The sequence below is a fragment of the Citrobacter sp. Cpo040 genome, from assembly GCF_030332915.1.
Taxonomy (GTDB): domain Bacteria; phylum Pseudomonadota; class Gammaproteobacteria; order Enterobacterales; family Enterobacteriaceae; genus Citrobacter; species Citrobacter portucalensis.
In genome coordinates, this window is record NZ_JAOWGX010000034.1 from 1,032,899 (window position 1) to 1,263,584 (window position 230,686).

At 50.6% G+C, this 230,686-nt stretch carries 224 protein-coding genes, 5 tRNA genes, 4 pseudogenes, 2 riboswitches and 1 other annotated feature (2 of these 236 cut by a window edge); of the genes and pseudogenes, 107 read left to right on the top strand and 126 right to left on the bottom strand.

Annotated features, from left to right (window positions below; all coding sequences use genetic code 11):
- Positions 1-733: the 5' portion of an arabinose ABC transporter substrate-binding protein gene (locus tag OGX86_RS09715; RefSeq protein WP_286639905.1), read on the bottom strand. It extends 257 nt beyond the left edge of the window; only the first 733 of its 990 coding nucleotides appear in the window; its start codon is at positions 731-733; its stop codon lies beyond the left edge, outside the window.
- A 318-nt stretch (positions 734-1,051) separates the two neighbouring features.
- Entirely contained in the window at positions 1,052-1,609 is a 558-nt protein-coding gene (locus OGX86_RS09720) for a DJ-1/PfpI family protein (RefSeq protein WP_286639907.1), read from the bottom strand.
- A 555-nt stretch (positions 1,610-2,164) separates the two neighbouring features.
- On the opposite strand from OGX86_RS09720, the gene OGX86_RS09725 reads away from it, so the two are divergent.
- Positions 2,165-2,668 (top strand): non-heme ferritin-like protein, encoded by a 504-nt coding sequence (locus OGX86_RS09725; RefSeq protein WP_048224230.1) that lies wholly within the window; start codon positions 2,165-2,167, stop codon positions 2,666-2,668.
- Between the two features lie 139 nt (positions 2,669-2,807).
- Here the strand turns inward: OGX86_RS09725 and OGX86_RS09730 are convergent, their stop codons facing one another.
- The gene (locus OGX86_RS09730; protein WP_003034595.1) at positions 2,808-3,059 is read right to left on the bottom strand and encodes a DUF2766 family protein; all 252 of its coding nucleotides are present in this window, start codon (positions 3,057-3,059) and stop codon (positions 2,808-2,810) included.
- A 129-nt stretch (positions 3,060-3,188) separates the two neighbouring features.
- On the opposite strand from OGX86_RS09730, the gene OGX86_RS09735 reads away from it, so the two are divergent.
- Entirely contained in the window at positions 3,189-4,610 is a 1,422-nt protein-coding gene (locus tag OGX86_RS09735; protein ID WP_128317488.1) for an MFS transporter, read from the top strand.
- A 33-nt stretch (positions 4,611-4,643) separates the two neighbouring features.
- Here the strand turns inward: OGX86_RS09735 and OGX86_RS09740 are convergent, their stop codons facing one another.
- Entirely contained in the window at positions 4,644-5,282 is a 639-nt protein-coding gene (locus OGX86_RS09740; RefSeq protein WP_003034591.1) for an RpiB/LacA/LacB family sugar-phosphate isomerase, read from the bottom strand.
- Between the two features lie 267 nt (positions 5,283-5,549).
- Between OGX86_RS09740 and yecR the strand changes: the two genes are divergently transcribed.
- Complete coding sequence (yecR, locus tag OGX86_RS09745) at positions 5,550-5,885, top strand: YecR family lipoprotein (RefSeq protein WP_048224236.1); 336 nt, start codon at positions 5,550-5,552, stop codon at positions 5,883-5,885.
- A 194-nt stretch (positions 5,886-6,079) separates the two neighbouring features.
- Positions 6,080-6,577, top strand: a complete 498-nt coding sequence (gene ftnA / locus OGX86_RS09750; RefSeq protein WP_003034588.1) for a non-heme ferritin — start codon at positions 6,080-6,082, stop codon at positions 6,575-6,577.
- Between the two features lie 45 nt (positions 6,578-6,622).
- On the opposite strand, the gene OGX86_RS09755 is transcribed toward ftnA, so the two are convergent.
- Positions 6,623-6,862, bottom strand: coding sequence for a YecH family metal-binding protein (locus tag OGX86_RS09755; RefSeq protein WP_048224238.1), 240 nt, complete (start codon positions 6,860-6,862; stop codon positions 6,623-6,625).
- 225 nt (positions 6,863-7,087) lie between these two features.
- Here OGX86_RS09755 and tyrP point away from each other — a divergent pair, with 225 nt between their 5' ends.
- A complete protein-coding gene (gene tyrP / locus OGX86_RS09760; RefSeq protein WP_286639910.1) occupies positions 7,088-8,299 on the top strand; it encodes a tyrosine transporter TyrP in 1,212 nt (403 codons plus the stop codon).
- 26 nt (positions 8,300-8,325) lie between these two features.
- On the opposite strand, the gene OGX86_RS09765 is transcribed toward tyrP, so the two are convergent.
- From OGX86_RS09765 to OGX86_RS09790, 6 genes are all read right to left on the bottom strand, one after another.
- Positions 8,326-8,991 (bottom strand): YecA/YgfB family protein, encoded by a 666-nt coding sequence (locus OGX86_RS09765; protein ID WP_003034581.1) that lies wholly within the window; start codon positions 8,989-8,991, stop codon positions 8,326-8,328.
- Positions 8,992-9,200: 209 nt separating this feature from the next.
- Complete coding sequence (locus OGX86_RS09770) at positions 9,201-9,482, bottom strand: heavy-metal-associated domain-containing protein (RefSeq protein WP_003833910.1); 282 nt, start codon at positions 9,480-9,482, stop codon at positions 9,201-9,203.
- Positions 9,479-9,835, bottom strand: coding sequence for a mercuric transporter MerT family protein (locus tag OGX86_RS09775; RefSeq protein ID WP_003833912.1), 357 nt, complete (start codon positions 9,833-9,835; stop codon positions 9,479-9,481). Before OGX86_RS09775 ends, OGX86_RS09770 begins: the two co-directional genes overlap by 4 nt.
- Positions 9,813-10,955, bottom strand: a complete 1,143-nt coding sequence (locus tag OGX86_RS09780; RefSeq protein ID WP_167820048.1) for a transglutaminase-like domain-containing protein — start codon at positions 10,953-10,955, stop codon at positions 9,813-9,815. Before OGX86_RS09780 ends, OGX86_RS09775 begins: the two co-directional genes overlap by 23 nt.
- Positions 10,956-11,163: 208 nt before the next feature.
- The gene (locus OGX86_RS09785) at positions 11,164-11,634 is read right to left on the bottom strand and encodes an SRPBCC family protein (RefSeq protein ID WP_213785943.1); all 471 of its coding nucleotides are present in this window, start codon (positions 11,632-11,634) and stop codon (positions 11,164-11,166) included.
- A gap of 13 nt (positions 11,635-11,647) precedes the next feature.
- Entirely contained in the window at positions 11,648-12,337 is a 690-nt protein-coding gene (locus OGX86_RS09790; protein WP_128317484.1) for a LolA family protein, read from the bottom strand.
- A gap of 204 nt (positions 12,338-12,541) precedes the next feature.
- Here OGX86_RS09790 and OGX86_RS22745 point away from each other — a divergent pair, with 204 nt between their 5' ends.
- On the top strand, positions 12,542-12,886 hold the full coding sequence (locus OGX86_RS22745; RefSeq protein WP_128317483.1) for a hypothetical protein: 345 nt from the start codon (positions 12,542-12,544) through the stop codon (positions 12,884-12,886).
- Positions 12,887-13,042: 156 nt separating this feature from the next.
- Here the strand turns inward: OGX86_RS22745 and OGX86_RS09800 are convergent.
- From OGX86_RS09800 to uvrY, 6 genes are all read right to left on the bottom strand, one after another.
- Positions 13,043-13,129: transfer RNA gene (locus tag OGX86_RS09800), tRNA-Leu, on the bottom strand.
- A gap of 12 nt (positions 13,130-13,141) precedes the next feature.
- A tRNA-Cys gene (locus OGX86_RS09805) sits at positions 13,142-13,215 on the bottom strand.
- A gap of 51 nt (positions 13,216-13,266) precedes the next feature.
- Positions 13,267-13,342 (bottom strand) — tRNA-Gly (locus OGX86_RS09810).
- A 151-nt stretch (positions 13,343-13,493) separates the two neighbouring features.
- Entirely contained in the window at positions 13,494-14,042 is a 549-nt protein-coding gene (gene pgsA / locus OGX86_RS09815; RefSeq protein WP_003030490.1) for a CDP-diacylglycerol--glycerol-3-phosphate 3-phosphatidyltransferase, read from the bottom strand.
- A gap of 55 nt (positions 14,043-14,097) precedes the next feature.
- Positions 14,098-15,930 (bottom strand): excinuclease ABC subunit UvrC, encoded by a 1,833-nt coding sequence (gene uvrC / locus OGX86_RS09820; RefSeq protein ID WP_003834021.1) that lies wholly within the window; start codon positions 15,928-15,930, stop codon positions 14,098-14,100.
- Complete coding sequence (gene uvrY / locus OGX86_RS09825) at positions 15,927-16,583, bottom strand: UvrY/SirA/GacA family response regulator transcription factor (RefSeq protein ID WP_006684079.1); 657 nt, start codon at positions 16,581-16,583, stop codon at positions 15,927-15,929. Before uvrY ends, uvrC begins: the two co-directional genes overlap by 4 nt.
- A gap of 296 nt (positions 16,584-16,879) precedes the next feature.
- Between uvrY and OGX86_RS22835 the strand changes: the two genes are divergently transcribed.
- Both OGX86_RS22835 and OGX86_RS09830 read left to right on the top strand, forming a co-directional pair.
- Positions 16,880-17,023, top strand: coding sequence for a hypothetical protein (locus tag OGX86_RS22835; protein WP_418219448.1), 144 nt, complete (start codon positions 16,880-16,882; stop codon positions 17,021-17,023).
- Between the two features lie 19 nt (positions 17,024-17,042).
- Positions 17,043-17,267 carry a DUF2594 family protein gene (locus OGX86_RS09830; protein ID WP_003030482.1) on the top strand — a complete coding sequence of 75 codons (225 nt, stop codon included), beginning with the start codon at positions 17,043-17,045 and terminating at the stop codon, positions 17,265-17,267.
- A gap of 66 nt (positions 17,268-17,333) precedes the next feature.
- Here the strand turns inward: OGX86_RS09830 and sdiA are convergent, their stop codons facing one another.
- From sdiA to OGX86_RS09870, 8 genes are all read right to left on the bottom strand, one after another.
- The gene (gene sdiA, locus OGX86_RS09835; protein WP_103014249.1) at positions 17,334-18,056 is read right to left on the bottom strand and encodes a quorum-sensing transcriptional regulator SdiA; all 723 of its coding nucleotides are present in this window, start codon (positions 18,054-18,056) and stop codon (positions 17,334-17,336) included.
- A gap of 230 nt (positions 18,057-18,286) precedes the next feature.
- Positions 18,287-19,039, bottom strand: a complete 753-nt coding sequence (tcyN, locus tag OGX86_RS09840) for an L-cystine ABC transporter ATP-binding protein TcyN (protein WP_003030477.1) — start codon at positions 19,037-19,039, stop codon at positions 18,287-18,289.
- Positions 19,036-19,704 carry a cystine ABC transporter permease gene (gene tcyL / locus OGX86_RS09845; RefSeq protein WP_003030474.1) on the bottom strand — a complete coding sequence of 223 codons (669 nt, stop codon included), beginning with the start codon at positions 19,702-19,704 and terminating at the stop codon, positions 19,036-19,038. Before tcyL ends, tcyN begins: the two co-directional genes overlap by 4 nt.
- 21 nt (positions 19,705-19,725) lie before the next feature.
- On the bottom strand, positions 19,726-20,712 hold the full coding sequence (gene dcyD, locus OGX86_RS09850; protein ID WP_286639913.1) for a D-cysteine desulfhydrase: 987 nt from the start codon (positions 20,710-20,712) through the stop codon (positions 19,726-19,728).
- A gap of 107 nt (positions 20,713-20,819) precedes the next feature.
- Positions 20,820-21,620: a cystine ABC transporter substrate-binding protein gene (gene tcyJ, locus OGX86_RS09855; RefSeq protein WP_204558122.1), complete on the bottom strand. Its 801-nt coding sequence runs from the start codon at positions 21,618-21,620 to the stop codon at positions 20,820-20,822.
- A gap of 225 nt (positions 21,621-21,845) precedes the next feature.
- Entirely contained in the window at positions 21,846-22,397 is a 552-nt protein-coding gene (gene fliZ / locus OGX86_RS09860; protein WP_286639915.1) for a flagella biosynthesis regulatory protein FliZ, read from the bottom strand.
- 56 nt (positions 22,398-22,453) lie between these two features.
- Positions 22,454-23,173: an RNA polymerase sigma factor FliA gene (locus tag OGX86_RS09865; RefSeq protein ID WP_003030465.1), complete on the bottom strand. Its 720-nt coding sequence runs from the start codon at positions 23,171-23,173 to the stop codon at positions 22,454-22,456.
- A 162-nt stretch (positions 23,174-23,335) separates the two neighbouring features.
- Positions 23,336-25,000, bottom strand: coding sequence for a FliC/FljB family flagellin (locus OGX86_RS09870; protein ID WP_286639917.1), 1,665 nt, complete (start codon positions 24,998-25,000; stop codon positions 23,336-23,338).
- A 255-nt stretch (positions 25,001-25,255) separates the two neighbouring features.
- Between OGX86_RS09870 and fliD the strand changes: the two genes are divergently transcribed.
- From fliD to amyA, 4 genes are all read left to right on the top strand, one after another.
- Positions 25,256-26,668 carry a flagellar filament capping protein FliD gene (gene fliD, locus OGX86_RS09875; protein ID WP_048224277.1) on the top strand — a complete coding sequence of 471 codons (1,413 nt, stop codon included), beginning with the start codon at positions 25,256-25,258 and terminating at the stop codon, positions 26,666-26,668.
- Between the two features lie 15 nt (positions 26,669-26,683).
- Positions 26,684-27,091, top strand: coding sequence for a flagellar export chaperone FliS (gene fliS / locus OGX86_RS09880; protein ID WP_048216065.1), 408 nt, complete (start codon positions 26,684-26,686; stop codon positions 27,089-27,091).
- Entirely contained in the window at positions 27,091-27,462 is a 372-nt protein-coding gene (fliT, locus tag OGX86_RS09885; protein WP_008785101.1) for a flagella biosynthesis regulatory protein FliT, read from the top strand. Before fliS ends, fliT begins: the two co-directional genes overlap by 1 nt.
- A 68-nt stretch (positions 27,463-27,530) precedes the next feature.
- Entirely contained in the window at positions 27,531-29,018 is a 1,488-nt protein-coding gene (amyA, locus tag OGX86_RS09890) for an alpha-amylase (protein WP_128317478.1), read from the top strand.
- Between the two features lie 40 nt (positions 29,019-29,058).
- Here the strand turns inward: amyA and yedD are convergent, their stop codons facing one another.
- Positions 29,059-29,472: a lipoprotein YedD gene (gene yedD / locus OGX86_RS09895; RefSeq protein ID WP_110248643.1), complete on the bottom strand. Its 414-nt coding sequence runs from the start codon at positions 29,470-29,472 to the stop codon at positions 29,059-29,061.
- A 185-nt stretch (positions 29,473-29,657) separates the two neighbouring features.
- Here yedD and yedE point away from each other — a divergent pair, with 185 nt between their 5' ends.
- Positions 29,658-30,863, top strand: a complete 1,206-nt coding sequence (gene yedE, locus OGX86_RS09900) for a selenium metabolism membrane protein YedE/FdhT (RefSeq protein ID WP_139157955.1) — start codon at positions 29,658-29,660, stop codon at positions 30,861-30,863.
- A complete protein-coding gene (gene yedF, locus OGX86_RS09905; RefSeq protein ID WP_000790504.1) occupies positions 30,860-31,093 on the top strand; it encodes a sulfurtransferase-like selenium metabolism protein YedF in 234 nt (77 codons plus the stop codon). The genes yedE and yedF overlap by 4 nt, the downstream gene beginning before the upstream one ends.
- Positions 31,094-31,147: 54 nt before the next feature.
- Here the strand turns inward: yedF and fliE are convergent, their stop codons facing one another.
- Positions 31,148-31,462 (bottom strand): flagellar hook-basal body complex protein FliE, encoded by a 315-nt coding sequence (gene fliE / locus OGX86_RS09910; RefSeq protein ID WP_003030448.1) that lies wholly within the window; start codon positions 31,460-31,462, stop codon positions 31,148-31,150.
- 216 nt (positions 31,463-31,678) lie between these two features.
- Between fliE and fliF the strand changes: the two genes are divergently transcribed.
- The 14 genes and pseudogenes from fliF to rcsA all read left to right on the top strand — a co-directional run bounded on the left by fliF (position 31,679) and on the right by rcsA (position 43,179).
- Entirely contained in the window at positions 31,679-33,352 is a 1,674-nt protein-coding gene (fliF, locus tag OGX86_RS09915; protein WP_008785112.1) for a flagellar basal-body MS-ring/collar protein FliF, read from the top strand.
- Positions 33,345-34,343, top strand: coding sequence for a flagellar motor switch protein FliG (gene fliG, locus OGX86_RS09920; RefSeq protein WP_003030443.1), 999 nt, complete (start codon positions 33,345-33,347; stop codon positions 34,341-34,343). The genes fliF and fliG overlap by 8 nt, the downstream gene beginning before the upstream one ends.
- On the top strand, positions 34,336-35,043 hold the full coding sequence (gene fliH / locus OGX86_RS09925) for a flagellar assembly protein FliH (RefSeq protein WP_003834049.1): 708 nt from the start codon (positions 34,336-34,338) through the stop codon (positions 35,041-35,043). Before fliG ends, fliH begins: the two co-directional genes overlap by 8 nt.
- The gene (gene fliI / locus OGX86_RS09930) at positions 35,043-36,413 is read left to right on the top strand and encodes a flagellar protein export ATPase FliI (RefSeq protein ID WP_047410431.1); all 1,371 of its coding nucleotides are present in this window, start codon (positions 35,043-35,045) and stop codon (positions 36,411-36,413) included. The genes fliH and fliI overlap by 1 nt, the downstream gene beginning before the upstream one ends.
- Before the next feature lie 21 nt (positions 36,414-36,434).
- On the top strand, positions 36,435-36,878 hold the full coding sequence (gene fliJ / locus OGX86_RS09935) for a flagellar export protein FliJ (protein ID WP_003834052.1): 444 nt from the start codon (positions 36,435-36,437) through the stop codon (positions 36,876-36,878).
- Complete coding sequence (gene fliK / locus OGX86_RS09940) at positions 36,875-38,089, top strand: flagellar hook length control protein FliK (protein WP_219376888.1); 1,215 nt, start codon at positions 36,875-36,877, stop codon at positions 38,087-38,089. The genes fliJ and fliK overlap by 4 nt, the downstream gene beginning before the upstream one ends.
- A 104-nt stretch (positions 38,090-38,193) precedes the next feature.
- The gene (gene fliL, locus OGX86_RS09945; protein ID WP_003834054.1) at positions 38,194-38,661 is read left to right on the top strand and encodes a flagellar basal body-associated protein FliL; all 468 of its coding nucleotides are present in this window, start codon (positions 38,194-38,196) and stop codon (positions 38,659-38,661) included.
- Positions 38,662-38,665: 4 nt separating this feature from the next.
- Entirely contained in the window at positions 38,666-39,670 is a 1,005-nt protein-coding gene (gene fliM, locus OGX86_RS09950) for a flagellar motor switch protein FliM (RefSeq protein WP_003030434.1), read from the top strand.
- Complete coding sequence (fliN, locus tag OGX86_RS09955; protein ID WP_003030433.1) at positions 39,667-40,080, top strand: flagellar motor switch protein FliN; 414 nt, start codon at positions 39,667-39,669, stop codon at positions 40,078-40,080. Before fliM ends, fliN begins: the two co-directional genes overlap by 4 nt.
- A complete protein-coding gene (gene fliO / locus OGX86_RS09960) occupies positions 40,080-40,457 on the top strand; it encodes a flagellar biosynthetic protein FliO (RefSeq protein ID WP_213785965.1) in 378 nt (125 codons plus the stop codon). The genes fliN and fliO overlap by 1 nt, the downstream gene beginning before the upstream one ends.
- Positions 40,457-41,194 carry a flagellar type III secretion system pore protein FliP gene (gene fliP, locus OGX86_RS09965; protein WP_003834056.1) on the top strand — a complete coding sequence of 246 codons (738 nt, stop codon included), beginning with the start codon at positions 40,457-40,459 and terminating at the stop codon, positions 41,192-41,194. The genes fliO and fliP overlap by 1 nt, the downstream gene beginning before the upstream one ends.
- Before the next feature lie 9 nt (positions 41,195-41,203).
- Positions 41,204-41,473 carry a flagellar biosynthesis protein FliQ gene (fliQ, locus tag OGX86_RS09970; RefSeq protein ID WP_003030425.1) on the top strand — a complete coding sequence of 90 codons (270 nt, stop codon included), beginning with the start codon at positions 41,204-41,206 and terminating at the stop codon, positions 41,471-41,473.
- Between the two features lie 8 nt (positions 41,474-41,481).
- Positions 41,482-42,277: pseudogene (fliR, locus tag OGX86_RS09975) on the top strand (flagellar biosynthetic protein FliR).
- A gap of 278 nt (positions 42,278-42,555) precedes the next feature.
- Positions 42,556-43,179, top strand: a complete 624-nt coding sequence (gene rcsA, locus OGX86_RS09980) for a transcriptional regulator RcsA (RefSeq protein ID WP_003030421.1) — start codon at positions 42,556-42,558, stop codon at positions 43,177-43,179.
- A gap of 54 nt (positions 43,180-43,233) precedes the next feature.
- Here rcsA and dsrB read toward each other — a convergent pair whose 3' ends face one another.
- The gene (gene dsrB / locus OGX86_RS09985; protein ID WP_003030419.1) at positions 43,234-43,422 is read right to left on the bottom strand and encodes a protein DsrB; all 189 of its coding nucleotides are present in this window, start codon (positions 43,420-43,422) and stop codon (positions 43,234-43,236) included.
- A 163-nt stretch (positions 43,423-43,585) separates the two neighbouring features.
- Here dsrB and yodD point away from each other — a divergent pair, with 163 nt between their 5' ends.
- The gene (yodD, locus tag OGX86_RS09990) at positions 43,586-43,813 is read left to right on the top strand and encodes a YodD family peroxide/acid resistance protein (protein ID WP_003030417.1); all 228 of its coding nucleotides are present in this window, start codon (positions 43,586-43,588) and stop codon (positions 43,811-43,813) included.
- A 206-nt stretch (positions 43,814-44,019) separates the two neighbouring features.
- Here yodD and OGX86_RS09995 read toward each other — a convergent pair whose 3' ends face one another.
- On the bottom strand, positions 44,020-44,205 hold the full coding sequence (locus tag OGX86_RS09995) for a YodC family protein (RefSeq protein WP_003030415.1): 186 nt from the start codon (positions 44,203-44,205) through the stop codon (positions 44,020-44,022).
- 77 nt (positions 44,206-44,282) lie between these two features.
- A complete protein-coding gene (locus OGX86_RS10000; protein ID WP_048235177.1) occupies positions 44,283-45,194 on the bottom strand; it encodes a DUF808 domain-containing protein in 912 nt (303 codons plus the stop codon).
- A gap of 178 nt (positions 45,195-45,372) precedes the next feature.
- Here OGX86_RS10000 and yedA point away from each other — a divergent pair, with 178 nt between their 5' ends.
- Positions 45,373-46,293: a drug/metabolite exporter YedA gene (gene yedA, locus OGX86_RS10005; RefSeq protein ID WP_239605346.1), complete on the top strand. Its 921-nt coding sequence runs from the start codon at positions 45,373-45,375 to the stop codon at positions 46,291-46,293.
- On the opposite strand, the gene OGX86_RS10010 is transcribed toward yedA, so the two are convergent.
- From OGX86_RS10010 to OGX86_RS10020, 3 genes are all read right to left on the bottom strand, one after another.
- Positions 46,285-46,752 carry a very short patch repair endonuclease gene (locus tag OGX86_RS10010; RefSeq protein WP_003839067.1) on the bottom strand — a complete coding sequence of 156 codons (468 nt, stop codon included), beginning with the start codon at positions 46,750-46,752 and terminating at the stop codon, positions 46,285-46,287. The two genes, yedA and OGX86_RS10010, sit on opposite strands and share 9 nt — an antisense overlap.
- Positions 46,733-48,163, bottom strand: coding sequence for a DNA cytosine methyltransferase (locus tag OGX86_RS10015; RefSeq protein WP_008785123.1), 1,431 nt, complete (start codon positions 48,161-48,163; stop codon positions 46,733-46,735). Before OGX86_RS10015 ends, OGX86_RS10010 begins: the two co-directional genes overlap by 20 nt.
- A 76-nt stretch (positions 48,164-48,239) precedes the next feature.
- Positions 48,240-48,932: a phosphohydrolase gene (locus OGX86_RS10020; RefSeq protein WP_286639922.1), complete on the bottom strand. Its 693-nt coding sequence runs from the start codon at positions 48,930-48,932 to the stop codon at positions 48,240-48,242.
- Positions 48,933-49,373: 441 nt separating this feature from the next.
- Here OGX86_RS10020 and ompC point away from each other — a divergent pair, with 441 nt between their 5' ends.
- Positions 49,374-50,564: a porin OmpC gene (gene ompC, locus OGX86_RS10025; RefSeq protein WP_286639924.1), complete on the top strand. Its 1,191-nt coding sequence runs from the start codon at positions 49,374-49,376 to the stop codon at positions 50,562-50,564.
- Positions 50,565-50,733: 169 nt separating this feature from the next.
- Here the strand turns inward: ompC and OGX86_RS10030 are convergent.
- Positions 50,734-50,823 (bottom strand) — tRNA-Ser (locus OGX86_RS10030).
- Positions 50,824-50,916: 93 nt separating this feature from the next.
- On the opposite strand from OGX86_RS10030, the gene mtfA reads away from it, so the two are divergent.
- The 5 genes from mtfA to OGX86_RS10055 all read left to right on the top strand — a co-directional run bounded on the left by mtfA (position 50,917) and on the right by OGX86_RS10055 (position 55,554).
- Positions 50,917-51,681: a DgsA anti-repressor MtfA gene (gene mtfA, locus OGX86_RS10035; protein WP_032943883.1), complete on the top strand. Its 765-nt coding sequence runs from the start codon at positions 50,917-50,919 to the stop codon at positions 51,679-51,681.
- Between the two features lie 132 nt (positions 51,682-51,813).
- Positions 51,814-51,889, top strand: a tRNA-Asn gene (locus OGX86_RS10040).
- Positions 51,890-52,150: 261 nt separating this feature from the next.
- Positions 52,151-53,188 (top strand): extracellular solute-binding protein, encoded by a 1,038-nt coding sequence (locus tag OGX86_RS10045; RefSeq protein ID WP_148361817.1) that lies wholly within the window; start codon positions 52,151-52,153, stop codon positions 53,186-53,188.
- Positions 53,172-54,860, top strand: coding sequence for an ABC transporter permease (locus OGX86_RS10050; protein ID WP_286639926.1), 1,689 nt, complete (start codon positions 53,172-53,174; stop codon positions 54,858-54,860). Before OGX86_RS10045 ends, OGX86_RS10050 begins: the two co-directional genes overlap by 17 nt.
- 10 nt (positions 54,861-54,870) lie before the next feature.
- Positions 54,871-55,554: an ABC transporter ATP-binding protein gene (locus OGX86_RS10055; protein WP_168978177.1), complete on the top strand. Its 684-nt coding sequence runs from the start codon at positions 54,871-54,873 to the stop codon at positions 55,552-55,554.
- Positions 55,555-55,578: 24 nt separating this feature from the next.
- Here OGX86_RS10055 and ldtA read toward each other — a convergent pair whose 3' ends face one another.
- From ldtA to pduF, 23 genes are all read right to left on the bottom strand, one after another.
- A complete protein-coding gene (ldtA, locus tag OGX86_RS10060; protein WP_168978176.1) occupies positions 55,579-56,508 on the bottom strand; it encodes a L,D-transpeptidase in 930 nt (309 codons plus the stop codon).
- Between the two features lie 127 nt (positions 56,509-56,635).
- A complete protein-coding gene (cobT, locus tag OGX86_RS10065; protein ID WP_168978175.1) occupies positions 56,636-57,700 on the bottom strand; it encodes a nicotinate-nucleotide--dimethylbenzimidazole phosphoribosyltransferase in 1,065 nt (354 codons plus the stop codon).
- A gap of 24 nt (positions 57,701-57,724) precedes the next feature.
- Entirely contained in the window at positions 57,725-58,468 is a 744-nt protein-coding gene (cobS, locus tag OGX86_RS10070; RefSeq protein WP_048216013.1) for an adenosylcobinamide-GDP ribazoletransferase, read from the bottom strand.
- Positions 58,465-59,010 carry a bifunctional adenosylcobinamide kinase/adenosylcobinamide-phosphate guanylyltransferase gene (cobU, locus tag OGX86_RS10075; protein WP_048216012.1) on the bottom strand — a complete coding sequence of 182 codons (546 nt, stop codon included), beginning with the start codon at positions 59,008-59,010 and terminating at the stop codon, positions 58,465-58,467. The genes cobS and cobU overlap by 4 nt, the downstream gene beginning before the upstream one ends.
- Positions 59,007-60,527: a cobyric acid synthase gene (locus OGX86_RS10080; RefSeq protein ID WP_136392081.1), complete on the bottom strand. Its 1,521-nt coding sequence runs from the start codon at positions 60,525-60,527 to the stop codon at positions 59,007-59,009. The genes cobU and OGX86_RS10080 overlap by 4 nt, the downstream gene beginning before the upstream one ends.
- Positions 60,524-61,339: an energy-coupling factor ABC transporter ATP-binding protein gene (locus tag OGX86_RS10085; RefSeq protein WP_168978173.1), complete on the bottom strand. Its 816-nt coding sequence runs from the start codon at positions 61,337-61,339 to the stop codon at positions 60,524-60,526. Before OGX86_RS10085 ends, OGX86_RS10080 begins: the two co-directional genes overlap by 4 nt.
- 8 nt (positions 61,340-61,347) lie before the next feature.
- Complete coding sequence (locus OGX86_RS10090) at positions 61,348-62,025, bottom strand: energy-coupling factor ABC transporter transmembrane protein (protein ID WP_003834087.1); 678 nt, start codon at positions 62,023-62,025, stop codon at positions 61,348-61,350.
- Positions 62,012-62,293, bottom strand: coding sequence for an energy-coupling factor ABC transporter substrate-binding protein (locus OGX86_RS10095; RefSeq protein WP_003030289.1), 282 nt, complete (start codon positions 62,291-62,293; stop codon positions 62,012-62,014). The genes OGX86_RS10090 and OGX86_RS10095 overlap by 14 nt, the downstream gene beginning before the upstream one ends.
- Before the next feature lie 2 nt (positions 62,294-62,295).
- Positions 62,296-63,033 carry a cobalt ECF transporter S component CbiM gene (gene cbiM, locus OGX86_RS10100; RefSeq protein WP_003834098.1) on the bottom strand — a complete coding sequence of 246 codons (738 nt, stop codon included), beginning with the start codon at positions 63,031-63,033 and terminating at the stop codon, positions 62,296-62,298.
- The gene (locus tag OGX86_RS10105) at positions 63,030-63,743 is read right to left on the bottom strand and encodes a cobalt-factor II C(20)-methyltransferase (RefSeq protein WP_168978172.1); all 714 of its coding nucleotides are present in this window, start codon (positions 63,741-63,743) and stop codon (positions 63,030-63,032) included. The genes cbiM and OGX86_RS10105 overlap by 4 nt, the downstream gene beginning before the upstream one ends.
- Complete coding sequence (gene cbiK, locus OGX86_RS10110; protein WP_008785135.1) at positions 63,740-64,534, bottom strand: sirohydrochlorin cobaltochelatase; 795 nt, start codon at positions 64,532-64,534, stop codon at positions 63,740-63,742. The genes OGX86_RS10105 and cbiK overlap by 4 nt, the downstream gene beginning before the upstream one ends.
- Before the next feature lie 10 nt (positions 64,535-64,544).
- Positions 64,545-65,330, bottom strand: coding sequence for a cobalt-precorrin-6A reductase (locus tag OGX86_RS10115; protein WP_286563635.1), 786 nt, complete (start codon positions 65,328-65,330; stop codon positions 64,545-64,547).
- On the bottom strand, positions 65,327-66,052 hold the full coding sequence (locus OGX86_RS10120; RefSeq protein ID WP_003030278.1) for a precorrin-3B C(17)-methyltransferase: 726 nt from the start codon (positions 66,050-66,052) through the stop codon (positions 65,327-65,329). Before OGX86_RS10120 ends, OGX86_RS10115 begins: the two co-directional genes overlap by 4 nt.
- Positions 66,052-67,107, bottom strand: coding sequence for a cobalt-precorrin 5A hydrolase (cbiG, locus tag OGX86_RS10125; RefSeq protein WP_003834107.1), 1,056 nt, complete (start codon positions 67,105-67,107; stop codon positions 66,052-66,054). Before cbiG ends, OGX86_RS10120 begins: the two co-directional genes overlap by 1 nt.
- The gene (locus tag OGX86_RS10130) at positions 67,088-67,861 is read right to left on the bottom strand and encodes a cobalt-precorrin-4 methyltransferase (RefSeq protein WP_003030275.1); all 774 of its coding nucleotides are present in this window, start codon (positions 67,859-67,861) and stop codon (positions 67,088-67,090) included. Before OGX86_RS10130 ends, cbiG begins: the two co-directional genes overlap by 20 nt.
- Complete coding sequence (locus OGX86_RS10135; protein WP_008785138.1) at positions 67,854-68,423, bottom strand: decarboxylating cobalt-precorrin-6B (C(15))-methyltransferase; 570 nt, start codon at positions 68,421-68,423, stop codon at positions 67,854-67,856. Before OGX86_RS10135 ends, OGX86_RS10130 begins: the two co-directional genes overlap by 8 nt.
- Positions 68,413-69,018 carry a cobalt-precorrin-7 (C(5))-methyltransferase gene (locus OGX86_RS10140; protein WP_048224339.1) on the bottom strand — a complete coding sequence of 202 codons (606 nt, stop codon included), beginning with the start codon at positions 69,016-69,018 and terminating at the stop codon, positions 68,413-68,415. Before OGX86_RS10140 ends, OGX86_RS10135 begins: the two co-directional genes overlap by 11 nt.
- Positions 69,012-70,148, bottom strand: a complete 1,137-nt coding sequence (cbiD, locus tag OGX86_RS10145; RefSeq protein ID WP_048216005.1) for a cobalt-precorrin-5B (C(1))-methyltransferase CbiD — start codon at positions 70,146-70,148, stop codon at positions 69,012-69,014. The genes OGX86_RS10140 and cbiD overlap by 7 nt, the downstream gene beginning before the upstream one ends.
- The gene (locus OGX86_RS10150) at positions 70,145-70,777 is read right to left on the bottom strand and encodes a cobalt-precorrin-8 methylmutase (protein WP_008785140.1); all 633 of its coding nucleotides are present in this window, start codon (positions 70,775-70,777) and stop codon (positions 70,145-70,147) included. The genes cbiD and OGX86_RS10150 overlap by 4 nt, the downstream gene beginning before the upstream one ends.
- Before the next feature lie 10 nt (positions 70,778-70,787).
- Complete coding sequence (cbiB, locus tag OGX86_RS10155; RefSeq protein ID WP_048216004.1) at positions 70,788-71,747, bottom strand: adenosylcobinamide-phosphate synthase CbiB; 960 nt, start codon at positions 71,745-71,747, stop codon at positions 70,788-70,790.
- Positions 71,744-73,123, bottom strand: a complete 1,380-nt coding sequence (locus tag OGX86_RS10160; protein ID WP_286639930.1) for a cobyrinic acid a,c-diamide synthase CobB — start codon at positions 73,121-73,123, stop codon at positions 71,744-71,746. Before OGX86_RS10160 ends, cbiB begins: the two co-directional genes overlap by 4 nt.
- 88 nt (positions 73,124-73,211) lie before the next feature.
- A riboswitch (cobalamin riboswitch) is annotated at positions 73,212-73,386 on the bottom strand.
- 332 nt (positions 73,387-73,718) lie between these two features.
- Entirely contained in the window at positions 73,719-74,630 is a 912-nt protein-coding gene (gene pocR / locus OGX86_RS10165) for a transcriptional regulator PocR (protein WP_286639931.1), read from the bottom strand.
- Positions 74,631-74,833: 203 nt separating this feature from the next.
- Positions 74,834-75,643 carry a propanediol diffusion facilitator PduF gene (gene pduF, locus OGX86_RS10170; protein WP_003030258.1) on the bottom strand — a complete coding sequence of 270 codons (810 nt, stop codon included), beginning with the start codon at positions 75,641-75,643 and terminating at the stop codon, positions 74,834-74,836.
- Between the two features lie 525 nt (positions 75,644-76,168).
- Here pduF and pduA point away from each other — a divergent pair.
- The 21 genes from pduA to OGX86_RS10275 all read left to right on the top strand — a co-directional run bounded on the left by pduA (position 76,169) and on the right by OGX86_RS10275 (position 92,929).
- Complete coding sequence (gene pduA, locus OGX86_RS10175) at positions 76,169-76,450, top strand: propanediol utilization microcompartment protein PduA (protein WP_003030255.1); 282 nt, start codon at positions 76,169-76,171, stop codon at positions 76,448-76,450.
- A complete protein-coding gene (pduB, locus tag OGX86_RS10180; RefSeq protein ID WP_003834129.1) occupies positions 76,450-77,262 on the top strand; it encodes a propanediol utilization microcompartment protein PduB in 813 nt (270 codons plus the stop codon). The genes pduA and pduB overlap by 1 nt, the downstream gene beginning before the upstream one ends.
- Before the next feature lie 18 nt (positions 77,263-77,280).
- Positions 77,281-78,945: a propanediol dehydratase large subunit PduC gene (gene pduC / locus OGX86_RS10185; RefSeq protein WP_003030249.1), complete on the top strand. Its 1,665-nt coding sequence runs from the start codon at positions 77,281-77,283 to the stop codon at positions 78,943-78,945.
- 10 nt (positions 78,946-78,955) lie between these two features.
- The gene (gene pduD, locus OGX86_RS10190; protein WP_003834131.1) at positions 78,956-79,630 is read left to right on the top strand and encodes a propanediol dehydratase medium subunit PduD; all 675 of its coding nucleotides are present in this window, start codon (positions 78,956-78,958) and stop codon (positions 79,628-79,630) included.
- Positions 79,631-79,644: 14 nt separating this feature from the next.
- Positions 79,645-80,163 (top strand): propanediol dehydratase small subunit PduE, encoded by a 519-nt coding sequence (gene pduE, locus OGX86_RS10195; RefSeq protein WP_003030243.1) that lies wholly within the window; start codon positions 79,645-79,647, stop codon positions 80,161-80,163.
- A 15-nt stretch (positions 80,164-80,178) separates the two neighbouring features.
- Positions 80,179-82,011 (top strand): diol dehydratase reactivase subunit alpha, encoded by a 1,833-nt coding sequence (locus tag OGX86_RS10200; RefSeq protein WP_048235098.1) that lies wholly within the window; start codon positions 80,179-80,181, stop codon positions 82,009-82,011.
- A complete protein-coding gene (locus tag OGX86_RS10205) occupies positions 82,001-82,351 on the top strand; it encodes a glycerol dehydratase reactivase beta/small subunit family protein (RefSeq protein WP_003834139.1) in 351 nt (116 codons plus the stop codon). Before OGX86_RS10200 ends, OGX86_RS10205 begins: the two co-directional genes overlap by 11 nt.
- Positions 82,352-82,370: 19 nt before the next feature.
- Positions 82,371-82,646, top strand: a complete 276-nt coding sequence (pduJ, locus tag OGX86_RS10210; protein WP_001057752.1) for a propanediol utilization microcompartment protein PduJ — start codon at positions 82,371-82,373, stop codon at positions 82,644-82,646.
- Positions 82,647-82,670: 24 nt separating this feature from the next.
- On the top strand, positions 82,671-83,135 hold the full coding sequence (locus OGX86_RS10215) for a BMC domain-containing protein (protein ID WP_032943897.1): 465 nt from the start codon (positions 82,671-82,673) through the stop codon (positions 83,133-83,135).
- On the top strand, positions 83,135-83,767 hold the full coding sequence (locus OGX86_RS10220; protein ID WP_128317434.1) for a phosphate propanoyltransferase: 633 nt from the start codon (positions 83,135-83,137) through the stop codon (positions 83,765-83,767). Before OGX86_RS10215 ends, OGX86_RS10220 begins: the two co-directional genes overlap by 1 nt.
- A complete protein-coding gene (pduM, locus tag OGX86_RS10225) occupies positions 83,764-84,255 on the top strand; it encodes a microcompartment protein PduM (RefSeq protein ID WP_008785146.1) in 492 nt (163 codons plus the stop codon). The genes OGX86_RS10220 and pduM overlap by 4 nt, the downstream gene beginning before the upstream one ends.
- A gap of 3 nt (positions 84,256-84,258) precedes the next feature.
- The gene (locus OGX86_RS10230) at positions 84,259-84,534 is read left to right on the top strand and encodes a EutN/CcmL family microcompartment protein (RefSeq protein WP_168978169.1); all 276 of its coding nucleotides are present in this window, start codon (positions 84,259-84,261) and stop codon (positions 84,532-84,534) included.
- Between the two features lie 8 nt (positions 84,535-84,542).
- The gene (gene pduO, locus OGX86_RS10235; protein WP_048215997.1) at positions 84,543-85,550 is read left to right on the top strand and encodes a two-domain cob(I)yrinic acid a,c-diamide adenosyltransferase PduO; all 1,008 of its coding nucleotides are present in this window, start codon (positions 84,543-84,545) and stop codon (positions 85,548-85,550) included.
- A complete protein-coding gene (pduP, locus tag OGX86_RS10240) occupies positions 85,547-86,932 on the top strand; it encodes a CoA-acylating propionaldehyde dehydrogenase PduP (protein WP_136392087.1) in 1,386 nt (461 codons plus the stop codon). The genes pduO and pduP overlap by 4 nt, the downstream gene beginning before the upstream one ends.
- A 10-nt stretch (positions 86,933-86,942) precedes the next feature.
- Positions 86,943-88,055: a 1-propanol dehydrogenase PduQ gene (locus OGX86_RS10245; protein ID WP_128317438.1), complete on the top strand. Its 1,113-nt coding sequence runs from the start codon at positions 86,943-86,945 to the stop codon at positions 88,053-88,055.
- Positions 88,052-89,407, top strand: coding sequence for a cobalamin reductase PduS (pduS, locus tag OGX86_RS10250; RefSeq protein ID WP_286639936.1), 1,356 nt, complete (start codon positions 88,052-88,054; stop codon positions 89,405-89,407). Before OGX86_RS10245 ends, pduS begins: the two co-directional genes overlap by 4 nt.
- Positions 89,408-89,409: 2 nt before the next feature.
- The gene (pduT, locus tag OGX86_RS10255; RefSeq protein WP_003030201.1) at positions 89,410-89,964 is read left to right on the top strand and encodes a propanediol utilization microcompartment protein PduT; all 555 of its coding nucleotides are present in this window, start codon (positions 89,410-89,412) and stop codon (positions 89,962-89,964) included.
- On the top strand, positions 89,964-90,314 hold the full coding sequence (pduU, locus tag OGX86_RS10260) for a propanediol utilization microcompartment protein PduU (RefSeq protein WP_032939586.1): 351 nt from the start codon (positions 89,964-89,966) through the stop codon (positions 90,312-90,314). Before pduT ends, pduU begins: the two co-directional genes overlap by 1 nt.
- 4 nt (positions 90,315-90,318) lie before the next feature.
- Entirely contained in the window at positions 90,319-90,771 is a 453-nt protein-coding gene (pduV, locus tag OGX86_RS10265) for a propanediol utilization protein PduV (protein ID WP_286639938.1), read from the top strand.
- Positions 90,756-91,970, top strand: a complete 1,215-nt coding sequence (locus OGX86_RS10270; RefSeq protein ID WP_048215992.1) for an acetate/propionate family kinase — start codon at positions 90,756-90,758, stop codon at positions 91,968-91,970. Before pduV ends, OGX86_RS10270 begins: the two co-directional genes overlap by 16 nt.
- A 92-nt stretch (positions 91,971-92,062) precedes the next feature.
- On the top strand, positions 92,063-92,929 hold the full coding sequence (locus OGX86_RS10275; RefSeq protein ID WP_286639941.1) for an L-threonine kinase: 867 nt from the start codon (positions 92,063-92,065) through the stop codon (positions 92,927-92,929).
- Positions 92,930-92,969: 40 nt separating this feature from the next.
- Here the strand turns inward: OGX86_RS10275 and OGX86_RS10280 are convergent, their stop codons facing one another.
- The 7 genes from OGX86_RS10280 to phsA form a co-directional block, all read right to left on the bottom strand.
- Positions 92,970-93,305 (bottom strand): DUF496 family protein, encoded by a 336-nt coding sequence (locus tag OGX86_RS10280; RefSeq protein ID WP_003834176.1) that lies wholly within the window; start codon positions 93,303-93,305, stop codon positions 92,970-92,972.
- A 238-nt stretch (positions 93,306-93,543) separates the two neighbouring features.
- Positions 93,544-94,602 (bottom strand): FUSC family protein, encoded by a 1,059-nt coding sequence (locus tag OGX86_RS10285; RefSeq protein WP_008785155.1) that lies wholly within the window; start codon positions 94,600-94,602, stop codon positions 93,544-93,546.
- A gap of 107 nt (positions 94,603-94,709) precedes the next feature.
- A complete protein-coding gene (gene sbmC, locus OGX86_RS10290; protein WP_008785156.1) occupies positions 94,710-95,177 on the bottom strand; it encodes a DNA gyrase inhibitor SbmC in 468 nt (155 codons plus the stop codon).
- A 123-nt stretch (positions 95,178-95,300) separates the two neighbouring features.
- The gene (dacD, locus tag OGX86_RS10295; RefSeq protein WP_032941959.1) at positions 95,301-96,473 is read right to left on the bottom strand and encodes a serine-type D-Ala-D-Ala carboxypeptidase DacD; all 1,173 of its coding nucleotides are present in this window, start codon (positions 96,471-96,473) and stop codon (positions 95,301-95,303) included.
- Between the two features lie 139 nt (positions 96,474-96,612).
- Positions 96,613-97,380 (bottom strand): thiosulfate reductase cytochrome B subunit, encoded by a 768-nt coding sequence (gene phsC, locus OGX86_RS10300; RefSeq protein WP_252431051.1) that lies wholly within the window; start codon positions 97,378-97,380, stop codon positions 96,613-96,615.
- Positions 97,377-97,955: a thiosulfate reductase electron transport protein PhsB gene (phsB, locus tag OGX86_RS10305; protein WP_048215988.1), complete on the bottom strand. Its 579-nt coding sequence runs from the start codon at positions 97,953-97,955 to the stop codon at positions 97,377-97,379. Before phsB ends, phsC begins: the two co-directional genes overlap by 4 nt.
- A gap of 14 nt (positions 97,956-97,969) precedes the next feature.
- A complete protein-coding gene (gene phsA / locus OGX86_RS10310; protein WP_008785159.1) occupies positions 97,970-100,243 on the bottom strand; it encodes a thiosulfate reductase PhsA in 2,274 nt (757 codons plus the stop codon).
- Positions 100,244-100,642: 399 nt separating this feature from the next.
- Here phsA and sbcB point away from each other — a divergent pair, with 399 nt between their 5' ends.
- The gene (gene sbcB / locus OGX86_RS10315; RefSeq protein ID WP_048215987.1) at positions 100,643-102,067 is read left to right on the top strand and encodes an exodeoxyribonuclease I; all 1,425 of its coding nucleotides are present in this window, start codon (positions 100,643-100,645) and stop codon (positions 102,065-102,067) included.
- Positions 102,068-102,125: 58 nt separating this feature from the next.
- Here sbcB and plaP read toward each other — a convergent pair whose 3' ends face one another.
- The 4 genes and pseudogenes from plaP to OGX86_RS10330 form a co-directional block, all read right to left on the bottom strand.
- On the bottom strand, positions 102,126-103,487 hold the full coding sequence (plaP, locus tag OGX86_RS10320) for a putrescine/proton symporter PlaP (protein WP_003834188.1): 1,362 nt from the start codon (positions 103,485-103,487) through the stop codon (positions 102,126-102,128).
- Positions 103,477-103,539: a membrane protein YoeI gene (gene yoeI / locus OGX86_RS22750; RefSeq protein ID WP_110498811.1), complete on the bottom strand. Its 63-nt coding sequence runs from the start codon at positions 103,537-103,539 to the stop codon at positions 103,477-103,479. Before yoeI ends, plaP begins: the two co-directional genes overlap by 11 nt.
- 162 nt (positions 103,540-103,701) lie before the next feature.
- Positions 103,702-104,686: pseudogene (locus OGX86_RS10325) on the bottom strand (LysR substrate-binding domain-containing protein).
- Positions 104,687-104,727: 41 nt separating this feature from the next.
- Complete coding sequence (locus tag OGX86_RS10330; protein ID WP_286639945.1) at positions 104,728-105,552, bottom strand: SDR family oxidoreductase; 825 nt, start codon at positions 105,550-105,552, stop codon at positions 104,728-104,730.
- A 174-nt stretch (positions 105,553-105,726) separates the two neighbouring features.
- Here OGX86_RS10330 and hisL point away from each other — a divergent pair, with 174 nt between their 5' ends.
- From hisL to hisIE, 9 genes are all read left to right on the top strand, one after another.
- On the top strand, positions 105,727-105,774 hold the full coding sequence (hisL, locus tag OGX86_RS10335; protein WP_100250077.1) for a his operon leader peptide: 48 nt from the start codon (positions 105,727-105,729) through the stop codon (positions 105,772-105,774).
- Positions 105,750-105,872 (top strand) — a sequence feature (His leader region). It overlaps the preceding gene by 25 nt.
- A gap of 45 nt (positions 105,873-105,917) precedes the next feature.
- Entirely contained in the window at positions 105,918-106,817 is a 900-nt protein-coding gene (gene hisG / locus OGX86_RS10340) for an ATP phosphoribosyltransferase (RefSeq protein ID WP_003834191.1), read from the top strand.
- A 127-nt stretch (positions 106,818-106,944) separates the two neighbouring features.
- Positions 106,945-108,249 carry a histidinol dehydrogenase gene (gene hisD / locus OGX86_RS10345; RefSeq protein WP_286639947.1) on the top strand — a complete coding sequence of 435 codons (1,305 nt, stop codon included), beginning with the start codon at positions 106,945-106,947 and terminating at the stop codon, positions 108,247-108,249.
- Positions 108,246-109,325, top strand: coding sequence for a histidinol-phosphate transaminase (gene hisC / locus OGX86_RS10350; protein ID WP_168978161.1), 1,080 nt, complete (start codon positions 108,246-108,248; stop codon positions 109,323-109,325). Before hisD ends, hisC begins: the two co-directional genes overlap by 4 nt.
- Positions 109,322-110,389, top strand: coding sequence for a bifunctional histidinol-phosphatase/imidazoleglycerol-phosphate dehydratase HisB (gene hisB, locus OGX86_RS10355; protein WP_000080054.1), 1,068 nt, complete (start codon positions 109,322-109,324; stop codon positions 110,387-110,389). Before hisC ends, hisB begins: the two co-directional genes overlap by 4 nt.
- The gene (hisH, locus tag OGX86_RS10360) at positions 110,389-110,979 is read left to right on the top strand and encodes an imidazole glycerol phosphate synthase subunit HisH (protein WP_001103544.1); all 591 of its coding nucleotides are present in this window, start codon (positions 110,389-110,391) and stop codon (positions 110,977-110,979) included. The genes hisB and hisH overlap by 1 nt, the downstream gene beginning before the upstream one ends.
- Complete coding sequence (gene hisA / locus OGX86_RS10365) at positions 110,979-111,716, top strand: 1-(5-phosphoribosyl)-5-[(5-phosphoribosylamino)methylideneamino]imidazole-4-carboxamide isomerase (RefSeq protein WP_168978160.1); 738 nt, start codon at positions 110,979-110,981, stop codon at positions 111,714-111,716. The genes hisH and hisA overlap by 1 nt, the downstream gene beginning before the upstream one ends.
- Complete coding sequence (gene hisF, locus OGX86_RS10370; protein WP_000880132.1) at positions 111,698-112,474, top strand: imidazole glycerol phosphate synthase subunit HisF; 777 nt, start codon at positions 111,698-111,700, stop codon at positions 112,472-112,474. The genes hisA and hisF overlap by 19 nt, the downstream gene beginning before the upstream one ends.
- Positions 112,468-113,079 (top strand): bifunctional phosphoribosyl-AMP cyclohydrolase/phosphoribosyl-ATP diphosphatase HisIE, encoded by a 612-nt coding sequence (gene hisIE, locus OGX86_RS10375; RefSeq protein WP_048224395.1) that lies wholly within the window; start codon positions 112,468-112,470, stop codon positions 113,077-113,079. Before hisF ends, hisIE begins: the two co-directional genes overlap by 7 nt.
- 55 nt (positions 113,080-113,134) lie before the next feature.
- Here hisIE and wzzB read toward each other — a convergent pair whose 3' ends face one another.
- Entirely contained in the window at positions 113,135-114,118 is a 984-nt protein-coding gene (gene wzzB / locus OGX86_RS10380; protein WP_286639951.1) for an LPS O-antigen chain length determinant protein WzzB, read from the bottom strand.
- A gap of 399 nt (positions 114,119-114,517) precedes the next feature.
- On the opposite strand from wzzB, the gene OGX86_RS10385 reads away from it, so the two are divergent.
- Positions 114,518-115,522: an NAD-dependent epimerase gene (locus tag OGX86_RS10385; protein ID WP_286639953.1), complete on the top strand. Its 1,005-nt coding sequence runs from the start codon at positions 114,518-114,520 to the stop codon at positions 115,520-115,522.
- 59 nt (positions 115,523-115,581) lie between these two features.
- On the opposite strand, the gene ugd is transcribed toward OGX86_RS10385, so the two are convergent.
- From ugd to OGX86_RS10560, 35 genes are all read right to left on the bottom strand, one after another.
- A complete protein-coding gene (ugd, locus tag OGX86_RS10390) occupies positions 115,582-116,748 on the bottom strand; it encodes a UDP-glucose 6-dehydrogenase (RefSeq protein WP_286639955.1) in 1,167 nt (388 codons plus the stop codon).
- A 198-nt stretch (positions 116,749-116,946) separates the two neighbouring features.
- Complete coding sequence (gene gnd, locus OGX86_RS10395; protein WP_048224404.1) at positions 116,947-118,353, bottom strand: NADP-dependent phosphogluconate dehydrogenase; 1,407 nt, start codon at positions 118,351-118,353, stop codon at positions 116,947-116,949.
- 101 nt (positions 118,354-118,454) lie between these two features.
- Positions 118,455-119,270 (bottom strand): glycosyltransferase, encoded by an 816-nt coding sequence (locus OGX86_RS10400; protein ID WP_286639957.1) that lies wholly within the window; start codon positions 119,268-119,270, stop codon positions 118,455-118,457.
- 767 nt (positions 119,271-120,037) lie between these two features.
- A complete protein-coding gene (locus OGX86_RS10405; RefSeq protein ID WP_286639959.1) occupies positions 120,038-120,748 on the bottom strand; it encodes an HAD family hydrolase in 711 nt (236 codons plus the stop codon).
- A 13-nt stretch (positions 120,749-120,761) separates the two neighbouring features.
- Positions 120,762-122,075 carry an O-antigen polymerase gene (locus tag OGX86_RS10410; protein WP_286639961.1) on the bottom strand — a complete coding sequence of 438 codons (1,314 nt, stop codon included), beginning with the start codon at positions 122,073-122,075 and terminating at the stop codon, positions 120,762-120,764.
- Between the two features lie 3 nt (positions 122,076-122,078).
- Positions 122,079-122,948 (bottom strand): glycosyltransferase family 2 protein, encoded by an 870-nt coding sequence (locus OGX86_RS10415; protein WP_286639963.1) that lies wholly within the window; start codon positions 122,946-122,948, stop codon positions 122,079-122,081.
- Positions 122,945-124,195 carry an O-antigen translocase gene (locus OGX86_RS10420; RefSeq protein WP_286639964.1) on the bottom strand — a complete coding sequence of 417 codons (1,251 nt, stop codon included), beginning with the start codon at positions 124,193-124,195 and terminating at the stop codon, positions 122,945-122,947. Before OGX86_RS10420 ends, OGX86_RS10415 begins: the two co-directional genes overlap by 4 nt.
- Positions 124,192-125,298, bottom strand: a complete 1,107-nt coding sequence (locus OGX86_RS10425; RefSeq protein ID WP_286639971.1) for a DegT/DnrJ/EryC1/StrS family aminotransferase — start codon at positions 125,296-125,298, stop codon at positions 124,192-124,194. Before OGX86_RS10425 ends, OGX86_RS10420 begins: the two co-directional genes overlap by 4 nt.
- Positions 125,288-126,295, bottom strand: a complete 1,008-nt coding sequence (locus OGX86_RS10430; RefSeq protein WP_286639973.1) for a GNAT family N-acetyltransferase — start codon at positions 126,293-126,295, stop codon at positions 125,288-125,290. Before OGX86_RS10430 ends, OGX86_RS10425 begins: the two co-directional genes overlap by 11 nt.
- Positions 126,295-126,741: a GNAT family N-acetyltransferase gene (locus OGX86_RS10435; RefSeq protein WP_286639975.1), complete on the bottom strand. Its 447-nt coding sequence runs from the start codon at positions 126,739-126,741 to the stop codon at positions 126,295-126,297. The genes OGX86_RS10430 and OGX86_RS10435 overlap by 1 nt, the downstream gene beginning before the upstream one ends.
- Positions 126,725-127,126 (bottom strand): sugar 3,4-ketoisomerase, encoded by a 402-nt coding sequence (locus OGX86_RS10440; RefSeq protein WP_286639977.1) that lies wholly within the window; start codon positions 127,124-127,126, stop codon positions 126,725-126,727. The genes OGX86_RS10435 and OGX86_RS10440 overlap by 17 nt, the downstream gene beginning before the upstream one ends.
- A 32-nt stretch (positions 127,127-127,158) precedes the next feature.
- Positions 127,159-128,022, bottom strand: coding sequence for a glucose-1-phosphate thymidylyltransferase RfbA (gene rfbA, locus OGX86_RS10445; protein ID WP_286639979.1), 864 nt, complete (start codon positions 128,020-128,022; stop codon positions 127,159-127,161).
- Positions 128,022-129,107 carry a dTDP-glucose 4,6-dehydratase gene (rfbB, locus tag OGX86_RS10450; RefSeq protein ID WP_286639980.1) on the bottom strand — a complete coding sequence of 362 codons (1,086 nt, stop codon included), beginning with the start codon at positions 129,105-129,107 and terminating at the stop codon, positions 128,022-128,024. The genes rfbA and rfbB overlap by 1 nt, the downstream gene beginning before the upstream one ends.
- A gap of 372 nt (positions 129,108-129,479) precedes the next feature.
- Entirely contained in the window at positions 129,480-130,373 is an 894-nt protein-coding gene (gene galF, locus OGX86_RS10455) for a UTP--glucose-1-phosphate uridylyltransferase GalF (RefSeq protein WP_042307483.1), read from the bottom strand.
- Positions 130,374-130,610: 237 nt separating this feature from the next.
- Positions 130,611-131,606: an SDR family oxidoreductase gene (locus tag OGX86_RS10460; protein ID WP_048215967.1), complete on the bottom strand. Its 996-nt coding sequence runs from the start codon at positions 131,604-131,606 to the stop codon at positions 130,611-130,613.
- Between the two features lie 148 nt (positions 131,607-131,754).
- On the bottom strand, positions 131,755-133,149 hold the full coding sequence (wcaM, locus tag OGX86_RS10465) for a colanic acid biosynthesis protein WcaM (RefSeq protein ID WP_286639983.1): 1,395 nt from the start codon (positions 133,147-133,149) through the stop codon (positions 131,755-131,757).
- 11 nt (positions 133,150-133,160) lie between these two features.
- Positions 133,161-134,381 (bottom strand): colanic acid biosynthesis glycosyltransferase WcaL, encoded by a 1,221-nt coding sequence (gene wcaL / locus OGX86_RS10470; RefSeq protein ID WP_048235041.1) that lies wholly within the window; start codon positions 134,379-134,381, stop codon positions 133,161-133,163.
- Positions 134,378-135,658: a colanic acid biosynthesis pyruvyl transferase WcaK gene (gene wcaK / locus OGX86_RS10475; protein ID WP_048215964.1), complete on the bottom strand. Its 1,281-nt coding sequence runs from the start codon at positions 135,656-135,658 to the stop codon at positions 134,378-134,380. The genes wcaL and wcaK overlap by 4 nt, the downstream gene beginning before the upstream one ends.
- 23 nt (positions 135,659-135,681) lie before the next feature.
- Positions 135,682-137,160, bottom strand: coding sequence for a colanic acid undecaprenyl disphosphate flippase WzxC (gene wzxC, locus OGX86_RS10480; RefSeq protein ID WP_286639985.1), 1,479 nt, complete (start codon positions 137,158-137,160; stop codon positions 135,682-135,684).
- A 1-nt stretch (position 137,161) separates the two neighbouring features.
- Positions 137,162-138,556: an undecaprenyl-phosphate glucose phosphotransferase gene (gene wcaJ / locus OGX86_RS10485; protein ID WP_008785190.1), complete on the bottom strand. Its 1,395-nt coding sequence runs from the start codon at positions 138,554-138,556 to the stop codon at positions 137,162-137,164.
- 54 nt (positions 138,557-138,610) lie between these two features.
- A complete protein-coding gene (gene cpsG, locus OGX86_RS10490) occupies positions 138,611-139,981 on the bottom strand; it encodes a colanic acid biosynthesis phosphomannomutase CpsG (protein WP_286639987.1) in 1,371 nt (456 codons plus the stop codon).
- Between the two features lie 135 nt (positions 139,982-140,116).
- Complete coding sequence (gene cpsB / locus OGX86_RS10495; protein WP_048225800.1) at positions 140,117-141,553, bottom strand: mannose-1-phosphate guanyltransferase; 1,437 nt, start codon at positions 141,551-141,553, stop codon at positions 140,117-140,119.
- Complete coding sequence (wcaI, locus tag OGX86_RS10500; protein WP_168978144.1) at positions 141,553-142,779, bottom strand: colanic acid biosynthesis fucosyltransferase WcaI; 1,227 nt, start codon at positions 142,777-142,779, stop codon at positions 141,553-141,555. Before wcaI ends, cpsB begins: the two co-directional genes overlap by 1 nt.
- On the bottom strand, positions 142,776-143,255 hold the full coding sequence (locus OGX86_RS10505; RefSeq protein WP_048224447.1) for a GDP-mannose mannosyl hydrolase: 480 nt from the start codon (positions 143,253-143,255) through the stop codon (positions 142,776-142,778). The genes wcaI and OGX86_RS10505 overlap by 4 nt, the downstream gene beginning before the upstream one ends.
- A gap of 2 nt (positions 143,256-143,257) precedes the next feature.
- Positions 143,258-144,223 (bottom strand): GDP-L-fucose synthase, encoded by a 966-nt coding sequence (gene fcl, locus OGX86_RS10510; protein ID WP_168978143.1) that lies wholly within the window; start codon positions 144,221-144,223, stop codon positions 143,258-143,260.
- Between the two features lie 2 nt (positions 144,224-144,225).
- Positions 144,226-145,347, bottom strand: coding sequence for a GDP-mannose 4,6-dehydratase (gmd, locus tag OGX86_RS10515; RefSeq protein WP_208744081.1), 1,122 nt, complete (start codon positions 145,345-145,347; stop codon positions 144,226-144,228).
- A gap of 24 nt (positions 145,348-145,371) precedes the next feature.
- Positions 145,372-145,926 carry a colanic acid biosynthesis acetyltransferase WcaF gene (gene wcaF, locus OGX86_RS10520; protein ID WP_001153539.1) on the bottom strand — a complete coding sequence of 185 codons (555 nt, stop codon included), beginning with the start codon at positions 145,924-145,926 and terminating at the stop codon, positions 145,372-145,374.
- Positions 145,927-145,935: 9 nt separating this feature from the next.
- Complete coding sequence (gene wcaE, locus OGX86_RS10525) at positions 145,936-146,682, bottom strand: colanic acid biosynthesis glycosyltransferase WcaE (RefSeq protein ID WP_286639990.1); 747 nt, start codon at positions 146,680-146,682, stop codon at positions 145,936-145,938.
- A 5-nt stretch (positions 146,683-146,687) separates the two neighbouring features.
- Positions 146,688-147,905 carry a colanic acid polymerase WcaD gene (wcaD, locus tag OGX86_RS10530; RefSeq protein ID WP_060683572.1) on the bottom strand — a complete coding sequence of 406 codons (1,218 nt, stop codon included), beginning with the start codon at positions 147,903-147,905 and terminating at the stop codon, positions 146,688-146,690.
- The gene (gene wcaC, locus OGX86_RS10535; protein WP_195994797.1) at positions 147,880-149,097 is read right to left on the bottom strand and encodes a colanic acid biosynthesis glycosyltransferase WcaC; all 1,218 of its coding nucleotides are present in this window, start codon (positions 149,095-149,097) and stop codon (positions 147,880-147,882) included. The genes wcaD and wcaC overlap by 26 nt, the downstream gene beginning before the upstream one ends.
- Positions 149,094-149,582: a colanic acid biosynthesis acetyltransferase WcaB gene (gene wcaB / locus OGX86_RS10540; protein WP_032943932.1), complete on the bottom strand. Its 489-nt coding sequence runs from the start codon at positions 149,580-149,582 to the stop codon at positions 149,094-149,096. Before wcaB ends, wcaC begins: the two co-directional genes overlap by 4 nt.
- 2 nt (positions 149,583-149,584) lie before the next feature.
- Complete coding sequence (gene wcaA / locus OGX86_RS10545) at positions 149,585-150,427, bottom strand: colanic acid biosynthesis glycosyltransferase WcaA (protein WP_000206145.1); 843 nt, start codon at positions 150,425-150,427, stop codon at positions 149,585-149,587.
- A 72-nt stretch (positions 150,428-150,499) separates the two neighbouring features.
- Positions 150,500-152,662 (bottom strand): tyrosine-protein kinase Wzc, encoded by a 2,163-nt coding sequence (gene wzc / locus OGX86_RS10550; protein ID WP_286639993.1) that lies wholly within the window; start codon positions 152,660-152,662, stop codon positions 150,500-150,502.
- Positions 152,659-153,108, bottom strand: a complete 450-nt coding sequence (gene wzb / locus OGX86_RS10555; RefSeq protein ID WP_032949610.1) for a low molecular weight protein-tyrosine-phosphatase Wzb — start codon at positions 153,106-153,108, stop codon at positions 152,659-152,661. Before wzb ends, wzc begins: the two co-directional genes overlap by 4 nt.
- 5 nt (positions 153,109-153,113) lie before the next feature.
- The gene (locus tag OGX86_RS10560) at positions 153,114-154,253 is read right to left on the bottom strand and encodes a polysaccharide export protein (RefSeq protein ID WP_003834266.1); all 1,140 of its coding nucleotides are present in this window, start codon (positions 154,251-154,253) and stop codon (positions 153,114-153,116) included.
- 655 nt (positions 154,254-154,908) lie between these two features.
- Here OGX86_RS10560 and OGX86_RS10565 point away from each other — a divergent pair.
- Positions 154,909-156,492 carry a TerC family protein gene (locus tag OGX86_RS10565; protein WP_032941964.1) on the top strand — a complete coding sequence of 528 codons (1,584 nt, stop codon included), beginning with the start codon at positions 154,909-154,911 and terminating at the stop codon, positions 156,490-156,492.
- Positions 156,493-156,536: 44 nt separating this feature from the next.
- Here the strand turns inward: OGX86_RS10565 and asmA are convergent, their stop codons facing one another.
- From asmA to udk, 3 genes are all read right to left on the bottom strand, one after another.
- The gene (gene asmA / locus OGX86_RS10570) at positions 156,537-158,390 is read right to left on the bottom strand and encodes an outer membrane assembly protein AsmA (RefSeq protein WP_267447578.1); all 1,854 of its coding nucleotides are present in this window, start codon (positions 158,388-158,390) and stop codon (positions 156,537-156,539) included.
- 26 nt (positions 158,391-158,416) lie between these two features.
- On the bottom strand, positions 158,417-158,998 hold the full coding sequence (gene dcd, locus OGX86_RS10575; RefSeq protein ID WP_003834269.1) for a dCTP deaminase: 582 nt from the start codon (positions 158,996-158,998) through the stop codon (positions 158,417-158,419).
- A gap of 91 nt (positions 158,999-159,089) precedes the next feature.
- Positions 159,090-159,731 (bottom strand): uridine kinase, encoded by a 642-nt coding sequence (gene udk / locus OGX86_RS10580; protein ID WP_003036776.1) that lies wholly within the window; start codon positions 159,729-159,731, stop codon positions 159,090-159,092.
- Between the two features lie 315 nt (positions 159,732-160,046).
- Between udk and OGX86_RS10585 the strand changes: the two genes are divergently transcribed.
- Positions 160,047-163,376: a diguanylate cyclase gene (locus OGX86_RS10585; protein ID WP_286639996.1), complete on the top strand. Its 3,330-nt coding sequence runs from the start codon at positions 160,047-160,049 to the stop codon at positions 163,374-163,376.
- Here OGX86_RS10585 and alkA read toward each other — a convergent pair.
- A complete protein-coding gene (gene alkA / locus OGX86_RS10590) occupies positions 163,344-164,213 on the bottom strand; it encodes a DNA-3-methyladenine glycosylase 2 (RefSeq protein ID WP_286639998.1) in 870 nt (289 codons plus the stop codon). The two genes, OGX86_RS10585 and alkA, sit on opposite strands and share 33 nt — an antisense overlap.
- Positions 164,214-164,349: 136 nt before the next feature.
- Between alkA and yegD the strand changes: the two genes are divergently transcribed.
- Positions 164,350-165,702: a molecular chaperone gene (gene yegD / locus OGX86_RS10595; RefSeq protein WP_286640000.1), complete on the top strand. Its 1,353-nt coding sequence runs from the start codon at positions 164,350-164,352 to the stop codon at positions 165,700-165,702.
- Between the two features lie 99 nt (positions 165,703-165,801).
- Here yegD and OGX86_RS10600 read toward each other — a convergent pair whose 3' ends face one another.
- Positions 165,802-165,861, bottom strand: coding sequence for a type I toxin-antitoxin system Ibs family toxin (locus OGX86_RS10600; protein WP_100280300.1), 60 nt, complete (start codon positions 165,859-165,861; stop codon positions 165,802-165,804).
- 278 nt (positions 165,862-166,139) lie between these two features.
- On the opposite strand from OGX86_RS10600, the gene OGX86_RS10605 reads away from it, so the two are divergent.
- From OGX86_RS10605 to trhP, 8 genes are all read left to right on the top strand, one after another.
- Positions 166,140-167,387 carry an MdtA/MuxA family multidrug efflux RND transporter periplasmic adaptor subunit gene (locus tag OGX86_RS10605; RefSeq protein ID WP_048224462.1) on the top strand — a complete coding sequence of 416 codons (1,248 nt, stop codon included), beginning with the start codon at positions 166,140-166,142 and terminating at the stop codon, positions 167,385-167,387.
- A complete protein-coding gene (locus tag OGX86_RS10610) occupies positions 167,387-170,509 on the top strand; it encodes an MdtB/MuxB family multidrug efflux RND transporter permease subunit (protein ID WP_286640002.1) in 3,123 nt (1,040 codons plus the stop codon). The genes OGX86_RS10605 and OGX86_RS10610 overlap by 1 nt, the downstream gene beginning before the upstream one ends.
- Positions 170,510-173,590, top strand: a complete 3,081-nt coding sequence (gene mdtC, locus OGX86_RS10615; RefSeq protein ID WP_286640004.1) for a multidrug efflux RND transporter permease subunit MdtC — start codon at positions 170,510-170,512, stop codon at positions 173,588-173,590.
- Positions 173,587-174,999 carry an MFS transporter gene (locus tag OGX86_RS10620; RefSeq protein WP_284105900.1) on the top strand — a complete coding sequence of 471 codons (1,413 nt, stop codon included), beginning with the start codon at positions 173,587-173,589 and terminating at the stop codon, positions 174,997-174,999. Before mdtC ends, OGX86_RS10620 begins: the two co-directional genes overlap by 4 nt.
- The gene (gene baeS, locus OGX86_RS10625) at positions 174,999-176,402 is read left to right on the top strand and encodes an envelope stress sensor histidine kinase BaeS (protein ID WP_286640007.1); all 1,404 of its coding nucleotides are present in this window, start codon (positions 174,999-175,001) and stop codon (positions 176,400-176,402) included. The genes OGX86_RS10620 and baeS overlap by 1 nt, the downstream gene beginning before the upstream one ends.
- On the top strand, positions 176,399-177,121 hold the full coding sequence (gene baeR / locus OGX86_RS10630; RefSeq protein WP_032943946.1) for an envelope stress response regulator BaeR: 723 nt from the start codon (positions 176,399-176,401) through the stop codon (positions 177,119-177,121). Before baeS ends, baeR begins: the two co-directional genes overlap by 4 nt.
- Positions 177,122-177,256: 135 nt before the next feature.
- The gene (locus OGX86_RS10635) at positions 177,257-177,589 is read left to right on the top strand and encodes a YegP family protein (RefSeq protein ID WP_284105899.1); all 333 of its coding nucleotides are present in this window, start codon (positions 177,257-177,259) and stop codon (positions 177,587-177,589) included.
- A 159-nt stretch (positions 177,590-177,748) separates the two neighbouring features.
- The gene (trhP, locus tag OGX86_RS10640; protein WP_043016896.1) at positions 177,749-179,110 is read left to right on the top strand and encodes a prephenate-dependent tRNA uridine(34) hydroxylase TrhP; all 1,362 of its coding nucleotides are present in this window, start codon (positions 177,749-177,751) and stop codon (positions 179,108-179,110) included.
- 268 nt (positions 179,111-179,378) lie between these two features.
- Here the strand turns inward: trhP and clpA are convergent, their stop codons facing one another.
- Both clpA and clpS read right to left on the bottom strand, forming a co-directional pair.
- Complete coding sequence (clpA, locus tag OGX86_RS10645) at positions 179,379-181,655, bottom strand: ATP-dependent Clp protease ATP-binding subunit ClpA (RefSeq protein ID WP_003036804.1); 2,277 nt, start codon at positions 181,653-181,655, stop codon at positions 179,379-179,381.
- Positions 181,656-181,685: 30 nt separating this feature from the next.
- The gene (clpS, locus tag OGX86_RS10650; protein ID WP_003036810.1) at positions 181,686-182,006 is read right to left on the bottom strand and encodes an ATP-dependent Clp protease adapter ClpS; all 321 of its coding nucleotides are present in this window, start codon (positions 182,004-182,006) and stop codon (positions 181,686-181,688) included.
- Between the two features lie 323 nt (positions 182,007-182,329).
- On the opposite strand from clpS, the gene cspD reads away from it, so the two are divergent.
- The gene (gene cspD, locus OGX86_RS10655; protein WP_003834283.1) at positions 182,330-182,554 is read left to right on the top strand and encodes a cold shock-like protein CspD; all 225 of its coding nucleotides are present in this window, start codon (positions 182,330-182,332) and stop codon (positions 182,552-182,554) included.
- 74 nt (positions 182,555-182,628) lie between these two features.
- Here cspD and macB read toward each other — a convergent pair whose 3' ends face one another.
- Positions 182,629-184,575: a macrolide ABC transporter ATP-binding protein/permease MacB gene (gene macB, locus OGX86_RS10660; RefSeq protein ID WP_048215946.1), complete on the bottom strand. Its 1,947-nt coding sequence runs from the start codon at positions 184,573-184,575 to the stop codon at positions 182,629-182,631.
- A complete protein-coding gene (macA, locus tag OGX86_RS10665; protein ID WP_008785219.1) occupies positions 184,572-185,687 on the bottom strand; it encodes a macrolide transporter subunit MacA in 1,116 nt (371 codons plus the stop codon). Before macA ends, macB begins: the two co-directional genes overlap by 4 nt.
- 159 nt (positions 185,688-185,846) lie before the next feature.
- Here macA and OGX86_RS10670 point away from each other — a divergent pair, with 159 nt between their 5' ends.
- Positions 185,847-186,794 carry a VirK/YbjX family protein gene (locus OGX86_RS10670; RefSeq protein WP_286640010.1) on the top strand — a complete coding sequence of 316 codons (948 nt, stop codon included), beginning with the start codon at positions 185,847-185,849 and terminating at the stop codon, positions 186,792-186,794.
- Here OGX86_RS10670 and OGX86_RS10675 read toward each other — a convergent pair.
- A complete protein-coding gene (locus OGX86_RS10675; protein ID WP_079934520.1) occupies positions 186,791-188,449 on the bottom strand; it encodes an ATP-dependent endonuclease in 1,659 nt (552 codons plus the stop codon). The two genes, OGX86_RS10670 and OGX86_RS10675, sit on opposite strands and share 4 nt — an antisense overlap.
- Before the next feature lie 371 nt (positions 188,450-188,820).
- Here OGX86_RS10675 and aqpZ point away from each other — a divergent pair, with 371 nt between their 5' ends.
- The 5 genes from aqpZ (at position 188,821) to OGX86_RS10700 (ending at position 195,263) form a co-directional block, all read left to right on the top strand.
- Complete coding sequence (gene aqpZ / locus OGX86_RS10680) at positions 188,821-189,516, top strand: aquaporin Z (protein WP_003840208.1); 696 nt, start codon at positions 188,821-188,823, stop codon at positions 189,514-189,516.
- A 267-nt stretch (positions 189,517-189,783) separates the two neighbouring features.
- Positions 189,784-190,683: a LysO family transporter gene (locus tag OGX86_RS10685; RefSeq protein ID WP_008785223.1), complete on the top strand. Its 900-nt coding sequence runs from the start codon at positions 189,784-189,786 to the stop codon at positions 190,681-190,683.
- Positions 190,684-190,838: 155 nt separating this feature from the next.
- Complete coding sequence (gene hcp, locus OGX86_RS10690; protein ID WP_008785224.1) at positions 190,839-192,491, top strand: hydroxylamine reductase; 1,653 nt, start codon at positions 190,839-190,841, stop codon at positions 192,489-192,491.
- Positions 192,492-192,501: 10 nt separating this feature from the next.
- Entirely contained in the window at positions 192,502-193,470 is a 969-nt protein-coding gene (gene hcr, locus OGX86_RS10695) for an NADH oxidoreductase (RefSeq protein ID WP_003027256.1), read from the top strand.
- A gap of 179 nt (positions 193,471-193,649) precedes the next feature.
- Positions 193,650-195,263 (top strand): FAD-NAD(P)-binding protein, encoded by a 1,614-nt coding sequence (locus tag OGX86_RS10700; RefSeq protein ID WP_136392135.1) that lies wholly within the window; start codon positions 193,650-193,652, stop codon positions 195,261-195,263.
- 74 nt (positions 195,264-195,337) lie between these two features.
- Here the strand turns inward: OGX86_RS10700 and OGX86_RS10705 are convergent, their stop codons facing one another.
- A complete protein-coding gene (locus tag OGX86_RS10705) occupies positions 195,338-195,772 on the bottom strand; it encodes a DoxX family protein (protein WP_003834302.1) in 435 nt (144 codons plus the stop codon).
- Positions 195,773-195,924: 152 nt separating this feature from the next.
- On the opposite strand from OGX86_RS10705, the gene poxB reads away from it, so the two are divergent.
- The 4 genes from poxB to OGX86_RS10725 all read left to right on the top strand — a co-directional run bounded on the left by poxB (position 195,925) and on the right by OGX86_RS10725 (position 201,352).
- Entirely contained in the window at positions 195,925-197,643 is a 1,719-nt protein-coding gene (poxB, locus tag OGX86_RS10710) for a ubiquinone-dependent pyruvate dehydrogenase (protein ID WP_048224523.1), read from the top strand.
- A gap of 155 nt (positions 197,644-197,798) precedes the next feature.
- Positions 197,799-198,800 carry a low-specificity L-threonine aldolase gene (ltaE, locus tag OGX86_RS10715; RefSeq protein ID WP_071444788.1) on the top strand — a complete coding sequence of 334 codons (1,002 nt, stop codon included), beginning with the start codon at positions 197,799-197,801 and terminating at the stop codon, positions 198,798-198,800.
- Positions 198,801-198,810: 10 nt separating this feature from the next.
- Positions 198,811-200,241, top strand: coding sequence for an SDR family oxidoreductase (locus OGX86_RS10720; protein WP_267455653.1), 1,431 nt, complete (start codon positions 198,811-198,813; stop codon positions 200,239-200,241).
- 97 nt (positions 200,242-200,338) lie between these two features.
- Positions 200,339-201,352, top strand: coding sequence for a 3-beta-hydroxysteroid dehydrogenase (locus OGX86_RS10725; protein ID WP_060683559.1), 1,014 nt, complete (start codon positions 200,339-200,341; stop codon positions 201,350-201,352).
- 100 nt (positions 201,353-201,452) lie between these two features.
- Here the strand turns inward: OGX86_RS10725 and OGX86_RS10730 are convergent, their stop codons facing one another.
- The 4 genes from OGX86_RS10730 to cspE form a co-directional block, all read right to left on the bottom strand.
- On the bottom strand, positions 201,453-202,283 hold the full coding sequence (locus OGX86_RS10730; RefSeq protein ID WP_032943958.1) for an N-acetylmuramoyl-L-alanine amidase: 831 nt from the start codon (positions 202,281-202,283) through the stop codon (positions 201,453-201,455).
- Positions 202,280-202,603, bottom strand: coding sequence for a heavy metal-binding domain-containing protein (locus tag OGX86_RS10735; RefSeq protein ID WP_001160725.1), 324 nt, complete (start codon positions 202,601-202,603; stop codon positions 202,280-202,282). Before OGX86_RS10735 ends, OGX86_RS10730 begins: the two co-directional genes overlap by 4 nt.
- A 204-nt stretch (positions 202,604-202,807) precedes the next feature.
- Positions 202,808-202,996: a cold shock small protein YmcF gene (gene ymcF, locus OGX86_RS10740; RefSeq protein WP_071692589.1), complete on the bottom strand. Its 189-nt coding sequence runs from the start codon at positions 202,994-202,996 to the stop codon at positions 202,808-202,810.
- A gap of 10 nt (positions 202,997-203,006) precedes the next feature.
- Positions 203,007-203,219 carry a transcription antiterminator/RNA stability regulator CspE gene (gene cspE / locus OGX86_RS10745; protein ID WP_286640014.1) on the bottom strand — a complete coding sequence of 71 codons (213 nt, stop codon included), beginning with the start codon at positions 203,217-203,219 and terminating at the stop codon, positions 203,007-203,009.
- 520 nt (positions 203,220-203,739) lie between these two features.
- Here cspE and OGX86_RS10750 point away from each other — a divergent pair.
- The 7 genes from OGX86_RS10750 (at position 203,740) to yegS (ending at position 209,372) form a co-directional block, all read left to right on the top strand.
- On the top strand, positions 203,740-204,255 hold the full coding sequence (locus tag OGX86_RS10750; RefSeq protein ID WP_003834409.1) for a lipoprotein: 516 nt from the start codon (positions 203,740-203,742) through the stop codon (positions 204,253-204,255).
- Positions 204,256-204,480: 225 nt separating this feature from the next.
- A complete protein-coding gene (gene artP, locus OGX86_RS10755; RefSeq protein ID WP_003027295.1) occupies positions 204,481-205,209 on the top strand; it encodes an arginine ABC transporter ATP-binding protein ArtP in 729 nt (242 codons plus the stop codon).
- 16 nt (positions 205,210-205,225) lie between these two features.
- On the top strand, positions 205,226-205,957 hold the full coding sequence (gene artI / locus OGX86_RS10760; RefSeq protein ID WP_003027298.1) for an arginine ABC transporter substrate-binding protein ArtI: 732 nt from the start codon (positions 205,226-205,228) through the stop codon (positions 205,955-205,957).
- Between the two features lie 6 nt (positions 205,958-205,963).
- Positions 205,964-206,680, top strand: coding sequence for an arginine ABC transporter permease ArtQ (gene artQ, locus OGX86_RS10765; RefSeq protein WP_003027301.1), 717 nt, complete (start codon positions 205,964-205,966; stop codon positions 206,678-206,680).
- Positions 206,680-207,348, top strand: a complete 669-nt coding sequence (gene artM / locus OGX86_RS10770) for an arginine ABC transporter permease ArtM (RefSeq protein ID WP_003840185.1) — start codon at positions 206,680-206,682, stop codon at positions 207,346-207,348. The genes artQ and artM overlap by 1 nt, the downstream gene beginning before the upstream one ends.
- A 261-nt stretch (positions 207,349-207,609) precedes the next feature.
- Positions 207,610-208,341, top strand: coding sequence for an arginine ABC transporter substrate-binding protein ArtJ (gene artJ / locus OGX86_RS10775; RefSeq protein WP_003027308.1), 732 nt, complete (start codon positions 207,610-207,612; stop codon positions 208,339-208,341).
- Positions 208,342-208,472: 131 nt separating this feature from the next.
- Positions 208,473-209,372, top strand: coding sequence for a lipid kinase YegS (gene yegS, locus OGX86_RS10780; protein WP_048224539.1), 900 nt, complete (start codon positions 208,473-208,475; stop codon positions 209,370-209,372).
- A gap of 19 nt (positions 209,373-209,391) precedes the next feature.
- Here the strand turns inward: yegS and fbaB are convergent, their stop codons facing one another.
- Positions 209,392-210,444 (bottom strand): class I fructose-bisphosphate aldolase, encoded by a 1,053-nt coding sequence (gene fbaB, locus OGX86_RS10785; RefSeq protein ID WP_003834421.1) that lies wholly within the window; start codon positions 210,442-210,444, stop codon positions 209,392-209,394.
- 252 nt (positions 210,445-210,696) lie between these two features.
- Between fbaB and OGX86_RS10790 the strand changes: the two genes are divergently transcribed.
- Genes OGX86_RS10790 through OGX86_RS10800 form a run of 3 tightly spaced genes read left to right on the top strand, consistent with a single transcriptional unit; the run spans position 210,697 to position 213,937 of the window.
- The gene (locus OGX86_RS10790; protein ID WP_008785233.1) at positions 210,697-211,974 is read left to right on the top strand and encodes a nucleoside permease; all 1,278 of its coding nucleotides are present in this window, start codon (positions 210,697-210,699) and stop codon (positions 211,972-211,974) included.
- Positions 211,971-212,975, top strand: a complete 1,005-nt coding sequence (locus OGX86_RS10795) for an ADP-ribosylglycohydrolase family protein (protein ID WP_286640016.1) — start codon at positions 211,971-211,973, stop codon at positions 212,973-212,975. Before OGX86_RS10790 ends, OGX86_RS10795 begins: the two co-directional genes overlap by 4 nt.
- The gene (locus OGX86_RS10800) at positions 212,972-213,937 is read left to right on the top strand and encodes a PfkB family carbohydrate kinase (RefSeq protein WP_174771343.1); all 966 of its coding nucleotides are present in this window, start codon (positions 212,972-212,974) and stop codon (positions 213,935-213,937) included. Before OGX86_RS10795 ends, OGX86_RS10800 begins: the two co-directional genes overlap by 4 nt.
- Here the strand turns inward: OGX86_RS10800 and OGX86_RS10805 are convergent.
- The 3 genes from OGX86_RS10805 to thiM are packed head-to-tail and all read right to left on the bottom strand — an operon-like array spanning position 213,911 to position 216,285.
- Positions 213,911-214,657, bottom strand: coding sequence for a GntR family transcriptional regulator (locus OGX86_RS10805; protein ID WP_008785236.1), 747 nt, complete (start codon positions 214,655-214,657; stop codon positions 213,911-213,913). The genes OGX86_RS10800 and OGX86_RS10805 overlap by 27 nt on opposite strands.
- 42 nt (positions 214,658-214,699) lie before the next feature.
- On the bottom strand, positions 214,700-215,500 hold the full coding sequence (thiD, locus tag OGX86_RS10810) for a bifunctional hydroxymethylpyrimidine kinase/phosphomethylpyrimidine kinase (protein ID WP_048224552.1): 801 nt from the start codon (positions 215,498-215,500) through the stop codon (positions 214,700-214,702).
- On the bottom strand, positions 215,497-216,285 hold the full coding sequence (gene thiM / locus OGX86_RS10815; RefSeq protein ID WP_048224554.1) for a hydroxyethylthiazole kinase: 789 nt from the start codon (positions 216,283-216,285) through the stop codon (positions 215,497-215,499). Before thiM ends, thiD begins: the two co-directional genes overlap by 4 nt.
- A 31-nt stretch (positions 216,286-216,316) precedes the next feature.
- A riboswitch (TPP riboswitch) is annotated at positions 216,317-216,412 on the bottom strand.
- 750 nt (positions 216,413-217,162) lie between these two features.
- Here thiM and OGX86_RS10820 point away from each other — a divergent pair.
- The 6 genes and pseudogenes from OGX86_RS10820 to OGX86_RS10845 all read left to right on the top strand — a co-directional run bounded on the left by OGX86_RS10820 (position 217,163) and on the right by OGX86_RS10845 (position 225,275).
- Positions 217,163-218,710 (top strand): DEAD/DEAH box helicase family protein, encoded by a 1,548-nt coding sequence (locus tag OGX86_RS10820; protein ID WP_286640019.1) that lies wholly within the window; start codon positions 217,163-217,165, stop codon positions 218,708-218,710.
- 933 nt (positions 218,711-219,643) lie between these two features.
- A complete protein-coding gene (locus OGX86_RS10825; protein WP_286640021.1) occupies positions 219,644-220,684 on the top strand; it encodes a hypothetical protein in 1,041 nt (346 codons plus the stop codon).
- 43 nt (positions 220,685-220,727) lie between these two features.
- Entirely contained in the window at positions 220,728-221,087 is a 360-nt protein-coding gene (locus OGX86_RS10830) for a hypothetical protein (RefSeq protein ID WP_286640024.1), read from the top strand.
- A 520-nt stretch (positions 221,088-221,607) separates the two neighbouring features.
- Positions 221,608-222,213: a recombinase family protein gene (locus OGX86_RS10835; RefSeq protein ID WP_286640027.1), complete on the top strand. Its 606-nt coding sequence runs from the start codon at positions 221,608-221,610 to the stop codon at positions 222,211-222,213.
- Between the two features lie 174 nt (positions 222,214-222,387).
- Positions 222,388-222,495, top strand: a pseudogene (locus OGX86_RS10840) (IS630 family transposase); the annotation flags it as partial.
- Positions 222,496-222,800: 305 nt separating this feature from the next.
- Positions 222,801-225,275 carry a P-loop NTPase gene (locus OGX86_RS10845; RefSeq protein WP_286640029.1) on the top strand — a complete coding sequence of 825 codons (2,475 nt, stop codon included), beginning with the start codon at positions 222,801-222,803 and terminating at the stop codon, positions 225,273-225,275.
- Between the two features lie 161 nt (positions 225,276-225,436).
- Here the strand turns inward: OGX86_RS10845 and OGX86_RS10850 are convergent.
- Positions 225,437-226,738 (bottom strand): annotated as a pseudogene (locus OGX86_RS10850) (tyrosine-type recombinase/integrase).
- Positions 226,739-227,134: 396 nt separating this feature from the next.
- Here OGX86_RS10850 and OGX86_RS10855 point away from each other — a divergent pair.
- Positions 227,135-227,467: an RcnB family protein gene (locus OGX86_RS10855; protein ID WP_003834436.1), complete on the top strand. Its 333-nt coding sequence runs from the start codon at positions 227,135-227,137 to the stop codon at positions 227,465-227,467.
- 52 nt (positions 227,468-227,519) lie between these two features.
- Here the strand turns inward: OGX86_RS10855 and OGX86_RS10860 are convergent, their stop codons facing one another.
- The gene (locus OGX86_RS10860; RefSeq protein WP_284105881.1) at positions 227,520-228,467 is read right to left on the bottom strand and encodes a fimbrial protein; all 948 of its coding nucleotides are present in this window, start codon (positions 228,465-228,467) and stop codon (positions 227,520-227,522) included.
- A gap of 31 nt (positions 228,468-228,498) precedes the next feature.
- On the bottom strand, positions 228,499-230,686 hold the 3' portion of the coding sequence (locus OGX86_RS10865) for a fimbrial biogenesis outer membrane usher protein (RefSeq protein WP_286640032.1). It continues 299 nt past the right edge of the window; only the last 2,188 of its 2,487 coding nucleotides appear in the window; its start codon lies beyond the right edge, outside the window; it ends in the stop codon at positions 228,499-228,501.

The following is a 230,686-nucleotide window of genomic DNA, read 5'->3' on the forward strand; positions in this document are numbered from 1 at the left end:
TGAAGCCCTGCCCCTCGGTCGCACGTACGCCACCCAGCACGGTGTTGTCGTTCATGCCGACAATCAGCCAGTTTTTGACTTCAGGATGCTGAACCAGCATGGAGTTGGCGGCGTCAAATGCGCCGGGGATGTCATTCGATTTTGTTGGGACCTGGTAAATCTGTTTTTCCGGGAAGCCTGCGGCTTTAAGCGCTTCCATTGAACCAGAAGTACGACGACGTGCGGTATCCAGTTCGTTGGCGGTAATGGCCATTACGGCGGTGGATTTCACATCCCAACCGCGTTTTTGCATCTCCTTGTACAGTTCCTGGCCCTGGCGCTCACCAATTTTGGTTGCCGCCATCATCACCAGTGGCACGGTATCCATTGGCTTACCTTTGGCGTTGGCAAACTGGTCGTCGACGGCAATGACTTTCATATCGTAGCCGCGCGCCTTAGCCATAATGGCTGGCCCCAGTTTTGGGTCTGGCGTACAAATCACAAACCCTTTTGCTCCACTTGCAGCCAGGCTGTCGATGGCGTTAAGGGTTTTCTCACCATCCGGAACGGCAATTTTAATCACCTCAAAACCAAGGTCTTTACCGGCTTTATCGGCAAATTTCCATTCAGTCTGGAACCACGGTTCTTCCGGCTGTTTGACCAGGAAACCGAGCTTCATGGATTCAGCGATAGCGGATTGTGACATAATGGCAGCCAGACCGATGGCAGCCAGCGCTTTAGTGAATTTGTGCATGGTTAACTCCAGCTTTAACGTTCTTTTATGTAGGGTAAAATCAGACGATTTTTTGTAATTCGGACGTAAAACAAGGCATTACCTTTTATTGATAAGATCAATGCCAGTGCTGAGAGTATTTTTAGCGGGAAATTGATTCTCCATAAGAGAGCGGCATCACACCACAGAATTACAGTAATTGCGTACATAAATTCAGCGGAAAATGACATAAAAAAACGCGGTTTTGTCGACGGGAAAAAAGAGGGGTAGCAGATTAATCCATAACATCAGCCAACGAATCCTTGTTCCCGAATACCGAAGCATTCGGGAGCACAATGATTACCATCTGTAATAAATGTGGTCAGCGTGATCGCGAACCGGAATGTCATCTTCCAGCAGACGCGCTGAAAGCGTGAAAGCAAAATCGAAAATATGCCCTAACCCTTTGCCGCTAATAAGATTGCCATCTTCAACAACCGGCGCATCAATATATTCTCCATCCGCGACGTTTTGCCACAGATCTCCCGAACACACATAGCGACGCCCCTTCAGCAGGCCTTTGCCACCCAGCACGCGCGCCGCCGCAGAACACACCGGGCAAATGAGTTTTCCTGCCTCGTCATGGCGAGCGATAAACTGGATGACAGCCTCACTGGCGGCAAGGTTAACGCTGCCCTGCGGCCCGCCGGGTAACACAACGGCATCATAAAGATCCGTCTGACGCGCAGCCAGCGTGCTGTCCGTCACCATCGGCACGTCATGGTAGCTCACCACCGCACGGGACTCGGCGCAGGCCAGTGTTTCAACTTCGATCTGCAGGCGGCGCAGAATATCAATGGTAACAATGGCTTCCGCCTCTTCAAAACCAGGTGCCAGTAGCACGGCAACCTTTTTCATACACACTCCTCGATTTTTCCAAATACACCAAACAATAAATGTCGAATCATTCAGGCGCTTAACTTTATTAATTTCCACAAAACTGATCTGGCGCAAAAAAAATTAGCCAACAGATAGCGTTCACAGACGCGGGTCAATGGTGAAATTTCTTCATCCGAAGACCAGATAATCATCTGGCGACAGACAATACCTGATTGTGAAATTCCATTTCGTGATATGAAACATCATTTCATTATCAACATCTCACTTTAATGCTATAAATATCAATCTGTTATATTCACAGCATTTATATGCACAAGCGGAAAAATCACTAATATTGCTATGACAATATGTAAAAAATCATAAATACGCAGATTTAAGGATTTTCTTATGTCGGGACTGGAGTTATGCTGAATCTCGATCGGGAGCGAATATAATTCGTGATCACTAAAGGACCGGCGGAACGGATTTATTCTGCTAACAGTTTTAATTGTACGTAGTGGTGAGGTGTAGCGGCAGCCCGTTGCACTGACGTTAGTAACGTACATCCCCCTTTCTGGAAATAAGGATATTGATATGGCTGCAGTTGGAATTGTTCATAAACTTAACACGCAAATGAACCTCGAGTTCTACGCATCGAATCTTTACCTGCATCTCAGTGAATGGTGCTACGAACACAGCCTGACTGGCACCGCAACCTTTCTACGCACCCAGGCGCAAGGTAACGTGACTCAAATGATGCGTATGTTTAATTTTATGAAAAGTGCCGGGGCTAACCCTATCGTCAAGGCTATCGATGTTCCGGGTGATGAACTAACTTCCCTTGAAGAACTGTTTCAGAAAACGCTGGATGAATACCAACAGCGTTACAGCAAGCTATCACGCTTAACCAATGAAGCAGAAGCCTTGAATGATGCAACAACCATTGATTTTCTTCACGATCTGGAAAAAGAGCAGCAGCAGGATGGCGTGCTGTTACAGACGATTCTTGATGAAGTCCGCTGCGCTAAACGTGCGGGACTGTGCATGGCGCAAACCGATAAGCACCTGCTGAACGTCGTGAACTATCAACATCACTAATCTTCAATTTTCATCGTGTTAATGCCGGATAACGATGCGACGCACCTTATCCGGCTGGTGCTTAATTTTCTCTACGCTCACGCCTCTCATTCTGCGAGGCGCAAAAAAACCTTTCTAAAACCTGAAACAACGGTTTATTTTAGTGAGATTCATTCTGCGGCGTGAATTTCAACTCGATCAAGGCAACCGCTTTTTGTATTGCGCGCATAGTGACCGGATCGGCACCTGCAGGATGGCTGGAAAAGTCGATGCTTTTCAGTTGGCTGGACATTTTCTCCCGAACTTCTACTGGGGCAATAACATCAAGAACATCCAGAATCTGCTTGATAACCAACTGACAGGCAACAACGTCCGAGAGCAGTTCCTGATCGGCATTCAGTGTTTGGGACATAGTGAGCTCCTTATAGAAAGGTCGTCATAGTACCCATTCAACGAACGAAACGATAGCCGCGCATGCCTTCCGAATGCGCTGAAAATAAAAATAGTTCCAGTCAGTTTCTTTTGAGATGGCAAGCACAACATGAGTGAACATTTAGCGGTTGAGAACAAACGCGGTCTATCCCCGGCTGCATTACTTGTTGCCGGGGCTTTCTTTATGGAGTTTATTGACGGCACGGTGATTGCCACCGCACTGCCCGACATGGCGAAAAGTTTTGGCGTGCACGCAGTTGACCTGAACATAGGTATCAGCGCCTATCTGATCACCCTCGCGGTACTGATCCCCGCCAGCGGCTGGATTGCGGATCGCTTCGGCGCCCGAAAGGTGTTTACCCTTGCACTGGCGATATTTACTCTCGCCTCAGTTTTATGCGGTTTGTCCGAAAGCCTTGAGAGCTTTGTCGCCATGCGAATCTTACAGGGTGTAGGTGGTGCGCTAATGGTTCCGGTTGGCCGACTCGCGGTATTGCGAACCACGCCTAAACATCAGTTGATCACCGCTATTGCGACCCTGACCTGGCCCGCGTTAGTCGCGCCCATCATTGGCCCTCCCCTTGGCGGATTCATTACCAGCTATGCCAACTGGCGCTGGATCTTCTTCATTAATGTACCGCTCGGAATACTGGCGATTGCGCTGGCGCTACGTTTTATCCCGGATATTCATGACGACGAGCGCCGCCCATTTGATATAACGGGATTTATCGCAACCTCTGTTGCGATGGTGAGCCTGGTGTATGCCATGGAGTTACTGGGAACCCAACAGCCTCAGGGCTGGCTGACCGCCGGACTTTTGGCGCTAGGAACAGTGACCTTTATGTTTGCCCTGCATCATTTTCATCGCACCGCCTGGCCAATGATTCGCCTTGATGCCATGAACGTGCCTACTTTTCGCGTCACCATGTATGGCGGATCGCTGTTTCGTGCCTCTATCAGCGCCGTGCCATTTCTGCTGCCGTTAATGTTTCAGGTAGGTTTTGGCATGAACGCTTTTCACGCGGGCTCGCTGGTACTGGCGGTATTTGTCGGCAATCTGACGATTAAACCTGCCACCACACCGTTGATACGCTGGCTGGGCTTTAAGAAACTGCTGTTGATTAACGGTGCACTTAACGTTTTGGCGTTGCTGGCCTGTGCATTAATTACGCCGCAGACCCCCGTGTGGGTTATTTTGCTGGTGTTGTATCTGGGCGGTGTGTTCCGCTCAATTCAGTTTACCGGCGTCAGCACGCTTGCCTTCGCGGACGTCCCCGCAGCACAAATGAGCTACGCTAATACGCTGTTCAGTACGGCGACACAATTAGCGGTGGGGTTGGGCATTTCTTTAGCCGCTATTGGCATCCGCATTGGCGATGTGGTCAGTGAAAAGCTGGCATTGGGCAATATTCCGGGGATCAGTTTCCGGCTGGCCTTTGTCGCTATTGCCATTATTTGTCTGGTAGGTATGGTGGATACGCTGCGGCTCACCCGTGATGCAGGAAGCGCAGTATCGAACAAGAACAGGTAGCCCGGAGGGTGAACGCCGCCGGGCTCACAGGATTTAGCCAATCACCTCGCGTACAAACGCTTCGATTGCTTTGTCCTGGCAGTTTTCAAAGAAGCACTGCTGGAAGCGCGGGCCTGATACAGCGGTTTTCACCAGTTCAGGATCGATCGCGCGCAGCGTGTCCAGATAATTTTCTTTTACCACAGCCGCTTTCACCTGATTCAGAATACCGGCGTTACGCACCTGCGGCTCTTTACGCTCCGGTGGGTAGCCTTCGCCGTTACGCCCGGTGAACGCTTTTTCAAACATATAGCGCACATTCAGCTCAGCACCCCAGCCAAAACCTTTGGCGAATGCCAGAGAAAGCGCGTTGCCGTTGTTGATCTGAGAGAACAAGAACGCATCTGCAGGATCAAGGCAATAGCCACACACCACACCCGGATGGATATTCAGTGACATCATTGCCCCCTGGCCCGTACCGCAACCTGTAACAACAAAGTCTACAGCTTTGGAATTAAGCAGGATGCTGGCCATAATGCCTAAATGGATGTAGGTCAGATGATGATCATTTTCGTCGCTCATCCCAACGTTATAGACCGGAAAACCTTTCTCATCCGCAACGGCCTTAAGCTCGTTATGGATGATGGCGTTTTTGCTTGCCTGGCTGTTTTCCATCATCAATGCAATTTTCATTCTATACTCTCCTGAATGCGCTGCGGTAGCCCGCTGAAAGTCATAACATTCAGCCACATTACTATTTTGCAATCACACTTTCAAATTTAATGAAATTTAGTTTTAAAAAATAAAATTGCGCTCACATTCCTGTCTGAACAGTTCAGAATTACCTCAAGCAAATGACCTCGTTGTGATTAATCGCAGGTGATCTTCGGGCTATTCAAGCCATTGATGAGGGTCTCTGTATGCCATGATAGTGTATCTTCGAACTTTCAGAGCGATCTCATGAAGACCTTTATCCTAGCGCTTTTGCCGCTCATGCTGACAGGATGCACAATTACAAAACAGGCACAGGTCAGCGAAGCCAGCACCATCACTGGTGTGGTTCGCCTGACTTATAATCAGGCCATGTTACAAACAGCACGCACCGATGACTACGTTACCCAAGGGACAGCCACTAAAGAGTGTCAGCGCCTGGGCTATGCCAGCGCAGAAGCGTTTGGTCAGCCGGTGTCAACCTGTAGCGTGTATGCAGGCTCTCTGTGCTTAAATACCAAAATTACACTCGCCTGGCAGTGTCATGGTGTCGCAGTGCCCCAATCACCTTCTTTCAATTATTAATATTTCCGACCAGCTCATTTTTGCTGGTCTTTTACCACTTTATTATTTATATCCTCCGTTTAATATCGTTAATGCGTTTTATTCCCATTCGCATTTTTAATAAATAAATTTATTATTTTACCTTTTGCAAATAATTAAATAACAAATTATAGTGGCGCCACGTCAATATATAATAACGTTTGTGGAGCAGAACCATGCTGAAAACAGAAATGATCGACCAACTGAATGAGCAAATGAATCTTGAATTATATTCATCTCTGCTCTACCAACAGATGAGCGCGTGGTGCAGCTATCACAGCTTCGAAGGTGCCGCCGCGTTTTTGCGCCGTCACGCCCAGGAAGAGATGACGCACATGCAGCGTCTGTTCGACTACCTGACCGATACCGGCAGCTTGCCGCGTATTAATACCGTTTCTTCACCCTTTGCTGAATATGCTTCTCTGGATGAACTGTTCCGTGTTACTTACGAACACGAGCAGCTAATCACCCAGAAAATTAATGAGCTGGCACACGCGGCAATGACCCACCAGGATTATCCAACCTTTAATTTCCTGCAATGGTATGTTGCCGAGCAGCATGAAGAAGAGAAATTATTTAAATCTGTTATTGATAAGCTGTCGCTGGCAGGAAAAAGCGGCGAAGGTCTTTATTTCATCGATAAAGAACTGGCTACGCTTGATACACAGAATTAATATTTTAGGGTAATGAAGGCAACACGCCATCATTACCCCTTGAAATCAGTGACGGCAGATCTTGCTTTCGTGCGTAGAGAAGCCGTCTTCTTTTGCAATAAACTTTCCCTTCGCCGCTAAAAACGCCACTAACTCGCCTGCCGTCATATCCGCCGCAGAACAAGTGTGAAAACGCGCCTGCTCGCCGAAACGTGTCGTAATCGCCGCTTCAAGGCTGGCATTTGAATACTGCTCACCAGATTCAATCATCATGTTAAGCACTTCGTGACCGTGAATAGATTCCATATTACCTCCTTAATAAAGTCCGTAGCCTAATGTGAACAGCACATCGTCGCTTTGCGCTAACGCAGGTTTATCAGCAGATAAATGTCATTTGTTATACATCTTAACGGTCAAAAAATCGTAAACATTAATGTACAGTCATTGTAACGGTGATTTGACGAAAATAGCGTTTTGCCTTAATCTGCGCCGCAGATATAACCATTGATTATCTCTGGGACAGAGGAAAGCGTGAAAAACAGAACCCTGGGTAGTATTTTTATCGTGGCGGGAACCACGATTGGTGCCGGTATGTTGGCAATGCCGCTGGCTGCGGCAGGCGTGGGGTTTAGCGTCACGCTGGTATTGTTAGTCAGTCTTTGGGCGTTGATGTGCTACACCGCGCTGTTGCTGCTTGAAGTGTATCAACATGTCCCGGCAGACACCGGGCTGGGTACGCTGGCAAAACGTTATCTTGGTCGTTACGGACAATGGGTAACGGGCTTTAGCATGATGTTTTTAATGTATGCCCTGACGGCGGCGTACATCAGTGGTGCAGGTGAACTGCTGGCCTCCAGCATCAGCGACTGGACTGGAACAAATATATCTCCGACGACAGGCGTACTGCTGTTCACCTTTGTTGCCGGTGGCGTGGTTTGCGTGGGGACCTCGCTGGTCGATCTGTTCAACCGTCTGCTATTCAGTGCCAAGATAATCTTCCTGGTGGCGATGCTGGCTCTGTTAATGCCGCATATTCATAAAGTGAACCTGCTTACGCTACCGCTGCAACAGGGGTTGGCGCTCTCCGCAATCCCGGTCATCTTCACCTCGTTCGGTTTTCACGGCAGTGTTCCCAGTATCGTCAGCTATATGAACGGTAACATCCGTAAACTGCGTTGGGTGTTTATTACGGGTAGCGCTATTCCTCTGGTCGCCTATATCTTCTGGCAACTGGCGACGCTTGGTAGCATTAACTCGACAACGTTCATGGGGCTATTAGCCAACCACGTAGGCTTAAACGGCTTATTGCAGGCATTGCGTGAAGTCGTGGCTTCGCCGCACGTCGAACTGGCGGTGCATCTGTTCGCCGACCTCGCGCTGGCAACCTCTTTCCTCGGCGTTGCATTGGGATTATTTGACTACCTGGCCGACCTCTTCCAGCGCAGCAATACCGTAGCGGGAAGAATGCAAACCGGCGCGGTGACATTCCTGCCGCCGCTGGCATTCGCGCTGTTCTATCCGCGTGGTTTTGTCATGGCATTAGGGTATGCGGGCGTTGCCCTGGCGGTGCTGGCGCTGCTCATTCCCTCGATGCTGGCCTGGCAGAGCAGAAAACATAATCCGCAGGCCAACTACCGCGTAGCAGGCGGTGCTCCGGCGCTGGCGCTGGTATTTTTGTGCGGCATTGTGGTGATAGCAGTACAGTTTTCTATTGCAGCAGGATTACTACCAGAAGTGGGTTAAAACAAAGGGGCTTTCGCCCCTTTCTGTTAATGCAAACAGCACTGCTTATATTTCTTTCCGCTGCCACATGGGCAAGGGTCATTGCGTCCTACTTTGGCATCCACTTTCACCGGTACTTTGACCGGCGTTTCCTGAGGATGCGCCATCCAGTAAGCATGCAGGTCCAGCGCTGCCAGGCGGATGGCATCGACGCTCTCTTCAAACGCTTCCGGCGTTAGTTTCTCAACCACCGCAAAGTTCTCTTCCGTGCCGTGCAGCGCAATAGCTTCAAGTGCTGGTTTTAACGTGTCCGGTAACGCGGACCAGTCTGACAGTGCGACGCCGCGCATATAACCAAAGCACCACTCTTCAACGATGGTCAGTTCATGCTCGTCAATTTCACGCAAACCAAACAGCGGCTCAAACTGCTCAGGGTATTCATCCAGACGATCGGCCGTATCCGCCATATGTTGAAACGCCAGGTTCATGAAACGCGTCATTTCTTTTTCGGAGGACCAGCGAGGGACATACTGCGCGCCGCCCCAAATTGCGACCAGCCACTGCTCTGGTTCAATTTCATACGGTGAACTCAACACCGCCGTCAGCAAACCATCCAGTTCTGACACATCCAGAATAGCCTTGTCTGTATTGTACTTAGTCAGTACATCATCCAGCCATTCCAGTTCGCTCTCGTTTAATGGTCCCGTTTTCATAACGCTTTTCCTTAGTCAAAAAATCTTGCCTGTGATCATCCTACATGGCTGGAGGGATAACAGATAAAAATGGGCATATGCGGCATATAGCTGCCGCCTGTTCAGGTTAACAGGAAACGAGGGGAATTCCGGAAGTTAACGCACAAAAGAGAACACTAAGCCGCCGGGCATCATACCGGGAAAACACAATAAAACCACCCGAAGGTGGTTTACTGTTGTTCAATACGGTTGAGCGTTGCGGTATAGCCCGTTTTCGCTACCGCGTTAAGTAAAGTATCGGTTGGGAAACCTTCTGGCACAATCGCTTCTGCTTGTCGGGTTTTTAGGGAGGATTTTGCTTTAATCACACCGTCGGTTTCACGTAGAGCCTGATTGACCGAAATAACGCACAGCGAGCAGGTCATATTTTGTATATCCAGCACCACTTTTTGATTGGCCGCCTGAGCCCACAGCGGCAGCAACAAGCATGCAACTAATGTGAAGATTTTCATTCAAATACCTCATAAAACCAGGCAACGAGCGTTGGATAAAATAGCACTGGCAAAATCAACGCCAGCGCGCACCAGTAGAGAACGCGCGCTTGCTTCAACGTTAACCATCCGGAGCACCACAGCCGCCTGGAGAAATAGAGCCGCCAGAAGACGCGCAGTAATAAGCCCAATGACACCAGCATCAGGGGAATTCGCAAAAACTCAAACTGGGTGAAAACAGCAAAGCTCGCCGCCGAAATACCAAACAACAGATAGAGCAGCGGTCCAACGCAGCATAAGCCCGCGGTGACAGCAGCCGCAGCGGCCGTCAACAGGGTGAGCCCCGCCCCTTTAGCGTTGTTCTGTGGCGACATAGCTGTAGGAGAACGCTTTAGGATCATAGAAATTGATCGGGTCACCATCGACTTCAGCGTAAGGATAGCCAAAGTTGTTCATGGCTCCCTGTTCCGTTGCTGGATACAGCTCGAAATCACGCCCGTAGTTAAATCCAACCCAGTTCATTTCCCAGTTACCAAACAGGTAAGTGTTTACCGCCTGGACATCGGCGTCCTGATGCGACTTTTTCTCTGCCAGACGCATTTTGGTCACATCAGCAGGATCGCACGGTAACCAGCCGTAACCGGCCAGATAGAATTCGGCTCGGCAATGTTGCCCGCCGCTCACATCGGCGACGCCTGCACTGTCTGCTTTGCCAAAAGCGCTTTTCGAGTAACGTTCGAGTTTATTGGCTTTGCCCAGACGGATGCCAAACAGTTCGCGCGCCGGAATGCCGCTGGCCCGTGCCAGAGCAACAAAAACGGAGCTCATGTCGGTGCATTTTCCTTTGAGCTTACCGCTTTTTAAGATCTCCGCCACATCCCCCGTGCCGCAGCCAATAACGTCGTTATCGCGCTCCATATGGCTACTCACCCATTCGTAAATCAGGCGCGCTTTTTTCAGCGGATCCTGCTCATTACCGGTAATTTTACGCGCGGTTTCCAGAACCAGCCCATCAACTGGGGTATGTGTCGTCGGTAGCAGGTACGGTTTTACATCAAGCGGATAAATAATCTGCTCCGGCGCTTGCCAGGTTTTCAGCGCGTCCTGCTTCAGCGGCTCCCAGTCGGCGGTTTCAATGTCGATATCAACGTTAATCAACAGTTCGCCCTGCGAGTCAGGCCAGGTGGCGAACAGCGTTTTCGCGCCATAAGTATTATTAGTGGTAACGTACGCATGCTTGTAGTTTCCGCTAAAGGCAAGCGCCGTCATTTGTTGAAACGCGGTATCTACCGGAAGCGGGATCCACAGTTTTACCACGCCGCTCGATCCCTTAGGAGGGTTAAGTTTATACGTCTGGGATAACACAAAGCGCCGACGCGCGACTGGTGCAACGGATGGCTCAGCGGCGTGAACCGTCTGGCTAATAACCGCAGGACCGACTAAACCGGCGGCGGAAAGGAGAACGCTATTTTTGAGAAATTGTCGACGTTGCATTGCTGTCTGTCCATGTTGTAAGAGTTGAGCTACGGCTAAGAAGGTAAAAACCGTATGCGATCATCACAGCAGACAGACGCTGACATAAAAAGGTAAGCCGATGGAGGTTATTCATCAATAACAGACCTGTTAACTGTGAATGAAATGAGAAACTGCGCGACAGATAGTAAGCCATAGGCAGGCAAAAAGTACAGCAGTGAGGGCGAGTTCAGAAAATATAGACATTCGTTGCCAGTTTGCGGGCTAACCCTCTTGCCCCCTCGCGCATGACCGTATTGTGATTCCAGCGAAATACAGGTGCTGCCAGCGGGGCCAGGTAATTCATCCAGCGGATCGTGGTACGCACATTCCAGTCATATCTGACGATAGTTTCTGCACCACTTGCAGAAAAAGACCACACGCCTCGCCCTTCAACCGCCCCGCTGGCTTGCCCCTCAAGCAGCGAGCAGGGCAGAATATTCAACACGTTGATATCAAAGGTTAAGCGATAAGGAAGCGCTCCTTTCCAGGTATAACGATGCAGCGCCCCAATGCCCTGTATATCACCTTTTTTAATCTCAACAATGCGTTCCAGACTTTCCCACCATTCTGGCCACTGATCGGGATGAGAAAAAACATCCCATACCTCCTGAATTGAAGCCTCAACCCGCCAGACGGTGGAAAACCGATAGTTAGCCATAATACAGACTCCCTCAAGGCGAGAAGAAATTGGCGGGAAAACGGATGTTAATGACCATAGCATCCAGAAGCACGGTTTCTAATCGCTGCCCATCTGGCGCATAGCTGATCACTTTGGCAGGGAGTCCGTGATAATTATCCAGCCAGACGTCATAGCGGTGAACACCATCAACCGCCATTGTTCCTGGCCCAACCACAGATACGCGCGTCGTCGCCCGTCCTGCAAGGTTTTCATTACCAACTGTGGTTGTTGTCCCTTCGCGTTGCAGATGACGAATATTGCCCAACAACACGCCGATATCAGAACGATTCACCCGATGACCGCGCTCATCCTGGATCAATGAATTAGTAGGCGACAGGTGCAAAATGGGCAACGAACCCACACCAAATGGCCATAACGTCACTTTACCGCTGACAGGATTAAAAATAAGCACCGCACCTGAATGCGGTTGGGTAAAATCCATCCGCACGTACCCAGGCTTTTGAAAGCTATAGCGAATAATTTTGCTTTCATCGGATGGCGACGAGGAACGCATCATGACCTGATAAGACGTCAGGTTATTAAATGACTGTTGAGAAAATGCGATGGGATCCGTAGCCCTGGCATTCTGCGAAAAGATATCCTTTTTTTCCACCGAATATGCTGCACTACTAAGGGTGAGCAATGCTGCGAACATAACTATCGGAAAAGATGAAATGCTCATAGCAGCCCCCTGAACCAGCATTGCCAGCAAAAAGAAGTAATCACCTGTTGGCTGTTTTTATTATAGTTCTTAACTGCGCGGCACTACTCTTCCGGACTTTTAAACACAGTATGGATAGCAGGTTTAAATTATTGGTTTTCTTTTCAGTTAAGATGACAACATAAAGCTATACTTTAATAGCCATGCTTTTTATAGGTATTAATCATGAAACTGCCATCGGTATTTTCATGCGCCGTTCACATATTACTGCTGCTGGCGTCATCGTCTGCCACAGCCAGCGCGTTACAAAACCAGGCTGTTAGAGAGCAAGAGTTGAGCGAGGCACTTCGAGCTGGTAATGGCGTGATCATCATTGGCGGGACGGATGATTTCGCTTTCACGTTCAGGGCACGAAACCGAATCCACAGACAGCTGGCGATACAGGATGGCTTTGGCGATCCCATCCTGATGAATGGTTTCCAGGATCACAACTATAATCCCGCCCGCGATGGGTTTATCAACAACCCTGCCCGAGGGGGCTTTATGTTTAACGCGCCGATTCGGCGATAGATTGATTAGCAATAGTGAGTATATAGAGGGCAGTTTACGTTTCTGGCAGGTTGCTTGACGCAAGGTATCTATGCTTGTAAAAAACAGGCACAAAAAAACCACCCGTAGGTGGTTTCACGACACTGCTTATTGCTTTGATTATTCTGTTCTTTCCCATGGTACCCGGAGTGGGACTTGAACCCACACAGCGCGAACGCCGAGGGATTTTAAATCCCTTGTGTCTACCGATTCCACCATCCGGGCTCGGGAAGAAATTGGAGGCGCGTTCCGGAGTCGAACCGGACTAGACGGATTTGCAATCCGCTACATAACCGCTTTGCTAACGCGCCGAAATCTTCTGGCTTTACAGCCGACATCCGCTATTGCCGATGTCTTAAATTTGGAGCGGGAAACGAGACTCGAACTCGCGACCCCGACCTTGGCAAGGTCGTGCTCTACCAACTGAGCTATTCCCGCATCACCAAGTAATTTTGTTAATCACTTGATTTTGTTATCGTCTGGCAATCAGTGCTGCCGTTCGATGCGTTGCATTCTACTTACCTGACGCAATGAGTCAACGATATTTTTCACCACTGACGATCGTTTGCTGAAATTTGCGTCGAAACGATCACTGATCAAGCAAATCTCCACGTGCAGCGCTCAAATACTGGAACATTGACCACAAAGTCAGTATCGCGGCGACGAAGAAAAGTGCGATCCCAGCATACTCTACCCAGATATTTGGACGCCACAGCAGCCAGGCCAGAGCAGCCATTTGCGAAGTGGTTTTCACTTTACCGATCCAGGATACGGCTACGCTGCTGCGTTTACCCAGTTCGGCCATCCATTCACGCAGTGCAGAGATGATAATTTCACGCGCAATCATTGTTGCGGCAGGAAGCGTCACCCACCAGCTGTGGTAATGCTCTGTCACCAGGACCATCGCGATTGCCACCAGCACTTTATCAGCGACCGGATCGAGGAAGGCGCCAAAACGCGTGCTTTGGTTCCAGCGGCGCGCCAGAAAACCGTCAAACCAGTCAGTGACCGCTGCGATACAGAAGATCAGCGCACAAACAAAGGGAGCCCAGGTGAATGGCAGGTAAAAAGCCAATACAAAGAATGGGATCAGGATGACGCGAAACAGCGTGAGCAACGTAGGGATATTAAATTGCATATGACGGATAACTATCTGTTGTCAGTGAAATTACCCCTATGTTGCTACAGAGGGCCTAATGTTTCAACGAGTAGAAGATCTTTTCTGCCAGAGCTTGCGAAATACCCGGCACTTTTGCAATTTCTTCGATACTTGCGTTACGAAGACCTTGCAAACCTCCCATATATTTCAACAACATCTGGCGACGCTTTGGCCCGACACCTTCGATGGTCTCAAGCGTGCTGGTGCTTTTCACCTTCGCCCGCTTTTTACGATGCCCGCTAATCGCATGATCGTGAGATTCATCGCGGATATGCTGGATAACGTGCAATGCAGGCGAATCCGGCGGCAAACTAAAGCCCTCACCTTCCGGCTCAAAGAACAACGTTTCCAGACCGGCTTTACGATCGGCCCCTTTTGCCACCCCCAGCAAGAGTGGGTGCTGTTTGTCCCAGGGAACGTCCAGCTCAGCAAAAACGGCTTTCGCCTGCCCTAACTGACCCTTACCGCCGTCGATCAATATGACGTCCGGAATCTTACTTTCTTCAATCGCCTTACCATAACGCCGACGCAAAACCTGATTCATCGCCGCATAATCATCACCCGGCGTAATGCCGGTAATGTTGTAGCGGCGATACTCTGCGCGCAGCGGGCCATTGGCATCAAAGACCACGCAGGAGGCTACCGTCTGCTCGCCCATCGTATGGCTGATGTCGAAGCACTCCATACGCTTCACCGCGGGTAACTTCAATACGGAGGCCAGCGCCGTCAGACGTTGCGTAATCGTCGACTGCTGAGAAAGTTTCGTGGTGAGTGCCACTGCCGCGTTGGTTCGCGCCAGCTTCAGATAACGCGCGCGATCCCCTCGCGGTTTTGTCTGCACGTTAATCTTCCGTCCGGCCAGTTCAGACAGTGAGTCTGCCAGCAGGGTTTTATCGCTAAGATTAAAATCGAGCAGGATCTCCCCGGGTAAGGTACGCATCTGGCTCCCCTGCAGATAAAACTGCCCGACAAAGGTTTCGACGACCTCGCCGAGTTCCGTGCCACCGGGTACTTTCGGGAAATAGCTGCGGCTGCCCAGCACTTTACCCTGGCGAATAAACAGAACGTGCACACAGGCCATACCGGCGTCAAACGCCACGCCAATGACGTCCAGATCGTCTCCGGTATTAGAGACAAACTGTTTTTCTGTCACGCGGCGTACGGCCTGGATTTGGTCACGAATGCGTGCAGCCTCTTCAAATTCGAGATTTTGGCTGGCCTTTTCCATGCGGGCGATCAGCTGCGTTAATACCTGATCGTCCTTTCCGGACAGAAACAGACGAACATACTCGACCTGCTGAGCATACTCTTCCTCACTCACCAGACCCGCAACACACGGACCAAGACAGCGGCCAATCTGATATTGCAGACAAGGTCGAGAACGGTTGCGATAAACGCTGTTTTCGCACTGACGGATAGGGAATATTTTCTGCAACAGCGCCAGCGTTTCTCGCACCGCATAACCGTTAGGGAACGGTCCAAAGTACTCGCCTTTGGCATGCTTTGCCCCGCGATGCATCGCCAGGCGCGGGTGGGTATCGCCGCTAAGGAATATAAAAGGGTAGGATTTATCATCGCGCAGCAATACGTTATAGCGCGGCTGATACAGCTTGATGTAGTTGTGCTCAAGCAATAACGCTTCGGTTTCAGTGTGCGTTACCGTGACATCAATCTGCTGGATTTGCGCGACCAGCGCTTCGGTCTTGCGTGAAGCAAGATTACTACGGAAGTAGCTGGAAAGCCTTTTTTTCAGGTCTTTCGCTTTCCCGACATAGATAACCGTCCCGGCGGTATCATACATACGATAGACACCGGGCTGACTGGTCACGGTTTTCAGGAACGCTTTGGCATCAAACTGATCGGTCACTGGCTTGTTAATGTCTCCGCATTACACAGGCCATGGCGAATTGCCAGGTGAGTCAGCTCTACATCGCCATGAATGTTTAATTTACTGAACATTCGATAGCGATAGCTGTTCACCGTTTTAGGACTAAGATTCAGTTGCTCTGAGATCTCATTGACCTTCTGACCTTTGGTGATCATCAGCATAATCTGCAACTCGCGTTCAGACAAACTGGCAAACGGGGTTTCCGTTTTCTCAGGCTCAATCTGGCTGAGCGCCATTTGCTGAGCGATATCGGAGGCAATATAACGCTGCCCGGAATAAACCGAACGAATCGCACTCACTACTTCCTGGGGGGCGGCGCCTTTGCTGAGATACCCTGCCGCACCTGCCTGCATAACTTTTGCAGGTAATGGGTTTTCGGTGTGTACCGTCAGCATGATCACTTTAATGTCTGCCGTGGAACGCGCAATTTTGCGGGTTGCTTCCAGACCGCCAATACCGGGCATATTCATATCCATCAGCACAACGTCAACGGAATTTGAGCGGCACCATTTTACCGCATCTTCACCGCAGCACGCTTCGCCGACAACTTTTATGCCTTTTATATCTTCCAGAATGCGTCGTATCCCTGCGCGCACCAGTTCGTGGTCATCAACAAGAAAAACGTTGATCAAAGGAATATCTCCAGAATAGGGATAACGCTACCGATAGTTAATCGGCCCTATGTTAACGGGTTTTATCTCAACTTTGAAATGTAAAAAACGCCCGACTTTCGATTTTGCTCTCGTTTTTGGAAATTAGATTGTACGACGAGTGGAAACTTTCAGTCCTGACAGCCTTCTGCCACGGTTATATCTGCATAGCTGTTTCAGAATAGTGACAAAAAATTCATATTCCCCCGCTGAATGCAAAATAGGCAGTCAAAGTTGTAACAATAATTAACGAGGAAAATACTCGAAATAAACAACATGTGGAGAAAATATATGCACTGCAACATGTTGTTTATTTTAATGTCCACAACATTGGTCCGCGCAAAAAACAACCACAGATATTTTTAGCCTCGCTTATGGTATACTCCGCCGCCTTAAGATTTGACATCGCACTTTTTCATTGAAACATAACGAGGAAAATAAATGAGTACGCCTGACTTTTCCACTGCTGAGAATAACCAGGAACTGGCCAATGAAGTCACCTGCCTGAAAGCCATGTTAACGCTGATGCTGCAGGCAATGGGTCAAGCCGATGCAGGCCGCGTGATTCTTAAAATGGAAAAACAGCTCGCGCTGATTGAAGATCAATCACAGGCGGCGGTATTTTCCAACACGGTTAAGCAAATTAAACAAGCTTACCGCCAGTAAAAAGAAACCGGCTGATAGCAATGCTCTCAGCCGGTTTTGCGTCTGACACTCAGAACGATAATTTACTCAGATAAGCCCGGTTGCCGCGGCATAACAGGCTATCTGCGTTTTGTTTGGTGCATTGAATTTCTTTTGCATATTCTTCTGATGGAAGTTCACGGTATTTTCAGAAATCGACAGAATGATGGCTATCTCTGAAGAGGTCTTCCCCTCCGCCGTCCATTTCAATATTTCCTTTTCCCGCTTGCTAAAGCGCATCTCTGGCGCCATGACCATGTCATCTTCCAGTCGCGTCAGCACCGACAGGCTTTCCCGCACCAGAAGCTGCATCCTGAGCTCCACTTCATCATTCGCAAAACGACTATTACGGATACTTGCACGCGATACCGATAAAAAACCCAACGCCCGATTCGGCAACAATAGGCATTGCGTCATCCCTTTGCGTAAACCGTGATTGCGTGCGGCGTCCCACAAAGGTTGCGCATCGCGAAACAGAGTATCGTTCCAGGGTAAATGCCCCTGACTGAAGTTTTCAGGTTTCAGCACCGGATCAATGGCGAAATAATTTTCGGACTGATAATGCGCCACCCATGCTTTGGGATAGGTCGTATGAAGAGACGTTTTAGGTCGGGTAAAAGGTACCGGATGACGAACACAGAGCGCGTAAAAATCGAACTCTAAGTGCTGCGTCTGTTGTTGTAATTCCGTATAGACATCCTCTGCCGTCGCCATTTCCTGAAAGCGTAACAGCATGCTCCGTCGCCAGGTGAAGAAATCATGATCCTGCATACTAAGTGGTAATGCCCCTGAGATTGATAATCATCCAAACATATGAAACAAGCTAACACATAAATGTATTTTATATATGCAAATTATCGGACAAATGAAGAATTACTTGAGTATTACTCAACAGTGGAAGGAAGTAACAGATTCAAGCATTAATAATAAAGCAATAATTATAAATAGTTATGCGAACAGCACTCGCCAGAAACAATTCCGACGAGTGCTATATGCACTATTTATTGCATCAAAAACTTCTCAAGAAACTGGCGGGTACGCGGCTGCTGCGGATGCGTGAATAAGGATTTTGCTGGTCCCTGCTCCACTATCCGTCCTTGATCCATAAATATCGCTCTATCGGCAACATCGCGAGCAAAGCTCATTTCATGCGTCACAATCACCATGGTGCGTTTTTCCTGCGCCAGTTGGCGGATGGTATTAAGTACCTCGCCAACCAGCTCCGGATCGAGCGCAGAGGTCGGTTCATCAAAAAGAATAACCTCAGGTCGCATCGCCAGCGCCCGGGCAATCGCAACGCGCTGCTGCTGTCCGCCCGATAAACGCCGCGGATAGCTGGTTTCTTTACCTGCTAGCCCGACTTTCGCCAGCAATTCACGCGCACGAGCTGTCGCTTCAGCTTTTGGTTCACCTTTGACTATCACCGGCCCTTCAATAATGTTTTCCAGCACCGTCCGATGCGGGAACAAATTAAAGTTCTGGAACACAAAACCGACGTGCTGACGTAACTGACGAATCAGCCCTTTCTGCTGGGTCAACGAACGCGCGGTATCAATGGTAATCTCACCCACTTTAATAGTGCCCGCCTCCGGTTGCTCCAGCAAATTAATGCTACGCAGCAGCGTGGTTTTGCCCGATCCGCTCGGCCCGATAATCGCTACTACTTCACCAGGTTTGACGTCAAGATCGATCCCATGCAGCACCGTTTGCCCATGAAATTTTTTGACCAGGTTTCTGACTTCGATAGCACTCATTTCGGCTCTCTCTCCTGGCGGTTCAGTTGTTCTTCAAAATAGTTTTGCAGCGCAGAAAGCACCGTCGCCATCACCCAGTAAATCAACGAGGCCGCCAGATACATCGTAAAGACTTCCAACGTACGCGAGGTAATCAGCTGCGCCTGACGGAACAGTTCCGGTACCTGAATAGTGGCGGCCAAAGAGGTATCTTTCACCAGACTGATAAAGCTGTTGCTCAGCGGCGGCAACGCAACACGCGCAGCCTGCGGCAGGATTGCCCGGCGCATGGTCTGCCAGCGCGTCATACCAATACTGGCACCTGCCTCCCACTGCCCTTTATCGATGGAAGAGATTGCCGCACGCAGAGTTTCCGCAGCGTAGGCCGCCGTATTCAGCGACAAGCCAATCATCGCCGCCGGGATGGGATCAAGCTCAATACCAAACTGCGGCAGACCGTAATAGATCATGAACAGTTGGGCAATTAGCGGTGTTCCGCGAAAAATAGAGATATAAAAACGCGCCAGCCAGCGCACAGGCAACAGCGGCGACAGACGCATCAACGCCAGGATAAACCCCAGCACGAGGCCAAAAAACATCCCGCCGATACTCAGTTGCAGCGTAAAAACCGCGCCTTTGAGCAGATACGGCAGAGAATCAATTACCAGTTGGATACTTTCATGCATTAGCGTTTTTCGACCTGGTTGTTACACGTGAGGATGGTAGGCAAACAGTGCAGGTGCCCCACCGGTATGAATAAAGAGGATTGGCCCTTCGTCTTTAAAGCGCTTCTGGCTGATGCCGTCAATCAAACCCGCCATCGCCTTACCGGTATACACCGGATCCAACAAAATGCCTTCCAGGCGCGCCAGCAGTTTTACCGCCTCCATGCCCTCTTCGTTTGGCCTACCGTAGCCCGGCGCATAATAATCATCCCATAACAGGATATCCGCTGAGGCCGTCAGTTCCAGTTCTCGGGCAATGTCCTGCTGTAACGTTACTACTTTGGGCTTTTGATCGGCGACGCTGCGCGAGACGGTCACGCCGATCAGCTCGACGTCTGGCATCAGTTGTTCCAGGCCCACGGCCAGCCCGGCGTGCGTTCCCGCGCTGCCCGATGCCACCACAACGGAAGAAAGCGCAACGGCCCCTTCACACTGCTGGGCAATTTCCAGCGCGCTTTCCACATAACCCAATGCGCCCAGGACGTTAGAACCGCCAACGGGGATCACATACGGGCGGAAGCCCTGTGCTTCAATGCGCGTCGCCAGTTCCTGAAGCTGCGCATTCAGGTCGGTCAGCGCATCGCACATTTCGATTTGCGTATTAAACAGATCCAGCAGCAGACGGTTGCCGTTGGTGAGATAGTTTTCCGCCGTAGTGCCAATCGGATTTTCCAACAGCGCCACGCAGTGCAGGCCAAGCTTAGCCGCTACCGCCGCCGTCTGGCGAACGTGGTTAGACTGGATGGCACCTGCGGTTATCAGCGTATCAGCACCTTCACGAAGTGCGTCTGCGGCAAGGAATTCCAGCTTACGTAGCTTATTGCCGCCCATGGCCATCGGCGTGACGTCATCGCGTTTGATGAAAATATCGCGCCCAAGGTAATCGGAGAAGCGTGGAAGATATTCGAGCGGCGTTGGCGCGCCAATAAATTCCAGACGTGGAAAGCGCGTTAAGTTATGCAGCGGCATACAGCCTCCGGTATTCGTTGTTGTGATGTTCTTTTTATTATGCACGTTCAGGCGCAATGAAATAAAAAAAGGCGCTGTTAAAGGCGCCTTTTTTCATCGGATGCCGATTATTTCGTCACATCCGCTCCAAACCATTTTTCAGACAGAGCTTTCAGCGTACCGTCTTTCTGCATTTCAGCAATGGCCACATCAACCGCTTTCAGCAGATCTTCATTGCCTTTGCGCAGCGCCACGCCGGACTCCTGGCGGGAGAATGCTTCACCGGTCACAGCCAGCGTATCCTTTGTTTTCTTGACCAGATCCAGCGCCGCCAGACGGTCAACCAGAATGGCGTCGATACGGCCTACACGCAGATCCTGGTATTTGGTCGGGTCATCATCATAGGTACGAATATCCACGCCCTGCACGTTCTGGCGCAGCCACTCTTCATAGTTGGTGCCCAGACCAACGCCGACTTTTTTACCTTTCAGATCGGCAGCAGTCTTAATAACGCCTTCATTACCTTTCTTCACCAGCGCCTGAATACCAGAAACCGTATACGGGGTAGAGAAATCGTATTTTTTCTTACGTTCGTCAGAGATAGTCACCTGGTTGATGACCACGTCAATGCGCTTAGAATCAAGAGAGGCCAGCATACCGTCCCACTTGGTCGGCTTCAGGTTAGCTTTCACCCCAAGGTGCTTGGCCAGTTCCTCAGCGAACTCCACTTCGAAACCGGTCAGCTTGCCGTCGTCACCCTGAAAACTAAACGGGGGATAGGTCCCTTCCAGGCCCACCAGCAGCGTGCCACGCTCTTTAACTTTATTTAACAGACCTTCATCTGCATAAGTCTTTACGCTCATTCCGGCGACAAGTGCAACAGCCATTACACCCATCAGAGCCTGACGTCCCAGAAGTGCTAATTTCATAGTTACCCCGAATATTGTCATTAGTGACTGCTATTTATTCACAAAATCATTCGAGTTGTATCAAGGCGGCAAGCGAGTGAATCCCCAGGAGCTTACTAAAGTAAGTGACTGGGGTGAATGAACGCAGCCAACGCAGAGACAGCTTGAAGGATGACGTGTATATGACTGTAGTGTAGAGCGTTTGTCGTGATCCACAAACACGACTCTGTTACACCTTATTCGTTTTTAATATATATCAGAACTGGCTGTCCAGGAGGATTTCTGCATATGCCCTATATGCGTATGGGCTTTAAACTGCTCATACTTACGTAAGGCGATGCGGTAATTGTTGGTGCTGGTTTCCGGCAGCCACGGGGCAAGGTTTTCGTCGAGGAACCCTTCCTGCAGCAGGTCATGAGAGATATTTTGTTCGGTCAGGTGATTCCCGAGGCGACGCAGGCGGACCACGTATTCACGTACCGTGCCGTGACTCATTTCGGTCTGCTCAAATAAAAACTGTTTAAAACCGATAATGTCGAAAAAGTCGCTCTGCTCTTTGCAATGCAAATCACCGCAAAAACGACACAGCGCCACCCACTCTTTCTTCTCCTGTTCCCACTCAGCTTCATTCAGCAACGTGTCCAGGCGGGCGATGGCGATTTTATTAACAATTTGCCCGCGACGAACCAGCGTGATCCTGTCGAGCAGTTTCAGGCAATGGGCGCAATGCGTCTGGCTGTGTTTGAAATCTTTGAGGTAGCGGCTTAGAGGCCGTCTTTTTGATTGCTGCACCGTCATGAGAACTCCTGGTAGTCAATTCGTAATGCGGCATTGTTCAGGGGTAATGATTACCCCTATAGCTTACCCAGCTTGGTGCGTAGACGTTTGATGGCCTGGCTGTGCAACTGGCTGACCCGTGATTCCCCGACTTCCAGTACCGCGCCGATCTCTTTCAGATTCAGCTCTTCCTGGTAGTACAGCGTTAACACCAGCTTTTCGCGCTCCGGCAACGCCTCTATCGCGTCCATCACGCGCTGGCGAAGGTTACCCTCCAGTAGCTGTTGTAACGGGTTTTCCTGCTGATGTTCTTCCGTCACCAGCTCAATACTATCGCCATGCTCTTCCCGCCACTCATCGTAGGAGAAGAGTTGGCTGTTATTGGTATCAAGCAACATCTGACGATACTCTTGCACAGGAATAGCCAGACGCGCCGCCACTTCGGTTTCCGTCGCGTTACGCCCTAACTCCTGCTCCAGTTGTCCCATCGCCTGTGCCACTTCGCGAGCATTGCGCCGAACGCTACGCGGCACCCAATCCCGGCTACGTAGTTCGTCCAGCATCGCTCCACGAATACGCTGCACTGCGTAAGTGGTAAATGCCGTTCCTTGCAAAGCGTCATATCGGTCAACGGCATTCAATAACCCGATGCCGCCCGCTTGTAGCAGGTCATCCAGTTCTACGCTCGCCGGCAAACGCACCTGAAGGCGCAATGCTTCGTGACGCACCAACGGTACATAACGCTGCCACAGCGAGTGTTTATCCATTACACCTTCAGCGGTATACAGTGAATTCACGATAAACAGCCCTGCGTTAAATGAGTTATCGGCATGATTATCCGTTTCTGCAGGGGTTTTAATCGGGTGAATAGTGGGTGAAATGGGGGGTTATTTAGGGGTTACGGGTAAAGCTAAATATAAAAAACCCCGCCGGAGCGGGGTTTGCGCGATAAGCGTAAATTAACGCAGCAGAGACAGGACGTTCTGCGTGGTCTGGTTTGCCTGCGCCAGAACAGAAGTACCCGCCTGTTGCAGGATCTGAGCACGAGACATGTTAGACACTTCGGTCGCGTAATCAGCATCTTCGATACGGCTACGAGCAGAAGACAGGTTGTTTACGGTGTTACCCAGGTTGGTGATGGTAGAATCGAAACGGTTCTGCACCGCACCCAGGTCAGAACGCAGCGCATCAACCTGTGCCAGCGCTTTATCCAGGGCTTTCAGAGGGTCTTTGGTTTTGTCAGTAGCTGTTTGAGCTTCAGCAGTGATTTTACCATTAGCATCTTTGTATGCAGCTTTACCGGAACCATTAGTGATTGCGCCATCCGCCTGAACATAGTAAGTCGCTACGTTGCTATCAACCAAAGCGCCTTTATCATTTTTAAAAATATCAAGACCAGCACCGGCTGTTGTACCGGCTTTTACTACGCCAGCAGCAGAAACGTTGTATCCAGTACCAGCATCAGTAGTGAATGCTTTGCCCTGAAGTGCGTTAGTCATTGACTCAGTGCTCATCTGAGCCTTAGCCACATCAATTTTCCCGGCAGTACCACCCGCTAAAGTCAGCACCGTGTCTGTACCATCGATCTTAATGCTTGAAGCTTTAGCTGCACCGCCACCATTGGTCTGTAAGGCAGTTAAAGTTGCAGCAGCTGGGCCACCCAAGTTGTTCTTCGTCAGGTTACCAGTTGAATCCAGGAACAAAGCAGCATTATCGTCAGCCGCAGTAATAGTGCCATCTTTTGCTATCAGCACATCTTGCGATGTTGTACCAATAGTTACTGTTGCTTTTGTAACGTCACCAGTTTTTGGATTCAAATGCCCCAATACGTCATCAGCATCTACACCTGTCGCATTGAATTCATAAGATTTACTGGTTGCATTGTAGGTGTAATCGGTGCTTGCAGCAGCACCTAAACCATTATCAATATTCGCAGTTACTTTTTTACCTGCAGTCACACCAGAAAGAACATCTGCTGCAGAAGCTGTAGCATAGCCCGCATCACCAGTGTAAGTTTTACCGCCATCTGCTGTCGTAAACCCAGCAGATGTCAAATCGTTAACTTTAGCCAGTGTATTAGCAACGCCACCCTTACCATTGACGTTAAAACCGTCCAGGCCCAGAGTAGAAGAAGTAATTTCTTTCAGGTCGATGGTGATAGTTTCGCCGTCGTTCGCACCAACCTGAATTTTCATGGAGCTGTCGGACGCCAGTACTTTCACGCCGTTAAACTGAGTCTGACCGGAAACACGGTCAATTTCGCTCAGACGCTGGGTGATTTCGTTCTGGATGGAGTCCAGGTCAGACTGGGAGTTGGTGCCGTTGGTTGCCTGAACGGACAGTTCACGCACACGCTGCAGGTTGTTGTTGATTTCGGACAGTGCACCTTCAGTGGTCTGCGCGATGGAGATACCGTCGTTGGCGTTACGGGAAGCCTGAGTCAGGCCTTTAACGTTGGCAGTGAAACGGTTAGCGATCGCCTGACCAGCAGCATCGTCTTTGGCGCTGTTGATACGCAGACCGGAAGACAGACGCTCGATAGCGGAGCTCAAGGAAGACTGAGATTTGTTCAGGTTGTTCTGGGTCAACAGCGACAGGCTGTTTGTATTGATGACTTGTGCCATGATCTTTTCCTTATCAATTACAACTTGATGTTATTGGGCTGTTGCCCACGGTTTCTCACCGTAACCCATGTATCGGCACCTTAAATTCGAACTTTAGAAAATTTTTACTTTCCGCCCTCTTTTTTCTTAGCCCCAGAAATACCCGCAATATGCCCCACTATTCTGCGCATTATTTTTACAAAACTATCATTAAACTTTGCGCGCAGATTGCCGATAACCCGCTTAACTACTGTTTGCAATCAAAAGGAATTAGGCATGGCTTCATTTACTTCTCTTGGCGTCGGTTCAAATCTGCCGCTGGATACGTTGCTGAACAACCTGACTATCGCGGAAAAAAAACGCTTAAACCCAATAACTCAACAACAAAGCGATAATACCGCGCGTCTGACCGCCTACGGCACATTAAAAAGTGCACTGGAAAAATTTCAGACTGCGAACACAGCTTTAAATAAAGCCGATCTATTCAAAAGCACAACCGTTACCAGCAGCAGTGAAGATCTGAAAGTGACCACCGAAGCGGGGGCGGCACCGGGTATCTATACCATTAGCGTCACCCAACTGGCACAAGCGCAATCTTTAAGAACCAATTCAGCGACTAAGATTGCGTCAACAAAAGACGCGCTGGGTGACAGTTCAGCAGAAACACGCACCATAAAAATTGCGCAGGAAGGCCGTAAAGAGCCACTGGAAATTAAGCTGAATAAAGACCAGACCTCACTGGATGAGATCAGCAAAGCGATAAACGATGCCGATAGCGGAATTTCGGCCAGCATCGTTAAGGTTAAAGATGGCGACTACCAATTGGTACTGACTGCCAGTGAAGGCGAAGCCAATAAAATGACTATCTCCGTTGAGGGAGACAGCAAGCTAAATGACCTGCTGGCGTATGACAGCAAAACCGGCACCGGGAATATGAAGGAACAGGTTAACGCTCAAAATGCGAAGTTAACCGTAAACGGTATCGATATTGAACGTTCCAGTAATAAAATTACCGATGCCCCTCAGGGCGTAGTGCTCGATCTGACCAAAAAAGTCACTGATGTCCGGGTCACGGTAACAAAGAATAACGACAAAGCAACCGAAGCCATTAAAGGCTGGGTCGATTCATATAATTCCCTTATCGACACCTTTAATACGCTGACTAAATATAAAGAAGTTGATCCGGGTGCTGAAGCGCAAGACAAAAATAACGGAGCGCTGCTTGGTGACAGTGTTGTTCGTACGATTCAAAGTGGAATTCGTGCACAGTTTGCCAACGGTGCCAGTGATGGCGCTTTTAAAACATTAAATGAAATTGGTATTAAGCAGGACGGCGCAACCGGCAAGCTGAAAATTGACGATGATAAGCTGAAAAAAGTCCTGAACGAAAATACAGCCTCCGTGCGTGAACTGCTGGTCGGCGACGGCAAAGAAACCGGTATTACCACCAAAATTGCCACTGAAGTAAAAAGCTATTTGGCTGATGACGGTATTATCGACAGCGCACAAGACAGTATTAACTCAACGCTGAAAAAACTGACTAAACAGTATCTGTCAGTTAGCGCCAGTATTGATGACACCGTGGCACGTTACACGGCACAGTTCACACAGTTGGACACCATGATGAGCAAGCTCAACAACACCAGCAACTATCTGAGCCAACAATTTACGGCGATGAATAAATCCTGATAACACGAGGTAAGCATGTATACCGCGAGCGGTACCAAAGCCTATGCACAGGTCAGCATAGAGAGTGGCGTAATGAGCGCCAATCCGCATCAGCTGATTGAAATGTTGTTTGATGGCGCGAACAGCGCCCTCGTGCGCGCTCGCCTGTTTATGCAACAGGGTGATATCGTCGCCAAAGGCGAGGCCTTAAGCAAAGCCATTAACATTATCGACAATGGTCTGAAAGCAGGCCTGGATCAGGAAACTGGCGGTGAAATCGCCACCAACCTGTCCTCGCTGTATGACTATATGATCCGCCGTTTACTGCAAGCTAACTTGCGTAATGATTGTCAGGCCATTGAAGAAGTCGAAGAGTTACTCGGCAACATTGCAGATGCCTGGAAACAGATCTCACCGAAAGCGTCGTCCCAGGAGTCTCGTTAATGACCTCAGCCGTGGAGTTTATCAACCGTTGGCAGCGCATCGCGCTACTCAGTCACTCGCTGCTGGAACTGGCGCAGCGCGGTGAATGGGACCTTTTACTGGAACAGGAAGTTACCTATCTGCAAAGTATTGAAGTGGTCATGGAAGAGCAAACTCCACCGGGCATTACGCGAAGTATTCAGGACTTAGTGGCCGGGTATATTAAACAGACGCTGGATAACGAACAATTACTTAAAACGTTGTTGCAGCAGCGTCTGGATGAACTCAGTAATCTCATCGGTCAGTCGACACGCCAAAAGACGCTGAATAACGCCTATGGTCGTCTTTCCGGTATGCTGCTGGTACCCGACGCCCCCACCTCGCCACAATAATTTCCCGTCTCGTCTGAATTATCTTCCATACTCCAGAGGTCGGCCAAACGACTTCTGGAGCACGGAAGATGAAAAATCCCACGTTATTGCAGTACTTCCACTGGTATTACCCTGATGGCGGTCAACTCTGGCCCGAGCTTGCCGAACGCGCAGGCGGACTCAATGATATCGGCATCAATATGGTATGGCTGCCCCCCGCCTATAAAGGCGCGTCCGGCGGCTATTCCGTTGGCTATGACTCGTACGATCTGTTTGACCTGGGCGAGTTTGACCAGAGGGGAACCGTTGCCACCAAATACGGCGATAAAAACCAGCTGCTGGCGGCGATTGACGCACTTAAGCACAATGATATTGCCGTACTGCTGGACGTGGTGGTTAACCACAAAATGGGCGCTGATGAGAAAGAAAAGATCCGCGTCCAGCGGGTTAACGCCGAAGATCGCACGCAAATAGATGATGAGATTGTCGAGTGCGAAGGCTGGACGCGCTATACCTTCCCTGCCCGCGCTGGCCAGTACTCGCAATTCATTTGGGACTTTAAATGCTTCAGCGGCATTGACCATATCGAGAACCCAACCGAAGACGGGATTTTTAAAATCGTTAACGATTACACCGGAGAAGGCTGGAACGATCAGGTCGATGATGAGTTGGGTAATTTTGATTATCTGATGGGCGAAAACATTGATTTTCGCAATCACGCGGTGACTGAGGAGCTCAAATACTGGGCGCGTTGGGTAATGGAGCAAACCCAGTGTGACGGTTTTCGTTTAGATGCGGTGAAACATATTCCGGCATGGTTTTACAAAGAGTGGATTGAGCACGTGCAGGAGGTTGCACCCAAGCCGCTGTTTATTGTGGCGGAATACTGGTCCCACGAAGTCGACAAGCTGCAAACCTACATTAATCAGGTGGAGGGGAAAACCATGCTGTTCGACGCCCCTTTGCAGATGAAATTCCACGAGGCCTCCCGTCAGGGCCGCGATTACGACATGAGCCAGATTTTCACCGACACTCTGGTGGAGGCCGATCCGTTTCATGCCGTCACGCTGGTGGCCAATCACGACACACAACCTTTACAGGCACTCGAAGCCCCCGTCGAGCCGTGGTTTAAACCGTTGGCCTATGCGCTGATCCTGTTGCGCGAAAACGGCGTACCGTCGGTGTTTTACCCTGACCTCTACGGAGCGCATTACGAAGACACCGGTGGCGATGGCGAAACCTATCCTATCGACATGCCGATCATTGAACAACTTGATGAACTGATCCTCGCGCGCCAGCGCTTTGCGCACGGGGTACAGACGCTCTTTTTTGATCACCCCAACTGTATCGCTTTTAGCCGCAGCGGCACGGATGAGGATCCCGGCTGTGTGGTGGTACTGTCAAACGGCGATGACGGAGAAAAAACCATCAATCTCGGCACCAATTACGGCAATAAAACCTGGCGTGACTATCTGGGAAATCGTGAAGAAAGCGTGGTCACCGATGAAAACGGCGAAGCGACGTTTTTCTGTAACGGCGGGAGCGTCAGCGTGTGGGTGATTGAAGACGTGTTGTAAAGTTCAACCCCGGTGGCCGGTGGCTACCGGGGCGTACGGTTTATGGCAGCAGTGTCGCCAGCGGCGTTTTCTTTAACGCGTCAGCACATTCCTGCGTCGGGCGATCCACCCGTTGCAGCGTCATACCGTCATATTCCAGCGTATTGCCTTCGCGCTCGATCTCGTACAGCTCGCGTTTCACCGTCACGTTGGTGAGATCGCCAGAGAGCATCGTCAATTTCCCCGGCAGCGCGATCACCCGCTGCCACTGGCGACAATCCAGCGTATCGCCCTCTTTCGTTATCACCAGGCTGGCAATGGCTTCCGGGCTGACCAGACTGCGTTGCGGACCTTTTGACTGCCAGTATCCTTCCAGACCGGCTGGCGCTGGCGTTTTCACCACGTCGTTATAATTTTCTACTTCGGCGCATCCGGTAAGCGCCAGAAATACACCAACGATTGCTAATTTTTTCATCATTCATCCTGCATGCGAAGAAAATGGGATTGTGGCATTAAAGGCCTGATCTCGCCAGCCTTTCGGCAGCGTTGAGAAAGATTGATCCAGACGGTGTTACCTCTTATTACTCATAGTCAAAAATTCTGAACGGTGTAGTATCCACACTTCTTGTTACATACCTTCTGAGTTCAGAGGCACAACGCATGTCATGGCAACACTTCAAACAGGCCTGGTTAATTAAATTTTGGGCCCCCGCCCCTGCGGTCATCGCAGCGGGTATTCTCTCTACTTACTATTTCGGCATTACGGGAACCTTCTGGGCCGTTACCGGTGAATTCACCCGCTGGGGTGGTCAAATCCTGCAACTGTTTGGTGTGCACGCCGAAGAGTGGGGATACTACAAGCTGATCCATCTCGAAGGCTCTCCGTTGACCCGCATCGACGGCATGATGATCCTCGGTATGTTCGGCGGCTGTTTTGCTGCCGCACTGTGGGCCAACAACGTCAAGTTACGCATGCCACGCAGTCGGGTGCGCATTATGCAGGCGATAGTCGGCGGGGCAATCGCCGGATTCGGCGCACGGCTGGCAATGGGCTGTAACCTGGCCGCATTCTTCACCGGCATTCCGCAGTTCTCGCTACACGCCTGGTTTTTTGCGCTGGCCACGGCTATTGGCTCATGGTTTGGTGCACGCTTTACCCTGCTGCCGATGTTTCGTATTCCGGTCAAAATGCAGAAAGTCTCCGCCGCTTCGCCGTTAACGCAAAAGCCGGATCAGGCCCGTCGCCGTTTCCGCCTGGGCATGCTGGTGTTTATCGCCATGATCGGCTGGGCGCTACTCACGGCGATGGATAAACCCAAGCTCGGTCTGGCGATGCTGTTCGGCGTTGGGTTCGGACTGCTGATTGAACGGGCGCAAATCTGCTTCACCTCCGCCTTCCGCGACCTGTGGATTTCCGGTCGCACCCATATGGCAAAAGCGATTATCTTCGGGATGGCAGTCAGCGCCATCGGTATCTTTAGCTATGTGCAACTGGGCGTCGAGCCTAAAATCATGTGGGCGGGTCCAAATGCGGTGATCGGCGGCTTGCTGTTCGGCTTTGGCATCGTTTTAGCGGGCGGATGTGAAACCGGCTGGATGTACCGCGCCGTTGAAGGCCAGATGCATTACTGGTGGGTTGGTCTGGGCAACGTTATTGGCTCGACCATTCTGGCCTACTACTGGGATGATTTTGCTCCCGCGCTTGCCACAAACTGGGACAAAGTGAATCTGCTCAACACCTTTGGTCCGCTCGGCGGTCTGCTGGTGACCTATCTGCTGTTGTTTGCCGCGCTGATGCTGATTATCGGCTGGGAAAAACGTTTCTTCCGTCGCGCAGGGCTGACGCCTGCCAAGGAGTCTGTATGAAAAATATCGTGCCTGATTATCGCCTCGATATGGTCGGCGAACCGTGTCCATATCCGGCTGTAGCCACGCTGGAAGCGATGCCGCAATTGAAGAAAGGTGAAATTCTGGAAGTGGTGAGCGATTGCCCGCAGTCAATCAACAATATACCACTGGATGCGCGTAATCACGGCTATACGGTGCTGGATATTCAGCAGGATGGTCCAACGATCCGCTATTTGATTCAGAAGTAACTGGTTGCCGGATGGCACTGCGCTTATCCGGCAAACATTCTCTGCATATTTTCCCTACACCTGCATCGACATCACTTCCTGATACGCCGACACCAGTTTGTTACGCACCTGAATACCCATCTGCATCGATACCGACGCCTTTTGCATATCGGTCATCACATCATTTAACGCAATACCCGGCTCACCCAGGGTAAATTTCTCAGCCTGCGTACGGGACGCGGTTTGCACATCGCTGATTCTGTCTAACGCCGCATGCAGTTGTCCGGCAAAACTCACGGTCGGTTGTGGCTGCATATCCTGCATTTTTGCTGACATCGCCGTGGCCTGTAACTGGCTGATGACCCCTTCAATCCCCTGTATTGCCGACATTCTGATCCCCTGGATGATTTTTTACGTAGCTGAGATTACCAGTTAGTCAATAAGATAAAGGCGTTAAATAACGATAAAAAACCACGGTTTTTAACGCATAGAAAAATTCGAAACCGCAAATAATGAGACCGTCAATTTTTCGAGTTTGCTGACCCGGGAGTGAGTCTTGTTCCACTTTGCAAAAAACGCCGTCCACGATAAGCCACGAGGTGCGAGATGAGTGCGACAGCATCGACTGCAACCCAGCTTAAACCTCTCGAGTGGTTAAACCGCCTGCGCGCGAATCCCAGAATTCCTTTGATTGTGGCGGGAGCCGCTGCCGTCGCTATCATCGTGGCGATGGTCCTGTGGGCCAAAGCGCCTGACTATCGCACGCTGTTCAGCAATCTTTCCGATCAGGATGGTGGCGCGATTGTCACCCAACTGACGCAGATGAACGTTCCCTATCGTTTTACAGAGGGAAGTGGTGCTATAGAAGTTCCTGCCGATAAAGTCCACGAACTACGTTTACGTCTGGCGCAGCAAGGCCTGCCGAAAGGCGGTGCCGTTGGTTTTGAACTGCTGGATCAGGAAAAGTTTGGTATCAGCCAGTTTAGCGAGCAGGTCAACTACCAGCGTGCGCTGGAAGGTGAATTAGCCCGTACCATTGAAACGCTGGGACCGGTAAAACGCGCCCGCGTGCATCTGGCAATGCCGAAACCGTCGCTGTTTGTGCGTGAGCAAAAAGCGCCTTCAGCCTCCGTGACCGTTAACCTTGAGCCGGGTCGCGCACTGGATGAAGGTCAAATCAGTGCGGTCACGCATCTGGTTTCCAGCGCTGTCGCAGGGTTACCGCCGGGCAACGTTACGCTGGTCGACCAGGCGGGTCATCTGTTAACTCAGTCGAACACCAGCAGCCGCGATCTTAACGATGCGCAGTTGAAATACGCCAGCGATGTCGAAGGCCGCGTTCAACGTCGTATCGAATCGATTCTGTCGCCGATTGTCGGCAACGGTAACGTACATGCGCAGGTCACCGCGCAGCTGGATTTCGCTAATAAAGAGCAAACCGAAGAACAGTACCGTCCAAACGGTGATGATTCCCAGGCCGTGCTGCGTTCACGCCAGTTAAACGTCAGCGAGCAGATCGGAAGCGGAGCGCCAGGCGGCGTACCGGGCGCGTTGTCCAATCAACCAGCACCGGCGAATACCGCGCCAATCGCCAACCCTCCGGCTAATCAGCAAAATGCGCAAACCACGCAGACGGCAAATAACAGCAATAATGCCGGTCCACGCAGTACGCAGCGCAATGAAACCAGCAATTATGAAGTCGACCGTACCATTCGCCACACCAAAATGAACGTCGGGGATGTGCAGCGTCTCTCGGTTGCAGTGGTGGTCAACTATAAAACGTTGCCGGACGGAAAACCGCTGCCGCTAACCGCCGATCAGATGAAACAGATTGAGGATCTGACCCGCGAAGCGATGGGCTTCTCCGACAAACGTGGCGATACCCTGAACGTGGTGAACTCTCCGTTCACGGCGACCGACGATTCCATGGGCGAGCTGCCGTTCTGGAAACAGCCGTTCTTTATTGATCAGTTGATGACCGCAGGCCGTTGGTTACTGGTTCTGCTTGTTGCCTGGATCCTGTGGCGTAAGGCTGTTCGTCCGCAGTTGGTTCGCCGCAGCGAAGAAGCAAAAGCGGTACAAGAACAAACGCGTATCCGTCAGGAAACCGAAGAAGCGGTAGAAGTTCGCCTCAGCAAAGACGAACAGACCCAGCAGCGTCGTACGAATCAGCGTCTGGGTGCAGAAGTGATGAGCCAGCGTATTCGTGAAATGTCAGATAACGATCCGCGCGTCGTGGCGCTGGTCATTCGCCAGTGGATGAGTAACGATCATGAGTAATGCCCTTACCGGTACCGATAAAAGCGTCATCCTGCTGATGACCATTGGCGAAGATCGCGCGGCAGAGGTGTTTAAACACCTTTCCACGCGCGAAGTTCAGGCGCTGAGTACAGCGATGGCGAACGTACGCCAGATCTCCAACAAACAGTTGACTGAAGTGCTGGCTGAATTTGAGCAAGAAGCAGAACAGTTTGCCGCGCTGAATATCAATGCCAACGAATATCTGCGCTCGGTGCTGGTGAAAGCGCTGGGCGAGGAACGCGCCTCCAGCCTGCTGGAAGATATTCTGGAAACCCGCGATACCACCAGCGGCATTGAAACGCTCAACTTTATGGAGCCGCAAAGCGCCGCCGACCTTATCCGCGACGAGCATCCGCAGATTATCGCCACCATTCTGGTGCACCTCAAACGGGGCCAGGCCGCCGATATTCTGGCGCTGTTCGACGAGCGTTTACGTCACGACGTGATGCTGCGTATCGCCACCTTCGGCGGCGTACAGCCTGCCGCGCTGGCAGAACTGACCGAGGTACTGAACGGTCTGCTCGATGGCCAGAACCTCAAGCGCAGCAAAATGGGCGGCGTGAGAACGGCGGCAGAAATTATCAACCTGATGAAAACCCAGCAGGAAGAAGCGGTTATCACCGCCGTACGCGAGTTCGACGGCGAACTGGCGCAGAAAATTATCGACGAGATGTTCCTGTTCGAAAACCTGGTGGACGTCGACGATCGCAGTATCCAGCGTCTGCTGCAGGAAGTGGATTCCGAATCGCTGCTGATTGCGCTGAAAGGTGCCGAACAGCCACTACGCGAGAAGTTCCTGCGCAACATGTCGCAACGTGCTGCCGATATTCTGCGCGACGACCTTGCCAACCGCGGTCCGGTGCGCTTGTCGCAGGTGGAAAACGAACAGAAAGCGATTCTGCTTATTGTGCGTCGTCTGGCGGAAACCGGCGAGATGGTGATCGGCAGCGGCGAGGATACCTATGTCTAACGAACTGCCGTGGAAAGTCTGGACTCCGGACGATCTCGCCCCACCGATGGCAGAGTTCGTGCTGGCCGACCACAGCGAAACGCCGCTGTCCGAAGAGACGGAAGAACCCGAGCTTTCGGCAGAGCAACAGCTTGAACAACAGCTCGCACAGCTGCAAATGCAGGCCCATGAGCAAGGGTATAACGCGGGGCTGGCGGAAGGTCGACAAAAGGGTCATGAACAAGGCTATCAGGAAGGTCTGAGCCAGGGGCTGGAGCAAGGCCAGAACCAGGCGCGTGCGCAGCATGCGCCGATTCATGCCCGTATGCAACAACTGGTGAGCGAGTTTCAGAATACGCTGGACGCACTGGACAGCGTCATTGCCTCGCGCCTGATGCAAATGGCGCTGGAAGCTGCGCGTCAGGTGATTGGTCAGACGCCTATCGTGGATAACGCTGCGCTGATTAAGCAGATCCAACAGTTATTACAACAGGAACCGCTGTTTAGCGGTAAACCGCAGCTGCGCGTACATCCGGACGATCTCCAGCGTGTTGAGGAGATGCTCGGTGCCACTCTCAGCCTGCACGGCTGGCGGCTGCGCGGCGATCCCACGCTGCATCACGGCGGTTGTAAAGTCTCAGCCGACGAAGGCGATCTGGATGCCAGCGTCGCCACACGCTGGCAAGAACTCTGCCGTCTGGCAGCGCCGGGAGTCGTGTAATGACCACTCGCCTGACTCGCTGGCTCAATACGCTGGACAACTTCGAAGAGAAAATGTCGCTGCTGCCTGCGGTGCGTCGTTACGGTCGTCTGACCCGCGCAACCGGGCTGGTGCTGGAAGCTACGGGGTTACAGCTGCCGCTGGGTGCCACCTGCGTCATTGAACGCCAGGATGGCAACGAAACCCAGGAAGTTGAAAGCGAAGTCGTAGGCTTTAACGGTCAACGTCTGTTTCTGATGCCGCTCGAAGAGGTCGAAGGCGTTCTGCCCGGCGCACGCGTATACGCGAAGAACATTGCCGGAGAAGGTCTGCAAAGCGGGAAGCAATTACCGCTTGGCCCTGCTCTGCTGGGTCGTGTGCTGGACGGTAGCGGCAAACCGCTCGACGGACTGCCCGCCCCGGATACCACCGAAACCGGCGCGCTGATTACGCCGCCGTTTAACCCGCTGCAACGGACCGCAATTGAACACGTCCTGGATACCGGTGTACGCCCCATCAACGCGTTATTAACCGTTGGTCGCGGCCAGCGTATGGGGCTTTTCGCAGGTTCCGGCGTCGGTAAAAGCGTCCTGCTCGGCATGATGGCGCGCTATACCCAGGCCGACGTCATCGTCGTCGGCCTGATTGGCGAACGTGGCCGTGAAGTTAAAGATTTTATTGAAAATATTCTCGGCGCTGACGGTCGCGCACGCTCGGTGGTGATTGCCGCTCCGGCAGACGTCTCGCCGCTGTTACGTATGCAAGGCGCGGCCTACGCCACGCGCATCGCCGAAGATTTCCGCGATCGCGGACAGCACGTATTGCTGATTATGGATTCCCTCACCCGCTATGCGATGGCGCAACGTGAGATAGCCCTGGCGATCGGCGAGCCACCGGCAACCAAAGGTTATCCGCCGTCAGTATTCGCCAAATTACCGGCGCTGGTTGAACGGGCCGGAAACGGTATACACGGCGGCGGTTCAGTTACCGCGTTTTATACGGTACTGACCGAGGGTGATGACCAGCAGGACCCGATTGCCGATTCCGCGCGCGCGATTCTGGACGGCCACATTGTGCTGTCCCGCCATCTGGCCGAAGCAGGTCATTACCCGGCCATCGATATCGAAGCTTCGATCAGCCGCGCCATGACCGCGCTCATTAGTGAACAACACTATGCGCGGGTGCGTAACTTTAAACAGTTGCTATCCAGCTTCCAGCGTAACCGCGATCTGGTCAGCGTGGGGGCGTATGCCAAAGGCAGCGATCCAATGCTGGATAAAGCCATCGCCTTATGGCCACAGCTGGAAGCGTTTTTACAGCAAGGCATCTTTGAACGGGCTGACTGGGAAGATTCTCTACAAGCTTTAGAACTGATTTTCCCTGGTGTGTGATTAAGCAGGAGAGCATAGGTCATGGCACAACATGGTGCGTTAGCAACACTGAAAGACCTGGCTGAAAAAGAGGTAGATGACGCCGCTGTCTTATTAGGAGAGATGCGTCGTGGCTGTCAGCAGGCGGAAGAACAGTTAAAAATGCTGATCGATTATCAGCATGAGTATCGCAACAATCTGAATACCGATATGGGCCAGGGTATTACCAGCAATCGCTGGATTAACTACCAGCAATTCATTCAGACGCTGGAAAAAGCGATTGAACAACACCGCCAACAGCTCAATCAGTGGACGCAAAAAGTGGACATGGCTTTGAACAGTTGGCGCGACAAAAAACAACGATTACAGGCGTGGCAGACGTTGCAGGACAGACAAACCTCGGCGGCGTTACTGGCCGAAAACCGTCTGGATCAGAAAAAAATGGATGAATTTGCTCAGCGCGCAGCTATGAGGAAACCCGAATGATTACTTTACCCCAACTGATTACCACCGACACCGACGTAGCCGCAGGTCTTCAGTCAGGCAAAGCGGTAGATTCACCCGAGGATTTTTTAGCGCTGCTGGCTGGCGCATTAGGTGCGGGCGACGCGCAGGGTAAAGACGCTCCGCTGTCGCTTGCCGACTTACAAGCGGCCAGCAGTAAGCTGCAAAAAGGGTTACTGCAAAAAAATGGCGATGCCACACAGTCGGTCAAATTAACCGATCTGCTGGCGCAACAAGAGCTGCAAACCGAGGCTTCTCTTACCGACATGACGGACGCTCAGCAACTGTTGTCCGCCCTCACGCCTTCACTGAAAGCTAATGCTCTGACGACGCTGGGCAAAGTCGCTCAGCAGGACGAAAAAAACACTACGCTGAGTGATGACGATCTCGCCAACCTGAGCGCGTTGTTCGCCATGCTGCCAGGACAACCGCTGGCTACGCCTGCCGTCGACAGCGCACCAGCCCCTGTTGATGCCACGCTTTCGGCGTTGTCACGTGGCGCTGCACACGGCGCGACGACTGATAACGCAGACGAATTGCTGCCGGGTGATGCCAAAAAAGGCAAAGCGGATGTCACACTTGCTGGCGGTGGTGCTAATCAGGCAAACAATACAGCACTAACCCCGCTGACGGCGGCGGCGAACGCCAGAGCTGAAATCGACAGCACCCCGTCACCGACTAGCATTGGCATGACTGCGGCCCCGCTAAGTGGTCCACAAACACACGCACAACCGTTACCGACGGCCGCGCCAGTGTTAAGCGCTCCGTTAGGTAGCCATGAATGGCAGCAATCGCTGAGCCAGCACGTCACATTGTTCACGCGCCAGGGCCAGCAAAGCGCAGAGCTGCGTCTGCATCCGCAGGACCTGGGTCAGGTACATATTTCCCTCAAGCTGGACGACAACCTCGCGCAGTTGCAAATGGTTTCACCGCACAGTCACGTGCGCGCCGCACTGGAAGCCGCATTACCGATGCTGCGTACGCAGTTGGCTGAAAGCGGGATCCAATTGGGGCAAAGCAACATCAGCAGTGAAAGCTTCGCTGGCCATCAGCAGTCTTCCGGGCAGCAACAGCAGGCTGGTCGCGCTCAAGGACAAGACATTTTTGCCGCTGAAGATGACGCAATACTGGCAACCCCAGCCTCGCTGCAAGCCGCTGCCCGCGGCGATGGCGCAGTAGACATCTTCGCCTAACGCCAGAGGTAGCATGATTATCCGCGTCTTTTCCACGCTTTGTCGTGGACAGGACACGGGATAATCAGCCCATAAGCTGTACCGAAACAGGAAGCCCGTATCTGATGACTGACTCCGCGATTAACAAAAAAAGTAAACGCGCTATTTGGATCCCTCTGCTGGTATTAATTACCCTCGCCGCCTGCGCAACTGCGGGTTATAGCTACTGGCGCATGCAGCAGCAGCCGTCCGCCAGCGTCAAAGCGGAACCGCCTCCACCGCCAGCCCCGGTGTTCTTTGCGCTGGATACCTTTACCGTCAATCTGGGTGATGCAGATCGTGTGCTGTATATCGGTATCACGCTGCGCATGAAAGATGAGGCGACACGTTCACGTCTTAACGAATATCTGCCGGAAGTGCGCAGCCGCCTGCTGCTGCTGTTCTCTCGTCAGAATGCAGCCACACTCGCCACCGAGGAAGGTAAGCAACAGCTGATTACCGCCATCAAAGAGACGCTGGCGACTCCGCTCGTTGTCGGGCAGCCGAAACAGGTTGTCACCGACGTTCTTTATACAGCTTTTATTCTGCGGTAAAGACATGGGCGACAGTATTCTTTCTCAGGCTGAAATCGACGCATTGCTCAACGGCGATAGCGAAACCAAAGACGAACCCATTTCAGGTATCGCAAAAGAAAGCGATATTCGTCCTTATGATCCCAACACTCAGCGTCGCGTGGTACGTGAGCGTTTACAGGCGTTGGAGATCATTAACGAACGCTTTGCGCGCCAGTTCCGAATGGGATTATTTAACCTGTTGCGCCGTAGCCCGGATATTACCGTGGGTGCGATCCGTATCCAGCCATACCATGAATTTGCGCGCAACTTACCGGTTCCGACCAACCTGAACTTAATCCACCTGAAGCCGCTGCGCGGTACGGGTCTGGTGGTGTTCTCACCGAGTCTGGTATTTATCGCCGTAGACAACCTGTTTGGCGGTGACGGTCGTTTCCCGACGAAAGTCGAAGGCCGCGAATTTACGCACACGGAACAGCGCGTTATCAACCGCATGCTGAAGTTGGCGCTGGAAAGCTACAGCGACGCGTGGAAGGCCATCAACCCGCTGGAAGTGGAATACGTCCGTTCTGAGATGCAGGTGAAATTTACCAATATCACCACTTCTCCTAACGACATTGTGGTGAACACCCCGTTCCACGTTGAAATTGGCAACCTGACCGGTGAATTTAACATTTGTCTGCCATTCAGCATGATTGAACCGTTGCGTGAGCTGCTGGTGAATCCGCCGCTGGAAAATTCACGTAATGAAGATCAGAACTGGCGCAATAATCTGGTGCGTCAGGTTCAGCATTCTGAGCTGGAGCTGGTGGCAAACTTTGCCGATATCCCGCTGCGGCTATCCCAGATTTTAAAACTGAAACCCGGCGATGTACTGCCGATTGAAAAACCCGACCGCATTATTGCTCATGTGGACGGCGTGCCTGTGCTGACCAGCCAGTATGGCACCGTAAACGGTCAGTATGCGTTACGCGTAGAACATCTGATAAACCCGATTTTGAATTCGCTGAATGAGGAACAGCCCAAATGAGTGATATGAATAATCCGTCCGATGAGAACACTGGCGCATTGGACGATCTGTGGGCTGACGCGTTAAACGAGCAAAAAACCACGCCCACCAAAAGTGCGGCCGATGCGGTATTCCAGCAGTTAGGTGGCGGCGACGTCAGCGGTGCTTTGCAGGACATCGACCTGATCATGGACATTCCGGTCAAGCTGACCGTCGAACTGGGCCGTACCCGCATGACCATCAAAGAGCTGCTGCGTCTGACGCAGGGATCGGTTGTCGCACTGGATGGTCTGGCAGGCGAACCGCTGGATATCCTGATCAACGGCTATCTGATTGCCCAGGGCGAAGTCGTCGTGGTCGCGGATAAATACGGTGTGCGTATCACTGACATTATCACCCCGTCTGAACGTATGCGCCGCCTGAGCCGTTAATCATGAATACCCAGGCTACCGTTTCTCAACCCGCCGCCGTTCCCGGCTTACCGCTGGTGCAGGTAAGCGGCGCGCTGCTCGGGATCATCGTCTTGATCCTGGCGGCGGCCTGGGTCATTAAACGTCTGGGGTTTGCCCCCAAAAGTGCCGGTACGCGTGGGCTGAAAGTCACTGCCAGCACCTCACTGGGTCCACGTGAGCGCGTGGTGATTGTCGAGGTCGAAGATGCCCGTCTGGTACTGGGCGTCACAGCCTCGCAGATTAATGTCCTGCATACCCTGCCCCCGGCACCTGCCGATGCAGAAGAAAAAACGGCCTCCCCAGCGGATTTCCAGGCCATGATGAAGAGTTTGCTGAAGCGTCCTGGGAGATCCTGATGCGCCGTTTGTTATCCCTTACGCTGGCAGGCTTGTGGCTTTTCAGCCCCGTTGCCCTCGCCCAACTCCCGGGTCTGGTCAGTCAGCCGTTGCCGGGCGGCGGACAAAACTGGACGTTGCCCGTGCAGACGCTGGTGTTCATCACCTCGCTGACGTTCCTGCCTGCAATTTTGCTGATGATGACCAGCTTCACCCGCATCATCATCGTTTTTGGTCTACTGCGAAATGCGCTGGGTACCCCCTCAGCACCACCTAACCAGGTGCTCCTGGGCCTGGCGCTCTTTTTGACCTTTTTCATCATGTCGCCGGTGATCGATAAAATCTACGTTGACGCATACCAACCGTTCAGCGAAGAGAAGATCTCCATGCAGGAAGCCATGGAGAAAGGCGCCCAGCCGCTGCGTGAGTTTATGTTGCGCCAGACCCGTGAAGCCGATCTGGCACTCTTCGCGCGCTTAGCAAACAGCGGTCCGTTACAGGGACCAGAAGCCGTGCCGATGCGAATTTTGCTGCCCGCTTATGTCACCAGTGAGCTGAAAACAGCATTCCAGATAGGCTTTACCATTTTTATTCCGTTTCTGATTATCGACCTGGTGATCGCCAGCGTGTTGATGGCGCTCGGGATGATGATGGTCCCGCCCGCCACAATCGCGTTGCCGTTCAAGCTGATGCTGTTTGTGTTGGTAGACGGTTGGCAGCTACTTGTCGGCTCGCTGGCACAAAGCTTTTACAGTTAGAGGCGCGAAATGACTCCTGAATCGGTCATGATGATGGGCACAGAGGCGATGAAAGTCGCCCTGGCCCTTGCCGCGCCTTTGCTGTTGGTCGCTCTCGTCACAGGTCTTATCATCAGTATTCTGCAGGCGGCGACCCAGATTAACGAAATGACGCTGTCCTTCATCCCCAAAATTGTCGCGGTGTTTATTGCCATCATTGTTGCTGGCCCGTGGATGCTTAACCTGCTGCTCGACTACGTGCGTACGCTGTTCAGCAATATCCCCTATATCATCGGGTAGACAACGTTATGTTGCAGGTGTCCAGCGTTGAGTGGCTCCACTGGCTGAATTTATACTTCTGGCCTTTGCTGCGCGTACTGGCGCTCATCTCAACGGCCCCCATCCTCAGTGAACGAGCCATCCCCAAACGGGTAAAGCTGGGGCTGGGGTTGATGATTACCGTCGTTATCGCCCCATCGATCCCCGCCGTTGACGTCCCCATCTTTTCTGTTGGCGCGCTTTGGCAGGCAATGCAACAAATCCTGATCGGTATCGCATTAGGCTTCACCATGCAGTTTGCGTTTGCCGCAGTACGTACCGCCGGGGAATTAATTGGCCTGCAAATGGGCCTTTCCTTCGCGACGTTCTTCGATCCCGGTAGCCGTCTGAATATGCCGGTTCTGGCACGACTGATCGACATGCTCGCCATGCTGCTGTTCCTGACCTTTAACGGCCATTTATGGCTGATTTCGCTGCTGGTAGATACTTTTCATACTCTGCCCATCGGCGGCAATCCGGTGAACAGCAATGCGTTTCTCGCGCTGGCACGGGCGGGCAGCCTGATTTTCCTCAACGGGCTAATGCTGGCCCTGCCGGTAATGACGCTACTGCTCACGCTAAACCTCGCACTTGGTTTGTTAAATCGCATGGCACCACAGCTGTCGGTTTTCGTCATCGGCTTTCCTCTCACTCTGACCGTAGGTATTTCATTAATGGCGGCGCTAATGCCATTAATTGCGCCATTCTGCGAACGATTATTCAGTGAAATTTTTAATTTACTGGCCGATATCGTCAGCGAAATGCCAGGAAAATAATAACCCTTAATTTTTATCCTGTTTTACTAAGGATTGTCCTAAATTTAAAAAGTGACAACATCCACCAAGATATCTCTGTCGCGGCTTATTTGTTTTTGCCTCACTCACATAACGCAACATTCACTTTACTTTAAGATGTTTCCTGGCAAATTATACGCAACTTTACGGGATAGTAAATTCGCCTGAAAAACAGCGAAAGCGTCATCTTGGGTCGTTATTATTCCGTTTAGTTGTGATGATATAATCAGGTAAGGGGAATTATCGTTACGCATTGAGTGAGGGTATGCCATGTCAACGATTATTATGGATTTATGCAGTTACACCCGACTAGGATTAACCGGATATCTGGTAAGTCGGGGAGTGAAAAAAAGGGAAATCAACAACATTTCCAACGTTGATGAACTCAGTCTCGCCTGTGTCTCTCAACAACCCGCTGTGGTGTTTATTAATGAGGACTGCTTTATCCACGATCCTGCTAATAGCCAGCAAATAAAGCAAATCATTAATCAGCATCCCAGCACATTATTTATTGTGTTTATGGCAATTGCCAACGTGCATTTTGATGAATATCTACTCGTCAGAAAAAATTTATTGATTAGTTCTAAATCAATTAAACCTGACTCACTGGATAAACTACTTGGCGATATTCTGAAAAAGGAAGTAGATATTGCTATTGATGTGAACCTGCCAACATTATCATTAAGTCGAACCGAATCCAGCATGCTGCGTATGTGGATGGAGGGTCAGGGAACAATACAGATATCAGATCAAATGAATATCAAAGCCAAGACGGTGTCATCCCATAAGGGGAATATAAAACGAAAGATTAAAACGCATAATAAGCAAGTTATCTATCACGTTGTAAGGCTTACGGATAACGTCACCAATGGTATCTTTGTGAATATGCGCTAAGACGTTCTGACTGGTGGCGACCCCACCAGTCAGAATCAAACAGCGGAACTCATGTCACTCCACTTTTTCCACAAAGATACCATCCTGATGACCTGATTCATTAAAGAACCAGATACCGAGCGGGTAGTCTTCCAGCGAAACCAGGTACATAGTGCCTTCGCTAAACTCTTCGATTGCCAGTACCACGCCCGGTCGACGAGGACCGCCGTCCGTTTTGACTGTGACCCGATCATTCACCTTCATAGTTTTCCTCCTGTGGCTTTGTGCCAGTGTAGAACAAATTCCTTTTTCTGGCAGCGCTGTGCACGCGCGATTGCGGGTTTTATCGACGGTCTATACTTAAGTTGTGCGTATCTGATGTTTGGGTACGCTCCCCCGGTATCCTTAACGGTTGAGAGGTATGAGGATGAAAACCGCGAAAGAGTACAGCGATACGGCCAAACGTGAAGTCAGCGTCGATGTCGACGCGCTGCTAAAGGCAATCAACGAAATTTGCGAGAGTGAAATTCATCGCAGCCAGGATGACCCGGAGCGCGTCAGCGTTGACGGGCGTGATTACCATACATGGCATGAACTGGCCGATGCGTTCGAGCTTGATATCCATGATTTTAGCGTGTCGGAAATCAATCGCTGACTGAGGGCGAAAAAAATCCCGGCCCTTATCGGGTCGGGATCAAGCTTGCTTATGCAAGAAGCACTTGTAAATTCGTTACACCAGAAAATCTGATGTGAACCAAACCTTATCTGCAATTTTTTTGCCTGACAAGTAAATAATTCTCACCGGAATGATAAATATAACTAATGGGTGAGAGATCACCAGGTTACGGTCGAGCCAAATGTTCAGGCATCCTGACAGAGCTGTCTTCGCTCGCCAGGCACCACCAGTTCATCTTCACGGAATGCTTCCCGTTTAACGCCAAAGCCGTCGTACCAGCGACATTCCACCATTCCGCTGGCATACCCGGTAACGATCATACGTGGGCCACCCTCTTTGGAGGTGACTTCCTCACTGACAGAAAAGACCATACCTGCCTCCTGTATCAAGAGAAACCTTTACACCTTAGATGACAAGGAGGCGTTTTGCGTAATCAGTCCTGTAACAATTAGTGCGAAATTCCGCGCACTCTGGCGACAGCTTTTACCAGCAGAACGACAATCCCACCGATGATAAAGCCGAGCACCAGGTTAAGCAGGGTCGGAAGCATTAGCGAAATCAATGTACTTTGCTGCTGAGCAAAATGTTCAATCGCATGATGCAGCGGCGATATTCCGTGTACCACAATGCCGCCTCCCACTAAAAACATCGCCAGTGTGCCGACCACAGAAAGTGTTTTCATAAGCCAGGGAGCAACCACCAGCAACCCTTTCCCCAGCGACTGGGCAAGCAGGCTGCGCTTTTCTGCCAACCAGTACCCAATGTCATCAAGCTTAACGATAATACCGACCAGGCCATACACGCCCACGGTCACCACTAACGCGATACCAGATAGCACCAACACCTGATTCAGCAAGGGGGCGTCCGCTACAATACCCAGCGTAATTGCGACAATCTCGGCAGACAAAATGAAGTCGGTACGTATTGCCCCTTTGATTTTATCTTTCTCAAAGGTGAGTGGATCCTGTGCGGCCAGAGCAGCCAGACGCTGCTGACGCTCTTCCGGGCTTTCTTTGTGCTTACGCGCCTCCAGGGTATGCAGAACCTTTTCCACGCCTTCAAAACAGAGAAACGCCCCGCCTACCATTAATAAGGGGGTGATCGCCCAGGGAATAAATGCGCTTATCAATAGCGCCAACGGCACCAGAATAACTTTGTTAACAAACGACCCTTTCGCCACGCTCCAGACCACCGGGAGTTCGCGGTTCGCCCGCACGCCCGATACCTGCTGCGCATTAAGCGACAGATCATCCCCCAGCACGCCCGCGGTTTTTTTCGCGGCCAGTTTTCCCATCACTGAGATATCATCCAGTAGCGTGGCGATATCATCAAGTAAGGTCAGTAAGCTACTTCCTGCCAAAATTTTCACCCTCAATATTATTTTTTTGCAGTCATAAGTATGAAGTAAAACACGCCATGCTGAAACTGACCTTTCTGGTCAACAAGTTTTTAACATCAACACGTAATTATAAATCTCGCCAGTAAGATAGTTTTGACGTTTACTATGTTGCACCTTTTTATTTCCACCGTGAGGGATTATGCGTTTCAGGCAATTGTTACCGCTTTTCAGTGCGCTATTCGCGCTGTACATCATTTGGGGTTCCACGTACTTCGTTATTCGCATTGGCGTTGAAAGCTGGCCGCCGTTAATGATGGCAGCCGTACGTTTTCTCTCCGCGGGAATTATATTAACAAGTTTCTTACTTATTCGTGGGCATAAGCTGCCCCCCTTACGCCTAATCCTGAACGCCGCGTTAATTGGTATCCTGCTGCTGGCTGTGGGTAATGGTCTGGTCACCGTCGCAGAACACCAAAATGTCCCTTCCGGTATTGCCGCCGTGGTGGTCGCCACCGTCCCGTTATTTACGCTGTGTTTTAGCCACTTTTTTGGCATCAAAACGCGCAAGCTGGAATGGTTGGGGATAGCGATTGGGCTAGCAGGGATCATCATGCTGAACAGCGGGGGCAATTTAAGTGGCAATCCGTGGGGCGCTATTTTAATCCTGATCGGTTCAATAAGCTGGGCGTTTGGCTCAGTGTACGGTTCACGCATTACGCTACCCGTTGGCATGATGGCCGGAGCCATTGAAATGTTAGCCGCCGGTATTGTGCTGATGTGCGCATCGCTACTCTCCGGGGAAAAACTGACCACCATGCCAACATTTTCAGGCTTTATGGCGGTGGCTTACCTGGCCCTGTTTGGCTCCATTATTGCCATTAATGCGTATATGTTCCTGATCCGCAATGTCAGCCCGGCGCTAGCCACCAGCTATGCCTACGTCAATCCGGTTGTTGCCGTGCTGTTAGGTACCGGTCTGGGGGGAGAAAGACTGGCCCCTATCGAATGGCTGGCGCTCGGCGTGATCGTGTTTGCTGTGGTGCTGGTAACGTTGGGGAAATACCTGTTCCCTGTTAAAGCGGATGCCGTTGCTACCCCGTCGGAAAAAACGTTACAGTAAATGAATACCGAGTGTGTCGATCTGCGCGGTGTCGCCACCGCCGCAGATCCACTCGATGACACGTTCAGATAACGCTTCATCGTCCAGCTTTTCGCGACCACGCAGGGCGCACTCCCAGACAATCAGTACGCGCCAGCCCAGAGCCTGCAACTTTTCACAATCCCGCGCATCGCGCTGGACATTTTTGCCTATTTTTTCCAGCCAGAATTCCGTTCGTGTCGCGGGGACTTTAAACAAATAGCAATCGTGGTGGTGCCAGAAACAGCCGTGAGTAAAAATCACACAATGATAATCATCCACCACAAAATCGGGGCGACCGGGTAACGTCGCATCCTGCACACGAAACGTTACCCCCTGCTCTGTCAGCACGCTGGCAAGGCGTTTTTCAATTGCGGTATCGCGGGTAGCTATCGCCCGCATATTTTTACTGCGTGTTGCTTTATCGTGAACGTCTGCCACGCTGGTTCTCTTTCTCGCGAATAGCAACTGCCTGCCTGATTTTCGGCTCCAGCAGCCTGGCCACCGCCGCAAATGCCGGAACGACCACCGAATTACCAAACTGGCGATAAGCCTGAGTATCTGACACAGGGATCCTGAACTGATAGCCCTGCGGAGATTCAAACCCCATCAGACGCGCGCACTCTCTGGGCGTAAGTCTGCGTGGGCGGTGGCGCTGATTCTGCGGATCGTCAAAATCTTTTTCACCCAGCGCCATATCCCAGCCACGGTCAATCAGGATCTCCGCCCCATCTTTATAATAACGCGCAGATAATGTGCGCGTTACGCTATCAGGGTTACCGGGATACACCATGCCATAGCCAAATCCATTGCCCCGCGCCTGATGCTTTTTCGCATAGCGATAGAGGTATTTCCACAGCACCGGCGTCAGTATATATTTCGCATCGACGGTCGGCTCAAGCAGTTCCGCAAGCGTAGTACGCCGCTGCGGATAACGCGTGACAATATCCCGCAGCGTGAAGTCTGATTTCAAATTCAGATCGCGTCGAAAGCCGACAAGCACGATACGTTCGCGATGCTGAGGCAAAAAATGTTGCCCATCGATAATTTTCGGATCGTCCGGACCGTTATCCGCCGCATCCGCCACGTCATAACCCAGTTCGTCCAGCGTTTGCATAATGATGCGAAACGTTTTGCCCTGATCGTGACTCTTCAGGTTTTTGACATTTTCGAGCACAAATATGGCTGGCCGACGCGCATCGATAATGCGCACTACATCAAAAAAAAGTGTGCCTTGCGTATCACAGGCGAAACCATGGGCCCGCCCTAACGCGTTTTTCTTTGATACACCAGCCAGAGAAAATGGCTGACATGGGAATCCGGCCAACAGCACGTCATGTTCAGGAACATGCTGGCGAATATGTTCTGCCGCCTGCTGGTCACTCACCCCGTCATGATGGCTGAGTGTGATATCACGAATATCTTCATTAAAGCGGTGCTGGAGCGGATCGCAGTAGTTATTCGCTTTATAGGTGCGCACCGCATGCTTGTTCCACTCACTGGTAAACACGCACTGCCCGCCAATCGCTTCAAAGCCGCGACGAATGCCGCCAATACCGGCAAAAAGATCGATAAAGCGAAAGGCATAATGCGGATGATGCGCAGGTGGTTTCGGCAACAAAGTATTCAGATGAATGAGCTCGCGGTCGCTGAGGCGATGCCATGTTTCATTAGCAACCACTCGCTTAAAGATGGCCGGGCTCCAGCGGTTCTCGCCAACGCCATTCAGATGAGCAACCAGCGTTTTCACGTCATATATTTCAAGCAACTTGGCCAACATCACCTGCACATCGGCCTCGTTTTCATCTGTCATCGGGTTCATGGAGCCTGCTACTGAAAAATTATCCTGCATACATTTAACCGGCAGAAATGGATAACCGACAGATTAACATAAATTAGCACGGTTGACGTTTCAGCCGTATTGGCGACTAGCGCGCTTTAAAGGGTTGAATCGCGTCAAGATCCAGCATTTCGTATTCTCCTTTTAGCTCCGCACTCAGCTTCGCCATATACGTCAGTAAAAAATCCGCATTGTGTTGCGCCAAATGCCTCCCTTGTTCGGTTTGCATCGTCAACGGCAACGTCAATAACTTGGTCTGGAAGTGATCGAGCGCGTACTGTTTATCGTCAAGGCTACGCTTTCGAGCAAACGGATCTTCCGCATCAAACAGCGCAACCCCCAACGCCCCTGACACGGCAAATACGCGCGCTAAACCAATTGCACCCAGCGCCTCAAGCCGGTCTGCATCCTGCACGATTCTCGCTTCAAGGGTTTCTGGCGCGATTTTGGCGCTAAAACTGTGCGCCTCAATGGCATGACACACTGCCGATAACCGCTGTTGTGGAAAATCCGGAAAATCGCGCATCAAAACACGACGTGTTTCCTTAGCTGCCAGTACCGACGAAAAATGACGCTCAGGATGGTTCTTTGGCAGACTGACGAGATCGTGGAAGTAGCACGCGGTCAACACCACCAGCCAGTCTACGGTTGCATCTGTACTCAGCTTTTGCGCCGTCATCCACACACGTCGAAAGTGAAAGATGTCATGTGCAGCATCTTGTCCAGAATGGTTATCAGCTAACCAGGCTTCAAATCGCGACTGCCAGTCGTGCAGTTTCATGCTATCTCCCTTTGTAGAAAGAAAATCACCTTAGCAACAATTTTCATTGCAGACCACTGCCCGCCTCATTACATAATCATTTTTTATTATTACACTAAAAACAAAACCCACATGTATTTATAAAATCCATGACGAAAATATCGAAAAGCAATTTACATGAATATTAAAAACAAATATTCAAAACAAATAAAATGCACATAGCAAATAAATGGATAAACACATATAACCCATTGATTAAAAACCATTCATATGACAAATACTAATGTAATCAACACACATATATAATTATATAAAGATGCAAAAGAAATATTTTGAAATATTTTAAATACATTTGTTACATGTTATATTTTAAATAAAATGAACTTCATAGATAGTATCCAAATGTAGTCACTCGGATAGTACTACATATTCATTTTAATTATCATGCAAAGGGAATACATAATGAAAAGAAAAGTATTGGCACTGCTTCTCCCTGCTTTATTAGCTGCAGGCGCAGCAAATGCGGCTGAAATCTATAATAAGAACGGCAATAAACTGGATCTGTACGGTAAAGTCGATGGTCTGCGTTATTTCTCTGATGATGCTGGCAGCGACGGCGATCAGACCTATGCGCGTGTAGGCTTCAAGGGCGAAACACAGATCAACGACATGCTGACCGGTTATGGTCAGTGGGAATATAACATTAAGGCCAACGGCACCGAAGGTGATAAAGGCGATTCGTCTACACGTCTGGCTTTCGCTGGCTTAGGTTTTGGTCAGAACGGGACCTTTGACTACGGTCGTAACTATGGCGTGGTCTACGACGTTGAAGCCTGGACCGATATGCTGCCGGAATTCGGCGGTGACTCCTACACCCAGACCGACGTGTATATGACCGGCCGTACCAACGGCGTGGCTACCTACCGTAATAAAGGTTTCTTCGGTCTGGTTGATGGCCTGAACTTCGCTCTGCAGTATCAGGGCAATAATGAAGATGGTAAACGGGGATGGACTGGTCAGGAAGGTTCCGGTAACAGCGCAAACCGTAGCCTGGCGCAAGAAAACGGTGACGGTTTCGGTATGTCTACCTCTTATGACTTCGACTTCGGTTTAAGCCTCGGTGCGGCATACTCCAGTTCTGACCGTACGGATGACCAGGTTGCGCGTGGTTACCAGGACGGTATGAACAAACGCAACAACTATGCTGGCGGTGAAACTGCGGATGCCTGGACCGTTGGTGCAAAATATGACGCGAACAACGTGTACCTGGCAGCCATGTATTCAGAAACCCGCAATATGACTTACTATGGCGGTGGTAACGGTGAGGCTAGCGGCGGTATCGCTAACAAAACGCAAAACTTTGAAGCCGTTGCTCAGTACCAGTTCGACTTCGGCCTGCGCCCTTCCATCGCTTACCTGCAATCTAAAGGTAGCGATTTAGGTGGTCAGGAAGTGAGTCGTGGTAACTGGCGTTATGTCGACAAAGACCTGGTCAAATATGTTGATGTGGGTGTGACTTACTACTTCAACAAAAATATGTCCACCTATGTCGATTATAAAATCAACCTGCTGGATGAAGACGACAGCTTCTATGAAAGCAATGGTATCGCAACTGACGACATCGTTGCCGTTGGTTTAGTCTACCAGTTCTAATTGACGCAAAAATAAGCAAGCCCGCTTCATATGAAGCGGGCTTTTTATTTATACGAAACGTATTTTTTTACCACGCGGGCATTACAACGATAAACTTGTGAGGATACTCAAAGAAAAAAACATCCATGAGAACTGTCGTTGAAAGCGAGGCGTGCAAGTGCTTGAATAGTGGCGGAGAGAGGGGGATTTGAACCCCCGGTAGAGTTGCCCCTACTCCGGTTTTCGAGACCGGTCCATTCAGCCGCTCTGGCATCTCTCCGTTTTGGCGGTTGCCATGATGCCAGGTAATTTGGCATTTTAACAGACCCCGTTCCGTCAATTTCGTTCAAGTGACGAGTTTGCGAGCAAAACGATGATTAAGTGGCCCTGGAAAGAGCAAGAAACAACCCGGAGTGACGACTGGCCGTGGGACGACGCCCTGGCTATTCCTCTTCTGGTGAATCTCACCGAGCAAGAACAAGCCAGGCTTATTGCCCTGGCCGAGCGCTTTTTACAGCAAAAAAGATTGGTAGCGCTTCAGGGGTTTGAGCTGGATCCACTAAAAAGTGCGCGCATTGCGCTGCTTTTCTGTTTGCCTGTTCTGGAATTGGGGATTGAGTGGCTCGACGGGTTTCATGAAGTTCTCATCTACCCCGCCCCGTTTGTCGTGGACGATGAATGGGAAGACGATATTGGGCTGGTACATAATCAACGTGTTGTACAGTCCGGGCAAAGCTGGCAGCAAGGTCCGATAATCCTCAACTGGCTCGACATTCAGGATTCTTTTGATGCCTCCGGCTTTAATCTGATCATCCATGAAGTGGCGCATAAGCTTGATATGCGTAATGGCGACCGCGCCAGCGGTATTCCGGCGATCCCTCTACGAGATATTGCCAGTTGGGAGCACGACCTGCATGCCGCAATGAATAACATTCAGGATGAAATTGATCTGGTTGGTGAAACCGCGTGCAGTATAGATGCCTACGCAGCGACCGATCCTGCCGAATGCTTTGCCGTTCTATCGGAGTATTTCTTCAGTGCCCCTGAATTATTTGCACCACGTTTTCCGGCCTTATGGCAACGTTTCATTCAGTTTTACCGCCAGAACCCCATGGAGCGGTTACGCGATACCCGCTAAGGTGGCCATTGTCGCTCACCAAATGTGCATTAACGCTGAATTTGAAGATTAATTAACCAATTGAAATGACATGCTAATTTTACTGTTGACACCTCATGGTGAGGTCAGTAATATGCGCCTCGTTCACACGATTCCTCTGTAGTTCAGTCGGTAGAACGGCGGACTGTTAATCCGTATGTCACTGGTTCGAGTCCAGTCAGAGGAGCCATATTTAAGAAGCCTGCTTAGGAAACTAAGCAGGCTTTTTGCTTTTCAGGTCGCTATAAAATCCCCTCTCATAAGCACTCTGCCTGCTCTGCACCTCTGTTACGTGCCGCATCACAACGTTGATTAAAGTTATGTAAATGTAAATCGTTTAAACTTTGCAATTATTGTAAGTGCTAGTGATTATCATTTATTGTACGCGAGCCAAAGGAACGAGCCCCCCGCTCGGTTCACTGTACGTTCCAATTACTCTGGGATATAAACGATGAATTCTCTGCCTCGCGCCGGACTGCGCCGTATCACCCTTGCCTCTGCCCTGGTCTTCTCAGTTAGCCTACCGGCTTTCGCTCAGGAAACGTTAACGCTCTATACCACCCGTGAACCGGGTCTGATCCAGCCTTTGCTTGATAGCTGGACCAAAACCAGCGGCATCAAAGTCAGTACGGTCTATATCAAGGACGGTATGCTTGAGCGCGTTAAAGCTGAAGGTAAAAATTCACCTGCCGACCTGCTGATGACCGTCGATGCCGGTAATCTCATTGATTTAGTGGAAGCGGGTGTAACTCAGCCAGTAGAGTCAGAAGCACTGAAAACCGCTATTCCGGCTAATCTACGCGGCGCAGATAATCAGTGGTTTGCGCTGTCGATGCGTGCCCGCGTGCTGTATGCCGAGAAGTCACTGCCAATCGATAACTGGCATTACGAACAACTCGCCAGCCCTGAGTACAAAGGTAAAGTCTGTATTCGTTCCGGACAGCACCCGTATAACACGGCGCTGATCGCCGCAATGATTGCTCATCACGGTGAAGCAAAGACCGAAGAATGGCTGCGCGGTGTGAAAGCTAACCTGGCGCGTAAAGCTACCGGTGGCGACCGCGATGTTGCTCGCGATATTCTCGGCGGAATTTGCGATATTGGTCTAGCCAACTCCTATTACGTCGGCCATATGAAAAACGCCAAAGAAGGCAGTGATGCACGTCAGTGGGGCGATGCGATTAAAGTCGTTAAACCCACCTTTGAAAATGGCGGTACACACGTCAACATCAGTGGCGCAGCTGTAGCCCGCTATGCGCCAAATAAAGCCGATGCCGTTAAGCTGATGGAATATCTGGTTTCCGCACCTGCCCAGCAGCAGTATGCGAAAGCGAACTTCGAATACCCGGTACTGAAAGGCGTGACGCTTGATCCGGTTATCAGCGCAACTATTGGTGAAATCAACGTCGATAAAACGCCGTTAACCGAAATCGTTAAATATCGTAAACAAGCTAGTCTGCTGGTAGATAAAGTTGGATTCGATCAATAAACCTCTGCAGGTTCCGACGTTACGCGGCCTGGTTTCCGGGCCGCAGTCATTATTAACGCCGCTACATCTTGGCGCGCTGTGCGTAGCGCTTGGCGTTCTGACACCGATCATTGCGCTGATTTGGCAGGCTACCCAGGCCGATTTATCTCACTGGGATAATCTCCTGACGTATGTACTGCCTGCCGCACTAAAAAATACCGTGCTGTTATTAGCCGGTGTCGCGGTGATGGTCGGCGTGATTGGCGTAGGCAGCGCATGGGCGGTAACGGCATGGGATTTTCCTGGACGTAAAATTCTTAGCTGGGCGTTACTGTTGCCGCTGGCGATGCCAACCTACATTGTGGCCTTTGCGTGGCTCGATCTGCTGCATCCGATTGGCCCCCTGCAAACCTTTATCCGTTTTTTACTGGGCTTTGACAGCCCAAGACAGTTCCGGCTGCCAGATTTACGCTCACTTTCCGGCGCAATCATCCTGCTCGGATTAGTGCTATACCCATACGTGTATCTGACAACCCGCGCTATGTTTATCAGCCAGCCGGCCCATTTACTGGAAGCCGCACGCACGCTGGGATGCAGCGCAACCGGAACCTTTTTTCGTGTTGCTTTGCCCATGGCCCGTCCGGCACTGGCCGTTGGGATCAGCCTGGCACTGTTGGAAACGCTCAACGATATTGGCGCATCGGAGTTTCTCGGGGTACAGACGTTAACCGTTACCGTATACACCACATGGATCTCGCGTTCTGATTTATCTGCCGCGGCACAAATTGCCTGCATGATGCTGATGTTTATATTCCTGATTCTGACGCTGGAATTTTATGGTCGCAGAAAACAAGGATTCAGCAGCCGCAGCCTGCGGGAAATTCAACCTACGCGCGTGCAGGGCTGGCGTGGTTGGCTGCTCGGTGGCGTTATTTCACTGCCGGTTGTGCTGGGTTTTATGGCTCCGGTACTGTTTTTAATGTGGGAAAGCGCCAAACGCATAGGCGATGAGAACCCCCTTTCCTCTTCGTTACTGTCAGCATTGCAAAATACGCTATCGCTGGCAGCGGGAACCACGCTGGTGGTGGTTTGCATCAGTATGCTGGTGGCCTGGAGCGCGCGTCATAGCGCCGCAGACAACGCCATGCCGGGATTCCGTCGTGGCGTGATGCGTCTGGCCTCTTTAGGCTATGCGGTTCCCGGCACAATTCTGGCGATTGGCTTTTTAACCCCCGCCATGGCTGTCGACCGCTGGCTGGCAGATTTACTGGATGTTCGCGGCCTGCCGCTGATGTCCGCAGGGATCCTGCTGGTAATTTGTTGTGCCATGCGATTCCAGGCGATTGCCATTGGCGCACTGGATTCTGGTCTGGGCCGCATTCCACCTTCGCTGGAACAGGCGTCTCGTCTGTTGGGTGAGAATGGTGCGGGGACGTTTGCACGAGTCCATTTTCCCCTGCTGCGCCCAGCGTTAGTCAGCAGTGCCCTGCTGGTTTTTGCTGATGCCATGAAAGAGCTGCCAACAACGTTGCTTTTGCGCCCGGTCAATTTTGAAACGCTGGCAACGTTGCTGTATGCGGAAGCCGCCCGTGGAACCTATGAAGAAGGTGCTATCGCCGCGCTAATGATTGTTTTAGCTGGCACGCTACCGGTTATTTTGTTGGTGCGTCACCAAATGACTCGCCGTGGTTAAGAGAGCAACAATGTCAGAAATTGCATTACGACTCCAGGATGTACACGTTGCTTATGGCAACAGCCAGCAATCGGTACTGAGCGGATTTTCAATGTCGGTACGTCAAGGTGAAATTGCCTGTCTGCTGGGCGCTTCAGGCTGCGGAAAAACCACGGTGCTACGCGCAGTTGCCGGATTTGAACGCCTGCAAAACGGAGAGATCTATGTGTCACAGCGACGTGTTGCCGGTCCCGGCGTTCATCTGCCACCGGAAAAACGTCATGTCGGCATGGTCTTCCAGGAATATGCGTTATTCCCCCATCTGACCGCGCAGCAAAATGTGGCCTTTGGATTGCGTCGCATGCCGCGTGAGGAACAACAGGCCAGAGTGACTGAGCTGTTGAAAATGGTGGAGTTACACAGCCATGCCAACCGCTATCCGCATGAGCTTTCCGGCGGGCAACAACAGCGTATCGCCCTTGCTCGCGCGTTGGCGCCACATCCGGAAATCCTGCTGCTGGATGAACCCTTCTCCAGCCTTGATAAGCGCACGCGTGAGCGTCTTGGCAACGAGGTACGGGATATTTTGCGCGCCGCCGGGCAAACGGCGCTGTTGGTTACCCACAGTGAACACGAAGCCCAGCTAATGGCTGACCATATTGGCGTGGTAAAAATGGGGCAGTATCAAATTAAAAAAGCGACCCATCCGACCTGAAGGTCAACAGGGTCGCCCTGAAAATTAATAATGCTTCTGTACCAGGCTGATGTTCACCGGCATACCGGAACGTCTTTCCAACGCCTGGCTCCCGCGGCTCACATCCACGTCATTCCCGCTGATAAAGGTGCGCAAAGCGGGAGTGACGGGCAAAGGCACCTTTCTGTCAGACTCGTATTCCGAACGGTTTCGTGACAGCGGCTCATGTACTTCCACCCAGCGACTACCGTCCGGCTCTTCGCTGTATTTCACCGGTCGATCTATCAGTTGTACACGCGTCCCTACAGGCACCGTATCAAACAGGTACTTGATGTCATCATTCCGTAAACGGATGCACCCCTGGCTTACCCGCAGACCAATACCAAAATTGGCGTTTGTCCCGTGAATGGCATAAAGCCTGCCGATATAAATTGCATACAGGCCCATCGGATTTTCTGGCCCGGCAGGAACAAAAGCCGGTAAGCTTTCCCCGCGAGCGGCGTATTCACGTCGGGTATTTGGCGTCGGCGTCCAGGTTGGTGCTTCCTGCTTACGTTCGACCGCCGTCACCCAGTTACGCGGCGTTTCTCTACCCGCCTGACCAATGCCAATGGGTAAAACCTCAACCGTATTGCTGCCAGCAGGATAATAGTAAAGCCGCATCTCGGCGACGTTGATGACAATCCCCTCGCGCACGGTATCCGGAAGTATCAGTTGCTGCGGCACAACCAGCGTTGAACCCGATTTAGGCAGAAAAACATCGACGCCCGGGTTGGCTTCAAGCATATTGCTCAACCCCTGTCCGTACTGAGCGGCAAATGCCTCCAGCGGCTTGGTGTTTCCTGGTGGAACCGTAATAGTCAAAGGGCTACCCACCAGCCGACTCCCCTCTGGCGGCAGCGGATAACTCACCGCCTGCGCTCCCTGACTCGCAAGCAACATAATGAGTGAACAAAGCAGTTTTACACGACGCATCTTTTTCCTTTCCTTCGTCGCAACAGATATCCGTTAAGTATAGCTTTTATTATCTGTTTTAGTGGGTTACGACATATTTGCGCATAAAAAAACCTCGCCATCAGGCGAGGTTCAGGTTGAACGGTAACTACGCTTCCTTACCATCTGGAAGCACGATGTTACTGGCGGCGAGCTGCCCCATATTTTTGTACATCGCACAGGCAGCTTCAACAATCGGCATTGCCAACGCGGCCCCACTGCCTTCACCTAAACGCATCCCCATATTCAGATAAGGATCCAATTCAAGATGCGCCAGCGCGGTGCGGGCGCCCTTCTCAGCGGAGAAGTGTGACGGAATTAAGTAGGGTTTAATTTGTGGTGCAATCTGGCTGGCCGCCAGAGCAGCAGAATACGAAAGAAAACCGTCCAGCACCACAGGCAGACCACAGGAGGCCGCCCCAAGCATCACCCCCGCCATACCGACAAGATCAAACCCGCCAACCTTAGCCAGCACATCGACACCGTCATGGCGATCCGGTTGATTGACGGCAATTGCCCGGCGCACAACGTCTACCTTATTCCCCACCCGAGAAAGAGGAAGGTTAGCGCCAATACCCACGACTTCCTCAGCATCACTGCCGGTCAGCACGCTGACAATGGCCGCCGCAGGTGTGGTATTTGCCATACCAAGCTCCCCGACGCCAAACAGCGTTACACCGTCTTTTGCCAGCTCATGGGTATAGCGGATGACTTCCAGCAACAGCTCCTCGGCCTGCGAACGGCTCATTGCCGGGCCTTCGGCTATATTGCCGCAACCGCGTGCCACACGCATATTCACCACACCGGGAATAGGTTCAGCATCAATCCCAACATCTATCACATGAACCTTCGCCCCAACCTGAGCGGCCAGGACGCAGACGCCGGTCGTTCCACGCGTCATATTGGCAGCCTGAATAGCCGTGACAACTTTAGGCGAAACGGCAACCCCTTCATCCCACACGCCGTGATCGGCGCACATCACCAGCATCGCTTTGCCGTTCACATGCGGCACACCCTTCAGGCCAGGCATCCCGGCCAATTGTACGGCGAGAGATTCGAGTCGCCCCAAACTTCCCGGCGGCTTAAGCAAGCCGTCGATATGCTGCTGTGCACGCAACATCGCGGCACTGTCTGGTGATGGGATCGTGCGGAGTAAAGAGGTTAAAGTCTGCATAAGGGTTCCAGTATGTGGGCTGACTCAGAGCAGAGCCAGCAAGAAAATCAACTCGCCAAGTTCAATGGCAGCGCCCAGCGTATCGCCGGTTTGCCCACCCAACGTGCGTTTTAATAACTGCCCAAGAATAAAAACCGCCACCATTGTGACAACCAGCGCTGCCACGCCGCGCATGCCAGGAAGTAGCACGGCGGCAAGGATCGCCGCTAATCCCAACGTAACGCAGGTTTGACGCCCGGTGACTTTGCCAATAAAAACGTTGCCCAGCCCTTCTTCACGGGCATAGCGATGCCGATACATCAGCAACACCGCCGTTCCTCGCCCGGCGACACATGCCGCTGCCAGCGCGGCCAGCATTGGCGTGCCACGCAAAGCCAGTTCGCTCACCACCAGCACCTTCGCCAGTAAAACGAAAATTAACGCCAGTCCACCGTGGGTGCCCAGACGACTGTCGCGCATGATTTCCAGCATCCGCTCGCGTCGGCGCGCCGAAAAAATGCCGTCACAGGTATCCGCCAGACCATCCAGATGAAATCCCCCGGTCAGCAATGCCAGTGTCAGCACCGCAAAAAGGGCCGCCAACGGAATACCGCACCAGGGCTGGAGCGCCATAAAGACCAGCCCCGTCAGCCCTCCCAACACGACGCCAATCAGGGGAAACATTACAATACCGCGGGAATAGTGCTCGAAATCCAGTCCTTGCGACCAGCGAGCAGGAACGGGCAAGCGACTGATAAAAGAGAGCATTGCCCAGAACAACTTACTCATTTAATTTTGACTCCAATTCCTGATACCACCAGCCAGACCTCATCCGCTGCCGCCGCCAGTCGCTGGTTCACGCGTCCTGCAATATCACGAAAATGCCGCGCCAGACGATTCTCCGGCACAATCCCCATACCCACTTCGTTAGTGACCAACACGATCTTTGCCGGGCAGCGTTGACAGGCTGCGATCAGCGAACGGATTTCACCTTCGATAGACTGCTCCATCGCCGCGTAATCCCAGCTGTCCGGATCGCTTTCACCGCCCAGCGCAAACAGCAAGTTGGTCACCATCGTGGTGATGCATTCCAGCAGAATAGCTTCCTGAGGATCGTTCGTGTCCGTGATCAGTTCATCAAGATGTTGCCAACGTTCGGCTGTCCGCCAGTGCGCAGGACGTCCATCGCGATGATGCTGAATTCGCGCAGCCATCTCCTCATCAAAAATCTGCGAAGTCGCGATATACAAAACGTTTGGGGAATCAGCGATCAGCGCTTCCGCATGCCGACTCTTACCGCTTCGCGCGCCGCCAGTAACCAGAATCATCATACTGGCTCCCGGTGTTGCTGCATGATGGTATAAATTTTTTCAATATCGATGTGTTGCCGCATCGCATCCGCCAGCAGATCAAACTGCTGCGATTTATATTGCGCGTAATGGAAGGTGGAATCCAGCGGAGCTAACCCTTTACGTTCTCGCAGGCCATTGACCAACGCACGGGTGAAATCATCGCTGTCGAAAAGACCGTGAAGATAGGTGCCGAACGCCAGGCCATCCGGAGTGACCGCGCCGTCAACAACGTTGCCGCCGTCTTTGTGCAACGTCATCACCGACCGGCATTCATCGGTTAATGCTGTTTCGCCCATATGAATTTCATAACCGCGAACGGATAACCCCGCCGTGCCCGCCAGCCAGTCAGGCAGCGATGAAGACATTTGTCCCTCAACCAGGGTCGTGGTTTTGTGCTGGGCAAAATGGGTGACTGTATTAAGTAAGCCCAGACCCGGCAGCGTACCGAGGCCCGACTCTACTTCATCAATGATGGTGTCGCCGAGCATTTGATAGCCGCCACAAATCCCAACCACCGGTACGTTATTACGATGTAATTGCACGACGCCATGCGCCATCCCGCTTTCACGTAGCCATACCAGATCGCCAAGGGTATTTTTGCTGCCCGGCAAAATCACCAGATCGGCCCCCGCCAGCTCTTCAGGCTGGCGAACATAGCGCACGCGCACGTCCGGCTGCGCAGCAAGCGCATTGAAATCAGTAAAGTTAGAAATGTGCGGTATTTGAACAACGGCGATGTCGATATCGCGTTTGTCAGTGCGCAAATACTTGCCCTTTTGCAGCGCAACGCCGTCTTCATCTTCCAGATCAACATCCAGCCATGGCATCACGCCCAGTACCGGAACACCGGTCAGCGCTTCAATTTGCTCGATGCCGGAGTGCAGCAGCGTCACATCACCGCGAAACTTGTTGATGATCACCCCTTTTACCCGCGCGCGTTCGTGATCGTGCAACAGCGCCAGCGTGCCGTAAATGGAGGCGAACACCCCGCCACGATCGATATCCGCCACCAAAACGACAGGGCACTGCGCCATCTCGGCCATACCCATATTGACGATATCGCGATCGCGCAGGTTAATCTCTGCCGGGCTCCCCGCACCTTCCAGCACCAGCACATCGAACTCCTGCGCCAGGCTATTATAAACTGACAAGATCTGTTCCCGCAGACGTGGCTTGTACTCGTGGTAACTCACCGCGTCCATATCGGTTGCCACTTTACCCATCAGCACTACCTGCGCTTTTCGATCGCTGGTCGGTTTAAGCAACACCGGGTTCATACGCACATCTGGCGTAATGCCTGCGGCTTCGGCCTGAAAAATTTGCGCGCGGCCCATTTCTTTTCCCTCTGGCGTAATGCCAGAGTTCAGCGCCATGTTCTGCGATTTGAACGGTGCGGTATGCAGTCCATCCTGATAAAAAATACGACACAGCCCGGCGACCAATACGCTTTTACCCACATCAGATGCCGTTCCCTGCAACATTATTGCCCGCGTCATGACGCCTCCTTCAGTGCGTTCTCTCGCATACAACTAAAAAATTCAGCCTCTGTTTTACACAGCGGGAAGCCCAACTCTGTATGCAGCTTCACCAGCCAGGGCTGAGTTAATCCCGCTTGTTCAATAAGAACCGTACGGGCGAATACGTCGCCTGGCGTGCCGTGCGTGAGTACTTCGCCCCGGCGTAAAACGTACACCGCATCGCTGACTTCATAGATAAGATCGATATCATGGCTGGAAATTACGACGTGGTTTCCTTGCGCAACGATGCGTTTGATTATCTCAATCATCTGCGTGCGGCCTGACGGGTCAAGGCCCGCAGTAGGTTCATCCAGCAGCAGATACTGCGCCTGCAACACCAACGCCCCGGCAATCGCTACGCGTTTTTTTTGCCCATGGCTTAAACACTGAATGGGCTGATGGCGAAAATGCTGGGCGTCGACCAGCGTAAGCGCATCTTCCACGCGCCGAGCGATTTCAGCTTCATCCACCCCAAGATTGCGCAGGCTAAAGGCGATATCGCTGTCGATATCGGTATAAAAGATTTGCTGATCGGGGTCCTGAAATACCGTTGCCACCTGTTGACGCAGCGCCAGCAGGCCGCGCTTGCTGTAATCCAGCGGTTTGCCCTGCCACATCACCGCGCCTTGCTGTGGGCGCAATAAGCCACTCAGGTTCATAAACAGCGTGGATTTCCCGCAGCCATTAGCGCCTACCAGTCCGGTGACGGCATGCGTCGAAAAATCCAGCGTTAGCCCTTTGAGGATCGGGTCATCCTGATAGCGAAACCAAAGCGCTGAGGTGGCAAGCATACTTTTCCTTACAGGTGAAAATCACCCTGATACAGTTTGATATCCAGTGTGGTGGTCATTTGCTGGTAGCGGATCAACACACGGGTAAACAGCAATCCCACCAGCATTGCCAGAGAGCGGTAGCCCAACGGCAAGCTACGATAACCAAAACGCAGCGTTTGTGCGCGATGAATAGCCAGCGCCTCGTCTAACAGGATAAAAATAAACCGCCAGGTCAGCAGGATCTGCTCAGTTAGCAGGCGAGGAACGTGCGCGCGTTTGAGTAAGATAATTAATTGCGGAAACGGCAGATTCAGTACCAGCCAGAAGGTTGCCGCCAACGCGGCAAGGCTGCGCCAGAAGGTTTCATTGGCGGTTACCAGGCCTGGTGCGCTGATCCCCAACCAGTAACTTCCCACAGGTATGCTGGCCAACAGCGTCTGTGGATCGCGGCTGATGCTAAACAAAATGGTCACCACGCCAACCGTGAGAAAACCAAATGGCAATGCCATCCAACGGCACCAGCGCCAGAAGGAAATACGCAGCAGCCAGCAGCTCAGCGCGGCAATAAGTAAAAGCTCAATACCCTGCCCCAATGGGGGCAGAGTAAACGCCAGAATCATCATCACCAGCCAGAGCAGAAATTTCCGCACCGGCGAGACATGAACCCAACGGCTTTGATAGCTAAGCCTGTCAAGCCCGGTCATCACGGCGTTGCCTGCCCTTGGTGTAACCCAGGATATAGAAAATCACGGCTGCGCCAAGCGATCCCTGGAGCGTAAACAGCAGACTTTCAATTTCACCGCTTGCGGGTTCATACAACGGCTGGAACCAGGGCTCATAATGCGGGGCAATAGCCTGAATCTGGCTTTCCGCCTCACCATCTGAACCGCCGTACTCCCCACCGTGGTTGATAAAGAACGGCAGGATCACCAGCGCCACTACCATGCCCAATATAATCAGCGTCTTTTTCATCGTTAATGCCCTTGTGCGGTTATCAACTGGCGTTTGGTTAGCTGATCGTAAATCAGCACGGTAAGTAACCCTTCCGCAATCGCAATTGGGATCTGCGTCAGGCAGAAAATCCCCATGAACTTAATGATTGAGCCGGTAGCGCCAGCAGAGGGATCCGGGAACGCAACGCCCAGCTGTACAGAAGTCACAAAATAGGTGACGAGATCCGCCAGCATCGCACACAGGAAGACGCAGACATCACGACGCAGCCCTGCGCGGCAGGCCATTTTCCACACCATGTAACCCACTACCGGGCCAATTACCGCCATCGACATGCCGTTCGCGCCGAGCGTTGTCAAACCACCGTGTGCCAGCAGCAGAGCCTGGAACAGCAGGACAATCGCCCCAAGGATGGCTACCACGCCCGGTCCAAACAGGATAACCGCCAGGCCTACACCGGTAGGATGTGAGCAGCTTCCAGTAACGGAAGGAATTTTCAGCGCCGACAGCACAAAAATAAAGGCGCCACACAGGGCCAGCAAAACCTTCTGGTGGTTATCCTCCTGCACGATTTGGCGCAGACGTACCAGTCCGTACCACAGGCAGGGTAAAAACAGCAGCCACCAGGCCAGCGCCCACATCGGCGGCAAGAAACCTTCCATAATGTGCATGGCGAACGCTTGTTCAGGAACAATCATCAGTAATAGCGCCGCAGCCAACCCGCTGAAAGACAGCTGTTTTAGCTGTTGTTCAAGCTTCATTGTGCATACTCCCACTGTTTATTGACCAGAATGGTCGAGAAGTAAGGCAGCGGCTGATCGTCGCTCACCTCATCGAGATGACGCCAGCACTGTTCACCTGGCAGCGTGGCTTCAGACATCATTAATGCACAGTCCAACAAACCCTCTTGTTGTAGCAGCGCTTTAATACGCGCAAAACGACCGTACACTTTCATCAACACCAGACTCTCATGCTGTTTTAACGCTTGCTGGATTTCCGCTTCCGGTGCGGTACAGGAGACCACCGCCAGTGACTGCTGTTCCATAGCGAGCGGCGTTTTGGAACGCGCGGCAATCGCGGCGAAAGACGTGACGCCAGGAACGATTTCCAGCCAGTCAGGACAACCAATACGCTGAAGTAAAAAGACCCAGGTGCTGAACAGCATCGCATCGCCGAGAGTGATAAACCCCACCTGCTTACCGGCCTCGACTTCCTGAACCAGCGCGGCAGCAACTTCATCCCAGACGGCCTCTTTTTCAGCGCTATCGGCACTCATAGGAAAATGGCAGCAGCGGACTTCGGTCTGTTCACCGATATACTCACGTACAATCGACAATGCCAGACTGTCGCCGCCTTTACGCCCGGCAGGCGCATAGAGAATATCCAGCGCGCCCAGCGTGCGTGCGGCACGCACGGTAATCAAGTCGGAAGCACCTGGCCCGGTGCTCAGTGCATACAGTTTTCCGCTCATGCTGCTTCCTCCAGCGCCACATTAAGCGCCTGCTGTAAATGTGCCACGAACATGGCGCGAACCGCTGGGTTCTCACCCAGACCACTAAGCCACGGCGTAGCCGGTATCCCTGCTGCATTGAACAACGTTTTCCAGGAATCATCTTCGTCGGAGGCCATATCGTTGATGGCATGGTCGCCAGCGACTAACATCAGCGGCATCAGATGAACCGCTGTCACCCCTTCCTGAGATAAACTTTCAATCAGCACATCCACTTCCGGATAGCTTTCCACCGCCCCAACCCGCGCGGGAAAGCGCTGCGCCGTCATCATATGATCGAGACAGGCATAGGCGGCAAAAGCATGGTGGCTGGCACCGTGTCCCATAAAGACCACTTTTTCACTTTCGCCAAGCGCCGGCATCTGCTGTTGCAGCGCCAGCATCAACTGTGCGTAATCTTCATGGCTGCTCAGCAGCGGTACGCCGAGCGTCAGGCGTGAAAACAGCGGACGCATACTTTGCACTTCGCGGACAATTTTTTCGTATTCGTCACCATTAATAATGTGCAGCGACTGAATAGCTACATCCTGATACCCCTGCTCCGCCAGTTTTTGCAGCGCCTGCAGCGGCGTGTCGATTTCAATGCCGTCGCGCTGCTTGAGCTTGCGGATTATCATCCCGGAGGTAAACGCCCGGAACAGGTCGCGGTCAGGGCAGCTAGCTGCAAGATCGCGCTCACAGGCCACGATATTTTTCTCGCAGGTGTCGTGATAGCTGGTGCCAAAGCTGACCACCAGAAGCGCCTTTTTCATCTCAAACTCCTTAAGCAGTGGCCAGCCAGCGCGTTAAACGCGCCCCAAAGGCGGCCTGACTTTCCAGTAACTCTTCTCCCGTCACCAACGGTGCCGGACGTGTAATCACGATGCAGGGGATACCGGCATCCAGACAGGGTTGAACTTTTTCCTGATAACCACCTTCCGCACCGGAGGCTTTGGTGATCACCACATCAGCCTGGCACTGGCGATAAAACGCGGCGTTGAACTCGGCGCTAAACGGCCCGCACAGTGCGAAGATTTCACCGACGCCAAATCCCAGATCCGCGCATTGCTGAATGACCTCAGGAACAGGCAGAACGCGCGCCAGCAGCGTTTTTTCAGGCAACCCTTCGCGCCAGATGGCCAGATCTTTACTGCCGGTCGTCAGCAGCACACGATCGCCGAAGCATCGCGCCACCTCACAGGCTTGCGGAATGCTTTGTACGGTATACAGGTGCGGGTGAGTTAAACCACTCAACTGCTCAGGGCGCTGGTAGCGGCTCAGCAGTACGCCCGCCGCTTCGCAGGCGCTCATGATGTTGCGGCTCACCACCTCGGCGTACGGATGCGAGGCATCGATCACCCAGCGCGTCCGATTTTCCTGTAGCCAGGCAATCATTTGTTCGCGCTCCAGACGCCCGCAGCGCACCTGGCCTTTGATGTCTCCCGCCAGTTGTTTCCCTGTTGGGGTTGCAACTGACAGGGTATAGGCCACGTTTGCCGCATCCAGTTGCTGGCACAGCATGCGCGCATCGCTCGTACCGCCCATGACCAGCACATCACCATAATTCACAGCACATAACCTCGTGGTGTGATCATCAGGCCGTCCTGAACATAGGTTGTTTTGTTACCCACGATCACAAGGCTGGTCATATCAACCGGTTCGAAATCCATTTCACCGAGCGTGGTTAACCATTTTTCCTGCTTTTTACGTCCGGCAGACTTCACAATACCCACCGGCGTTTGTGCGCTTTTGCTGGCGGAAAGCAGCTCAAATGCGCGCGCCAGATGACCTTCGCGACCCCGACTGCGCGGGTTGTAGAAACAAATAACAAAGTCTGCCTCACCGGCGGCAACGATGCGTTTTTCGATAACCGGCCATGGCGTTAACAGATCGCTTAAGCTGATGTGGCAGAAGTCGTGCATCAGCGGCGCGCCCAGCAAAGAGGCCGCGGCAATACTGGCGGTCATGCCAGGTATTAGCCTGACCTCAACATCCAGCTTTTGCTTGCTGACCAGTTCAAGCACCAGCCCGGCCATACCGTAAATCCCCGCGTCACCGCTACTGATCAGCGCCACGTTGTGACCCGCCTGTGCCAGTTCGATCGCCGCCTGGCAGCGTTCAATCTCTTTGCACATTCCGGTTTTGATCACCTGCTTGTCACCCGTGAACGCTTTTACCAGATGGGTGTAGGTTTTATAGCCAACGATGATTTCCGCTGCCTGCAGTGCTTCAACGGCTTCCATGGTCATCATTGCCTGCGAGCCAGGGCCAATTCCAATTACGCTTAACATCAGTGTGAAACTCCCAAAGTGATAGTGACGCCCTGTTCTCGCAGGGTCTCGCCCAACAGTTTTCCGTGGCTCAACAGCCAGGCTGCAGGACCGGAAACGCTTCCTGTACCCACCGTTTTGCGAACAAACGATGAGGCTGGAAAACGGTGCTCATGCTCACGCAGCGCGTCAGCAGTAAAGGTTTCGAAAGGAACGCGGCAGCACGAAGCCAGTTGGATAAGTCCCTGTTCATCCTTTTTCAGCGTGATGCTGCCAATCGCTTTTAGTGCCAACGGATCGAGCTGTTGAGCTTCAAGTTGCCGGGCAAGCAGCGCAGCCAGCAGAGGGAACGGCGTATCACGGCGACAGCCAATTCCGGCCACAACCCGCTGTGGCACCAACTTCCAGTGCGGAACAGGCAGGTCAGGTAAATTGGTGCGTAAGGTGATGCACACCAATGCATCCAGTTCAGGGAGCTGGTTGAGATCGGTAACCGTGATAAATCCGCGCCGGTCGCAATGGCTGACATCCTGCGTCAGTTCGTCATCCCACCACAGACCAACCCGCTTATTGCTGACCAGCATCTGATTCACGATCTTCACCGCCGAACGGAAATCACTCATCCGGGCATTCAGTTGAAATGCCAGCGTATCCAGTGCCGCCATATCGTTCACATCCGTCGCGGTAGTGATAACCGGGTCAGCGCCCAACATGCCCGCCAGATAACGCGCCAACGCATTGGCACCGCCCGCGTGACCGGAGAGCAGGCTGATGACATGCTGGGCACGTTCATCAATGACCACCACCGCCGGATCGCAGAATTTGTCATTGACCAGCGGGGCCAGTACGCGCACCGCAATGCCGGTCGCACCGATAAAAATCAGCGCCGAGTAATTCGTAAACGCTTCGCGGGCGGTATTCGCAAAGCCGTTTTCAAAGGGAATAAACCCCTCCTCCAGCAGCTTTTCACTGGTAAAACAGGTAACCGGCAGCATGGCTGCCAGACGTTTCGCCAGCACAACGCCACCAGGAGTCAGGCAAAAAAGCGCAATTGACTCAGGCTTTACGGTATTCATGGCTAAAGTCCGCCGCATAGAGTTTGGAGTAGTGATACTCCGAGCCCAGGAAATTACCGACCAGAATAAGGGCCGTTTTACGGATGCCCGCATCGCGAACCTTGTCGCCAATATCCGCCAGGGTCCCGCGCACGGTCTGACTTTCCGGCCAGGTCGCTTTATAGATCACCGCCACGGGCGTGGTCGCCGGATAGCCGCCTTCAATCAGACGCTCAGCCACCCGATGAATGCGCTGGACGGAAAGATAAATAGCCATTGATGTCTGGTGGCTGGCAAAAGACTCCAGCTGTTCACGCTCTGGTACCGGGGTGCGGCCTTCCAGGCGCGTAATGATCAGGCTCTGTGAAACTTCGGGCACGGTATACTCAACTCCCAGCTCTGCCGCCGCGCCGAGGAACGCGCTGACGCCGGGCACCACCTGCCAGTCAATCCCGCGTTTGGTCAGCTCCTCACCCTGCTCGCGTACGGAACCGTACAACGAGACATCGCCGGTTTGCAGGCGCACAACGGTCTTGCCCGCTTTCACTCCGGCTTCCATCAGATCAAGGATCTGCTCCAGATGCAGTTCGGCACTGTCGTGACATTCAGCACCGGCAGGGCAATACTCCAGCAATTCAGTGTTAATCAGCGATCCGGCGTAGATAACAACCTGCGCCTGCTGCAGCAACCGGTAACCTTTGAGGGTAATCAGCTCGCGATCGCCAGGACCTGCGCCAACAAACCACACGCTACGGGGATCAAAAATCTCAGACATGGTTTCCTTCCTTCTGACAGGCGATAACAAATACGGGGTTATTCGGTTTAAAATAGTGACCATTGCCAAGCGTGGTAAGCGAGGAAACCTGTAGCTGCAGGCAATCCACTCCCTGTACGCCAAGATGATCCAGATGTGCCAGCGCGGTGTTGAGGTTTTCCTGGAGGATAAACGTCATCACCAAACGCCCTGCGGGATGCAATTGGCGCATCGACCAGTCAATCAGTTCGGTCAGATGGCCGCCGCTGCCGCCCATAAAAATGGCATCGGCTTTTTCCGCGATGGTCATGGGAGCAACGCCGGGAAAAATATCGATATTTGCGCAGGCAAAATGCTGGCGGTTTTCATCCAGCAACCTGAGCGCAGCCGGGTTACGTTCGATGGCCGTTACACGTAATCCGGGATATTGCAACGCCGCCTCTATCGACACGCTGCCGGTTCCGGCACCAATATCAATCAGGTGACTGGCGCGGTGTAATTCAAGTTTTGAGAGGGCAAGTGCGCGTACCGCTTCTTTGGTCATCGGCACTTTCTCTCCACGCAGAAACAGCTCATCTTTCATCAAGGATCACCACTGCATTCATGTCATATTCAGCGTTAACTTCACGCACAGGCAGGAAATGGATCTGTTCGTTTTCCATCGCCAGGTTTTCGCCAATCACCATCCAGCGATGCCCCATGCCTCGGGCAATGAGCTGCTGCGCGATTTCACGCGGGCCACACAGCGCATCAGTCACCATCGCCACCTTGTTATGTCGCGCCAGCTCATCAAAACAGACGCTGCGGCCATGGCTACTGGTCAGCCACATATCGTTCATATCAATACCGGACTGCGCGCACAGGTACTGCACCGCACTAATGCCGGGAATAATCCGCACATTCTCAATACCAAAATGCGCCACCATGCGCGTCCCGATGCCGTAAAACAGGGGATCGCCAGACGCCAGTACCACAACATGCTTCTCCTGGTGCGCGCTAATCCAGCTCAGGAGTTCCGGGATATTGGCGCCAAGAGCAAACTGTTCACCGGCAAAATCCGGGAATTGCTGCAAATGCCGCTTTCCACCGACCAGAACATCCGCCGTCGCGACCGCTTCTCGTGCGGCAGGCGTCATCAAATGCAAACCGGCGGGGCCCATCCCTACAACGGTTAACATTGCATCTCCTCAGCAATTTCTGCGACCGGACGATTACTTCCAAGAACCTGATTATCAAAAGAAAACATGATGGCATCGCAGGTCGGTGGATTTTTGGTAAAGCGCAATGTTTGCAGGACACGCATACAAATGCGCTGAGCCAGATGGTCATAAATGTGCTGGAAACCGTACGCCTCGATATGTTCCATCGCCGCTTCGGTGGTATCGCACTCGCTGACCAACGTCAGCAGTTCCAGCGGTGCGCCAAGTAGCGCGAGGTGAGCCACCAGCGTTTCCATGCGGGCATCGGCAATATGGCTATGAGTGTGGAAGATCCCCGCCGCGATTTTGATGAGCTTACCGGGATGCCCCACCAGTACGATTTGTCGGAACCCCAGACGTACGGCTTCTTCAATCATGTAACCGACAAAGTTGCTCATGGTGACTACAACCTGGGTGTCGATACCCATCTGCTCGCGCACAAAACGCTCGCCGTGGTTTCCCGGCACCAGTACAACACGCTCCAGCCCTGCCGCCCGCTTAATTTCCAGCTCAAGCGACAGTGAACGCTTCCAGCTCTCTTCTGACATCGGCGTGACAATACCCGTGGTGCCGATAATCGAAATGCCGCCAAGAATGCCAAGGCGAGAGTTGTAGGTTTTTTGCGCCCGTTCTTCGCCTTCTGGCGCGAAGATTTCAATCTGCGCCCCACGATTTGGGCCAATCGCTTCGCGGACGGCAGATTCAATGGTCTGGCGAGGTGTACGGTTAATCGCCGAACTGCCCACCGGCAGGCCAATACCTTTGCGGGTTACCGTACCGACCCCTTCACCGCCCTGTAAGGCAATCACGCCACTATCGTCTAACGTCACGCGGGCAAAAATCAGCATGCCGTGGGTGGCGTCCACATCATCTCCACCGTCTTTGCGGATGGCCGCTATCGCCTGCTGCCCTTCGATATGCGGTGACTCCACGTTCAGGCACAGCGTCACCCCGGAAGGCGTCACGATGGAAACCTGATGGATGAGGTGTTGGCGCAATACCATCAACGCGGCAACTTTTGCCGCCGCCGTGGCGCACGATCCCGTGGTATACCCTTTACGCAGCGCTTTACCGTTGTGCCACACCGGCGTATCGAAGGCCTCGCTCATCGCGCCCCCTGCATGTGATAAAGCATGGCGTTGACGATAGCGGCGGCGACATTGCTTCCCCCTTTGCGGCCTAACGCTGCAATGGCGGGCAAATTGCTTTGGGTCAGGGCATCTTTCGACTCTTCAGCACCAACGAATCCGACCGGTACACCCACCACACCGCTGACGGCAACATCATGCTCAAGCAGGCGGAACAGCGCAGTCGGCGCGTTGCCAAAGACAAACAGCTTTTCCCCCTCTTCCTTCACCGCAATGTCGACTGCCGCCATGGACCGGGTAATACCCTGCTCTTTTGCCGTACGCACAACCCGCGGGTCGCTGATGTAGCAGCGGCATTCACCGCCGAATTTTGCCAGCAGCGTTTTATTGATCCCGGAAAGCGCCATCGTGGTATCGGTATAAATCACGCTCGAACGGCTAAGCGCCGCACAAAACTGCTCCAGCACATCACTGGAAAACCACAGAATGTCCAGCCAGTCGAAATCTGCCGTCGTGTGAATAACCCGCTTGATAATGGCTTCATGTAACGGACTGGCAAACTGATAGTCCGGACGGGTTTCACGGATGATCTCGCCAATAATGTCGAAACTTTTGGCTTCAATCGCCTGGGGTTGCTGGATGTATTGCATTATGTTGTCCTCAGGCTACACCGACCCACAGCCACCGCAGCGCAATAAACAGCGCCAGTGCCAGCGTCGATGCCACCCACATCAGTCGAATCGTATGGGAAATGTCGTCTACCGAAATGTCACGTTGAGCATCACCGATCCACGGTTTCTCAACGCGCTCGCCAAAGTAGTCATTAGGACCACCCAGCCGAATGCCTAATGCCCCGGCTACGGATGCCTCTGACCACGCACAGTTTGGGCTGCTGTGGTTGTAGCGATCGCGCCAGCCAATCTGTAAAGCTCGCGAGCCGTCTTTACGACATAAAAATGCCGCCACGCCCAGCAACAGCCAGCTCAGTCTTGCAGGAATAAAGTTCGCGACATCGTCCAGACGCGCGCTGACCATACCAATAGCGCGGTATTTTTCATGTTTGTAGCCCACCATGGAGTCAAGGGTGTTTACCGCTTTGTAGGCCATCGCCAGGGGCGCACCGCCGAGGAGGAGAAAGAACAACGGCGCGATAATGCCGTCTACGGTGTTTTCAGCCACGGTTTCCACCACCGCGCGATTGATCTGCTGCGGTTGCAGCTGTGAGGTATCACGCCCCACAATCCATGACAATTTCTCCCGACTCTGAGCAAGGTCACCGGCACGTAGAGGACGTTCGACATCCTGCGCGGCTTTTGCCAGGCAGCGCCCGGCCAGCACGGTAAAGATCATCCATACCTCTACCACCCAACCCAACCAGGGATGAATAGATTCTGCCAGTGCCAGCACGCCCCAGGACACAGCCCAGGTCAGACCAACCACCACAATCCACATCACCGCGCCGCCGATGCGCAGCGCACGGTCGCTATGGCAATAACGCCGAATAACTCGCTGCACGGCAGAAATCAGATTACCAATCCAGCGCACCGGATGCGGCCAGTTCTGCGGATCGCCGATGATAAAATCAAGCAGCCAGGCAACACACCATGCAAGGATCGTCATAGCGCACACCTCGCGGCTGCCAGCCAATGGTTAAGCATCTGCGGACGTTGAGCAAAATGAACGTGTAGATAGCTGGCGAAGGTGTTTCCGACCTGCCAGCCGCCGGACCAGGCTTGCAGCGTTTTACCATCGCGCACTTTGCGACAGTTCATCACCGCTGGCGTTTCAGGGGTAAAATCGGAATAGTGGAATTCATGCCCGCGCAGCACTTCGCCTTCTGCAGCTAACAATGTTTGCTGCGCGGCCTGCGCTTCGCAATAGCCAAATCGGGTCAGACGTTTCCCCATTTTGCTGTGGCCGGGAATGATATCCGCCATCAGCCAGGTATCGCCGTTGCTGTCCTCAAGCGAACTGCCGAGATACATCAGCCCGCCGCACTCTGCATAAATCGCGACGCCACGTTGATGTGCCTCTCGCAGTTGATTCAGCATCGAGACATTGCGAGCCAGCGCCGCAGCGTGTAGCTCAGGATATCCGCCACCTAACCAGATCATCTGACAGTCCGGCAAACAGGTGTCGTGCAACGGGCTAAAACGAACAATATTTAGCCCCGTACGTTCCAGCAGCGTAATGTTATCCGGGTAGTAGAAGTTGAAGGCTTCGTCATCGGCAATGGCAACCGTTAGCCCTGCTCCGGCGTCTGCGGCAGGCAGCGCGGGCCATTCGCCAGCAGGAGGATTGGTTGACTGGCTTAGTGTCAGTAGCGCGTCGATATCAAGGGTTTGCTCCAGCGTCGCGGCAAAAGCCTGCCACGGTTGCTGATTGATAACCGACTCACGTGCGGTTACTAAACCCAGATGACGTTCGGGAAGGGCAACGCCCTCCATACGGGGTACGTAGCCCAAGACGGGTACATCGCAGTAACGTTCGATTGCGACTTTCAGTAACTGGTAATGCGTTTCGCTGTTAACCCGATTAACAATAACCCCGGCGATGTTCAGGGTGGGATCAAAATGCTGAAAACCCATTACCGTTGCGGCGATTGAAGTGGAAACGGCTTTGCCATCAACCAGTAAGATGACCGGACAGCCTAACTGTTTAGCCATCGCGGCGGTGCTGCAGTAGTTTGGGTCGGTACCATAGCCGTCATACAGCCCCATCACACCTTCAATAACGGCGATATCCGCATGTTGCATCTGCTCGTTGAATAGAGCGTTCAGCGTGGGGACGGGAAGCATGAAGCTATCAAGATTGCGGGAAGCGGTACCGCATACCGCTGTATGCCAGCCGGTATCAAGGTAATCAGGACCCACTTTGCAAGGTTGGACGCGCAAACCGCGTTTTTTCAACAAGCTCAACAAGCCCAGCGTCACCGTGGTTTTACCACAGCCGCTTCCGGTACCTGCAAGAACAAATGCGTGAAAATTGGCCGCCATACCCTGATCCTGTTCAGGGTGGTAGGGGTGTAGAGATACCCAGTCTCTCGACTGTATGCATCTGAACCACCCACTTCCCACCGAAGTTGTTGGTAGTCACTGACAGGCAGGTCTTCTGGCTTAGCGTCATCCTCACCCGTCCTTCCCAATCTTGCGATCAGTGGTCCATACGGGGTCGTCAGCATCACAGCAGCGGGGGCTGCGGGGGATTCTCACCCCCTTCCCTACCACAAATGTGGCAAACCTGTCAGTTCAAGAGCCTGGTTAATTAAGCTCTCTGTTATGAGGTAAATTCACGACCTCATGACAATAATTCAATTTAATATCTTTCCGAGTTCATTCAGCCAATTTTCTGGCCTTAACCCACTTATTCACACGTTCACTTTTTGAATGAAAGTATCAGCTAAGAATAAAGAAAATCATTCACACAGACACTGTATCTCATCACAAAAATAAAAACTGGTGCAGTTTATCCCTCTAATACTATTATTTTGTTGCGCTATGACAATTTATTGACTGCTGTTGTCACATTTCATTTTATAATGACTAACATAGCGCCCGATATCAAAAATCGGCAATAGCAAAATATTGCTATTTAAGCGGATTCACCGCGTGAAATGATATTTATTTGCTGGCGAAATGCCTGCGGCGTAACCTGATAGGTCTGGCGGAAAACTTTGCAAAAATAACTTGTTTGCGAAAAGCCTAAATTACGCGCAATGCTGGCTATACTCCAGTCACTGTGACAAAGCAGCTCTTTGGCACTGGCCATTCTTTGCTGGTTTACCCATGCGTTAAAACCAATACCCTGATATTTTTTGAACAATTTGCTGAAATAGTACGGGCTAAGGAAAACATGAGAGGCAACATCTTCCAGACGCAGATCGTCTGATAAATGTGCATCAATATAACGCAGGGCTTTTTTCATTTTACTGTCATGAGGGTTGGTACTACGGTTAGCGCGTACCGGCTCTGACTGCTGCGGGTTATCTTTGATAACAACAAAATTAAGTTGTTTCTTAAGGCAATTTTCGACGATGAGCTTGAGTAAATCCGCTGAAGCAATGACTCGAGAATAGTCCATTTCAGGTACATTACGGAACTCGTTGACCAGTTCGGGATCGGCTTGCCAGCGGTCATCGACGTTCAGAATATCAACGAGGCCAACATCGTTACTTAAGCGTACTTGTCCACAAAGCACAAATCCTACCAGGTGTCCCGCGATGACCAGCGGAATTGAGAAATCGGTAAGTCCGGCATGGCAGCGATAAATGCAGGGTTGATCGGATTTAGAGGCTTCCAACCCTCCACAGCGGTCGCTCATACGACAACGCGTACTATGCTGAGGATGCTGGCGCATCAACTGGCAAAAAGGAGTGAAATTAAAAAGCTCAGAAATTTCATCACCGTGAATATTGACAACCACAACAGCCAGACTGGTGGCCTGTGCAAAATCCTGTGCGATTTTATTAATGAGTTCTGAGTTCAGGGCACTCGCAGAAATCATGATAAAACCTCTCAGTTAATTTATTGTTATAAATAAAACATATTATTCACACATTCATTTTCATCTCGCGATCCAGCGCTCTGATGAAAGTCAGCATTGAACATAACAAAAGTCTCCCATTGTTGGGAGACTTTTTAAGCCGTTCAGGAAACCGGATCACGAAAACAGTTTTTACCTTTCAATAATAAACATCTTTCGTGAAGCTAGCTCTCGTTTTCCTCCAACTTACACGAATTACACGGTAAATTTTTGCCAATAAAATAACGATAAATTGCTGCGCCCGCACAGGCGCCGATGATGGGAGCCACAATCGGCACAATGAAATATGGGATATCACGCCCCCCGGTCATCGCAACATCACCCCACCCGGCCATCCAGGCAAACAATTTAGGACCAAAATCACGTGCCGGGTTCATCGCAAAACCGGTAAGTGGACCGGTTGATGCGCCGATAACTGCAACCAGAATACCAATCAGCAGTGGTGCTAACGGGCCTTTGGGAACACCGTTACCGTCATCCGTTAGCGCCATAATCATCCCCATCAGAATGGAGGTAATCACCACTTCGACCAGTGCGGCCTGCCAGACACTCAGTGCGGCGGCAGGATACGTACTAAAAATGCTGGCAAGTTGCAGGCTTTCCAGACTACCGCGTACCATTTGATGGGCTGATTCATACTCAATAAATAAGCTGCCGTACAACAAATAGGCCAGCATAGCGCCACCAAAGGCCCCCGCTATCTGAGCGACAGAATAAGGTAGTACCTTACGACCCGGAAAACAGGCAAACAACCAAAGTGCGATGGTAATAGCAGGATTGAGATGGGCCCCAGAAATCCCGGCTGTCAGGTAAACTGCAAGCGAGATCCCCAAGCCCCATATGATGCAGATCTCCCACAATCCCAAACTGGCACCCGCGACCTTCAGGGCGCTCAGGCACCCAATACCAAAAAACAAAAATAGTCCGGTACCCAAAAACTCAGCAATACATTGCGCTCTTAGTGAATCGTTCATTGTGACACCTTCTAAGCAGAGTTCGTGTCTTTACCAGCGGACTCCTTGCTGGCAGGAAGATTACTTCAAGGCTTACTATAAAAATCTGTATCGGCAAATTGTTGGCAATCTGCAAGCGACATGCCCTTAAAAATCGTGTTGTGATAGCAAATTCTTGCTATCACCTTTATTAAAGCAGGCGGTAAAACGAGGATTTACCCTATTAACAGTACATTTTCAAAATAATAAAATATTGCGAACAGCAGAATTCCATTTTCAAACGATCATCACAATTTCATTTTTCTCGCATAGCAAATGATATTTAAACTGTCACTCGGAAAAGTGTAAATATGGAATTAACATAACCAAATAGTCACATCACCAAAACTAAAAATAACCAACAAAAACAAGTTGTTATAATAATATATGACAATTTTATCTCACCATAAACCCACTATTTTTTCACTCTTACTTTCAACTCAGCCATTCTTTTTCCTCGCTTCTTTTTATAGTCATGAAAATCGGGACAACCCAGGCGAGGTCTTTATGCAACAAGAAGCGTTAGGAATGGTAGAAACCAAAGGCTTAACTGCAGCCATAGAGGCCGCAGATGCAATGGTGAAGTCAGCCAATGTAATGCTGGTCGGCTACGAAAAAATTGGTTCGGGGCTGGTAACAGTCATTGTCCGTGGCGATGTCGGCGCAGTCAAAGCAGCAACAGATGCAGGTGCCGCCGCAGCCCGTAATGTGGGAGAAGTGAAAGCCGTACACGTCATCCCACGCCCGCATACCGATGTAGAAAAAATCTTACCGAAGGGAATTAGCTAATGAGCAGCAATGAGCTGGTTGAACAGATCATGGCGCAGGTGATTGCTCGCGTGGCAACGCCGGAACAGCAGGCTATCCCTGAAAATAATCCTCCAACACGAGAAACGGCTATGGCAGAGAAAAGCTGCAGTTTAACGGAGTTTGTCGGTACCGCGATTGGCGACACCGTCGGTCTGGTAATCGCCAACGTAGACAGCGCCCTACTGGACGCAATGAAACTTGAAAAACGGTATCGCTCCATTGGCATCCTTGGTGCCCGTACTGGCGCAGGCCCGCACATCATGGCCGCCGATGAAGCGGTAAAAGCCACCAATACTGAAGTCGTCAGTATTGAGTTACCACGTGATACCAAAGGCGGCGCAGGTCATGGCTCGCTGATTATCCTTGGTGGCAACGATGTTTCCGACGTGAAACGTGGCATTGAAGTCGCACTGAAAGAACTTGATCGCACCTTTGGCGATGTTTATGCCAACGAAGCCGGTCACATCGAAATGCAGTACACCGCACGCGCCAGCTACGCGCTGGAAAAAGCCTTTGGCGCACCGATTGGCCGTGCCTGTGGCGTTATCGTCGGCGCGCCGGCATCCGTTGGTGTCCTGATGGCCGATACGGCCCTGAAATCCGCCAACGTGGAAGTTGTGGCCTACAGCTCCCCTGCCCATGGCACCAGCTTCAGTAACGAAGCCATTCTGGTTATTTCGGGTGACTCTGGCGCTGTTCGTCAGGCCGTTATCTCCGCCCGTGAAATCGGTAAAACCGTACTCGGGACCCTCGGCTCAGAGCCGAAAAACGATCGTCCGTCCTACATCTGATATCAGTGAGGCTGATTCATGAGATCGAAAAGATTTGAAGCACTGGCGAAGCGCCCTGTGAATCAGGATGGTTTCGTTAAGGAGTGGATCGAAGAAGGCTTCATTGCGATGGAAAGCCCGAACGACCCCAAACCGTCGATTAAAATCGTCAACGGAACAGTCACTGAACTGGACGGTAAATCCGCCAGTGAATTTGACTTAATCGACCATTTCATTGCCCGCTATGGCATTAACCTGGCGCGCGCTGAAGAGGTCATGGCGATGGACTCGGTCAAACTGGCCAATATGCTTTGCGACCCTAACGTGAAGCGCAAAGACATTGTGCCGCTGACCACCGCAATGACGCCGGCAAAAATTGTCGAAGTGGTGTCCCATATGAACGTCGTTGAGATGATGATGGCGATGCAGAAAATGCGCGCTCGTCGTACACCCTCTCAACAAGCGCACGTCACTAACGTCAAAGATAACCCGGTGCAGATTGCCGCTGATGCCGCTGAAGGCGCATGGCGCGGGTTTGACGAACAGGAAACAACCGTTGCCGTTGCACGTTATGCGCCATTTAACGCCATTGCGCTGTTAGTCGGCTCACAGGTTGGACGCCCGGGCGTATTAACCCAGTGCTCGCTGGAAGAAGCTACCGAACTTAAACTCGGCATGCTAGGCCACACCTGCTACGCGGAAACCATCTCCGTCTATGGTACTGAACCCGTCTTTACCGACGGCGATGACACGCCATGGTCGAAAGGCTTCCTCGCCTCGTCCTATGCTTCCCGTGGTCTGAAAATGCGCTTTACCTCCGGCTCTGGCTCAGAAGTTCAGATGGGTTACGCCGAAGGCAAATCGATGCTTTATCTGGAAGCCCGCTGCATTTACATCACCAAAGCTGCGGGCGTACAGGGCCTGCAAAACGGTTCAGTAAGCTGCATCGGTGTCCCTTCCGCCGTGCCGTCAGGCATTCGTGCAGTGTTGGCTGAAAACCTGATTTGTTCCTCTCTGGATCTGGAATGCGCCTCCAGCAACGACCAAACCTTTACCCACTCAGATATGCGTCGTACTGCGCGTCTGCTGATGCAGTTCCTGCCGGGTACTGACTTCATTTCTTCTGGTTATTCCGCGGTGCCGAACTACGACAACATGTTTGCGGGTTCGAACGAAGATGCTGAAGATTTTGACGACTACAACGTTCTCCAGCGTGACCTGAAAGTAGACGGTGGTCTGCGCCCGGTTCGGGAAGAAGACGTTATCGCCATTCGTAACAAAGCGGCACGTGCGCTGCAGGCCGTCTTTGCCGGGATGGGATTACCACCAATCACTGATGAAGAAGTGGAAGCTGCAACTTACGCCCACGGTTCGAAAGATATGCCGGAACGTAACATCGTTGAAGACATCAAGTTTGCACAAGAGATCATCAATAAAAACCGTAACGGTCTGGAAGTGGTGAAAGCCCTAGCTCAGGGCGGATTTACCGATGTCGCTCAGGACATGCTCAACATCCAGAAAGCCAAGTTAACCGGGGATTACCTGCATACCTCCGCCATTATCGTTGGCGACGGACAGGTGCTATCCGCTGTCAATGATGTTAACGACTATGCCGGTCCGGCAACAGGTTATCGCCTGCAGGGCGAACGCTGGGAAGAAATCAAAAACATCCCTGGCGCACTTGATCCCAACGAGCTTGGCTAAGGGGTGAAAAATGGAAATTAATGAAAAACTGCTGCGCCAGATAATTGAAGATGTGTTGTCTGAAATGCAGACCAGCGACAAACCCGTCTCTTTCCGCGCATCTACAGCGGCAAGCGCACCTCAGGCTGCGGCGACACAAGGAGACAGCTTTCTGACCGAGATTGGTGAAGCCAAACAAGGCCAGCAACAGGACGAAGTGATTATTGCCGTAGGGCCGGCGTTCGGGCTCTCGCAAACCGTCAATATCGTAGGTATCCCGCATAAGAATATCTTGCGCGAAGTGATTGCCGGTATTGAAGAAGAAGGCATTAAAGCGCGCGTTATCCGCTGCTTTAAATCCTCCGATGTGGCGTTTGTCGCCGTTGAGGGGAACCGTCTGAGCGGTTCCGGGATCTCTATCGGCATCCAGTCAAAAGGTACCACGGTTATCCACCAGCAGGGGTTACCGCCGCTTTCAAACCTGGAGCTGTTCCCTCAGGCACCGCTTCTGACGCTGGAAACCTATCGTCAGATCGGTAAAAACGCCGCGCGTTATGCCAAGCGTGAATCTCCGCAACCGGTCCCTACTTTGAATGACCAGATGGCCCGTCCTAAGTATCAGGCCAAATCAGCCATTCTGCACATTAAAGAGACCAAATACGTTGTGACAGGCAAAAACCCGCAGGAACTGCGCGTGGCGCTTTGATAAAGGATACCTCCATGAATACCGACGCAATTGAATCGATGGTTCGGGATGTGTTGAGCCGGATGAACAGCCTGCAAGGCGAGTCCGCGACTCCGCCCGCGGCGAGTTCATCAGCACATACCGCGAAAGTCACGGATTACCCTCTCGCGAATAAACATCCTGAGTGGGTAAAAACTGCGACCAACAAAACGCTGGACGACTTCACGCTTGAAAATGTTCTGAGCAACAAAGTGACCGCGCAGGACATGCGCATCACCCCTGAAACACTGCGCCTGCAGGCGGAAATCGCCAAAGATGCCGGACGTGACAGGCTGGCGATGAACTTCGAGCGCGCAGCCGAGCTAACCGCTGTTCCTGACGATCGCATTCTTGAGATCTACAACGCGCTGCGCCCGTACCGCTCAACAAAAGATGAGCTGATGGCTATCGCCGACGATCTCGAAAATCGTTATCAGGCAAAAATCTGTGCAGCTTTCGTTCGTGAAGCGGCAGCGCTGTACGTTGAGCGTAAAAAACTCAAAGGCGACGACTAACTCAGGGAAAGGATCATGCGATATATAGCTGGCATTGACATAGGCAACTCATCAACGGAAGTCGCTCTGGCTACTCTCGATGAGTCTGGCGTGCTGAGCATCACCGGCAGCGCGCTGGCAGAAACCACCGGAATTAAGGGCACATTACGTAATGTGTTTGGCATTCAGGAGGCCCTTACGCTGGCGGCAAAAAACGCCGGTATCAATGTCAGCGATATTTCGCTCATCCGTATTAACGAAGCCACCCCGGTCATTGGCGATGTGGCGATGGAAACAATAACCGAAACCATCATCACTGAATCCACCATGATCGGCCATAACCCTAAAACACCGGGCGGCGTCGGGTTAGGCGTGGGCGTCACTATTACGCCGGAAGACCTTCTCAGTCGCCCGGCGGATACGCCCTATATTCTGGTGGTGTCATCGGCATTTGATTTCGCCGATGTCGCTACGATGATTAATGCCTCCGTCCGAGCTGGATACCAGTTAACTGGCGTTATTTTGCAGCAGGACGATGGCGTGTTGGTCAGCAATCGTCTGACTCACCCCCTGCCCATCGTCGATGAAGTCCTTCATATCGACCGCATCCCGTTGGGGATGCTGGCTGCCATTGAGGTCGCTGTACCAGGAAAGGTCATTGAAACCCTTTCTAACCCCTACGGCATTGCAACTGTCTTTGGCCTCAATGCCGATGAGACTAAAAACATTGTTCCGATGGCACGGGCGCTGATCGGCAACCGTTCAGCCGTGGTGGTGAAAACGCCGTCAGGTGATGTGAAAGCGCGAGCGATTCCTGCCGGAAATCTGGAGCTACAGTCTCAGGGTCGTACCGTACGGGTCGACGTTGCCGCGGGCGCCGAAACGATTATGAAAGCGGTTGGTGAATGCCCGAAACTGGATAACGTTACCGGAGAAGCTGGCACCAATATTGGCGGCATGCTGGAGCATGTGCGCCAGACGATGGCTGAATTAACCAACAAACCCAGTCATGAAATTTTTATTCAGGATCTGCTGGCGGTCGATACCTCGGTTCCCGTCAGTGTGACGGGTGGACTTGCCGGTGAGTTCTCGCTGGAGCAGGCTGTCGGCATAGCCTCCATGGTGAAATCAGACCGCCTGCAAATGGCGATGATTGCCCAGGAGATCAAGCAAAAGTTCAACATTGACGTCCAGGTTGGCGGGGCCGAAGCCGAAGCTGCCATTCTGGGAGCCTTAACAACTCCGGGCACAACACGACCACTGGCTATTCTGGATCTCGGCGCGGGTTCAACCGACGCTTCTATCATCAATCCTAAGGGCGAAATTATTGCCACGCACCTGGCAGGCGCAGGCGATATGGTCACGATGATCATTGCCCGTGAACTGGGTCTGGATGACCGTTATCTCGCTGAAGAAATTAAAAAGTATCCGTTGGCGAAAGTTGAGAGCTTGTTCCACCTTCGCCACGAAGACGGCAGCGTTCAGTTCTTCCCTACGCCTCTCCCACCAACGGTTTTTGCGCGCGTGTGCGTAGTGAAACCCGATGAACTGGTGCCACTGCCTGGTGAACTGGCGCTGGAGAAAGTACGGGCCATTCGTCGCAGCGCCAAGGAGCGCGTTTTCGTTACTAACGCACTCAGAGCGCTACGTCAGGTCAGTCCGACCGGGAACATTCGGGATATTCCCTTTGTGGTACTGGTTGGCGGCTCATCTCTGGATTTTGAAGTTCCACAGCTGGTCACCGATGCTCTGGCGCATTATCGACTGGTTGCCGGGCGCGGCAACATTCGTGGTACCGAAGGTCCGCGCAATGCGGTTGCGACAGGACTGATTCTCTCCTGGCATAAGGCATTCGCTCATGGAAAGTAATCTCACCACACCAGCCATCGTTATCTTCACCAGTGCTGACTGTGCTGACGTCTGGAATGACGTACTGCTGGGTATTGAAGAAGAAGGGATTCCCTTTGTGATTCAGGAGAGTAGCTCAACTGACGTTATCCACAACGCATGGTTGGCCGCCTGCCAGTCTCCATTGCTGGTCGGTATTGGCTGTAGCCGCGAAAAACTGGTCGTGCACTACAAAAACTTACCCACGTCAGCACCACTTTTTACGCTGACGTATCAACAAAATAGCCACGATCGCCGCAGCATTGGTAACAACGCTGCGCGGCTGGTTAAAGGCATTCCGTTCCGGGAATGCCACTCATAACCCACAGGAGAAAAGCAGTATGAATAACGCACTGGGACTGGTTGAAACAAAAGGGCTTGTCGGCGCTATTGAAGCCGCTGATGCCATGGTGAAATCCGCAAACGTGCAGTTGGTTGGTTACGAAAAAATCGGCTCTGGCCTTATCACCGTTATGGTTCGCGGTGATGTCGGCGCGGTGAAAGCAGCCGTAGATGCTGGAAGCGCAGCCGCAAGCGCCGTTGGTGAGGTGAAATCCTGCCACGTTATCCCGCGTCCGCACAGCGACGTTGAAGCCATTTTACCTAAATCCGCATAAGTCGTTGCAACCAAGGAGCACAGCGTGAAGCAATCACTGGGATTACTTGAAGTTAGTGGTCTGGCATTAGCCATCAGTTGCGCGGACGTCATGGCGAAAGCCGCCTCCATCACGCTGGTGGGCCTCGAAAAAACCAACGGCTCAGGCTGGACGGTGATCAAGATAATCGGGGATGTGGCCTCCGTCCAGGCGGCCATTTCCACCGGTGTCAGTTTCGCTGACCAGCGAGATGGACTGGTGGCTCACAAAGTCATTTCCAGACCCGGGGACGGGATCCTGTCGCATAGCGTTGTCCTGGAGCCTGAGCCAACGCCCGAACCCATACCAGCCGTACCGCATGAAGAGATATTTGTAGACCATGATGTACCCGAAGCACCGCAAGATGCAGAGTTGATTAGCTGCAATTTGTGTCTTGATCCTGCCTGCCCTCGCCAAAAAGGCGAGCCGCGCACGCTTTGTCTTCACTCTGGCAAACGAGGTGAAGCGTAATGGATAAACAGCAACTGGAGACCACTATCGCTAAGGTTCTGGATGAAATGCGCGAGCGCCCGATTCCGCTGGGGATCTCTAATCGTCATATTCATCTGTGCGCTGAAGATTACGGTCGCTTGTTTCCCAATAACCCCATTAGTGAGAAAAAAGGGCTGCTGCAGCCAGGACAATATGCAGCAGAGCAGACTGTCACGCTGGTGGGGCCAAAAGGTCAGTTAAAAAATGTGCGTTTACTCGGCCCGCTGCGCAGTACCAGCCAGGTCGAAATTTCTCGTACCGACGCCCGCACGTTGGGAATTGCTGCTCCGCTGCGGATGTCGGGCAATATTCAGGGCACACCCGGTGTTCGTCTCGTCAGCCCATTTGCTGAACTGGACTTAGCATCCGGGGTGATCGTCGCCCAACGGCATATCCATATGTCTCCGCTCGATGCTCTGATTCTGCGGGTTTCCCATGGTGATAAAGTCTCGGTCGCCATTAATGGCGATGAACGTCGACTGATTTTCGATAACGTCGCCGTACGCGTTTCGCCGGATATGCGCCTCGAAATGCATATCGATACAGACGAAGCCAATGCTGCAGGCGCTGATAATCCCCAGGCATTCGCCACACTGGTGACCTCACGATGAACAACGAACTGCTGCAACGCATTATCGAGGAGGTTGTTTCCCGATTAAAAAAACGCGCGGAAAGCACGCTCACTCTTAGCGTCGCGCAGTTACGGGAAATCGATTCACGGACAGTATGCTGCCAGTACTCGTCGCTCCATCTCCAGCAAGTGGACCTGCCATTACTGGAGCAAATTGCCGAAGGCTGCCCAGCCAACATGTCGGTGGGAAAGATTCACGACGCACTGGCATGCGGAGTCCGCGTGAAAATTTCACTACAACACCGATTGTTACCCGCAATCCCCGTGAAAAAACTCGCACGTCTGCCGCTGGAGTTTAATGACGAACGGGGACGAATCATCTTTTTGCATCCTGAGAAGCTTCTCAGCTATGCCGACGTCGCCCAATTAAGGGATGGCGTACTGGTGTTGCGCCGTCGGTGTGTCGTGACGGCTCTGGCTCAGGAAGCAGTCAGTCTGCGGAATGTCCAACTAATTAAGCAGGAGTGAGCTATGCATCTGGCCCGGGTTACAGGCGTTGTGGTTTCCACGCAAAAATCCCCATCACTGGTGGGAAAAAAACTGTTGCTGGTACGTCGGGTTAGTGCTGACGGAGAGCTTCCTGCCTTCCCTGTGAGTGGAGATGAAGTCGCTGTTGATTCTGTCGGCGCAGGGACCGGTGAACTGGTATTACTCAGCAGCGGATCCAGCGCCAGACACGTTTTTTCTGGCCCTAACGAGGCCATCGATCTGGCTATCGTCGGCATTGTCGACACGCTTTCTCGTTAGGAGGAATTATGGCGATTTATACCCGCACTGGTGATGCCGGAACAACAGCCCTCTTTACCGGACAGCGCGTGAGCAAAACGCATCCACGCGTGGAAGCCTACGGTACGCTGGACGAACTGAATGCGGCGCTAAGTCTGTGCATTTGTGCAGCGAAAACCCCGCAGCACCGGCAGTTACTTGAAAATATCCAGCTGCAGCTTTTTTGGTTCAGCGCCGAACTGGCAAGCGAAAGCGAAGAACCAACGCCAGAGCAGCGCTACATCAGCTCAGAAGAAATTGCGGCACTGGAAGCGGCCATCGATACCGCAATGGGAAGAGTACCGCCCCTGCGCAGCTTTATTCTACCAGGCCGCAGCGAAGCCGCCAGCCGACTGCACTTTGCCCGTACGCTGGCACGCCGCGCAGAGAGACGACTGGTCGAGCTCTCCACCGAGATATCCGTCAGACACGTGCTGATGCGTTATATCAATCGCCTGTCCGACTGCTTATATGCAATTGCACGGGCAGAAGATCATGACGCACATCAAAACGACATCATTCAGAAAGTGGCTGAGCGCTATCTCGCTGCCGTTCAAGCACCAGCCATAAAGGAGCCGACTATGTCTCTGTCTTTTCAGGAGCTCCACCAACTCACTCGCGCTGCGGTGACGAGAGCAGAAGAACTTCAGGTTCCGGTCGTCATAAGCATTGTTGATGCGAACGGGACCCAAATGGTGGCCTGGCGCATGCCTGACGCTTTACTCGTGAGTAGCGAACTGGCACCCAAAAAAGCCTGGACTGCCGTGGCGATGAAAACCGCCACACATGAGCTGACATCGGCAGTGCAACCCGGCGCTGCGCTTTACGGTCTGGAAAGCCATATGCAGGGAAAAGTCGTCACCTTCGGTGGCGGGTACGCATTATGGCGTGAGGGTTTACTCCTCGGGGGTCTTGGCATCAGCGGAGGAAGCGTTGAACAGGATATGGACATTGCAGAAACGGCCATTGCGGCGATTAACGTGAGAACACATCAATGAATACTTCAGAACTTGAAACCCTTATTCGTAACATTTTGAGTGAGCAACTCGCCCCGGCAAAAGCAGAAGTTCAGGGTAACGGTATTTTTCCGTCCGTTGGCGAAGCTATCGATGCAGCGCATCAGGCTTTTCTGCGTTACCAGCAATGTCCATTGAAAACCCGCAGCGCCATCATAAACGCCCTACGCGAAGAACTGACGCCTCATCTTGCTTCACTGGCCGCTGAGAGCGCAGCTGAAACAGGAATGGGCAACAAAGAGGATAAATTCCTCAAGAATAAAGCTGCGCTGGACAACACTCCAGGAATCGAAGATCTCACTACCACGGCGTTAACTGGTGACGGCGGCATGGTGTTATTCGAGTATTCCCCATTTGGCGTGATTGGTTCTGTCGCCCCCAGTACTAACCCGACAGAGACCATTATTAACAACAGCATCAGCATGCTGGCGGCAGGGAATAGCGTTTACTTCAGTCCGCATCCGGGTGCTAAAAAGGTTTCACTCAAGCTGATTGCCATGATTGAAGATATTGCTTTCCGTTGCTGCGGAATTCGTAATCTTGTCGTTACGGTCACAGAACCCACCTTTGAGGCTACCCAGCAGATGATGGCGCACCCTAAAATCGCAGTTCTGGCGATTACCGGTGGCCCAGGCATTGTTGCTATGGGCATGAAAAGCGGGAAAAAAGTCATCGGCGCAGGCGCAGGAAATCCACCCTGCATTGTTGATGAAACGGCCGACCTGGTTAAGGCGGCAGAGGATATCATCAATGGCGCATCCTTTGATTACAACCTCCCCTGCATCGCTGAGAAGAGCCTGATTGTTGTTGATGCCGTTGCCGAACGACTGGTTCAACAGATGCAGTCTTTTGGTGCGATGCTTCTCAATAGCGAAGAGGTAGACAAACTGCGCGCTGTCTGTCTACCAGAAGGCATAGCCAATAAAAAACTGGTGGGTAAAAGCCCGGCAACCTTACTGGAAGCAGCAGGAATACCGGTTCCGGCAAAAGTACCTCGATTACTGATAGGCATCGTCAAGGCTGACGACCCGTGGGTTACCAGCGAGCAATTGATGCCAATGCTCCCCGTCGTAACGGTGAGCGATTTTGACAGTGCATTAACGTTGGCCCTGAAAGTTGAAGAGGGATTGCATCACACCGCCATTATGCATTCGCAAAATGTGTCACGTTTGAACCTTGCCGCGCGCACGCTTCAGACCTCCATCTTTGTGAAAAATGGCCCCTCTTACGCCGGGATCGGCGTTGGTGGCGAAGGTTTTACAACCTTCACTATTGCGACGCCAACCGGTGAAGGAACAACATCTGCGCGCACTTTCGCACGCTCTCGTCGTTGCGTGCTGACAAACGGTTTTTCTATTCGCTAATGGGGCCGTTATGAATAGCTTTTCACTGCAAACTCGATTGTACAGCGGCCAGGGAAGTCTGGATGTGCTCAAGCGTTTCACGAATAAGCATATCTGGATTATTTGCGATGGTTTTCTCGCGCGTTCTCCCCTGATTGAAAAGCTGCGCAACGCTCTGCCAGCGGATAACCGCATCAGCATTTTCAGCGATATCACCCCCGATCCCACCATCGGTACGGTAGTACAAGGGATTGCACAAATGCAGTCCCTGCGACCGGACGTCGTGATGGGTTTTGGTGGCGGCTCAGCACTGGACGCCGCAAAAGCCATCGTCTGGTTCAGCCGACAGTTCGGTATTGAAATTGAAACCTGTGTCGCAATTCCCACCACCAGCGGCACAGGCTCCGAGGTAACCAGTGCCTGCGTGATTAGCGATCCGGATAAAGGCATTAAATATCCATTGTTTAATAATGCACTTTACCCGGACATGGCCATCCTTGATCCAACGTTGGTTGTCAGCGTACCACCAGCCATCACCGCGAATACCGGCATGGACGTGTTAACGCATGCACTGGAGGCTTACGTGTCCACGAAGGCCAGCGACTTCACAGACGCACTGGCTGAAAAAGCGGCTCAAATTGTCTTCCAGTACCTGCCTGTCGCCGTCAGCAAAGGCGACTGTCTGGCAACCAGGGGGAAAATGCACAATGCATCAACGCTCGCGGGAATGGCATTTAGTCAGGCTGGACTGGGGATCAATCATGCGATTGCCCATCAATTGGGTGGTCAGTTTCATCTGCCGCATGGACTTGCCAATGCGCTGCTGCTGACCCATGTCATTCATTTTAATGCCCGCGATCCGCGAGCTGCGAAGCGCTATGCCCGTTTTGCTAAAGCCTGCCATTTATGCCCGGATAATGCGAACGATACGGCTGCGCTGAATGCGCTCATTCATCAAATTGAGCTTCTCAAAAAACAGTGTGCGTTACCTTCTTTCGTTGACGCGCTTAAAGACGGAAAGCAAGTCTGGTCACAACGTATCCCATCGATGGTTCAGGCCGCGCTGGCTGACGTCACGCTGCAAACCAATCCTCGTGTTGCCGATGCCAGTGCCATGCAGGAACTGCTTGAGGAATTATTATGAAGACAGCCATGACGGCAGAGTCCACGCTTTATGATGCACAGACCATTCGCGAACGCGTTCGCGCAGCGGGTGTTGTCGGAGCCGGAGGCGCAGGCTTTCCTGCTCACGTAAAATTACAGGCGCAGGTCGATACCTTTCTGGTCAATGCGGCTGAATGTGAGCCAATGCTGAAAGTTGACCAGCAGTTGATGGCCGTCCAGGCTGAGCGACTTATCCGCGGCGTTCAATATGCCATGACGGCGACGGGAGCCAGTGCCGGAATTATTGCGCTCAAGGAGAAATACCAAGGTGCTATCAATGCATTAACGCCCCTTCTACCTGCCGGGATCCGCTTACATATTTTGCCTGATGTCTACCCGGCTGGTGACGAGGTTCTGACCATCTGGATGGCAACAGGTCGGAGAGTTCCGCCTGCCGCGCTGCCGGTCAGCGTCGGTGTGGTGGTCAATAACGTTCAGACCGTGCTCAACATCGCCAGAGCAGTTGAGCAGCAGTACCCCGTTACGCGTCGCACCCTGACCGTTAACGGTGCAGTCGCCAGTCCCATCACACTCACTGTCCCTATCGGAATGTCTTTACGTGACGTTCTGGCGCTGGCCGGTGGCGCAACCGTTGACGATCCCGGCTTTATTAACGGTGGTCCGATGATGGGCGGCCTGATTACTTCACTGGATACCCCCGTAAGCAAGACCACCGGGGGCCTGCTGGTTTTGCCTAAGTCTCATGCGTTGATTCAGCGGCGGATGCAGGATGAACGCACCGTGCTTTCTGTAGCAAAAACCGTTTGCGAGCAGTGCCGTTTGTGTACGGATTTGTGCCCAAGGCATTTGATCGGCCATGAATTATCCCCGCACCTGTTGGTTCGTGCGGTTAATTATCAGCAGGCGGCCACACCGCAGTTGCTGCTCACGGCCCTGACCTGTTCAGAATGCAACGTGTGTGAAAGCGTAGCCTGCCCGGTTGGGATTTCACCGATGCGCATCAACCGTATGCTGAAACGCGAGCTGCGGGCGCTCAACCATCGTTATGAAGGGCCGCTAAATCCTGAGGATGAAATGGCGAAGTACCGGTTGATCCCGGTTAAGCGCCTTATTACCAAACTGGGTCTTAGCGACTGGTATCACGATGCGCCACTGGCTGAGACTGATTATTCCACAGATAAAACGACGCTGTTGTTACGCCAGCATATTGGTGCCAGCGCCATCCCATGTGTAGAACAAGGCGAACGCGTTGTTCGCGGTCAATGCGTTGCCAATGTGCCGTCCGGTGCATTAGGCGCGCCTGTTCACGCCAGCATTGACGGTATTGTCAGCGAAATCACTGAGCAATCTATCACGGTAATTAGAGGTTAATCATGTCTCAGGCTATAGGGATTTTAGAACTCACCAGCATTGCCAAAGGAATGGAAGCGGGTGATGCCATGTTAAAAAGCGCGAATGTGAATTTACTGGTCAGCAAGACCATCTGCCCGGGAAAATTTCTACTCATGCTCGGTGGTGACGTAGGTGCCGTACAGCAGGCGATTGCCACTGGAACATCTCTTGCCGGCGATATGCTCGTTGACAGTCTGGTACTCCCCAACATTCATGCCAGCGTACTCCCCGCAATCAGCGGGCTAAACAGCGTGGATAAGCGTCAGGCAGTTGGTATTGTCGAAACATGGAGCGTTGCTGCCTGCATCTGCGCCGCCGACCGGGCGGTTAAAGCCTCCAACGTCACGCTGGTACGCGTCCATATGGCATTTGGTATTGGCGGTAAGTGCTACATGGTCGTTGCTGGCGATGTATCCGATGTGAATAACGCAGTAACGGTTGCCAGTGAAAGTGCGGGTGAAAAAGGCCTGCTGGTTTACCGCTCGGTCATACCTCGCCCGCATGAAAGCATGTGGCGACAAATGGTGGAGGGATAATGGAAAGACAACCCACCACGGATCGAATGATTCAGGAATATGTTCCTGGCAAACAGGTCACGCTGGCGCATCTTATTGCTAATCCAGGTAAAGATTTGTTCAAGAAGCTGGGATTACAGGATTCAGTATCCGCAATCGGGATTTTGACGATAACCCCCAGCGAAGCCTCAATTATCGCCTGCGATATCGCCACGAAATCCGGGGCGGTAGAGATTGGTTTTCTCGACCGATTTACCGGCGCAGTGGTACTGACGGGCGATGTCTCCGCCGTTGAGTACGCGCTGAAACAGGTAACCCGAACGCTGGGCGAAATGATGCGTTTTACCGCGTGTCCCATCACTCGGACGTAATTTCATGAAACGTATCATGCTAATTGGCCCCAGCCAGTGCGGTAAAACATCGCTCACGCAGTGCATGCGGGGAGAAGCGCTTCACTATCAGAAGACCCAGGCCATAGTCTGGTCTCCTACGACAATAGACACACCGGGTGAATATCTTGAGAACCGCTGCCTGTACAGCGCGCTGCTGGCCAGCGCCTGTGAAGCAGACATTATTGCGCTGGTACTCAATGCTGACGCGCCGTGGTCACCATTTTCTCCCGGTTTTACCGGACCAATGAACCGACCCGTTATTGGCCTCGTTACCAAAGCCGATTTAGCCAACCCGAAGCGTATTTCTCTTGTGGAGAGTTGGTTAGTTCAGGCTGGCGCGCAAAAAGTATTTGTCACCAGCGCGCTGGAGAATACTGGGGTCGATGAGATGTTCATTTTTCTGAATGCAAAGGAACCTTCATGTCTCACAAAATAATGGCCATTAATGCAGGTAGTTCCTCGCTTAAATTTCAACTACTGGCGATGCCGCAGGGTGAAATGATCTGTCAGGGGTTGATTGAACGTATCGGTTTGTCTGATGCGCAGGTCACCCTAAAAACACCAGCGCAGAAATGGCAGGAGACTTTGCCCGTAGCCGATCACCGTGAAGCCGTAACGTTGCTCCTGGAAAAACTGCTCAACCACCACATTATCAGCAGTCTGGAAGAGATCGACGGCGTGGGCCATCGCGTCGCGCACGGCGGGGAATCCTTTAAAGACTCTGCGCTGGTAACTGATGAAACGCTCGCAGAAATCGAGCGACTCGCGGAACTGGCCCCTCTGCATAACCCGGTAAATGCGCTGGGGATCGCGGTATTCCGCCAGCTATTGCCCAAAACGCCAGCCGTTGCGGTGTTCGACACTGCCTTTCATCAAACGCTTGATGAGCCTTCTTTCATCTATCCCCTGCCCTGGCGTTACTATTCAGAGTTGGGTATTCGTCGCTATGGTTTTCATGGTACCAGCCACAAATACGTTAGCTCACAGCTTGCTGAAAAACTGGGTGTACCACTCAGCGCCCTGCGCGTTGTTTGTTGTCATCTGGGCAACGGCAGCAGCATCTGCGCCATCAAAGGCGGACAATCGGTGAATACGTCAATGGGCTTTACGCCGCAGTCTGGCGTGATGATGGGCACGCGAAGTGGCGATATCGATCCGTCCATTTTACCGTGGATTGCCCTGCGAGAAGGCAAAACACCGCAGCAGCTCAACCAATTGCTCAACAATGAGTCCGGATTGCTCGGTGTTTCTGGCATCTCCCCTGACTACCGCGACGTTGAACATGCCGCAGATACGGGCAATCACCAGGCGGCGCTGGCGTTGACGCTTTTTGCTGAGCGCATTCGTGCCACCATTGGTAGCTATATTATGCAGATGGGCGGTCTGGATGCCCTGGTGTTTACCGGTGGTATTGGCGAAAACTCCGCACGGGCGCGCGCTGCGATTTGTCGTAACCTGAATTTCCTGGGGCTGGCCGTTGATGAGGAAAAAAATCAGCGTAATGCCACCTTCATTCAGACGGAAAATGCGATGGTCAAAGTAGCTGTGATTAATACCAATGAAGAGCTGATGATTGCGCAAGACGTTATGCGTTTAGCGATATCTGAAACTGTGACATTGGGCATTCCTGCATAACACTGCCGCACCGCAAATTGCGGCAAATCATGGCAATAGCGCGATCGCCATGACACTATGCGCCGAGGATTGCTGATCACATAGGTGAAGACGTGGCTGTTGCGCAATGTCCCGCATCGTGCGGAGAACTTATCCAGGGCTGGATTCTGGGCAGTGAGAAATTGGTCTCCTGCCCGGTTGAATGGTATAGCACCGTTGAGGTCACTTCAGGTTCACCGCTGACAGATGAACGTCCACTTTCGCGGGCGATGGTTGAGAGGTTATTGCTGCACTGGCAATACCCGGCACACATGAGTCAGGATATCCGAATTGATGTCCAGTCAACCATTCCTGTCGCTAAAGGGATGGCCAGCAGCACAGCGGATATCGCCGCCACGGCAATCGCCACGGCGCAGCATCTGGGGCATCAGCTAGACGAATCCACTCTGGCGCAGCTTTGCGTTTCGCTGGAACCTACCGACAGCACCGTTTTCCGCCAGCTTACGCTGTTCGATCATAACGACGCCTCCACGCAAATTGCCTGTGAAGCCCAGCCTCAACTCGATCTGCTGGTTCTCGAAAGTCCGGAAACCTTGCTTACTGCTGATTATCACCGTACTCCACGCCAGTCAGGGTTACTGGCAGGCGCTCCAGCGCTGAAACGCGCATGGGAAAAGGTACAGGAAGCCTGTATCAGTCAAAATCCTTATCGGATGGGTGAAGCCGCCACGCTGAGCGCGATCGCCAGCCAGTTGCTGTTACCTAAACCAAATTTTGATTCACTTTTAGCGCTGGTAGAAGAATGTGATTTATACGGTGTCAACGTTGCGCACAGTGGCAGCGTAGTCGGTCTGATGCTCGACAGAAAGCGTCATGATGTGGACTACATTAAATGGATGCTGACGCAGAAAAAATTAACAGAACACTGGCCGGAACAGCATTTGTTGCGGATGGTAACTGGCGGGGTCGAACTGCAATAAGGGCCGCCGCTATGCAGCGACCCGGACAAGCATAAAATCGTTACTCGGCTTTCGCTTCGCCGTTTTTCACTTCGCCCATCGCTTTCAGCTTTTTAGAGATGTCGCGGCGCTCTTTAGAGATCTCAGCGTTTTTGATGATGTAATCATCAACACGATCTTCATAATCGCTTTTCATGCTGGCGATAATGCCCTGAATCGCTTCCACGCTCATTCCAGGCTTGATGTAGTCGCTCAGGTTGTCCAGCAGCAGAACACGTTTCTGGTTGTCACGGATCTTTTTCTCAACGTCCTGGATTTCACGTTGCAGTTTGTTTTTACGACGGAACAGACGAACAAATTCCAGCACGTCCTGGAAAGAAGGCTTGGTAGTTTCCATTTTTACACCCCTGATAATGTGAGATTCGGATTCGTTAAAACAACGGCTAAAGTGGGTCAACATTACTTTCATGCCCGCCATACTTCAAGTTGCATCTGCATCGACCATGCATGGTTGAAACCTGAATTATCGAGGGTAAAGCCATTGCAGTTACCAATGGTTTTAGCCTTTTTCAGTATCATACCTCTATTCGTTGCTGAATCGAAGCAGCAGTAGAACCAATCCCCTCATCTGCTCTTTATTTGCGCAGCGCGCGACAGATCAAATGAGAGAGCAACTCCAGCTGTCGCGCCATTTCCATATTTAGCCAAACGTAGCCGTGAATGGGCGTTTCAGCGACATTATCGCCCTTATGCTCAGCAATAAGCTGTCGTAACTCCACCACGGTGTCATTGAGTTTTTCCGTATTGGCAAGCACCGGTTGTGGATTACCTTCATACAATGCGTGGGTTATCGTCAGTAGCGCCTGTTGTGTCCTGAGCTGTGTTTCACGCAAAGTATGCGCATTCAACATGACAAAGTGGCTGGTACGGCTGGCCCATAGCGCATTGATTTGCAGCTCAAGCATGCAGACCAGGTTGCGATTTACCGTCTGAATAGCTTCAAAGATGGATTTTTGAATGCGGGTTTCTTTGCTGGCAGGAACGATGAGCCCACGCATTTTGACAACATCGCTTAAAAGCTGTTGTAAATGCTTTTCCAGGCGCGGTTGCTCCAGCAGGTTGGGAGATAGCGCAGCCTGATACACCCGATTGTACCCCGTTACGCAATGCGCCAGCTGAATTCGCCAGTGTATAAATGCCCGCTGCGGCCAGATACCGGTAAACAGCATTGCCAGTAATGAACCCAGAATAACATCGCCACCGCGCCATAACGCTGTGTTCATATCTCCAGCGGGGGCACCCACAACGACCGCAAGCGTTATACCAATCAGCAACGCCTGATACGGCTTTTTACCCAGTGCCAGCCAGCCGCAGAGAAACATCGCCACCGCGCACCATATCAGCATTAGCGGAAGTGAAAAGAGTTCCAGACGCAGGGCCACCAGCCCAAGTACCGAACCCAGAATTGTCCCGCCAATACGCTCAAACGCTCTGGGGACAACGTTCCCCCAAAAGGAAATAGGCCCCATGATTACCACCAGCGTAATCAGAGGCCATGTACCTTCAGGAATGTTCAACAGGCGAACCAACAGAAAAGTAAAAAGAAACGCCAGCGCAATGCGAACACCATGCACCACACGATAATGACGATACAAACGAATTTCAAAAGGACTCAGTGACTTATCTGCACGCACTCATGCACTCCGTCAGGGAATTGCAAAGAACAGAATTGTACCTGTTTTTTGAGTGAAAACATCACCCTGATGACCAGGACATTCATCCTGATTTACACCAAAAACAGTTACTTCGACTGTACCGGCACGTACATTTCAATGTCCCAGTAGCCGTCCTCCATGCCATTGTTCATATAAACTTCAAAGCAAGGTTTAGCGGCTATCGCATACGTCGAATCCTGCAGCAGGCGCTCAAAGAACTGATACCACGGCGTCGCGAAGTCATGATTTTCAACGCGCGCAACGGCGATAGCATAGTCGCCCCCCGCCAGTTCGGTCTGGATCACCCCTTCGCTGTTTTCTGGGATCTCAAAACCTTCAGGCACAGACACCACGGTATCACAACGCAGTTTTTCCGCCGGAACAACGTCAGGATTGTCGTAATAAACAGCTATCCATTCCAGCGGTACGATCTGCTTACCGTCGACCCACATCATTAACTGTTCGAAACCCTGCTTTACCGTTTGTTCCCACGGTCCAACCATATGGAAACCGGCAATTATGCGTTTCTCGACCTGCTTTATCTCGTACTCCATATAACCTCCGTTATTACACTGTATTTATATACAGTGTAATTTTTAGGTATGACGGCCACAAGGAATCAGTGATTATTATGTGAGCAGATTCGCACTCTTGCCAGTCAGGCACATCAGGAAAAACTACGCCTTGTGGTGGAAGTAATCGCTCAAACGCGAGAAGACACCGCCTTCGTTGACAGACTCCAGCGTAACCAGAGGCCAGTGCGCCACCAGTTTATCCCGATCGTAGAGTTCAATTTCCCCCACACGTTGATGGGCAGCAATAGGGGCAACCAGTTCTTTCTTATCAAGAACATATTTTGCCTTGATATTAGCGACTTCGGCTTTAGGCAGGGCCATCCAGAAATCCTGCTCTGTGCCAAGGCTAATTTTTTCTTTATCGCCGTACCAGATCCGTTCAATACCAACCTGCTTACCGCTACGTAATACCTGCACGGTATCGAAGTTCTGTTGTCCCCATTGCAGCAGTTTTCGCGCCTGGTCTTCACGCCCTTTCGCACTCTCCGCCCCCATCACAACTGCAATCAGGCGGCGCTGGCCATCAACAGCTGAAGCAATCAGATTGAATCCAGCGCCGGAGGTATGCCCAGTCTTCAGACCGTCGACGTTCATGGTTTTATCCCACAACAAACCGTTACGGTTTTGCTGCGTGATTCCGTTCCAGGTAAGGCTTTTTTCACTGTACATATGGTAGAAATCCGGCTCTCCATGGATGATAGCTCTCGACAGCACGGCCAGATCGTATGCTGAGCTGTGCTGACCTGGCGCATCCAGACCATGTACCGTTTCAAAATGCGTGTCCCGCAGGTTCAGCTTTTGCACATAGTTGTTCATCATCGCGACAAACTGCGGCTGCCCTCCGGCGATGTAATCCGCCAGCGCCACGCAGGCATCATTACCGGAATCAACAATTAGCCCGCGACTCAGGTCGCGCACAGAAACGCGATCACCTTCTTTCAGGAACATTAAGGATGAACCGACGAATACCGGATTATCTTTCGCCCAGGCATCGCGCCCTACGGTGACAATATCTGTCGGACTAATACGCTTGCTGTCGATTGCGCGATCGACAACATAGCCGGTCATCAGCTTGGTCAGGCTGGCAGGGTTGCGCTGCTGGTGTTCATTTCCGGCTGTCAGGATTTGGCCCGTGGTGTAATCCATTAATACCCACGCCCCGGCATTAATTGCCGGAGGCTGTGGAGCGAAACTGGCGACGTCGGTCGCGTACGCGGGCGAAAAACTCATCGCAAATAGTGAAGCGGCAATAAACAAACGGCGTTTCAACAGCATGTCCTCAGGAAATGGAGAAATAGCCGTTCTTTTTACGGAAGTTCTGGCGAACAAACATGGATAAATTGCAAGAAAATGTGACATAAGGCACATTTTCTTGCTGTAAGGAAAGGATTTCAGATATCGACCGCGTCTGGCGTTACCCTTTGCGCGGTGCCGTTTCTGCGTGATGGCTACGATGACGATGATAGCCATCTATCATGCTGCGGAAAATTTGCCCCGGCGTGTCACCCAGCGTGCACAGGTAAATATGTGCACAGATGAACAGTAAGCCGACAATCGCCAACACCATATGCAGCACCAGCATCACAGGCCCTGCCCCTATCACCTGCGGGTAGAGGCATAACAACCCGGTGATGATTAGCAGCGGAACCAGCGCATACATGATGGCCAGATAAGCCAGCTGTTGTAGCGGGTTAAATTTACTCTCTGCCGTTGCGGCAAACGGGTGTGGTTCACCCTTCATGATGCCATACAGATAAAAGCGCGTTTGCAACAAGCAGCGTGATATCAACCCATTAAACTTCACCCGGTAATGACAACCGTTGCCGCTGGTTGCGTTGATTAGCACAAAACCAACCCAGAAGGCCAACAAGGCGAAACCGCACCAGGTATGTACCTGCACCATCAATGCCACCGGTCCGAGAGAGAAGTGACCAAACAGGCCACTCAGCAAAAGCAGGATAAAAAGCAGCGCATTACCCCAGTGCCAGCGGCGGACTGCCAGAGAATAGAGGTAATCCCGGTGCTCTTCTCCGGTTGCCGTCTTGGGTGCCAGCATCCGACGTAACAGCGCGTGCATAACCAGGCCCGCAATCATCAGCACAACAACAACGCCTGCATAAATGAGCCACAGCGGCCAGTAGTCCGGCGCATAGTTAAGCTCTGCTCCCCAGATAGAATTCATGCTTTACCCTCCTGATGGATCTCTTTACGCCGATAAACACTCACCGGACCGCTACGCGTATCCTGCTGGCGATAAACCTCTTTTTGATTTATCCAGTGCTGAATTTCCGGATCGTCACGACGACCAAATTTCAGCGCATCCGTCGGACAAACGGAAACGCAGGCGGGCGAGTGACCGCTCTCGAGTCGGGTATCTGCGCAGAAGTTACATTTGTCGGCAATTCCCGTTTGCGGATTGAGATAACGGACATGGAACGGACAAGCGGCAACGCAGTAGTCACAGCCAATACAGCGAGACTTATCCACCTGCACAATGCCATTTTCGTCGCGAAATGATGCACCGGTCGGACAAACGCTGACGCAAGGCGCATCTTCACAATGCTGACAGGAAACGCGAACAAACTGGAAGTGGGACAGTACCTCGGGTTCATGTTCGGGTGAACGGATCTGCACCTGTAGACGGCTAAATCCCTCTGGCACATCATTCAGAACTTTGCAGGCAACCGTGCATGCCTGACAGCCGATACAGCGTTTCTCGTCATGCAGCATGACATAAGGGTTTGTAGATTGATTCATGATGTTCTCCTTTCTCATGCCCGACGAAGCGTAACGCCAGCGGTGTGGACCACCGTACCGGAAACCGGACTGGTAACATGCGGAAGCAAATTACCGCAATGGATACCGTGCGTTGTCGCTGCGGTTTTGGCTCCCGCCTTGGCGCCAAATCCCATATAAACAAACAGCGTATCGGGCCGAATTCCGGCGGTGACCAGCGCTTTGCCTTTTTCCTTGCCGGTCGCATTTTCCAGCCAGATGTCATCACCGCTTTTGATGCCTTTTTCACGGGCCGTTTGCGGGTGGATCCACACTGCGTTATCCCACATCAACTCGCTAAGCAGTGGCACGTATTGCGTCGCACCGTTGGTATGCACCGCCACTTTTCCCTGGATAAAATAGAGTTCACTGTCGCCTTTAAGCGCAAAATTGCGCGCGCGCGGAATACCGTAGCCAGGCAGGAGCGTTTCCAGCTCTTCGGAATAGAGTTCGATTTTTCCTGACGGAGATTTAAAGCGCAGTTGCTCGCCATAGGTACCGTCGCTGTCAACCGCCACCGCGCCCGGATAGCGTTCCACAAACTGACGCACCGCTTCAGGTTCACGCAGCAGCAACGGAACACCCCACTCCCGATACCCTTTCTGACGCAATTCAGCAGATAGCGCATGATCGCCATTAAGCTGGTATAACTGACGCGTTTGCATATCCTGCCATGGGTAGAATTGGCCAAGGCCTAACTGCACGGCCAGCTCTTTCCAGATTTGCCAACTCGGACGCGCATCACCAATAGGTTCTACTACCTGCTGACGCAGGGCATAGGCTGGATTCAGACCCGACATGTCTGAAACTTCTTCATCGCGCTCAAGGTAAGTACATTCAGGCAAAAGGTAGTCGGCATACGCCGCGCTTTCGCTTAAATAGACATCACAACTGACCACAAGGTCGAGCTGTTCAACGGTTTTGACCAGATCTGGTCGACAGGTTACGGTTTGGAAAGGGTTGTGTCGGGACATAATCCATCCCTTCACCGGATAAGGCGTCTGGTTTAACACAGCATCAATGATGCTTTGCACCACACCACCGCCCGCCGCGATGTACTTAAACTGCGGGGCTACCAGATCGATACGCTGCGCCGTTGGCTTGGGTAATTTGACATCGGGTTTTGCCAGCACCGGAGCGACCTTCTCTCCAGCCAGCTTATTGTAAGTTGCCGCCGCTTTTTTCTGATACAAACCGCCTTCACGCTCAATATTGCCAAGCAGCACATTGAGGGTAAAAATCATGCGCCGCATATCAATTTCTTCTTGCGAAAACGTCGCGCGATGGCCCGGACTGACGATGGCATGAGGCGCGCAGGCGGCCATTTCGCGGGTGACCCGAACAATGACATCAGCAGGCACATCCGCGAGCTGCTGCGCCCATTCTGGCGTGGTCTCTTGTACCGCTTCTGCCAGTTGCTCAAACCCCGTGGTGTAGCGCGCAACAAAGTCCGCGTCATACAGATTTTCATTGATCATGACGTGACACATGGCCATCAGCACCGGTAAGTCGCCGCCCGGCTTGAGCGCATGCCATTCATCCGCCTTGCTGGAGAATACGGACAAACGGGGATCGAAGCTGACCATCTTCGCCCCCTTCTCCTGCGCGGTCATCAGCTCATGCGTATCAGCAACCTCGATCCCTTCATAGAGGTTATGGCCAAAAGAGACCATATAACGGGTATTGGCGATATCCATGGCTAAATCGCCACCCATCATCACTTTAGCGGCAATGGCTTTACCGGCAGGACACGTTGATGCGTGAGTAAAGGTATTCGGTGACCCGAAAGCTGTCGCGAGGTGAAATAAATGGCCAGACAGCGAGCCAGATTTAGACGAGAAGACGACTCCCTGGGGACCATATTGCGTTTTTATTGCCGTCATTTTTTCGGCAATTTCTTTATACGCCTGTTCCCAGCTAATCACCTGCCAGTCACCGCTCCCGCGAGGTCCTGTGCGTTTCATGGGTTTAACAATGCGATGAGGGTCGTTGACCAGGCTAACGCCGCTGCCGCCGCGAGCGCAGACACGTGTCCCCTGCTGTGGCGCGTTAGGGTTTCCCTGAATAAAAACCGTTTTATTATTAATCACCTGAGCCTGAATTGGGCAGCGAAAAGAACACATCTCGCACAAACTTGGCGTCAGGGATGTTTTCCCTTTGATACTCTCTGGAGAATTTCGCGCCAGTGCCCCAGGCGGGAAACTGCCTATCGCACAGGCTGAACAGCCTATACCCACTCCTCGCAAAAAATTACGCCGACTAATGCTCATATAACCTCCTGTTATTAGATATATCCAATAATTATATGGCGTTTGGATTATTTATTTTTTACATCAATCACATTTCATTACAATGCATGACAGCGAATTGACATAAATAAAAACCCATTGTTTATAAAAGATTTTTAAAGTTTCCAGAACACAACAAAGAAGAGGAAAATAACAATAATGGTTATCAGTTAGATTATTTACAAACCCGCAACCTCAAGATATTTTATTTCCGTAATTTATTTTAACCGCGCGAAATTTATTAGTTAATTCCATTAATGTCCTGTTTATCTCAATTTTATTGCGTACACAATCCAGCTTCGATAATGCCATAGCTGATTATCTCGCTATTTTTTGGTATTCTTGAACCAGCGCTAAATTGATCCCGGACATAACTGAACAATGAATGACGGCAAGCAGCAACCTGGTTTTCTCTTCCACGATTACGAGACCTTTGGTACCCATCCGGCGCTGGACAGACCCGCGCAATTTGCGGCTATCCGCACAGATAATGATTTCAACATCATCGGTGAACCAGAAGTCTTTTATTGCAAACCCGCGGACGATTATCTGCCGCAGCCTGAGGCGGTGTTGATTACGGGTATCACACCGCAGGAAGCACGTGAAAAGGGAGAAAATGAAGCCGCTTTTGCTGCACGGATCCACGCCCTGTTCACCGTGCCGAAAACCTGTATCCTGGGTTATAACAACGTGCGCTTCGATGATGAGGTGACGCGCAACATCTTGTATCGCAATTTCTACGATCCCTATGCCTGGAGCTGGCAGAACGATAATTCGCGCTGGGATCTGCTGGATGTGATGCGCGCCTGCTATGCCCTGCGCCCTGAAGGCATTAACTGGCCGGAAAACGACGACGGCTTACCCAGCTTCCGACTGGAGCATTTGACCAAAGCCAACGGTATTGAGCATACCAATGCTCACGATGCTATGGCGGACGTATACGCTACAATCGCAATGGCGCAATTAGTGAAGTCGCGCCAGCCGCGTCTGTTTGATTATCTCTACAGCCATCGTAATAAGCACAAGCTGGCGGCGCTGATTGATGTCCCGCAAATGAAGCCGCTGGTCCATGTCTCTGGTATGTTCGGCGCATGGCGCGGCAACACCAGTTGGGTAGCGCCGTTGGCGTGGCATCCGGAGAATCGTAACGCGGTTATTATGGTCGACTTAGCCGGTGATATTTCGCCGCTGCTCGAACTCGACAGTGACGCCCTGCGCGAGCGGCTCTACACGTCTAAAGCGGATCTGGGTGATAACCCGGCCGTACCGGTTAAACTGGTGCACATCAACAAATGCCCGGTACTGGCACAGGCGAATACCCTGCGTCCGGAAGATGCTGACCGTCTTGGTATTAACCGCCAGCACTGTCTGGATAATCTCAAAGTTCTGCGTGAAAATCCGCAGATACGCGACAAAGTGGTCGCGATCTTTGCCGATGCGGAACCCTTTACACCATCAGATAACGTAGATGCCCAACTTTATAACGGCTTTTTCAGCGATGCTGACCGTGCGGCGATGAAAATCGTTCTGGAAACCGAACCACGCAATTTACCAGCGCTGGATATCTCCTTTGTCGATAAGCGCATTGAAAAACTGTTGTTTAATTACCGTGCACGTAACTTCCCCGGAACGCTGGACGAAGCTGAACAGCAGCGCTGGCTGGACCATCGTCGCCAGGTATTCACACCGGAGTTTTTGCAAAATTACGCCAATGAATTGCAGCTATTGAGCCAGCAATATGCGGATAACAAAGAAAAGTTGATGCTGCTGAAATCACTCTGGCAGTACGCCGAAGAGATTGTATAAATCCCACGTATAAAAAAACGGAGAACTTGTCTCCGTTTTTTTCAGCTAAATACCGTTATTACGCGACATCTTCGTCGTACTGCGGCACCGGGTTGCGGAAGCTTTTGGTCACACAAGCCAGGTAAATCAGACCGATACCAGCCCAGATCAGACCCAGAACCATTGAGCTCTCTTCCAGATTCACCCACAGCGCACCAACGGTCAGCGCACCGCACATCGGCAGGAACAGATACTGGAAGTGGTCTTTCAGCGTCTTGTTACGCTTCTCACGGATCCAGAACTGGGAGATCACCGACAGGTTAACGAAGGTAAACGCCACCAGCGCACCAAAGTTAATCAGCGCCGTCGCCATCACCAGGTCGAAGTTGATTGCCAGCAGAGCAATCGCACCAACCAGAATGATGTTCATAGACGGAGTACGCCATTTCGGGTGAACATAACCGAAGAAACTTTTCGGGAACACGCCGTCACGCCCCATCACGTACATCAGACGCGCTACGCCAGCATGCGCCGCCATACCGGACGCCAGTACGGTAATGGTAGAGAAAATCAGCGCGCCAACCTGGAAGAACTTACCGGCAACGTACAGCATGATTTCCGGCTGTGAAGCGTCTGGATCTTTGAAGCGCGAGATATCCGGGAAGTACAGCTGCAACAGATAGGTGGAGACGATAAAGATCAGGCCACCAATCAGCGCAGTCAGGAAAATCGCACGCGGGATCACGCGCTCAGCGTCTTTGGTTTCTTCTGACAGGTTGCTGATACCGTCAAAACCGGTGAACGAGAAGCACAGGATGGTAGCGCCCGTGATCATCGGGATCACGTGTGCATCACCTGACCAGAACGGACGGCTGCTCGCCAATGTACCAGCACCTTCCCCTTCGAACACGCCATAAACGACCATGCCGAGGATCACTGCAATCAGCACCACCTGCAACAACACGATTACGGTGTTGAAATTCGCAACGGATTTAAGGCTGCGCAGGTTAAAGGCGGTCATGAAGGCTACCAGCGCCACCACGAATATCCATGACGGTATCGACGGCACCAGGGCTTCAAAATAAATTTTTGCCAACAGAATGTTGATCATCGGAGCGAACAGGTAGTCCAGCAGTGATGACCAACCCACCATAAAGCCAACGGTCGGGCTAATGGATTTCTGGGCGTAAGTGTAGGCAGAGCCTGCAGACGGATAGCGACGCACCAGTTTACCGTAGCTCAGTGCGGTAAAGAGGATGGCTATCAGTGCAAAGGCGTAAGCTGTCGGGACGTGACCATCGGTCATTCCTGATACGATACCGAATGTATCGAACAGCGTCATCGGCTGCATATAGGCAAGGCCCATCATGACAACCGGAACCAGCGTAAGCGTTTTACGTAATTCCACGCGAGAGGTGTTTGGAGTAGCGTTATGCGACATGGTTATCCTCCATTACGGCGAAAACCGTCGCGTAAGCAAAAAATTGCCCCATTTTTTGTTAATCCTCAGCGACAACAACTGTCGATTTTTAAGTAAGTATCTATCCGGTACGAAGCCCGGCCTCTTTTATGAATGATTGGTTTGATGCAAAAAAATAACCGACGCGTATTAAAACGTCGGTTAATGTCATTTTTTGCAAGCGGCGTATTTTGCACTAATTTGGGGAGAAATAACAAGAGATTGAAGCGGCCACAAAAGAATATTTTTTCTTAACTGATTGATTTGTCAGCAGCCGTTTTAACATACACCCCCGCGATAGCACTATTTGCTAAAATCTCATCCCGCCACCAGGCGCTGGCAAGCCCGGCGGTCTGTTCATTCCACCCTATCCACACGGGTTCAAACAGAATTTGTCCGACCACTTTCTTCTCAATCAGCGCGCCGCTGTCCAAAAATCGCTGCGCCAGATAACGTGGAATATATCCGCATCCCAGACCACTAATTTGCAGCTCCAGCTTGGTTTTGAAGTCAAAAACGGTAATCGCTTCCTGATCGTCCAACACCTGAACGCCGGAGATGTTCGCTTGATGCGCATTATCTCCCACCACAATGGCGCGAAAACGGCGAATGGTACGACGATTTAGCGGTTCCTGTTCCTGCGCCAGCGGATGATGCGGCGCAACCACAAACACCTGTTCCAGAACCCCGAGTCGCGCGAAACCAAACTCACTCGCGGCAGGCGGTTCGTGCATGGCACCGACAATAATATCCGCCCGGCCCTGAGTGAGGGCATCCCAGGAGCCGCCCAGCACGCCATTGATAAATTTCAGGCGCGTCACGCTGTGGTGTTGATAGAAAGATTCGATGAGTGGGGCCAGCAGTGAAAAGGGAAACGTATCATCTACGCCAATAACCAGTTCATTCTCCCAGCCTTCGTGAAGTTTAATCGCCTGCTTTTCGAGTTCACGGACGGTGTGCAGCACCTCCCGCCCCTTTTCCAGCAGCATCTGTCCGGTGCGGGTGAACTTAGCCCGGTGCCCGCTGCGATCGAGTAGCTGAATATTAAGATCGCTTTCCAGCTTATGAACGGTGTAGCTAAGCGCAGACGGCGTCTTAAACAATTTTGCCGACGCCGCCGCGAAACTGCCCTCTTTTTCTAAGGCATCGAGGATGATAAGAACGTCCAGCAGTGGTTTCATACTCGCCCCCTGGCGGTATACAGCGGCACTCTGCTGGCTTGTCACTCCATCGGCATCACCAGCGGATCAGGATACTGGTACTCAAACCCAAGCTCATTACAAATACGGTTGCCATCAATGACTTTACCTTTACCGTTATCCGTACCGTCGCGAAATTCCGGCGGCTCCATCCCCAACTGGCGGGCCATCTGCGGATAGAACACGTTACGCGCCGGATGCATAGGCGCACATATATTATAGATGTGTCCCCCTTTAGGCGCTTGCAGCAGTAACGTGATGGCAGAAACCACATCGTCCAGATGCACCAGATTGACGCCATGATGTCCGTCTGGTGCCGTCTTGCCAGCGAAGAAGCGACCGGGATGCCTTCCCGGGCCGACCAACCCGGCCAGACGCAAAATATCCACCGACGTACCTGGCAAATTGTGCAACCAGTCTTCAAGTTCTTTCAGAACACGACCGCTCGCCGTGACCGGATTACGCGCCGTCCCCTCTTTCACAGTACCTTGAACGTCACCATAGACTGACGTCGAACTGGTAAAAATAATTCGTGGGATGCGGTACGCCAGCGCGCTGTCGACCAGTTCCTGCATTGCCTGCAGGTAAAATGCCTCCCCGGGACCGCTACGGCGTGCAGGCAGCGTAATAACCAGCGCATCGGCGTCCATCAGTGCATCGAGATCGTCAGCCTCACAGACCAGTTCAGGTTCCAGGCGCAGCGAGTAGCTCTCGATACCGCTCATGCGGGCCGCTTCCACCCCATCCAATGTGGTTTTGCTGCCGGTAACCTGCCAGCCTCTCGCCGCCAGCGACATGGCTAACGGCATACCTAACCAACCTAACCCGACAATTGCGACCTTTTTCATGCCTTCTCTCCTGACTTTTGGCCTATAACGCAAGGCTACGCCAGCCCACGGTGGCTGACAATTCATAGTATCAATATGAAATGAATTAATGATCAAAAAAAGCCCTTGCTTTCCGTAGCTAAAGTGGTTTAGGTTAAAAGACATCAAATGAATAAACATTCATCGAGAAAATTTATGACACGCGCTCAATTCAAACACCATCATCACCATCATCCTGACTAGTCTTTCAGGCGATGTGTGCTGGGAGACGTTTAAATCTTCCAGCGGTGCATGAGCGTATGAGAAAGCCCCCGGAAGATTTCTTCCGGGGGCTTTTTTTTGTGCGTGACCCAAACTGATTCAGACAGGATAACGAGGAATAAAGAATGTTAGACAACACCCGTTTACGCATAGCTATGCAGAAATCAGGCCGCTTAAGCGATGATTCACGCGAATTACTGGCCCGTTGCGGCATTAAAATTAATCTTCACACCCAGCGCCTGATTGCGATGGCGGAGAACATGCCGATCGATATTCTGCGTGTGCGTGATGACGATATCCCGGGTCTGGTGATGGACGGTGTCGTTGACCTCGGCATCATCGGGGAAAACGTTCTGGAAGAGGAACTGCTCAACCGCCGGGCACAGGGTGAAGACCCTCGCTATTTTACCCTGCGCCGTCTGGACTTCGGCGGCTGCCGTCTCTCGCTGGCTACCCCGGTTGATGAAGCCTGGGATGGCCCGGCAGCGCTGAACGGTAAACGTATCGCGACCTCTTACCCACACCTGCTCAAACGTTATCTCGATCAGAAAGGAGTTTCGTTTAAATCTTGTCTGTTAAACGGTTCTGTAGAAGTTGCTCCCCGTGCGGGTCTGGCTGATGCGATTTGCGATCTGGTGTCCACCGGCGCAACGCTTGAAGCCAACGGTCTGCGCGAAGTAGAAGTGATCTACCGCTCTAAAGCCTGTCTGATTCAGCGCGACGGCGAAATGGCCGAAGCCAAGCAACAACTGATCGACAAACTGCTAACCCGTATCCAGGGGGTTATTCAGGCCCGTGAATCCAAATACATCATGATGCACGCGCCGAGCGAGCGTCTGGACGAGGTCATCGCCCTGCTGCCCGGCGCTGAGCGCCCTACCATTCTTCCTCTGGCGGGCGACCAGCAGCGTGTTGCCATGCACATGGTCAGCAGCGAAACCCTGTTCTGGGAAACAATGGAAAAACTGAAAGCGCTCGGTGCCAGCTCAATTCTGGTGTTGCCGATTGAGAAGATGATGGAGTGATCTGATGCCTGATGGCGCTTCGCTTATCAGGCCTACAAGAATTGTCACAATCATTGATATTACGGGTCTTGTAGGCCGGATAAGGCAGCGCCGCCATCCGGCAACACCCGATGATGGAGTAACGACCATGAGCTTCAATACCCTGATTGACTGGAATAGCTATAGCCCTGAGCAGCAGCGCGAACTGCTGATGCGCCCGGCGATTTCCGCCTCTGAAAGCATCAGCCGTACGGTGGCCGAGATCCTTGAGAACGTCAAAAATAACGGCGAGCGGGCGCTGCGTGAATACAGCGCAAAGTTCGATAAAACCGAGGTTGGCGCGCTGCGCGTGACCGAGGAAGAAATCCAGCAAGCCAGCAGTCGCCTGAGCGACGAACTGAAACAAGCCATGCAGGCGGCGGTGCGTAATATTGATACTTTCCACACCGCGCAGATCCTGCCACCGGTGGATATCGAGACCCAGCCAGGCGTGCGTTGCCAGCAGGTTACCCGCCCTATCGCTTCCGTGGGCCTGTATATTCCTGGAGGTTCGGCGCCGCTATTTTCCACCGTATTAATGCTGGCGACCCCGGCGCGCATCGCCGGTTGCAAAAAAGTGGTGCTGTGCTCACCGCCGCCGATTGCAGATGAAATCCTCTACGCCGCGCAGCTGTGTGGCGTAAAAGAGGTGTTTAATGTAGGCGGCGCGCAGGCTATTGCCGCGCTGGCGCTGGGCACCGAATCTATTCCTAAGGTCGATAAAATCTTCGGGCCAGGCAATGCATATGTGACCGAAGCCAAACGCCAGGTCAGCCAGCGTCTTGACGGCGCGGCCATCGACATGCCTGCAGGCCCGTCAGAAGTGCTGGTTATCGCCGACAGCGGTGCGACGCCGGACTTTGTTGCCTCTGACCTGCTTTCTCAGGCAGAACACGGCCCCGACTCGCAGGTTATTCTCCTGACGCCAGACGCTACGCTTGCCGAAGGCGTTGCCAAAGCCGTTGAACGCCAGCTCGCTGAGCTTTCCCGCGCTGAGACCGCACGTCAGGCGCTCTCCGCCAGCCGCTTAATCGTGGCGAAAGATCTGGCGCAGTGCGTTGAAATATCTAACGCCTACGGTCCGGAACACCTGATTATTCAGACCCGCAACGCGCGTGAATTGGTTGATGAGATCACCAGCGCCGGTTCGGTGTTCCTCGGCGACTGGTCGCCGGAATCCGCAGGCGACTATGCTTCTGGCACCAACCACGTTCTTCCGACCTACGGCTATACCGCGACCTGCTCAAGCCTTGGGCTGGCTGATTTCCAGAAACGGATGACCGTACAGGAATTAACCCCACAAGGTTTCTCTGCCCTGGCCTCAACCATTGAAATACTGGCCGCTGCTGAACGACTGACTGCCCACAAAAATGCCGTCACCCTGCGCGTTAACGCCCTGAAGGAGCAAGCATGAGCACTGACAACTTTCTCAGCGTCACTGATTTAGCCCGTAAGAATGTTCGCGAATTAACGCCCTACCAGTCTGCCCGTCGTCTCGGCGGTAACGGCGATGTCTGGCTCAACGCGAATGAATACCCCACCGCCGTTGAGTTCCAGCTCAGTCAGCAAACGCTGAACCGCTACCCGGAATGCCAGCCGAAAGCGGTGATTGAGAATTACGCGCAGTATGCTGGCGTCAAACCGGAGCAGGTGCTGGTCAGCCGCGGCGCAGATGAAGGGATCGAACTGCTGGTGCGCGCTTTTTGCGAACCCGGTAAAGATGCGATTCTGTACTGCCCGCCGACTTACGGCATGTACAGCGTCAGCGCCGAAACGATTGGCGTCGAGTTCCGCACCGTTCCAACCCTTGATAGCTGGCAACTGGATTTGCAAGGCATCGCGGACAAGCTTGATGGCGTGAAGGTAGTCTACGTATGCAGCCCTAATAACCCAACCGGCCAGCTAATTAACCCGCAGGATCTGCGTTCACTGCTCGAAATGGCGCAGGGTAAAGCTATTGTGGTCGCTGATGAGGCCTATATCGAGTTTTGCCCACAGGCCACGCTGGCAGGCTGGCTGTCTGAGTATCCGCATCTGGTGATATTACGCACGTTGTCCAAAGCGTTTGCGCTCGCCGGTTTACGCTGCGGGTTTACGCTGGCGAATGAAGAGGTTATCAATCTGCTGTTAAAGGTGATAGCCCCTTACCCACTCTCTACGCCGGTGGCAGATATCGCCGCCCAGGCGCTGACGCCGCAAGGGATTTCCGCCATGCGTAAACGCGTAGAGCAGATCCTGGAAGAGCGTCAGTATCTGGTAGATAACCTGAAAACAATTCGCTGTGTAGAGCAGGTATTCGATTCTGAAACCAACTATGTTCTGGCGCGCTTCACCGCATCAAGTAGCGTATTTAAATCTTTGTGGGATCAGGGCATTATCTTACGAGATCAGAATAAACAACCTTCGTTAAGCGGCTGCCTGCGAATTACTGTCGGAACCCGTGAAGAGAGCCAGCGCGTCATTGACGCCTTACGTGCGGAGCAAGTATGAGCCAGAAGTATCTTTTTATTGACCGTGATGGAACCCTGATTTCCGAACCGCCAAGTGACTTTCAGGTCGATCGCTTTGACAAACTCGCCTTCGAGCCGGAAGTTGTTCCCGTTTTGCTGAAACTGCAAAAAGCAGGTTTTAAGCTGGTTATGATCACTAACCAGGATGGACTCGGAACCCAGAGTTTCCCGCAGGCTGATTTTGACGGTCCGCATAACCTGATGATGCAAATTTTCACCTCTCAGGGCGTAACGTTTGATGAGGTATTGATCTGCCCGCACTTGCCAGCGGACGAGTGTGATTGCCGTAAGCCAAAAGTGAAGCTGGTTGAACAGTATCTGGTTGAACAGGCCATGGATATGGCGAACAGCTACGTCATTGGCGATCGGGCGACCGATATTCAGCTCGCTGAAAACATGGGCATTAGCGGATTGCGTTACCATCGCGATACCCTGAACTGGGCGATGATCGGCGAGCAGTTGACCAAACGTGACCGCTACGCACACGTTGAGCGTAATACTAAAGAAACGCAGATTGACGTCAAAGTCTGGCTGGACCGCGAAGGCCGCAGCAAAATCAATACTGGCGTTGGCTTCTTTGACCACATGCTGGATCAAATCGCCACCCACGGCGGTTTTCGCATGGAGATTGCCGTCAAGGGCGATCTGTATATAGACGATCACCACACCGTTGAAGATACCGGTCTGGCGCTGGGCGAAGCCTTAAAGCTGGCGTTAGGCGATAAACGCGGCATCAACCGTTTTGGTTTTGTGCTGCCGATGGATGAGTGTCTGGCACGTTGCGCGCTGGATATCTCCGGGCGTCCGCACCTGGAATACCGCGCGGAGTTTACCTACCAGCGCGTTGGCGATCTGAGCACGGAGATGATCGAACACTTCTTCCGTTCACTCTCCTACACCATGGGCGTCACCCTGCACCTGAAAACCAAAGGCAAAAATGATCACCACCGCGTGGAAAGCCTGTTTAAAGCCTTTGGCCGTACGCTGCGTCAGGCGATTCGTGTAGAAGGCGACACGCTGCCCTCCTCAAAAGGAGTGCTGTAATGAACGTGGTGATTCTGGACACCGGTTGCGCCAACCTGCACTCGGTAAAATCCGCCGTCGCACGGCATGGATACGACCCGGTTGTCAGCCGTGACCCGGACGTGGTGCTGCGCGCCGATAAACTATTTCTGCCGGGCGTCGGCACCGCGCAGGCGGCTATGGACCAGTTGCACGAGCGCGAACTGATTGAACTGATTAAAGCCTGCACGCAACCGGTACTGGGGATCTGTTTAGGTATGCAACTGCTGGGCCGTCGCAGCGAAGAGAGTAACGGCGTCTCCCTGCTGGGCATTATTGAGCAGGACGTCCCGAAGATGACCGATTTCGGTCTACCGCTGCCGCATATGGGCTGGAATCGCGTCTATCCGCAGGCGGGAAATCGTCTGTTCCAGGGCATTGAAGATGGCGCCTATTTCTACTTTGTACACAGCTACGCTATGCCGGTAAACCCGTGGACCATCGCCCAGTGCAATTACGGCGAACCGTTTACCGCGGCAGTACAAAAAGACAATTTCTTTGGCGTACAGTTTCACCCGGAACGTTCGGGCGCGGCTGGGGCACAGTTGCTGAAAAACTTTCTGGAGATGTAATGATTATTCCGGCATTAGATTTAATCGACGGCACGGTGGTGCGTCTTCATCAGGGCAATTACGCTAAGCAACGTGATTACGGCAACGATCCTCTCCCCCGTTTGCAGGATTATGCAGCCCAGGGGGCTGAAGTGCTGCACCTGGTTGATTTAACCGGCGCGAAAGATCCGGCGCAGCGCCAGATCCCGCTGATCAAAACGCTGGTCGCTGGCGTCAATGTTCCGGTACAGGTTGGAGGTGGCGTGCGTACGGAAGCAGACGTGGCGGCGCTTCTTGACGCAGGTGTGGCGCGCGTGGTGGTGGGTTCGACGGCGGTAAAATCCCCCGAGATAGTCAAAAGCTGGTTTGCCCGTTTTGGTGCCGACGCACTGGTGCTGGCGCTGGACGTTCGTATTGACGAGCACGGTAATAAACAGGTTGCGGTCAGTGGCTGGCAGGAAGATTCAGGGGTTTCACTGGAAGAACTGGTTGAGACCTATTTACCCGTCGGTCTGAAGCACGTGCTGTGCACCGATATCTCCCGCGACGGTACGCTGGCAGGCTCAAACGTCGCGCTGTATGAAGAAGTGTGCGCCAAATACCCGCAGGTGGCGTTTCAGTCATCTGGCGGCATTGGCGGAATCGAGGACGTAGCGGCCCTGCGCGGGACCGGAGTTCGCGGCGTGATCGTCGGACGAGCCCTGCTGGAAGGAAAGTTCACCGTTGAGGAGGCCATTCAATGCTGGCAAAACGCATAATTCCTTGTCTGGACGTCCGTGATGGGCAGGTGGTAAAAGGCGTCCAGTTCCGCAATCACGAGATTATTGGTGACATCGTCCCGCTGGCAAAACGCTATGCCGATGAAGGTGCAGATGAACTGGTGTTCTACGATATCACCGCTTCCAGCGATGGCCGCGTAGTGGATAAAAGCTGGGTATCACGCGTGGCGGAAGTGATCGATATTCCGTTCTGCGTAGCCGGCGGCATTAAATCCATCGACGATGCGGCGCGCATTCTCTCCTTCGGGGCGGACAAAATCTCCATCAACTCCCCGGCGCTGGCCGAACCGGAACTTATCACCCGTCTGGCTGATCGCTTTGGCGTGCAGTGCATCGTGGTGGGCATTGATACCTGGTATGACGCCGACACCGGTAAATATCATGTAAATCAGTATACCGGAGATGAAAGCCGTACCCGCGTCACGCAGTGGGAAACACTGGACTGGGTGCAGGAGGTCCAAAAACGCGGCGCGGGCGAAATCGTCCTGAACATGATGAACCAGGACGGCGTACGTAACGGTTATGACCTGGAGCAACTGAAAAAAGTGCGTGATGTTTGCCACGTACCGCTGATTGCCTCCGGCGGTGCGGGCACCATGGAACACTTCCTGGAAGCCTTCCGGGATGCCGACGTTGACGGCGCGCTTGCCGCCTCCGTCTTCCACAAACAAATTATCAATATTGGCGAATTAAAAGCGTACCTGGCAACACAGGGCGTGGAGATCAGGATATGTTAACGAAGCAACAATGCCGCGAACTGGACTGGGAAAAAACCGACGGGCTGATGCCAGTCATCGTGCAGCATGCGGTTTCCGGTGAAGTATTGATGCTGGGGTATATGAACCCGGAGGCGCTGGATAAAACGCTCGAAAGCGGCAAAGTGACTTTTTTCTCGCGGACCAAGCAGCGCCTGTGGACCAAAGGAGAAACCTCCGGTCACTTCCTGAATGTGGTGAGCATTGCGCCTGACTGCGACAACGACACTCTGCTCGTTCTGGTTAACCCGATTGGCCCAACCTGCCATAAAGGCACCTCAAGCTGCTTTGGTGACGCCAGCCACCAGTGGCTGTTCCTGTATCAGCTTGAACAACTGCTGGCCGAACGTAAAACCGCTGACCCAGCCAGCTCCTATACCGCGAAACTGTATGCCAGCGGCACCAAACGCATCGCACAGAAAGTGGGTGAAGAAGGCGTAGAAACCGCGCTGGCCGCGACGGTGAACGACCGTTTTGAGCTGACAAATGAAGCTTCTGATCTCATGTATCACCTGCTGGTGCTGCTGCAAGACCAGGACCTCGACCTGACGGTGGTGATTGAGAATTTACGTAAGCGTCATCAGTAAGTTGCAGACGTAAAAAAACCGGGCGCTGCCCGGTTTTTTGTTGTCAGGTTCAAACTTACTCAGCTTTGGCTTTGTAACCACGCAGAGCATTTCGCCCCAGCACCACACCGGCACCAATCATCCCACCGAGCAGAACCGCCAGCACGAGGGTAATCGCTTTTTTCGGGCTGTCACGACGAATCGGTAACGTTGGTTTCATCACATAGCGGTAGGCGTGTAACTCAGCCCCTTCAAGCTTAAGATTTTCAATATCCAAAAGCTTTTGCTTGGTCTGGAAGTAGTTATCAGACAATATCAAAGGACGTGTAGATTCGTGCTCAATCATGGACTTCAGGGCATCACTACCCAACAGGAACATACTGTCCTGCGTCACATCCTGCGTCTGCTGAATTTGCGGCTTAATCACCCCGGCCTGCTCTGCATAACGCAGCGCTTCCTGAATTTGCTTAATTCGCAGATCTTTTTGCTCCTGCGCGACCACTTCCTGAGTTTTCAGAGAGTCTTGCAACGTGGTTGTTTGCAACTTGATATTATCAACCAGGTCAAGCTCCAGCTCTTTAGCAACCTTTTCATCTGTTTGTTGAATGTATTCAGCCAGTTGACGCTGAGCGTCTTCTGGTGAGCTACCCACATAAGAAACCGCTAGCGGCAGCGGTTGACCTTTAACAGACTGTTCAATTGACAGTTTCTGTGGTTTTTCCTGATTATCTAGCATTTCAGCCAATGCAGAGAGAGAAGTACTGAAACGACCAACCACGTTTGTCTGCAGTTCAGTGGCCTTAGGCGCACTGGCACCATACAACACATTGAGGGCGTTGTTATATGTGGCTATCTGACCAACATCCGGTTGGGTGATGATGGCTGTTGAGGTCCATTTCTCCTTGGCAACTGCCAAATAGCCCACAGCAAGCACTATGGCAATAACAATCGCGATAACGATTGTTACTTTCCCACGCCACAACTGTACCAGTAAATCAATCAGATCAATCTGTTCCGGATCGTGACTGCGCCCGGACATGTTGTTATCACTTACAGACATAGAAACCCTAGATAAGGAAAGACTTAAACTGGGATTAGTTTAGCTATAAATTGAGGCAATGCCATAGGATTAATGATAAAAAAATCAAATTGTTTCTGGGATTTTGATTGGTATTTCAATCACTACTGAAAATCGATACGATTAAATAAGAGTGTCAATACTCAAAGAACATCTTCATGCGCAAAAAACCATCAACAGACAGGTTTCATGCCCGCTAATCGTTATACTTTACAATTCATTTTTTTGAATTCATATCGTGAATACTTACCGTCTAATCAGTAAAAATGGTAGGCGTAAATAATATAACAATTAGCTTTTTTACCATCTAACGGTATCATTCCACTTTTTAGTAGCACCTGTTGGCGACTGGCTATTATTTAGCCAAAAAGAGGAATAAACATGAAATACCTGGTTACGGGTGCCGCTGGTTTCATCGGCTTCCACGTTAGCAAACGCCTCCTTGAGGCTGGCCATCAAGTAGTCGGTATTGATAACCTGAACGATTACTACGACGTCAGCCTTAAACAAGCTCGTCTGGAATTACTTGCACAGCCTGGTTTCCAGTTTCATAAAATTGATTTAGCCGACCGCGAAGGCATGACTGAACTTTTCGCATCCGGGCATTTTGAGCGTGTGATCCATCTCGCAGCACAGGCTGGCGTACGATATTCACTCGAAAACCCGCATGCCTACGCAGACTCAAATCTCACAGGCTTTCTGAACATACTGGAAGGGTGTCGCCATAATAAAATTCAGCATTTACTCTATGCCTCATCGAGTTCAGTTTACGGCCTCAATCGCAAAATGCCTTTCTCAACGGATGATTCCGTTGATCACCCCGTATCTCTGTATGCGGCAACCAAAAAAGCCAACGAACTGATGGCCCATACTTATTCCCACCTGTACGGATTGCCCACAACCGGGTTGCGTTTTTTCACCGTTTACGGTCCGTGGGGTCGACCGGATATGGCGCTGTTCAAGTTCACCAAAGCGATGCTTGAAGGGAAAAGTATTGACGTTTATAACTATGGCAAAATGAAGCGTGACTTTACCTATATTGATGATATCGCAGAAGCAATCATTCGCCTGCAGGATGTCATTCCACACGCAGACACACAATGGACCGTTGAAACAGGCACGCCAGCAGCCAGCATTGCGCCCTATCGCGTCTACAATATCGGCAATAGTTCACCGGTTGAGCTAATGGACTATATCCAGGCTTTGGAAGATGCTCTGGGTATTGAAGCGACGAAAAACATGCTACCGCTGCAGCCAGGTGATGTACTGGAAACCAGCGCAGACACTAAAGCACTGTATGAGGTAATTGGTTTTAAACCTGAAACCACGGTAAAAGATGGCGTGAAGAACTTTGTTGACTGGTACCGTGATTTCTACAAAGTTTGATTACTGATCTGATTAAAATAAAAAAGGCCTTTTCTAAGGCCTTTTTTATGGAGACGTGATTAATCACTACCAAACAAATCGCGGGTATACACTTTATCGGCAACATCAGCTAATTCTGACGTCATACGGTTAGAAATAATAATATCTGCTTCATTTTTGAACGCATTAAGATCACGCACTACTCGGGAATGGAAAAATTCATCCTCTTTCATGACCGGTTCATAGATAATAACGGGCACACCCTTTGCCTTAATGCGCTTCATGATGCCCTGAATCGATGATGCCCGGAAATTATCGGAACCACTTTTCATGATCAAACGGTATACGCCGACCACCTTAGGTTTACGCGCAAGAATAGAATCTGCAATGAAGTCCTTACGCGTACGGTTCGCATCAACGATCGCGCCAATAATGTTATTCGGTACAGACGCGTAGTTAGCCAGCAACTGCTTAGTATCTTTCGGCAGACAGTAGCCACCATAGCCAAATGACGGGTTGTTGTAGTGATTGCCGATACGCGGATCCAGGCACACACCTTCAATAATCTGCCGTGAGTTCAAGCCAAGACTTTCTGCATAGCTATCCAGCTCGTTAAAGTAGGCCACACGTAATGCCAGATAGGTATTAGCAAACAACTTGATGGCTTCGGCTTCAGTCGAGTCAGTAAACAGCGTCGGAATATCTTTTTTAACCGCACCTTCCTGCAGCAACGCGGCAAAACGCTCGGCGCGTTCGGAACGTTCACCAATAACGATACGGGACGGATGGAGGTTGTCGTACAGTGCACGACCTTCACGCAGGAATTCTGGCGAAAAGAATATATTGTCGATACCCAACTGTTCTTTAATGGAGTTCGTAAAGCCAACCGGAATCGTTGATTTAATTACCATCACCGCATTTGGATTGATTTCGACCACATCGCGGATCACTGACTCGACGCTCGAGGTGTTAAAGTAGTTCGTCTTCGGATCGTAATCAGTCGGTGTCGCGATGATAACGTAGTCCGCGTCGCGGTAAGCATCATACTTATCGGTCGTTGCACGGAAATTCAGCTGTTTTGTCGCCAGATATTCTTCGATTTCCTTATCAACGATCGGCGATTTTTTCTGATTCAGCATCTCGACCTTCGTCGGAACGATATCCAGAGCGACCACTTCGTGGTGCTGGGCAATCAGAATACCGTTCGACAAACCAACATAACCTGTTCCTGAGATAGTTATCTTCATTCGCTGTGTAACTTCTTCCGGTTGAACATTTGAGGGTGAACACGCTGCCAACAACGTCGCGCATCGGCTCTGCATTGCGCCAGTATATCGTGATTTGCTACAACACCGGATATCGGACCTGACTGAATCCCATTTTTTGGCAATAAAAAAGCCCGGAGGAGCGCTCCGGGCCTGCATTTACAGTTAGACTAAATCAGATTAATCCAGCCATTCAGTGTGGAACACACCTTCTTTATCGGTGCGTTTATACGTATGTGCACCAAAGTAGTCGCGCTGGGCCTGGATCAGGTTAGCCGGCAGTACCGCAGAACGGTAGCTATCGTAATAGGCTACCGCTGCAGAGAAGGTCGGTACCGGGATACCATTCTGCACAGCATAAGCCACTACATCACGCAGCGCTTGTTGATATTCGTCAGCGATATTTTTGAAGTACGGGGCCAGCAGCAGGTTCGCGATGCCTTTGTTTTCAGCATACGCGTCAGTGATTTTCTGCAGGAACTGCGCACGAATGATGCAACCCGCGCGGAAGATCTTCGCGATTTCACCGTAGTTCAGATCCCAGTTGTACTCGTCAGACGCGGCACGCAGTTGAGAGAAGCCCTGCGCGTAGGAGACGATTTTACCCAAGTACAGCGCGCGACGGACTTTCTCAACGAACTCGGCTTTATCGCCAGCAAGTTTAGCCTGTGGGCCGGACAGCACTTTAGATGCCGCAACGCGCTGGTCTTTCAGAGAAGAGATATAGCGCGCGAATACAGACTCGGTGATCAGCGACAGCGGTTCGCCCAGATCCAGAGAACTCTGGCTGGTCCATTTACCGGTACCTTTGTTCGCCGCTTCATCCAGAATCACATCAACAAGATATTTACCGTCTTCATCTTTTTTGGTGAAGATGTCTTTAGTGATGTCGATCAGGTAGCTGCTCAGCTCGCCTTCATTCCACTCGGTGAAGGTAGTTGCCAGTTCTTCGTTAGACAGGTTCAGACCGCCTTTCAGCAGAGAATAGGCTTCAGCAATAAGCTGCATATCGCCATATTCGATGCCGTTGTGAACCATCTTCACGTAATGGCCTGCGCCGTCAGCGCCAATATAGGTCACGCACGGCTCGCCATCTTCCGCAACGGCTGCGATTTTGGTCAGGATCGGCGCAACCAGCTCATACGCTTCTTTCTGGCCACCAGGCATGATAGATGGGCCTTTCAGGGCGCCCTCTTCACCGCCTGAAACACCGGTACCGATGAAGTTAAAACCTTCTGCGGACAGTTCACGGTTACGACGGATAGTGTCCTGGAAGAAGGTGTTACCACCATCAATGATAATATCGCCTTTATCCAGATATGGCTTTAGGGAATCAATAGCAGCATCAGTTCCCGCCCCTGCTTTTACCATTAACAGGATACGACGTGGGGTTTCAAGAGACTCGACGAACTCTTTCACCGTGTAATAAGGAACCAGTTTCTTACCCGGGTTCTCGGCAACAACTTCTTCAGTTTTCTCGCGGGAGCGGTTGAAGATGGAGACGGTATAACCACGGCTTTCGATGTTGAGCGCCAAGTTGCGCCCCATCACTGCCATACCGACGACGCCGATCTGTTGCTTGGACATTACATACTCCTGTCAGGTGTGTTTGGCATATATTTTCCAAATTATTGGAATAATAAGCAATGTTTTTAATGAAACAAATTTATAGTATTAATTTTTGGTGTTTAATTACGATTCAACTTGTATATTTTGGATAAGATATTTACCGGTAAAATTCTAACTGTAGAGCGGAGAAAAAACCAGAGAAGACTCATTGGAAGTGATTGGATATTGAGTTTATATTTTAACACTGATAATTGAAACTCACTCCGGATGTATTTACCACCTCGTCTACGCGTTAGCATATTTTCGCCAGCTCTTGCAAATACTAATGTTTCGTTTAAGTTCTCACAATAGTAACCAGAAGAAATCACACGCAACCATAGGTTATAATCCTCCATGAAATGATGGTCCTTATAACCACCAACAGATTCTATCATATGGCGTCGATAAACTACTGTCATATGATTGAATGGATTTTTGTGTTTTGCAAAATTTTTAATATCTGCGTAAGTCAGTGGCACTAATCTTCTACCACTAATATTTGATATATCGCCTGAAAACTCAGCAATCTGGCATCCAAGCAAACAGATAGATTTGTTCCTTTCAAAATAAGATATTTGTATTTCAAAACGGCTTTCTTCACAAATATCATCAGTATCCATCCGAGCAACGATATCATAATTACAATGTTTAAGACCGATATTTAAGGAAGAACCTAATCCGACATTCTCCTCCAATTTAACAACAATAATATTTAGTTCTTTTTGCCATCGGTAAATAACATCTGACAGTGTTTTTTTGATTGCCCCATCAAAAACACAAATTATTTCCGTTGGTTTTAGTTTCTGTCGATAAATACTGCAAAGACATTCATGAAGATTTTCCGGGAGTTCTTTATCATACAACGACATCAAAAGGCTAAATTTAACATTATCCATATATCAGACCATCTTAAACTTCACAATTAACCATCTATAAACAAAATAATACAACGAAAGAAACAGGAATACCAAGTTAATCCAATTCATTTCATGAATTAAAAGCAAACCAGCAATAACAATCAAAATAAAATAGTACTTATATCGACCATCTACTTTGTTAGAAAAAACATTTTTTTGGAAAAAAGGCAACTGAAAACGTTTTTCTGAACATCTTTCCAATAAATTAATCAATGGGAAGAGTAAAATACAATAAAAGAAAGCCACCCCTCCACCTAATAATATAGTTACACTGCAATATCTAATAATAACCAGGCAAAAATGAAGTGGCAAGTTCCATCTATTGCGTATTGAGTTATACACAGCATATATTGGAATTATGCACCACGCAAATAAAACAAAATAATATTGTTCAAAATAAATGAATACAAAAGAAATAATAAATGCTAATAAAGCACGAAAAAAATATATTAACACCTTGTGTTCATAATAATACCTCAACTGAGAATCATCTAATCGTAAGGTTGGCTGCACCTCATTTTTTATGGTTTCAGTATCATTATAAATATAGCCAATTTCGTATAATGTATAGATTAAAACGACACCTAATGCTATACAAAGGAATGCTTGCCTGTAATCGACTGCATCTAAGAAATAAAAATAAAAAATGAATTGAGGTATCAGATAAATAATAACCCAAGAGAAACACTTAGAGAAACTATGTAATCTGCTAACTATTGTATAGTAGAAAGGAACATAAAAAAACATCATTGATTTTTCTCGTTATTGAGTAGATTATCTTGATAGTTATTTATTGTTGCAACTACATTTGCAGCTTCAAATTTAATAATTTGGTTGCTTTTAAATTTACTACTATTTTTATCGGTATAAAATCCGAATCCAAACCTTGCTTTTTTTAAAAGGGAAATATCCTGAATATTATCACTAACAAAGACTAATTGTTCCAAATCTACTCCGGTATATTTTTTACTTCCTTCCGTAAAAAGCATTTCTTTTGTATAAAGTAGATCTTGCTTCAGCGTGCCAGTACAAACATTAGAGTTAAAATCAAGACAACTAGAAATGTATTGAATTCCGAATTTGCTGGCAACAGCTTCAGCAATTACATCAAGAGATGCGGAGACGATATACACTGATATATTATTAGCATTGCAGTAATTTATAAGCGTAACAATCTCCTTATCGAAGACAAAAGTATGCTGAACTAAAAAATTGGCATTTTTCTGCAAAATGCTTTTTTTAATTCCTTTTAAAAAAAGAATAGCAATTTTTCGATTAGCATCAAATTTAACTAATGACAACACTTTGAATAAAAATTTAAAAGGAAGCCATCGACTCAATTTTCTATACATCCTAAAAAATGAATTATTTTTTAAAAGATGATCTAAAAATATAAAAGTAGTATTACCTTTAACTAAGGTATCGCATAAGTCTAAAGCAACTAATAGATTGGCCATTTTGAACCTATATTTATATAAATTGTTTTTTTGCATTGAAAATAAAATTTAAAAACATAATTAACAATAAAACAATAACAGTCACAATCCAATCTGAATGATAGAGATATGCGTTGAAAGAAGTTAAAAAATATGTACATTTAATTGTGAAAAAAGCATAAAAAGCACACTGAATGGGTGATTTTTTAAAACTTGTCAATGCTTTGATCAAAATTGCATTTTCGAACCCAACAAGTATTGGTGATAACAAGACACCCAATACTCCAAAATTTGACCAGGCTTCCGATATATATAGGCCATTAATATTCCAACCACCAAGCGCGATCATCTCAGGGAAATAATGAGCCATCAGTTGTTCTGACGCTGGCGGAATTACGCTAATATCAAAAATTTTTGTTAAGATATTTGCTAAAGATAAAAGGCCAATATCACCTGAATAGCTATAGTAATCATACGAGAGATACACAGAAATTACCTGCGCTATAAAAATTCGGTCAAATATAAGAGATAAAATTTGTTGAATATCATTACTGACAAAAAGTAAGTATATGACAAATAATATTGAAATCGAAAACAAAATTAATTTTACTGATATTCTCTTTATCTGTCCTCGAGAATACCCATAACAGATTAATGCACCAAAAATAAAGAAAAGAAATGGTCCCTTCTCACCTGTTGATAAAATATAAATAATAGAAATAGTAAATGTTAATAGCGCATGTGCGTAGTATTTTTTATTTATACTAGATAAAGCCAGATAAGAGTAAGGAACTATATAAGCTAATAAACTACCAACAGAAATAATGTAAGTATTAGCTATTATACTTAAATCTTTTGTGACGATTATTCTTCGAAGAGCAATTTCCTCGGCGGTCCCATTGGTGAATGCCATAACAAGAGGACTTGGAAAAATGCTAATTTGAAAATAGATAAAAACCAAAAGAAACAGGCATGCCAATATAAGAATTGTATTAGTTTGTGATTTATTAACTTCACAAGTTTTAGTCAAATTTTCACTATAGTTTTTATTTGCATTAAAGATTTTTATAAAGCCTAAAAAAGCTAATAACGCTACAACACCACCATACAAGACGAAATATGAACCAACTAAGATAACATCATGATTCTTCGCAATAGGTAGTACAAAATAACTGTCACTGCCAAAGCCCAATATAATTACACACGACCCCAAAAAGGCAAATATTATATATATGTAAAACCAAAAAGAAATGAAATCGAGAGAAAGTGAACCAGAAACTTTTATTATCGCTCTGTAAGTTAATGATAGGAAAAAAATTGCTATCGATACATATATTATTGCTTCCATAACTCACCATTTAAATAATAGTTTTATAATTCCCGCATATAAATATTTACTGTCTATTCGATGGATGATTTTCGGAATTATTTTTAACGCTATCATTTTATAGTTATCGGATAGTGAGTAAAAACCTTCTAAATAAATCAAATCTTTTAATTTTTCGTAAAAGGATGCATTTTTAAACTCCTCTAAAATTTTTATTTTGTTATCATGCATCCACTTTAATTTACTATGGCTATTTCCTGAGTGAATCCTATAAAAGGAAAATAAATTTGGAAGCAAAGCAATTTTATAGTGTTTCTCCGCTGCTTTATAGTAAATATACAAATCCTCTATTGCAATATCCGCTTTGTAACCTCCAATATCTTTTAAAGCCTGAGTGCGATATATAGATGTTGGGGAGTAAATAATATTTGTTTTGTCAAAAATATTATTTTCATCAAGCACAATATAATTTTTAATGATATTCTTTTGTTTTTTAAAATCACACAAATTATTATCATCATCAATTTTCAGTTGGGTTCCAGCGCAGGCATAAAACTCATGATGTTCTTCAAGAAATTGTAATTGCACTGACAATCGATTGACCGACATATAATCATCCGCCGCAATGAAGCAGATATACTCCCCTACGGCCATATCAAGGCACATGTTTAAAGTTGCTGGCAACCCTAAGTTAGTTTCATTTTCTATGAATTTAAAATCTTGTGTTTTGTTTAATTGACGAATTATTTCAGGCGTACCATCAACTGAGCCATTATCGATGACAGTTAAATCATAAGAAACATTCCATTGGCATTTAATTGAATTTAGACATAACTCAACAAATTTAACGTGATTATACGAGACGACAAAAATTGAAACGTGTTTTTTTTTCATGATTTAACTCGGTAAACTACGAATATAGCAAATAATAAATACAAGCTGTAATTAACACAATATGCCATAGGAGCACCATACACTCCATAATGAATAACAAAAAAATAAGAGATAGCTACAAAACTAGTAGCAAAAACAATTTCGGATAAAACAAAAATTTTTGTCATTCCTTTAGAAATCATTGTGTAAGCATATAGCCAACTAATTATTTTCAGGACATCTCCCAGCAATTGATACTTAAATAAATCTCTTGCGGAATAAAACTCCTTAGTAAATAACACTGAAATAATAAAGTCTTTTAATATATAAACCCCAGTTGCACATAGTACGACAACCGGAAGCACGACTTTTAGAGTGGCATTTATTTCACCTACTATTAATTTATTATCTTTAATTGCCGAAAGCCGTGGAAGATAATATGTGCTTAGCGCTATGGTAATTATAGCAAGATAAGTTTCTGATATTCGCCAGACAGCTTGCCAATATCCAGCCTGTGTCCATCCAGCATGTTGAACGATAATGTTTCGAATAAGAATTAATGAACAAGGAACAACAATTGCACTCGTAACAGCCATGAGTATATAACCGCGGATATCTTTCATACTCCTGGAGTCAACTTTCCCCCATAGATACTTTATTTTAAACCATGGTTTTCGAAGTGAGTACAAAATCATTACTATACCAACTACTGCATTTTGGACAGCAACCGCAAGTAATGCACCATAAATGTTCCCTACAATAATTAAAAGAAGCATGATGGCCAGGGATAAAATTGCTGATACCATTCCCAGAACCACATATTTTTTATATTGTTGTTGACCATTAATGACCGAAGCGATAAAAGTTCCTGCTGCAGTAAAAGGCAATAAAAAAGCAGTAATAACTAATACCCATCCAAAGTCAGGCGTTCCTAATACCCATGAAGATATGTACGAAGAGGTTAATATTGTTAATGGAAGGATTATAGCTAAAATTAATGCTACCCATCGGGTACTTGCCTGCCACCACTTTGCACATTCACCATATCCATTTTTATCATTCTCAGAAGTAAATCGAACAATCCCCGGACCTACCGGGGAATTAACTAATCCATTTAGTGTTGTAACTATACTTTGAATCTGCCCTAACATGACTATACCAGTTGGACCTGTATAGACAGCGACAATCTTTGCAACTACAAATCCAGAAAACATCTTTATAAGAGTTAGCAATCCCGTAAAGAAAGTAACTGTGAGTAATCGCCTCATGCAGTAAAACCATTTATTGCTTGAATTACGTAACTAATTTCTGCTTCAGTCATTGTAGGATCCATTGGCAAAGATAATACTTGCCTATGAATTCTTTCCGTAACTGGCAATGTAATACCATCCCATTCTGCATATGCTTTTTGTTTGTGTGGCGGTTTTGGGTAGTGAATGAGTGTCTGAATCCCTTTATCGTCAAGATAAGATTTCAATTTCTCTCGACATTCTGTTTTGATAACGAAAAGATGCCATACGTGTTCTTCGTGGTTTTTAACAACAGGAAGTGATATTTCGTCATTATTGATCTCAGAACAGTATCTACAAGCAATATTTCTGCGTAATTTGATCTCATGATCTAAAAAATCTATTTTCACGTTTAAAAATGCAGCTTGAATCTCATCAAGCCGGCTATTTACTCCTTTAAAAATGTGCTCATATTTAGCGACCGAACCATAGTTCGCTAGGGCTCTAATGGTTTGCGCAAGCTCGTCATGGTTAGTTGTTACCGCTCCAGCATCTCCTAATGCTCCTAAATTTTTTCCAGGATAAAAGCTAAAGGCTGCAGCATCTCCCCATGAACCAGACTTTAATCCATTTTTAGTTGCCCCATGAGCTTGAGCACTATCTTCCAAAATTAACAAATTGTATTCCGATGCGATTTTTCTTATTTCTTCCATATCACAGATATATCCATACAAATGCACCGGAATTATTACTTTTGTTTTATCGGTTATATGTGCATTAATTTGGGAAACCGAAATATTATTTGTTTCCTCGTCAGGTTCAACCAATACAGATTTTAATCCTACTTCAGAAATTGCAAGGATAGTTGCAATAAAAGTATTGCCAGGGACAATAACTTCATCACCTTCTTCTATCATCCCAAGAATTTTCCAAGCTTTAAGAGTCAGAACCAATGCATCTAGTCCATTAGCTACACCTATGCAATGCTTAGTACCACAATACCTCGCAAAATTAGTTTCGAATTTTTTTACTTCAGCTCCTTGAATATACCAACCAGAATTAATCACTCGCTCAGAAGCTTGAATCAGTTCTTTTGCATATTGACTATTAATTCGATTTAAATTAAGAAAATCAACTTTCACTTTGTTTCTCCAATACTTTTTCGATGCTAATTTTTTTAGTCAATTCACAACCAATATTTGTTTTAAAATCAATCAATCCTTGATTAACTGAAGAGTTCTCAGTAGAAATACCGATATCTAAAGTTTTAAATCCCTCGTCAATGCACAATAAATACAATTGTTCAGCCAATTTCACAATTGGAGAAAGCTTTCTAAACTCCGGGTTTTCTCCCCAGTAAAAAACATACAAATGATCATTATTTATTTTTAAACAAACGGAGGATGCAAGTATTAAATTATCTTTTTTCAAACTGAAAAAATAAACATCATCAGGCATAGCCAAATAAAGAGAATATAACCCCTCCCAACTCATAGTCATTGGATAGCCTTGCGACTCTCTATTAGCTTTTATCACTTCATAAGCACAACGAATTTCATTATGCTCTATAACCTTGTTGAAAGTGGTTTCTTCCCTTGTAATTCGATTTAATTCACGTCTTTTACTACCGCTTAATTTTTTTCTAAAATAATCTTCGCTTACAATATTCAAGTGATAATTAAGGTCAATATTATTGATTTCCCATCCACGATTAAACATCACGTTCAACAAATAATTATTATTGTCCGGATTGTATAATTCAGGAGGAAGTTTGTATGTAAGTTTCTTTAGGTTATAATTTTTTACAAGATAGATTTCAATATAATTTAAGAAAAGATCTATTTTATTGAGTGCTACTCTTTCATTTATCAAATAAAAATCCGAAAAAGCGCCTGTGATCGGTGAAAAAAACTCGACAGTTTCAGAATTATTTTTTTTGGAAAATACCATTTGCGATAGTATTTTGCTTTCTTTCTCATCATATAGTGAAAATACTATATAATGCTTATTTTGAGCTTTATTTTGATGCTCTAAAAATGTTTGTTTTGAAAATATTGTCGTTGATAAACTTTTTGCTTCTGTCGAAATCACGCAGTCTAAAACTTTGAGGCCGTCCACTACCTCTTCTAGGCATTGCATTACAACCACCTTTCCATTTTAATTAACTGGTCATCAATAGATAAAATTTCAAACCCTACTTTTTTATATAGATTTATAGCTCGCTGATTATTGGAATTCACTTGCAAATACAACTTTTTTAATCCCAATAGTCGTGCTTCTAAAACTATTTTTTCCATAATCTCTCTCCCTAATCCTTGCCCCCAATATTTTTTCTCACCTATATATCCCCAATACTCCCCCCTATCTTGGTTAATGTTTTTAATACCCGCAGCTCCTATTTTTTCATTCTTATAAGTAACGCCGCGTATAAAATAATCTCTTCTTTTTTCTAAAGATCTAAAGAATATCAACTGCTCATTTTTTGTGAAATCAGGTGTCATAGTTAGCGCAGATATTTCAGGATCTTTTAACCAAAGCCAACTTAATGCAAGAAATGACTCGTCATACTCAACGAAATTTAACATTGGTCATACCTTTGAATTCTTCGTAATTAGTTATATAATCGGAAGGATCATATTTTTCACTGGCTAAAACCATTAAAATACAATCATCAGAAAAATTATGCATTTCCCTCCAGCTTAACTTGTCAATATACAAGCCTCTGCAAGGCGAATCTAAGGTCAAAACCTCCATACCTCGGCCTTCATCGATATGAAAATCGCATTTCCCTCTAATTGCTATTACAACTTGCCTTAGGTTTTTATGAGCGTGGAATCCTCGTGACACACCGGAAGAGGTATTAAATATGTAATATACCCTTTTAAAATCAAATGGTATATTTTTAAACTGTTCCAGTGAGATTAACGACCCCCGATCATCACCGTAGACATCAAAATCAATAATTTCCATACATTTCTTCCGAAATTTTGTTCATCATAAAACTAACATAGAAGTTTGCGAAGATATTGTCCATAATGATTTTTAATTAATTTATCACTTCGTGAATATAATTCATCGTTTGAGAGCCAACCATTTCGCCAAGCTATTTCTTCTGGACATGCAACCATCATACCCTGACGCTTCTGGACAGTTTCAACAAAACTACCGGCTTCAATTAAACTATCATGTGTTCCGGTATCAAGCCATGCAAACCCTCGACCTAATAACTCAACGTTCAAACTATTGTGATTAAGATATACTTCATTAATAGTTGTTATTTCTAATTCACCTCTAGCCGACGGTTTAATACTCTTAGCTATATTTATTACGTTGTTATCATAAAAATAGAGACCGGTAACAGCCCAATTTGATTTAGGCTTGGCCGGTTTTTCTTCGATGCTCAGCGCTTTAAAATTAGCATCAAACTCAACAACACCAAACCGTTCTGGGTCCATAACCTGGTATCCAAAAACAGTTGCACCACTGACTCGAGTACTTGCCATCTGTAGTTTTGGCGTAAACCCTTGTCCAAAAAATATGTTGTCACCTAATACCAAGCAGACAGAATCAGTCCCAATAAACTCTTCACCAATGATAAATGCTTGAGCTAACCCCTCCGGTTTCGGTTGAATGGCATAGCTCAAATTTATACCAAATTGCTGCCCATCCCCAAGCAATCTAACAAATCCAGATTGATCTTCTGGTGTTGTAATAATTAATATATCTTTGATACCTGCTAACATTAATACCGACAAAGGATAATAAATCATAGGTTTATCATAAACAGGAAGTAACTGCTTAGATATCCCCATCGTTATAGGATAAAGCCTCGTACCCGAACCCCCAGCAAGAATAATCCCTTTCATTATTTATTCTCTCCATATTGTCTGGATAACCAAGAGGCATAAGCTCCGCTTTTCACGTTTTTGACCCATTTATGATTCGCCAAATACCACTGCACAGTTTTACGGATCCCGCTGTCAAAAGTTTCCTGCGGCTTCCAGCCCAGCTCATCGCTGATTTTTGCAGCATCAATCGCATAGCGGCGATCGTGCCCAGGCCTATCCACTACATACGTGATTTGCTCGCGGTAAGAAACATCTTTAGGTACAATCTCATCCAATAAATCGCAGATAGTAAGTACCACATCCAGGTTTTTCTTCTCGTTATGACCACCAATATTGTATGTTTCACCTACAATCCCCTGGGTCACTACGATGTACAACGCTCGGGCGTGATCTTCGACATAAAGCCAGTCGCGAATCTGGTCGCCTTTGCCATAAATTGGCAATGCTTTCCCTTCCAGCGCATTCAGAATCACCAGCGGGATTAGTTTTTCAGGGAAGTGATATGGCCCGTAGTTATTGGAACAATTGGTGACAATTGTTGGGAAGCCATAGGTGCGCAACCATGCGCGAACCAGATGATCGCTTGAGGCCTTTGAAGCAGAATACGGGCTACTCGGCGCATATGCTGTCTTTTCAGTGAACAGAGGCAACACATTACCGGCAGCCACTTCATCTGGATGTGGCAGATCGCCGTATACTTCATCTGTGGAAATATGATGGAAACGAAATGCCTTTTTTTTATCTGCATCCAGCTCGTTCCAGTAGCCACGAGCAGCTTCCAGCAGTATATAGGTACCGACGATATTCGTTTCGATAAAAGCTGCTGGTCCTGTAATAGAGCGGTCAACATGACTTTCAGCTGCCAGATGCATCACCGCATCCGGTTGATGAGTGGTAAAAATACGCTCCATTGCCGCTTTATCACAGATATCCGCGTGTTCAAAATAATAGCGATTATTTTCACTGACTTCGGCAAGGGACTCCAGGTTACCGGCGTAGGTAAGTTTATCGACATTAACAACGGTATCCTGAGTATTATTAATAATATGACGAACTACTGCAGATCCAATGAAACCCGCTCCACCAGTAACTAGTATTTTCACGTTTTAATTCCGAATATCGTTTATACGAATACTATTAATATGCCGACACATAATGCACGCATCTGAGCATTATGCACGCTACCGCCCCTGGCCTTGCAGCAACCAGAGTACTACTTGAATGATAAATGTGAAACCTGCCCTGCTAGCTATCGCAAAGCACGCTAAATTCAAACGCCAATTGTCTTACCAAATGCGGCTAGAAACAAGGAAAAATCCAATCAAAAGGAGATTAAACTTAATAGGTTAACTTGTTGTTATCATTTGTTTTTAAAATAAAAAACGACAGTAACACCCCACAGCATAAAGCATAGACACAGGGATGTTAGCTGCCGCAATTTTTTCTGGCTTACCGTCACAAAAGCTTGTAAATATCTACTCGCTCAACAACTTCTCAATACCCTTACGAAACTTCGCTCCTTCCTTCAAATTCCGCAACCCATACTTAACGAAAGCCTGCATATAGCCCATTTTTTTACCACAGTCGTAGCTGTCCCCAGTCATCAACATAGCGTCAACAGACTGTTTTTTAGCCAATTCCGCAATGGCATCCGTCAACTGAATACGTCCCCAGGCACCTGGTTGGGTATGCTCTAATTCTGCCCAAATATCAGCAGACAGCACATAGCGGCCTACGGCCATCAGATCGGAATCAAGAGTCTGCGGTTGGTCTGGTTTTTCGATGAACTCAACGATGCGGCTGACTTTACCTTCGTTGTCTAAAGGCTCTTTGGTCTGAATAACAGAGTACTCGGACAGATCGCCTTCCATGCGTTTAGCCAGTACCTGACTACGCCCGGTTTCATTAAAGCGGGCAACCATGGCAGCCAGGTTGTAACGCAGAGGGTCCGCACTCGCGGTATCAAGAACGACATCTGGTAACACGACGACGAACGGGTTATCCCCAACGATTGGGCGAGCACAGAGAATTGAATGACCCAGCCCCAGCAGCTGAGCCTGACGAACGTTCATGATAGTCACGCCAGGCGGACAGATAGACTGCACCTCGGCTAATAGCTGGCGCTTAACACGCTGCTCAAGCAACGATTCGAGTTCATAAGAGGTGTCGAAGTGGTTCTCAACCGCGTTCTTAGACGCGTGAGTTACCAGAACGATTTCTTTGATACCTGCAGCTACAATCTCGTCGACAATGTATTGAATCATCGGCTTGTCAACGATCGGCAGCATCTCTTTAGGGATTGCCTTTGTGGCCGGCAACATGTGCATCCCCAAGCCCGCTACCGGGATAACTGCTTTCAAATTAGTCATTCTCTCTCCTACCTCTTAACGGCTGATAAAGTATAGACTTTAGCCGTACGTTAGCCAGTATTGCTGGCTCCATCCTTAACACGAAATAACCAGGTTAAGGTAAACCGAATGCAAACTCTACACTTCACCAGCGCCAAGGTGAACTCGGATTCCTCGGAAACGAACTCATCTCGTCAGTTTTATAGCATTTCCGAAAAATCGAAGTTAGCTAAGCCCCAGACACTCTACAAACAACAATTACTCAGAGACAAACGTAATGTCATCTTTCTTATCGTGCAAAAATTCGTATTTTAAGGTGCGATCCAGCCCCTGAGACAATGTATAAGGTGCGACAAAACCGGATGAGTGGACTTTCGTTGCATCAAACTGTGTGGTGGCACAGAACTTCTTAACGCGCACAGAGCTGACAGCATATTTTTTGCCGGTCACTTTACCCAAAATATCAAAGCAATAGCCACCTAACATGCCTAAAGCGTAAGGTAAGTGTGCTGAGGGGATTTTTTTACTTAAGCTCTGTTCAACTTCGGTAACCAGTTGATTCATATTCAGATCAGGTTTATCAACGTAATTATAAACCTCATAACCAGCAGTCACATTCTTCAGTTTATACTTGATAAACTCAACAATATTACCCACATAAGCCATTGATTTATAATTCGTACCCGCCCCAACCATCATAAACTTACCGCCAGCGATCTGCTTCAGCAGATTATAAACGTTGCCGCGGTTGCGTTCGCCAAAGATAACAGTTGGACGAATGATAGTCAGCGAACGATCATCAGGCGCTTTAGCATGCCATTCACGAAGAACCTCTTCCGCTTGCCACTTGCTTTTACCGTAGTGGTTGAAGGGATCGTGAGGATGATTTTCATCAGGGTTGGTTTTGTTCAGGCCATAGACCGCAACAGAACTGGTGAAAATGATGTTCTTAACATCATTTTTCTCCATAGCGGCCAATACATTGCGCGTCCCCTGAACATTCACATCATAGTAGAGTGAAGTAGGACTGACATCATCACGGTGTTCAGCCGCTAGCAACACTACTGTGTCATAGCCTGACAGCGCCTGATCCAGAACTTGTTGGTCGCGAACATCACCGATTTGCGTGATTTGCGGATAGAAATGACTCTGCTGTTTATCCAGATTCTTGATATCAAAATCCGCAACAGCCGTCTCCAGGAGTCTGGTCCCCACGAATCCGGAGGCACCGATGAGCAAAACTTTATCGTTCATAAATCACTTTGTCTGTTCGTAACACAAGAAACGTATGATAAAGATGAGCGTCTTCCCTGAGTAGTCAATGCTGCCCAGCCCCAGCTTTAACAGTAATTGGGTGATTATAATCTTTTAGCCAATGATATCCAGTAAGAATATAGTGGGGTTACCTCCCCTGCCCCGGCAGTCGAAAATTCACCGCTTCGACATTCACCACCTGATGGTTTACCCGGTCAATGTCAACTGAACTTTGCCCGCTTTCGTTTACCGCATGGATATTCGCCAGTGATAGCAAGGTGTCCTGCTTAGCCATAAACTTGCCGCGCACATCCTGGCGTAGATCGAAGTGCATCTTGAGCGCGGGTCCTGTTGCGGATTGCTGCATCACTCTGATGTTACGTAAAAAAAGATGCTGCGGTTGGTTGTGCAACTCAAGCGTGGCTCGCTTCATCTCAACGTTGGTAATGGCCACGAACGACGTTGCATTACCTGATGAGATCTGAATGCCGCGTAATTTATATTCAAGTTTCGTGTTATCCAGATGGATATTATTTAACTTAAAGTTCTGCGGGATGGATAAATATCGTCCTTTAATAACACCGTAGCCAATGAGCATACCTGCGCTATTTTCCATATTGATATTATCAATCACGAAATTATCACAGCCATAAATAGCGACCGTTGCATTATCAATGCCTGCTTTCTTACTAAAATCTGGGGTAATATTTCGTGCGGTGATATTACGAATGATAAAATGTTTGCCGTTCTCTACATGGACTAGCTGTCGACAGTCGGTACCGGTGATATTCGCCACCACAAAGTTTTTTACCGCCAGCTCATCGGGATAGGTATTGTCATAGGTACTGCCCGCCAGTCCGATGCCGATGCCCCAGTTCACGTTGCCGTTGGTACAGTTAATACGTTCAATGACATGGTCAGAAATGAGGATGTTGCTGTCGTTGATCGCCACATTCCACTCAATGGCATCTCCCTGTAGATCGCTAAAACGGCAGTTTGTAATCTTTACGCCATCCATCCGGTTATGAAAGCCCTGACGCAGGATCCCATAGTTAGCGCGCGTGACGGTAATATCCTGAATAGTCAGATTGCGCATCAGCCTCGGTGTTTTGCCGCCGATATAGATTTGCGTCACTGGCCCAAAACCACTCATGGCAATCCCTTTTATCACGCAATCCGAACCGCGCACATCGAGGGTAACATTCCTCAGGCTCCCCCCCTGCTCACCCACTACCTTACATCCATCCTGCAGAACAAAGCGACCACGGCCATTGCCGCTGATTCTGCCTTGCAGGTGTAGCGTTTTGCCAGGAGGAATAACGATAGCGGTATTGAGATCCTTACATTCCAGTTCTTTGGGTACGACTACCGTTTGTCCTTCTTTGAACGCCTGCCTGAAAGAAGCGACCCAATCCTTTGGGTTGTAATTCTGAATGTTGACGCTGTCCGATGATTCAAGCGCCCGGACAACGGGAGAATGCAGTACGACAAGCGCAGAGCCTGCCGTCAGAAAAGTACGGCGTGAGAGTTTGTTCTCTGACATACAACCTCGATTTACATCGTTTGCAGCAGACTGGCTAACTGTTTATTGATCGCTAACTGATTAAATTCAGTTTCAATTTTTTCGCGCGCACACTGCACAATCGGCTGTACCTGCTCACTGTCGAGCAGGCTAAATGCCGCTAAACGCTCTGCCAGGGCCTGCGCATCGTTTTCCGGTGCCAGCCAGCCAGACTTGCCCGACTCGACCAGCTCAGGGATCCCACTGTGAACAGTTGAAATCACCGGAATACCTACCGCCATCGCCTCCATCAGCGCCACCGGGATCCCCTCCATATCGCCGTCTCTTCCGGTAATCGACGGCAGCAAAAATACATCCGCCTGCTCAAGCATCTCCTTCACCTGATGGCTGGGCTTAAAGCCGGGCATCTCAATCACGTCATCGAGTTGATATTGCTCGATCAGTGTGCGTAAACGACGCTCCCAAGGACCTATACCCAGGATGCGATAACGAAATGAAACGCCCTGCTCTTTTAACTGACGACAGGCTTCGATGGCGACGTGCAGTCCTTTTTTCTCGGTTAACCGGGCGACAGAGATAATTTCCAGCGCTGCAGCTGGTGCTTTCAGTTGGCGAGGGGTAAAACGCGTCATGTCGATACCCATACGCGAAACCGCGATTTTATGCGGCGGGCATCCCATGTTTTTTAAACGTCCGGCCCAGAGATTGCTGATGGGTAACATCAAATCTCCACGTTGAAACAGCTGCTGATACTCAGGGGTATAGCGGGTAAGCACATCCCGATGCGAAACATCGACGCCGTGAAATACCGTGGCGATTTTTCCGCGGATCATCCCAAGCTCTCGCAGCTTGGCGGCCGTTACGCCTGCTGGCCCAAAATGAGCAATAAAGACATCCGCTTCAAACGCCCGCGGATTCCCACCGCAAATGGCCGCCAAAATCAGATTGCGCGCTTCCTCGCCATAGCGTGCAACATTAAGCGCTTTCCAGGTCGCTGCGCGGGTGAGACCGTGCAGAGCCGCCGCCGCCCTATATTTCAGCTTCGCCAGTTTGCTTTCCGGTTCATTCAGCAACCAGCGCGTTTTTTCACCCAGCCGGTAGGTATTAAATGAGGCATGCGTATTTTCAAGATCGCCCTTCTGCAAAGCGACAATCTCCACGTCGTAGCCCATATCGATAAATGCGGTTATCTGATTGAGTACAAAGGTCTCAGAAGAGAGCGGAAATTTAAGCAAGAAAAAGCCAATCTTCATTTTTCCCCCTCAATACGCGTTAAAACCGACTGCACCATGCGTACCCCGCGTTCGCGTTCGCGTGTCACAGCATCCCCAAGCCGTATGTTCAGTTCAGGTAGCTGTCCGAGGGTATCGGCGACCTTTCCTTCCAGGCTGCCATCGAGCAGATGGCGAATATCGACAGCCATCTCCGGCAACCCCAACTGTTGCATGATCCCTGCCGATTTATGCTCGTAGTTAATGGCGATGGCCGGCGTCATAAAATTCATCGAGATAATGGCCGAGTGCAACCGAGTACCCACCGTCAGATCGCATGCCCCCAGAATCTTCCCCATCTCCAGATCGTTAAGTTCATCCATCACCACATGATATCGGGCCGGGTCGTTAACATACTGGCGCAGGTTTAACGCCACCATGCGATCATCTTTGTTGTAACTATCAATACCGGTGCAGGTTGACAGTGCAATCACCTGATAACCTTCATCGAGTATGCGGTTCACTACCCCGGCAAAGGCTTGCTCATAGGCCTGCTGCGTTGTCCCCAGACGCTTATCAAAAGGCGCCAGCTCGCGCAATGTAATGGCAACGGTCTTCTGTTTAGCCGCCATGTCTAACCAGTGCTGTACCGCATAACCTGGCTCAAAATCCTCATGATGATTGTCGACAAGCCAGGCCGTATCCACGCCTGTTTCGACTTTATCCGTGGTAATTGCGCTGCGTTTCATCAGATCCAGACTGACGGATTCACGTAAAATCAATGCATTACAGTGGCCAAACACGTAGTTCGCCAGTTGATTAAACTGCTCATCCTGGAATGGCCCCACGCTATGACCAATCATGTACAGCGGTTTTTTCGCCATAAACGAACACAACGCATGTTCAAACTGCGGCACACCATACAGATCGACAAAGAACGATCCGCCGACCTGGATGATGGCGTCGTAGCGCGACAGCAGGCGAACAAAATCGGTAAAACCCTGGGCGATAGCGATATTGCGCAGGTTGCCGGAGTCGGTAACACGCGAGAGCAGTACCTGATGCTGATAGCGACGACGCAGCACTTTCTTCACACGCCCCATAACACCCGCGGCGTTGTTGTGTTGCTTCATCTGCGAATACAGCGGGTCGCCCATCACCGGGCGGTTCAGCAACCACGAAGAGCTCACCGGGTAACGGCTCATAACATCCACTTCAGTCTCGGGACGCAACGCGTTAATGGCATCCAGCAAACCGCGCAGGATCGCGCTATCCCCTCGGTTCCCGCAGGTATGGTTGCCCAAAATTAATAGTTTCATTTTGACCTCTTAAAGCGTTGTTCTTATCCTGCACGGAGCAAGGTTTTCATTTTTTCACTGCGACAGAGCTGGCGTTTTATTTCCACCACCAGCGGATGACGCGACAGCACCATCATTAGCGCAAACGCCAGCGCCCCTGCCGCTATCTGGCTCCCCAACAACACGCCCAACGACAGCTGGTCATGCAGCATTACGCCCAGCGCATAGCTCACTACAAGGGTTGGCAAGGAGAGATACAACGGCAGCCAAAGACTGAGCATGTACTGGCGGTAGCTGGGGCCAAGAACAGGTTTAATCATCACGAAATAGCTGAGGACGGTGTTAATCACCTGGACCAGTAAAAAACCCAGCGTCACGCCAATTGCCCCGGCCAGATGTCCACCGATGAAAATGGCGGGAATAAACAGAAAGGTTTTGAACACATTGAATTTAAAGCTGATATCGACCCGCGCCTTCGCCATCAGCAGTGAACCGATCGGGTTCCCCACCGAGCGCAGCAGCCCAACAATGCACAGCAATTGCAGGATGGGGATAATGCCATTCCACTTCTCGCCAAATACCAGTGGCACCACGTTATTCGACACCACCATCAGTCCCAGCAGCGCCGGGAAGTTGATAATCCCAACCACCGACAGCAGCTTGTAAAAATTCACCCGTAGCTTTTCACTGTCGTCCTGGATTTTGGCAAACGCCGGAAACAGCACGCGGGTGATAATCGGGTTCAGTTTGATCGGGGGGACAACCGCCACATTCCAGGCGAGATTGAATCCACCCGCCACGCCAGCTCCCAACGTGCGGGCCAAAACCAGCGTGGAAAGGTTGGTATTGATGTAATTGATGATGCTGTCTGCCGTCAGCCACGCACCAAAACGCAGATTTGACGAAACCGATGCCAGCGAAAAATGCAGCCCCGGACGGTAAATCCGGCGACCAAAATAGCCGAACAGCAGCGTGCGTAGCGAACTGTTCACCAGATACCCGACAATGGCCGTCAGAGCGAGCGGCCAGAAATGGGCGCTGACTACGGTAAAGGTAAAACCGGCCAGTACCGAACTGGTTTCAATCATGCCAATTTTGTTGAAGGCCAGCTCTTTTTGCATCAGCGCGCGAAACTGCTGCCCGTGCGGTATCACCACAAACGCCAGCGATAACGTTTTGATGAGCGGTGCCAGTTCTGGGTTATTAAGTACGCTGGCAATCGTCTCGCTCAGTAGAAACATCGCCACGCATACCACGATACCCAACCCAACGTTGAGCCAGTACAGCGTGGTCAGTTCAAGATAGCCAATCTCTTTGCGCTGAATAATTGAGTTGGCGATACCAAAGTCAGACAACGTATCTGCCAGCGCGATGATCACCAGCGCCACGGTTAACAACCCGAACTGGTGGTTATCAATAATCCGTGCCAGTACGGTCATCTGGATAAGCCCCAGACCAATGATGATCACCGTGGCAATCGCCGACCACTTTGCGCCGTTAAGCGTTTTTTCTCGTAAGCTCATGTTAATACGCCGCTTTATTGACAAAGCCTTTGAATACCGTCAGAAAAACAATTTTGATATCGAACCACACGCTCCACTCACGAATGTATTCGAGGTCAAATTCCACACGTTTTTCCATTTTTTCCAGCGTATCGGTTTCACCGCGCCAGCCGTTGATTTGCGCCCAGCCGGTAATACCCGGTTTCACCTTATGGCGTAACATGTACCCCTCGATCAGTTGGCGGTACTGTTCGTTATGCGCCACCGCATGCGGGCGTGGCCCAACAATAGACATGCCCCCGGTCAGCACGTTAATAAACTGCGGCAGTTCATCGAGTGACGTTCGGCGCAGGAAATTCCCCACAGGGGTAACGCGCGGATCGTTTTGCGTCGCCTGCGTCACCACCGCGTCGTTTTCCATCACTTTCATCGAGCGAAATTTCCAGACTTTGATCGGCTTCCCATCCATGCCGTAACGGGTCTGGCGGAAAATCACCGGTCCTTTGGAGGTCAGTTTTACCAGTAGCGCTATGCCACACAGCACCGGAGAAATAAGCAGCAGGATCAGCGAAGCCAGCACGATATCTTCCGCGCGTTTCAACAGGCGATTAATCCCCGAGAGCGGCGTGTCATACAACGGCACCACCGGAACGCCATTCATCTCCTCAATCCGTGAATGCAGAATGTTGAAGGTAAAGACATCAGGAATAAGGATCACCGAACAAGTGGTGTCGGCCAGCTCACGAACCAGTTTTTTGACGCTGGCGCCATCGCTCATCGACATGGCGATATAAACGTTATGAATACGAGAGGCTTTGGCGTCGTCCACCAGTTGTTGCAGATTACCGGCCCAGTCGCGGGAGTTTTTTCCAGGGATAGGATCGTGATAGACCCCTGCCACTTCAAATCCCAGCCACGGTTCATGGCGAAAGCTGTCCAATAGCATTTGTCCCGCGGGCAGGTCCCCTGCCACCGCCACCCGGCGAGTGTTATACCCGCGATTACGCAACCATCCCGCGCCGTAGCGAATAAACGAACGGCTCAACACCAGGCCAACACTGGATAGCAGATACCACGCCAGCCAGACGGCGAGACGGTTATCAAAATCGTTATTAAAGGCGATCAGACCTGCGCAAAAAATCAGACTCAGCGTCCAGTTTTGCAGCAACAGCACCAGCTCAGTGGAAATTTTGACACCGCGCCAGGAGCGATAAAAATCCGTTATGCCACCGAGCATCTGAAAAACGACCAGCGTGATCAGCGCCACCAGCAGGTGCATGTACAGGAAAGGCAAACCGCTTAATTCGCAGATTACCCACAACCCGCCAAACATGATGGTGATATCTGAAAAGCGTTGTACCATCGAAATTAACGACGCATTGGTTTTGGCGCGCTCGCGCTTTTTTAGATGTGTCATCGTGGTTCCTGTTAGTCACCCTTTGCCCAGAATCGGGCAAAGGAAGCACCAGCATTACTGATTCAGTAACGCCAGAAGAGTGCGCGTTCGCGCTTCCATCAACGGAATATCTCCGCGCGATTCCACGTTCAGGCGCACCACCGGTTCGGTATTGGAAGAGCGTAAATTGAAGCGCCAGTCGACAAACGACATGCTGATACCGTCCGTTCTGTCCACCGACAGCGCCTCACGAGAAAAATGCTGCTCCACGCGCGCAATCGCTGCCGTCGGCTCTGCCAGCGTACTGTTTATTTCACCACTCGCCGGGTAGGCCACCATCCGGTCACGGACCTGTTCGCCCAGCGACTGTCCTTTCAGACACAGCAGTTCCGCCACCAGCAGCCACGGGATCATTCCGCTGTCGCAATAGGCAAAATCGCGGAAATAGTGGTGCGCGCTCATTTCGCCACCATAAATGGCATCTTCATGGCGCATCCGCTCTTTGATAAACGCATGCCCGGTTTTAGACATCACCGGTTTACCGCCTGCCGCCGTCACCACATCCACGGTGTTCCAGGACAGGCGTGGGTCGTGGATAATTTTCGCCCCCGGATTCTTCTCCAGAAACGCTTCCGCCAGCAGGCCGACAATGTAGTAGCCCTCAATGAACTGACCTTTTTCATCGAACAGGAAGCAGCGGTCAAAATCACCGTCGAAGGCAATCCCCATATCCGCGCCGTGTTCAATCACCGCATTGCTAGTATCGGCCCGGCATTCCGGCAGCAGAGGATTGGGAATACCGTTGGGGAAGTTGCCATCCGGCGTATTGTGAATTTTGATGAACTCGACCGGCACACCCAGCGCCTTAAAACGGGCTTCAATAGCGTCAACCACCTGACCTGCCGCGCCGTTGCCGGAATTGAGCACCAGCTTCATCGGTTTCAGGTTGGCGGGATTGATGTAACCCAGCAGGTGATCAATGTAGGCATCGCGGGTAGTAATGCGCTGGTAGCGGCCACGTTTTGTCTCATCAACCGCCGGGAAGTCATTGGCTTCCGCCAGGCGCTGCACGTCGCGCAGACCGGTATCTCCGCTAATAGGCCGTGCCCCTTCCCGCACCAGCTTCATGCCGTTGTAATCCATCGGATTATGGCTGGCGGTCACTTCAATACCGCCGTCAATGCCCAGGTGGAAAGTGGCAAAATAAATCTCTTCGGTGCCCGACATGCCAATATCCAGCACATCCACCCCCGCGTCCTGTAGTCCTTTCGCCAGCGCCAGCTTCAGCGTCTCACTGGTCAGGCGCACATCGCCGCCGAGGACAATCGTTTTTGGCTTCAGGAACTCGCCGTAAGCGCGGCCAATACGCCACGCGATATCTTCATTCAGCTCTTCGCCCAGCCTGCCGCGAATATCGTAGGCTTTGAAACAGGTTAATTTCGTCATGATTTACCCTTCTTCAGGCAACAGGAGGCCCTGACTCTTAATGAGCCTTTTAATGAGTGTTAAATGCATTTCCCGGCGCGCTTCGCTTATCGGGCCTACGGTGTTGTAGGCTGGATAAGCGCAGCGCATCCGGCATCAGGTACGCCCGTATCTGTCCGCAAACCGCACCACATCATCCTCATCGAGATAAGATCCGGAACGCACTTCAATCAGATCGAGCGGGATTTTCCCCGGGTTCTCCAGACAATGGGTCGCCCCCAGCGGAATATAGACAGACTCGTTTTCAGCGAGCAGTTTGATGTCATCATTGATTGTCACCTTCGCGGTCCCAGCCACCACAACCCAATGTTCAGCCCGGTGATGATGCATCTGCACGGACAATCCCTCACCGGGTTTAACGGTAATCCGCTTCACCTGGTAACGGTCTCCGGCATCAATAGAGTCGTACTTGCCCCATGGACGGTAAACTTCACGGTGAATATGGTGCTCATGACGTCCGTCAGCTTTAATTTGCTCCACCACTTTTTTGACGTCCTGCACCGCGTTGCGATCGGCGATCAGCACCGCATCTTTGGTCTGCACCACCACCAGATCCTTCACCCCGACGGTCGTCACCAGGCCAGACTCGGCATACACGTAGCTATTTTCCGTTTTATGGCTAATGACGTCACCATGATGCACATTACCTTCAGCGGTATGGGCGCTGATTTCCCACAATGATGACCAGGAGCCTACATCGCTCCAGCCTGCGTTCATGGGCATCACCACCGCATCGGCCGTACGTTCCATTACCGCATAGTCCACAGACTCTTCCGGGCAGGCGAGAAACGCCTGTTCATCAACGCGGATAAAATCGAGATCGGGATCAACCGTACTCATGGCGTTTTCGCAGGCCTCAAGAATGTCGGAGCGATATTTTTTCAGTTCTTCCAGATAGCGCCCGGCCCGGAACAGAAACATGCCGCTGTTCCAGTAGTAGTCGCCGCTCGCCACGTAAGCCTGCGCGGTTTCCAGATTGGGCTTTTCAACAAACTGCGCCACCTCAAAAGCCACGGCGTCGGTATTGGTCGGCGAAACCTCGCCGCGACGTATATAGCCGTAGCCGGTCTCCGGCTGGTCCGGCACGATACCAAACGTCACCAGCTTACCCGCGCTGGCATACGGCATTGCATTGCGAACCGCCTCTCGAAATGCCTCTTCATCGGCAATCATGTGATCGGCCGCCAATACCAACAGCAGCGGATCTTCCCCCGGACTTTGACGTTTTGCCGCCAGCGCGGCCAGCGCTATCGCCGGTGCCGTATTACGCCCGGCGGGTTCGAGAATAATATTCTCAGTCAGCTTGTGCAGTTGTCGTAGCTGTTCCGCTACGATGAAACGGTGTTGTTCATTACAGATAACCACCGGGCTTTCGCACTCCACACCGTTCAGACGACAAATCGTTGTCTGCAGCATGGTGAGATCGCCTTTCAGGCACAGAAACTGCTTTGGATATAGTACGCGGGACAGAGGCCATAAACGGCTACCCGAGCCACCGGCCATCACCACCGGAAAGAGTTTGTTTTGACTCATCATGTACCCCGAATATCTGCAATAAATTGGCTCAGCACGTTTTCTTTATCCAACGTGCGTTCGGCATACTCACGTGCCACCGTGTTAATCTTTGGCATGGTTAACGCCTGTTGAATCCCGCCAACCAGCGCACTCACTGATTCAGGCTCGACACACACCGCGATGCCTGGGTGAGCGTCACACAGCTGACCCAACTCGGTCTCAGGTTCGGCGGTAATCACCGCGTTACCACCAACGGCGAGGATATTGGTCAGTTTGGAGGGCAATACGGCATCCGCCGCACCGCGCTTTTGTACCACCAGATGACAGTCCGCCATCTTGAGCAGCGCAGGCAGCGCGTCATAAGATTGCAGCGGAAAGAACTTCACATTGTTCAGGCCGCGTTCGCTAGACATACTCTCCAGCCGTGCTTTACCTCCGCCCTGCCCGACAATCACAAACATCCAGGGCTGTTCGCTCAACAGGGCCGCTGCGTCAATCACACTTTCCAGCCCTTGCTTTTCACCGATATTGCCTGAGTAGAGAATGATTTTTTTATCATCAGGCAAGCCCAGTTGCTGGCGCACCGCCAGAGCATCGGCGTCGCTCACGTCACGAAAGCGCGCTACTTCTGACCAGTTCGGAAAGAAAATGACCTTCTGTGCATCAACGCCCTTCTCCTGCGCTTTATTCATCATTGAGCGAGAAATGGTCGAAATATGATCCATATTCAACAGCCCACTGCGCTCAAAGGCGCTGGCCAGTTTTGCCACCGCGCCACGCTTGCCTTTGCCTGCCATGCCAAGCCCCAGCATGGCATCGACTTCGTAATCCTGAATATGCAGCAGCGTGCGCGCCCCGGACAGCTTCGCCAGCAGGCGCATGCCCGGCGTACAAAACAGCGTTGGCACTACCCCAATGATGCGATCCGGCTTCCAGCGGCGCTGCGCCAGCAGCGGGAAGAAACTGCTCAGGGCGAAACTGCCTAGATGCAGCAAGCGCTTGAGCGTAGAAGGCTGCTCAGGCACATACAGCGGACAACGCCAGACGATGGCATCGCCCTCTTCACGACGATAGCGCCAGGATGAATAGCGACCGTTGACCTTCCACTGCGGATAATAAGGCGGCGCAGTGATCACCCGTACGTCATGCCCCTGTTGCGCCATCCACTCCACCATTTCACCGGTGTATTTACCGATACCGGTCAACTCCGGCGAATAGTTGATGCCATACACAAGGATCTTCATAGCCCGGGTACTCCGGCCTGACTCTTCTCACAGAAGTAAGCCCGGCTGTTGTCATGCACGTGGTCACTGGTCAGAATCTCTTCAATTGCCAGCCAGCGGTACGCGTCATGTTGAACGTCAGGCAGTTGCAGGTCGTTTTCCGACACCCGCAGACGAAATCCCAGCACGATGTAATGCGTTGAGAAATCTTCCCCGGAAAAGTTGTCGTCATAGAAGTGCTGCCAGACCCCGTAAAACTCTGCAGCGGACAGCGGTAAACGTAACCCCAGCTCAGCGTCAGTCAGCCGCTCAAAGGCCGCGCGCAGCGGTTCATCTTTTTGCACCCGACCGCCGGGCACGAACCAGTACCCCTGCGCCGGACGATTGAGGCGCTTGCCAAGCAGAAATTCGCCTTGGGCGTTTTCCACGATCAAATCGATGGAAATCAGCGGAGTTGAACGTACAACGGTGGCAAAATCCTCATGACGTAAAAACATGCTTACCCCCGGTAACGCTGCTGGTTTTCAAGGAACCACTGATATGTACTGGCAAGCCCCGCTTCCAGAGATATCTCGTGATACCAGCCCAACTGATGCAGACGCGTAACATCGAGTAATTTGCGCGGCGTGCCGTCCGGTTTGCTGGCGTCAAACACCACACGCCCCTTGTAACCCACAACCTGTGCGATGGTCTGGGCCAGTTCACGAATGGTGCAGTCCACACCGGTGCCCACGTTGATATGCGACAGCATTGGTTGGGTATATTCCTGCAACACTTCCTGAGCCAGCTCCATCACGTGGATACTGGCCGCCGCCATATCGTCGACATGCAGAAATTCACGCATTGGCGTCCCGCTTCCCCACACCACCACATCCGGCGTATTTTGCTCGCGAGCCTCATGAAAGCGGCGCAGCAGCGCCGGGATCACATGCGAATTACTCGGATGAAAGTTGTCATGCGGTCCGTACAGATTGGTCGGCATCACCGAGCGATAATCACGGCCATACTGTCGGTTATACGATTCGCACAGCTTGATACCGGCAATTTTGGCAATCGCATACGGTTCGTTAGTCGGCTCCAGTTGGCCCTGCAGCAATTCATTCTCCGCCATAGGCTGCGCAGCCAACTGCGGATAAATACAAGAGGACCCTAGGAACAACAGTTTATTCACGTTATGCAGATGCGCCGCATGAATAATGTTGCTCTCAATCATCATATTTTCATAAATAAAATCAGCAGGATAAGTATTATTTGCCACAATACCCCCTACTTTTGCCGCCGCCAGATAAACCTGGTCAATACGTTCAGCGGCAAAGAACGCCTGCACCGCACTGGCGTCCAGCAGGTTAAGCTCATCTCGGGTACGCAGCACCAGTTCAACATCATCACGCTCCGCCAGTTGTCTGACGATGGCGGCCCCCACCATCCCGCGATGGCCCGCCACAAAAATACGTTGTGTCTTCATCCTCAGTACTCCAGCGCGATGGCGACCTCGTAACCGTGCGACTTGAGCAGGGAATGTTTCTTCGCCGCATCAAGATCGTTGGCAACCATTTCCGAGATCATCTGGCGCAGTGTGATTTCCGGTTTCCAGCCCAGTTTTTCATGTGCCCTCGCCGGGTCGCCCAGCAGCGTTTCTACTTCTGCCGGACGGAAATAGCGCGGATCGACGGCGATTATCACATCCCCAGGTTTCACACCCGGCGCATCGTGTCCGGTCACAGAAACCACGATGCCTTTCTCATTCACGCCCTCGCCTTCAAAGCGCAATTTAATCCCCAACTGAGCGGCCGCCATTTCCACGAACTGACGCACGGAATACTGCACGCCGGTGGCAATCACGAAATCTTCCGGCTTATCCTGCTGCAGCATCATCCACTGCATCCTGACGTAATCTTTGGCATGCCCCCAGTCGCGCAGTGAATCCATGTTGCCAAGGTACAGGCAAGACTCCAGCCCCTGAGCGATGTTGGCGATCGCCCGGGTAATTTTGCGAGTGACAAAGGTTTCGCCGCGGCGCGGAGATTCGTGGTTGAACAGAATGCCGTTACAGGCATACATCCCGTAAGACTCGCGGTAGTTGACGGTGATCCAGTAGGCGTACAGCTTGGCAACAGCATACGGTGAACGCGGATAGAACGGCGTGCTCTCTTTCTGTGGAATTTCCTGTACCAGACCATACAGTTCAGAGGTGGACGCCTGATAAAAACGGGTCTTTTTCTCCAGACCAAGGAAGCGGATCGCCTCCAGCAAACGCAAGGTGCCGATCGCATCAACGTCTGCGGTGTATTCCGGTGAATCAAACGACACCGCAACGTGGCTCATGGCGCCCAGGTTATAGACTTCATCCGGTTGGACTTCCTGTAAAATACGGGTCAGGTTGGAGGAGTCGGTCAAATCGCCATAGTGCAGATGAAATTTGGGATTGCCTGAATGCGGATCCTGGTAGATGTGGTCCACACGTTCGGTGTTGAATGATGAAGCGCGACGCTTAATACCGTGTACTTCGTACCCTTTCTCCAGCAGGAGTTCTGCCAGGTAAGAACCATCCTGCCCGGTTACGCCAGTAATGAGAGCGACTTTTGACATGTTATAACCTCTTCAGTGATCCCCTCAGGGAGTAACTTTCTCGACGCGTTCGCGCGTGACTACTGCGGGATTTCCCCGACAAACAACATTTGCTGGCAGCGATTTAAATACGCTGCTTCGTGCTCCAACGACGGTGCCATCACCAATCGTCACGCCAGGCGCGACAAAGACATCTGTCGCCAACCAGCATTTAGCGCCAACCACAATCGGCGTGGCGTTAATATCAAAATGTTGACTGGCATAATCATGACTCCCGGTGCATAAATAACTTTTTTGCGAAATAACCGCATGGGCGCCAATCGTAATATCACCTAACGTATATAAAACCGCGTCGTCACCCACCCAGGCATAATCTCCCAGGGTTAATTTCCACGGATAAGTAATTTTTACTGAAGGCCGAATGACTACGTTTTTTCCTATTTTTGCACCAAACATTCGTAATAAAAACGCACGCCAGCGATACATGACCTGCGGTGACCAGCGAAATAATGTTGCTTGCACCGCCCACCATAATTGCACTTTAATAGCACCACCGCCGCGAAAACCTCCAGGCACTTTAAATCCGCTTAAGTCCTGCATAATATGCCCTTACGTTTTCCCATATAAGGTTTTTGTTTTAGCGGTTGTGCGCAAACGTAAATATTCTGACAAACCGGTCCAAAAACCTGGCATGTGTAATATCTGGCGCTGTACTTTTTTGGCATCCCGACACAATTCCAGATTATTCGTCGTTGACACTCCGCCCATAGAAAACTCCGATACCAACCCGCTCAACTTTTTAAAAGCGTAACCGGACTTGTATAATTGGGCTGCCAACGCGTAATCAGACGATATTTTATATTGCAAATCATAATGCCAGACATTCAGTCCTGAGAGCGGAAAGAATATCGCCTGATGACTAGCGGGCAGGCTGTGATAAATATACCAACCCGGTTTTGCCCGGCGCTTAATTTTGTTGCCATTGCCGAAATCCAGCAACGCATCGCCAATGACCATGGTTTGGTCGCTCTGCATTTTTAGCTGGCGGATAAAATGTGCCGCATCCGCAAGCAGAATATCCCCGGAGTTGAGGAACAGCGCGAACCGCCCGCGCGCCATCGCGATGCCTTTGTTCATCGCATCATAGATGCCGTTATCCGGCTCGCTGACAAACCGTAACCGGTGTTCCCCACAGAGCCCTTCAAGAAACGCCGACGTACCATCCGAGGAGCCGCCATCAACAACAATCCACTCAAAACTGATATCACCCGCTTGCGCCAGATGTGCCAGCGATGCGTGAGTTTTGACGATCCCTTCCAGATTGCGAAAGGCGACGGTAATGATACTGAGCAGCATGTGAGTTACCTCGCGATATTCAGCGCCTTGCGCAATATAAACGGACACACAATTAAAAATGCGTATTCCGGACTAAATACTGAACCTGTAAAAAACAGTGACAACGGTGTAAAAAGATAAAGCTGCACCCGATAATTCTGATTATCGCCAAACGCATTGATCATCATTTTCATGACCTTCCCCATGTACCACAGGGCTAATATCACCGCGAACCATGAAAAATAAATAATCAGCAGATACAAACCATTGTCTATTGTTTTACCGACATCTGCACCGTTAAAAATTCCGAATGACGCAACGTATTCATAAAGTGAGCCAAATCTCACTACGCCATCAACATTCAGTAACGAATAACCGACCATCACCAATGGTCCTACGATACGATAATACGATGACGAACCTTCAGTTCCTAAATCACCAAGCCGCGTTGCGATGTACGGAAAAGCAAATATCACACCAACTAAAAACACGCTTAATGAGATTATCGCCAGCGGTAGCTTCTTTTTTATCGCATCCTTATTCAGATACTGGAACGCCCACTCCAGGAGGTAAAACAAAATAAACGTCATTACCCCTGAAAACGATCCTGATAATATAATCCCTGCCAGAATCATAGCATCGGACTTAGGTGTTTTGATACCAAACTGTTTGATACTGAGCCAAATTGAGATTAACGCCAGAGCGAAGAATGCAGGTTCGAAATAGAGCGCAGTGGTACGTTTCCCACCAAATTTAATAAAGTTCAGAACATAGCTGTTACTGTAAATAAGATATTTCGAAATAACTTCCATTAAACTGCTGCCGCCGCTGAGAATTATCTGCGCCATTTCAACCGCAGCTAACCCCACCACCAGTCCCACAACCAGCCAGAAAAACCGCAAGATCTTAGCGTAGTTATGCGGTGAAATGGTTTTGAAGCGAATACTCCACACCATGCCAATGATCACCACGGTATAAACAAACAGCATCGCTGACGTTACGTACTTACTGGCATCCAGTGATTGACCGAACAGGTAGTTAAACGCCGTCAGCCCGCCCCCTACCCCCAGCGCGATCATTAATTTTTTGATATTGATGCGCTCGACAAACAGCAACAGCAGAACGGGTAAGAAGGTGACGATAGTTATCGGGAAGCTCTCGCCAAGCTGGGCGAGTTTGACGTTAACCAGCAGATAAAGCAGCGGTAGCACCAGATAGCTACAGATTCTGATAGAACGAGACATATTCCTCCAGCATCTGTTGCCCACTGTATGCCACCCGACTGCGTTGACTGAACGCGGTAAGGGACGTGTCAAATACCGCCTGCGCAATGTCTGATTTTTTCAGCTGCACCAGCTGCAATACGTCCGCTTCGCTGAACGTTTTGCCGCCTGATTTGGCCAGCACTTCCTGCGCGGCATCGCTGTGCGTGGCAATTACCGGTACGCCGATGGAAAGCGCTTCACACAAAATCAGCGGGTAGTTATCGACACGGGAGCTGAACACCAGTCCATCCATCTGGTTAAGCGCACTCATCAACGTGCGCTTATCGCTCTCAAAACCGTGGTTGATGACGTTATCTCCCGCAAATGGCGAAAATTTGCCGAAGGTATGCAGCTCAATTTTGTCCCCAAGCGCGCTAATCGCTCGCACCAGTTGTTGACTGGTTTTGCCGTCATAGCGCAGGTCATGAGCCACCACGGCAATTTTCGGCCGACCGCTCTCCGCAGGCATCGCGGGTAGTTCGGCAAGAATGGCTTCGGTTGCCACATCAATGCCATTATTGATAACGCGGCAGCATCCCACGCCATACAGGCTGTTGAATGCGTCGGCCACATGTTGACTGGGCGAGATAAACTGGCAGCCCAGCGCCAGCATGGCACGGAACATCTGCCGCTTACCGGGCAACTGCTGATGGGCTTTATCGACTTTTACCGGCGGATAGTTGCTGAGCGTTGGGCATTTCTGACAGCCCGTTCTCCAGCCTTCGCAGCCATCGGTAAAGGCACAGCGCCCGGTCACGCTCCAGTGATCGTGCAGGGTCCAGACGAAGGTGATATCCGGTTTATGCGCCTTCACTTTTTGGCAAAAGGTCACCACCTCTTCCAGGTTCAACCAGTAGCTGTGCAACACATGAAAATGCAGTACCAGCGGGCCGCAGGTGCGGGTAACCGTGCGATATAGCTTGTCGAGATTGCCGAACATGTCGCGATTTGCAAAACGAAACAGCGCAATGTTGGCCGCCGACGTCAGGCGCGGCGTATATTTGATAACCTGTGGGTATTTCGCATGACTGGCGCTTTTTTTACCGCCTTTGCCATAGCCATAGACAAACCGTGACGACAGCCCTTTTTCCAGCGCGCGAAGATGCAAATCTAACGCCACACCTGCAGCCCCACCTTCTGCGAGTCGCACATTAAACTGTAATATCTTCATTTTATTACCTTCACCCGTGCCTTCTCGCCCACGACCAGCGTATTGTCCGGAACGCTATCCACCACGACGCTCCCGGCGCCAATCGTCACGTTATCGCCAATAGCAACGTCGCCGAGCAGAGTGACATTGGCCCCCAACTCAACGCCGTTACCGATGACCGGACAAGATGGATCGTTGGCACCAAGATTGCCGATAGTGACGCCGTGGCGTAGGGTAAAATCATCCCCCGCTACCACGTGTTTATTGATAACCACCCCATAGCCATGATGGATGGTGAAACGACGACCAATTGATGCAGCAGCCTGAATTTCATAGCCAAACAGGCATTCGGTGATAAGGCGATACATCACCAGCACCGGGGCAGCCCACAGGTTGTTTATGATATTTTTTTTACGCCAGACGGAGCAAAAATGGGCAATCCGATAGGCCGCCACCATGCAGCAGGGGCGCAGACTCCAGCCGTTCGCGCGTAAATCTTCCAGCATAATTAGCGTCCTCGCAGTCCGTCGGCCAGACGCTTACTGTTACGAACAGAAAGCAGCGTCAGCAGCGTGCGCCAGTTCATCCTTTTATTGCGGATCTGATAGAGGGTAAACAGCTGATATTTCTTGCTGGCCCGGTCAAATTTGCCTTTGTGCTTGCGGTAAAACTGAAAGTAACCGGAGAATTTATTCGGCGATGAGGTAATACGCATCTCGCCGTGATTCACATGCAGGATCTGCGTCGCCTCTTTGACCTTCCACGGTTTGCCATACGCCACCACCATGCGCAGGAAGATGTCGTAATCCTGCGCCGCTTTCAGCGTGGTATCGAACAGGCATGCTTTAAACCGCCATGCCCAGGTAAATACCTGATTACCAATGATGTTGCGTTTATAAAACCTGCGGCGCGAATATACGGACTTCGGATAGAGCGGCAGACTGGTCGGCTGCGAATACACTTCGCCCTCACAGACATAGTCATTGGCATACAGAAACGCCCGTGTGACCAGTTGATGCCGATACTGCAGGAACACGCTCAGGCGGTTCGGCGTCCATTCATCATCATCATCAATCCCCGTAATGTATTGTCCATTGGCCTGCATAATGGCCTGATTACGCACCGCGCAGGCCCCGGAGTTGGTGGAATTATGCGTATACGACACACGCGGATCGTTGAGTTCCTCAACAAACTGCTGCAACTGCTCATATGATGAAGAGCAATCATCCACAATGATCATCTCCCAGTGAGGGTAGTCCTGGCGCAACACCGATTTAATCGCCCGAATGGCCAGCTGCTGGCGGTTCCAGGTTGGCATATAAATTGAAATTAGCGGGTTTTCTGTCGTCATTTTCGTTTCCGGATAGATACGCTTTTGTAGGCCGGATAAGGCGTTTTCGCCGCATCCGGCAGGGTTGGTGATTTATTTCGCATCCGACGTATATTCGTATTCGTAGTAGCCGTAATCCTGATACCCGCTGGCTCGGCGGAATATCGAGTTGAGGATCACCCCTTTCACCTGGATGCCATTTTGCTCGAAGCGACTCAGGCTGGTTTCCACCTCTTTCAGCGTGTTGACCGCATAACGCGCCACCATCAGCGTGGTGCCGACATGACGGCCAACAATCGCCGCGTCGGTCACCGCCAGAATTGGTGGGGTGTCAATCAGCACCAGGTCATAGTGCGAGCTGGCCCAGGCAATCAGTTCGCCGAAACGCTCGCTCATCAACAGCTCGGAAGGATTGGGAGGGACTTGACCGCGAGGGATCAGATCAAAATGCGGAATCGATGTCGGTTTGGCGCTGGATGAGATATCCCCCTTACCAATCAGGATCTCAGACAGGCCGTTGACGTTATTGGTCCCCAGCAGTTCGTGGGTATAGCCTTTGCGCATATCGCAGTCGATCAACAGCACGCGTTTGTTGGTCTGGCTGATGACTGCCGCCAGGTTGGCGCAGACAAACGTTTTACCAATCGACGGGCTGACGCCGGTCAGCATCAATACGTTGTTACGCGCCTGCATCATGGCAAAGTGCAGGCTGGTACGCAGGCTACGTACCGCTTCTATGGCGAGATCCGTTGGATTCCCCACGGCCAACAGCTGGCTTTGCTTGTAGCGTTTCACACCTTTAATGGTCTGAACGTTATCACGCGCTTTTTGCCATTCAGATAGCGGAATACTGGCATACACGCTGATACCATGCTCTTCCAGCGCCTGCGGGCTTTCAATACCGCGATTAAACAGAGAACGCAGCAATACGCCCACCACGGAAAGCATTAAACCGAGAATGATACTGCCGAGAATAATCAGCGCCGTTTTCGGCTTCAGCACGCCAGGCTGGGCAATCGCGGGATCGACAATGCGCACATCGCCAACCGTACTGGCCTCGGTAATCTTCAGTTCCTGTTGCTTGTTCAGCAACTGCATATAGACCTGCTGACCGGACTCCACATCACGCGTCAGACGAACAATTTCCTGCTGCGTTTTCGGCATCGCCGTTACGCGCCCGTTCAGCTTACTTTTCTCATCTTCCAGCGCCTGGCGTTTTTCCAGCAGCGTGCGGTACGCCGGATGCGCTTTGGTGAACAGCTTGGAAATCTCCGCTTCTTTAAAGGTCAGTTCATTCAGTTGCGCATCGATATTCACCATCGAATCCAGCACCGCTTTGGCTTCCAGCGGCAAATCCACGGAGTCTTTATCCTGACGAAAGGCGTTCAGCTTGTTTTCAGCAACGTCCAGCCGATTACGCACCTCAGGCAGTTGCTTTGCCAGAAACGCCAGACTTTTGGCGGCCTCTTCAGATTTACGTTCCACGTTTTGTTGCAGATAGTTGCGGGTAATACTGTCGAGGATCTGGCGGATTTGCTCGCGGTCTTCGCCGGTAAACGTCAGGCTCAATACGCCGGTGTCTTTGCCCGTTTCCGTCACCATCAAGTTATTTTGCAGGGTGTTTATCATGCCCAGCGTGGAGAATTTGCTGACGGTAAATTGGCTCTCCGGGCTGGCATGAATCGCCTCAACCAGCATCGTCACGCCATCGTGTTCCAACACCTTGCCGACTTGCCCCCGGGCGCTAAAACCCCCGTCACTCACCAGTTGATAGCTTGTGTCATTCAGCACATTGAGCGTGAAGGTCTGTTCATTCATTGCCTTTGGCAGCGTGAAGGTGGTCACATTAACCGTTTCGTTCTGGCGGCCCATCAGCCGGTCCCAGCCCGCGCCAAAAATAGGGAATGTATCTTTGGTAACGGCGATATCGAGGTTAAGATCGTCTACCGTTTTCCCTAATACCAGACGCGACTGGATGAGCTGAATTTCCGCTTCCGAGGCCGGCGGTTTGTTCGACAACGCCGAGCCAATATCCTGCACCAGTGAATTTCCGGTATTTTGCTCAATTTGCACCAGCGCGTCCGCACTGTAGATGGGTGTGGCGAACAGCGTGTAGACCGCGGCACACAATGCAAAAGCCGTGGTAATGCCTAATACCCACCAGCGGGCCTCCACCACCGTTGCAACCAGACGACCAATATCGATTTCATCATTGCCCGTTACCGGCGCAGCAGACTGTTTAACTTTTTCTGTCATTGTTTTCCCTGCTCTGCGTTCAGTGCCTGAGCCCATTGGCGGGCAGACCGTTCAAGTAATGCGTACACCGCGTCAAACGCATCACGGCTTTTACGATACGGATCGGGAATTTCGCGCTCGCTGTCCCAGTGCCCAAAAAGCATCACTTTGCCGCGCATCTCCGGTACCATTTCACACAGGGCAGAGATATGGCGCTTCTCCATGGTCAGGATCAGGTCATACTCCCGGCACATGCGTCCCGAGATCTGCCGGGCACAATGATTATCCAGTGACAGGTTGTGCGCCTGCGCCACGCTAATAGCACACGGATCCGCGCCTTTCCCCACCAGCGCCCCAAGACCGGCTGAAGAGACCGTTAACGCCGGATGAAATTGCCTTAATAAACGCTCTGCCGTCGGGGAACGACAAATGTTCCCCACACAGACAACTAAGATTTTGTTAAACATGATGATTACCAGTTGTGAAGGTCGCTGGCCGTGTCCGTCATATAACGAACACCGCTAATAGTCGGCAGCAACTGATTGATCAAACGGTTCCAGCGAGCAACCGGCGCGGTAGTGACGTACACCACATCGTATGGCTGGAGTCGGAATGATGTTGCCATCACCAGCGACGTCGCATCGGACATATCAAGCTGATAGATATTGGCGATCTTGCCGTTGTTCCCGCCCTCGCCTTTCAATGGTCGAATAACGAAAATGCCGCTGGCATTGGAGGTGGTCAGGTCGATACCTTCGGCATTGCCCAGCGCTTCGGTAAGCGTCATGCCGCTGAAGTCCATTTTGAGGGTGCTCTGTTTTTTCACTTCGCCCATCACAAAGACTTTCAAATCGTCATTACGCGGCACAAACAGAATGTCGCCAGGATAGAGCAGACGGTTCTGGCTCAGGTCGCCATTTTGCATCAGCGCTTGCAGTGAAATGCGTTGCTCTTGCCCTTTATGAGTCAGTACAACGTTGCGCCAGTCTGCCGCCTCGGTAAGACCGCCAGCGGCGTTGATGGCATCGAGAACGGTAAGCGGCACGTTGGTAATGGCCTGCTGGCCGGATTTGTTTACCTGCCCGGAGACATAAGCCTTCTGCGAGCGGAAAGCGGCGATATTAACGTCCACCTGCGGGTCAGCAATGTACTTCGCTAAGCGCCCGGTAATATCACTACGAATCTCTGCCAACGTTTTTCCTACCACGCTGACTTTGCCGATGTAGGGGTAAAACATGGTGCCATCAGGCTGCACCCAGTTGCCGGTATCGCTTGAGCTACGGTACTGCCCGGCTGGCGTGGTGAGTTCAGGATGGTCCCAGACGGTCACATTCAGGACATCCCCCGGGCCTACCCGGTACTGATATCCGGAAATCTCCTGGTCCAGCGACATATTAGGCTGTGCAACATTTGGTCGAGGACGTAATTGTTCGACCAGCCGTGGCGTGAGTGGATAAACATTCACCATGCGATCGATATCAAAATCAGCGTCCTGCTGTTTAATCACATCTTTGCCCATCGTAGACATATTGCTGCCCGGAAGCACGGTACAACCGTTTATCAAGATTACCGATACCAATACTGGCATCAATTTAAGTTTGGATTTCATCATTGATTATTTATCACTTTGGCAGAGTATTTATCACATGCAATCTAAATAGCGACTTCGCCTGTACGTATTTACCTTGCCGTTAATTTAAATGGAATTTAACTGGCATCAGTCCTAAAAAAAATGAATTCATCTGCGGTCTCTTGACAGAATAATTTAGGCTTGTTTCAGGCGACCAGACACGCTACCGCCCCTGGCTTCACTAGCTACCAATGCACTGATTAATTTAAATTTTTATCTTCTCCTTTATTTTCATCACATTTACAGCGTTAACGCATCGGGAATGGCGCCACTGATTGATGAGGAAATATTTATCTTTTGATTATTACCGCAAGAATTGTTGCAGCTATGCGAATATCAGGCAAGATAGCAAACCGCCGATACCTGGCTTTTAAGATTAATATTAAGCGTCGGATTTATATATTTTTAGGATTTTATTGATATTGACAATGTTGATATAGAAATATTCCACCTGCGATATTTCCTAAATATATTTAGATTAATAAAATCATTTCCTGTAGTTACATTAAGGCTATTATCCTGCATCAGTTCTGATATAACCGACAGAGAAATCCCTTCTCGCCATTGCATTTTTCGCCAGTTTTACCCATGATCGAATTGTGACAATTGTCATACAACTATGGGTATAGCATTTACTATGGAATGGATTGCCGATCCGTCAATCTGGGCCGGACTGGTCACGTTAATCGTGATCGAACTTGTTCTTGGCATTGATAATCTTGTTTTTATTGCCATCCTCGCGGAGAAACTACCTCCTGCCCAGCGGGATAAGGCGCGTATTACAGGGCTACTGCTGGCAATGGTTATGCGCCTGCTGCTGCTGGCATCAATATCCTGGCTGGTAACGCTGACCACGCCGCTGTTCAGCATTCGCGATCTCAGCTTCAGCGCCCGCGATCTGATCATGCTGTTCGGTGGTTTCTTCCTACTGTTTAAAGCCACTATGGAGCTCAACGAACGGCTGGAAGGGAAAGACAGCGATAACCCCACCCAGCGCAAAGGCGCTAAGTTCTGGGGTGTGGTCGCGCAGATCGTGGTGCTGGACGCCATCTTCTCTCTGGATTCCGTCATTACCGCTGTTGGCATGGTTGATCACCTGGCGGTGATGATGGCGGCAGTCATTATTGCCATCAGCCTGATGTTGCTGGCCAGCAAGTCGCTGACGCGCTTTGTTAACAGCCATCCAACTATTGTTATTCTGTGTCTGAGCTTCCTGCTGATGATTGGTTTCAGTCTGGTGGCCGAAGGGTTTGGTTTCCATATCCCGAAAGGTTACCTGTACGCGGCCATCGGCTTCTCGGTCATGATCGAAGCATTGAACCAGTTGGCTATCTTTAACCGTCGTCGCTTCCTCTCAGCCAACCATACTCTGCGCCAGCGCACCGCCGAGGCGGTAATGCGGCTGCTGAGCGGGCAAAAAGAAGATGCCGAACTGGATGCCGAAACCGCGGCGATGCTGGCGGATCATCATGAAGGTCAGATTTTTGCGCCTCAGGAGCGGCGGATGATTGAACGTGTGCTGAACTTCAATCAGCGTACCGTCAGCAGTATCATGACCTCGCGCCACGATATTGAACATATCGACCTCAATGCGCCCGAAGCAGAAATCCGCGCCTTACTGGAAAAAAACCAGCATACGCGTCTGGTGGTCACTGGCGAAGACGAGCAGGAGGAACTGCTGGGCGTGGTGCATGTCATCGATTTGCTGCAACAGTCTCTGCGCGGCGAACCGCTCGACCTGCGTGTATTGATTCGCCAGCCGCTGGTGTTCCCGGAGACCTTGCCGCTGCTTCCGGCGCTTGAGCAGTTCCGTAATGCCCGGACGCATTTCGCGTTTGTAGCCGATGAATTTGGTTCCGTCGAAGGGATTGTGACGCTGAGTGATGTGATGGAAACCATCGCCGGCAATCTGCCAAACGAGGTAGAGGAAATCGACGCCCGCCATGATATTCAGAAAAACGCCGATGGTTCGTGGACCGCTAACGGACATATGCCACTGGAAGACCTGGTGCAGTACGTGCCTATCCCGTTAGACGATAAGCGTGAGTATCACACCATTGCCGGACTGTTAATGGAGTATTTGCAGCGTATCCCAAAAACCGGGGAGGAAGTTCAGGTTGGCGACTACCGACTGAAAACCCTGCAGGTGGAAAATCATCGCGTGCAAAAGGTCCAGCTGATACCGCTACACGGTGAAGAAGAGATGGATTACGAGGTGTAAGTCACGGGCCGGATGGGGCATTAGCCACCATCCGGCAATATGAATCAGAGCTTATCCAGCAACTTTTTAACATCTTTGCCGTTGCGGGAATCTTTATTGCGATCTGCCCAGTCATTCAGACGACGTTTTGCTTCATCCTGCAGATGCTTACGCAAAAGCTGATCAACTTGCAGACTGTAGTTCAGTGATTGCCACTGGCCATAGACCCTGAGAGGAACCGGGGTGGCCTTCAGGAAACTAATTAACTTACTTTCGCCATCCCAACCGCCCAGCACGCGAATGTTAAACAGCGTGTCGCAATTCTGCTTCACCAGATCTAACGTTCCTTTGCCGGTTAGCGCCAACATCGCGGACTCGCCTGCCATGTTATCCAGCGTCACCTCTCCGTTATCCAGCGTCATATCGGTTACAAAATGATCCAACCGGGTCACGTTATCGAGGTTTTGCTGAGATTTAACATCCCCACCGCTGCGTTCTACAGCCTGTTGAATCATCTGCTGGAAGTTCATCCCTTCCATTCGCGTATCGTTCATTTCGACATGGGCCTGCCCTTGCCAGCTATGGCGAAACGCCTGGGCATCAATATCTGAGCCGGAAAAGTCTCCCGCCAGCGACAGCTTGCCGGTGAGTGCGATGGGGTAATCAAAGGCCTTCAGAATCGTGCCAATTTCCACACCTTCCAGACGCGGATGAAAGACCGCTCGCGGTTCTCCCTTTCTGGCATCCAGCGTGCCGGGCAGTGAGATCAGCCCGCCATCACTTTTTCCCTGCAACTGCGCAATGTTCAGTAAGCCGAACTGGTTGTCTATTTTTGCCGAAACATTCTCAAACGCCATTTTCCGCCACAGCACTTTGTCAGCCTGCAAAGCGATGTCTGCCGAAAAACCCTTGAGTCCCTGATACGAAACGGCATCAACCTGGGAAGCAATGACGGGGCGCGCCAGCGTTGACTGACTCTGACCTTGCTGAACGTCACCTTTTGCTGTCGCCGCTGCGTCATGCTGTACGAGCAGGTTATCCAGATTGAGCTGACCAAATTTCAGGTCGACGGCCCATTCCGGTTTTTCCAACAAGGCCACATGCGCTTGCCCAGAGAAAGAAGAGTCATTAGCGGTCAAATTTATCTGGCTAAACGAAAGCTGTTTTTTCTCTTCCAGCCATTGCGCCTGAAGATGTCCCTGACCGTTGATCCCCTGCGGCGGCAGATCGGCCCCCTGTAATTGCCAGCTTAACTGCTCAATATTCGCAGATAAGTTATGCGGATAATCGGAGGCATCGACCGTGCCGTTAAAGGATAACGCGAGATCGCGCTGATCGCGGTTTACACGCCCGGAAAAATCAAACGTGCCGCGGTGCTGGCTATCTTGTTCCATCTCCAGACGAATATCACGAACGGTAACTTGTTCATCGTCTTCATGCTGGAATACCAGAACACTGTCGGCAACGCGCAAACGGGCGATATCAAACGACCATCCTTTGTCTTCCGCCAGATCGGGCAACATATTGTCTTTTGGGGCAACGGGCGCATCTTTACCGCGCACCGCCTCAGTTTGCGGGGTCAGTTGAATCACTGCGCCTTTGAGCATCACCTGCTTCACGCTGAGCTGGTGGCTCAACAGCGGCCACAACGCGACGTCGAGACGCATATTGTCGGCACGAACCAGAGGCTCGCTGGCGCCTTCAGCTGTTAACACCACTCGCCCTGAGAGGATACTCAGTTGCGGCCATACGTGCCAACGCAGGGGGCCATCCAACTGCAGCTGATACCCACTACGTGCGGCAACCTGCTTGACCATATACGCGCGGAAATCATTCGGATTCACCAACAGTACTAACGCAGAAAAGCCGGCCACCAGCACGACCAGAAGAATCATCAGCGTCGTCAGAAATCGTCTCATGCTATCCCCAATGGACTGAAAAACACTCAGTCTTTATCGATCCGGCTGGCAACGGCGCCCTGCTGGTCGCGATACTTCGCATCCTGACGACGGTTGTATGGTCGCGCTGCCGGACCGGAAAGCGGTTCGAAACTTAGCGCGCCAATCGGCATGCCCGGACGCAGAGCCAGCGGTAATTTTCCGGAGTTGTAAAACTCCAGTACAATACAGCCAGACCAGCCCGGATCGATACGGTGTGCGGTGACGTGTACCATCAGTCCCAGACGCGCCAGAGATGAACGGCCATCTAACCAACCGACGAGATCGGAAGGCAGCGTCACGGATTCGAACGTTACTGCCAGCGCAAGCTCACCCGGATGCAAGAAGAATGCCTCGCCGTCCTTGAGGACGATTTCATCACTCATCACGCGATCCAGCGCGGCGCTGACTTCATCTTTCGGTCCGCTCAAATCGATATACGCCGCCGTATGACCGCGGAACGTACGGAATTTGTTGCCAAGACGCACATCTACCGTGGCGCCATTGATTCGCTCGACAGGAGGGCGTGGAGTGATCGACAGGCGACCTTCATCCAACCAGGCTTCAATATCTCGGTCACATAAACGCATGGCACTTTCTCCTTTCGTGCTTCAAACCCTTAATGCCAGGTGCGTTAAGGGTGAACCAGGTTATCACTGAACGGTACACAATTCGCTGAACTTATTCAAAGAACTGACTGATTTTAGCCTTCAGAATATCGATGGCGATGCGGTTTTTACCCCCGCGCGGCACAATGATGTCGGCGTATTGCTTTGAAGGCTCAATAAATTGCAGGAACATTGGACGGACGGTTTTCTGGTATTGCGCCATCACCGAATCCATTGAACGACCACGTTCATTCACATCCCGCTTGATACGGCGCATCAGACAAATATCCAGCGGCGTATCAACAAAAATAGAAAAGTTCATCTCATCGCGCAAACGCGCATCCGTCAGCAGCAAAATGCCTTCCAGGATAATGACTTTCTTCGGTTCGATATGAATAGTGTCTTGCGTACGCGTGTGCTCAACATAGCTATAAACCGGCAGCTCAATGGCAGAGCCGCGCTTCAGCGTTTGCAGATGTTGAAACAGCAGGCTGTGGTCCATCGCGTTCGGATGGTCGTAGTTGGTTTTTACGCGTTCTTCCATCGACAGATGGCTTTGATCTTTGTAATAGCTGTCTTCGGGAATAACGCCAATATGTTCGTCACCGACTTGTTCACGCAATTCGCGATAAAGAGTACTGGCAATAAGGCTCTTGCCGGAAGCCGATGCGCCGGCAATGCCGATAATGACGCACTGATGGGACTGATCAGTCATAAATTTAGCGACCTGATTAACCTGGATGTAAGGAAGGGCGGCGTCGAAACGCCAAACGCGGCAATTATAGGGATTTCAGCGGCGCGATGCCACCCCAGGCTGCACCAATGCTGTCCCTGTCGCAAATTAAAATGGTCAGATTTAGAACAGCCGCTATATTTATTCACCTGCCTTAGGAATTAATAGCTTGAGAGTGTTAATTTATGAGCAGCTGGCGTATAAATTGTAAATTGTTTGTACTAGCATAATCCCAGATTAAATGTGATGCGTCCGGCATCTCTGCTGGGCGACAACGGCTATTTGGGTAGAGTGGTAATGAGTAAACAATCCCAACATGTTTTAGTTACCTTACCCCATCCTCTACTGCGCCTGGCCAGTTTAGGTCTGGTGGCTTTCATTTTTACGCTATTCTCGCTGGAACTGTCACGTTTCGGCGCACAGCTGGCGCCGCTTTGGTTCCCAACGTCAATCATGATGGTGGCTTTTTACCGTCATGCGGGAAAGATGTGGCCGGGAATTGCGCTGGCTTGTTCATTTGGTAATATCGGTGCGTCCTTACTCTTCTTCCCCGGTGAATCGCTTAGCTTCACCTATACTGCTATCAACATTATTGAGGCTGTCGTTGGCGCAATGCTATTGCGTAAACTGCTGCCCTGGTACAATCCCTTACAAAATCTCAACGACTGGGCGCGCCTGGCTTTTGGCAGCGCCGTGGTTCCTCCCGTGTTGGGCGGCTTGCTACTGTGGTTATTGCTGCCAAAGGAAACCTCGTTAAATACCTTTCTTATTTGGGTGCTGTCAGAGTCCATCGGCGCGCTGGCGCTGGTGCCGTTAGGTTTGCTGTTTAAGCCCCATTATCTGCTCCGCCACCGCGACCCACGGTTACTGCTTGAAACCGTCATCACACTTCTGGTGACCTTGACGCTCAGTTGGCTGTCCATGATGTATCTTCCATGGCCTTTTACCTGCGTTATCGTCCTGTTGATGTGGAGCGCTGTTCGTCTGCCGCGAATGGAGGCATTTTTAATTTTCCTCAGCACCGTGATGATGGTCTCGATGATGTTGGCCGCCGACCCTTCGCTGCTCTACATCCCAAAACCCAACTTGACGACCAGCCTGCCTTGGCTGCCGTTTTTGATGATCCTGCTGCCGGCCAATATGATGACGATGGTGATGTACGCGTTTCGGGCCGAACGCAAACATATCTCTGAAAGCGAATCGCGCTTTCGCAATGCCATGGAATATTCCGCGATTGGTATGGCGCTGGTGGGGACCGAGGGGCAATGGCTCCAGGCGAATAAAGCGTTGTGCCAGTTTCTGGGCTACAGCCAGGATGAGCTACGTTCGCTAACCTTCCAGCAATTAACCTGGCCGGAAGATCTGAATAATGATCTCGAGCAGTTAGATATGCTGGCGCGCGGGGAAATCAACAGCTACTCCATGGAAAAACGCTATTACACCCGTTCGGGCGACGTCGTCTGGGCGTTGCTGGCCGTTTCGTTGGTGCGTCATAGCGACAATACCCCACTCTATTTTATCGCGCAGGTTGAGGACATTAACGACCTGAAGCATACCGAGTGGATTAACAAACGGTTGATGGAGCGCATTACCCTCGCCAATGAAGCCGGGGGGATTGGGATCTGGGAATGGGAACTCCAGCCTGACGTGATCAGCTGGGATAAACGGATGTTCGATCTCTACGAAGTTCCTGCGCATATCAAGCCCAGTTGGCAAGTCTGGTATGAGTGCGTGGTACCCGAAGATCGTGAGTACGCCGAAAATGTAATTCGTGATTCACTGGCCGCACGGGCTCCGTTTAAGCTTGAGTTTCGTATCGCGGTAAAAGATGGCATACGCCATATCCGCTCGTTGGCCAACCGGGTACTGAATAAAGACGGTGAAGTTGAACGCTTACTTGGTATCAATATGGATATGACCGAAGTCAAGCAGCTTAACGAAGCGCTGTATCAGGAAAAAGAGCGCCTTCACATTACGCTGGATTCAATCGGCGAAGCGGTGATTTGTATTGATGTCGAGATGAACGTGACCTTTATGAATCCGGTCGCTGAGAAAATGAGCGGCTGGCAGCAGGACAGTGCCATCGGCATTCCGCTATTGACGGTACTACATATTACTTTTGGCGAGAACGGTCCGCTGATGGAAAATATCTACAGTGCTGACATGTCGCGTACGGCAATCGAACAGGAAGTGGTCCTGCATTGTCGTAACGGCAACAGTTATGACATTCAGTACAGCATCACGCCCCTCAGCACCCTCGACGGCGGCAGCATTGGCTCGGTGTTGGTTATTCAGGACGTCACAGAGTCGCGGAAGATGCTCCGCCAGCTTAGCTACAGCGCCTCGCATGATGACCTGACCCAGTTGGCAAACCGGGTCAGCTTCGAAAACCATCTAAAACAATTGCTGCATTCGGTACACGACACGCACCAGAGCCATGTACTGGTTTTTATCGATTTGGATCGTTTTAAAGCGGTGAACGACAGCGCGGGTCATGCCGCCGGCGATGCTCTGCTGCGTGAACTCTCTGCACTTATGCTCAGCATGTTGCGATCCAGCGATATGCTGGCACGCCTGGGCGGCGACGAGTTTGGTCTGTTGCTACCGGATTGTAATATCGAAAGCGCCCGCTTTATCTCAGGTCGCATCATCAGCGCCATCAACGATTACCACTTTATGTGGGAGGGCCGGTTACACCGCATTGGCGCCAGTGCGGGGATTACGCTCATTGATGAGAAAAACCATGTCGCGACCGATGTGATGTCTCAGGCCGATATCGCCTGCTACGCGGCGAAAAACAGCGGCCGTGGGCGAGTCTGTGTCTATGAACCTCAGCAAAGCCAGGCCCATGCCGCGCGTAGTCAACTGACATTGGATGAACAAAGACACACCATTATGCACAACCCAATGCTGATGATCGCCAGAGGTGTGGCTTCCCCGCGTATACCGGAGACGTTTAGCTTCTGGCTTCTCTCGCTTCGCTTAGGCACCGCTGAGGGTGAAGTCATTGAGGAGCAAGCCTTCCGCGCCGGGCTGGTCGATCCCGCGTTAAGCAAGGCGCTTGACCGTCGGGTATTTAGCGAGTTCTTCCAGAACTCTGCCCAAGCAGTAGCCAGTAAGGGCCTCAGTATTGCCCTGCCCCTTTCCGCCGTCGGCCTGCTCAACACAGAACTTATCGATGAGTTGCTGGAGCACTTGCAACGCAGTCCACTACCGCCGCGATTGCTGCATCTGACCGTTCCGGCAAGCGTCTTCAAAACCAACCCAACGCAGGCTATATCCGCCCTGCATCGACTGCGTCAGTACGGTTGTCGAATTGTATTAAGTCAGGTTGGTCGCGATTTAGAGCTCTTTGACAACCTGAAATATCGCATTGTCGATTACCTGCTGCTCGACAGCGAGCTAAGCGCCAGCGTCCACGGTAACTTGATTGACGAAATGTGGGTGTCCATTATCCAGGGCCATGCTCAGCGTCTGGACATTAAAACCATCGCCGGCCCGGTGCAGTTGCCGCTGATCATGGATGCGCTTTCTGGCATCGGGATTGATATGATTTATGGCGATATCATTGCCGACGCCCAACCGCTGGACCTGTTACTGAATACCAGTAATTTCGCCATCAACTGACGGCTGCCAGCCATCCGTATACCAGATATGTAATAACGCATAGGAGCGCCAGGGTTTCCAGCGCTCTGCATAACGTCGGATCTGGGCCGGTGTCATGCCGGGAAAACGCTGCTTAATCAGATAATCATCCGGCAGAAAAACATCTTTCGCCTGCCAGCCGCGCAGTGCAAAGTAGTTGGCGGTCCAGCGCCCTATCCCGGGAAACGTTTGTAGCTGCTTAACGCCTTGTTCGATATCGGCAGGGGCTGTTGTCGCGAGCGTTCCTTCAAGGGTTGCATGAGCCAGGTGAATCAACGCTTCAGCGCGTTTGAGCGGCATTCCTAACGCTTTCAGGTGCAGTGGATCGGCATTGGCAAGCGCTTCCGGCGTAGGAAAACACACATACTCGGGCGCATCCTCCAGCGCTTCCCCGTAAGCGTGCGCCACTTTCGCCGTCAGTTTCGCGGCCATCAATACGCTGACTAACTGCCCTAAAATCGCCCGCCCCCCTTGCTCAAACGCATCGACACATCCCGGCAGGCGCAGTCCCGGACGCGCCGCACCGAGGCTACCCAGCGCGGCGATAATTTGCTGCGGACAACAGCCAAGATCGAACAAGCGCGTTATTTTTGCCAGGCACTCGGAGGCGACCGGCTGTAACCCTGTGCTCAACGTCACGTGTAGCACGTTGGCGTGCAGATCCGGGACAACGCGCACCAGACCACGATGCTCCCCTACGGACAGGCTTCTGACATAGCTCAGTTCCTCTACGGTTTCGACACCTTCAACCGCACGGGCGGCAAGAAATCCCAGCATCCAGGGCCAGTCATAAGGTGGTTGCCAGCTCAGCGTGAACATTCAGTTTTCCTTTTTACGCAAACCTACAGCATAAACGGTATTCAATCAGTACGCCTTGCTTTCATATTCCAGTTGTCGGGGCGTCAACTATTCGTTAAAGTCACGCCCCTTCTTCACTGGCATGGGGATTTTTACGGTGTTTATTGGTTTTGACTACGGTACGGCAAACTGTTCAGTGGCCGTTATGCGTGATGGGCAGCCCCACCTGCTCAAAATGGAAAATAACAGCACGCTGCTACCCTCAATGCTGTGCGCACCAACGCGCGAAGCGGTTAGCGAGTGGCTGTATCGCCATCATGACATCCCAACTACGGACGATGAAACGCAGGCGCTGCTTCGCCGTGCGATGCGCTACAACCGCGAAGAAGACATCGACGTTAACGCCAACAGCGTACAGTTCGGTCTGGCATCGCTGGGTCAGTATATTGAAGACCCGGAAGAGGTGTACTTCGTTAAATCGCCAAAATCATTTTTGGGCGCCAGCGGTCTGAAGCCGCAGCAGGTTGCGCTGTTTGAAGATCTGGTCTGTGCAATGATGCTGCACATTCGCAACCAGGCGCAAAGCCAACTGCCGGAAGCTATCACTCAGGCCGTGATTGGTCGGCCCATCAACTTCCAGGGATTAGGTGGCGATGACGCCAACACCCAGGCGCAGGGTATTCTTGAACGTGCGGCCAAACGCGCCGGTTTTCAGGATGTCGTCTTCCAGTACGAGCCGGTAGCGGCGGGACTGGATTACGAAGCGACGCTGCAGGAAGAAAAACGCGTGTTGGTGGTGGATATCGGCGGGGGTACGACCGACTGTTCAATGCTGCTGATGGGGCCGCAATGGCATCAGCGCGCCGATCGCGAAAACAGCCTGCTGGGACACAGTGGCTGCCGCGTAGGCGGGAACGATCTGGATATCGCGCTGGCGTTTAAACACCTGATGCCGCTGCTGGGTATGGGCGGTGAGACTGAAAAAGGTATCGCCTTACCGATTCTCCCCTGGTGGAACGCGGTCGCAATCAACGACGTTCCCGCGCAAAGTGATTTCTACAGCAGCGCCAACGGTAGATTGCTCAACGATCTTGTCCGCGACGCAAGAGAAGCTGATAAAGTCGCTCTGCTGCTTAAAGTCTGGCGCGAGCGTCTGAGCTATCGCCTGGTGCGCAGTGCAGAAGAGAGCAAAATCGCACTTTCCGACCAGACCATTGTAACGGCGGCGATACCGTTTATCAGCGACACGCTGGCAACCGATATCAATCAACACGGACTGGAAGCTGCGCTCAATCAGCCCCTGGCGCGTATTCTGGAGCAGGTCCAGCTGGCGCTGGACAACGCACAGGAAAAACCGGACGTGATTTATCTGACCGGCGGCAGCGCGCGTTCGCCGCTGATTAAAAAAGCCCTCGCCCAGCAGCTTCCCGGGATCCCTATCGCGGGTGGCGATGACTTCGGTTCTGTCACCGCCGGACTGGCCCGCTGGGCTGACGTTGTTTTCCGCTAAGCCGCTCGCATGCTGAAAAGTGTGCGTATTGACATCATCCTTGCTGTGGCTTATTTTCAGGAGTGAGGGTTAGGGAGGGTTTCCCCTCCCCCTGGTGTCTTAGTAAGCCGCGAAGCTAATGACTAAGAGTATCACCAGTATGATGACCTGCTTCATCATAACCCTTTCCTTATTTTGGCCCCTTCCTCGGGAGGGCTTTCCCGTTCCAGCGTCCTGCTGAAATCTCTGACTTTCCTCCTTTTTGCCTTGTCAGCACTCTATCGCACGATTGCGTATTCGCTATCTTCACCACCGATTGTTGCGTAACGCCTCGCAAAGCCGCGTCAGCATTCAGACGAATCCCGACAGTGTTTCATAATTCCTCCATTTTTCTCCCTTGTTCACTGGCTAAACTAGTATCATTCCGCGAATCGTTTCAGGATGAGAAACTCATAACAATGAAAGGCAGTAATAAATCCCGCTGGGTGATAGCAATCGTGATCGTCGTGGCCGCCGTCGCCGCCATCTGGTTCTGGCAAAGCCGCAGCGCATCCCAGGGAACCGCACCGGGCGCGACCAAACCCGCGCAGCACACTGCGGGGTCAGGACGGCGTGGAATGCGCTCCGGACCGTTGGCTCCCGTGCAGGCTGCCACCGCCACCGAGGAAGCCGTGCCACGCTATCTGACAGGGCTGGGGACCGTTACTGCCGCAAATACCGCCACGGTGCGTAGTCGGGTGGATGGTCAACTCATCGCCTTACACTTTGAGGAAGGACAACAGGTTAAAGCCGGCGACCTGCTGGCAGAGATAGATCCCAGCCAGTTCAAAGTTGCTCTGGCTCAGGCGCAGGGACAACTGGCAAAAGATAAAGCCACGCTGGCGAATGCCCGTCGCGATCTTGCCCGCTATCAACAGTTGGTTAAAACCAATCTGGTCTCCCGCCAGGAGCTGGATGCCCAGCAGGCGCTGGTCAACGAGACGTTAGGCACAATAAAAGCGGATGAAGCCAGTGTCGCCAGCGCTCAGTTGCAGCTCGACTGGAGCCGGATAACCGCGCCTGTCGATGGTCGTGTCGGCCTGAAGCAGGTCGATGTCGGTAACCAAATTTCCAGTGGCGATACCACCGGAATTGTCGTCATTACGCAAACGCATCCCATCGACCTGATATTTACTTTGCCTGAAAACGACATTGCTACCGTGTTGCAGGCGCAAAAATCGGGGAGCCCGCTGAAGGTCGAAGCCTGGGACCGAACCAATTCGCAAAAGCTGAGCGAAGGCGTCCTGCTCAGTCTCGACAATCAAATTGATGCCACCACCGGAACAATCAAAGTTAAGGCTCGTTTTAACAATCAGGATGATGCTTTATTCCCTAACCAGTTCGTTAACGCCCGCATGCTGGTCGACACACAACAAAATGCCGTTGTGATCCCAACTGCCGCCCTGCAAATGGGTAACGAAGGCCACTTTGTCTGGGTACTGAACAGCGATAACAAAGTGAGCAAACACCTGGTTAAACCGGGAATTCAGGATAGCCAAAAAGTGGTGATTACTGCCGGGTTGTCTGCGGGCGATCGGGTCGTGACCGACGGTATTGATCGTCTGACGGAAGGCGCAAAAGTCGAAGTCGTTGAGGCGCACGACGCCTCTGTTTCCGACGAGAAAACTGCTCCACGCGGATACGGCAAAAAAGGAGCCAACTCCTGATGCAGGTGTTACCTCCGGACAACACAGGCGGACCATCGCGCCTGTTTATTCTGCGCCCCGTCGCCACCACGCTGCTGATGGTCGCGATTTTGCTTGCCGGAATTATCGGTTATCGCTTCCTGCCAATCGCCGCCTTACCTGAAGTGGATTACCCCACGATTCAGGTCGTTACGCTCTACCCAGGCGCCAGCCCGGACGTCATGACCTCGGCGGTCACCGCACCGCTTGAACGTCAGTTTGGACAGATGTCTGGCTTAAAACAGATGTCATCACAAAGCTCCGGTGGCGCATCGGTCGTTACGTTACAGTTTCAACTGACGCTCCCGTTGGATGTTGCCGAGCAGGAAGTTCAGGCCGCGATTAACGCCGCCACCAATTTATTACCCAGCGATCTCCCTAACCCTCCGGTATACAGCAAGGTAAACCCGGCAGATCCGCCGATCATGACGCTGGCGGTCACATCCAGCGCCATGCCGATGACGCAGGTGGAAGATATGGTCGAAACCCGCGTCGCGCAGAAAATCTCTCAGGTTTCCGGCGTGGGCCTGGTAACACTTTCCGGTGGGCAACGTCCGGCGGTCCGCGTGAAACTTAACGCTCAGGCCATTGCCGCACTCGGTCTGACCAGCGAAACCATCCGTACGGCCATTACCGGTGCAAACGTCAATTCGGCAAAAGGGAGTCTTGATGGCCCAACGCGTGCCGTCACGCTCTCAGCTAACGACCAGATGCAGTCTGCGGATGAATATCGTCAGCTCATTGTTGCCTATAAAAACGGGGCGCCGGTTCGTCTGGGCGATGTCGCCACCGTAGAACAAGGGGCCGAAAACAGCTGGCTGGGCGCATGGGCCAATAAGCAACAAGCTATAGTGATGAATGTTCAGCGCCAACCTGGCGCGAACATCATCTCCACGGCAGACAGTATCCGCCAGATGCTGCCGCAGCTCACCGAGAGCCTGCCTAAATCGGTTAAGGTCAGCGTACTTTCCGATCGTACGACCAATATCCGTGCGTCCGTAGCGGATACCCAATTTGAATTGATGCTGGCGATTGCGCTGGTAGTCATGATTATCTACCTGTTTTTACGCAATATTCCGGCAACCATTATTCCTGCGGTCGCCGTACCGTTATCGTTAATCGGCACCTTCGCGGTGATGGTATTCCTCGATTTCTCCATCAACAACCTGACCCTCATGGCGCTAACCATTGCGACAGGTTTTGTGGTGGATGACGCTATCGTGGTTATCGAGAATATTTCACGCTATATCGAAAAAGGCGAAAAACCGCTGACTGCGGCCCTGAAGGGCGCGGGCGAGATTGGTTTTACCATCATCTCTCTGACATTTTCACTGATCGCCGTACTGATCCCACTGCTGTTTATGGGTGATATCGTAGGCCGATTGTTCCGGGAGTTCGCTGTGACGCTGGCCGTGGCGATTCTGATTTCCGCTGTTGTCTCGCTCACTCTTACGCCGATGATGTGCGCCCGTATGCTGAATCAGGCCTCATTGCGTAAGCAAAACCGCTTCTCCCGTGCCTCAGAGCGAATGTTTGATCGCGTCATTGCCGGGTACGGCCACTGGCTGGCGAAAGTGCTCAACCATCCGTGGCTCACGCTGGGCGTTGCACTCGGCACGCTGGTGCTGAGCGTTATGCTATGGGTCTTTATCCCCAAAGGCTTCTTTCCGATCCAGGATAACGGCATCATCCAGGGCACGCTGCAGGCGCCGCAGTCCAGCTCATTTGCCAGCATGGCCCAGCGCCAGCGTCAGGTTTCAGATGTCATCCTGAAAGATCCGGCGGTAGAAAGCCTGACCGCTTTTGTCGGTGTGGACGGCACTAATACGGCATTGAACAGCGCGCGCTTACAAATCAACCTTAAGCCGCTGGATGAACGTGACGATCGGGTGCAGAAAGTGATTGCGCGCCTACAGGACGCGGTTGACAGAGTTCCCGGCGTTGACCTTTATCTTCAGCCCACTCAGGACCTGACGATTGATACTCAGGTCAGCCGGACGCAATATCAGTTCACGCTCCAAGCGACATCCCTTGATGCCCTCAGCACCTGGGTTCCACAGCTGATAGCAAAACTAAATCAGCTACCGCAACTGTCCGATGTCAGTAGCGACTGGCAGGACAAAGGGCTGGTAGCATATGTGAACGTCAATCGCGACAGCGCCAGCCGTTTGGGCATCAGCATGTCAGATGTCGATAACGCTCTGTACAACGCCTTCGGCCAGCGACTGATTTCAACCATCTACACCCAGGCCAATCAGTATCGCGTGGTGTTAGAACATGACACCAACAATACGCCGGGGCTTGCGGCACTGGATACAATACGTCTGACCAGTAGCGACGGCGGCATAGTACCGCTCAGCGCGATCGCCAGTATTGAACAGCGTTTTGCCCCGCTGTCGATTAACCACCTCGATCAGTTCCCGGTCACCACCATCTCGTTCAACGTGCCAGACGAGTGGTCGCTGGGTGATGCGGTACAGGCGATTCTGGATGCAGAAAAAACGCTTAACCTGCCCGCAAATATTACCACCCAGTTCCAGGGCAGCACGCTCGCCTTCCAGGCCGCGCTGGGAAATACCATCTGGTTGATTGTGGCTGCGGTTGTCGCGATGTATATCGTCCTCGGCGTGCTGTATGAGAGCTTTATTCACCCAATTACTATTCTCTCCACGTTGCCGACGGCGGGCGTCGGGGCGCTCCTGGCGTTAATAATTGCCGGGAGCGAACTGGACGTCATCGCGATTATCGGCATTATTTTGCTCATCGGTATCGTCAAGAAAAACGCCATCATGATGATCGACTTTGCCCTTGCCGCGGAGCGCGAACAGGGAATGTCACCACGCGATGCCATTTTCCAGGCTTGTCTGCTGCGTTTTCGCCCGATCCTGATGACTACTCTGGCGGCACTGCTCGGCGCGTTGCCGCTGATGTTGAGTACCGGAGTGGGCGCAGAGTTACGTCGTCCATTAGGTATTGGCATGGTCGGTGGGCTGCTGGTGAGTCAGGTATTAACCCTGTTTACCACCCCGGTGATTTATCTGCTGTTTGACCGTCTCTCGTTGTACGTGAAAAGCCGCTTCCCGCGTCAGGAAGAGGAAGCGTAAATGAAATTTTTCGCGCTTTTCATTCATCGTCCGGTGGCGACCATTCTTATTTCGGTGGCCATCACCCTGTGCGGCATACTCGGATTTCGTCTGCTGCCGGTCGCTCCGCTACCGCAGGTGGATTTTCCGGTGATCATGGTCAGCGCATCGTTACCGGGTGCCTCACCCGAAACGATGGCGTCCTCGGTCGCAACTCCGCTGGAGCGCTCGCTGGGGCGCATTGCGGGCGTGAACGAAATGACTTCGAGCAGTTCACTTGGCAGTACGCGTATTATTCTCGAATTCAAATTCGACCGTGACATCAATGGCGCGGCGCGGGACGTTCAGGCCGCAATTAACGCCGCGCAAAGTCTGCTACCCAGCGGGATGCCGAGCCGACCAACGTATCGCAAAGCCAACCCTTCCGATGCGCCAATCATGATCCTGACGCTAACGTCGGACACGTACTCGCAAGGTGAATTGTACGATTTCGCATCAACACAACTGGCGCAGACCATCGCACAAATCGACGGCGTGGGCGACGTGGACGTTGGAGGCAGCTCTCTGCCTGCCGTGCGTGTAGGGCTTAATCCGCAGGCGCTGTTTAACCAGGGTGTGTCGCTGGATGACGTGCGTAGCGCAATTGACAACGCCAACGTGCGTAAGCCGCAGGGTGCTATCGAGAATGATACTCACCGCTGGCAGGTTCAAACCAACGATGAGCTGAAAACCGCCGCCGAATACCAGCCGATTATCATCCACTACAATAACGGCGCGGCGGTGCGACTGGGCGACGTTGCGTCTGTAACCGACTCGGTGCAGGACGTACGCAACGCAGGGATGACCAATGCCAAACCGGCCATTCTGCTGATGATCCGCAAGCTACCGGAAGCCAATATCATTCAGACGGTAGACAGCATTCGCGCCAAATTGCCGGAGTTACAAACGCTGGTCCCGGCCGCCATCGATCTGCAAATCGCCCAGGACCGCTCGCCGACTATTCGCGCCTCGCTGGAAGAAGTCGAACAGACGCTGATTATCTCCGTGGCGCTGGTTATCCTGGTGGTCTTTGTCTTTCTGCGTTCCGGACGTGCAACACTCATCCCCGCCGTCGCGGTTCCGGTCTCGCTAATCGGCACATTTGCCGCCATGTATTTGTGCGGATTCAGCCTGAACAACCTGTCGTTAATGGCGCTAACCATTGCCACGGGTTTTGTCGTCGATGACGCCATCGTGGTACTGGAAAACATAGCCCGCCACCTCGAGGCGGGAATGAAACCCCTTCAGGCCGCGCTACAGGGCACGCGCGAGGTGGGCTTTACGGTTCTCTCAATGAGCCTGTCGCTGGTCGCGGTATTCCTACCGCTGTTGCTGATGGGCGGTCTGCCGGGGCGATTGCTGCGCGAATTTGCCGTCACGCTGTCGGTGGCAATCGGCATTTCCCTGCTGGTGTCACTGACATTAACGCCAATGATGTGTGGCTGGATGCTCAAATCCAGCGCCCCGCGCGAACAAACGCGTAAGCGGGGATTTGGTCGCGTGCTAGTGGCGCTGCAACAGAGTTACGGCACCTCGCTTAAATGGGTGCTACGCCATACGCGGCTGGTAGGCGTGGTGTTACTTGGCACCATCGCGCTGAATATCTGGCTTTATATTTCCATCCCCAAAACCTTCTTCCCGGAGCAGGATACCGGCGTATTGATGGGTGGGATCCAGGCCGACCAGAGCATCTCATTTCAGGCGATGCGCGGCAAACTGCAGGACTTTATGCAGATCATCCGCGACGACCCGGCGGTGAATAACGTCACCGGTTTTACCGGTGGTTCGCGGGTCAACAGCGGGATGATGTTTATTACCCTCAAGCCACGTGATGAGCGCCATGAAACGGCTCAGCAGGTGATCGACCGCCTGCGCGTCGCGCTTTCAAAAGAGCCAGGTGCGAATCTGTTTTTAATGGCGGTGCAAGATATTCGCGTTGGCGGACGCCAGGCCAACGCCAGCTATCAATACACATTGCTGTCCGACGATCTCGCGGCGCTGCGTGAGTGGGAACCGAAGATCCGTAAGGCGCTTGCCGCCCTGCCCCAACTGGCAGACGTCAACTCCGATCAGCAGGACAATGGCGCGGAGATGAATCTGATTTACGATCGCGACACCATGTCGCGTCTGGGAATCGATGTTGCCGCCGCCAACAGCCTGTTGAATAACGCTTTCGGACAACGGCAGATTTCGACAATTTATCAACCGATGAACCAGTACAAAGTGGTGATGGAGGTCGATCGACGTTACACCCAGGACATCAGCGCACTGGACAAAATGTTCGTCATCAACAATGACGGTAAAGCGATCCCGTTATCGTACTTTGCTAAATGGCAGCCGGCGAATGCGCCACTGTCTGTGAACCATCAGGGCTTGTCTGCCGCCTCAACCGTGTCGTTTAACCTGCCGACAGGTTCTTCACTGTCAGAAGCGACAGAGGCCATCAACAGAACCATGACCCAGCTCGGCGTCCCTTCCACGGTTCGCGGTAGCTTTGCCGGTACCGCGCAGGTATTTCAGGACACCATGAATTCGCAGGTGATCCTGATTATCGCCGCCATCGCCACGGTCTATATCGTGCTGGGTATGCTGTATGAAAGCTATGTCCATCCGCTGACTATTCTCTCCACGCTACCTTCGGCTGGCGTCGGGGCGTTGCTGGCGCTGGAGCTGTTCAATGCCCCATTCAGCCTAATCGCCCTGATAGGGATCATGCTATTAATTGGCATTGTGAAGAAAAACGCCATCATGATGGTCGATTTTGCGCTGGAAGCGCAGAGAAACGGCAAGCTACAGCCGGAAGAAGCTATTTTTCAGGCCTGCCTGTTGCGCTTTCGCCCAATAATGATGACCACGCTGGCGGCGTTGTTTGGCGCGTTGCCGTTGGTGTTATCCGCAGGGGATGGCTCTGAACTGCGTCAGCCTTTGGGGATAACCATTGTCGGTGGGCTGGTCGTGAGCCAGCTCCTGACGCTGTACACCACGCCCGTGGTCTATCTCTTTTTCGACCGCCTGCGTCTGCGTTTTTCGCGTAAAAACAGCAAACCGGTAGCAGAGTTATGACAGAACTTCCCGACAGCACCCGCTGGCAACTTTGGATTGTGGCATTTGGCTTTTTTATGCAGTCGCTGGATACCACCATCGTTAACACCGCGCTTCCCTCGATGGCGGCAAGCCTCGGGGAAAGCCCGTTACACATGCATATGGTCATTGTGTCATATGTTTTAACTGTTGCCGTGATGCTGCCCGCCAGCGGATGGCTGGCGGACAAAGTTGGCGTGCGTAATATCTTCTTCACCGCCATCATCCTGTTTACGCTAGGCTCGCTGTTTTGTGCCGGGTCGAGCACCCTCAACGAGCTGGTGATGGCGCGCGTCTTACAAGGCGTTGGCGGTGCGATGATGGTGCCGGTCGGCAGGCTAACGGTGATGAAAATCGTCCCGCGTGAGCAATATATGGCGGCGATGACGTTTGTCACTTTACCCGGTCAAATCGGCCCGCTTCTGGGCCCGGCGTTAGGCGGAATTCTGGTTGAATACGTCTCCTGGCACTGGATATTTTTGATTAACATTCCGGTAGGCATTGTCGGCGCGATAGCGACGTTAATGCTGATGCCCAACTACACCATGCAAACCCGACGTTTCGACCTCTCAGGGTTCGCGATGCTGGCGGTCGGCATGGCGGTACTGACGCTGGCGCTCGATGGCAGCAAAGGAACCGGCCTCTCCAGTATCACGCTGGCGGCGTTGGTTATCTGCGGGGTGTTGGCTATTGCGCTGTATCTGAAACACGCCCATCGTAATCCGCGTGCGCTGTTCAGCCTAAATCTGTTTCGCACACCAACCTTCTCGCTAGGTCTGTTCGGCAGTTTTGCCGGACGCATCGGCAGCGGCATGTTACCGTTTATGACGCCGGTGTTTTTACAGATTGGCCTCGGTTTTTCACCTTTTCATGCCGGGCTGATGATGATCCCGATGGTGCTGGGCAGTATGGGCATGAAGCGCATTGTGGTACAGGTCGTTAACCGCTTTGGTTACCGTCGTGTGCTGATTACCACTACGCTTGGCCTGTCGCTGGTCAGTCTGTTGCTAATGACCACGGCACTGCTGGGCTGGTATTACGCCCTGCCCTTCGTGCTGTTTTTACAGGGAATGGTCAACTCAACGCGCTTTTCCTCCATGAACACCCTGACGTTAAAAGACCTGCCTGACGCTCTCGCCAGCAGCGGCAATAGCCTGCTGTCGATGATCATGCAGCTATCGATGAGTATTGGTGTGACCATCGCAGGCCTGCTGCTGGGCATGTTCGGCCAACAGCATATCGCCATCGACAGCGGAAGTACGCATACCGTCTTTATGTATACCTGGCTGTGCATCGCCTTCATTATTGCGCTGCCCGCCATTATTTTTGCCCGCGTGCCGAACGACACGCAAACCAACGCGGTGATTTCACGGCGCAAAAGGAGCACCTGATGAAGTTCTGGCAGCCCGGTATCACCGGCAAACTGTTTCTGGCGATTTTCGCCACCTGCATTGTGTTGCTGATCAGCATGCACTGGGCCGTACGCATTAGCTTCGAACGTGGTTTTATTGACTATATCAAGCACGGCAACGAGCAACGGCTGCAAATGCTCAGCGACGCATTAAGCGAGCAGTACGAGCAGCACGGCAACTGGCGATTCTTACGCAATAACGATCGTTTTGTTTTCCAGATCCTGCGCTCTTTTGAACACGACAACGACGATGATAAACCGGGCCCAGGCATGCCGCCGCACGGCTGGCGAACACAGTTTTGGGTTGTCGACCAAAATGCCCGTGTGCTGGTCGGCCCGCGCGGCCCAGTTCCTCGCGACGGCATGCGCCATCCCATACGCGTTAACGGTAGCGAAGTGGGCGCCGTGATCGCCTCTCCCGTGGAACGTTTAACGCGGAATACGGATATCAATTTCGACATGCAGCAAAGACGATCCAGTTGGCTTATCGTTGCGCTCTCCACGATCCTGGCCGCGCTGGCGACGTTTACGCTGGCGCGCAGCCTGCTGGCCCCGGTTAAGCGGTTGGTGGAAGGCACGCACAAACTGGCGGCGGGCGATTTCACCACTCGCGTTACGCCAACCAGTACGGATGAGCTGGGCAAGCTGGCGCAGGACTTCAACCAGCTCGCCAGTACACTGGAAAAAAACCAGCAGATGCGTCGTGACTTTATGGCCGATATTTCTCACGAACTGCGTACGCCGTTGGCGGTGTTGCGCGGTGAACTGGAGGCCATTCAGGATGGTGTCCGCCAGTTTACCCCTGACTCCGTTGCCTCGTTGCAGGCTGAAGTCGGTACGCTCACCAAACTGGTTGACGACCTTCATCAGCTCTCCATGTCAGATGAAGGCGCGCTGGCCTACCAGAAAACATCGCTGGACCTCATCCCCCTATTGGAAGTGGCAAGCGGCGCATTTCGTGAACGCTTCGCCAGCCGTGGATTGACCATACAGCTTTCGCTCCCCGACAGCATGACGGTATTTGGTGACAGGGATCGTCTGATGCAGCTGTTCAACAACCTGCTGGAAAACAGTCTGCGCTACACCGATAGCGGTGGCGGGTTGCATATCAGCGCCGAACAACGCGAACGCATGGTGTTATTAACCTTCGCAGATTCCGCTCCCGGCGTAAGTGACGAGCAGTTACAGAAGCTGTTTGAACGATTTTATCGCACCGAAGGCTCGCGCAACCGCGCCAGTGGAGGTTCCGGGTTGGGGCTGGCGATTTGCGTCAATATCGTACAAGCGCATAATGGTCTGATTCGTGCCGCCCATTCGCCTTTTGGTGGGGTTAGCATTACAGTAGAGTTACCGCTGGAACGCGATTTACAGAGAGATGTATGACTGAGTTACCCATTGATGAAAACACACCGCGTATTCTGATCGTGGAAGATGAGCCTAAGTTGGGGCAACTGCTGATCGACTATCTGCGAGCAGCGAGCTATGCCCCTACGCTGATCAACCACGGCGACCTGGTTCTGCCTTACGTGCGCCAAACGCCGCCCGATCTGATCTTGTTGGATCTGATGCTGCCCGGTACCGACGGTCTGACTCTGTGTCGGGAAATCCGCCGCTTCTCAGAAGTCCCCATCATGATGGTAACCGCTAAAATCGAAGAGATTGATCGCCTGCTGGGGCTGGAGATCGGTGCTGATGATTATATTTGTAAACCTTACAGCCCGCGCGAAGTCGTGGCTCGCGTGAAAACAATTCTACGCCGCTGCAAACCGCAGCGCGAACTGCAACAAATGGATGCAGACAGCCCGCTTATCGTCGATGAAGGCCGTTTTCAGGCCTCCTGGCGTGGGAAGATGCTCGATTTAACGCCCGCCGAATTCCGCTTACTTAAAACGTTGTCACATGAGCCGGGAAAAGTGTTCTCCCGTGAACAGTTGCTCAATCATCTCTATGACGACTACCGCGTCGTTACCGACCGCACCATCGACAGCCATATTAAGAACCTGCGACGCAAGCTGGAGTCGCTGGATGCCGAGCAGTCGTTTATCCGCGCGGTCTATGGCGTGGGGTATCGCTGGGAAGCCGACGCCTGCCGAATTGCTTAAACTCTCCTGCCCTTCAGGGCTCCGCTGCTCCGTGAGCCCTGGTAACTAGCAACTATCCAAATATCGCTCATACTCTTTCTGACAATACTGTCGTCAATAACTGTTTGATATAAAACTTTTAATCAAGGAGTTCATATGGCTGGTTGGTTTGAATTAAGTAAGAGTAGCGATGATCAGTACCGCTTTGTTCTTAAAGCTGGGAACGGGGAAATAATCCTTACCAGTGAGCTTTACACTACAAAAGGTGCTGCAGAAAAAGGGATCGCATCTGTCCAGGCTAACAGCCCTCTGGATGAGCGTTATGAGAAAAAAACAGCGTCTAATGGCAAATTACATTTCAACCTGAAAGCTGCAAACCACCAGATTATTGGTAGCAGTCAACTGTATGCGAATGAACAGTCACGCGAGACCGGTATTGCTTCAGTTAAGACCAATGGTGTCAGTCAGACGATAAAAAATAAGACCTGATAATTACTCGCCCAGCCGGGTAACACAACGCTGTCGCCCGGCGTTTTTCTTTACCTGACTTCCTCGCAGCGCTACAATGCCCGCCCTTAATATGGGGGCACTCCCCTAACCGCCTCATTGAGTGAGGCGAGTCTGACCTGTCATCAGAACGAGAAAATTATGTTTAAACCGGAACTCCTTTCCCCGGCGGGAACGCTGAAAAACATGCGTTACGCTTTCGCCTATGGCGCAGACGCAGTATATGCGGGCCAACCGCGTTACTCACTGCGCGTACGCAACAACGAATTCAACCACGAAAACCTGCAGCTCGGCATTAATGAAGCCCATGAACTGGGTAAAAAATTCTATGTGGTGGTTAACATTGCCCCACACAATGCCAAGCTGAAGACCTTCATTCGTGATCTGAAACCGGTGGTGGAAATGGGGCCGGATGCACTGATCATGTCAGACCCTGGACTGATTATGCTGGTGCGCGAAAACTTCCCAGACATGGATATTCACCTTTCAGTACAGGCTAACGCCGTAAACTGGGCGACGGTGAAATTCTGGAAGCAGATGGGGCTGACCCGCGTGATCCTCTCCCGCGAGCTGTCGCTGGAAGAAATCGAAGAGATCCGCACCCAGGTGCCGGATATGGAGCTTGAGATCTTCGTTCACGGCGCGCTGTGTATGGCCTACTCCGGCCGTTGCCTGCTTTCTGGCTATATCAACAAGCGTGACCCTAACCAGGGTACCTGCACCAATGCCTGCCGCTGGGAATACAACGTGCAGGAAGGCAAAGAAGACGTGGTGGGCAATATCGTGCATAAGTACGAGCCTATTCCGGTACAAAACGTTGAGCCTACGCTGGGTATTGGCGCACCGACAGACAAAGTCTTTATGATTGAAGAAGCCCAGCGTCCGGGTGAGTATATGACCGCGTTCGAAGACGAACATGGCACTTACATCATGAACTCAAAGGATTTGCGTGCCATAGCCCACGTTGAACGCCTGACGCAGATGGGCGTGCATTCCCTGAAGATCGAAGGCCGCACCAAGTCTTACTATTACTGTGCACGTACCGCGCAGGTCTATCGTAAAGCCATTGATGATGCCGCAGCCGGTAAACCGTTCGACCCGCAACTGCTCGAAACGCTGGAAGGTCTGGCGCATCGTGGTTACACCGAAGGGTTCCTGCGCCGCCATACGCATGACGACTATCAGAACTACGAATACGGCTTCTCTGTTTCCGAGCGTCAGCAGTTTGTCGGCGAGTTTACCGGCGAACGTAAAGGTGAACTGGCAGCCGTACTGGTGAAAAACAAATTCACCGTCGGCGACAGCCTGGAGCTGATGACCCCACAAGGCAACATCAACTTTACCCTCGAGCAGATGGAAAACGCGAAAGGCGAAGCCATGCCGGTTGCGCCGGGCGATGGTTACACCGTGTGGATGCCAGTACCAGAGGATATCGATCTGAATTATGCATTGTTGATGCGTAATTTTACCGGTGAGTCCACGCGCAACCCGCATGCTAAGTAGTTAATTACGGTTATTTTTCAGCGTTCGGAAGATTCTTAGAAATCGATCACATACCGTTGCGTTCATTAAGGGTATTATCCCCTCCGCTGAAAAACATAACCCATAAATGCTAGCTGTACCAGGAACCACCTCCTTAGCCTGCGTAATCTCCCTTACGCAGGCTTATTTTTTGCCTGCCGTTTAAACTCCCCGAATATCCCATTTCAAATCACGATTATCAGGCGAAAAAAAACCGGGCATTACGCCCGGCTGATTAGGTGATTAAAGATTAATGTGCGGCTTCTGGCTTGTGCTTTTGCGCACTCTGGAAGCCATAGGTCAGCTCATTTTTCTCTTTATCCAGCGCAACGGTCACCTGGCCACCATCCACCAGCGAACCGAACAGCAGTTCGTTAGCCAATGGTTTTTTCAGGTTATCCTGGACCACACGCGTCATTGGACGTGCGCCCATTGCGCGGTCGTAGCCTTTCTCTGCCAGCCAGTCACGCGCTTCCTGACTCACTTCCAGAGAGACACCTTTCTGATCCAGCTGTACCTGAAGCTCGACGATAAACTTATCAACAACCTGATGAATCACCTCGGTAGAGAGATGATCAAACCAGATAATGTTGTCGAGACGGTTACGGAATTCCGGCGTAAACACTTTTTTGATTTCGCCCATCGCATCAGTACTGTTGTCCTGATGAATCAACCCAATCGATTTACGCTCAGTTTCACGCACACCAGCGTTGGTGGTCATGACCAGCACCACGTTGCGGAAATCCGCTTTACGCCCGTTATTGTCGGTCAGCGTACCGTTATCCATCACTTGCAGCAGCAGGTTAAAGACATCCGGGTGCGCTTTTTCGATTTCATCCAGCAGCAGTACCGCATGCGGATGCTTAATAACAGCATCGGTCAGCAAACCGCCCTGGTCGAAACCGACATACCCCGGAGGCGCACCAATCAGGCGGCTAACGGTGTGGCGTTCCATATACTCGGACATATCAAAACGCAGTAGTTCAATGCCGAGTGCTTTGGACAACTGCACCGTGACTTCAGTCTTACCGACGCCAGTTGGTCCGGCAAACAAGAACGAACCAACCGGTTTATGCTCGTGTCCCAGACCGGCACGGCTCATTTTGATCGCTTCAGTCAGCGCCTCAATGGCTTTATCCTGTCCGAATACCAGCATTTTCAGACGGTTGCCCAGGTTTTTCAGCGTGTCGCGATCGCTCTGCGAAACGCTCTTCTCCGGGATCCGCGCAATGCGGGCCACAACGGACTCGATATCCGCCACGTTGACGGTTTTCTTGCGCTTGCTGACCGGCATCAGACGCGCACGCGCGCCCGCCTCATCGATCACGTCGATCGCTTTATCCGGCAGATGACGATCGTTAATGTATTTCACCGCCAGTTCGACCGCTGCACGCACCGCTTTGGCGGTATAGCGGACATCATGGTGCGCTTCGTATTTTGGCTTCAGACCGTTGATTATCTGTACGGTCTCTTCTACCGATGGCTCAGTGACATCAATTTTCTGGAAACGGCGCGCTAACGCACGGTCCTTTTCAAAGATATTGCTGAATTCCTGATAGGTTGTGGACCCTATCACACGGATCTTACCGCTGGAGAGCAGCGGCTTGATCAGGTTAGCCGCATCCACCTGGCCGCCCGATGCCGCACCCGCACCGATAATGGTGTGGATCTCATCGATAAACAGAATACTGTTAGTATCCTGTTCCAGCTGTTTCAGCAGCGCCTTAAAGCGTTTCTCAAAATCACCGCGATATTTGGTGCCAGCCAACAGCGAGCCGATATCCAGGGAGTAAAGGGTGCAATCAGCCATGATTTCAGGCACATCACCCTGGACGATACGCCAGGCGAGGCCTTCGGCAATGGCGGTTTTACCGACGCCAGACTCTCCCACCAGCAGCGGGTTGTTTTTTCTGCGACGGCACAGTACCTGAATGGCGCGCTCCAGCTCTTTGTCCCGGCCAATGAGCGGATCAATTCCGCCCACTCGGGCAAGCTGGTTAAGGTTAGTCGTGAAGTTCTCCATACGGTCCTCCCCGCCAGCTTGCTCTTCGTTATTTGGCTGATTCCCAGAGTCAGAAGACTGACTGGGTTCGTCTTTGCGCGTGCCATGAGAAATAAAATTCACCACATCAAGACGACTTACTTCATGCTTACGCAGCAGATAAGCCGCCTGAGATTCCTGCTCGCTGAAGATAGCGACCAGCACATTTGCGCCGGTAACTTCATTGCGCCCGGAGGACTGAACATGAAAGACCGCGCGTTGCAGTACACGCTGAAAACTCAACGTTGGCTGCGTGTCGCGTTCTTCCTCACTGGCAGGCAATACAGGTGTGGTCTGTTCAATGAAGGCTTCGAGTTCCTGACGGAGCGCCACCAGATCCACAGAACACGCTTCCAGCGCTTCGCGGGCCGATGGGTTACTGAGCAACGCCAGTAACAAGTGCTCGACGGTCATAAACTCATGTCGGTGCTCGCGCGCTCTGGCGAAAGCCATGTTTAAACTGAGTTCCAGTTCTTGATTGAGCATAGGCACCTCCCCCAATGTTTATGCCTGCATTCAGGCTTTTTCCAGCGTACACAGCAACGGATGCTCGTTCTCCCTCGCATATTTGTTCACCATCGCTACTTTGGTTTCAGCCACTTCGGCAGTAAACACGCCGCAGATAGCTTTGCCTTGATAGTGAACTGCAAGCATCAGTTGCGTTGCACGTTCTACATCATAAGAAAAGAATTTTTGTAACACGTCAATAACAAACTCCATCGGAGTGTAATCATCATTGACTAATATCACTTTATACATAGATGGCGGTTTTAGCGCGTCGCGCAATTTGTCTTCCGCCAGCAGATCGAAATCCAGCCAGTCGTTCGTCTTACCCATTGTCAGTCGTCATCTTCAGTTACGGTTTCCGGCAGAAAATCTTGCCGCTGACAAGCAGCCTATGCGCACAATCAATCTACCTCAAGTATTAGATAACTATCATCTATTAGTGCCATCCGCGACATCTGTCACATAACCGACAATAGCGTTAACTGCTTCAAATTTTGATGCATTTTTACCCTATTCCGTCTGCATGGCGCTTGACGCCCCGCCTGATTTCTCTAAATTGTAGTTTCGAGAGTTGGCGAGGTTTTGAACAGCCCCCACTCCGCCACCGGTTCATTCCATCTTACTTATATAAGATTTACGAAGGATGTCGAAGTATGGAAACGGGTACTGTTAAGTGGTTCAACAACGCCAAAGGGTTTGGTTTCATTTGCCCCGAAGGCGGCGGCGAAGATATTTTCGCCCATTACTCCACCATTCAGATGGATGGTTACAGAACGCTAAAAGCCGGACAGTCTGTCCAGTTTGATGTCCACCAGGGGCCAAAAGGCAATCATGCCAGTGTCATCGTGCCTGTCATTGAAACAGAAGCTGTCGCATAGCTCTTCTGTCTCATTGTGTACATCCCGCAGTCAAAATGCCAGCCCTTGCGGCTGGCATTTTTATCTCTGTGGCATTATTCCCGCGCCAGAGCATCTACTGGATCCAGACGTGCCGCATTCCGCGCCGGTAACCAGCCAAACAACACACCGGTTGCAGTCGAACACAGGAACGCCGTCAACAGCGCGACGGGTGAGAATCCAATTTCCCAGCCCGGCAGAAATAGCTGTAGCGTAAAAGCGATCAGCATCGACAGGCTAATGCCCAACGCGCCGCCAACCAGACACACTAACACCGCTTCAATTAAGAACTGTTGCAGCACGTCACTGGCGCGAGCGCCAACCGCCATACGAATACCAATCTCACGCGTTCGTTCGGTTACTGAAACCAGCATAATATTCATCACGCCAATCCCACCGACCACCAGCGAAATCACCGCCACCAGCGTCAGGAAGAGTTGTAATGTACGTGTGGTCTTTTCGGCGGTTTTCAAGATGCCGTCCATATTCCAGGTGAAGAAATCCTTCTTACCGTGGCGCAACGTCAACAGTCGGGTCAGTTGCTGTTCGGCCTGGGCACTGTCAAAACCATCCTTCACCCGCACGGTGATCGAGTTCAGCCACGACTGTCCCATGATTCGCCCGGACATAGTGCTATAAGGCAGCCAGACCCGCAGGATCTTGCTACTGCCAAACATCGACTGTTTCTCTTCTGCAACACCAATCACCGTGGCAGGCATATTCCCCACCAGCACGACTTCGCCAACAACTTTCGCTTTATTGGGGAACAACTGACGACGGGTATTGCTGTCGAGCACCACCACCTGAGCGCGCCCCGCCAGTTGCTCGGCGTTAAAGGTGGTCCCTTCGCTAAATGTCATGCCATAGACGTTGAAATAGTCGCCGCTAACGCCATTAGCACTGGCAGCAACGTCGATATTGCCATAGCGCAACCGCAGGTTCTTCGACACCGCAGGCGTTACTGAACTGACCCAGGGCTGCTTCTGTAGCGCCGTCAAATCGTCATACTTCAACGCCTGTTGATATTGCGGATCGTCGTCGCCGAAGTCTTTGCCTGGATAGATATCAATGGTGTTAGTACCAATAGCGCGAATATCTGCCAGTACCAGTTGTTTAGCCGCATCGCCTACCACCACGATCGACACCACCGAAGCAATACCGATAATGATCCCAAGCATGGTCAGTAGCGTTCGCATTTTATTCGCGGCCATTGCCAGCCAGGCCATGGTAAGCGCTTCACGAAAACCGCTGACAAACTGGCTCCAGCCGGATGCCGTTTTCACCGTTGGCTCCGCAATATCGCGTCCGCCAGAGGGTTTCTGTGGCGGTGGATTGCGCACAATCTCACCGTCACGAATTTCAATGACCCGTTCGGCCTGCGCGGCGACCTGGCTGTCGTGAGTAACGATAATTACCGTATGCCCGCGATCGCGCAGCTGATGCAAAATCGCCATCACCTCTTCGCCGGAATGGCTATCCAGTGCACCGGTGGGTTCGTCGGCAAGAATAACCTGCCCTCCGTTCATCAGCGCACGCGCGATACTGACCCGCTGCTGCTGACCACCGGAAAGCTGGGAAGGTTGATAGTCAACCCGGTCACCCAACCCCAGCCGCTGGAGTAATTCCTGCGCACGCGCCAGGCGCTGCTTACGTTCAGTGCCCGCGTAGACCGCGGGTACCTCAACGTTTTGTGCGGCGGTTAAATGCGACAACAGGTGATAGCGCTGGAAGATAAAACCAAAATGCTCACGACGGAGTTGCGCTAGCGCATCGCTATCCAGCGTAGAGACATCGCGTCCGGCAACGCGATACGTACCGCTGGTTGGCTTATCCAGACAGCCGAGAATGTTCATCAGCGTCGATTTACCCGAACCCGACGCCCCGACAATCGCCACCATTTCCCCGGCCTGAATGCTCAAGGATACGTCCTTCAACACCTCAACCTGGCCTTCACCTGACGGATAGCTGCGGCGGATATGGCTCAGCTCAAGCAATGCTGTCATTTTGCAGCTCCAGCGTTGCCCTCACCGGTAATGACTTCATCCCCCTCTTCCAGCCCTTTCACGATCTCCACATCGGTGTCATTACGCGCGCCGATAACCACTTCACGTTCGCGGGTTTCGCCGTTACGCAGTAGTCTGACGTTATAGCGGTTGTTGCCAATAGGATCGCCCAGCGCCGACAGCGGGATGGTCAGGACATTTTTGACATCAGTGAGCTGGATATGGACCTGCGCGGTCATATCCAGACGCAGGATCCCTTTCGGGTTGGGAACTTCGAAGCGGGCATAGTAGAAAATCGCATCATTCACTTTTTCTGGCGTCGGAAGAACATCTTTGAGCTTACCTTCATAGCGTGTTTGCGGATCGCCCAGCACGGTAAACCAGGCCTTTTGCCCAGGATGCAGGTGAATTACATCAGCCTCAGAAACCTGCGCTTTCACCAGCATGGTGCTCATATCGGCCAGGGTCAGAATGTTAGGTGCCTGCTGGGCGGCAATAACGGTTTGCCCCTGCAGGGTAGTAATTTGTGTTACTTCGCCAGCCATTGGCGCAACGATGCGGGTGTAATCAAGGTTGGTTTTTGCCGTATCGAGAGAGGCCTGATTACGCTTAATTTGCGCGTCAATTGTGCCAATTTGCGCCTGTTTGACCGCCATTTCGGTGGCCGCCGTGTCGAGATCCTGCTGTGAAACGGCCTGAGTTTTCGCCAGCTGTTGTTGGCGGGAGAGAGTGACCCGCGCCAGCTTCCACTCAGCTTCGGCTTGTAAACGCTGGGCACGCAATTCCATCAGCGTCGCTTCAACCTCTTTGATTTGGTTTTGCGCCTGTTCAGGATCGATAACACCGAGCAACTGATCTTTTTTTACTTTATCGCCAATCGCGACCGACAGCGTTTTTAACTGCCCGCTGACCTGCGCCCCGACGTCAACTTTACGCAGCGCATCCAGCTTACCGGTAGCCAGTACGCTTTGTTGCAGATCGCCAGGTCGAACAATTAATGTTTGATACTGAGGTAAAGGTGCATTAAGCGTTCGCCAAAGTGCAATTACCGCCACAATAAGGATGACGGCGAATAGAAAATAGCGTTTTTTGATTTTTCCCTTGAGCTTCATAAATGTCCCAATTCCCCCAATACGCCCACCAGAGTGGAGTGCTAAACATCAACGTTAAATAAATCGCCGTTGAAAAGCGCAAGAATAACAGAGTTATTGATGAATGGTTAAGATCCGCTGTGCTGAAATTAGTACAAAGGTATCAATCGGATTTATATTATGAGCCAGCTAACTGAAAGCACTTTTCTTTCCACCAAACCAGTCACGCGTTTTGGCCTTTTTTTCAGCCTGTGCAGCGGTCATTTACGGCCCGCACATTGCTGGGATAAACGGAGCTTTCGTCGTAAGTTTATCTGGCGTTCATTATTGATACCCCGCCTCACTCAGGAATGGATGACTGAACTGGCCCAATGGCCGGATCTTGGCCCCCTGCTCGCCCGTCAACCCCGACTGCCGGTTCGTTTGCACCGTCCTTATCTTGCGGCAAACTTCTCCCGCAAAATGCGTTTAGATGCGGTGCGTTTTCATTACCATTTTATCCGCCACGCATTCTTACCCGCTGAATTTAACGCCTTATTAAGCAATGACGGCTTACATCTGGCGCAAACCGAAGGTAAAGACGGCGATATATTTACCATCACCATGATGATGTTTCCGGTACTGGATAAAGAGGGTGAAGCCACCATTCAGGTGCGCAATGGTGACGGAGACGTGCTAACTAAAATGACGTTTACGTTCTGCGAATATAATGGGAAAAGGACATTATTTATTGGCGGTGTGCAGGGCAATGCGCAACTACCGCACGAAGCAATCCAAAAAGCGACGAAGTCCTGCCATGGAATTTTCCCAAAACGTATTGTGATGGAAACCATTTGCCGTTTAGCCGAACAGTTGAATATTGAAAAAATTATGGCTGTAAGCAATGAACAGCATATCTTTCGCAGTCAACGCTACCACGATAAAAACAAGGTGATCCATTCTGACTACAACGCTTTTTGGGAGTCGGTTGGCGGTGAGTGCGACAGCAACGGGTACTATCATATTCCACGCACGCTGGCGCGAAAAAGCGAGGCGGATATTGCGAGCAAAAAACGCGCAGAATACCGCCGCCGCTATCAGCTACTGGACAGCATCCATTCGCAGCTGTCGTCGATGTTTCGCCACTAATCCGCTCTGCCGCGTGCCAGCCACAGCACGCGGGAAAACATTTTTCGCAGCAGCGTTGGCACCGCATCAACGCCCCGCCGCCCGGCTTCCATCGCCACCTCAATGGCCAAATCCGGTTTTGACGAACGATGTATCGCCTTGGAGATAATTTTGCGCATATTCATAGGCACATTCTCAGGGATTTGCGCCACCCGGTGAAAGACGTCAGCAAACCCCTGGCGATACATAAAGTGTTCCATATCCAGCGCGGGGAGCATGGTCAAATGCTCACGCTCTTCCTCTCTGTCGTCATTCAATAAGCTACGTACCGTGGCCGCGTACTTTTTCCCGGCTTCATCGCCATCGACCAGCACATGCCACTCTATCCCCATCCGGCGGGCGAATTTAACCAGCGGCTTAAGACCGGACTGGGCAAATTCAATGACTTTAATCCCTTCTGCATCAAAGTGGTGTCCGCACTGGCGGGCCAGTTCGTTAATAACCCAGGTTTCCGTTTCACCTTCCACCAGCAGCCAGCAGCGGGCAAACAACGATGACGCACGATTAAAACGAATATGAAATGCGATTCGCCGACCATCTTCTGCACTGATCCCACCCGGCCCCAGCCGCCAGGCAGCGACGCGGGATGATTCACGTACCAGACGAACAACATGCTCAACAGGCGTAAGGGACAGCAGCTCACCGGAGTTGGTGGTCGCCACTCGCTGCAGAGGCAGTAAATTCAACAAGTGCCAGGCCACCGACAGCATGATGGGATGTAAACGCGTTTCCGGATCTTCCACCAGCAGTAAAGGTCGGGCGTCTTTATCCAGCCTTAGCGTGCCTTTGGCCTGCAACAAGGTCGAAAACAGGCCCAACAGAATAACCCGGTGCGTACGTCCGCCGGGTTTATCAATCATGCGGTTAATAATGTCCAGATAGCGCCAGCTCCGTTGTTCGTTATTGGAGCGACGGCGCATCAGACGGTAGCGGGACTGGCCAGCCCCCTGCTCGGAAAAATAGTGCTCCAACAACTGAACCATGGCCGATAACCCCTGGCGGATCTGCCCGTCGGTCAGGTTTTGCGGCCGGGTAGCCAGCTCACGCGCCAGAAAATCCAGTTGGCGGGCGGTGACTTCGACATCCGCCGAGTCCGGCACGGTACCGTTGCGGATCCGTCGCATGAATCGCGCGTCGCGCAGACGTAGTACCGGCATCAGACGCACAAGGTGGCGCGCCTGATCGTTAATGTCATCGAGAGGTAATGGATGGCCGTCGCCATCAAGAAAACTGCGCAAGGTAAGAACGCTACCGTCATCCGCACACTCGCCTTCCAGGCGATAAAAAATGCGGTGATAGCCATCCTGGCAAGGCGTCCAACTGGCTTCCAGAGGACGATAGCGACGCACCCGGTAACGACCCGGCTGGGATTCACGAAACGTCAGGATAATGTGCAGGTGGTGTTCCCTGCCCTGTATATCACCCGGCGGGAACCAGAAATCCTCGCGGACAAAATGATACAAGTCTGACTCCGGCGACAGCAGCAGGGTCAAGGCATCCAGCAGACTGGATTTACCCCACGCGTTCTCCCCAATCAGCACGTTGCTCTGCTCCAGCATCAACGACAGACGGTTAATACCGCGAAATCCAACAATCTCAACGCGTTCGAGAATCATATAGCCTCCGGAAATGCAAACTTTTTCCTTCAAGTTATCAGGAGTATAACGGCAAGCGGGCGCTCAGGACACCCGATATCAATCTGGCGTGAATCGCAAAAGCAAAAAAAATAAGAATATTCTTCTTATGTTTTCTCCTGAATATAATTTCAGAACTTAATCATCGTCCTTTCGCTAATTGAACTATGCTTCATTCACCCAAGATTCAAAAAGGAATCGCAACATATTGCCTTAAATCAAATTTTTTCATCAATTTAACTGGCGAAGGGATGATATTTTTTTCTAAAATACCCGCTCTTTCATCATCGTCCCTTTTAGCGATGAATTACCGGGCAAGGAACACGAACCCGGAACTTTTAATTGAGGTGGTTATGTTCAGGAAATTAGCAGCTGAATTCTTCGGTACGTTTTGGCTCGTTTTTGGTGGGTGCGGTAGTGCAGTGCTGGCAGCCGCATTCCCGGAATTGGGAATTGGATTTGCCGGTGTCGCGCTGGCATTCGGCCTGACAGTATTAACCATGGCATTCGCTGTGGGTCATATTTCAGGTGGGCATTTTAACCCGGCGGTAACCTTCGGTTTATGGGCTGGCGGTCGTTTCCCGGCAAAAGATGTTATTGGTTACGTTATTGCTCAGGTTGTGGGCGGTATTGTTGCAGCTGCGGCACTGTATCTTATTGCCAGCGGTAAAGCAGGTTTTGATGCAACGGCCAGTGGTTTTGCTTCGAACGGCTTTGGTGAACATTCACCAGGCGGTTATTCCATGCTTTCTGCCGTCGTCATTGAAATTATTCTGACCGCAGGTTTCTTATTAGTGATCCACGGCGCGACCGATAAACATGCTCCGGCAGGTTTTGCACCTATCGCAATTGGTCTGGCGTTAACACTGATTCACTTGATCAGTATTCCGGTCACCAACACCTCCGTAAACCCGGCACGTAGTACCGCAGTAGCCATTTTCCAGGGCGGCTGGGCATTGCAACAATTGTGGTTCTTCTGGGTCATGCCGATTATCGGTGGGGTTCTCGGCGGTCTTATTTACCGCACCCTGCTCGAAAAACGCGATTAATCGCTAACAAAAAGGCCTGGCGAAAGTCAGGTCTTTTTTTCCTCTCTATATTTCCTTTTATTTGCAACTTTACTCCCCTCTTTGCATTGAGTAGTGTGTATACCCGTTATACTTCAAGTTGCAGATGTGTTGACTGCGCTCGCTCCCCCCAGTCACGTACTTATGTACGCTCCCGGGGATTCACTCCCTTGCCGCCTTCCTGCAACTTGAATTATTTAGGTTATAGTGACGCATTTCGTCTTACTTCTCAGCAAGGATCTGATTTTCATGTTTTCAGGGCTGTTAATCATTCTGGTTCCCCTTATTGTGGGCTACCTTATTCCGCTCCGGCACAGGGCTGCATTACAACTTATCAATCGCCTGTTAAGCTGGATCGTCTACCTTATTCTCTTTTTTATGGGTATTAGCCTGGCGTTTCTGGATAATCTCGCCAGCAACCTGTTAGCCATTCTTCATTATTCTGCGGTCAGCGTGACGGTCATTATACTGTGTAATATTGCGGCGCTGTTCTGGCTGGAGCGTTCGCTGCCCTGGAGACACAACCACAAGCAAGAAAAGCTCCCCTCGCGAATTGCAATGGCGCTTGAGTCGCTTCAGCTTTGCGGCGTCGTCGTCATCGGCTTCCTGCTCGGCCTCACTGGGCTTCCCATTCTGCAGCATGCCACCGAAGCCAGCGAATATACGTTAATCTTTTTACTGTTCCTGGTGGGGATTCAACTGCGCAACAGCGGCATGACCTTAAAGCAAATTGTGTTGAACCGTCGGGGGATGATCGTGGCCGTCGTCGTCGTCGCCAGTTCGATGCTGGCGGGGGTTATCAATGCCTTGATCCTCGGTCTGCCGCTGAAAACCGCGCTGGCGATGGCATCAGGTTTTGGCTGGTATTCCCTGTCCGGTATTCTGTTAACCGAATCGTTCGGGCCCGTAATTGGTAGTGCCGCCTTCTTTAACGACCTGGCCCGTGAGCTGATCGCCATTATGTTGATTCCAGGAATGGTGGGCCGCAGCCGCTCTACCGCGCTGGGATTATGCGGCGCGACATCAATGGATTTCACCCTGCCCGTTTTACAACGCAGCGGCGGTCTGGAAATGGTCCCGGCAGCCATCGTCCACGGCTTTATTCTGAGTCTGTTAGTGCCTCTGCTGATGGCGTTTTTCTCCGCCTGACGCCGGGACAAATACCTCTCTGGCGGTAGTCAGCTACCGCCAAAATTGCGCTAAATCAATCTCCCTGCAAGTAGTGGCAGAAATCCCTTTTATCCCTTCGCGCACAGGCATAACCTTAAACATGTATATTAAATATAACTTTAAAAGGTGTGACCATGTTTTGTGTGCAATGTGAACAAACCATCCGTACTCCGGCAGGAAACGGCTGCTCTTACGCGCAGGGTATGTGCGGTAAAACGGCTGAAACCTCCGATTTGCAGGATCTGCTGATTGCTTCCCTACAAGGTCTGTCTGCATGGGCTGTTAAAGCACGTGAATACGGCATCATCGACCATGAGGTTGATAACTTTGCGCCGCGTGCATTCTTCTCCACGCTGACTAACGTTAACTTCGATTCCCCGCGTATTGTTGGCTATGCCCGTGAAGCTATCGCCATGCGCGACGCCCTAAAAGCGCAATGCCTGAACATCGACGCGAACGCAGCGGTCACCAACCCGATGGCCGATCTGCAACTGGTCAGCGACGATCTGGGCGACCTGCAACGTCAGGCCGCTGAATTTACCCCGAACAAAGACAAAGCAGCCATCGGCGAGAACATTCTCGGCCTGCGTCTGCTGTGTCTGTACGGCCTGAAAGGTGCGGCAGCTTACATGGAGCACGCGCACGTTCTCGGTCAGTACGACAACGAAATCTACGCTCAGTACCACAAAATCATGGCGTGGCTGGGTACCTGGCCTGCCGATATGAACGCTCTGCTGGAGTGTTCAATGGAAATCGGCCAGATGAACTTCAAAGTGATGAGCATTCTGGACGCCGGTGAAACCACCAAATACGGCCACCCGACCCCGACTCAGGTCAACGTAAAAGCAACCGAAGGTAAGTGCATCCTGATCTCCGGTCACGACCTGAAAGATCTGTACAACCTGCTGGAGCAGACCGAAGGTACCGGTGTTAACGTTTATACCCACGGTGAAATGCTGCCGGCGCACGGCTACCCGGAACTGCGTAAGTTCAAGCACCTGATCGGCAACTACGGCAGCGGCTGGCAGAACCAGCAGGTAGAGTTTGCCCGCTTCCCAGGTCCGATCGTCATGACCTCTAACTGCATCATCGACCCGACCGTTGGCGCGTACGACGACCGTATCTGGACCCGTAGCATCGTCGGTTGGCCGGGTGTGAGCCACCTCGAAGGCGACAACTTCGGTCCGGTTATCGCTCAGGCACAGCAGATGGCTGGCTTCCCGTACAGCGAAATCCCGCACCTGATCACCGTAGGTTTCGGTCGTCAGACCCTGCTGGGCGCTGCTGATACCCTGATCGACCTGGTGAGCCGCGAAAAACTGCGTCACATCTTCCTGGTTGGCGGTTGTGACGGTGCACGTGGTGAACGTAACTACTTCACCGACTTCGCCACCAGCGTGCCGGATGACTGCCTGATCCTGACCCTTGCTTGCGGTAAATACCGCTTCAACAAACTGGAGTTCGGCGATATCGAAGGCCTGCCGCGTCTGGTGGATGCTGGTCAGTGTAACGATGCTTACTCTGCCATCATCCTGGCGGTAACCCTGGCTGAGAAACTGGGCTGTGGCGTGAACGATCTGCCGCTGTCTCTGGTGCTCTCCTGGTTCGAACAGAAAGCGATTGTTATTCTGCTGACCCTGCTGTCTCTGGGCGTGAAAAACATCGTCACTGGCCCGACTGCACCTGGTTTCTTCACACCGGATCTGCTGGCAGTTCTCAACGAGAAATTTGGTCTGCGTTCCGTGACCACCGTTGAAGAAGACATGAAGCAACTGCTGAGCGCGTAAGGAGTAAAGAATGACAATGCCAACTCATCAGTGCCCATGGCGGATGCAGGTTCACCACATCCATCAGGAAACGCCGGATGTATGGACAATTTCGTTGCTATGCCACGATTATTATCCTTACCGCGCCGGGCAGTATGCACTGGTCAGCGTACGTAATTCAGCGGATACGCTGCGTGCTTACACCATTTCTTCAACGCCGGGCGTTAGCGAGTACATCACGTTGACCATCCGCCGGATTGACGATGGCGCAGGTTCACAGTGGCTAACCCGCGACGTGAAGCGCGGCGACTATATCTGGCTGTCCGATGCAATGGGTGAGTTCACCTGTGAAGATAAAGCGGAAGACAAGTTCCTGATGCTGGCCGCCGGCTGTGGTGTTACGCCAATCATGTCAATGCGTCGCTGGTTGGCAAAGTACCGTCCACAAGCGGATGTACAGGTAATCTTTAACGTTCGCTCGCCGCAAGATGTCATTTTTGCCGACGAGTGGCGCGAATATCCGGTGACATTAGTTGCTGAAAACAATGCCACAGAAGGTTTTGTTTCCGGCCGACTGACGACCGAACTGCTGAAAAGCGTACCGGATCTGACCTCGCGTACCGTGATGACCTGTGGCCCGGCACCGTATATGGATCTGGTCGAGAAAGAAGTCAAAGCGCTGGGTGTGACGCGCTTCTTTAAAGAGCAGTTCTTCACACCTGTTGCCGAAGCCGCCACCAGTGGCCTGAAGTTTACCAAGCTACAGCCGGCGAAAGAGTTCTACGCGCCAGTGGGCAGTACGCTGCTGGAAGCGCTGGAAAGCAACAAGGTTCCGGTTGTCGCCGCATGCCGTGCAGGTGTTTGCGGCTGCTGCAAAACCAAAGTGGTTGACGGTAACTACACGGTCAGCAGCACCATGACGCTGACCGACGCAGAAATCGCTGAAGGTTATGTGCTGGCTTGTTCCTGTCATCCGCAGGGTGATTTAGTGCTGGCGTAATTGGCCGGTATCTGATGTGCAAAAGGCCGCCTGGCTGTACCGGGTGGCCTTTTTTTATGCTGTCAGGCGTTGCAAAATTCTGATGTTTTCACTCTCCCCGCAAATTATCGACCACACTTACCCTGCGCAGATTAAACATAATCCCCGACTAGCACGTCGAACTTTCTACAAGGATCCCCATGAAAAAAGTGGCCATTGTCGGCGTCGGTCCCACCGGGATTTATACGTTTCATGCCCTGGTTGAGTGCGGCGAACCGCTGGAAATAGAGCTTTACGAGCAAGCTGAAGAGGCGGGCGTTGGCATGCCTTACAATAGCGACAACAACGCAGACCACATGCTGGCAAATATAGCCAGCATTGAGATCCCACCGATCTATATCAGCTATCTGACGTGGCTTCAGAATCAAAGTGATGACTATCTGGCCCAGTTTCAGATTGAACGCGCGTCTTTGCATGAGCGGCAATTTTTGCCCCGCGTGATCCTCGGCGACTATTATCGCGATCGTTTTTTAGCCATTGTCGAGAAAGCGCAACAAGCCGGTTTCACGATTCGCGTACATGAATCAAGCGAAGTCACCGACCTGCGAGCAGACCCGAATGGGGTTTCTTTGTGGATCAACCACGCGTCACAGCCCGTTGAGGTGGATTTCGCCGCTATCGCCACTGGTCATCTGTGGCCTGAAACGGATGCTCAGGAACGCAAATTTTTCCCCAGTCCGTGGACCGGTCTGATGGACGCGCAGATTGGTGCTTGCCGGGTAGGGATTCTGGGCACCTCGTTAAGTGCTATCGACGCCGCGATGGCGGTGGCCAGTCAGCATGGCACCTTCACTACCAATACCGACCATTCACTGCAATTCACACCTAAATCCGACAGTCAAAACCTGAAACTGACCCTGATGTCGCGCAGCGGGGTACTGCCTGAAGCGGATTTTTACTGCCCCCTTCCGTATGAATCGCTGAATATCGCGACGCCAGAAGCAATTGAAGATGCCATTGCCCATGGACAAAACGGATTACTGGACCGCATCTTTCAGCTTATGGCGCAACAACTGCAAGACGCAGCGCCAGGCTGGTGCCAACAGGTGGCGCTTGCGACGCTTAACGCCGACACGTTCCCCGAAGTCTATTTCGCCGACAGGCTCAGGCATGACCCTTTTGACTGGGCGAGACGTAACCTGGTAGAAGTTGAGCGCAACAAGCAGAAACAACATACCGTCGCCTGGCGCTATACCTTGCTGCGCCTGCACGAGGTTATCGAGGAGATAGTCCCTCATCTTGATACCCGCGACGAAAAACGTTTCAAGCGCGGACTGGCGCGGGTATTTATTGATAACTATGCGGCAATCCCGTCAGAGTCAGTTCGCCGACTGCTGGCGCTGCACGAAGCCGGGCTGATTGAGATCCTCGCGCTCGGCACAGATTATGAGCGCATGAATGAACAGGAAATGACGGTAATTTCCCACCACGGTCAGCGCTGCGAATTTGATGTGTTTATTGACGCCCGAGGACAACGGGCATTGCAGAGCAAAGATATCCCGTTCCCAACGCTACGCGATCAACTGCTGGCCTGTGGCGATGAGATCCCGGATATCGGCGAAGATTACACGCTGCAAGCGCCGGAAAACGCCCGCAATCGCATCGCTTTTGGCGGGCTGCCGTGGTTAATGCACGATCGTCCGTTTATTCAGGGACTGGTGGTCAGCGCTGAAATAGGCGCCGCGATGGCAAGGGCATTGACGCAGCGAGCGCTGAGACGTCGGCACAAACTATGGAACAGTGACGACATATAGATTAGCGACAAATTGAACGACGAGGCGGAGCAATGCTACGCTTTCCCGCCTCGGTATTGACTCTCAGATGGTAACTATCGCCAGGCAGAATTCCCGGCAACGGAGTAACGCCCCGCCCCCAAAAAAGCCACGGCCAGCGCGCCGATAAAGAAATAAACCAGACTTTCAATCGCCCATGCACCGGTTTTATCCAGTGTCCAGGTTTCACCCATCCCGACCATCAGCCACGCCACAACCATCGTAAACGCCAGCCCCAACGCCGCCGGACGCGTCAGGATGCCAAGAATAATCAGGCACGGTGCCACGACCTCTCCCAACAGAACGCCATACGCAATAAAGCCAGGGAAACCTTTCGCTATCAACATACCGCTGATGCCATCAATACCCGCAAAGAGTTTATGCAGCCCATGAAACAGCATCAGCCCACCTACGGCAAAGCGTAACAATAACTTGCCAAAATCTTCGTGAGTCAGTACTCGGTTAACTGAATTTAATAGTTTTATAACCATTTGAATTTATTCCTTGTTTCACCATGTCCAAAACAAACTACGCTTAATGCAGGTTAAATGAAACCTGCCGGAAATAAGGGGGAAATGAGAAGCATAACTATTATCTTCATCTAAACTTGTAACCGGTATCACATTAGAGGAGAAGGAAAACCATGAAACAAACGGTTGCCGCTTTTATTGCTAAAACACTCGAACAGGCTGGCGTAAAACGCATTTGGGGTGTAACGGGTGACTCACTTAATGGTCTGAGTGACAGTCTGAATCGTATGGGAACAATTGACTGGATGCCAACCCGTCATGAAGAGGTTGCAGCCTTCGCTGCGGGCGCTGAAGCGCAGTTGACGGGCGAACTGGCCGTCTGCGCAGGCTCGTGCGGGCCAGGCAACCTGCACCTGATCAACGGGCTATTTGATTGTCACCGTAACCACGTCCCGGTACTGGCAATCGCCGCGCATATTCCCTCCAGTGAAATAGGCAGCGGTTATTTTCAGGAGACCCACCCGCAAGAGTTGTTCCGCGAATGTAGCCACTATTGCGAGCTGGTTTCCAGCCCAGAACAGATCCCGCAGGTACTCGCCATTGCCATGCGTAAAGCCGTATTAAATCGTGGCGTCTCGGTGGTGGTTTTACCCGGTGACGTGGCGCTAAAACCTGCGCCTGAAAGCGCCACCACGCACTGGTATCAGGCGCCGCTCCCGGTGGTGACTCCACAAGAAGAAGAACTGAGAAAACTGGCGCAACTGCTGCGCTACTCCAGCAATATCGCCCTGATGTGCGGCAGCGGCTGCGCCGGTGCGCATAAAGAGCTGGTTGAGTTTGCGGCTAAAATTAAAGCGCCGATTGTTCACGCCCTGCGTGGTAAAGAGCATGTTGAGTACGATAACCCCTATGATGTGGGTATGACCGGGCTGATTGGCTTTTCATCCGGCTTCCATACCATGATGAATGCCGACACGCTGATCCTGCTTGGCACCCAGTTCCCCTATCGCCCGTTCTACCCCACCGACGCCAAAATTATTCAGATTGATATCAATCCGGCGAGCATTGGCGCGCACAGTAAAGTGGATATGGCGCTGGTAGGCGATATTAAATCCACTCTCCGTGCCCTACTGCCTCTGGTGGAAGAGAAAACCGAGCGGCAATTCCTGGACAAAGCGCTGGAGCACTATCGCGAGGCGCGTAAAGGGCTGGATGATTTAGCCAAACCCAGCGATAAAGCCATTCACCCGCAGTATCTGGCGCAGCAGATCAGCCACTTTGCCGCTGACGATGCCATCTTTACCTGCGACGTTGGTACGCCAACGGTGTGGGCAGCACGCTATCTGAAAATGAACGGCAAACGTCGTCTGCTCGGATCGTTTAACCACGGGTCGATGGCTAATGCCATGCCGCAGGCACTCGGCGCACAAGCGACCGAACCAGGACGCCAGGTTGTGGCAATGTGCGGTGACGGCGGCTTTAGCATGCTGATGGGAGACTTTCTGTCGGTTGTCCAAATGAAGCTGCCGGTGAAGATTATTGTCTTCAACAACAGCGTACTGGGATTTGTGGCGATGGAGATGAAGGCTGGCGGTTATCTGACCGACGGCACTGAACTGCACGACACCAACTTCGCGCGGATTGCCGAAGCCTGCGGCATTACGGGCATTCGCGTGGAAAAATCCTCAGAGGTTGATGAAGCGCTACAAAGGGCGATGTCAATTGACGGTCCGGTGCTGGTCGATGTGGTGGTGGCGAAAGAAGAGCTGGCGATCCCGCCGCAGATCAAACTCGAACAGGCCAAAGGTTTTAGCCTGTATATGCTGCGCGCAATCATCAGCGGACGCGGTGATGAAGTGATCGAACTGGCGAAAACGAACTGGCTCAGGTAAAACATCCTTATTAAATCACACACAAAATCATTCATGATGCATCAAGGCGGCTAGCCCGAAAATCCCCAGTCACATAGGTATACTATGTGACTGGGGTTTAAGGGTGCGGCCAACGCCGAGGCAGCTTGAAGGATGAAGTGTAATAAGGAGACACCATGATTGATTTACGCAGTGATACCGTCACCCGGCCGAGTCGCGCCATGCTGGAAGAGATGATGGCAGCCCCAGTCGGGGATGACGTGTATGGGGACGACCCTACCGTTAACGCCCTCCAGCAATACGCCGCAAAACTTTCTGGTAAAGAAGCCGCTATTTTCTTACCTACCGGTACTCAGGCTAACCTGGTGGCGCTGCTCAGCCATTGTCAGCGTGGCGAAGAGTACATTGCCGGTCAGGGCGCGCATAACTATCTCTACGAAGCAGGTGGCGCAGCGGTGCTCGGTAGCATTCAACCGCAACCTATCGACGCCGCACCGGATGGCTCCCTGCCTCTGGACAAAGTAGCTGCGAAAATCAAAGCGGACGATATCCACTTTGCCCGCACCCGCTTGCTCAGCCTGGAAAATACCCACAACGGCAAAGTGCTGCCGCGCGAGTATCTGAAAGACGCCTGGGAATTCACCCGTGAGCGTAATCTTGCCCTGCACGTCGACGGCGCACGTATTTTTAACGCCATCGTCGCCTACGGCTGTGAACTTAAAGATGTCACGCAATACTGTGATTCGTTCACCATTTGCCTCTCCAAAGGCCTCGGTACCCCCGTTGGTTCACTGCTGGTCGGCAGCCACGAGTACATCAAACGCGCTATTCGCTGGCGCAAAATGACCGGCGGCGGAATGCGTCAGGCCGGTATTCTGGCAGCGGCCGGGCTGTATGCGCTGAAAAATAACGTGGCGCGGTTACAGGAAGATCATGACAACGCCGCCTGGATGGCGGAGCAGCTGCGCGAAGCAGGGGCGGACGTCATGCGCCACGACACCAACATGCTGTTTGTTCGCGTTGGCGAAGAGCACGCTACCGCGCTGGGCGAGTATATGAAAGCGCAAGGTGTGCTGATTAACGCCTCCCCGATTGTGCGCCTGGTGATGCATCTGGACGTATCACGTGAACAACTTGCTGAAGTCGTCGCCCACTGGCGCGCTTTTTTAACCCAATAAGGAGATGGGCGTGCCGCAACGGATTTTGGTTCTTGGCGCCAGTGGCTACATTGGTCAGCATTTGGTACAGGCGCTCAGTCAGCAAGGGCATCAGGTGTTGGCTGCGGCACGTCGCATTGAACGGCTGGAAAAGCAGCAACTGGCCAATGTCAGTTGCCACAAGGTCGATTTGAATTGGCCAGATAACCTCACCCCGCTGCTGACGGGTGTTGATACGGTTTATTATCTGGTTCATGGTATGGGCGAAGGCGGTGATTTTATCGCCCACGAACGCCAGGTGGCGATGAACGTGCGCGATGCGCTGCGTAATACGCCAGTTAAACAGCTTATTTTCCTGAGCTCATTGCAGGCTCCCCGGCATGAACAATCCGATCATCTGCGTGCACGACAGATAACCGCGGACACCTTGCGCGAGTCAGGCGTGCCAATGACGGAATTGCGCGCGGGCATTATCGTGGGAGCGGGTTCCGCTGCCTTTGAAGTCATGCGCGATATGGTTTACAACCTGCCGGTTCTCACCCCTCCACGCTGGGTACGCTCGCGTACCACGCCTATCGCGCTGGAGAATTTAATGTACTATCTGGTGGCATTGTTGGAAAATCCCACACCACATCACCGCGTCCTCGAAGCCGCCGGGCCGCAGGTGTTGAGCTATCAGGAACAGTTCGAGCATTTTATGGCGGTCAGCGGTAAACATCGCCTGCTCATCCCCATCCCCTTTCCTACCCGCTGGATTTCGGTCTGGTTTTTAAACGTCATTACGTCAGTGCCGCCAACCACGGCCAAAGCGCTGATCCAGGGCTTAAAACACGACCTGCTGGCCGATGACACCGAATTACGTGCGCTGATCCCTCAAAAACTGATTGCCTTTGATGACGCGGTGCGCAGCACGTTGAAGGAAGAAGAGAAGCTGGTCAACTCCAGCGACTGGGGTTACGACGCACAGGCGTTTGCCCGCTGGCGTCCAGAATATGGCTATTTCGCCAAACAAGCTGGCTTTATCGTTGAAACCTCTGCCAGCACAAAAGCGCTGTGGCAGGTTGTGAATCGACTCGGCGGCAAAGAAGGCTATTTCTTTGGCAATATTCTATGGAAGACGCGCGCGGCGTTGGACCTGCTGGTCGGCCATAAGCTGGCAAAAGGTCGTCCCGAACACCCACTATTGCAAGTTGGCGACACCGTTGATAGCTGGAAAGTCATCATCGTTGAGCCGGAGAAACAGCTGACGCTGCTGTTTGGGATGAAAGCGCCGGGACTGGGTCGCCTGAGCTTCACACTGGAAGATAAAGGCGATCACCGACGCATTGATGTACGCGCGTGGTGGCATCCGCACGGTATGCCTGGCCTCTTCTACTGGCTGTTGATGATCCCCGCCCACCTGTTCATTTTCAGGGGGATGGCGAAGCGTATAGCCAAACTTGCAGAACAAATCACAGACTAATGATAAAAAGAGCCTGTATTCTTTCATGTTTCCCATTGCATACAGGCGTAATTCACGGAAGAATGCGCACGACGTTTTTTAAACACAGTGGATTGATATGAAGGTACTGGTTACCGGAGCCACCAGCGGCTTGGGCCGAAACGCGGTTGAGTTTTTATGCAGCAAAGGCGTCAGCGTCAGAGCCACCGGTCGCAACGAAGCGATGGGCAAGCTGCTGGAGAAAATGGGCGCAGAGTTTGTGCATGCGGATTTGACCGAGCTGGTTTCTTCGCAGGCAAAAGTGATGCTGGCCGGCATTGACACGCTGTGGCACTGCTCCAGTTTCACCTCTCCATGGGGAACTCAGGAAGCTTTTGATCTGGCCAACGTTCGTGCTACCCGCCGTCTGGGCGAGTGGGCCGTAGCCTGGGGCGTACGTAACTTTATTCATATCTCCTCTCCGTCGCTGTATTTTGATTATCACCATCATCGCGATATCAAAGAAGACTTCCGTCCCCATCGCTTCGCCAACGAATTCGCCCGCAGCAAAGCGGCTGGTGAAGAGGTGATTGCGCTGCTCGCCCAGGCCAACCCGCAGACTCGCTTTACTGTCTTGCGCCCACAAAGCTTGTTCGGACCTCACGATAAAGTCTTTATTCCCCGCCTCGCCCATATGATGTACCACTACGGCAGCATCCTGTTGCCGCACGGCGGGAGTGCGCTGGTGGATATGACCTATTACGAGAACGCGGTTCACGCGATGTGGCTGGCGAGTCAGCAAGCCTGCGATAAGCTGCCGTCGGGTCGCGCGTACAATATAACCAACGGTGAACATCGCACCCTGCGCAGTATTGTGCAGAAACTTATCGACGAGCTGAATATTGATTGCCGTATCCGCTCCGTGCCCTACCCGATGCTGGACATGATTGCCCGCAGCATGGAGCGTTTAGGCAATAAATCGGCGAAAGAGCCAAAGCTTACGCATTACGGCGTTTCGAAGCTGAATTTTGACTTTACGCTGGATACCAGCCGCGCCCAGGAAGAGTTAGGTTATCAGCCAGTTGTGACGCTGGATGAAGGGATTGAGCGTACCGCGGCCTGGCTGCGCGACCACGGTAAGCTGCCGCGTTAGGCTGATAGCCATTGCAGGGTGGCGGCACAAGCGTCACAAAATCCTGCCAAATTAACCGTAGGCCTGATAAGCGAAGCGCCATCAGGCATTGGTGTCTGCGTTAACCCTGCCCGTATTTCTCCAGTAACGCTTCGGCAATCGCCTGCGTTTCCGCGTCCGCCACGCCATTCCACAACGTCGGGCGGAAGTGCATCTGGAACGCCATAATCACCCGCTGCTGTTCACGCGGCGTCATCTCAGGTTTTACCTCATAACCATAGCGTGACAGCAGATCGAGCAATGACGCGGTTTCTACCGGCGTATGGGGCGCTCGTCCGGCGAGATAAAATGCCACACGCTGAGCATCCGGCCATGCGCCAATACCCTGAGCGGCCAGTGCTTGCCACGGAAACAGTGGACCGGGATCGTCCTTCCGCTGCGGCGCAATGTCTGCATGAGCCACCACGTTTTGCGGTTTTATGTCGTAGCGGGCGATAATATCTTTCGCCAATGGGATTAACGCCTGAATCTGCGCGGGCTCAAACGGCGCAAAATACTTGCTGCCCGCTGATTTTTGCCAGCCGCGGTTTTCCAGCTCAATGCCAATTGAGGTATCGTTAATACGCGTAGCGCCGCGCCAGAAGCTAATCCCCGCATGCCAGGCCAGATCTTTTTCCGGCACCAGTTGCCAGATACGCGGTTTACCATGGTAAAGCGGCGGCACTGCGGGGATCAAATAGTGTGAACTGACGTTTTTATCGGTCAGCGTAGCCAGGGAAGAGTCAAAATCATCGGCCGTGTAATGGATAACCAGTACTTTAATGCGCGGATAAGCAGCCTGGGCCTGACGGCGGGTATCTAACTGATACCCGTCTTTGTCGACAATCCCTTTTTCGCCAGCACATCCCACCAGCAACAGCGTAAATGCCAGCAGACACAACAGACGTTTCATCGGCGAGTTTTCACCGCGGTACCGCTGACGCTCACCATCAGCATGCTACCGTCTTTGCCTACGGTTTCGTAATCGATATCGATACCGACCACCGCATCAGCACCCAGCGCTTTCGCCTGTTCGCCCAGCTCCTGAAAAGCAATTTCACGCGCTTTACGCAGCTCTTTTTCATACGCGCCGGAGCGACCGCCAACAATATCGCGAATGCCGGCGAAGAAATCGCGGAAGATATTCGCGCCTAAAATGGCTTCGCCGGTAACAACACCGCAGTACTCCACGATGCTCTGTCCTTCCAGCGTAGGGGTTGTCGAAAACTGCATCATTAATCTCCTTTTTGCGCTAAGAGCACGACCTCAAAAGCATTATCAAACCAATACACTATGACACTCAAAGGAAAGCCCGCCAAATAAAACTGCTATCCTTGTTGATGTGTAGCGGTTTCAGGTGGTGCGTTTTTTATTTTTATTTGACTGTTATGCCGCCAGAAATAAAAAAGCCCCCAGATGTTTGGGGGCCTGAAGTTATTATTTTCTGAAATCTAATGGCGCCTGGCCGGACTGAATGTACATTGCTACGTTATCAAATGTAATCATTTTTGATTTACAAAAAATACATTTTGCCCCGAATGGATTTCCTTCAGTAACATCAAAGGTTGATGTTCTGTATTGGGAGCCATGGCAACATGGACAGCGAAAGTGAATATGATTAGTAATAATAGTTACCTCAAAGCGCCACAACATTAATTGCGGATGGACCTTTAGGTCCCTGCTCCACACCGAATTCGACTTTCTGGTTTTCATTCAGTGTCTTAAACTCATTACTTTGAATCGCTGAGAAATGGACAAAGACATCTTTGCTGCCATCTGCAGGCGTAATGAAGCCAAAATCTTTTTCAGGATTGAACCATTTAACTAAACCAGTCATTTTAGTAGACATATATTTATTCCTTAATTTGAGCCTTTCGGCAAGCTTGGTTTTTATGACAGAAACTTCGTAGTGCTTAATGAAGAGACTCAAAGAGGGGATAAACGGATTACACCTGAAAATGAGAACTGCTTGAGTAAACTACTTTGTATATCGTCTGTTATTCAAACCGACCGGATCATTAACGCACGGGCACCGAGATTAAGCAACTCTTATTTTAGCCATCCGGAGTCCCTTATAGCCAACAACACGGCATGAGTTTTGTTTAGCCAGGCGTAAAGCGCGGCAAATGGAACATGCAAATGCTCAGATGGTCTATACAGTATAAGAAGCATGAATGGCCGCCAACGCCCCGTTGCAGGTTGATATACTAAAGCTGAAGCTGGCAACGAGCGCCACCAACATGCTTCAGGTGGGGTGTCCGCGAATTTGCTTTAGCAAAAACAATGTGTTAATCGATCATACAATCTTTAGTGAGACCGAATTGTTCATCGTAGAACACAATTAGTAGGAAGCTTATAAGGAAATCATTATGCGCTATTCGAAACTCTCTCTGCTGGTTCCATGTGCACTACTTCTCAGCGCCTGTACGACCGTGACGCCGGTCTATAAAGATAACGGCACGCGTAGTGGTTCATGCATAGAAGGTGGGCCAGACAGCGTGGCTCAACAATTCTATGATTACCGTATTCAGCATCGAAACAATGACATTACCGCCCTTCGTCCGTACCTGAGCGACAATCTGGCTAAACTGCTGACCGACGCCAGCCGCGATAATGCACACCGCGACCTGTTTAACAGCGATCCGTTCTCCAGTCGCGCTACGTTACCAGACAGCGCCAGTGTCGCCAGCGCATCGACTATTCCGAATAGTGATGCACGCAACATTCCACTGCGCGTAGAGCTGAAACAAGGTGACCAAAGCTGGCGTGATGAAGTGCTGATGATCCGTGAAGGTCAGTGCTGGGTCGTTGATGATGTACGCTATCTGGGCGGCAGCGTACACGCGCCAGCCGGGACGTTGCGCCAGTCTGTCGAAAACCGCTAACCGCCCCATTCACCCGCTTAAATCATAACCCCCATAAATTGTCTGGCATTCTGCATAGAATGCCGACATTTATTCTTGCCCACTGGTGACCTCGCTATTTTGTGCTATGTTTAGAGAAGAATGCGGTTTGCATTTAACTTTTAACGCATAAATATTGCATAACTATTCTGTCAAAGGTAGTATCTGCGGCTTCAATAGCTATCAGACTGCCAGTATCGAGTGTCAATGAGTATTCAATTAAACGGCATTAACTGCTTCTACGGCGCACATCAGGCGCTGTTCGATATCACGCTGGATTGCCCTCAGGGTGAAACACTGGTGTTACTTGGCCCTAGTGGAGCCGGGAAAAGCTCGCTGCTGCGCGTACTCAACCTGCTTGAGATGCCGCGCTCAGGCACGCTCTCTATTGCGGGCAACCGTTTCGACTTCACGAAGACCCCGTCAGATAAAGCCATTCGGGATCTGCGTCAGAACGTGGGCATGGTCTTTCAGCAATATAATCTCTGGCCGCATCTCACGGTTGTGCAGAACCTGATTGAAGCGCCCTGCCGTGTGCTCGGTCTGACAAAAGAGCAAGCGATGGCGCGCGCCGAGAAACTGCTGGAACGTCTGCGCCTCAAGCCTTACAGCGATCGTTACCCATTACATCTTTCCGGTGGCCAGCAACAGCGTGTAGCCATTGCCCGCGCGTTGATGATGGAGCCGCAGGTGCTGCTGTTTGATGAACCGACCGCCGCGCTTGACCCGGAAATTACCGCCCAAATCGTCAGCATCATTCGCGAACTGGCGGAAACCAACATTACTCAGGTGATCGTCACCCACGAAGTGGAAGTTGCACGTAAAACGGCCAGTCGTGTGGTGTATATGGAAAACGGTCATATCGTCGAGTTTGGGGATGCGAGCTGCTTTGCCAACCCGCAAACCGAAGCGTTTAAAAACTATCTTTCTCACTAAGATTCGGGACAATACAATGAAAAAAGTTCTGATTGCCGCGCTAATCGCAGGTTTTAGTCTTTCCGCTACCGCAGCCCAAACCATTCGTTTCGCCACCGAAGCGTCTTATCCTCCGTTTGAATCTATCGATGCGAATAACAAGATCGTAGGTTTTGACGTTGATCTGGCAAACGCGCTGTGTAAAGAGATTGACGCTACTTGTACCTTCACCAATCAGGCCTTCGACAGCCTGATCCCAAGCCTGAAATTCCGTCGTTTTGACGCGGTAATGGCCGGTATGGACATCACCCCAGAGCGTGAAAAACAGGTGCTGTTCACCACCCCTTACTACGACAACTCTGCGCTGTTTGTGGGCCAGCAGGGTAAATACACCAGCATTGACCAGCTGAAAGGTAAAAAAGTCGGCGTTCAAAACGGTACTACGCACCAGAAATTCATCATGGATAAACATCCGGAAGTGACCACTGTGCCGTATGACAGCTACCAGAATGCCAAACTCGATCTGCAAAACGGTCGCATTGACGGTGTATTCGGTGACACCGCAGTGGTAACCGAATGGCTGAAAGACAATCCAAAACTGGCCGCGGTTGGTGACAAAGTGACGGATAAAGATTACTTCGGTACGGGTCTGGGCATCGCGGTGCGTCAGGGCAACACTGAGCTGCAGCAGAAGTTTAACGCTGCGCTGGAAAAAGTGAAGAAAGATGGGACTTACGAAACCATCTACAACAAATGGTTCCAGAAGTAATATTTGATGAATGAATTTTTTCCTTTAGCAAGCGCCGCCGGGATGACCGTCGGCCTTGCCGTTTGTGCGCTGATCATTGGCCTTGCGCTCGCCATGTTTTTTGCCGTCTGGGAGTCAGTAAAATGGCGCCCGGTGGCATGGGCGGGCTCGGCCCTGGTCACCATCCTGCGCGGTCTGCCAGAAATTCTGGTGGTTCTGTTTATCTATTTCGGCTCCTCGCAGCTGCTGCTGACGCTGGCCGATGGCTTTACGATCAATCTCGGGTTTGTACAAATCCCGGTTCAGATGCAGATCGAAAACTTCGACGTCAGCCCGTTCCTGTGCGGTGTCATTGCACTGTCATTATTGTACGCCGCTTACGCGTCGCAAACGCTGCGTGGCGCGCTGAAGGCCGTGCCACTCGGACAATGGGAATCAGGTCAGGCGTTGGGTTTGTCTAAAGCCGCGATCTTCTTTCGTCTGGTGATGCCGCAGATGTGGCGTCATGCCTTACCGGGACTGGGTAACCAGTGGCTGGTATTGCTGAAAGATACCGCGCTGGTCAGCCTTATCAGCGTGAACGATCTGATGCTACAAACGAAGAGTATTGCCACCCGTACCCAGGAGCCGTTTACCTGGTACATTGTGGCGGCCGCTATTTACCTGGTGATTACGCTGGTGAGTCAGTACATTCTCAAACGCATTGACCTGCGCGCGACACGTTTTGAGCGGAGACCAGGCTGATGCTTGAGTATTTACCTGAATTGTTGAAAGGGCTGCATACCAGCCTGACGCTGACAGTCGCCTCCATCGTGGTTGCTCTGGTGCTGGCGCTGATCTTCACCGTCATCCTGACGCTGAAAACGCCGGTGCTGGTGTGGCTGGTTCGCGCGTATATCACGCTGTTTACCGGTACACCGCTGCTGGTGCAAATCTTCCTGATCTACTACGGACCAGGACAGTTTCCGGCATTGCAAGAATATCCGGTACTGTGGCATCTGCTCTCTGAACCCTGGTTATGCGCCTTAATTGCGCTGTCGTTAAACAGTGCAGCCTACACTACGCAACTGTTCTACGGTGCTATCCGTGCAATCCCGGAAGGCCAGTGGCAGTCCTGCGGAGCGTTAGGGATGAGCAAAAAGGATACGCTGGCGATTCTGTTGCCGTACGCCTTTAAACGCGCCCTCTCCTCGTATTCCAACGAAGTGGTGCTGGTATTTAAAAGTACCTCACTGGCTTACACTATCACGCTGATGGAAGTCATGGGCTATAGCCAGCTGCTGTACGGTCGTACTTATGACGTTATGGTCTTCGGTGCGGCAGGTGTGATTTACCTGATCGTCAACGGCTTGCTGACGCTGATGATGCGCTTAATCGAACGTAAAGCGCTGGCGTTTGAACACCGGAATTAAGCATATGCCTGATGGCGCTACGCTTATCAGGCCTACGGTTCATGCACCTTTTGTAGGCCGGATAAGGTGCTAGCACCGCCATCCCACAAATATGCATAAAGCAAAATAATAAAGACGGACAACAACCTAAATTGTCCGTCTTTTTTTATACCAGTAAAAATATTTAATCGTTTTTATTGCATATAAATTCATTAAATGGCATTGTTACTCCACGCCGCAGACACGGTAATAATCATAAGATTGACAGACGGGAGTTCCACCATGAAAAAGTTAGTACTGGCCGCATTACTGGCTACTTTCGCCGCTGGCGCCTCAGCCGCTGATAAAATTAGCTTTGGTGTATCAGCAACTTATCCGCCATTTGAATCGCTTGACGCGAGCAACAAAATTGTCGGCTTTGACATCGACCTGGCAACGGCGCTGTGCAAACAAATGCAGGCGGAATGTACTTTTACCAATCATGCTTTCGACAGCCTGATCCCCGCGCTGAAATTCAAAAAATATGATGCAGTGATTTCCGGAATGGATATCACGCCCGAGCGTAGCAAACAGGTTGCGTTCACTCAGCCTTACTATGCTAACTCCGCGCTGGTTATTGCCAAAAAAGATACCTATAAAACCTTTGCCGATCTGAAAGGAAAACGCATCGGTATGGAAAACGGCACCACGCACCAGAAATACCTGCAGGACAAACATCCTGAAGTGAAAACCGTGGCCTACGATAGCTATCAGAATGCGATTATCGACCTGAAAAATGGCCGTATTGATGGCGTATTTGGCGATACCGCTGTGGTTAACGAATGGCTGAAAACCAACCCGCAGTTAGGCGTTGCCACTGACAAAGTAACCGATCCGCAATACTTCGGTACTGGCCTTGGCATCGCGGTTCGCCCGGATAACAAAGCCCTGCTGGAAAAACTGAACAGCGCGCTGGCGGCAATCAAAGCTGACGGCACGTACCAGAAAATCAGCGATCAATGGTTCCCGCAGTAACGTCTGCCCAATCTGAAAAGCCGCGCTCTGCGGCTTTTTTTATCTCTTCGCCTGCGCTTTCAGTCAGTTCTTACGCCATAAACGCTTTCCTGGCATACACTTGTTAAAACGAAAAAAAGTGAGGCAAACGGATGATAGCGTTCCCTGCCAGTTTACTGATCCTCAATGGAAAAAGTGCTGATAATCTCCCCCTGCGTGATGCCATTGCGAAGCTTCGCGATGAAGGCGTGGAAATCCATGTTCGCGTGACCTGGGAAAAAGGCGATGCCCAACGCTACGTTGATGAAGCTCGTCATCTAGGCGTTGCTACGGTGATAGCCGGCGGCGGTGACGGCACCATCAACGAAGTTTCGACAGCGCTGATTCAGTCGCAGGGTGGCAATATTCCAGCGCTGGGTATTTTACCGTTGGGAACGGCGAATGACTTTGCCACCAGCGTTGGTATACCCGACGACCTTGATAAGGCGTTAAAGCTGGCTATCGCTGCAAATGCGACTGCGATCGATATGGTGCAGGTCAACGATAAAACCTGTTTTATCAACATGGCGACCGGGGGATTTGGCACGCGCATCACCACCGAAACGCCGGAAAAACTCAAGGCCGCACTGGGCGGTGTATCGTATTTTATTCACGGATTAATGCGCATGGATACGCTCAAGCCCGACATCTGTGACATTCGTGGGGAGGATTTTCACTGGCAGGGTAAAGCGCTGGTGATTGGTATCGGTAACGGTCGCCAGGCCGGTGGTGGGCAACAGCTTTGCCCGACGGCGCTGATCAACGACGGCCTGCTGCAACTACGCATTTTTACCGGCGAAGAACTACTGCCAGGACTGCTTTCGGCGTTAACGCAATCCGAAGACAACCCTAACATTATTGACGGCGCATCGTCGTGGTTTGATATCCGCGCCCCACACGAAATTACCTTTAATCTCGATGGTGAACCACTCAGCGGACAAGAGTTTCATATTGAAATCCTGCCCGCTGCGCTACGTTGCAGACTGCCGCCAGGTTGTCCGCTATTGCGCTAACCCAACGACAATCCGAGGATCAGGCAATAGTAACTTTGCTGTCCAGATAAACGTCCTGTACGGCGTTAATCAACTTAACGCCGTCGGCCATGGTTTTCTTGAACGCTTTACGCCCCAGAATCAGCCCCATACCACCCGCACGTTTGTTAATAACCGCCGTACGTACTGCATCGCTCAGGTCGGTGTCGCCGCCGGCCGCCCCGCCAGAGTTAATTAACCCGGCGCGCCCCATATAACAGTTCGCCAGTTGGTAACGCACCAGGTCAATTGGATTCTCGCTGGTCAACTTGGTATAGACGCGATCGTCGGTGTAGCCAAAATTAACCGCTTTATACCCGCCGTTATTTTCCGCCATTTTCTGCTTAACGATATCCGCTCCGATAGTGGCAGCCAGATGGTTAGCCTGCCCGGTAAGATCGGCGGAAACATGGTAATCCACACCATCTTTTTTAAACGCGGAGTTACGCAGATACGCCCACAGCACGGTAACCATACCCAACTCATGGGCGCGCTCAAACGCTGCTGAAATCTCTTCAATCTGGCGGCGAGATTCCTCAGAACCGAAATAGATAGTTGCCCCTACCGCAACCGCACCCATATTGAACGCCTGCTCTACGCTGGCATACAGCGTCTGGTCAAAGGTATTCGGATAGCTGAGCGTTTCGTTGTGGTTAATTTTAACGAGGAACGGGATACGGTGCGCGTAGCGGCGGGAGACAGAAGCCAGCACACCGTAAGTTGATGCCACGCAGTTGCACCCTGCTTCGATAGCCAACTCCACAATATTCTTCGGATCAAAGTACAGCGGGTTAGCGGCAAACGAAGCCCCAGCAGAATGCTCTACCCCCTGATCCACCGGTAGGATTGACAGATACCCTGTCCCGGCAAGCCGCCCCGTGTTATACAGCGTCTGCATATTACGCAGCACGGCAGGCGGCCGGTTGTTATCCACCATTACGCGATCGACGTAATCATGTCCAGGCAGGTAAAGTTGGTCAGAAGGAATGGTCATACAACGATGCTGTAAAAGGCTGTCGGCATCTTTGCCAAGCAACTGCGCAATATCAGTCATAGCTATGCTCCCGTAAGTTCCAGTTTAAAACCGGAATATGGATTGTCCTGACCCGCCTTTTTGCGGGCAGCATTAAGCCTGGTACCGACTGCACTTTTTTTCCATCTTTAGCGCACTTTTCAGCAACTTCTGCTGGCTCGATTCAGGAAAAAATAATGTTAAGACGGTCAAAGTTTAACCCCAAAGGTATTTTAAAGGTATTATTGAATGGTACTATCAGCGCGTACCTTACCTGTCATGAAGGATTTAAAGATGAAAACTACAGTTAAGCTGTCGTTCATGATGTTTGTAGAGTGGTTTATCTGGGGCGCCTGGTTTGTACCACTGTGGCTGTGGCTGAGTAAAAGTGGCTTTAGTGCCGGAGAGATCGGCTGGTCCTACGCCTGCACAGCCATTGCGGCGATCCTGTCGCCCATTCTGGTCGGTTCAATCACTGACCGCTTTTTCTCCGCGCAAAAAGTGCTGGCGGTGTTGATGTTCGTCGGCGCTATTCTGATGTACTTCGCCGCCCAGCAAACCACCTTTAGCGGATTCTTCCCTCTGTTACTGGCCTATTCGTTGACCTATATGCCGACGATTGCGCTGACCAACAGTATTGCTTTTGCCAACGTACCGGATGTTGAACGTGATTTCCCGCGCATCCGCGTGATGGGGACCATTGGCTGGATTGCCTCCGGTTTGGCCTGCGGTTTCTTACCGCAAATGCTTGGCTATAACGACATCTCACCCACCAATATTCCCCTGCTTATCACTGCCGGAAGCTCCGCATTGTTAGGCGTTTTTGCCTTCTTTTTACCGGATACGCCGCCAAAAAGTACCGGCAAAATGGATTTCAAAGTTATGCTGGGTCTGGATGCGCTGATCCTGCTGCGCGATAAGAACTTCCTCGTCTTCTTCTTTTGCTCTTTCCTGTTTGCGATGCCACTGGCGTTCTATTACATCTTCGCCAACGGCTATCTGACAGAAGTCGGAATGAAAAACGCCACCGGCTGGATGACACTGGGCCAATTCTCTGAAATCTTCTTTATGCTGGCGCTACCGTTTTTCACCAAACGCTTTGGCATTAAAAAGGTATTGTTGCTTGGTCTTATTACTGCGGCGATCCGCTACGGATTTTTCGTTTACGGCGGTGCGGAAGAATATTTCACTTACGCCCTGCTGTTTCTCGGCATTCTGCTGCACGGCGTCAGTTACGACTTCTATTACGTCACGGCTTACATCTATGTCGATAAAAAAGCGCCGGTCCACATGCGCACCGCAGCGCAAGGGCTTATCACCCTCTGCTGTCAGGGGTTCGGCAGCCTGCTCGGTTACCGTCTGGGCGGCGTGATGATGGAAAAAATGTTTGCTTATCAGGAACCGGTTAATGGTCTCACCTTTAACTGGGCTGGCATGTGGGGATTTGGCGCGGTCATGATTGCCGTCATTGCCGTGATGTTTATGATTTTCTTTCGCGAATCAGACAAAGAAATCACCGCCATTAAGGTGGACGATCGCGATGTAGCGTTGAAACAAGGGGAAGTAAAATGAAAGCAGAACGTATTCTCGGTGCTCTTTATGGGCAGGCGTTAGGGGATGCGATGGGCATGCCGTCGGAACTGTGGCCAAGAACCCGGGTAAAAACACACTTCGGTTGGATCGACCGTTTTTTGCCCGGCCCTGCGGAAAATAATGCCGCCTGCTATTTTAACCAGGCGGAGTTCACTGATGACACGTCCATGGCACTGTGTCTGGCAGATGCCCTGCTTGAGTGCGACGGCGAAATTGTGCCAGACGTTATTGGTCACAATATTCTGGCCTGGGCCGAGCAGTTTGATGCTTTTAATAAAAACGTGCTTGGCCCGACCTCGAAAATTGCGTTGAACGCTATTCGTGACGGTAAACCGGTCGCCGAACTGGAAAACAACGGCGTGACCAATGGCGCGGCAATGCGCGTTTCCCCGCTGGGATGCCTGCTGCCCGCCCGCGATCTTGATGCCTTTATCGATGATGTGGCACTGGCCTCCAGCCCAACGCATAAATCGGATCTGGCTATCGCGGGAGCCGTTGTCGTCGCGTGGGCGGTATCGCGCGCCATCGACGGAGGAAAATGGTCAGAGATTGTCGACGCGCTACCTGCCATTGCCCTGCATGCGCAGCAAAAACGAATCACCACCTTTAGCGCATCGCTTTGTGCACGCCTTGAACTGGCGCTAAAAATCGTCCGTAACGCCGACGGCGTCGAGTCCGCCAGCGAGCAGTTGTATCAGGTTGTGGGGGCAGGAACCAGCACCATTGAGTCCGTTCCTTGCGCTATCGCCATGGTTGAGCTGGCACAGACCGATCCTAACCGCTGCGCCATTTTGTGCGCTAACCTCGGCGGCGATACCGACACCATCGGGGCGATGGCAACCGCCATTTGTGGTGCATTACACGGCGTGAGCGCGATCAACCCAGCATTGAAGCAGGAGTTGGATGCGGTGAATCAGCTGGACTTTACCCACTACGCCAACGGGTTAATGCGACTGCGCGAGCAGCGGGAGGCGCTATGAGCAACACGCATCTGCAACAACTTCTCTCGCAGTTACGTACACAGCGGCCAGTAACGGTGGTGGGTGCGGCGGTGATTGATGTCATTGCCGATGCGTATGCCCTCCCCTGGCGCGGCTGTGACATCGAGCTCAAGCAGCAAGGTGTTAACGTTGGCGGCTGCGCACTCAATATCGCCGTCACGCTTAAGCGTTTAGGTATCGATGCCTGCAATGCTCTACCACTGGGCCAGGGAGTGTGGGCCGACATTATCCGCAACCGGATGGCAAAAGAGGGACTGCACAGCCGGATCGACAATGCCGAAGGCGATAACGGCTGGTGTCTGGCGCTGGTGGAGCCGGATGGCGAGCGTACCTTTATGTCTTTTAGCGGCGTTGAGAATCAGTGGAATGCCGCCTGGCTGGCACAGCTGGATATCCCGCGTCATAGCCTGGTGTATCTTTCGGGTTATCAGCTAGCGTCCCCGTGCGGTGAATTGCTGGTGCAGTGGCTGGAAGGTCTGGAAGAGGTGACACCGTTTATCGATTTTGGCCCGCGCATCGGCGACATTCCCGAGCCCTTACTGGCAAGAATTATGGCCTGTCGTCCGCTGGTTTCCCTCAATCGCCAAGAGGCGGAAATTGCTGCCGAGCGGTTTGTATTAAGTCAGGATGTGGAAGGTTTTGGCGCAGAATGGGTGCAGCGTTTCACCGCACCGGTGGTCGTGCGGCACGATAAAGACGGCGCATGGTATTTCAGCGCACAGACATCCGGCTGCGTACCGGCATTTGCAACGGCGGTCGTTGATACTATCGGCGCAGGTGACAGCCACGCTGGCGGCATGCTGGCTGGGCTGGCATCTGGCTGGACGCTGGCCGACTCAGTGCTGTTAGGTAACGCGGTGGCGTCCTGGGTAGTTGGGCATCGCGGCGGCGATTGCGCCCCGTCACGCGAGGAGCTACTCCTCGCACACAAAAACGTATAGATCGCTACGACAGTAACTGATGCTGTATTCAATAGGCCGTTGCTGCTGGTCAAGCGCTACCTGCTTGATCACCAGTACCGGCACTTTGCTATCCATTTGAATGTGCGCCTGAAACTCTGCGTCAGGCATTCTGGCGCTAACACGTGAGCGCGTGCGCTGCGGGAAAATATGCTGGCTACGAAAATAGTCATACAGCGAAACACCGATGGCATCCACGTCATGAATTAGATGTGCGGGTACCCAGGACTCTTCAATAGAGACTGCGTCTTCGTCAACGTAACGAATGCGTTTGAGCAGGAAAACATCACTCCCTGCGACAACAGCCAACTGCTGTGCCACCTCTTCCGGGCAAGGCACAATTCTTTTGTTAACCCACAACGTATCCGGTTTTTTACCGCGCAACACCACCTGCTGAGAAAAACCGCGCGCTTCTTTAAGCGAATACTCGAAGATATTGTTAATTTGCGTTCCGTAACCGCGGGCACGTGTTACTACACCTTCTTCTTCCAGGGCCTGCATCGCCTTACGTACCGTAATCCGAGAAACGCCGGTCAACTGGCTGAGGTCGCGCTCGCCGGGCAGGATATTGCCGTGCTCCAGGATCCCACTGCGCACAGCATTCTTCACCGTCTGCGCAAATTTCATATACAGCGGCGTGTTATCCGCCGCTGAAATACGTTCATTCAGTTGTGCGATAAGCTGGGTATGCGCTTGTTCCATTTATCTTTTTCCTGGCCGCCGTTTCTGCAGCCAGTATACCCATTACCACCACGCGTGGAAATGATGCACCGGACCGATTCCTTCGCCAACTTCCAGCGTGTCGGCCTGTGCCAGCGCCGCTGAAAGCCACAGTTTGGCTTCCTGTACGGTATCGGCCCAGCTGTTATGGCGCGGACGCAGGGCTGCCAACGCCGCCGATAGCGTACAACCGGTGCCATGGGTGTTTTTGGTCATCACCCTTGGTGCGGTAAAACGCTGCTCACCATCGCGCGTAAAGAGCCAGTCGGGGCTTTGCGCATCATCCAGATGACCGCCCTTCATCAACACTGCCTCGCAGCCCAGCGCCCGTAGCGCCCTTCCCTGCTCTAACATCTCCTGCTCAGTTTGCGCATGCGATGCCCCGAGCAGTGCAGCAGCTTCGGGTAAATTAGGGGTGATAATCGAAACCTGCGGCAACAAACGGGTACGCAACGTTTCTACCGCCGAGGGCGACAGCAACGGATCGCCGCTTTTCGCCAACATCACCGTGTCCAGCACCACATTTTGTACCCGATGGCGACGTAAACGTTCGGCAACAGCTTCGACAATGTCCGTCTCAGCCAACATACCGATTTTAGTCGTATCAATACGCACATCATTGAACACAGAATCCAACTGCGCGGCGACAAAATCAGGTTCAATGCGATACACCGACTGCACCCCACGCGTATTTTGCGCCACCAGCGCCGTGATAACGGAACAGCCGTAAGCGCCCAGCGCCGAGAAGGTTTTTAAATCAGCCTGAATACCCGCGCCACCGCTTGGGTCGGTTCCAGCGATCGTTAATGCGTTAATCCGTTTCATGCTTGCTCCTGGGCATTCAGGTTATAGAGGGCGTCGAGAAATGCCGGGACAAAGCTACCCGGTCCGTTTGATTGCCCGGTGGCGATTTGCCCGGCCTGTTTCATCCAGCTACAGGCGGAGGCGACGTTATCAAGTCGGTCACCACGTAAAGCGCAACTGGCCGCAACAACCGCTGAAAGAGCACATCCGGTGCCCACCACGCGAGTCATCAACGGGTCACCACCGTCCACGCAAACGGTACGCTGACCATCGGTGACGTAATCCACTTCGCCGGTCACCACGACAATGGTCCCAATCTGACGAGCCAGCGCCTGCGCTGCCGGAAGCGCAGCGACAGCCGTATCGGTTGTATCCACGCCGCGTCCCCCACCGTTCATGCCGGCCAGAGCAAGTATTTCCGAAGCGTTGCCACGAATAGCAGCAGGCTGTAGTGACAATAATTCCAGGCAGAAGCGGCGGCGAAACTCAAGCGCGCCTACGGCAACGGGATCGAGCGTCCACGGGGTTTTAGCATGATGAGCCTGCTTAACTGCGGCACGCATCGCCGCGGCCCGTTCCCGAGTTAAGGTGCCGACATTAACCAGCAACGCACTGGCAATAGCGGCGAATTGGCTGGCTTCCTCAGGCTCGATCACCATCGCAGGCGATGCGCCCAGCGCCAGTAACGTATTGGCAGTAAAGCTTTGCACGACCTCATTGGTCATACAGTGTGTGAGCGGGGATAAGTTTCTAAATTGGTGCAAAGTGTGAGCCGCGAGCGCGCGGCTGTGCAGGTCAGGCTGCATTGTTCAGCTCCTGCCCGCGCGAAGAAGGGACACGAGCAGTGTCAGACTTCCCTACGCTGGCATTATCCAGATCAGGTGGTACGGGTATTTCTCAGCCTTCACCAGAAGGGCACCCCGAGTCATATGCTTACATTTCTCTTAATTTTTGCCAGCTTAGGTTAAGTTGCTCGCCGATGCAAGTTTACCGGTGGTGACGTCACTTATACACGCTGTACCCCACCGAGTACCCCATTTGGTACCTCATACCAATTAAGGAATAGCTCCCAACCTCATTTTGAAACACTAATAGTTGCTCGATTTTTTTGGAACCAAGAATCCAACATTGAAATGTATAAAAAATATATCTGATGAAAAAAAATAGACACCAGTATAGTTTGGAGAACTTTTTATATATAGCAAGGCAACGGATGTGATAAATGCTTTATAAAAGCACTTATCTTTACTCTATTTCATTTACTAAAAATGAAACGAATTAATTCTATGTGCTACAATGTGTAGTGCAGAAAACAACCCTGTGTTAACAACATAAAAAAATAAAAGGTGATTATATGGTAGCCACAGGTGATTTCCTACCAGAGTTATCAAACATAGCCGCTCATTGTGAAAGGAATAAGTCACAAATTAACAAGGAGCAAAACAAACAATACAAACCCTCTTATCAACAGGTCAAACCTTAATCATTAAATACCTCAGCCTGCTAATTTTTGCATATAAGATAACGAAGTGAAATTCACGATACATTCGAAAATAATTACGAAACTGACTGTAACTTTTGAGGCGGTAAAACTGCTTATTTCACTTGTTTATAAACATTCTCTTGCAGTTGTCGCAACTCAAAAATACTAATAACTAAAACAACGAAAGGCCAGACACTGGAATGGCTGACCTTTCTAAATTAATCAATATGGAGCGTGTACAAATGATTAATCCTACACCTATTTATAACAAGTTTAAGTACGTAACTGCTGAGTGTGGTTCAGGTAAAACTACTGCTTTATGCAAGATGATTAATAATTATATTAAAGATAGTACACGCAAATTTATTATAGTACAGAATACACAAAAACTTGCTAAACAAACGGCTAAGAATTTCAGTAATTGCAAGTTGTTAATTAGCGATCTTGTCAGTACTAAGACAAACGTAATCAATTCAGTACTGGACTTTCTAAAGTCACCTAATGAACGAGTACTGATCATTAGTGACAAGACATTTTTTAAAATCCCTGTCGATTTATTAGAAGGTTGGGAAATATGGCTTGATGATGTGACTAACTTTCATTCTTTCAAAAGAGTTAATGATGGGAATAACATTATCAAGAAATTAATTTATTGCGACTTAATGAAAGAACATGAGATTCTTGATGATGGAGAGCAAAAGTACTTAACAGCACAAAAGAAAACTGTAAGTGGAGATTTATTAAACAAAATATATCAGGAGTTATCCGTTATTAGTGAGAATGATATTTTTATCATGAATAATGACTATTTCACTGATGCAGATAAAATTCAATTAAGTATTCTTGGGTGGAAAGATATCACGAAATACCTCGGGCTACCAATAACTTTCATGGGGGCCAACTTTGAAAACTCCTTGATTTATAAAGCTAGAAGTGAAGCATTTGAAAGTATAGCAATTAATAATCTTCAGCAAAGAACAGTACCTTTAGAGCAACGCTTAGAGGTTTTTTATTTTTCTGAAGAAATAAAATTGTCAAAAACATGGAAGGATAATAACCCCGAACAACTTCAAAGAATTTACGATTACCTTAATAATGAACTTGCAGGCAAGGATTTTTACTGGACGAATAACAATAATGATAAGCATAAACTTCATCACGGTACAAAGATAAGTCCTGATGCCAGAGGTTTAAACGATTATAAAGAACTGAATACATGTGTCTGGCTTGCCTGTATGCGTCCTGATACTACTGAAGCTAGCCTATGCGAATTGCTATTAGAAATTACGGGCGAGGATATTCAAATCGCCAGAGAGTACGAGAATCTATACCAGTTTGCATTACGAGGGGTATCGCGTCAGTTTGACAGTAAAGAACAGCAAACCGTCTACGTGTTTGATAAATGGCAGGCTGAGTCATTGAGTACAAATATTAAACATATTCCTAGAGTATTGGAAAACGTAGCACCGGGTGTACCAGGAAGGCCAAAGGGAGCCAAAAACGCTAACAGACTACCTAAATTGAGTGATACAAAATCGAGGCGTTTCAGTCGCTGGAAAAAAGAAAATCCGGGACTTGAAATAGACTCGTTCCGTGAGTTTCAGAACAATGATACTAACCGCGATCTCAGTACTGAAGATAAAACTGCCATGTTGAGACGATTCGAAAAGGCAGTACAAAAAAGAGACGCAGATTCAGTCCGAAACACCGACATGAAAAGCAACGATATGTCCAAAAATAACCCCTAATAATATATGCTTAAGTGAAAAAACGGACATCAGTCCAGGTGAGAAAGCGAGTTAACTACCTGAAAGCAGGAGCGGCGAAGCAAGCGAACTGTTTCGGGTAGTTAGTGAGAGTGCTCACGCAGTGAGTACTTGATAGCTATCCAACTGTTGTATATAGATAAAACATTTAAACAGTACCCGCAAGCGAGTACTGTTCGCTGGATTCGGTTCTACTGCTTCGTTCCTTTCAGTCACTGGCAGAGCGAACCAATCGCGTTTTTCTGTTCTGTTATTCAGTACATAACTGACTGTTATTTCATTACTTATTCTACAAATGATTCCTTTGTGTACTTAGTGGGGTATCTGTTGTTTCAGTTACTGGAAAAGCCCTGTCAGTACTGACCAGAGCGAAGCGACCCCGATCCGATCTGTCCCCCTTCATGATGGTGTTTCGGACAAAACGCACAGGAAGCCCCTGAATGCGATGTTCATTACTGACACACATGAATGACCAAAACCCTACAAAACGCCGTAGCGACGCTTTAAGAGCGTTTGCGTGATGGTATCGCTAATACTCCCTGTATTGAAATCAGATACATAACACCTTTCATGGATGACGAATCCTCTTGATCGATTTTACCTATTGATTTGTATTGAATTAATAGTTATTGATAGATTATATCGATCAATAAGCCATTTATCGATCGTTTTTATCGATCGTTTATTGATATGCGTGCTACTCTTGAGCACCTGAACACGGACGGCTTTAAGTCCGTACTTTTGGCCTGAGAGAAGATAATGGGAGTGACAAAACAGTGAGAGTGGTACAACTGCTAATCTATAAATTTTGGGGGGATTCCTTTTTAAGGGATCTACCTAAAGGCAAACGAATTATTGTCGATAATACAAATAGAACGAACCATCGATTTGGAAAATTATTAAAGGATAATTGCGGTGAGTAAATATTTAAAAATAGGAATTTATGGCATTTGGGGAGTGTTTTTATTCCTTGCGTCAATGGAGAAATTTGGTGATCTTTTCGCAGTCGGTACAGGCTTCTGGTCGGTAGTCATGCTTTCCGTCGCTGGAGTGTGTCAGCTACTGGCAAGTATTGCCGCAATAGGTTGGGCTGTTTTGGGTTTAGGTACTTTCCGGGCTGAGTACTTACCCTATAAACTCGTTAATAATTATACGGTTCCTGTACTGATCATTGTACTTGCTTTTGTGGCAAGTTCTGCCCGATCTTCAAGCGATGGAGCCAGAGCACAAAAACTTGGTTTTAAAGATAGTAAAGAGTTTTCTATCGCTCGTGAAAATCACATTACAAATACTGATGACTACGCGAAATTTGTAGAAGAACAACGAGTTAAAGCGGCGGAAAAGAAGGTTCAAGATGCGTTAGTAGCAGCCGAGAAAGCTAATCAGGATATAGTAAAGAAATACATTTCAATATTTGATAAGGATAAAAGAGAACAAGCTCAAATAACTATTAGCAAAGATTTAGAAGAAAATGCAGTATTAACAGAGTCAATACTTACTGAAATTAAATCTTACCCTAATAACTCAGTTGATAGAACTGCTGGACAACTCACATACTTAGACATTGGCGTTAGTATGGAAGAATACATGTCAGCTATTGAGCAATCTAATTGTAGGCAAAGGCTTAACAATTCTTTATTTCCTTTAAATGAATGGAATAAATCTCAATTTAATTTATTGAACGAAAGATTTAATGCTATGAGAAATGGAGTTGATATGGATAGGATTCAGCTTGGCAAAGAATTGCAATACGAAAGAGATAAAATCACCATGCAGTACTTTTATGAAAAAAATAAATATCAAAAATCATTTAATGAGTGTGTTTTCAGTCTGTTGTCTTCTATATCCAATCGTCTTTCAAGACCTGATGCCAGACCTGCTCCCGTAACTGATTATATTCCTGAAGGAATTAAATGCATGAGAAAACCCGAAGGAAATATAAAATCTTGTTATTAAGCCCATTGAAATATAATGTACTGTTCTTTAATAAGGAATTAAAGTGAAAAAGACTTCTGTTGCAATGCTGTTATTGTTGAGTACTTCCTTTCATTTACAGGCTGCTGTACCTGATAGAAAAACAGAACCCCCCTTTGCTATTGATAATGAGGTTATTTGTTTGAAAGAAATTCAGAAACAAATGACGCCTTTCCTTAAACAGTTTGAACAGGAAAACGGTGTTAAGTACAAATACAATGTTAAATCTGGTTTATCGTACAAGGATACTGTAGGGTTACGGTTACAGATCAACCGTGTAGATTCTGGATTGGACGTGCGTGTTGCCGATCTTGATTACTACTGGCTACAGGAGCGGGGCAGCATGTGTCAGCCAGCATATATGGTACTTGATCGTTCTGAATGAGTGCTTGTACTGGTACAAGGTCGCGAAAGTGGCCTTTTTTATTTGCTTGTTGCCCGGTATGTATTCACTTGCAAAGTGTGGCGATTTTGCATCCAAACTGATTTAAGTTAAGTGACTTTTTTGGATAATATACTTAAGTTACTGTAAGCGGTCTCATGTAGGCCTTTTTTTCGTCCTCGCTAAAAGTACTGGCCTTAAGGACACAAAATAACCAAACCCCTAGTATCACGATTTCTGACTTAAAAGTTAAAGGGATCGTTTACTCAGATAAAAGTACAACTTGTTTTATTCCGCCTGATTTAAAATCTCGTTCGCCTAATCAGGTTCAACCCCGTCGACAAAATGCCGTGAACTCAGATCTCGATACTGAACTTTTCACTAACCCTACTTGACTAAAAAACGCACGATCAAAAATCTCTTTTGGGTACTCCCTAACGGTACTTAGTTTTCTTGAAGTACTTAGTATCATTTAGTTCTTTAATTAGTTTAAATGATACATATCGGTACCGAGGGCAGGAAAATGATTTTTGGTTACGCGAGAGTCTCGACAAAGGATCAAAATCTTGAGCGTCAGTTGGCAGTACTGAAACCTATATGCGATGAAATCGTTACAGAGAAAGAATCAGGCAAGACCACCAGCGAAAGACCTGAACTATTGAACCTGCTTTCTCACCTTCGTAAAGATGACATCCTTGTTACTCACTCGATTGATCGTCTGGCACGTAATACCCGCGATTTGCTCGAAATGATCGATAACCTCGTAGCTCGTGGGGTCACTGTGCAGTTTCTTACTAACTCGGCAAGTTGTGATAACTCCTCCGCAAACTCTATGAGTTTTGATAACTCCCCACAATCACGATTGATCCTAACCATGATGGGTGCCGTTGCGGAGTTTGAGCGAGGCATGATTGCATCACGCCGCAACGAGGGAATTGCTCTTGCCAAAGAAGCCCGGAAGTACAAAGGCAAGCAAAAGAACAAAGCACTGCATAGCAAGATTATCGATATGTTAAAGACCGGAAAGAACACACCGGACGAGATCGCAAAGCTATGTGATTGCGGCAGGGCTACAGTGTTTCGCGTGAAGAAAGAAATGCTTGCCAGTACTGGCTATATTGAGAACTGATATAGCTGAAGGGGGTAGGGAAAGGATTCTGATAGTTTAGTGCTGTTCGAATCCTCTCGATATCCTTAATGAATCTGTAAACAATTCTCTGTAATTTCCACTGTATCAAAGGCGATCGCTCAGGCGGCCAAGTTTCTTGATCACAAGCGATCCACCGTCAACAGCCAGCTCTGAGCCGAAATAAGGCGATTTTTTAGGGAAAAATTACCGGGTATAGCCGAGGCTCTGTCACGCCGGATAAACGATAATTTCCAGGTGCTGAAAAATGCATCTTCAAGTTAACTCTCTATATTCATATTGAGTGATACTCCCTGTCTTATAGACTAACCATAACATATCGATGATTGCTTAAGATATAATTCCTACATGTTACAATTATCACTCCATTTTGTGAGACTCATCACATTCACGTAAAAAATAAGTGACAAATTTTAACTTTAATGAAATTGTTCTACTTTCCAACTCAAAGTAAAAAACATTAAAATCATAAGATTGTACCCAAACCAGGTTTTAGAAAAACTATCCTGGCATTATAACGCTTTAGCCCTTATAAATTTCATAAATCTCCCATAAAAAGGAAGTTTTCGATGAATCCACTTATTAAATCTGCTCTTTTAAATGGAAGATTAGTTCTTTTGTTAGGTGCGGGTGCTTCTGTTACAGCAACAAATAGCAAAAGAGAATCAATCCCTACTGGCTGGCAATTGGCTCAAGTTTTAGCTGAAAGAGCAGGAATTGACATTGAAGACGGGGATGAGCTCTCAGACATTTATGCCACAGCCCAGAATAAGTTAGGTACCGCAACCTTAGTTAAATTACTCGAAGAAAATTTTAAACATTGCTCGCCATCACCAGATTATTTGGAATTGTTGAAATTTCCATTCCCAAGGATTTATACTTTCAATATTGACGATGCATTTGAAAAATCTGCTTATCAACAGAACAAATTCAAATTCAATGTTAGAAGACGTAATTCTATAATTGAAGACTTCGATATGTTGTATTCATCTATTGATTTAATTAAACTAAATGGAGATATCAATCAACCTGAAGACGGATTCATTTTTACCCAATCAGAATATGGAGAAGGGTCAGCTTCTGAACCACGTTGGTATGCTGAGTTAGCACGAGACTTTCATCGATTTACGTTCCTATTCATTGGTACAAAATTAAAGGAACCATTATTCCAGCATCAAGTTGAAAAATTTAAATCACGTACATATGAACAAAATAGTAAAAGCTACCTACTTGTTCCATCGTTATCATCAGCTCAACAAGGAAAGTTTACAGGCTCTAATGTTGATTACATTCAGGGAACCTTAAATGATTTTATTAAATGGTTAAAGCGTGAATTTCCAAATCATATTTCGGCAGATGAAATCCTGAGAAGAACTCGTCCTGAAATGAATTTAGTTTCCTCACAAGGAGTGATTAACCCTACATTTGAACGAGTTACAGCCGTTAGCAGAGCATTATTATCCTTAATAGACGATGATAATTCAGTTAGTGATATAAAATCTTTCTATAAAGGTTTCAAACCTACTTGGAATGACATATTAAAATCAATTCCAGCTATGCTTCTGAAAACTAAGAGTTTTTATGAGACCATAATCTCTAATAAAACCACAAATGAAAAATTATTTATTTTAATAGGTTCTGCTGGCTGTGGGAAAACAACATCATTAAAACAAATCGCACTGATGCTATCTGAAACTTTAGATAATAACGTTTATTACATTGATGGTGTAATTGATGATTTTTATGCCGTAGTTAAATCTTTAGATAAACGCAACGATAAAAAGTTTTATGTTTGCGTCGAGCGTATCGCTGATTTAGCATATTCCATCGCTTCAACTATGAACGACGAAGTTTCAAATAAAATGGTAATCATCTCGGCAGAAAATTCTCGCATATGGCGAGATAGAGGTGAAGAACATTTTGGAGGAGTAAGTAGAATAACTGAAGATTTTTCATTGATTTCTCAGCAAGATGTCGATCCTATATTAGAAAAATTAAAGCTATATGGCAACTGGACACGTCTCGAAAAATTGAGTTTGAAAAACAGAAGAATTGAGATCATCAAAAAATCCAAAAGCCAATTATTAATTGGCCTTATGGAGGCCACTTCAGGCGAAGGCTATCCGGATATCATTCGCAAAGATTTTGAATTAATCCAAGACGATTCAGAAAGATCTCTGCTCTTGCTTGCGGGTATTGCAAGTATGCACCGCAATGATGCCTCAGAAGCAACTCTCGTTAGAGCTCTATCTTATTTGAATTTAAATCCAAGTGTATATGAACTGTCTAAAAAAATGTCAGGGCTGATTAACTACAAAAATGCAACAATTAGTACCAGACACAGAATATATATAGAAAAACTAATCGAAAACTTCATTACACCAACAGTAATGAAAAGAGTAGTTGAAGCATATATATATAGCTTTACAGTCTATCAGTTCCCAATTGTAAAATATGTGGGGGCTCAGGATGCAGCAATATACAAGGGGTTAGTTAATTTCAGATTTTTGAAGAAAATACTGAAAGACAATGAGAGTGATATTTTAGCACTATATTCAAAATTTGAAAAATCACTCGAGCAAGAAGGCCTTTTCCTTTTGCAATATGGTTTAGCTTTGAGAGCATATCATCATCATGTACCGGCTTTGGATAAATTAACGCAAGCAAGACAAGCCTTCCCCGAATCACCACATATTGAACATGCCTACGCCCAGCAGTTATTGATACTTGCACACAGAGGTGACGATGAGGCCGTTGCGGAAAATAATCTCTATAAAGCTATCGATGTACTAAGATCAATCGATAACTTCAATAAAAAAGATGGCGATAGATATCCATTGATTAGTCTTTCAGAGGGACATATTAAAGTTCTTGATAAATTTAATCGAGTACCTGAAGGAAGAGTTATTGCAAAAAATTACTTTGATGAAATGAATCAAAGATTTGGTCTTAACCATGGAATTGAACGCGTTCGTAAAACACAAGACATGTTATTAAGGTATTACTCCACTGGTAAACTTAAAGATAAAACCCTAATGTACTGATAGTAAAGGGGGTTATTGAGCATCTAACCATGCCTATAATCCCCTCTATTATGGCATCAATACCTTTAGGATAATTTGACAACCAGTGATAATGGTATCTCCCCGTTAAATCATCAACAAATAAAACCACTAATTACCTCATAGTTAATCATATATAAAATTCAAATCCAAAAAATACCGTCAATTACGTAACATATCGAGGACAAGGTAAAGGTGTGCAAGTAGCGTTTTGTAATCCCACCACTTTTCTCATGGCCTACTGCTTGTTGCAGATGCTGGATGTTCTTTACCCATCCAGCCATCGCAGTAGAGCAAACAGAATGACGAATGCTATGCAAAAGCCTCCGCTGTCCAAAATCGTCTAAGTACGGAATACCGAGCTGATCACGCACAGCAGCAAATTCTTTACCGATTTTCGTCATGTTCGTACCTGCCACTTCTGAAAAAATCCGCTCTTTCCACTGGCGACCAACGTATTCCAGGAAACCCCATTCGATCAACTTAGGGTGGATCGCTACTTGTCGAGTGGCATTTTCTGTTTTCCCCTGCCCTCCTTCTGCAATCAGAAAATAATACCGCTGGCTATCCTCATCATATTTGATTTGTGATTTTTCCAGTTTGGCAATTTCACTTCTCCTGGCTCCAGTATACGCCAACAACAATGTAATCCACTTCAGCCAACCATCTGGCTGCTTAAGTGCCCATTCTACAAACTTCTTCATCTCCGTCGAACTGTATGCACCAAATCTGGCTTTTGATGGTGCCGCTACTACGCCATCAGTTGGCGATTTAGGTAAAATATCTTTGCTATCGGTGAGAAATGTTTTGAACAAGGATTTGTAGAGCTTAAGATGCTTATGGATAGCCTCAACACCCACAAGCTCATCAGGTGACACGTCATCACAATCTATCAACTGCTGAACATTCATCGAGCGATATGGTTGGACAACACGCTTAGGTAAATTCTCAACAACTTCCATCACCTGTCTAATGTCCTGTTTAGTGATCGCAGTTACGTCCGTATTTTGCCCCAATGCTACAAACAATACTTCAATGTAACGTTCATTCGCCATTGAGATCGATTAAGTCCAATTACGCCCCTTTTCGTCTTTGTACATAGCCCAAGCATCAGAGAGAGTTAACACTTTTTCCGGCTCGACTTGTGCCGATGGCTCCTCGATTTCAGCGGGAACAACAGTCGATAGGCTGGGTAACAGTGGAACTTTCGCAGCCCTACGTTCTGACAAAATCAGGTTTGACACAAACTCATCAAGCATCGAGATCGGAGTTGCTAATGATTTAACAAAAGTAAGATGGGGAGTGATTTGAACCATCAAAGCAGAGGCTTCACGATAACTATCAGTAAGAAGCGATTTTTTAAACATCCTGCCATTTGAAAGCCGGATCTGTAGATAGTAGTTACCGTTTCGTTGAAACGTATAAGGTAGGGTTTTGTACCTCATGATTACGCTCTTTTTGTACCTTAGGTGCATTACACACGGACAAAAGGAAATGTAACCTCATGATAGTTAATACTAATCTTGAATAACTACGCTGGCATTATCCAGATCAGGTGGTACGGGTATTTCTCAGCCTTCACCAGAAGGGCACCCCGAGTCGTTGAAACACAAACGTAATACGCTGGTTTCAGTAACAGGATACTGCCTGTGCTTAACGATGTAAATTGGCGCACTCCCCACTCCCGCAGTGAAACTACTGGTCAAGGTTGCTGCAATTCTGTACTTTCATTTACACTTTTTACGAAATGACTGGAGTGATCACAAAATAGTGCTTGTCAGACATCCGGTATGCCAGGAATGATACATGACTGATTTTGATGACCCGAAGAGGTAGAGAGGATGGGTATGAAGAATAAAATGTTGCTGGGTGCACTTCTGCTTGCAAGCAGCGTCGTCTGGGCCGCACCAGCTGCAACAGCTGCCCCCACCGGTATCGATAAGTATGAACTGAGCAGCTTTATTGCTGACTTCACCCATTTCAAACCCGGTGACAAGGTTCCACCACTGTATCTCACCGAAGAATACACCATTAAACAGTGGAATCTGCGCAACCTGCCCGCGCCGACGGCAGGCACCCACTGGACCTACATGGGCGGCGCATATGTGCTGGTCAACGATGCCGATGCTAAGATCATTAAAGCCTACGACGGCGAGATTTTTTATCATCGGTAAAAAAACGCACCCAGTATAGTTGGGTGCGTAAATTTCTTGCTTTACTTACTTTTTAATTATAGTCAATAACGACCTTTACCCGACTCATTGTTTCTCCCGCAGTGACTTTCCCTGCATACGTTCTGGTGCGGGCGTAAATATTGATTGGTACTATATTCGCTTTCACATCGCCAGATCGATACAGGTTACTTCTGCCATAACCAATACTCGTTGAACCGTCCATTGATAACTGAAATCCTACCGACCCTGCGCTATTCGCCGCAGTACCATAATCGTTGGTCAGGGTCATTGAATCCTCCGCCAATGGACTCATCGGTTCAAAATAAAATAACAGATTATCAGGCGTAAACTTCAGATTCCCAGCCCCACTGGCCTGACAGGTGAATATTACCGGGTGAAGCTCAAATTTTTTCTTATCAAGATCATTAATATTTATCCTTCCCAGATCAATTTCCTGATTACCAAAATAGCAGGTTGTGATATCGACCATAATCGTGACATTTAAATTATAATTTAATTTTTTTGAACTACAGTTATTCTCATTTCCCTGACAGTATTCAAGGCTCAACTCAGTAACGAGAGGGATCGTCGCACCAGGGGCGATGATCGTTGCGGCCCCGCGGTCTGGGGCCTCAACAATTGAATAGTTCAGAACTAAACCCGCCATATCAAAAAAATCTGACAATGTATACTTTGCTTTATTTGCAACAATATCCTTTGCTTGATAACTCACAGAAAAGGAAACAATGTAATATTTACTGCCTACCTTAAAAGCATATTCACTGCTATGCAAGATGGCCATTGCGGCCTTCAACCATGCCTTCTCCTGTGACTTACAGTCCAGTACAACAGTGCCATCCTGGCCAGAAGCAAAAACACCACCATCAAGTACACCGGACATCGCATCTGGGGTGAAAGAATATGCTCCCGTAATATTTGGTGGAGGAACAAAATCACATTTATCAGCCTGTGCCCAAAAAGAGCATAATGTTAATACCATTAACAGTATCCATCTCATCATCATTATCCTTTTACTGGCATGAGTATGTCTTACTGGCATCAATTTCCTGATTGAAGGAGATTGTGCAGTAACGTCCTTGTTGTTTATCAATGGCAACTTTGATTTTTGCAGGCACGTTATTAGTACGAATAAACAACATACTGCCTTGCCCAACCAGACCAATGTTTTCGCCCTGTTCGCTTTCGACCTCATAACCAAAGGTTAATGGTGATCCATCCGAGCGCAATGCTTTAAAGTACCAGGGTTTACGCTGGTCGGTATCAAATTGCGCTTTGACCACTGCCCCACGATATGGAGCAACACTTTTACGGTTACCCTGTAATTCTGTTTCGCTATTGGTATTAGAGACATCCAGTGTCAGCATATTCTCACGGTACGCACTCATACCATCATATACCACCGTACCTTTAATGTTTGTCTCCCGATATTTCTGCCCATTGATATAAGCGCCTTCAAGTCCGGGGGCGTCTACGATGGCGAAAGTCTCAGAAAGGTGGTTTGCCAGGTTTATACCGCCAGCCCATGCCACAATCCCACCGGAGATACTGCCACTGCTTTGTTTATATTTTGTGGATTGACTATAACTACCGTTAACCGTTGCAACAGGAGCACGCCACGTCACATTTGCCCCTGTGCTGGTTTCGCTGTCTTGTCGTTGATGGCTCAGGTTTACACCATAGTTAAATTGATCGCGATCGCCTGCGATCCCACTAATACCGGTATTATTTGATGCAAAACCATCATCATCAAATGTGGTCGAGTTAGAGAGATATACCTGTCGCCGTGGCGTGGATATACCATCTCCCCAGTTAAAGGGTATGGAGATAAAGATGTTGAAACGTTTATCTTCATTATGATCTTCATCGTAGGTTTGGCTAGCAGAAAGCGTATAGCTAATCCGTTGCCAACTATTGGTGTAGCTCAGTTGATAATCTTTATTACTACCGCTACGTCCCCAGTAGTCACGCCATAATGTGCTTAATGATACGGATCCCCACCCCTCAGGAAGCGATTGATTGATGTTGGCTGTAAAACTGTTTTTACGACCGAAATCATACTGATAATAATCAGCAATATCGTAGACATCATTTTCATCACGATGATAACTGTTTTTATTATTCGCCCATACGTGATCGTTAAATGTACGATAGTCACGAGAAGAATATCGGTATGCCGCTAAACCAAATCGCGTCCCTGTCTGCGTAAGATATTTATTCCACGCAACCTGGTAACTCTGGCCATCAAAAACGTCACCATTATCCTGTTTACTATGTGACTGCGTGGCGTCAAAAGAAACAGCGCCAATGCGCGTATTCCAGCCTGTTCCCAGCGTAAAGGCATTATAGTTATCCCCTAGCATTGTGCCGCCATACAGCGTTAATAGATTATTAAAGCCATACTGATAACTGGCCTGAACGAAATCACTTTGGTTGCTGGCACCTTCAATATGGCTGCGACCCGCGACAAAATCATACTTTGACACGCCAGGCTGCAACATATTGGGTACGGAGGAATAAGGAACCAGATAGGTCGTAACCGTTCCATCCGCTTCCTTTACACTCACGTCAAGATCTGCGCCCCCACCAGCTAACTGTAAATCAGCAATCGAGAAGGGGCCCGGCGGTACCTCTTTTTGATAGACAACAAAACCATTTTGTTCAATAGTGACAAGGGCATTACTTTGTGCAATCCCTTGAACTAACGGCGTAAAATTCTGTTTTGAGTTCGGGAGCATCTGCATATCACGATATAAGCGTACCCCGCGAAACCGCACGGTATCAAAAATATCTGATGATGTGTACATATCGCCCGCGCGCAATGTGCCCAAAATTTCCGGGATCCCGCGCTCCAAATAGAGAGTATTACTCTTCCACTCACCATTACTATCATCAGTCTTATTGTAACTGGCATCAGAATGTAGTTGCCAACCTAATAAATTCAATCCGCTATTAAAACGAGCAAAAGTATTTTTACTGTTACCGGAGTCTTTATAATCGCTATAGTATTGGCTCACATAATAGGACGTATACAGCGCATTAATCCCCCGATCCCAGTTTTCAGGCTCGACGTAACCGTATTCAAGTTCATTGACGAAAGCCTGCGGGACATTGAGATCAAGGCGAAATCGGCTCACATCAAAAGTCGCCCCTCCCCCCTGAAGTGCAGTTTTTAAAGGTACACATTGTGCATCTTTATCG

Coding starts and splice junctions, on each gene's coding strand:
- OGX86_RS09720 (WP_286639907.1), bottom strand. CDS start 1,609: ATGAAAAAGGTTGCCGTGCTACTGGCACCTGGTTTTGAAGAGGCGGAA.
- OGX86_RS09725 (WP_048224230.1), top strand. CDS start 2,165: ATGGCTGCAGTTGGAATTGTTCATAAACTTAACACGCAAATGAACCTC.
- OGX86_RS09730 (WP_003034595.1), bottom strand. CDS start 3,059: ATGTCCCAAACACTGAATGCCGATCAGGAACTGCTCTCGGACGTTGTT.
- OGX86_RS09735 (WP_128317488.1), top strand. CDS start 3,189: ATGAGTGAACATTTAGCGGTTGAGAACAAACGCGGTCTATCCCCGGCT.
- OGX86_RS09740 (WP_003034591.1), bottom strand. CDS start 5,282: ATGAAAATTGCATTGATGATGGAAAACAGCCAGGCAAGCAAAAACGCC.
- yecR (WP_048224236.1), top strand. CDS start 5,550: ATGAAGACCTTTATCCTAGCGCTTTTGCCGCTCATGCTGACAGGATGC.
- ftnA (WP_003034588.1), top strand. CDS start 6,080: ATGCTGAAAACAGAAATGATCGACCAACTGAATGAGCAAATGAATCTT.
- OGX86_RS09755 (WP_048224238.1), bottom strand. CDS start 6,862: ATGGAATCTATTCACGGTCACGAAGTGCTTAACATGATGATTGAATCT.
- OGX86_RS09765 (WP_003034581.1), bottom strand. CDS start 8,991: ATGAAAACGGGACCATTAAACGAGAGCGAACTGGAATGGCTGGATGAT.
- OGX86_RS09770 (WP_003833910.1), bottom strand. CDS start 9,482: ATGAAAATCTTCACATTAGTTGCATGCTTGTTGCTGCCGCTGTGGGCT.
- OGX86_RS09775 (WP_003833912.1), bottom strand. CDS start 9,835: ATGTCGCCACAGAACAACGCTAAAGGGGCGGGGCTCACCCTGTTGACG.
- OGX86_RS09780 (WP_167820048.1), bottom strand. CDS start 10,955: ATGCAACGTCGACAATTTCTCAAAAATAGCGTTCTCCTTTCCGCCGCC.
- OGX86_RS09785 (WP_213785943.1), bottom strand. CDS start 11,634: ATGGCTAACTATCGGTTTTCCACCGTCTGGCGGGTTGAGGCTTCAATT.
- OGX86_RS09790 (WP_128317484.1), bottom strand. CDS start 12,337: ATGAGCATTTCATCTTTTCCGATAGTTATGTTCGCAGCATTGCTCACC.
- OGX86_RS22745 (WP_128317483.1), top strand. CDS start 12,542: ATGAAACTGCCATCGGTATTTTCATGCGCCGTTCACATATTACTGCTG.
- pgsA (WP_003030490.1), bottom strand. CDS start 14,042: ATGCAATTTAATATCCCTACGTTGCTCACGCTGTTTCGCGTCATCCTG.
- OGX86_RS09830 (WP_003030482.1), top strand. CDS start 17,043: ATGAGTACGCCTGACTTTTCCACTGCTGAGAATAACCAGGAACTGGCC.
- sdiA (WP_103014249.1), bottom strand. CDS start 18,056: ATGCAGGATCATGATTTCTTCACCTGGCGACGGAGCATGCTGTTACGC.
- tcyN (WP_003030477.1), bottom strand. CDS start 19,039: ATGAGTGCTATCGAAGTCAGAAACCTGGTCAAAAAATTTCATGGGCAA.
- tcyL (WP_003030474.1), bottom strand. CDS start 19,704: ATGCATGAAAGTATCCAACTGGTAATTGATTCTCTGCCGTATCTGCTC.
- dcyD (WP_286639913.1), bottom strand. CDS start 20,712: ATGCCGCTGCATAACTTAACGCGCTTTCCACGTCTGGAATTTATTGGC.
- tcyJ (WP_204558122.1), bottom strand. CDS start 21,620: ATGAAATTAGCACTTCTGGGACGTCAGGCTCTGATGGGTGTAATGGCT.
- fliZ (WP_286639915.1), bottom strand. CDS start 22,397: ATGACGGTGCAGCAATCAAAAAGACGGCCTCTAAGCCGCTACCTCAAA.
- OGX86_RS09870 (WP_286639917.1), bottom strand. CDS start 25,000: ATGGCACAAGTCATCAATACAAACAGCCTGTCGCTGTTGACCCAGAAC.
- fliD (WP_048224277.1), top strand. CDS start 25,256: ATGGCTTCATTTACTTCTCTTGGCGTCGGTTCAAATCTGCCGCTGGAT.
- fliS (WP_048216065.1), top strand. CDS start 26,684: ATGTATACCGCGAGCGGTACCAAAGCCTATGCACAGGTCAGCATAGAG.
- fliT (WP_008785101.1), top strand. CDS start 27,091: ATGACCTCAGCCGTGGAGTTTATCAACCGTTGGCAGCGCATCGCGCTA.
- amyA (WP_128317478.1), top strand. CDS start 27,531: ATGAAAAATCCCACGTTATTGCAGTACTTCCACTGGTATTACCCTGAT.
- yedD (WP_110248643.1), bottom strand. CDS start 29,472: ATGAAAAAATTAGCAATCGTTGGTGTATTTCTGGCGCTTACCGGATGC.
- yedE (WP_139157955.1), top strand. CDS start 29,658: ATGTCATGGCAACACTTCAAACAGGCCTGGTTAATTAAATTTTGGGCC.
- yedF (WP_000790504.1), top strand. CDS start 30,860: ATGAAAAATATCGTGCCTGATTATCGCCTCGATATGGTCGGCGAACCG.
- fliE (WP_003030448.1), bottom strand. CDS start 31,462: ATGTCGGCAATACAGGGGATTGAAGGGGTCATCAGCCAGTTACAGGCC.
- fliF (WP_008785112.1), top strand. CDS start 31,679: ATGAGTGCGACAGCATCGACTGCAACCCAGCTTAAACCTCTCGAGTGG.
- fliG (WP_003030443.1), top strand. CDS start 33,345: ATGAGTAATGCCCTTACCGGTACCGATAAAAGCGTCATCCTGCTGATG.
- fliH (WP_003834049.1), top strand. CDS start 34,336: ATGTCTAACGAACTGCCGTGGAAAGTCTGGACTCCGGACGATCTCGCC.
- fliI (WP_047410431.1), top strand. CDS start 35,043: ATGACCACTCGCCTGACTCGCTGGCTCAATACGCTGGACAACTTCGAA.
- fliJ (WP_003834052.1), top strand. CDS start 36,435: ATGGCACAACATGGTGCGTTAGCAACACTGAAAGACCTGGCTGAAAAA.
- fliK (WP_219376888.1), top strand. CDS start 36,875: ATGATTACTTTACCCCAACTGATTACCACCGACACCGACGTAGCCGCA.
- fliL (WP_003834054.1), top strand. CDS start 38,194: ATGACTGACTCCGCGATTAACAAAAAAAGTAAACGCGCTATTTGGATC.
- fliM (WP_003030434.1), top strand. CDS start 38,666: ATGGGCGACAGTATTCTTTCTCAGGCTGAAATCGACGCATTGCTCAAC.
- fliN (WP_003030433.1), top strand. CDS start 39,667: ATGAGTGATATGAATAATCCGTCCGATGAGAACACTGGCGCATTGGAC.
- fliP (WP_003834056.1), top strand. CDS start 40,457: ATGCGCCGTTTGTTATCCCTTACGCTGGCAGGCTTGTGGCTTTTCAGC.
- fliQ (WP_003030425.1), top strand. CDS start 41,204: ATGACTCCTGAATCGGTCATGATGATGGGCACAGAGGCGATGAAAGTC.
- rcsA (WP_003030421.1), top strand. CDS start 42,556: ATGTCAACGATTATTATGGATTTATGCAGTTACACCCGACTAGGATTA.
- dsrB (WP_003030419.1), bottom strand. CDS start 43,422: ATGAAGGTGAATGATCGGGTCACAGTCAAAACGGACGGCGGTCCTCGT.
- yodD (WP_003030417.1), top strand. CDS start 43,586: ATGAAAACCGCGAAAGAGTACAGCGATACGGCCAAACGTGAAGTCAGC.
- OGX86_RS09995 (WP_003030415.1), bottom strand. CDS start 44,205: ATGGTCTTTTCTGTCAGTGAGGAAGTCACCTCCAAAGAGGGTGGCCCA.
- yedA (WP_239605346.1), top strand. CDS start 45,373: ATGCGTTTCAGGCAATTGTTACCGCTTTTCAGTGCGCTATTCGCGCTG.
- OGX86_RS10015 (WP_008785123.1), bottom strand. CDS start 48,163: ATGCAGGATAATTTTTCAGTAGCAGGCTCCATGAACCCGATGACAGAT.
- OGX86_RS10020 (WP_286639922.1), bottom strand. CDS start 48,932: ATGAAACTGCACGACTGGCAGTCGCGATTTGAAGCCTGGTTAGCTGAT.
- ompC (WP_286639924.1), top strand. CDS start 49,374: ATGAAAAGAAAAGTATTGGCACTGCTTCTCCCTGCTTTATTAGCTGCA.
- mtfA (WP_032943883.1), top strand. CDS start 50,917: ATGATTAAGTGGCCCTGGAAAGAGCAAGAAACAACCCGGAGTGACGAC.
- OGX86_RS10045 (WP_148361817.1), top strand. CDS start 52,151: ATGAATTCTCTGCCTCGCGCCGGACTGCGCCGTATCACCCTTGCCTCT.
- OGX86_RS10055 (WP_168978177.1), top strand. CDS start 54,871: ATGTCAGAAATTGCATTACGACTCCAGGATGTACACGTTGCTTATGGC.
- ldtA (WP_168978176.1), bottom strand. CDS start 56,508: ATGCGTCGTGTAAAACTGCTTTGTTCACTCATTATGTTGCTTGCGAGT.
- cobT (WP_168978175.1), bottom strand. CDS start 57,700: ATGCAGACTTTAACCTCTTTACTCCGCACGATCCCATCACCAGACAGT.
- cobS (WP_048216013.1), bottom strand. CDS start 58,468: ATGAGTAAGTTGTTCTGGGCAATGCTCTCTTTTATCAGTCGCTTGCCC.
- cobU (WP_048216012.1), bottom strand. CDS start 59,010: ATGATGATTCTGGTTACTGGCGGCGCGCGAAGCGGTAAGAGTCGGCAT.
- OGX86_RS10080 (WP_136392081.1), bottom strand. CDS start 60,527: ATGACGCGGGCAATAATGTTGCAGGGAACGGCATCTGATGTGGGTAAA.
- OGX86_RS10085 (WP_168978173.1), bottom strand. CDS start 61,339: ATGCTTGCCACCTCAGCGCTTTGGTTTCGCTATCAGGATGACCCGATC.
- OGX86_RS10090 (WP_003834087.1), bottom strand. CDS start 62,025: ATGACCGGGCTTGACAGGCTTAGCTATCAAAGCCGTTGGGTTCATGTC.
- OGX86_RS10095 (WP_003030289.1), bottom strand. CDS start 62,293: ATGAAAAAGACGCTGATTATATTGGGCATGGTAGTGGCGCTGGTGATC.
- cbiM (WP_003834098.1), bottom strand. CDS start 63,033: ATGAAGCTTGAACAACAGCTAAAACAGCTGTCTTTCAGCGGGTTGGCT.
- OGX86_RS10105 (WP_168978172.1), bottom strand. CDS start 63,743: ATGAGCGGAAAACTGTATGCACTGAGCACCGGGCCAGGTGCTTCCGAC.
- cbiK (WP_008785135.1), bottom strand. CDS start 64,534: ATGAAAAAGGCGCTTCTGGTGGTCAGCTTTGGCACCAGCTATCACGAC.
- OGX86_RS10120 (WP_003030278.1), bottom strand. CDS start 66,052: ATGTTAAGCGTAATTGGAATTGGCCCTGGCTCGCAGGCAATGATGACC.
- cbiG (WP_003834107.1), bottom strand. CDS start 67,107: ATGAATACCGTAAAGCCTGAGTCAATTGCGCTTTTTTGCCTGACTCCT.
- OGX86_RS10130 (WP_003030275.1), bottom strand. CDS start 67,861: ATGTCTGAGATTTTTGATCCCCGTAGCGTGTGGTTTGTTGGCGCAGGT.
- OGX86_RS10135 (WP_008785138.1), bottom strand. CDS start 68,423: ATGAAAGATGAGCTGTTTCTGCGTGGAGAGAAAGTGCCGATGACCAAA.
- OGX86_RS10140 (WP_048224339.1), bottom strand. CDS start 69,018: ATGTTAACCGTTGTAGGGATGGGCCCCGCCGGTTTGCATTTGATGACG.
- cbiD (WP_048216005.1), bottom strand. CDS start 70,148: ATGAGCGAGGCCTTCGATACGCCGGTGTGGCACAACGGTAAAGCGCTG.
- OGX86_RS10150 (WP_008785140.1), bottom strand. CDS start 70,777: ATGCAATACATCCAGCAACCCCAGGCGATTGAAGCCAAAAGTTTCGAC.
- cbiB (WP_048216004.1), bottom strand. CDS start 71,747: ATGACGATCCTTGCATGGTGTGTTGCCTGGCTGCTTGATTTTATCATC.
- OGX86_RS10160 (WP_286639930.1), bottom strand. CDS start 73,123: ATGGCGGCCAATTTTCACGCATTTGTTCTTGCAGGTACCGGAAGCGGC.
- pocR (WP_286639931.1), bottom strand. CDS start 74,630: ATGATTTCTGCGAGTGCCCTGAACTCAGAACTCATTAATAAAATCGCA.
- pduF (WP_003030258.1), bottom strand. CDS start 75,643: ATGAACGATTCACTAAGAGCGCAATGTATTGCTGAGTTTTTGGGTACC.
- pduA (WP_003030255.1), top strand. CDS start 76,169: ATGCAACAAGAAGCGTTAGGAATGGTAGAAACCAAAGGCTTAACTGCA.
- pduB (WP_003834129.1), top strand. CDS start 76,450: ATGAGCAGCAATGAGCTGGTTGAACAGATCATGGCGCAGGTGATTGCT.
- pduC (WP_003030249.1), top strand. CDS start 77,281: ATGAGATCGAAAAGATTTGAAGCACTGGCGAAGCGCCCTGTGAATCAG.
- pduD (WP_003834131.1), top strand. CDS start 78,956: ATGGAAATTAATGAAAAACTGCTGCGCCAGATAATTGAAGATGTGTTG.
- pduE (WP_003030243.1), top strand. CDS start 79,645: ATGAATACCGACGCAATTGAATCGATGGTTCGGGATGTGTTGAGCCGG.
- OGX86_RS10200 (WP_048235098.1), top strand. CDS start 80,179: ATGCGATATATAGCTGGCATTGACATAGGCAACTCATCAACGGAAGTC.
- OGX86_RS10205 (WP_003834139.1), top strand. CDS start 82,001: ATGGAAAGTAATCTCACCACACCAGCCATCGTTATCTTCACCAGTGCT.
- pduJ (WP_001057752.1), top strand. CDS start 82,371: ATGAATAACGCACTGGGACTGGTTGAAACAAAAGGGCTTGTCGGCGCT.
- OGX86_RS10220 (WP_128317434.1), top strand. CDS start 83,135: ATGGATAAACAGCAACTGGAGACCACTATCGCTAAGGTTCTGGATGAA.
- pduM (WP_008785146.1), top strand. CDS start 83,764: ATGAACAACGAACTGCTGCAACGCATTATCGAGGAGGTTGTTTCCCGA.
- OGX86_RS10230 (WP_168978169.1), top strand. CDS start 84,259: ATGCATCTGGCCCGGGTTACAGGCGTTGTGGTTTCCACGCAAAAATCC.
- pduO (WP_048215997.1), top strand. CDS start 84,543: ATGGCGATTTATACCCGCACTGGTGATGCCGGAACAACAGCCCTCTTT.
- pduP (WP_136392087.1), top strand. CDS start 85,547: ATGAATACTTCAGAACTTGAAACCCTTATTCGTAACATTTTGAGTGAG.
- OGX86_RS10245 (WP_128317438.1), top strand. CDS start 86,943: ATGAATAGCTTTTCACTGCAAACTCGATTGTACAGCGGCCAGGGAAGT.
- pduS (WP_286639936.1), top strand. CDS start 88,052: ATGAAGACAGCCATGACGGCAGAGTCCACGCTTTATGATGCACAGACC.
- pduT (WP_003030201.1), top strand. CDS start 89,410: ATGTCTCAGGCTATAGGGATTTTAGAACTCACCAGCATTGCCAAAGGA.
- pduU (WP_032939586.1), top strand. CDS start 89,964: ATGGAAAGACAACCCACCACGGATCGAATGATTCAGGAATATGTTCCT.
- pduV (WP_286639938.1), top strand. CDS start 90,319: ATGAAACGTATCATGCTAATTGGCCCCAGCCAGTGCGGTAAAACATCG.
- OGX86_RS10270 (WP_048215992.1), top strand. CDS start 90,756: ATGTCTCACAAAATAATGGCCATTAATGCAGGTAGTTCCTCGCTTAAA.
- OGX86_RS10280 (WP_003834176.1), bottom strand. CDS start 93,305: ATGGAAACTACCAAGCCTTCTTTCCAGGACGTGCTGGAATTTGTTCGT.
- sbmC (WP_008785156.1), bottom strand. CDS start 95,177: ATGGAGTACGAGATAAAGCAGGTCGAGAAACGCATAATTGCCGGTTTC.
- dacD (WP_032941959.1), bottom strand. CDS start 96,473: ATGCTGTTGAAACGCCGTTTGTTTATTGCCGCTTCACTATTTGCGATG.
- phsC (WP_252431051.1), bottom strand. CDS start 97,380: ATGAATTCTATCTGGGGAGCAGAGCTTAACTATGCGCCGGACTACTGG.
- phsB (WP_048215988.1), bottom strand. CDS start 97,955: ATGAATCAATCTACAAACCCTTATGTCATGCTGCATGACGAGAAACGC.
- phsA (WP_008785159.1), bottom strand. CDS start 100,243: ATGAGCATTAGTCGGCGTAATTTTTTGCGAGGAGTGGGTATAGGCTGT.
- sbcB (WP_048215987.1), top strand. CDS start 100,643: ATGAATGACGGCAAGCAGCAACCTGGTTTTCTCTTCCACGATTACGAG.
- plaP (WP_003834188.1), bottom strand. CDS start 103,487: ATGTCGCATAACGCTACTCCAAACACCTCTCGCGTGGAATTACGTAAA.
- OGX86_RS10330 (WP_286639945.1), bottom strand. CDS start 105,552: ATGAAAAAGGTCGCAATTGTCGGGTTAGGTTGGTTAGGTATGCCGTTA.
- hisG (WP_003834191.1), top strand. CDS start 105,918: ATGTTAGACAACACCCGTTTACGCATAGCTATGCAGAAATCAGGCCGC.
- hisD (WP_286639947.1), top strand. CDS start 106,945: ATGAGCTTCAATACCCTGATTGACTGGAATAGCTATAGCCCTGAGCAG.
- hisC (WP_168978161.1), top strand. CDS start 108,246: ATGAGCACTGACAACTTTCTCAGCGTCACTGATTTAGCCCGTAAGAAT.
- hisB (WP_000080054.1), top strand. CDS start 109,322: ATGAGCCAGAAGTATCTTTTTATTGACCGTGATGGAACCCTGATTTCC.
- hisH (WP_001103544.1), top strand. CDS start 110,389: ATGAACGTGGTGATTCTGGACACCGGTTGCGCCAACCTGCACTCGGTA.
- hisA (WP_168978160.1), top strand. CDS start 110,979: ATGATTATTCCGGCATTAGATTTAATCGACGGCACGGTGGTGCGTCTT.
- hisF (WP_000880132.1), top strand. CDS start 111,698: ATGCTGGCAAAACGCATAATTCCTTGTCTGGACGTCCGTGATGGGCAG.
- hisIE (WP_048224395.1), top strand. CDS start 112,468: ATGTTAACGAAGCAACAATGCCGCGAACTGGACTGGGAAAAAACCGAC.
- wzzB (WP_286639951.1), bottom strand. CDS start 114,118: ATGTCTGTAAGTGATAACAACATGTCCGGGCGCAGTCACGATCCGGAA.
- OGX86_RS10385 (WP_286639953.1), top strand. CDS start 114,518: ATGAAATACCTGGTTACGGGTGCCGCTGGTTTCATCGGCTTCCACGTT.
- ugd (WP_286639955.1), bottom strand. CDS start 116,748: ATGAAGATAACTATCTCAGGAACAGGTTATGTTGGTTTGTCGAACGGT.
- gnd (WP_048224404.1), bottom strand. CDS start 118,353: ATGTCCAAGCAACAGATCGGCGTCGTCGGTATGGCAGTGATGGGGCGC.
- OGX86_RS10400 (WP_286639957.1), bottom strand. CDS start 119,270: ATGGATAATGTTAAATTTAGCCTTTTGATGTCGTTGTATGATAAAGAA.
- OGX86_RS10405 (WP_286639959.1), bottom strand. CDS start 120,748: ATGGCCAATCTATTAGTTGCTTTAGACTTATGCGATACCTTAGTTAAA.
- OGX86_RS10410 (WP_286639961.1), bottom strand. CDS start 122,075: ATGGAAGCAATAATATATGTATCGATAGCAATTTTTTTCCTATCATTA.
- OGX86_RS10415 (WP_286639963.1), bottom strand. CDS start 122,948: ATGAAAAAAAAACACGTTTCAATTTTTGTCGTCTCGTATAATCACGTT.
- OGX86_RS10420 (WP_286639964.1), bottom strand. CDS start 124,195: ATGAGGCGATTACTCACAGTTACTTTCTTTACGGGATTGCTAACTCTT.
- OGX86_RS10430 (WP_286639973.1), bottom strand. CDS start 126,295: ATGCAATGCCTAGAAGAGGTAGTGGACGGCCTCAAAGTTTTAGACTGC.
- OGX86_RS10435 (WP_286639975.1), bottom strand. CDS start 126,741: ATGTTAAATTTCGTTGAGTATGACGAGTCATTTCTTGCATTAAGTTGG.
- OGX86_RS10440 (WP_286639977.1), bottom strand. CDS start 127,126: ATGGAAATTATTGATTTTGATGTCTACGGTGATGATCGGGGGTCGTTA.
- rfbA (WP_286639979.1), bottom strand. CDS start 128,022: ATGAAAGGGATTATTCTTGCTGGGGGTTCGGGTACGAGGCTTTATCCT.
- galF (WP_042307483.1), bottom strand. CDS start 130,373: ATGACTAATTTGAAAGCAGTTATCCCGGTAGCGGGCTTGGGGATGCAC.
- OGX86_RS10460 (WP_048215967.1), bottom strand. CDS start 131,606: ATGAACGATAAAGTTTTGCTCATCGGTGCCTCCGGATTCGTGGGGACC.
- wcaM (WP_286639983.1), bottom strand. CDS start 133,149: ATGTCAGAGAACAAACTCTCACGCCGTACTTTTCTGACGGCAGGCTCT.
- wcaL (WP_048235041.1), bottom strand. CDS start 134,381: ATGAAGATTGGCTTTTTCTTGCTTAAATTTCCGCTCTCTTCTGAGACC.
- wcaK (WP_048215964.1), bottom strand. CDS start 135,658: ATGAAACTATTAATTTTGGGCAACCATACCTGCGGGAACCGAGGGGAT.
- wzxC (WP_286639985.1), bottom strand. CDS start 137,160: ATGAGCTTACGAGAAAAAACGCTTAACGGCGCAAAGTGGTCGGCGATT.
- wcaJ (WP_008785190.1), bottom strand. CDS start 138,556: ATGACACATCTAAAAAAGCGCGAGCGCGCCAAAACCAATGCGTCGTTA.
- cpsG (WP_286639987.1), bottom strand. CDS start 139,981: ATGACGAAATTAACCTGTTTCAAAGCCTACGATATTCGCGGCAGGCTG.
- cpsB (WP_048225800.1), bottom strand. CDS start 141,553: ATGAGTCAAAACAAACTCTTTCCGGTGGTGATGGCCGGTGGCTCGGGT.
- wcaI (WP_168978144.1), bottom strand. CDS start 142,779: ATGAAGATCCTTGTGTATGGCATCAACTATTCGCCGGAGTTGACCGGT.
- OGX86_RS10505 (WP_048224447.1), bottom strand. CDS start 143,255: ATGTTTTTACGTCATGAGGATTTTGCCACCGTTGTACGTTCAACTCCG.
- fcl (WP_168978143.1), bottom strand. CDS start 144,223: ATGAAGACACAACGTATTTTTGTGGCGGGCCATCGCGGGATGGTGGGG.
- gmd (WP_208744081.1), bottom strand. CDS start 145,347: ATGTCAAAAGTCGCTCTCATTACTGGCGTAACCGGGCAGGATGGTTCT.
- wcaF (WP_001153539.1), bottom strand. CDS start 145,926: ATGCAGGACTTAAGCGGATTTAAAGTGCCTGGAGGTTTTCGCGGCGGT.
- wcaE (WP_286639990.1), bottom strand. CDS start 146,682: ATGCTGCTCAGTATCATTACCGTCGCCTTTCGCAATCTGGAAGGGATC.
- wcaD (WP_060683572.1), bottom strand. CDS start 147,905: ATGTCTCGTTCTATCAGAATCTGTAGCTATCTGGTGCTACCGCTGCTT.
- wcaC (WP_195994797.1), bottom strand. CDS start 149,097: ATGAAGATATTACAGTTTAATGTGCGACTCGCAGAAGGTGGGGCTGCA.
- wcaB (WP_032943932.1), bottom strand. CDS start 149,582: ATGCTGGAAGATTTACGCGCGAACGGCTGGAGTCTGCGCCCCTGCTGC.
- wcaA (WP_000206145.1), bottom strand. CDS start 150,427: ATGACGACAGAAAACCCGCTAATTTCAATTTATATGCCAACCTGGAAC.
- wzc (WP_286639993.1), bottom strand. CDS start 152,662: ATGACAGAAAAAGTTAAACAGTCTGCTGCGCCGGTAACGGGCAATGAT.
- wzb (WP_032949610.1), bottom strand. CDS start 153,108: ATGTTTAACAAAATCTTAGTTGTCTGTGTGGGGAACATTTGTCGTTCC.
- OGX86_RS10560 (WP_003834266.1), bottom strand. CDS start 154,253: ATGATGAAATCCAAACTTAAATTGATGCCAGTATTGGTATCGGTAATC.
- OGX86_RS10565 (WP_032941964.1), top strand. CDS start 154,909: ATGGAATGGATTGCCGATCCGTCAATCTGGGCCGGACTGGTCACGTTA.
- asmA (WP_267447578.1), bottom strand. CDS start 158,390: ATGAGACGATTTCTGACGACGCTGATGATTCTTCTGGTCGTGCTGGTG.
- dcd (WP_003834269.1), bottom strand. CDS start 158,998: ATGCGTTTATGTGACCGAGATATTGAAGCCTGGTTGGATGAAGGTCGC.
- udk (WP_003036776.1), bottom strand. CDS start 159,731: ATGACTGATCAGTCCCATCAGTGCGTCATTATCGGCATTGCCGGCGCA.
- OGX86_RS10585 (WP_286639996.1), top strand. CDS start 160,047: ATGAGTAAACAATCCCAACATGTTTTAGTTACCTTACCCCATCCTCTA.
- alkA (WP_286639998.1), bottom strand. CDS start 164,213: ATGTTCACGCTGAGCTGGCAACCACCTTATGACTGGCCCTGGATGCTG.
- OGX86_RS10605 (WP_048224462.1), top strand. CDS start 166,140: ATGAAAGGCAGTAATAAATCCCGCTGGGTGATAGCAATCGTGATCGTC.
- OGX86_RS10610 (WP_286640002.1), top strand. CDS start 167,387: ATGCAGGTGTTACCTCCGGACAACACAGGCGGACCATCGCGCCTGTTT.
- mdtC (WP_286640004.1), top strand. CDS start 170,510: ATGAAATTTTTCGCGCTTTTCATTCATCGTCCGGTGGCGACCATTCTT.
- OGX86_RS10620 (WP_284105900.1), top strand. CDS start 173,587: ATGACAGAACTTCCCGACAGCACCCGCTGGCAACTTTGGATTGTGGCA.
- baeS (WP_286640007.1), top strand. CDS start 174,999: ATGAAGTTCTGGCAGCCCGGTATCACCGGCAAACTGTTTCTGGCGATT.
- baeR (WP_032943946.1), top strand. CDS start 176,399: ATGACTGAGTTACCCATTGATGAAAACACACCGCGTATTCTGATCGTG.
- OGX86_RS10635 (WP_284105899.1), top strand. CDS start 177,257: ATGGCTGGTTGGTTTGAATTAAGTAAGAGTAGCGATGATCAGTACCGC.
- trhP (WP_043016896.1), top strand. CDS start 177,749: ATGTTTAAACCGGAACTCCTTTCCCCGGCGGGAACGCTGAAAAACATG.
- clpA (WP_003036804.1), bottom strand. CDS start 181,655: ATGCTCAATCAAGAACTGGAACTCAGTTTAAACATGGCTTTCGCCAGA.
- clpS (WP_003036810.1), bottom strand. CDS start 182,006: ATGGGTAAGACGAACGACTGGCTGGATTTCGATCTGCTGGCGGAAGAC.
- cspD (WP_003834283.1), top strand. CDS start 182,330: ATGGAAACGGGTACTGTTAAGTGGTTCAACAACGCCAAAGGGTTTGGT.
- macB (WP_048215946.1), bottom strand. CDS start 184,575: ATGACAGCATTGCTTGAGCTGAGCCATATCCGCCGCAGCTATCCGTCA.
- macA (WP_008785219.1), bottom strand. CDS start 185,687: ATGAAGCTCAAGGGAAAAATCAAAAAACGCTATTTTCTATTCGCCGTC.
- OGX86_RS10670 (WP_286640010.1), top strand. CDS start 185,847: ATGAGCCAGCTAACTGAAAGCACTTTTCTTTCCACCAAACCAGTCACG.
- OGX86_RS10675 (WP_079934520.1), bottom strand. CDS start 188,449: ATGATTCTCGAACGCGTTGAGATTGTTGGATTTCGCGGTATTAACCGT.
- aqpZ (WP_003840208.1), top strand. CDS start 188,821: ATGTTCAGGAAATTAGCAGCTGAATTCTTCGGTACGTTTTGGCTCGTT.
- OGX86_RS10685 (WP_008785223.1), top strand. CDS start 189,784: ATGTTTTCAGGGCTGTTAATCATTCTGGTTCCCCTTATTGTGGGCTAC.
- hcp (WP_008785224.1), top strand. CDS start 190,839: ATGTTTTGTGTGCAATGTGAACAAACCATCCGTACTCCGGCAGGAAAC.
- hcr (WP_003027256.1), top strand. CDS start 192,502: ATGACAATGCCAACTCATCAGTGCCCATGGCGGATGCAGGTTCACCAC.
- OGX86_RS10700 (WP_136392135.1), top strand. CDS start 193,650: ATGAAAAAAGTGGCCATTGTCGGCGTCGGTCCCACCGGGATTTATACG.
- OGX86_RS10705 (WP_003834302.1), bottom strand. CDS start 195,772: ATGGTTATAAAACTATTAAATTCAGTTAACCGAGTACTGACTCACGAA.
- poxB (WP_048224523.1), top strand. CDS start 195,925: ATGAAACAAACGGTTGCCGCTTTTATTGCTAAAACACTCGAACAGGCT.
- ltaE (WP_071444788.1), top strand. CDS start 197,799: ATGATTGATTTACGCAGTGATACCGTCACCCGGCCGAGTCGCGCCATG.
- OGX86_RS10725 (WP_060683559.1), top strand. CDS start 200,339: ATGAAGGTACTGGTTACCGGAGCCACCAGCGGCTTGGGCCGAAACGCG.
- OGX86_RS10730 (WP_032943958.1), bottom strand. CDS start 202,283: ATGAAACGTCTGTTGTGTCTGCTGGCATTTACGCTGTTGCTGGTGGGA.
- OGX86_RS10735 (WP_001160725.1), bottom strand. CDS start 202,603: ATGCAGTTTTCGACAACCCCTACGCTGGAAGGACAGAGCATCGTGGAG.
- cspE (WP_286640014.1), bottom strand. CDS start 203,219: ATGTCTACTAAAATGACTGGTTTAGTTAAATGGTTCAATCCTGAAAAA.
- OGX86_RS10750 (WP_003834409.1), top strand. CDS start 203,740: ATGCGCTATTCGAAACTCTCTCTGCTGGTTCCATGTGCACTACTTCTC.
- artP (WP_003027295.1), top strand. CDS start 204,481: ATGAGTATTCAATTAAACGGCATTAACTGCTTCTACGGCGCACATCAG.
- artI (WP_003027298.1), top strand. CDS start 205,226: ATGAAAAAAGTTCTGATTGCCGCGCTAATCGCAGGTTTTAGTCTTTCC.
- artQ (WP_003027301.1), top strand. CDS start 205,964: ATGAATGAATTTTTTCCTTTAGCAAGCGCCGCCGGGATGACCGTCGGC.
- artM (WP_003840185.1), top strand. CDS start 206,680: ATGCTTGAGTATTTACCTGAATTGTTGAAAGGGCTGCATACCAGCCTG.
- artJ (WP_003027308.1), top strand. CDS start 207,610: ATGAAAAAGTTAGTACTGGCCGCATTACTGGCTACTTTCGCCGCTGGC.
- yegS (WP_048224539.1), top strand. CDS start 208,473: ATGATAGCGTTCCCTGCCAGTTTACTGATCCTCAATGGAAAAAGTGCT.
- fbaB (WP_003834421.1), bottom strand. CDS start 210,444: ATGACTGATATTGCGCAGTTGCTTGGCAAAGATGCCGACAGCCTTTTA.
- OGX86_RS10790 (WP_008785233.1), top strand. CDS start 210,697: ATGAAAACTACAGTTAAGCTGTCGTTCATGATGTTTGTAGAGTGGTTT.
- OGX86_RS10795 (WP_286640016.1), top strand. CDS start 211,971: ATGAAAGCAGAACGTATTCTCGGTGCTCTTTATGGGCAGGCGTTAGGG.
- OGX86_RS10800 (WP_174771343.1), top strand. CDS start 212,972: ATGAGCAACACGCATCTGCAACAACTTCTCTCGCAGTTACGTACACAG.
- OGX86_RS10805 (WP_008785236.1), bottom strand. CDS start 214,657: ATGGAACAAGCGCATACCCAGCTTATCGCACAACTGAATGAACGTATT.
- thiD (WP_048224552.1), bottom strand. CDS start 215,500: ATGAAACGGATTAACGCATTAACGATCGCTGGAACCGACCCAAGCGGT.
- thiM (WP_048224554.1), bottom strand. CDS start 216,285: ATGCAGCCTGACCTGCACAGCCGCGCGCTCGCGGCTCACACTTTGCAC.
- OGX86_RS10820 (WP_286640019.1), top strand. CDS start 217,163: ATGGCTGACCTTTCTAAATTAATCAATATGGAGCGTGTACAAATGATT.
- OGX86_RS10835 (WP_286640027.1), top strand. CDS start 221,608: ATGATTTTTGGTTACGCGAGAGTCTCGACAAAGGATCAAAATCTTGAG.
- OGX86_RS10845 (WP_286640029.1), top strand. CDS start 222,801: ATGAATCCACTTATTAAATCTGCTCTTTTAAATGGAAGATTAGTTCTT.
- OGX86_RS10855 (WP_003834436.1), top strand. CDS start 227,135: ATGGGTATGAAGAATAAAATGTTGCTGGGTGCACTTCTGCTTGCAAGC.
- OGX86_RS10860 (WP_284105881.1), bottom strand. CDS start 228,467: ATGGTATTAACATTATGCTCTTTTTGGGCACAGGCTGATAAATGTGAT.